This window comes from Shewanella sp. 10N.286.52.A9 (assembly GCF_041468985.1).
Classification (GTDB): domain Bacteria; phylum Pseudomonadota; class Gammaproteobacteria; order Enterobacterales; family Shewanellaceae; genus Shewanella; species Shewanella japonica.
The window spans coordinates 1-197,549 of record NZ_JBFRJQ010000015.1 but is presented as its reverse complement, the minus strand read 5'-3'; the positions used below and the strand labels follow the sequence as shown (position 1 = coordinate 197,549).

Sequence of the window (197,549 nt, the reverse complement as noted above, 5' to 3'; positions counted from 1 at the left end):
ATTAAAACCTATGTTTTAATTGGAGAGAAAGCCAACTGCCTAATTAAACTAAACAACTGAGCTAACGACTCATCTGGTTTTACGTAACGATTCATTACGTCTAAATTTATGCCTAACTGGCAACTCACTTTCAGAAAAGTGGTGGGTCGTGAAGGATTCGAACCTTCGACCAATTGGTTAAAAGCCAACTGCTCTACCAACTGAGCTAACGACCCATTTCTGTTTCTTAGATTAAGTGAAGACTATAAATAGAGTTCAATCAATCTGTCATCTAACTAAGTTAATCTAACCTGTTTAATGACCTCAGAACGTCGCTCCGTTCTGAGGGCGCCTATAATACCTTTTTCATCTTCGCATGCAAGTGCAATTTATGGTTTTTTTGCCGTTTGCACTAAAAATAAACTAAGAGGCTGTTTTTTAGTTAAATTAGGCTTACAAAGCCGACAATTGTTGTTGAGCAAGTCTTGCAGAGGCACTATTAGCGTATTCTTTCAACACTCGGTTATAGAATGTCTTCGCTGTCGCATTGTCACCTTCTTTTTCAGCGATCATGCCTAACTTAACTAAACTATCACCACGTTTATTAGAGTTAGGATATTTATTGACCACGGTATTAAATGCAACTTTAGCTTCAGCAAAAGTACCTTTATTGAATAACAACTGGCCTAACCAATAGTTGGCATTGGCAGCATATGTGGAATCTGGGTATTGTTTAATGAAGTCACTAAAGGCCGGAATGGCTTCATCGTACTTACGCTCTTTCAATACAAGGTTCACGGCTTGCTCATAGCTTGCAGTTTCCCCTAGAGTAGACTGAGTACCAGCAGATGTAGCAGTATCAGCGACAGAGACAGTGGTCGACGCTGCACTCGCTGATAAATTAGCAATTTCTTCATAAAGCTGGCGTTGGCGCTGCAACATTTGACTAATTTGATAATCTTGCTGTTCAGTAATACCACGTAACTCAAGAACTTCACGTTGTAATGCATCTAAACGTTGTTGCGCTTCAAATTCAGATTGTTGTTTTGCTTTAATAATACGTTCTAAACGAGATAGTCGATCATCATTTGACCCGCCTGCAATATCTTGAACAGGTGCAGGGGCAGCGTTAGCACCTGCAGCTACAAACATCGCAGCAACTAAAACAGCATGTTTCATCAATAAACTCCTAAACTGGCCGGCATAGCCGGCCTTCCGTTATCGCTTTTACTCTTCGCGATTAATAAACTAAAACACCGCGGCGGTTTTTTGCAAAACCACTTTCACTGCGAGAAAAATCTAATGGCTTTTCTTCACCATAACTAACAACACTCATTTGGCTAGCTTGAACACCCATACCTTGTAAGTATTTAGCAATAGCTTTAGCACGACGTTCACCTAACGCAATATTGTATTCAGGAGTGCCACGCTCATCAGCATGACCTTCAATTAATACACGTACATTTGGGTGCTCAACTAAATAGTTTCCGTGAGCTTGAATAATTGCAGCATTTTCACTTTGTACTTCACTACGGTCAAAATCAAAATAAATAATATTTTGAGCACGTAATTCTTCTTGCTCAATACGTTGCTGCTCTTCTGGAGTTAAGATTGGCGCTGCGCCACCTGTTTCAACACCACCAGAACCATATTCACCGCCAGTGGTTGTAGTAGTAGAACCACTAGTTGAACCACTTGCGTCAGTTTCAGATTCTGAAGTTGTGCTACATGCACCTAATGCCATTACAGGTACAACAACTAACATAGCTTTAAACAACTTATTCAGATTCATGGGTAATCCTTAATTAAAATTTATAGAAATGGAGACCAGGCTGGCGATTTCACTTCACCTTGGCCTGCTGGTAGTCTTGCTTTAAAACGTCCATCCATAGATACCGCTGCTAATACTTGCTTACCGCGATAGGTTGTACCATAGATAACCATGGTTCCATTAGGTGCAATACTTGGTGACTCATCAAGTTGAGTTGAAGTAAGCACTTGCATAAAGCGAGTTTGAAGATCCATTCTCGCAATATTAAATTTACCATTAGTACGATTTACAAAAATCATACTACGTCCATCAGGAGTGATAGTACCGCCTAGGTTCCACTCACCTTCAAACGTCACACGTGAGATTTTTCCAGTACTCAATTTAACTTGATAAATTTGAGGTCTGCCGCCACGTTCTGAAGTAAAAATCAATGACTCTCCATCAGGCATCCAAGATGCTTCTGTATCAATAGCGTAGTGATTTGTCACACGTTTAAGTGCCTTTGTCGCTATATCAATCACGTAAATTTCAGGTTGTCCATCTTTTGATAATGTAACAGCTAACTTTTTACCATCAGGCGAAAAGCTTGGTGCACCATTAATACCTTTATGGGAGCTCACCTTAATACGTTCTTGAGTATAGATATCTTGAACAAATATTTCTGCTTTACGATTCTCAAAACTCACATAAGCGAGACGACGTCCGTCAGGAGACCAAGTCGGTGACATTAACGGTTCAGGCGAACGCAATAACATTTGCTCGTTATATCCGTCATAATCAGCGATCATCAAGTGATACGGTGATTTCTCCCCCTGTTTCACAACCACATAAGCAATACGACTTAAGAAGGCACCACGTATTCCAGTTAGCTTTTCATACACGATGTCACTGATGCGATGACCATACTGTCTAAATTGCGACTCACTTATTACCGTTTCACGGCTTTCCAATAATAAGTCACTTGCAGGTACTGGACCTTTGTCAGACTGCAACTGCGCTTTGACTAAGTCGATTAAGTCAAAACTCACTAAGTACTGATTAGTACCATAAGGTTTAATCGAACCGACTAAGAGTGCATCTGAAGCCGTTTGCTCCCAACCTGTTGCAATGAATTCGTTAACAGTACTGATATTCGCTTGCGGTAGACTGCGAGCATCCAATGGACTAAATGTACCACTACGAGCTAAATCACTTGTAACAACATCACTAATTTGTGTTGGCGCTGGCCCTGTTCCTTTCCATACAAAAGGCATAACCGCAATGGGCCTTGCGGCATCAACACCTTCAGTAATAACAATATCTAGCGCTGCATTTGCCGTGGTACTGGTTAAAAATACAAAAACTGTTAACCATTTTGCCAAAATCTTCATGTGACTCCTTTAATTAAATTCCGGTGATACGGTTAAATTAATTTCTTTCATTTTATTGTAAACATCTTCTTCAGAAGAAACGGGTAAACGCCCCGCTTTATTAATTGCAGCTTTCGCAGCACGGCAAACGACTTGATCGCCGCTTAACGTTTGACTTGCCGTCACAAACCCATCTTTTGCGAGTCGAATAAGTACTTGGCAACTTTTACCACGCATTGACTCATCAACCACCAAATTGCGTTGAATCGTTGATTTAATCATTGCTGTATATTTATTGACTTCTGACGTAATTTGCTTTGAACGTGTTGCCGATAAAGCGACTTGCTCAGCTGCCATTGCTTCAGCCATTTCACGTTCTTGACGAGCACGTTCAGCTTCTTCAGCTTTGCGTTTCCGTTCAGCTTCTTCTTTACGTTTACGTTCTTCTTCACGCTTTTTCGCTGCCGCAGCTTCTTCAGCTTTACGTTTTTCAGCGGCTTTTTTCTCCGCAGCTTTACGCTCAGCTTCTTTTTGCTTTCTTAATTCCGCAGCTTTTTCAGCTTTCGCTTTTTCTTCAGCTTCTTTAAGTTTTGCGGCCTTAGCTGCATTATTCGCTTTTAATGTCTCTTGTTCTTTTATTCTGCGTTGGTTCTCAAGCTGCTTTATTCGCTCCTGCTCTTTTCTAACTTCTTCCTTCGCTTTGCGGGCTTGCCTATCTAACTCTTCTTGACGCTCACGCTCTTTACGTTGCGTTTCAATTCGCTGTTTTTTGAGTTTTTCAGCATGCTCATTAATACGTTGTTGATCAACGACAACAGCTTGCACAACTGGCTCAGATGATTGCGCTTGAGGCAGGTGCTTTGGCTTGTCTTCAAAGCTGATACCAAGAGCTAACGCAACAATAACACCAATATGAATGCCAGCTGAAATAGTAATAGGTAAGGTTAATTCTGATTTTACAGCCACTGAATTACTCCTTAGGTGAATCAGTCATTAGGCCAACAGCAGGCACACCTGCGCCCTGTAGACTGACCATTAACTGAATCACATTTTCATAAGGAATTCTTCTATCAGCCTTAACAACGACTGGCCTTTCTGGCTCTAGCTGGATCATCGCACCAACTTGGATAGAGATCTCATCCAAAGACAGCGGATCATCACTTGAACCACTCCCCACATTTAAGAAATACTCACCAAATTCATCGATAGAAGCAACGATTGGTGGTTTACTTTCTGCAGGTAAAGGTTCAGCTTCGCCTTGTGGCAATTCTACTTTTACGCCTTGCGACACGATAGGCGCTGTGACCATAAAGATGATCAGCAACACCAGCATGACGTCAATATAAGGAACAACATTGATTTCGGCGACCGGACGACGGCGCTTACGTTGATACATTACACCGCTTCCTTCTCACTGTAGGCTTGGCGTTGCAATATGTTAGAGAACTCTTCCATAAAGTTTACATGCGCCATTTCTAGTTTTTCAACTTGTGTCGAAAAGCGGTTATAACCAATTACGGCAGGGATCGCTGCAAATAAACCCATTGCAGTTGCAATTAATGCTTCAGCAATACCTGGTGCGACCATAGCTAAGGTAGCGTTTTCAACTGCACCTAAAGCAATAAACGAATTCATAATGCCCCATACCGTTCCAAATAAACCAATATATGGGCTAGTTGAGCCAATGGTAGCTAATAAAGGTAGATGGGTTTCTAGTCTTTCAACTTCACGAGATAAACTCACACGCATCGCTCTAGATGTGCCATCCATGACGGCTTCCGGTGACTTACTATTTGCCTGACTCAAACGAGAATACTCTTTAAATCCTGCAACGAATAACGCTTCCAGTCCCGAAACCCCTTCACTTCGCGCAGATAATTCTTTGTAGAGTTTATTTAAATCCACACCTGACCAAAATGTGTCTTCAAACTTAATTGATTTAGCACGAGCTGAGTTTAATAACTTCCTGCGCTGAATAATAACAGCCCATGATGCTATTGATAGACAAAGTAAGGTCAGCATTACCAGTTTGACGAGGACACTTGCCTCTAAAAAAAGACCTATAAAAGAAATTTCAGCTTGCACGATTAAACTCCTGCACAATATTTAATGGGATAGCTCTTGGGCGCATACGAGATAGCGCGATACAAGCAACAATAATGGTTCCTTCACAATAACAGTCACCGTTATCGTCAAGCAAACGCTGCTTAAATACCAAAGAGGCTTTTTTTAATTCTATGACCTTTGATTCAACAAATAAGTTCTGTTCAAACCTAGCTGCAATTCGAAAATCTAACTCAGCATGCTTAACCACAAAAGCAATATCATCAGCTAAAAGTGTGCTTTGTACTACTCCCATCGATTTAAGCCATTCAGTTCTTGCTCGTTCAAAGAAATTTAAATAATTTGAATGATACACAACGCCACCGGCATCCGTGTCTTCATAATAAATTGAAATTGGCCATGTAAACATAATTAGCGATTGTGAATTTTGCGTAATAAAAGATGGCTTACTATACCGAGTACCACCACGCTTGTGAATAAAAGGACACGGCTATAAAAGGTTTATTTTAAAGAGCGATGATTAATTTGCCATTAAACTTAGGGCTTTTGCAGCGATATGCCTAATAAATGAAGAATGTTTAATGTTAGCTATTGATTCATTTACAAACATTTAACTTTTAAGCGTCCCTCATTCGAGTTAACCATTGAAGGAGGTTCATTACATAAAGGGGATGTTTAACAAAGTAAACTAGAGAACAAACATAAACGTTTTCCAGTGTGTTTATTAGTCTAATTTATAAGTCACTCATATAAAATCGTTAAGTCACAGTAGACAGCAAGAATGATTAATTTTCATTTTTAGAAAAAGTCTTGAGTAATGAGTAATGAGAGTTTATCAATAGTGATGCGTAAATAATTTGATGGGTAATTAGTTAAAGGAGTACTAAAAATTCTATACACACATCGGTCATTCAATCGGTTATTTCTGCGATGACTTTCCCAAAAGAGCATTTGGATAAGAATATATAGTGCTAAAAGTTACTTATGTTGTTGTTTGTGGATATAGCGATAAAGGATACAAAGTCATACAGGTGACCAATATTCGTACAAAAAGCGGGTTAATCATACAGAGCAACCTCAACTTTGTTTCCTGTATAGCAAAAAATTATAAAAAGATTAACGAAAACATCAATTCTAGCTAGTCACTAAAGATACGATTTCCCTATCCCTTACCAAAGCACTAAAAACCCTATTAACAAGGGAATTAAGCAGTATTTCTTATTATTAAATTATTTTGTATTGTTAGTAGAATTGTAAATTTAACATTTATACATCAATTGAAATAAGCACAAAAACAATTAAATATGCATAACGAATGAATATAAACGGCCATTTTAGGTATTCTGGTTTAATTATTGTGATTAGTAAAAATTTAACGACATTGTAATGGATTAGAAATACTAATCTGAAGCTGTAATTTTTCTAGTTTGTCACCTTAGAGTAAACTCTCTAAAATTCATCTTGTTTTCAGGACATAGCTTATTTAGTTATTGAAAACCAAGAACTCCTAGTTGATGTACCCCAATACCTCAACTTATCCCTGGTTCTTATGCTTGACTTCCTTCCTTGAATTTGTGAATACAAATTGTTTGGCCCACTTTTTTTAAGTGGGCTTTTTTTTACCTTAAATTTATCATCGACTTTATTCTAATGAGTCTCAGTTCATTAAAATGCAACTTACTTTGTGGTGCTGCCATCATGTTGTTCAATCAATGGCTTAGAAAACTAAAAAGGCTTAACGCTGAGTTAAGCCTTGAAAGAGATTGGGGCTGCTAGAGTCGTGATAGGCAGAAATTGAAATTTAAATGCTTTTGGAGATTTTGATCACTACTCGGCGGTTACGTGCTCTTTCTTCAACAAGATCGTTAGATGCAACATGACGACGTTCACCATGACCCGTCTTATGAATACGACTTTCTTCAATGCCACTTGCAACAAGAAGATCAGCAACTGTGTCTGCACGACGCTGTGACACCCTTTGATTCACAGAACGACCACCATAACTGTCAGTATAAGCATCAACAAACACTAACTCTACATCAGAATCATAGGATAAATACTCTTGAACACGTTTCAGTTGCTGTTTTGAAAAACGGGTTAAATTAGTTCCACCCTCTTCATAATTGAGCACGGTAAACGCTATATCATCAAAACCGTAAGGTAACAGCGTCGCTAAACAAGAACGAAACTGACGGTACTCACCACCAAAATTTGCCGAAGATAAGCCTACAGCAACTTTGTCAGATTGATTATACCAATCTGCGTAGTAAAAAGTCGGTTGCATGCCTTTACTTAATTCTGACAACATTGACCAAGCCGCTTTCTTTGGGACTTCACCATTAAATTGTTTTTGATATTTAAGTTTAGTGATCGCTTTTTCATTTACGCCAGGACGCCACTGAGGTGCTTTACTAATTAACTCAGCATTAGTCACTTGATCGGGCTTGTTCCACATATCTAAGGTAAAATTAAGGTTTAAATCTTTACCTGCTTTGCTAGTAAAAATAGCTTTGCCATAATCAGGGATATCATGTTCTAAACGGCATTCAATTGGGCTGTTTTCACTAATGCGCCACATAGAGTTATCTAATGATGCAACATAATGCTGTAAGTCTGCTTGTGCAGAACTTACTAAACAAAAGCTTGATACTAGAATTGCCTTACGCCACATAAAAAACACCCTGTTTGCTAGTCACAATACTCTATCGGCATCGTTTTATGTTTCTTTAGCGTAGAATTTACTCATTCACACATGACACTGGCTCTCTCTTTTAGCATAATAGCCACCATAATAAAGAAAGAGGTTTTTAATGAGCGATATCTGCGACGCAAATAAATTCAAACACCGTTTTAGAGGCTACTTCCCTGTTGTTATTGATGTTGAAACAGCTGGATTTAATGCCGCCACTGATGCGTTGCTAGAAATAGCGGTTACCACCCTTAAAATGAATGATGATGGTTTTATCGAACTAGATAAAACACTTCACTTTCATATTGAACCATTTGAAGGCGCTAACCTAGAACCCGAAGCACTTGCTTTTAATGGCATTGATCCAACAAATCCACTGCGTGGAGCCGTTGAAGAGAAGCAAGCTTTTCTAGAAATATTTAAGCATGTCAAAAAAGCGCAGAAAGCCGCTGATTGTCATCGCTGTATTATTGTGGCCCATAATGCTGCATTTGATATTGGCTTTGTTAATAAAGCCATAGAACGAAACGATTTAAAACGCTCACCTTTCCACCCGTTTGCGACTTTCGATACCGCCACGCTTGCTGGACTTGCAATTGGTCATACAGTGTTGGCAAAGGCCTGTAAAATGGCAGGAATTGAATTTGACAATAAAGAGGCTCATTCAGCCTTGTACGATACAGAGCGTACTGCTGAATTATTTTGCTACATCGTCAATAAATGGAAGACTTTAGGCGGCTGGCCAATGGTAAGCGAAGAGCACGAAGAAGAATCAATTAAAGAAACATCAGAAAGCTGATTGATATAAATAAAAAAGCTGCCGAGGCAGCTTTTTTTATGTCTAACAAACGAATATTAAAGCTTGTCAGAGTTATCTTTTAGGTAAGAAGCAACACCTTCAGTTGTTGCAGTCATGCCTTTGTCGCCTTTTTCCCAACCAGCAGGACATACTTCACCGTGCTCTTCGTGGAATTGTAATGCGTCAATCATACGTAGCATTTCATCAACATTACGACCTAGTGGTAAGTCGTTAACCACTTGGTGACGAACTTGACCTTCTTTGTCAATTAGGAATGATGCACGGAAAGCAACACCAGCTTCTGGATGCTCAACGTCATATGCTTTACAGATTTCATGTTTTACGTCAGCTACTAATGTGTAGTTAACTTCACCGATACCGCCTTTTTCAACGGCAGTTTTTCTCCAAGCGTGATGAGAGAATTGAGAATCGATTGAAACACCGATAACTTCAACACCACGTTTAGTGAACTCTTCAATGCGGTGATCAAAAGCAATCAGCTCTGAAGGACAAACAAAAGTGAAGTCTAGCGGGTAAAAGAAAACAACTGCTGGCTTACCTTTAATCGCGGTAGATAGATTGAAACTATCAACGATTTCACCAGTACCAAGAACCGCTGCGGCAGTAAAATCTGGGGCCGGACGGCCTACTAATACGCTCATTTTAAATCTCCATCTATGGATTGAAAAAAATTAACACAATACCTGTTTAAAACTGATAAGCATTATACCCAAACAAATACAATATGCGAGATAGCTCACATACGTGTTAACGATTAACACGACGAATGTAGGATAATTGCGCTATACCTTACCGCTAATTGAATAAAGACATAAGCCTTTTAAGATGAAATATGGTTTACTTGATGAAAAATACTCCATATCAATCCTTTTTTATTCCTAAAAAAATTTTCAACATCCTTACACGCCTTGTTACATCAATGATAAACCCTACTTACAAGCATTCAGTTTTCGTAAACTCAACCGAGATAAACTGGACATGAGGTTTTATACAGACAAGAATGATTGCACTATGTCTATCTAAATAAAAATTAAATAAGAAAACTTAAATATGAATGCAGTCGTAATTGCTGTCACCTTAATGCTTGCATTAAGTCTCATGCGTGTGAATGTTGTTATTGCACTAACGGTTAGCGCCTTGGTAGCGGGTTTAGTTGGTGGACTTGATATTCACCAAACAATAGGAGCCTTTAATGACGGCTTAGGAGGCGGAGCGCAAATAGCCTTGAGTTATGCTTTGCTAGGGGCTTTTGCTGCCGCGTTATCGCATTCTGGTTTAACGACCCTTATTTCGCATAATATTATTAAAAAAGTAGGTAAAGAGCCTAACAGCACCAATACTTTGGTCGTTCGTTGGTTATTACTTGCCTCAATTTTATTAATGGCGATTAGCTCGCAAAATATTTTGCCGATTCATATTGCCTTTATCCCGATCCTTATCCCGCCGCTACTTCATGTGCTTAGTAAACTGCAAATTGATAGACGCCTTGTCGCTTGTATTATCACATTTGGTTTAGTGACGACCTATATGATTCTACCAATTGGTTTTGGTGGCATATTTTTAAATGACATACTATTAGCCAATTTAAACAATAATGGCCTAGAAGCCGTAAAAGAACAGATCCCTGCAGCTATGCTACTGCCGGCACTCGGAATGATTGCTGGTTTATTGACTGCGGTATTCATCACTTATCGAAAACCAAGAATATACGAAGCAAAAGATATTACTGTTGAGCAAGAAGAAATCAGTATTAATAAGAAAACCATTTTAATATCGTTAGTAGCGATAGTTGCAACACTGGTTGTGCAACTCCAAACTGACTCAATGATTTTCGGTGCCTTAACAGGTTTTATCATTTTTCGTTTCTCTGGAATTATCAAACCTGACGTTAGACAAGACATGTTTAATCAAGGTGTGCTAATGATGGCCAACATTGGTTTTATTATGATTGCAGCTGCAGGCTTTGCTGCAGTCGTAAAATCAACGGGTGAAGTGAGCACTCTTGTTGCTTCGCTTGGTGACATTATTGGAGATAATAAAGCATTAGCTGCATTATTGATGTTAGTAGTAGGCTTGTTAATTACTATGGGTATTGGTTCTTCATTCTCAACCATCCCTATCATCGCCACGATTTATGTGCCACTAGCATTAACATTTGGATTTTCTGTTGCTGCCACGATTGCATTAGTTGGCACTGCTGCCGCATTGGGAGATGCGGGTTCACCAGCTTCAGACTCTACATTAGGCCCTACCGCTGGCTTAAATGCGGATGGTCAACACGATCATATTCGTGACAGTGTTATTCCGACGTTTATTCACTACAACATTCCCTTGATCGCCTTTGGCTGGATTGCTGCAATGGTATTGTAGTAGATAAAATATAAATACAAAAAAGGGAGCCAATGGCTCCCTTTTTACAACACATCAAATGACTCTTTGATTATTTAGTACCGAAAATCTTATCTCCAGCATCACCTAAACCAGGTAAAATGTAACCTTGTTCATTCAAACAATCATCAATAGATGCAGTAAATAACTCAATATCTGGATGCGCAGCTTCTAATGCTTTAATCCCTTCTGGCGCAGCAACCAATACAAGTGCTTTAATCGAAACACAACCACGTTTCTTAAGTAAATCGATAGTCGCAATCATCGAGCCGCCTGTTGCAAGCATCGGGTCAACAACAATCGCAACACGCTCATCTACATTACTAACAAGTTTATCAAAGTAAGGAACCGGCTCTAACGTCTCTTCATCGCGGTAAATCCCTACCACAGAGATTTTGGCACTGGGCATATGCTCTAGCACGCCGTCCATCATGCCAAGTCCAGCTCTTAGAATTGGTACAACCGTGACCTTTTTACCTTTAATTTGTTCTATCTCAACAGGGCCATTCCAACCATTAATCGTAACTGTTTCAGTTTCAAAATCCGCAGTAGCTTCGTAAGTTAATAAACTACCCACTTCCGTTGCCAGCTCACGAAAACGTTTAGTACTAATGTCAGCTTCGCGCATTAAACCCACTTTGTGACGAATTAACGGATGTTTTACTTCAACGACTTTCATTTTGCACTCCTAGTGATGAGATATTTTTTGCAAATTGTTCAAATCTTAGTTTATTTATCCTCGATATAAAACATAAAGTTTCATAATTGCAAACAATCTCACGATAACCAGCTAAAACCATTACAGAAAACTGTTTTCATAAACGTATAAATCCAAATGATGACTTTCGACGGCATTCACAAGCTGATAGAATACCGCCGCATAAAATCCCATAAAACGATGTACCCTAGAGGATCCTCCGTGAGCACTCCTACACCACTTAGTTACAAAGACGCTGGCGTTGATATCGATGCTGGTAATGCATTAGTAGACAACATTAAAACTGCGGTTAAACGCACTCATCGTCCTGAAGTCATGGGCAATTTAGGCGGTTTTGGCGCATTATGCGAACTACCGACTAAATACAAGCACCCTGTACTGGTTTCCGGCACTGATGGTGTTGGTACTAAATTACGTTTAGCGATTGATTATAAAAAGCATGACACTGTTGGTATTGATTTAGTTGCTATGTGTGTCAATGATTTAATCGTATCTGGTGCAGAGCCTTTATTCTTCCTCGATTACTACGCTACAGGTAAGCTCGACGTTGAAACAGCGACTTCTGTTGTCAATGGTATTGCTGAAGGTTGTCATCAATCTGGTTGTGCGTTAATTGGTGGTGAAACGGCTGAAATGCCAGGCATGTACGAAGGAGAAGACTACGACTTAGCAGGTTTCTGTGTTGGTGTTGCTGAAAAAGAAGCAATCATCGATGGTACAAAAGTACAATCTGGCGATGCACTTATTGCACTAGGTTCAACAGGGCCTCATTCAAATGGCTACTCGTTAATACGTAAAGTATTAGAAGTGAGCAAAGCCGATCCGCAGCAAGATCTAGCCGGTAAGCCACTTATCGAGCACTTATTAGAACCAACTAAAATCTATGTTAAGCCATTACTGAAATTGCTTGAGCAAACTGAAGTTCATGCAATGGCACACATTACTGGTGGTGGTTTCTGGGAAAATATCCCACGCGTATTGCCAGATAACTGCAAAGCCGTTGTTAAAGGTGACTCATGGCAATGGCCTGTCGTTTTTGACTGGTTAATGGAAAACGGCAACATTGAACAATTTGAAATGTACCGTACCTTTAACTGTGGTGTGGGTATGATTATCGCTCTTCCTGCAGAAAAAGTTGAATCAGCTTTAGCGTTACTTAAAGCAGAAGGCGAAAATGCATGGTTAATCGGTGAAATTGCTAATCGTCAAGGTGACGAAGAGCAAGTGGAGATTAATTAAATGTCTGAATGCTGTCGCGTTCTTGTTCTTATTTCAGGCAATGGAAGTAACTTACAAGCCATCATTGATGGTTGTGATGATAACGTCAATGCTGAAGTCGTCGGTGTTATTAGTAATAAAGCCGATGCTTACGGTTTAGTTCGAGCTCACCATAGTGAAATTGATACTAGTTGCGTTATAGCCCGTAAAGATGAATCGCGTCAGCAATATGACTTACGCTTGCAAACTGTTATTGAGCGTTATCAGCCTGACTTAATTGTACTTGCTGGTTTCATGCGGATCTTATCAGATGAGTTTGTTAGCCAGTATTTAGGTAAAATGATTAATATCCATCCTTCATTATTGCCTAAATATGCTGGTTTACATACGCATCAAAGAGCGATTGATGCGAAAGATACTGAGCACGGCGCGAGTGTTCACTTTGTGATACCAGAACTTGATGCTGGCCCTGTGATATTACAAGCTAAGGTACCTGTATATGATGAAGATACTGTTGAAACATTATCTAGTCGAGTACATGAACAAGAACATGCCATTTATCCGTTAGTCGTTAAATGGTTTAGCTTAAAGCGGTTAACAATGCATGAAAACTGCGCTTTCCTTGATGGTGAGAAAATTGGCCTTCATGGATACGCGCCTGATTAACCCTGTACTTGCATCAAGATGCCATAAAAAAATCTCGCTATTGCGAGATTTTTTTTATGGCAAATATCATTACCTCACTGGCAACTCCATTCCTGCGAACATCTCATCAATTAATTGCTGATCTCTCAATGCTACAGCTTTTTCAACAACATCTCGGGTTAAATGAGGCGCGAAGTTATACATAAAGTCATACATGTAGCTTCGTAAAAAACTCCCACGTCTAAAACCTATTTTAGTCGTACTATGGGCAAATAGGTGTCTCGCATCAATAGCAACTAAATCTTTATCTATCACGGGATCAATCGCCATAGAAGCAATCACCCCTACGCCTAAGCCAAGCCTCACATAGGTTTTTAATACATCAGCACTGGTGGCACTGAATACGACTCTTGGCTCTAGTTCAGCTCGTTTAAACGACTTTTCAATCTCAGAGGCTTTATCGAAACCAAACACATAAGTGACTAAAGGAAACTCTGCTAAATCTTCTATTGAAAGTGTTTTACGATTAGCCAAAGGATGATCACGCGTTACTACAATCGAACGATTCCAATGATAGCAAGGCAACATAATTAAATCTGAGTATAAATGCATTGCTTCGGTCGCAATGGCGAAATCCGCATCACCTCTTGCTGCCTGCTCACTGATCTGAGATGGCGTGCCTTGATGCATGTGGAGATTAACTTTTGGGTAGCGCTTAATGAAAGGTTTAATCACTTGCGGCAACGCGTAACGGGCTTGAGTATCAGTTGTCGCAATGTTGAGCTCACCTTGATTCGGTTGTGTGTACTCTTCAGAAACCTTTTTGATACTCTCGACTTTTCCTAGGATATCATTTGAGATATCAATCACTAGCTGCCCAGCAGGTGTGACGTGGGTTAAATGTTTACCACTACGTCCGAATATCTGAATACCAAGTTCATCTTCTAACATACGAACTTGTTTGCTTATCCCAGGTTGCGAGGTATAAAGGTCTTCAGCTGTCGCTGATACATTTAAATTATGCTTCACCACTTCTGCGATATATCTTAATTGCTGTAACTTCATAATACGACCTTCACTCTGATCTGAGACTAAACAACATTGATACAAACCAACACACTGTTATAGCTAAATGTTATAGTCCATCTAGTTTATTAATGCAAATAGTAATAACGAGATTGAGAATTTTGCATGTTCTCAGCCTGTAATGTTACCCTTGCTCACAGAGTCGACACATCTCGCAATTATCAACAGATTGAATGACTTTTTGTACGACACAAGCGATGACATGCGCTAAGATATAATCAATTAATTAAATAAAAGTGGTAACCAGCCACTCTGCTTTCACACAATTGAACGGAAACCATATGACCTTTACTTTGGTATTGATCCTTCTAGGCGCACTATTTATCCTCATTATCGGGATTAGCGTCATTCAGCAACAAAAAGAACGCGCTGAAGCTGAACGAAGAATGGAGCTTAAACGCCAACGTGCCATTATTGATGAAACAGAAACCGTATTATCAAATACTGGGCTCGCTTCTTTTCCTAGCAGTGTAATCCTTGTGCTCTATAAACGTATTAATGAAGCCTTAGAAGTCTCGCTAACACATCTGGAAAATCAGCCGCAGCAACTTGACTATCAGCGTCGTCTATCTGATATTCAAGCTCAAATAACCACATTAAGTGCTAGCCCTTCTCAAGCGCTGGCAATTGAAAATTTCCGTCTGCCTGATAATGACAAACAAATTTTAGAATTGGTGCAGATGCTGAAAAAATTAAAAGCGATTGTGAGAGCTGAAAATAACAAAGGTAAACTTGAACCCCAGGTATTTACTGATGCAGAGAACCGAATAGACAGCTATCAGCTTCGCATTAATGTCGAATCAATGCTATCAAGAGCAAGAGCTTCTAATTCGCTAAAGCAATTTGGCTCTTCAAAACAAATGGTTTCTAAAGCGCTGGCAACCCTACAAGCGATTAAAGCCAAAACACCAAACGACCCATTCATTAGTCGTAAAGTGGATGAAGCAAAAGAGCTATTAGAAGAAATAAATTCGCAGCAAAAACAAGTCACTCCAGAAACGGTCAATACACCTAAGAATGACGAAGATGATATTGACATGTTATTCCAGCCAAAGAAAAAATGGTAAGTAGTTGGTGAGATAACAAAGTAGTTGATGAGATAATAAATCCACCGCCCCTATTTAAAGCCTCGCCAGGGGCTTTTTTTATATCTGCATGTTATTAATACTAACCACTACGTTAATATAGAGTGACTCACAACATACCCTATTACCAAGCCTACCTCCCCCTCATTTAAAACTAACCCTAGTTGACTTAAAAACGATGAAATAACTGACTTTCAAGGCTTTAATATGTTCCTAAGCGGGAACAAATCTCCTTGTTCTAAGGTATTCATTTAATATTTAACCATAAGCTGTGGTTGCTGCTCACAAAAAAATGGAACCCGAAGGTTCCATTTATATAAAAGCGATTGAAACAAGCTGAGCGATTAACGCCTTAGCTATGAAGCTTTTTTCTTGACTGCTTTTTTAGCTGGCTTTTTCTTGGTAGATTCACTCACCCACTTGCCACCAATAAACTTAGATGTCCACCCAGTCGCTTTGCCATCCACTTCAGTAGCAACGTATTGCTCTTTCGTTTTGCGGCTAAACTTAACGGCAGCTTTATTACCGTCATCATCAGTGACTGGCGCATCAGCCAAAAACTGATATTTAGGCCAAAGTTGTTCACGATAGCGAACCAACTCTTCAACTAATGGCGCACGTGTTTCCCGAGATTTAGGGAAAGTACTTGCCGCAAGGAAAATACCAGCAGCACCATCACGTAAAACAAAGTGCGCATCTGATTTAGTACATTTTAAATCAGGTAAGAATATAGGGTCTTCTTTTGGTGGCGCCGCTTCACCACTTTTCAGCAGTTTACGGGTATTCTTACACTCGGTATTTGTACAACCAAAATACTTACCAAATCGGCCATTTTTAAGTTCCATATCATTGCCGCATTTATCGCACTCTATGATCGGCCCTTCATAGCCTTTAATTTTGAATTGTCCCGCTTCGATTTCATAACCGTCACACGTTGGGTTATTACCACAAACATGCAATTTACGGCCTTCGTCAATTAAATAGCTGTCCATCGCTGTGCCACATTTACCACAGCGATGTTTAGCGCGTAATGCATCCGTTTCAGCATCTTCATTATCGCTAACGGCTTCTTCACCAGGTGTTAAATTCATGGTGGTTTTACAGCGCTCTTTTGGCGGTAAAGCATAGCCTGAACAACCTAGGAATACACCTGTTGTACCAGTGCGAATTCCCATAGGGCGACCACAAGTTGGACACTTAATATCTTCAGCAAGTACCATCTCATTAAGGCGCATACCGCCTTCTTCAGGATCGAGTTCAGCTTGTTTAAGCTGTTTAGTTAATTCAGCATAAAACCCATCAAGCACTTTTTTCCACTCTAACTTACCTTGGGCAACATCATCGAGCGTTTGCTCCATGCTGGCGGTAAAATCAAAGTTCATGATGTCACTGAAGCTTTCGACTAAACGGTCGCTAACTATTTCACCCATTTTTTCAGCAAAGAAGCGACGGTTTTCAACTTTAACGTAACCACGATCTTGAATGGTAGAAATAATCGTCGCATAAGTCGATGGGCGACCAATGCCACGTTTTTCAAGTTCTTTTACTAATGATGCTTCACTAAAGCGTGCAGGCGGCTTTGTGAAGTGTTGTTTAGGTAATAAGTCCTTAAGATCTAATACATCCCCTTTAGCAACTACTGGTAACGTATTATCTTCTTCGTTCTTTTTACCCATTGGCGGTTGCACTTTTGTCCAACCATCAAATCTCAATGTACGACCACTGGCTTTTAACTCGTAATCACCCGCAGTGACCGTTAAACGAGTTGCATCATATTTAGCTGGAGTCATCTGACATGCTACAAATTGGCGCCAAATAAGCTCATAAAGACGCTGAGCGTCTCTTTCCATATCTGTTAAGGATGCAGACTGAACTATCACATTAGACGGTCTGATAGCCTCATGCGCCTCTTGAGCGCCTTCTTTACTACCATAACGAATAGGTTGTTCAGGTAAATACTTGTTGCCGTAATCATTGGCAATCATATCTCGTACACCATCAACCGCTTCTTTACTCAAGTTCGTTGAGTCGGTACGCATATAGGTAATATGACCAGCTTCATATAATCGCTGTGCCATCATCATGGTCTTTTTAACACCAAAACCAAGACGAGTACTCGCGGCTTGCTGTAATGTCGACGTTATATACGGCGCAGATGGTTTGCTTGACGTGGCTTTGTCATCACGACCTGTAACAACAAACTTAGCACCTTTTAGCGCATCCAAAGCAACTTGCGCTTGCGCTTCATTGATTGGACTAAAAGCGGCCGACTGGAATTTAGCCACTTGCATTTTAAGCTTCTGAGCTTGAGATGTTGCTAAATCCGCATGGACATCCCAAAACTCTTCAGGAACAAATGCTTTAATCTCGCCTTCACGTTCAACGACTAATCGAACAGCTACCGATTGAACTCGACCAGCTGACAAACCACGAGCCACTTTTTTCCAAAGTAGCGGGGAGACCATAAAGCCTACAACACGATCGAGGAAACGACGTGCTTGTTGGGCATTAACCATATTGGTGTCAAGAGCAGAAGGTTCACTGAATGCATCTTGAATCGCTGATTTAGTAATCTCGTTAAAAACAACACGTTGGTAACGAGATTCATCGCCACCAATGATTTCTTGTAAGTGCCATGCAATCGCCTCTCCCTCTCTATCCAAATCGGTTGCGAGATAGATATGGTCAGCTTTTTCTGCAAGGGCTTTTAATTCTTTAACGACTTTTTCTTTGCCAGGCAAAATTTGATATTTGGCGTCCCAGCCTTTTTCAGGGTTAATCCCCATACGAGCCACTAGCGCACGTTTATCACGTTGCTGCTTATATTTGGCTTTTTCTTCAGGCGACATTTTCCTGACTTCAGCTGGCGTTTTGGTTGCCACTTTGCTGTCAGGCGATGATGATGTAGGCAAATCACGGATGTGACCTACACTCGATTTAACGATAAATTCTTTACCAAGGTATTTATTAATAGTCTTGGCTTTGGCCGGCGATTCGACAATAACTAGCGATTTACCCATAGTTTTATTTGCGCCAAAAAGTCTCTGATAGATATAAATTGGTTCCATATATAGAGTGTTGAGACGAATGTTTCAAGTAAATAACTCTAATATGTGTCCAGCGAGCCATTTTTTAATCAATTATAAAAAAGGAGAAAAAATAATATTGCGTTAATAAAAAGTAATATTTCATTATTTAGGGTCTAGCAAGTAAAACTTGTGCATGTTTAGTCACTTTTTCATTTTTTGAGACAATTGTCACTGCTTGTTAACCCCTATTTCATCAGTATACTGGCAATATTCTTGCTGTAGCTATCAGCAAATCACGCGATAATTACAATAATAAATATTTTAAGGATAATAAATGAAGCACTACGAAGCGAACTTTGACGGACTAGTCGGACCAACGCACAACTATGCAGGTTTATCTTTTGGTAATGTAGCCTCTTATAGTAACGCAGCGCAAGCATCAGATCCTAAGGCAGCGGCAAAACAAGGCTTATTAAAAGCTAAATCATTAGCTGATTTAGGTATGGTGCAAGGTGTTTTAGCACCTCAAGAACGTCCTGATATCTATTCGCTTCGACGCATGGGATTCTCTGGCTCTGATGCAGAAGTGCTAAATCAAGCAGCTAAGCAAGCACCTGCATTACTCAACGCATGTTGCAGTGCATCTTCTATGTGGACAGCAAACGCCGCAACTGTTTCACCTAGTGCCGATACCCGAGACGGTAAAGTGCATTTCACTCCAGCAAATCTCGTTGATAAGCTTCATCGCAGCATTGAACCTGTTACAACAAGTAATATTCTAAAAGCAACTTTTAAAGATGAACGTTTTTTTAAGCATCATCAACATTTACCTGAGCACGCAAGCTTCGGTGACGAAGGAGCTGCAAATCATACTCGTCTGTGTAATGATTACGGTCATTCAGGGGTTGAGTTATTTGTATATGGCCAAGAGTCCACAAATCCTAATGCGGTAAAACCGGTTAAATTCCCTGCAAGACAAACACTTGAAGCATCACAAGCTGTAGCTCGCCTGCATCAACTAGATGAAGAAAGTTGTGTATTCATGCAGCAAAACCCTCACGTTATTGACCAAGGTGTTTTTCATAATGATGTGATTTCAGTAGGCAACCAAAATGTTCTTTTTTACCATGAACAAGCATTTTTAAATACTGATGTTAAGTTTGATGAAATACGTAAAAAAATGAATACTGATGTTCATTTCGTAAAAGTTTCAACTGAACAAGTATCTATAAATGATGCCGTAAAAAGTTATTTATTTAACACGCAAATTATTACCTTGCCAAATGGCGAAATGGCAATTATTGCCCCAACCAATTGCCAAGAAAACCCTGCTGTGCACGCGTATTTGAATGAGTTAGTCACCTTAGGAACCCCAATTAAGCAGGTCCAATATTATGACGTGAAGCAAAGCATGCAAAATGGTGGTGGACCAGCATGTTTAAGATTACGCGTAGCAATGAGTGAATTAGAAATATCTGCCGTCAATCAAAACACATTAATGAACGATGCATTATTTAATAAATTAAATAACTGGGTTGAGAAACATTATCGCGACCGTCTAGAAGTTAAAGACTTAGCTGACCCACAACTTATTATAGAATCTCGTACCGCATTAGATGAATTAACACAGATATTAAAACTTGGCAGTGTTTATCAGTTCCAAAAATAATACATAGTTTGAATAATGACATAAAAAATGCCGCTCAATGAGCGGCATTTTTGTCTGTATCAACTCTAAACTAAAGAATGATAATTTGAATATCTAAAACAGGTGTTACAACGCCATTAGGTGTTTCAGTAATAACCGAAAAGGTACCAGAATCTGGTTCATCAGCGCCTTTTAGTGATATGGCAAAATTTCTACCACCATTATGGTTTGAGCTAGGCCAAGTAAAAATACTAGGACTCGTAACTGAACCAGCAGAAGCAGCAAAAGTGACAGTTGTTCCAGCGGGTAATTGCTGGTTATGAAGATCTGATAAGGCAAAGTAAACTGTCGCAGGTCCCTTACCTGTAATCACTATTGGACTATTGCCATCATGAACACTGTCATCAACAATTAAAATCTCTGATGGTAAAGTCGCAAATGCAGTACTACCAGACATCACAAGTTCAAGGCTGCGTCTCACAAATAAAGACTTAGAGTCTGTTACGCCATCAGCACAGCCTGCATGGACCGGATCTGAACACAAAACACCATTATATAAGCCATCAGCTGTATCAAAAACACCATTAACATTAAAGTCAATTAACTCTTCAAGCGCACCACCATCTAGGCCTTTCATTGCATCATCAGCCTGTGGATTAAATACGGTATCTTCATTGTAATCATTAAATGCATCATCTAAATCAAATTTTTCACCAGTTACATCTTTACCAGTTAAAAACTCATTCATTTCGTCAGCATCAAAGCGACCATTACCATTTAAATCAGGAAAAGACTCTTCGCCAATAGCGGTCGCAGTAATTGTTGCGCGGCCGCCATAAGGTTGACCATAATTGTTACCGTAAACAATATTATCTTCTTCACAGGTCGGGTCTTCTGACTTATCAGTTAACTTATAACATTTTTGACTTTGAACTGGACTTAGAATTTGATTACCCAAAGCATCATAGAAACTTTGGCCTTCAGGGCGAGGTAACTGAGATGTCCAAGTCACCGTACAAGTACCACCAATGGTTTGACAAGCGTCTTCAATCGAACCACCTTCAGTAGTAAATGAAACAGTCGTGCCATCAGGTACAGGGTTGTTAAAGGCATCAGCCATGCGAGCTGTCACCTCTACTGTAGTGCCATCTTCATCCCATCCTTCAGCATTCAAAACAGTTGCAGATAGAGAAAAACTGTCCTGATCAGGTATACCTGTAGATACAACTAGTTGGCTAGATTGGCTAGATATAACTGGAGAAGAACCTTGAATTGTTCCTGTTACACGTACAGAAGTTGCAACTGTACCCGTTGTCACTACGGTTTGAACAATACCTTCATTGTTTGTTGTTGCCGTAATAGGATCGATCGAAATTCCACCTACAACAGTATTTAAAGAAAAATCTACAGCTTGGTTCGCAACGACATTACTATTTTTATCTAGTACTTGGAATTTAACAACTGACGACTCTATGCCACCTGTTCCTAGTATTCCAATATTTTCAGGCTCAGCAGAAACAAATACAATACTGCCAATATCAGCTTGAAGAACATTAATCGTCGCAACAGCTGATAAGCTAATGCCACCAGCATTAGCGGTTACATTGATTTGATCCTCACCAACACAACCTTGTGCTAAATATGTTGAAGTAGCGATACCATTAGATGATGAAACAGGCGAGCTTAATTGAGCTTGTGCAGGGTTTTTAGTTGCACAAGTTGACGAAAAGTTAACATCAATAGGTTGAGTAAAAGGGTTACCATCTTCATCTTGAATCAGAACACTGACCGTTGCAGTACCACCTGCTGATAATTCATCTGTACTGACTTCAGCAACGCCTTGCTCAAATGGCGAACCGCTACCCATTTCTACATTAGTAGCACCAACAACGACAATAACTTCACCTTTCTCTCCTGTTGAAAGGGAAGCCGTTACTGTACCTGCACCCAATGAGCTTCCTGCATAAATATCAACAGATGCAGTATTGTCATCATTTGTTACAGCTGTAGTGATAGGCAAGTCACCGATTTCAGATGCAAAAGAAACGATTGTAGGTTTATTTATACCTGTTACAGTCGCGACCAATACACCTGGTACTAATGTACTAATAGTATCAACTTCTTCACCCGCAGAATTATATAGTTTGAGGCTAACTTGAGCACCACCACCTGCTTCACCACCATCACCTGCCATTGTAAATGCAACAGTGTCAGATTCACCTGATTCAATACTCGCAGTAACAGAACCAGAACCAGCAATCTCTGCAGAAAATAAATTTATAGTCGCTATGCCTTCAGAATTTGTAACAGCTGTTGCGGTCGAGACATCAAATGAACCTAAACTAGCATCACTTAACTCGAATGAAACTAGTTCTCCAGATACAAGTCCGTTTATTGAACTCGTTACTTTGGCAGTTAACAACGTTCCTGTTGTTGCATCAACACTTTCACCAGAAGCCACAGATGATGTTAATTCTACACTGATGACTTCAACAGGATCTGTTCCCCCGCCTCCATCATCTGAAATACTTCCCCCACCACTACAAGCAAAAAGAAAAATCGAACTTAAAAGCGCTAAAAATAGTCTTTGTGCTGACCTCATTGTCAGTCTCCCTGTTACATTAAAATCGTACTTATGATTTATAATAGTTACTTACTGGTCGATATTACATAAAAATATCGTAACTTTCTTGTTACTCTAATGTTTTCTTCGGCATTTTTCCTTAAAAACTTTAACTTTTATGCCGTTTCATATGATTTATTTTCCTGCTACGCTTTAAAAGATAAAAAATAATAATCATCAAAAAATTGATGATAAAGATTGAAGGAAGTGGTTTTGAATAAAAATAGTAAGCTTGGTTTAACAAGCAAAATACTTATCGGTATGGGTACGGGTATTCTTCTCGGATTAATTTTGAGAAATTTATTTCCTGAAAGCTTATTCGTTAAGGATTATATTACCGAAGGCATTTTACATGTCGTTGGTACGATATTTATCTCCAGTTTAAAAATGTTAGTTGTCCCATTAGTGTTTGTATCACTAGTATGCGGAACCAGTTCATTGAGCGACCCTTCCAAACTGGGTCGTTTAGGTGGTAAAACTATCGCTTTTTATATGTTCACTACCGCTATTGCGCTGACAGTCGCTATAACATTAGCTATTATTATCCATCCAGGTAATGCGTCCCTTGCATCCTCAGCAATGGAATTTAGCGCAAAAGATGCACCTAGCCTGTCTGAAGTTGTCATTAACATTGTGCCAACTAACCCAATTGAAGCAATGAGCCAAGGTAACATGCTGCAAATCATTATTTTTGCCGTTATCTTTGGTTTCGCAATTTCACATATTGGCGAACGTGGCGCTCGAGTATCAGCGTTATTTAATGACTTAAACGAAGTGATTATGCGCGTGGTAACTTTAATCATGCAGCTTGCACCTTATGGTGTGTTTGCCCTCATGGCGAAATTAAGTCTGACCTTAGGATTAGAAACCTTAGGCAGTGTTGTTCAATATTTCTTCTTAGTAATATTTGTACTGCTGGTTCAAGCATTAGTCGTTTACCCGACCTTATTAAAAACATTTACTGGTCTTAATCCGTTTATGTTTTTACGCAAGATGCGTGACGTGCAATTATTTGCATTCAGTACTGCAAGTTCCAATGCAACGCTACCTGTTACCATTGAAACCTGTGAACACCGTTTAGGCGCTGATAATAAAGTCGCTTCATTTACCTTGCCTTTGGGTGCTACCATCAACATGGATGGCACCGCGATTATGCAAGGTGTCGCGACGGTGTTTATTGCACAGGTATTTGGTATCGAATTAAGCTTAATGGATTATGTCACTGTGGTTGTAACGGCAACCTTAGCGTCTATTGGTACTGCTGGTGTTCCTGGTGTTGGTTTAATTATGCTTGCGATGGTACTGAACCAAGTTGGCTTACCAGTTGAAGGCATCGCGTTAATTATTGGTGTTGACCGTTTACTCGACATGATAAGAACTGCGGTAAACGTAACAGGTGATTCCGTAGCGACTGTAGTCATAGCGAAATCTGAAGGCGAGTTCAGCGAAGAAACTTTCAATGATTCTCAAGCAGGTAAAGTTGGCTCTAGTTTTGAAGATCAAGTTAAAAACGCTTAATGAGTAATTTACTTTTGCTTTGACTTCATACAAAGTAAGCTTGATTTTGCATACGAAAAGGGTGCCTTAAAGGTGCCCTTTTTATTATTTAAAATAGAAACAAAACAATCAATACCAAATAACTCATATTTGGCTCGTATATGACTCGTTTAAGGCTCATATAATAGACACCTTGCCTTTTTTATCGTTAATCTATGACCATATAAACTGTTTTCAGATAAAAATGCGTTCATGTAAAACCTGGTTTAACAAATACTCAAATGGAATTTAAATGGATTTTGCTCTTCTATCGACTCTCGCTGTTATACACAGCCTAGCTCTTATCAGCCCTGGACCAGACTTTGCTATCATAGTCAAAACAGCGACACAGCAACCGCGGCGGATTGCATTAATGTGTGCCTTTGGTATTAGCCTCGCCATACTAATACATAGTCTACTTTCACTATTAGGTATCAGCTTAATGATCCGTCAATCTGAGTTTGCCTATTTTGCAGTGCAGATTATTGGGGCCTGTTATCTTGCATGGATGGGATTTGGTGCTTTATCTTCTGCATTATCATCATTCAAAAAAAACACTAAAAACGAAGAAAAAAATTTCAGTGAACCATCATCTTTTGAGCATGAAACCCAAGACAAAGCCCCCAATCAACCTAATAATAACGAATTAGAACATTTAACATTTTCATCAGCTAAAGGATTCAAAATTGGGCTTTATACAAATTTACTTAACCCTAAGGCTTTGATCTTTTTCATCACAATCTTTACTGTTTTAGTTACACCACAGGTTACACTAGCTACAAAAGTAGCTTCAGCAAGTCTATTATTCACGCTTTCCCTTTGTTGGTTTAGTTTTCTTGCTATCATTCTTACAAAACCGCAGATACAACATAAAATGGCTAAAGGCAGCCTGCTCATTGATGCTATAACAGGCATTATATTTATGGGTGTCTCAATCACTATTTTAACGAATTTAATCAATCAACTTATTGTCTGATAAACAATTACAGATTACAGTCAGTTAAGGTTAAGTATCGTCGGGCTAAGATGCCACTATACCTATCGCGTTGTACTTTTCTTAAGCGATCATTTAATGCAAAGAAATATTACGATTTCACCAAAGAGTATTTGTTATGAGAATTTTGGTAATAGAAGATGACCCAATTTTATCCCACCACTTAAATGTGCAATTATCTGAATTAGGTAATCAAGTACAAGTGGCACTGACTGCGAAAGAAGGGTTTTATCAAGCAACCAATTACCCTATTGATATCGCTATTGTTGATTTAGGCCTACCTGATAAAGACGGTATGACACTCATATCAGATATCCGTAATGCCGATGTAAAAGCGCCTATCCTTATACTAACTGCCCGAGTTAATTGGCAAGATAAGGTTGAAGGATTAAATGCAGGTGCAGATGATTACTTAGTCAAACCATTCCAAAAAGAAGAGTTAGTTGCTCGACTTGACGCCTTGGTAAGACGGAGCGCTGGGTTTGTAAAACCGACCATAAGTAGTGGGCCACTACAATTAGATTTAGCGGCAAAACAAGTCACGCTAAATGCTGAGGTTATGGAAGTTACTGCATTTGAATATTTAATTCTTGAATACCTCATGCGTCACTGCCATGAAGTTGTAGCCAAGCAACGTTTACTTGATGTCGTTTACGGTGACAAAGAAGGCGATCCGAATACCATTGAAGTCATGGTCAGCCGTATTCGAAAAAAACTTAATAAAGGCGGTATGGATAACCCAATCGCTACCATCCGCGGTCAAGGATATAAATTTAACCTACCATGCAGCTAAGGTTTAAGCCCAAAAAACGCCTTCTCACGAGGATGTTTATTACCTCGTTAACTATCATCGCACTGGTAGGCTTTGGCCTTGCATGGTCAGTAACCATTCTTCATGCGCAAAACAGTTACAATAAAGAAACGGCTCAGCTTATCGCTGAAATGCCGCAAATTGCAGCTGAGCTGCGTGAACACGACCTTATTCCAGCCAATAATAATTGGTTAATGGAAAACAATAAGCAAAAACGCTATATGATGGCCAGCTGTAGTCAAGACTTTGCAGACGTATGGACGTCATCGCTCGCTACCGATGCTGGGTTAACCAATATATGTGAACGATTTGAATCTATTGTCGACTCCAATCCCCCTTACTTTCTAAACATGTCAGATAATCGTTCCTACTTTGCTTATTTACTGCCCGTTGAACTCAATCAAACCCAATACAATATGGTGGTATTAAAAGAAGCTGACACCGTAGAGAACGACTTTAAACGTTTTAAAAAGTTGACTTATTTGCGTCTTGGCGTCGTCATGTTACTTGCATTTATATTACTGATTAGTGCAGCCTATTGGGGAATGCGCCCACTGACGAGGCTCAAAAGTGAATTACAAGCAATTGGTGACGGCAACAAAAAGTCACTATCAGATGGTTACCCACAAGAATTAGAAGGGGTAACTCAAGCATTAAACCAACTATTATCGCAATCGAGTGCGCAACAAGAGCGTTACCAGAATGCCATGAATGACTTAGCCCATAGTTTAAAAACGCGCCTTGCCGCTGTTCATGCAATAACTGATGACGCGACGTTGTCAAAATCAGATGCCAGTGAAAAAATCATGCAGCAAGTGGGACAGATGGATCAGTTGGTAAAATATCAATTAAAACGCGCTTTAGTCGGTCGTCAAGGGCTTGTTCAAGAACAAACACCGGTTCAACCTATGGTTGAGCAATTGTCGCAAATGTTGTTCAAGATTTATCAAGAAAAAAACGTCAAATTTAGCAGTCACATCGATTCTGATATTAACTTTCCTATTAATAAAGGGGATTTAATGGAGCTGTGTGGCAACCTAATGGAAAATGCATTCAGGCTTTGTATTAGTGAAGTTATTGTTACTGCGACAATTGATAGTGAGGGGCATTCAATCCTTTGTGTTGAAGATGATGGACCTGGCGTTGATGAATCATTAAAAGCACGCATCATTCAACGAGGAGTGCGCGCCGATACCCAATCACCAGGTCAAGGCATCGGTTTAGCTGTGTGTAACGAAATTGTCAGTAGTTACCATGGTCTATTATCAATCACCGAAAGTGAGCTTGAAGGGGCTAAATTTACTATCAAAATCCCCCTCAATAACAATAAACACTATTTACTGTTTAATGGTGCATAGAGCTGCTCTGCTCGATTAAACATAATCCAAGAGGTGGCGATATATTTATCACCACTGATTGGCTTATTACCTTTATGGGTGTGAGTGAAACCCGCTGGGGCAATAACCATGGTCCCTTTTTTAGGTTTAATGCTTTTCTGTTGGTAAAAAAACTCCGTCTCTCCACCCTCTTCCACATCGTTTAAATAAAACATATAAAGTAGTACTCGATGTAAAGCTTCATGTGAACCAGATTGCGGAAAATGCTCAGAATGCCAATGAGGGTAGCCCCCTAGCCCCATAGGATATTTTTGCAAATTTACATTGCCACTTCGATACAAATACTTGGTTAGCGCTTCTGCTCGAGGCGCACCTAAAGCATCGAAATTGTTGGGTTGTAAAGTCACTGCTTGACCATGCTCATCAGCGACAGCTACTGACACCGCTCCCATTAACGCCATCGAATATTGAGTAAAGTATGAAGCCGCATGCTTAAGCGTTAATTGTAAAATTTCATTTCTTAGCGGCGCTAAATCAGCATGAATGTCTAAGGTTAAATCAAAACTATGTTTTTTAGCCTTATCAACACCTTGACCAGTTTTACCTTCAATGACTCCTGGGTGCTGTTCAAAAGCGGCAATCAATCGATCGCATAAATCTTCATCTAACGCATTTGGTATGACTTCAATAAAATCCATATTAAATAAGCACTTTTTATATCTGTTTGGTAATATGCTGCCATGGAAACTGTCGATTAGCAAAAGGGATGAGTACAGATGGTTAGCTACATAATAACAAAAATAAATTTAGGTACCTGTTTTAACCTATGAAAAACACAGTAAAAGTTTCAATCGATGAAATCCAAGTCGGCAATTTTATTTGCTTGCCTGTATCTTGGAAGGATCACCCATTTCTATTTAGTCGTTTCAAGGTTAAAAGTCAGTCTCAAATCGATTTAATTAAAAGTTTAGGTATCGAAACCGTTTTATTCGTGCCCACTAAAAGCGATACTGAGTTACGTGATAAACCCGCTAAAGATGCAAAAGAAGTACTTACAGATACTGCTTCTCTCGATAAGCTCAAGCTTGAAATGGATCAGTACAAACATGATCAAATTGAAACGCAAAAGAAGCTTAGAAGAGGACTTAAAAAGACTGAGCAACAGTTTGACCGTTCATTATCAATTATGCGTTCTAGTATCTCAAAACTCGGTAGTCGACCATTAAATGCTGTCAACGATGCTAAAGACATGGTGAGCTCGATGACCACTATGCTGCTTAATTCTGATGATTTAGTGTTACATCTTATGGGTGATGTCAAACCTGGCGATTTAATATATCACCATTCACTGAATGTCTCAGTGCTTTGCATGATGTTAGCAAAAAGCTTGAATTGGTCACGAGAAGAGATTGAGCAGATTGGCTTAGGTGCCCTATTTCATGATATTGGCAAACTTAAAATTCCTAGCAATGTACTGAATAAACAAGCTCCTTTAAATAAACCGGAACAAAACCTTATAAAGCAGCACCCTTTAATGAGTCTCAACTTCCTTAAAATTGCCGATACTTTTCCTGAAGAAGCTAAACCCATGATAGCCAATCATCATGAGTTTCTAGACGGTTCTGGCTACCCCAAAGGACTTAAAGGAGATGAGTTAGATAAATACTCCCAACTTATCACGGTAGTCAATGAGTATGATGATTTGTGTAACGGCACTAAGACTACAAAAGCGAAAACGCCTTATGCTTCTTTAGGTTATATTTATAAAAACTATAAAGATAAGCTCAATCAAGAATATGTCGGCACCTTAATCAAAACCATTGGTATTTACCCACCTGGTAGTGTTGTAGAGCTTTCAAGCGGTCAATTTGGCATGGTGATGTCTGTAAATATAAATAAGATTTTATACCCTCAAATCATGCTATACGACGCACTCGTTCCAAAAGAACAAGCACCAATCATTGACTTAGAACGCGAAGAAATCAGTATTGCACGATGTTTGCCGATATCAGCATTACCCGAAAATATTCTAAAATATTTAAGCCCAAGAGAGCGCATAAGCTATGGTATTGGCCAAGGGTAATCCTTATTAAAACAAGCATAAAAATCTATTTAACAGATACAAAAAAGCCATTAATAACTTAACGTTACTAATGGCTTTTAATATTAACAAAGGACTTAAATAGGTTTTATAACCAGCCTTTTCGCTTGAAGAATAAATATGTACCACCGGCACTAGCTAACATCAATCCTATCGCCATTGGGTAACCAAAACGCCAATCTAACTCTGGCATATTAACAAAGTTCATTCCGTAACTACTTGCAATTACCGTTGGTGGTAAAAACACCACGGCGGCAACCGAGAATATTTTAATAATCTTGGTTTGCTGAATTCCACTGAAGCCCATGGCTGCGTCGAGCAAAAAATTCAACTTATCAAAGATGAATTGGCTATGAGGCATTAACGACTCAATATCCGACAACATCTCACGAATATCCTTGATATTTTCTTCAGATAAATGATCGCGGTAGTAACGTTGGATATATCGTAATGAACGCTGAGTATCGAGCAAACTTAGACGGATTTTACCGTTTGAGTCTTCTTGCAGCGTGATCATTTTGAATACTTCATCTAACTCTTCATCATCAAACACTTTTTCGCTTACATCATCAAGAACAGAGTAAACGTCTTCAATTAAATCAGACAGGTAATCCACTTTTAGATGGAACAGCTCTAGCATTAATCCTTGAGGCGTGGTGGCATCCAAACGGCCAAGACGTAGATAGTTGCGTAATAAACGGATCAAACCGACATCATCTTCACGGATAGTCAGTAAGAAATCCTTTCTCAAGTTAAACGATACGTTAATCGCTCGCACATCCGAGCCAACACGTTGCGGGAATAACGAATTAATATGCAATCCATCTTTACTTTGGAAAAAACGAGCCGAGGCTTCAATTTCGTTGATGTCTTCTTCGTCGGGAACTTCCTCGACCGAAAACCGACTCAACCATTCCCTTTCATCATCATTGGGTTTGAACATGTCTAACCATAATGTTTGTTCGGGTATACTGTCTTGAACATTCAGTTCGTGAACAGTTAACTTGCGATTTTTATAAACATAGGCAGTAATCATGTATCCCCCACATAGTTATATTTTCATAACTATCAATATTAGGTTTAAATTTGTCGGCTAGTGTACTTAAATAAATTCAAATTTAAATCTTTAAATGTATTTATGCCTAAATTAGCTCTTATATGTACCGAAATCGTTAAATGCATATAATAAATGCAAAAAAAAACGCCCATATGGGCGCTTTAATTGAATATTGTTTCTTTATTCACCTTTAAGGCGGCGATCTAACTGATCTTTCAAGTTAGCTGGAACACCCTTAATAAGAATGGTGTCAGAAATAGGATCGTAGATAACTCTCTCACCTAAATGGCCGCCATCAAAGCTCAATGTAACGCCACCACCAGTACCCGAAAACTTCTTCAAGGTGCGTAAACTGGCTTTATCAGCAGGAAACTCCTCATCTAACTCGTAAGCGCCGCCACAAGCAAAGTCGTAAAACGAATCCATGCCAGAATCGGCCAATTCATCAGCCAAATCTTTTACTTCGATATCAGCGCCTTCATCGGCACGCTCACTGCAGTAATCAAACACTTTATCACGACATTGTTGACGCTCATCTTTAGTCAATTCACTACTGGCGACAAAGTCTTCAACTGCGTGCATTAATGTTTTATTCTGCGCCTTAGTATTCACGCCTTCAACACAGCCCATGAAATCCAAGAAAAAGTCTGCCACTTTACGGCCCGCACGACCACGTACAAACGAAATATATTTACGTGAATCTTTATCTGCTTGCCATTCTGTTAAATCAATTCGAGCTGCCAACTGAACATTCGTTAAATCAAGATGGTTGTTTTGCGATAGTTCCATATCATCTAACACCGTCATTGACGATTTTGCGTTTAACAATGCCACGAATAAATAATCACTTGTCATGCTGGTATAGCAAGACATCAACAAAAAGCCGCCTTGACTAAAGTCATATTTCGCAAGTTCTTCCTGAAGTAACTTACTTGCAGCACTACTAAACTCAACAAATCCTAGTTCGCCGCTTCGATATTCATTTAATGCGTCAGAAAAAGCAGGGTTGGCTTCACCATCTTCACCGTGTGTGCCAAAAAAGCCAAAGCCTTTACCAGCTTTACCCGTATAGGTTTGATGCAACTCTTCTAGCATCGCTTCTACAGCACTGCTATTTAGTAGAGGTTGTGGTCTTAAACGACAACTGAGTTGACCCTGACTGTCTTGGGAAATTTCGTGGATAATTGCTTGTTCGATATTGATGCTCATAAGCCCTAACTGAATCTGTAATATATGGAAGCGAAATAGCGCTGAATATCATAACAGACACGTTAAAAAAGTCTCAAAAAATATTACGAAAAATGCCAATAGCTTCAAGTGCCAATTTTAGTTAACTCAACCGTTATATTTATTTCAATTTGTACTTAACAAGGCCATTAAATTGCTAAATTTCGACGCTATTTTCACCACAATAAACTACAGCAAGATAATATGAAATCCGATATAATAGGCGGCTAATTCATTACTTTTTGAACTTTTCTGATTATGGCTATCCAATCTAAATATACCAACACCCAAGTTGAAGCGTTAATTACTGAGTTATTAGCAGTACTCAACAAGCATCAAGCACCGACTGATTTAAGTCTGATGGTATTAGGTAATTGTGTTTCACATTTACTAGAGAACAAAGTACCTAGCGAATCTCGTCAACAGGTTGCTGAACAATTTGCAAAAGCATTGGCACAATCAGTAAAGGCTGACTAAGCCATATTAAAAGGTATTTTAATTTATCAAGGATATGTTAGCTTTGAAGCATATCTTTGATAAAGATAGGATTAGGAAAACAACTCCGCATGGTTGAGCGCAAAAAACAAATGACTCGCGATAAAGTATCGCGCCTCGTTAATTGGGGTCACTGGTTTGCCTTCTTTAATGGCTTTTTAGCTATGATAGTCGGTGCCCGTTACCTCAGTAGTGTGGGTTACCCTGAAACCTTTATTGGTTGGGGCTATCTTGCCGTTAGCACCATTGGTCACTTCAGTTTTTTAGCTTTCATTGTTTATGTAGTCTTTCTTTTTCCTGTCACGTTACTATTACCTTATTCTAAAATTTTACGAGGCTACGCCGCCCTCGTCGCGAGCCTAGGCTTATGTATCTTATTGTATGACACAATTGTCTATGACGATTATGGTATTCATCTAAGCCCCTTCGCATTTGATTTAGCTTGGACAGATCTGAATGCATTATTAAAAAGTACCTCCTATATAGTGACTCCCATCTCGATTATATTAATCGAGCTAACAGCAGCTAACTTCATATGGAAACGCATCGAAAAGCTGGAGAAGAAACAGCTTGGTAATAAAGCGATTGCTTTTGTCGGTATTTGCTTTATCAGTAGCCATTTAGTTCATATTTGGGCTGATGCATCTGACGTAACACAAATTACCCGTTTTGATGATACTTACCCTTTATCATACCCAGCTACTGCACGGTCATTCATGGAAAGCCATGGTATTGAAGGTACCAATATAGAAGATAATCGCTACCAAACTAAGTCACGTAAACTGAGTTACCCTGTTAAGCCATTACAATGTAAAACGCCATTAATCCAAGAGCAGCAATCTAATGTATTGATAGTCTCTGTCGATGGTTTACGTGCAGATATGGTGAATGAACAAACCATGCCGTTTCTGACGCAATATCAGACTGATAACAAACAATTCATTGACCATTTTAGTGGTGGGAATCAGTTTAAGACGGGAATTTTTTCAATACTGTATGGCCTTCAGGGCAACTATGGTGACAGAAAAGAGTTTTATCATACTGCACCTGTTATGACACAAACCCTTGCCAAAGCAGGTTATCAGCAAGCTATTTTCTTACCGCAAGATAATGCTAATCCGTTTATCGGGCGCGCTATTTTTGATGAGCTAACACCGTTTATCAACCATAGCGATGAAGGCAGTGCTAAAACAGATAGTAAAAATGTGGCCCAGTTCATCAATTGGCAAGCATCGCAGCAGTCACATTGGTTTTCAATTGTGAACCTCACGGCTCCAAAACATTATGACACGCCTATTGGTTTTTTAGGTATCGAAACCGTTAAGCCTCACATAATGTTGAAACCTGCAGAAAAAGTACTTTATAACCAATACCGACAGTCATTGTATTTTATCGACCAGCAACTCAATCAACTACTTGATAGCGTTGATAAAGATACAGTCGTGATGATTACAGGTACCCATGGCCAAGTGTTTAGTAGTAATCCATCTGAGGTTAACCAGAATTTATCCCCTGGCAACGTAAAAGTGCCTTTTGTTATGCATTGGCCAAAAGCAGCTGCAGACACAGTCACATACCGCACCAGTCATTACGGCATAGTGCCGACTATTATGAGCCAAATCTTACATTGTAATAATCCATCTACGGATTACAGTTCTGGCTACAGCTTATTGCAGCCAAGTGAGCAAAGCTGGGTCTATATTGGAGATAGTCGTACATTTGCCATCTATCAAGATGCTGAAATCACCGTTTTAGATCGACACGGTAAATATCAAATATATGATATTAATTATGACAAACGACTCAAGCGCAAGTTGAGCGCACCTGAGTTAATTCAAGTCATGCGTGAAGGCCGACGGCTATATAATCAATAACTCGTGATAAAAATACGCTATAAATTGAGTGATTAAGAGCTGACTTAACAAAAGGTTAATTGACTATATATCAGTCAATTAACCTTTTTTATTTAAAAATAAGTTGCGCCTAAAATGACGAGTTGTTAGTTTATTTACGCATCAGAAGTAAAGTCATCGGGATATGGCCTAGTCCGGTAAGGCGCTTGTCTGGGGGACAAGAGATCACAGGTTCAAATCCTGTTATCCCGACCAATTCTTACACTTAATACCATTCATAGTAAGTCTTCATATTAATAAAATATTGACGACCTACACACTGTTTTTCTCGTTAGCTCTCACTAAGAAGATTGCTGTTTTTTGAACTGTATCACCTAAGCTGCGATATTATGTGACCACTTCGACAGAACAACCTAAATTGATTGCGATATATTGCGTCAGCAAAAATCAAAATAATTAGGAGAGCAGAACCATGTGGTGGCGAATTATATTCATTTCATTAGCGTATGTATTACTTGCAGCGCATTTTCTTCGATTTGGACAAATGCCACTTGCAATCACTTGCGTCATGCTACCTTGGTTATTATTGCTTAAGAACAATATTATTACCCGAGTCATTCAATTAGGCTTAATCGTAGCGACTGTGATGGTTTGGGGCGTATCAACTTACCAGTATATTGATATGCGGATAACAATGCATGAACCTTGGCATACACTCGCCATTATCATGGGTTCAGTTATCGCCTTTAGCCTTTTTGCAAGTTACTGTTTCAATGGGCTGGTTAACCCACCCAGAGCCAAGAACTGTTTATTTCGCTAAAGTCCGCACAAGTCAAATTCAAGCTTAATCTGACTATGATAATTTAAACAATCAGGTTGACACAAAAGGGTTAAACTAAACCGCGCCTATAGCGCCAATAGCAAATAGGGTTTGCTATATAAAACAACACCGGCAATGCCGGTGTTGTATCATTAAAAATCAATTGGCCACATTAGTTAATAAATCAACTCTTAAACCGGTGACATAACTAACGTTTTAACAGCCATTTTTTAATCTGACTTCTTCTTAGCCACAATAAAGCCGCAAAGAGAACGAAATAAATACTCGGCTCGATGATTTCTGATTTTACAGACCAATAGAAGTGTATTGGCGCTAAAATCGCGACAACATAAACCCAATTGTGTAATTGCTGCCAACCTTTTCCCATTTTACGTTTTATTGCTTGAAACGAGGTCAAAGCTAGAAGCGCTACAATAATCAACGCCACTGCGCCAACTAAAATATACGGCCTTTTAACCACTTCTTGTAACAAATAACCCCATGCAAAAAGTAAATCAAGGCTAATAAAAGCAGCAATATGTAAGCTCGCATATACAAAAACATACAAGCCAATTAATCGCCGAGTTTGCAGTAACATCCCTTGCTTTAAAAATTTAGCTAATGGTGAAACCACTAAGGTAATGATTAACGAATTAATTGCACCCATCCCAGTAAAATGGATGATGTATTGCACTGGATCGCCACCAGCATTGTCAGTCATAACTAATAAAACTAAATACACTATTGGAGATAAAAAGCTCACATGCAGTAAGCCTTTTATCCAAATTAGACCTTTAGGTGTTAACCGCTTCAATAGAACTTCCTTAAATCTAAATCTTTATATAAGTCAGCCACCTGTTCTGCGTAGCCATTAAACATTTGCGTCGGAATACGTTTTGCAGAGAATAAACCGCCTTCACCAATGCTGCGCTCTGTCGCTTGTGACCATCTAGGGTGATCAACCTGTGGATTCACGTTGGCATAAAAGCCATATTCATGGGGTGCTAGTTGGTTCCAACTGGTAGGAGGCTGCTTATCTGTTACTCGAATTTTCACCACAGACTTAATGCTTTTAAACCCGTATTTCCAAGGTAGAACTAAACGAACTGGAGCACCATTTTGTGGCGGTAAAGTTTTTCCATATAAACCAACAGCAAGGAATGGTAACTCGTTCATTGCTTCTGCAATGGTTAAACCTTCTACATATGGGTAGTGGATCCCACCTCCCATTAGGCGATTTTTCTGACCGGGCATTTGATCTGGGTCGAATAAAGTTTCAAATGCAACATGCGTTGCCTTATTTGAGACTCCAGCCATGGTTAATAGTTCAGCTAACGAAAAACCAACCCAAGGCACCACCATTGACCAAGCTTCTACACAACGAAGACGGTAAATGCGCTCTTCTAAATCAAACTTGGTCGTCAGGTCATTTAAGTCAAGTGTTAATGGTGTATCCACTAAACCTTCAATTCGCAGCTCCCAAGGATTGACCTGAAAACCTTGTGCATTTTCAAATGGGTCCTGTTTACTGGTACCGAATTCGTAAAAGTTATTATGGCGAGTAATTTTATCTTCTGGCGTCAGTATATCGCTGATTTGAAATTGGTTTGGCTTGCTGTAATCAAGCCCTTGAACAGCAAAAGCAGGTTTATCTTCGCTGCCGAATAAGTCAAATAACCCAGCTTGAACCTGCCCAGGTAGACTTGCTCCTAACGCGCCTAAACCAAGTGCTTTTACAATCTTGCGTCTATCAGCAAATACCCGCTCTGGTGTTACTTGGTTTTCTTTTAATGCCCAACTTGGCGTGTTGGCAATGCCTTTTGTAAACCCTTTTTTTGCGACCATAACGCCTCCTAAAGCAAACCTATTCTACAAAGTCATTCTACTGTTAAACTAATAGACACGTTTATACGGCAATTAATTTCAAATAGTTTACAGTTTTTAAGCTATTGAGTTTATTAATTAAGCGCTTAAGTATGAAATCACTCGATGTTGGCTTGCGCCATGTGCACTGCCATGAGAATCTTAAGCATTCATTTTTAAGCTGGCCGTATTCATGACGCTTCCTACCTCTTTATCCATTGCTGAAATCATCGCCCTCTGTGCTGTCGCCTTTTTAGGGTTATTAATTGGTGCGCTACTTAACCAACGTTTGACCCGCCAACGATGGGAGCAACATCGAGACAAACTCCAAGCTGAAATGGCGCAGTTTGAATCAGATATGGCGATAAAACAGCAATTACTTCAACAACAAATCGACGACAAAGAACTAGCGCTGCATAGTGCTAGAGAAAAAGCAGAACTTTTAATTGCTCAGCTTTCAAAACTTGAAGCGCAAGCTGAAAGGTTACCACTTCTAGAGCAGCAGCTTAGCGACGGCCAACGTAAGTTTATGGAGACTCAACTGGCTCTGTCTAAATCAAATGCGATGCAACAAAGCATCCAATCACAAGCTAACACTGAAAAAGCGGCGCTCAATGACAAAATAGCTTTACTAGAAAGTGCAGAAGAACGATTAAAGTTACAATTTGAAAACCTTGCTAACCGCATATTTGAAGAAAGAAGTGAAAACTTCAAACAACAGAATGTGACACAAATTGATGGGGTTCTAGGGCCGCTAAAACAACAGTTAGAAGGATTTAGGCAGCAAATCCGAGAGTCATATACTCAAGAGCAAACTGAGCGAAGTGCGTTAAAGCACCAACTCGATCACCTCAAAGATCTTAATCTTAAAATGAGCCAAGACGCGATTAATTTAACTAAGGCTTTAAAAGGCGATAATAAGCAGCAAGGCAATTGGGGTGAAGTCATACTAGAGCGTGTTCTGCAAGAAAGTGGCTTACGTGAAGGACACGAATACGACACTCAGCAAGACTTAAAAGATGATGGCGGAAAGCGATTTAAACCAGATGTTATCGTCCACCTGCCTGAACAAAAAGATGTCGTTATTGATGCAAAAATGTCATTAATAGCCTATGAACGTTTCTTTAATAGCGAGGATGAATTAGTACAGCAACAGGCAATTAAAGAGCTTGCGCTATCAGTTCGCCAACATATTAAAGGTTTAAGTCAAAAGGATTACCACAAGCTGCATGGCTTAAAAAGTCTCGACTATGTGTTGATGTTTATTCCAATTGAGCCTGCGTTTTTACTGGCGTTAGAGTCAGATCCGAGTTTAGTCAGCTTTGCACTCGATCATAATATTATGCTGGTCAGTCCAACTAATTTACTCGTCGCACTTCGAACGATTAACAATATTTGGCGTTATGAATATCAGAATCAAAATGCCCAAGCTATCGCTTCGCAAGCCGCAAAAATATATGACAAATTATGTGGCTATGTAGAAGACATGGATAAACTTGGCCGCGCATTAGACACTGCAGATAAAACTTATCAGCAAGCCATGAGTAAGTTGTCACAAGGTAAAGGTAACCTAATTAGACAAGCTCACGTAATGCAAAAATTAGGTGTTGAAACCAGTAAAAATCTTGACCCGCAATTAATTAATAAAGCGTTAGATGAGTCAAAAGAGTAGCGAGTAATTGAGTAAATGAGCAGCACTTTATAACAGCAGTTCAAAAGTGAATATTATCATGCAGGTTTATAATGATGAGCTAGTATTTAAAGGCTCATCATCGTTACTATTATAACCTTTAAGCATGATATAAATGCCATGTACAAACATGCTCTAATATCCGATGAGTAGATGAAGTCGTTGAGTAAGAAAAGTTTAATTAAAATAGGTTCGTAACAATTGGTTTCGCAACAATGTCGTACTGGGACGGAGGTTCTCATTATTATGCGTAACAGTGTGTTTTTTTTAGTTAGTGTATTTATTTGTCTGTTAATGGCAGGGCTTAGCTTGCCGGTTTCGGCTGCAAAAACAACTTATACCACTGAGCAACAACTTTATCTTGATGCCCGTAAAGCACTCGATAAAAAACAAATGAAAACCTACCAGGCGCTGCGAAAAAAACTTGGTGAATATCCATTAAATGTCTACCTTGACTACCATGAAACTGGAAGTGACATCCTGTCGCTAAACGGTGAAGATGCCCATATCGCTATTGAGAAATATAAGAAAACGCCCCTCTATAACACCCTACGCTACCGTTATCTAAAAAATGCAGGGAAACGAAAACAATGGCAGAATTTTTTAGCCATTTCTCCAAACACGCCTAACGATATTGCATTGCAATGCTATTACTATCGAGCGCAACTTTCTCAAGGCAATAAAAAATCCGCCTTCGATGGTGCTGAGCACATGTGGCTTTATGGCCGTTCACGACCAAAAGAATGTGATGTCCTCTTTAGTGAATGGACTAAAGCAGGAAAACGGACTCAGGCATTAATTTGGTCAAGAATGCTATTGAGCTTTAACGAAAATCAATATGGTTTAACTCAATACCTTGCCAGAAAAATAACCAAAAACAAGAAAGAAGCTGACTTACTGATTTCGGTTTATCGAGATCCCAATAGCTTACGCTATACAAAAAAGTTTTCATCAAGCTCAGCTATCGTTGGTGATATTGTCAATGTAGGCATTAGAAAACTTGCTCGAAAAGATCTCAAGCAAGCCGTAAAACTGTATAACAAATATGATAAAGCTAATCGCTTTACTGCCATCAAAGGTCAGCAACTTAACCGATACATCGTCAGAAGAGCACTAATCCGTAAAGAGGCTGATTTACTTGAACACATTGATGCCAGTTTGCCCATATTAGATTCAGATGACCTATTCCAAATACGTTTACGTTGGGCTATCAGTGAACAAGATAATGACAGCATAAAACGTTACCTTGCCTTACTCAGTGATGATGTGATTGATGACAGCCGTTGGCAATATTGGTCTGCCAGAATGGCATCTACTGAAACAAACAACGCCCCCCAAAAAAACACCACAATAGAACAACTCAGCAAAGCTCGTAATTTTTATGGTTTCCATGCGGCGCAATCAATCAACTCACCGCTTGCGATGAACGATGATAAGTTACAGTCCAATCCTAAGCTTGCCGCTAAAATCAATGATGACCCAGCAATGGCCAGAATAGTTGAACTCATTGCAATTGATAAAACCCGAGATGCTCGAGGTGAATGGGTAAGCATGTTACGACGACATGACAATGCCATGCGAGCTGAATATGGTTTATATGCCTTACAGCAAGGTTGGTTTGATTACAGTGTCGAGGCCAGTATTCAAGCGAAACAATGGAACAGCTTGCAACTTAGGTTCCCTAATGCAGCACAAGACTCATTTGAAAAAGCCAGTAAACAGTACCAAGTCGATATTGATGAGATACGCGCCATAGCCAGGCGTGAAAGTGCATTTTACCCTTATGCGACATCCGGTGTAGGTGCAAGAGGATTAATGCAACTCATGCCTGCAACTGCAAAAGAAACCGCTCGTAAAAACAAGCTCAGTTTTAAGAACAAAATTCAGCTTTATCAAGTTGATTATAATGTGCAGTTAGGGAGTGCCTATTACAGCCAATTACTAAAACAGTTTGACCAAAATCGAGTACTAGCCACTGCCGCATACAATGCTGGACCACATCGAGTGACTCGGTGGCTTAAAGAATCCAACGGGACGCTGGATGTTATGAGCTTTATTGAGACGATTCCATTTAAAGAAACTCGAGAGTATGTTCAGGCTGTTTTAAGTTACCGAATGATTTATCAGCATAATAAAAACATTAACGCCAGTATGTTTAGTGAACAAGAAATGGCATTTGCATACTAAATTACACTTTTTCAGTCTTAAAACTTGTTAAATCCTTTCCTTATATTTAACGACAAGGTAACGTAATCAATTCGATGTATTTGTTACTGGCAGTATCATGTTACTGCCAATTAACTAATGGAGTAATGCGTGCCTGCGTCAAAACTACAACAATTATTATCGCAATTAGAAACGGTATTATTAGGAAAACCTCAGCAAATAAAATTGGCCGTCGCCTGTATACTTGCAAAAGGTCACTTACTGATTGAAGATTTACCAGGCATGGGAAAAACCAGTTTGTCTCAAGCGCTTGCGACCTCACTTGGTATGAGCTATCAACGGATTCAATTTACCAGTGATATGTTACCTGCTGATATCCTTGGTGTTTCTATCTATCAGCAACAAACACAAGAATTTCAGTTTCATCCTGGGCCGATCTTTAATCAAATGCTATTAGCTGATGAAATCAACCGAGCAAGCCCTAAAACACAAAGTGCTTTACTTGAGGCAATGGCTGAAAGGCAAATTACTTTAGATGGCGCAACCCATGCCCTTCCCCAACCCTTTTTTGTTATCGCAACGCAAAACCCCATTGAGCAATCAGGGACATTCCCGTTACCAGAGTCGCAATTAGATCGCTTCATGATGCGCATTTCAATTGGCTACCCCAATGAACAAGCTGAACTTGAAATGTTAAAAAGTGATACGGCCAAAAACACCGCTACCACTATGCCGCAATGTTTTACGCCGGATGAACTCATTACTCTTCAATCACTCGTGCAAAAAGTCAGTGCATCGGATGCTGTACTTAAATATTTAATTCATTTGGCACAATATTCTCGAGAACAAGCTGACGGAAATGGCCTATCACCCCGTGCCAGCATCGCTTTACTTGATGCAGCCAAAGCGTGGGCATTTATGCATCAAAGAAACTACGTGGTACCGGAAGACATTCAAGCGGTATTTCATTGTGTAGCCGAGCATCGAATTCGTAATAATAACCCTATACAAGGCCAAGCTATCTCAGATCAAATATTGGCTAACGTTAATCCAATTAGTTAGTGACAATGAACAAGAACATCGGTAATTCTGCTCATTATCAAACTCCGCCCAAGTGGTATTCTCGCTTTATTCCTAAAGTGATAAAGCAGCGCTGGGCGCGTTGGTTAACACGTCGAATCCCACCCAACCAACAAGTGACGTTAAGCCATAAAAGCATTTTTATCCTACCGAGTGCCTTTGGTATCGCATGGTTTATGTTAATCGTCGTGCTTTATTTATTCGGCACCAATTATCAAAACAACCTAGTCATTGGCTTAAGCTTATTACTCGCAAGTGTGCTGCATACGTGTATCATTTACAGTTATAAAAACCTGGCAGGTTTAACATTAACAGCCTCTATGCCGCCAGAGAGTATCGCTAATACCAGCTTGGCATTTCCGGTTGTTCTTTCGAGTAAACAAAAAAAGGATTTAAGCCACACAAACCACCAGCAGATTTGTTTAAACTTTGCTCAGCAACGCCATATTCGTATTGGTGATGTCGGTGAATCCTTCAACGCAACGGTCGGATATTCGCCTCAAAATAGAGGACCATTCAATCCAGGTCGTATTCAAGTTTCTTCTAACTTCCCATTGGGTTTATTTCGCGCTTGGTCCTATGTTGATTTAAACATCGAGCAGCTCATTTTCGCTGAGCCATTGCAAACAACCGTTTCACTTACCAGTTTAGATGATGACAATAATACCGAGTTTGAACACGGTAAATTACAACCAGGAGTTGATGATTACAAAGGGTTGAAAACTTATGTTGAAGGTGAATCGTTAAAGCAAGTGGCATGGAAACAATGGGCGCAAGGGCGTGGCATGCTCAGTAAAGAGTTCGCTCAGCCAGAAGGTAAACCCGTATGGTTAAGCCTAGCGGACACACAAGGTGATGATCTTGAACATAAACTCAGTAAATTAGCATGGCAGGTCAACGCGTTATCACAAGCCCATCAAATATTTGGTTTAGCATTAGATAATCAAATCATCGAACAAGACAGCGGCGAGTCACACCGAAAACAATGCCAACAATTGATAGCAAGTTATGGTTATCGAGATATTACCCGTTCAACACAAGGTGAACTCGATGAAAATTAGCGATGATTTTAATGAGAATATTAGCCGTAACACCTTATTTTGGCTGTTGCTAACTAATGCCTTGGTATTATCACCACTATACCAAGACGCCACACTGTGGAGCATTGGTATTTGCTGTATATGCTTTGTTTGGCGCATCGGCATTTATTTTGGCAAAGTCGCGGCCCCGCCTAAATTGCTGGTCACCAGTCTGGCTATTGGCGCAGCGATAACATTAGGTTTAGTGTCAAAAGAAATCGGTATGCTCAATGCACTCGTTAATTTATTGATACTTGGTTACGCCTTAAAATACATCGAGATGCGCCAAATACGTGATGTAAAAGTGGTTGTTTTAGTCGGGTATTTTCTCATTGCCTTCGCCTTATTAGAGCGTCAAAGCATGCTTGATACGGTGCACTTACTCTTTGTTTCGCTAATCAATACCTGTGTACTTATCAGTGTTTATCAACATGCGACTCGTAAGATAAACTTCAGCTTTGGCGCTAAAGTGTTACTCCAAAGCCTTCCTTTGGCTATCTTGCTTTTTATTGTATTTCCTCGCCTTGGCCCTCTTTGGTTAGCGCCCAGCATGAAAAATGCGACAACAGGCTTATCTGATGAAGTGTCATTGGGCGATATCAGTAAACTGACGCGCTCACCTGATTTGGCATTTAGAGTGGGGTTTGACAACGAATCATCCAACGCCAGCAAGATCCAACTTATCCCTAATGAGGCGTTATATTGGCGTGCCCTTGTAATGGAGAATTACGATGGTAAAACGTGGAAACAAGCAAACTTGCGTAAAAATGCGCAGCAGCGAGCTTATCGCGAGCGCAACCAAAGAGCGATGCCAGCTCAAGTTGAGCAATCCAATTCGCTTAATTATCAAGTGATCACTGAGCCGACTTATCAGAAATGGTTATTTGGCTTAGATCAGGCATTTTCAGAAACGGATCACGTTGTTGAAATGGATGACTTTCGCTTATATTCCGTCAGGAATATTGACCAACGTTTCAGTTACCGCGTGACTTCTTACCCTATGAGTATGCTTGAGCCTGTGCTAACACCACTGACTAAACGGATAAATCTATCACTGCCGAAAGAAACCAACCCTCAGACTCAAGCTTTAGCTCAGCAGTTCGTAAAAGATTACCCGGAGCCACTGCCTCGCATTAACGCTATGATGCAGTATTTTAATCAACAGTCTTATTTTTATACCTTGAGTCCACCGCCGTTGGGCAACAATCAAGTGGATGACTTTTTATTTAAAAACAAAGCAGGATTTTGTTCTCACTACGCATCAGCGTTAGTGTTTATGGCACGCTCCAGCGGAATACCAGCACGTATGGTGGCTGGTTATCAAGGTGGTGAATACAACCCTAAAGCCGGTTATTACAGTATTTATCAGTATATGGCACATGCTTGGACTGAAGTATGGATTGAAGGCCGAGGTTGGATAAGGTTAGACCCGACTGCGATGATTGCACCTGAGCGGATCTTGGATGGGTTCGATGCCATGTTTACAGGTCAAGACAGTTACCTTCAAGATAGTCTTTTTACCAGCTTACGAGTAAAAGAAATTCCTTGGTTAAATGACATTCGTCTACAGTTAGCCAGCTTAGACTTTTACTGGAGTGTTTGGGTTTTAGGTTTCGATGAGGAACGTCAGCAGCAAGTGCTAAGTGAACTATTAGGTGAGGTCAATACCAGTAAAATCATTATCTTAATGATTGTGAGCTTTAGCATCATCGCACTGGTTATTGCGTATTATGCAGGCGTATTTGCATTAAAGCCTAAACAAGATCCATTAATTAAACGCTATAGCCATATTTGCTCAAAATTTGCTGACAAGGGTTACCCAAGAGAAACAATGCCTCCACAAGCCTTTGCAAACTTTATTCATCAAGCTATTCATCAAGAGCAGCCACAACTAGCTGCTGATTTTAATAAAATGACCGAACACTTTATCGCACTGCAATATCAAGTATTAAATGATAAGCAAGCCCAGCAACATCAAACATTATTTAAACGTTATTTTAGAAAAGTTAAGCAAGGTTTATAGCGATTAAAGCGCCTTTCGAATTTAATTAGCATTAACCAATATTTAGGTTAGCTAATATAGATTGGTTCAAGACAAGCGAATCTAGGGTTAATTCAAGCGTGAGCAAGATTATCCATCTCAATATTTCCTCGAACTTTTGTCATCACAATCAGACATCCGAAAACAAAACCTCATAAAGCGACGCTAAAGATTTCAGGAGGCAAAGCGATGTTCATTGCACTAACTTGTCAGACTCTCGTCAGTAAGCATAAAGACAACCGTGGCTTTATCGCGATTAGGCGTATTTATGACCCAGTAAAATGACTCCTACATAAAAGTCTTTAAAACGACATTACAACCACTTAGAATGGTTTTTATCATCAGCTTTCGAGTCAGTTATGCTTAGATTAATTCAATCAAATCAGATGGAAGTGTTATCGGAACAACTTTCTAAAATGTTGGCAATTCCACTTGATTCAACGCATTTACTGGCCAGTGAACATATCTTGGTACAAAGCCCTGGTATGTCGACTTGGTTAAGGCTTGAAGTCGCTAAATACAATGGCATTGCTGCAGCGCTTTCATTCCCATTGCCTTCAAGTTTTACTTGGCAATTATGCCACGAACTCTTACCTGATGTTCCAAAAGACAATGCGTTTACTAAAGCTGCAATGACGTGGAAGTTAATGGACTTGTTACCCAAGTTATTAACGGATGAAGATTTTGCGCCATTAAAAGCTTACCTTGAGCAGCAAGCGAGTACATTAGTCGAACCCACTACGACTAGCAACGAACTCTCACCTTTATATGCTCAACATCAACAACATTTTGATGCGATGAAGCTATACCAATTATGTGGTCGAATAGCCGATATATTCGATCAATATTTAGTATACCGTCCACACTGGATACTTGGCTGGGAGCAAAATGAGCATCCTTTGTCTCTTGAAGATAATCAGTTATGGCAACCTAAACTATGGCGAGCATTAATTGAATACAACCAACATCAAGTTAATGCCAGTTTGTATCACAGAGCTAACTTGCATCAGGATTTAATTACAGCACTGCAAAACCCAAATACGGTAATCGAATCTCTACCTGAACGTTTATTTGTATTTGGTATTTCATCTATGCCTCCGCAAACGTTAGAAGTGCTATATCACCTTGCAGAACGTATTGAAGTTATTATGTTCTCACTCAGTCCTTGCCAGCATTACTGGGGGGATATTGTTGACCCGAAAGCCCGTGCTCGCATGGCGCTTCAGTATGCCAATAAAAAGCAGCTAGGCGAGCAATGGGAAGAAAAACTTGAAGTCGGTAACCCTATCTTAGCGAACAACGGAAAAATGGGCCGTGAGCTATTGGATTTAATGCTCGCGCTACCTGCAGAGCATACTGATTTTAGTTATGATTGTTATGTTGAACCCAGCCAATCCACCGATGAGTTAAGCCTACTACATGGTTTGCAATATGATATTTTGCAAATGGAAACCTTAGGTGAGCCATTAGGGCCAGATGCGCATTTTTATCAAAACACCGAAGCTCGAAGAACATTACATTCAAGCGACGATTCCATCACATTGCGCAGCTGTCATAGTCCATTGCGAGAAGTCGAAACGCTGCACGACCACCTTTTACATTTATTATCAAATGATGCCGACTTATTACCAAAAGACATTGTGATCATGATGCCAGATGTGGCCGCTTACGCCCCCTACATCGACGCTGTTTTTGGCACAGGAAACAGTCAGCAACAACATGGAAATCGCTATATTCCTTATGCCATTGCTGACCGAGGTGCTGCGCAAGAATCTCCATTAATCAATAGTTTTTTAAACTTACTCAATATTAATCAAAGCCGCTTTGGCTTAACTGAGATTGTTAGCATTCTTGAAGTTCCAGCCATTTTACGTAAATTTCAACTAGATGATGACGGATTACAGCTTATTAGGCGCTGGTTAGATGATGCTAACGTTCGCTGGGGGCGTGATGAACACACCCGCGTTCAACAGGGTGTACCAGGTTTTAATCAAAACTCTTGGGCTTTTGGTATTACACGGTTAATTCAAGGCTACGCGTTTAATGATGAGTCCTCTATTTATCATGACACTTTGCTGGTTAAAGGGGTTGAAGGACAGTCAGCACAAACGTTAGGGTTTTTACTCAACTTTTTAGAAGCCATTGACGAATACCAACTTCAACTTGCAACCCCTTGCCCTACGCTTGAGCGTATTGAGCAACTCTATCAACTGCTGGAAGTATTCTTTGAAGCTGATGATGACGAACGTGAACAAGTACAAACCATTCGCGAAGCGCTCACCGCCTTAAAGGATGAGTTAGAAGCTGCAGGCCATCATGGTTCGCTCGATATTGAAGTATTAAAACAATGGTTTAATCATCGTCTTAACGAATCCCGTGTGGGTCAGCGTTATCTAGCGGGCAGCGTTAACTTCTGCACCCTTATGCCAATGCGCTCCATTCCATTTAAAGTCGTTTGTTTACTTGGTATGAATGATGGGGTTTACCCACGAGTTCAACACCCTGTTGGCTTTGACTTAATGGCGCATAACGGCGCAATGAAAGGTGACCGCTCTCGTCGTTTAGATGACAGATACCTATTTTTAGAAGCCTTATTATCAGCTCGACAACAACTTTATATTAGTTACATTGGCCACTCTGAGCGTGATAATGCTGAGCGTATTCCGTCAATGTTAGTATCTGAGTTAATTGAATATTATCAGCTTTGTTATTTTGCGGATTATCGTTTACTCACGAATAATAAACAGCGCAGAGATATCAATAACGATGACGCAAACCTCGCCATTATTGAGCATCTAATTATTCAGCAACCATTACAGCCTTTCGACGCAAAGTTATTTTCCCCAAGCGAACAGCTCACGACAAACAGCTCGCCATCATTAATGCAAAGTTATAATCATCAATGGTGTCCGCCACAACATGATCCCAGCGCAGAAAGTCAACGCCCTTTTATTACAGCTAAACAAACCATCGATATTGATTGGCAGCTTGAAGAAGCAATGCCCGCCCAAGCAACAGCGGACGTACCTAATGTAGATATTGGCCGACACACACTTGAGCTTTCAGCCTTGCTTCGGTTTTATCGCAGCCCAGCACAATTTTTTTTAAATCGCAGCTTAAAAGTAGATTTCAATCTTCGTATTCAAGCTGATGATAATGATGAGCCGTTTAACTTAGATTCACTCGAGCGATATAAACTGCAATCGTCCCTGCTAGACAGTGCGATTAGCAACCAGTTAGAGCACGCAGATATGGAATTTATCGCCCAATTAAAAGCCAGCGGCGAGCTTCCGATGCGTCCTTTTGATGACTTGTTGCTTAACCAATATCAGCGAGATATCGCTCCATTAATTGGTCGAATTCAATTTTTAACCGCGGACCAAGAAAACACGCGAGAAGTTGATGTTGATTTGTGCTTTAACCACATGCCGTTGAATCAACAGCAAAACATTCAAGTCAATGTCGTCGGTCGTATCGATAATATTTATCCTAAAGGTCAAATTAATTATCGACCTGGCACAGCCCATGGTCGTGACTTTTTACGAGTGTACTTACGTCATCTTTGTATCAATGCTTCTGGCATTGAAAAAAACAGTTACCTATTAGATATCGGTCATTTTCATGCCTTTACTGCCATAAAGCAGGCTCAAGCCTACACACTGCTACAGCAATTTGTGCAAGGTTACCTTAATGGTCAAAACAAACCATTATGCTTTATGCCTCGCACAGCCCTTGCCTACGTTGAAGCCGAAGGCGAGCATGCTGACAAGTTATTAGCAGCTCAAAGCCAATGGATAGATGAGCAAACAGAATTTGGCGAAGGTAACGATCCCCATAACAAACGATTATTTCAATTCCCAGATGACTTTACCGAAGTTGAGTTTGGCAGCACAGCGATGCAATTATTGAGTCCTATGCTGAGTGTGTATCACAAAGGGACATTAGCAGAGTTAGATGAATACATTAGCGAGATCACCAGTGTTAACACAGAGGGCAGCCACTAATGACCAACGTCACTAAGCTTGACCCGCTCACTTTACCTTTTGCAGGCAGTAGTTTAATCGAAGCCAGTGCTGGTACAGGTAAGACCTACACAATATCGGGTTTGTACTTACGCTTGTTATTAGGTGATAGAGACAAAGCACCATTAACTTGTGAACAAATTTTGGTGGTGACTTTTACCAATGCGGCAACAGAAGAACTTCGTGACCGTATTCGTAAACGTATTCAAGTGGCGTTTAAATGCTTTCTTGGGCTTGAAACCGGCGATGCCTTCGTCAATGCCCTTTATCAACAAATGCCTGTCGAAGAACATTCAATGGCATTAAGGCGATTAGATTTAGCCTTAAAATCATTAGATGAAGCAGCCATTTTTACCATTCATGGTTTCTGTCAGCGCATTCTATCGGATATGGCATTCGAGTCATCTTTACTGTTTGAGTCTGAATTTACTCTGGATGACAGTGAATTTTTACATCATGCCGTTCGAGATTGCTGGCGTGAGGCCTGTTACCCACTACCGCCTGTATTAGCCCAAGTCATTGCAAATGAGTTTGGTAGCCCTGATGAACTAGCGAAGCAATTACGGCAATTATTAGGTGCAACCCAAGCCAGTACTTCTCTTGTTACTAAAGACTTTAACAAGCTCACCACAGAGCTAAGTCAAAGCTTATCTCGTTTTAAAATGCGCTGGAAAGCAGATAGTGAAGCAGAACTTGAATTACTACACAGCTTGCCTTTAAACGGCGCAAGGTTTGGTAAAAAAGCCGATGATTACCCCAAGCTTGCAGCCATGTTTGATAAACTAACTCATTGGGCTAGTGCTGAGCACGCGAGTTTGCCGCCAATTAAAGAACTTGAAATGCTGGCATTATCAGGACTTAAACTCAATAAAGGCGGTGAAATACCCACACCTTCTGAAGCACAATTATTGGATCATATCGAGTGCTTATTCGACTTAATTAACCAAATTAAACCGGCTTTTTTAGTTAAAGCCAAAGAGGGTATTAAGTTACGTTTTGCTATGCAAAAAGCGCAGCGCAACTTAATGACACCAGATGACTTACTGATGACTTTAGCTGGGGCGCTTCATTCTGTAGTCACTAACGAAACTAACGCAGAATCTGACGACATGGCGTTGGCATCAAATACACAAACTGCACAGCAATTAGCAAAAGCGATTTCAACACGCTTTCCTGTGGCATTAATTGATGAATTCCAAGATACTGACCCGCTTCAATTTGCGATATTTTCAGCAATTTATCAGCAACAGACTCAACTAGAAAAACTGAGTTTACTCATGATTGGCGATCCTAAGCAGGCCATTTATGCTTTTCGTGGTGCCGATATTCATACCTATATTAGTGCAAGAAAACAAACTCAATCGCATTACAACCTTGAAACGAATTATCGCTCATCAACCGCTTTGGTTAATGGGGTGAATCAATTATTTAGCCAGCACGATGATCCTTTTATCAGCGATGCGATTCCTTATGATGTCGTTAACACGCCAAAAAGCGCCGATACAAAAGTACTTACTGAAGCGAATAATGACCGCTCAGCCCTTCGAATAAAATTGTTATCTGAAAATGAAAGCGGATTAAACAAAACCACCGCTAGAAAACAACTCGCAGGTGATGCAGCCAGTGAAATCAAACGACTGCTCACTGAATCTCAAGCAGGACAATGCCACCATAATGGTAAAGCACTCGTGGCTAAAGATATTGCTGTATTAGTGAGAGACAGAAATGAAGCGGCCGTAATGAAGCAGGCATTAAGTCAGCGTAATATCGGCGCAGTTTTTTTAAGTCGTGATAGTGTTTTTAAAACCCAAGAAGCTTTTGAACTCGCCATCATTCTGCGAGCCCTTGCCACGCCAAAAGATGAACGCTGTTTGCGAGCCGCAATGGCGACTGAACTCATGGGTTATAACGCCTTGCAAATTCATCAGTTCAATCAAGATGAAGAGCAGCGACAAACCTTATTAGACACCTTCGCACAATGGCACCAATTATGGTCTAGGCATGGGATCATGCCTGCACTGTTATCATTGGCTAATGAAACTCAGCTTATTCGACGCTTTTTGTCTCAAAGTCATAGTCATTCAAAAATTGACAACAAAATTGAGTCAGAGAATGATACCAGTCAACTTCATGAGAGTGGTGAGCGACGCTTAACCGATTTTCGTCATCTCTCTGAGTTATTGCAGCAAAAAGCCACTGAACTTGATGGCAGTAGCGCATTGATTAATTGGTTTGAGCAACAATTAATTGAAGCTCAAGGCAGTGATGAGCAACAGTTAAGATTAGAAAGTGAGCAGAATCTTGTTCAAATTGTCACGATTCATAAGAGTAAAGGCCTTGAGTACCCTGTTTGTTTTGTACCTTTTATCAGTTTAGCCCGTGACAATCGCAGAAAGCCGACACCAATGCTGTATCACCAAGATGATCAACTCATTTGGGATGTAGAAGGCACCAAAGAAGGTTGGGAGCAATACAAACAAGAAAACCTCGCTGAAGATTTACGCTTGTTATACGTCGCCCTAACCCGCCCTGTGTATGTATGCTATCTCTATATAGCCAATCACAGCCGTATGTTAAAAGCAGGCATTAGTAGCCAATTATTTGAGACTGCAATCGGTTATTTACTTGGCATCACCAGCAAAGATTGCGATTTTGAACAGCTAGAACAGCAAGCACAAAAATTACTGCATCTGGAATCGGATGATGAACTATACCGCTGTGCAATCAGTATCACTGAAATTAATCAAATCGATGAGTCCGTATTTGTTGACAGCCAAACGTCTTTAGAAGCCTTAGCTGCCAATACACTCAATCGAGGTTACGATACGCCTTGGCGTGTCGGAAGCTATTCAGGTTTAGTAAAACACTTAGCTCATGAGAAAGTGTCACCTGGCGCTGACGATGAAGATTTCAGCCAAGAGCTACAAGTTGCATTTGAACCCAGTAATGACATCAACCCATTTGATAGTGAAGCAGAAGTTAATGCCATTAATCGCTTCACCTTTGAGCGTGGTGCCAATGCGGGTAGCTTTATGCATTTAGTAATGGAATTATTTGACTTCACCCAAGCCGATATTGAACTTGCTCCTGCACTAGAAAAAGCCATGGAGCAATACGGTTTTGATAAAGAGACATGGACGAATACCTTAACCGAATGGTACCAGCAAATACTGCATACTCCATTACTCACCGGCTTTATCGACAATGATCAACAACTGCTGAACTCAGATGGAAATATCATTAGCTTAAGTGAGCTAACCCCAAAACAAACATTGGTTGAAATGGAGTTTTATCTACCAATTACTCGTCTTAAAGCCCAAGGGTTAAATACAATATTATCTCAATTTGGCTACGATGCTGGCTTTGAGTTTGATGAATTACAAGGCATGCTCAAAGGCTTTATTGATTTAACCTTCGAGTACCAAGGACGTTTTTATATAGCCGATTACAAATCGAATCATTTAGGTGAAAATTTTAGTGATTACGATACTCATGCAATGGCAAAAGCCATCAGCAGTCATCGTTATAATCTGCAATATATTTTGTACACCTTAGCGCTGCACCGTTACTTAGCATTAAGGCTTCCGCAGTATGATTACAATACACATATTGGCGGCTGCTTCTATCTATTTTTACGTGGAATGACACCACATGAGCCTCAAACTGGCGTCTTTTTTGATAAGCCTCCTCAAGCGCTTATAGACGCATTAGACAGGTTATTTCAACAAGGTGATGACACCTATTTGGAGTCGCTAAAATGAAATCAATACTCCAATTACAAGCCCCGATTCAACAATTACTGAAACACTGGCAACAACAGGGTCTTATAACGCCTCTTGACCGCCATTTTGCGTTAGAAATGCTAAAAATGCAGCGTAGCCATGTTGATGCCAGTCATAGACAGCAAGATGACGCGTTTTTACTGTTTATATGCGCCTTATTAAGCCAGCAACTGTCTAGCCAACACAGTTGTTTAGTGATCAGTAATATCAACCTCGAAAACCCGTTATGTGAACAACTGGCTTTATGCCAAATAAAAATTAATCATGGGCAGTTAGAGGATGAAATCAAACAATTAAGTTGTGTTGGTGAGCCCGAAGATAATTTGCCATTAATCATTGAATATGGACGCCTGTATCTAAACAAATACTATCATTTCGAGGCTCAAGTTGCTCAACGGCTTAATCAAATGGCAGCTATCAACTTAGTGTCCAATACTGAGTTACTGCCAGCCTACCTTAATGATTTGTTTGATGAGCAAGTAAATAGTAAACAGAACAACACGAATGAACCTCTCATCAATTGGCAAAAAGTGGCTACAGCAACCGCATTAACTAAATCTTTAGCGGTAATTACTGGCGGGCCTGGAACCGGTAAAACCACCACAGTCACCAAATTATTATTATTGCTATTAACTCAGTCATCATTGACCATCAAGTTAGTGGCGCCAACAGGGAAAGCTGCCGCAAGATTAAGTGAATCAATTAAAGCGTCAAAAGCAAGGCTAGCAAGTCAGGTAGAACAGACTGGTAAACAGGAACTTAAAGATGCGCTAACACGTATCCCTGAAGAAGCAGCGACTTTGCACCGGTTATTAGGCGTGATTCCGAATTCTCACACCTTTCGCCATAATAAAGCCAATCCATTGCGATTAGATTTATTAGTCGTAGATGAAGCGTCCATGGTGGACTTACCCATGATGCATAAATTGCTCAGTGCATTACCACTCAATGCACGGCTAATTTTATTGGGCGATCAAGATCAATTAGCCTCTGTTGAAGCTGGCGCAGTCCTTGCTGATATCTGTTCTGGCCTTCAACAGCATCAAGTAAATGCAAACACTACAACTCAGCCTTGGCAAATGCGTTACTCTGCCGAGCAAGCTCAGTTGCTTGAAAAACTGACCCATCAACCCACCAGCCAATTCGTTCACCCCCAACCTATGATTGGTGACAACCTTTGTATGTTAATGCACAGCCACAGGTTTAAAGGCGATGCTGGTATTGGTTTATTAGCGAGTGCTGTTAATTATGTCGATATTGCGGGTATTCGCCGAGAATGGCAGCATGGTCACCAAGAGCTCACTTGGATTGAACATCAGGCTCAAGCTACAACTCAAGGACATTCACCTGTAGCAGGCACGAGTAAAACCCAAGCAAATACTCAAAGTCTGCAACTTCTACAGGTATCTGTTGCAGCTTATGGTCAGTACTTGCAAATGATCCTTGATAACCAATATGCCTATACGCAACTTGAATCTAGCTCAGCGGCGCTGGAAAACTTACATAGCCCAACAGCCATTATCGACAGTTTTAACCAATACCGCATTTTATGCGCGATGCGTTCAGGCGAGTTTGGCGTAGATGGGATGAACCTTGCGATGACCAATGTGCTTAAAGAAAATCAATGGATCAAGCCAAGCCAAGAGTTTTACTTAGGTCGCCCAATCATCATTCAAAGTAATGATTACAACTTAGGCTTATTTAACGGTGATATCGGGCTTATTTTACAAGACGAGCAAAAACCAGAACGCTTAATGGCTTATTTTGTTAAAGCCGACGGTAGCTTATTAAAAGTACAGCCTGCTCGTTTACCTAACCACGACACCTGCTTTGCGATGACCGTACATAAAAGCCAAGGCAGTGAGTTTGAACAAGTGGCTTTTGTATTACCGCAAAAGCCCAGCAACGCTCAATGGCAATTGCTCACAAAAGAACTTGTTTACACCGCAATCACTCGTGCTAAAGAACACTTTATTTGTTTAGGCTCGCCTTATGTTTTTGAAAAAGCATGTCAACAGGTCACTTCAAGGGCATCAGGTCTAGCAATAAGATTATGGGGAACTCATTAATACTGAGTCGTTAATATAGAAATAGTTAATATCTAAGAGCTGCTTCATTTAAACCCATTTAGCAGCCTATATCGCATCACAGGCTGCTTGTTAATTAGATTGTGGTTACCTTGTCTCGTTTGTGGTTTTAGTTGCTGCATTTATTGAATAGTATCGACCTATTACCACTGTCAAAATGCCACCTAACACCACTAAAGATGAAATCATTAGACGATAAGTTATCGGCTCTGCCACAAATATCACCCCGCCTATTGCAGCAATTATCGGCACTGATAATTGGATCACTGCAGCTTGGGTAGCACTTAACCCCTTTAGCGCAATATACCAAATACTGTAACCTATCGCTGAAGTTAACCCACCAGCTATGGCAGCCAATACTACCCCCTGATAAGTTAAATGTAAGCTATCAAAGGCCACGATGATTAGCACTAAAACCAAAGGTAATGTGCGAGCAAAGTTATAAGCTGTATCCATAATTGGCGCTTGAGAATGTCGCCCTTTAAGGGTGTAAACTCCCCATGCAACACCTGACAGAGTCATCAAAATAAAGCCATTAAATGACGGTGAACTGACGTCAGGTAACACAAGATAAATTAACCCTGAAAACGCCATCAAAATACCAACCCACTCAGCAAGATATAAACGTGTACCAAATAAAAGCGATATGGCTATCATCGTTAATTGCACTGAACCAAAAAGTATTAGGGCGCCTGTGCCAGTATCCACAGTGATGTACGCATACGAAAAGGTTACTGCATAAATGAATAACATAATACTGGCAAACCAACTGCCCGAAACTGGTTTAACGACCTTTAACAGATTAATTGATTGCCCATGACTGAGTGATTTAACACTAACAATGATTAACAGCACTAAAGCCCCAGTAATCAGTCTTACTGCGGTAAAGCTTGCTGCATCTATCGCCTCTTCTGCTAGGGCCAGTCGACTTAAAACAGAGTTAGCCGCAAAGGCAATGATTGCTAGCACAGTTAACAAACAAGTCTTTAAAAGAGAATCGGCAGCTTTAGACGTCGATGAGCGTAAAGTTGACTGAGAAATAGCAAACACCTTCAATCGTAAGTTATTTTGTATAGATACTTATCATATAAATTAGAATATATAGATAAGATTATCCGCATTAGTTTTAGCTATATTTCACCTATAGTAAAAGCACTAATAAATATTATTTAGATGACTTTAATAGATTAAAGCGCTTTCTCCATCACGATGTAATGTGCCATGCTTAAAATAGGTATTAAAAAGGCTTACAACAGATACCGTTATAAGCCTTTTATTGAGTATGAAGTCCACCATAGAGCCAAAAAGCGTGGCGCTAAAAACTATCACCTGGTATGCGTACCCAACCTTCCATTAACACCCGTGCACTTCGGCTCATACTGGCTTTATCAACTTGCCAGTTCCCATTATCTACACTGGCCTGCGCACCAACTTTTAACGTACCTGAAGGATGACCAAAGACCACTGACGTTCGCGGTTTCCCGCCAGCAGCTAAATTAACCAATGTACCTTCCACTGCCGCCGCGGTACCGATTGCAACAGCAGCGGTGCCCATCATCGCATGGTGCAATTTCCCCATAGATAATGCCCTTACCTGCAGATCAATATCCGCTGCACTGATCGCTTTTCCGCTAGACGACGTGTAATCGCTAGGTGGAGATACAAAGGCTATTTTAGGCGTATGTTGTCTTGCTTGAGCCTCATCTATATGGTCAATCAAGCCCATTTTTACTGCGCCATGAGCACGAAGCATCTCGAAAAAAGCGAGCGCCCCTTCATCACCGTTTATCGCATCTTGTAGCTCATTGCCGACATATCCGATATCAACAGCATTAACAAAAATGGTAGGAATACCAGCATTGATCATCGTTGCCTTAATGGATGAATTAGCAGATGAGATTCCTTTAGCGCTAAACTCAGCAATTGATTGTGGCAAAACTAATTCATCAACGACATTCCCAGTTGGAAACATTGCTGCATCTGCATCAGCTGGGGCAAGAAAGTCCACCAAGACTTCAGCAGCCGGAAACGTCACACCGTCAAGCTCAAAGTCGCCAGTCTCTTGTACTTCACCGTTAACCATAGGTACATGGGCGATGATGGTTTTACTGATATTAGCCTGCCATATTCTCACCACGGCAATACCGTTTTGAGGTATACGACTCTTATCAACCAAACCATTAGAAATGGCGAATGATCCAACGGCTGCGGTTAAGTTTCCGCAGTTACCGCTCCAATCAACAAAGGGTTTATCAATGGCAACTTGGCCAAATAAGTAATCAACATCATGATCAGCTTGCTCACTCTTAGACAAGATAACCGTTTTACTGGTACTGGATGTTGCGCCGCCCATACCATCAGTTTGCTTGCCGTAAGGATCTGGACTGCCGATGACTCGCAGTAATAAGTTATCGCGGGCTTGACCTGCAACTTGAGCCACTTGGGGTAAATCAGTGAGGTTAAAGAAAACACCTTTACTGGTCCCCCCGCGCATATAAGTTGCCGGAATTTTAATTTGTGCAATAGTAGACATCTTTTATCCTAAGATGAATTAGCTGAAATAAAGCAAACGTTAATCAGTTAATGCTTTAATCAGCTAATGTTAAAGCTATATGTCAATACTAAGAAGTAGCGACATGTTAGCTCAAAACGTTAATGAGTCGCCTCTAAGAAGTCCTTAGCAAAGCGTTGTAATATCCCGCCCGCCTCGTAAATAGACACTTCTTCAGCCGTATCTAAACGACACTTCACAGCAACAGTCACTTGCTCACCATTGGCACGTGTGATGATGAGTTCAAGCGCAGCGCCAGGAGTTCGCTCACCAACAACATCATAGGTTTCAGTGCCATCAATGTGATAAGTATGACGATTGTCACCTTGGGTGAATTCAAGTGGTAATACACCCATGCCCACTAAGTTAGTGCGATGAATACGCTCAAACCCTTCAGCAACAATAACTTCAACTCCAGCAAGGCGTACACCTTTTGCCGCCCAGTCACGACTAGACCCTTGGCCGTAATCAGCGCCAGCAATAATAATCAACGGCTGTTTACGATCCATATAGGTTTCAATTGCTTCCCACATGCGAGTCTCTTGTCCTTCAGGTTCAATACGAGCCAGTGAGCCCTGCTTAACCACAGGCTTGCCATCTTTGCCTATTGTCGTCACCATTTCGTTAAATAATTTAGGGTTAGCAAAGGTGGCACGCTGTGCAGTAAGGTGATCCCCTCGATGCGTTGCATAAGAGTTAAAGTCAACTTCAGGTAGGCCCATTTTAGCAAGGTATGCACCTGCAGCACTGTCGAGCATAATGGCATTTGAAGGTGATAAATGGTCAGTTGTGATGTTATCCCCAAGTACTGCTAATGGCCGCATTCCTTTCATGGTGCGCTCACCTGCTAATGCCCCTTCCCAATAGGGAGGACGACGAATATAAGTACTTTGTGGGCGCCAATCATATTGCGGATCAATTTTTGCTGAGCCTGTGCCATATTCAACTTTGACATCAAACATTGGCTCATAGACTTGACGGAACTGTTCAGGTTTAACACTTTTAGCAATAACCTCATCAATTTCAGCATCTGAAGGCCATAAATCTTTCAGGCGAATATCATTACCTGCGCTGTCTTTTCCTAACACATCTTTCTCAATATCAAACCGGATTGTCCCAGCAATAGCATAAGCAACAACGAGCGGCGGCGATGCCAAAAACGCTTGTTTTGCATAGGGATGAATACGGCCATCAAAGTTGCGGTTACCAGATAATACGGCTGTTGCGTATAGGTCTCGGTCAATCACTTCTTGCTGGATAACAGGGTCAAGTGCGCCACTCATGCCGTTACAAGTTGTACAAGCAAAACCCACAATACCAAAACCAAGCGCTTCAAGTTCTGGCAACAAATTGGCATCTTCAAGGTAGAGTTGCACCGCTTTCGAGCCTGGAGCTAATGATGTTTTCACCCAAGGTTTACGCGTTAGCCCTTTCGCATTGGCGTTGCGAGCAAGTAAGCCTGCTGCAATCACATTACGAGGGTTAGACGTATTAGTACAGCTGGTAATAGCTGCAATAATACAAGCGCCATCAGGCATTAAACCCGCTTCATTTTCGACTTCGCCACTGATACCTTTTGCAGCAAGATCTGTCGTTGAGACTCGGCGGTGAGGGTTTGAAGGCCCAGCGATATTACGCCCGACTGTCGAAATATCAAATTTCAGAACCCGTTCATATTCAGCATGTTTAAGTGAATCAGCCCATAAGCCATTGGCTTTTGCATATGTTTCAACCAGTTCAACTTGCTCTGCGTCACGACCAGTTAATCTAAGATAGTCGAGCGTTTTATCGTCGATATAGAACATCGCGGCTGTCGCGCCAAACTCAGGCGTCATGTTTGAAATAGTCGCGCGATCACCTAGTGTGAGATTTTCAGCGCCTTCACCATAAAACTCAAGGTAAGTAGAGACCACTTTTTGTTCACGTAAAAACTCAGTAATTGCCAGCACAATATCAGTTGCTGTAATACCGGGTTGGCGCTCGCCAATAAGCTCGACACCCACAATATCAGGTAGACGCATATAAGATGGACGACCCAGCATCACGCTTTCAGCTTCTAAGCCACCGACACCAATAGCAATAACACCTAATGCATCAACATGCGGTGTATGACTATCAGTCCCAACAAGTGTATCCGGAAAAGCAACGCCTTCACGGGATTGCACAACTGGTGACATTTTTTCAAGGTTAATTTGATGCATAATGCCGTTACCTGGCTGAATAACATCAATATTTTCAAAGGCCGTTTTGGTCCAGTTAATAAAGTGGAATCGATCGTCATTACGTCGATCTTCAATAGCACGATTTTTCTCAAAAGCATCTTTTTCAAAACCTGCATGCTCGACAGCCAAAGAGTGATCCACAATAAGCTGCGTTGGCACAACAGGGTTTACTTTGGATGGGTCTCCACCCTTTTCAGCAATTGCATCGCGTAGTCCTGCTAAATCTACTAATGCAGTTTGACCTAAAATATCATGACAAACTACACGCGCAGGATACCAAGGAAAATCTAAATCGCGCTTGCGTTCAATAATTTGTTTAAGTGAATCTGTTAAGGTTTCAGGAGAGCATCGTCTAACTAGATTTTCAGCATAAACGCGTGATGAGTAAGGTAGTTTTGCAAAAGCACCAGGGGAAATAGCATCTACCGCAGCTTGAGTATCAAAATAATCTAGTTGGGTGCCTGCAAGGTTTTTTCTGTATAAGGTATTCATGTTAGCTTCCATGATCCACGCACTATGGCGTTAGCTGGAACAAAGTAAAAAGGTTAACGTGTCGCATAAATCAAAAGTGCTGACAAAGGACAACACGTTAACCTTCCACCATTATCTTTGTGCAATCGGTGTTACAGTGCGAGGTTCTGAACCAGTATAATCAGCACTTGGGCGAATAATACGGTTATTTGAACGTTGCTCCATCACATGTGCAGCCCAGCCTGTTAGGCGTGAACAAACAAAGATTGGCGTGAATAACTTCGTTGGGATCCCCATGAAGTGATAAGCTGAAGCGTGGAAGAAATCTGCATTACAAAAAAGCTTTTTGGTGTCCCACATGAACTCTTCACAGGCAACAGAAATATCATATAAGCTAGTATCACCAAATTCATGGGCTAACTTTTCTGACCACGCTTTAATGATGACATTACGTGGATCCGACGTGCGGTAAATCGCATGGCCAAAGCCCATTATTTTTTCTTTACGTTCAAGCATGCCAGCCATTTGTGTTTTAGCATCTTCTGGCGAAGTGAACTTTTGGATCATATCCATTGCAGCTTCATTTGCTCCACCATGCAGTGGACCACGTAAAGTACCAATTGCACCTGTGATACACGAGAACATATCTGATAATGTTGACGCACAAACACGTGCTGTGAAAGTTGATGCATTAAACTCATGCTCTGCATAAAGAATTAACGACACGTCCATCACTTTACGGTGCTGCTCCGAAGGTGTCTCGCCACGTAATAACTTTAAGAAGTGACCGCCAATTGAATCTTCATCAGTGACACAGTCAATCTCAACGCCTTCATGGCTGAATTTGTACCAATAGCACATGATTGCAGGAAAGGCTGCTAACAAACGATTTGCAGCAGTGTTTTGTTGGCTAAAGTCAGCTTCCGGTTCAAGATTACCAAGGAATGAACAGCCTGTACGCATAACATCCATTGGGTGTGCATCGGCAGGAATACGCTGCAATACTTCTTTTAACGCCTGTGGTAAATCACGCTGTTCCATTAACGATGCTTTGTAACTTGCTAATTGATCTACCGTAGGTAATTCACCGTTAAAAAGTAAATATGCGACTTCCTCAAAAGTGGCATTTTCAGATAAATCAGCAACATCGTAACCGCAATAAGTTAACCCTGAACCCGATTTACCTACGGTGCATAATGCTGTTTCACCTGCGCTTTGGCCACGAAGTCCTGCGCCACTTAATTTCTTGTCTACCATAATGATGTCCTATTCTTTTATGTTTTTAATTGTTATCTGTAGGGGTTAAGCCGCTTTATCTAATTTATCTATTTACCAGAAACTTACTTTGTTCCAAAACAAGATTTGTATATTTTTTAAGCAAACCTTGTGTTCTGACAGGTCAAGATAAACGCGAAAAATTACTTGTTTTTACCTTCAGCAAATAAGCTATCTAACTTTTGCTCGTAATCGTGATAACCCAAGTAATCGTATAAATCCATACGAGTCTGCATCGTGTCGACAACCGCTTTCTGATCGCCATCAGTCAAAATAGCGCTATAAACTGTTTCAGCTGCTTTATTCATCGCTCTGAATGCACTTAATGGATAAAGCACCATGTCTGCGCCCCATTCGCCTAATTGCTCTTTATTCCACAGTTCTGTTTGGCCAAATTCAGTAATATTGGCCAAAATAGGCACATCTAGTGCTTCAGAAAAAGCACGATAATGCGCTTCGGTCTTAACCGCTTCAGCAAAAATACCGTCCGCGCCTGCTGCTACATAAGCCTTTGCGCGTTCAATCGCCGCCTCTAATCCCTCTTGGGCAAACGAGTCTGTGCGTGCCATGATGAAAAAATCTGGGTCGGTTCTAGCATCGACTGCGGCCTTGATTCGGTCGACCATTTCTTCAGTTGATACAATCTCTTTATTTGGACGATGACCACAGCGCTTTTGAGCCACTTGGTCTTCCATATGCACGGCTGCAGCGCCAGCTTTCTCCATATCACGGATAGTTTTCGCAATATTAAATGCGCCACCCCATCCCGTATCGATGTCGACCATTAAAGGTAAATCACACGCAGAGGTGATTCGTTGTACGTCAACTATCACATCATTTAATGATGTCATACCTAAATCCGGTAAACCGTATGATGCATTCGCAACCCCGCCACCAGATAGGTAAATAGCCTGATGACCAATTTGTTTTGCCATCATGGCAGCATAAGCATTGATGGTACCGACGATTTGTAATGGTTTATTGTCAACTAAAGCTTGACGGAACTTTTTACCAGCACTCATGATTTCCCTCTCTATTGTTATTGTTTGTACTTGGGCTGTCTTAGCCCACAAATATTAATATTTTCTAGTGATTGTTTTGCTTGTCGTTATCGAGCTTATTTTCGATATTGGCTTTTGAATACATAATGTGTCGGCGCATCAGCATTTCAGCTAATTCTTCATCACGGTTCGCAATGGCTTTAACGATATGTTTATGCTCATCAAATGCTGTTGTCACCCGTGGCCCAGCCATGCCTAATTGCACTCGATACATACGAATAAGGTGGTACATACCATCAATCAGTACTGAAATAAGATGCTTGTTTTTGCTACCTAGAATGATGCGATAGTGGAAATCCACGTCTCCCGCTTCTTGGTAATAAGACTCGCCTGATTGAACTTCGTCGAAATGATGATTTAGTAAACCATTCAAGTCGGCAATTTCTGCGTCAGTCATGTTTTTTGCGGCAAGTCTTGCAGCCATTCCTTCAAGCGATTCACGTACTTGATACAGTTCAAGTAATCCTTCTGGCGACAACGCAACAACTCGAGCCCCTACATTGGCTTTTCGTTCAACCAAATGACATGACTCTAAGCGATTAATCGCTTCACGAATGACAGCTCTGCTTACTTGATAGTTTGTCGACAATTCCGTTTCACTCAGCTTTGAGCCTGCAGCAATTTCACCTTCAACAATATCCTTTCTTAATTCAAAAAAAGTTTTGTCCGCTGCGGTAATGGGGTGTTCGTTGAAAAATGTCATCGTTACTCTACTGTCAAATTACGACCAATTGTCGACAATATAGTCTTATTTTATTGCAAACTCAATATAAAACTCACACATTGTCGACAAAGGTCTAACGTTAACGTCAATTAATCAGTACATTTTGTTGTTAGAAAAAGTCACTTCAAACAGAATGGGAAAGCATGTTGTCATTTATTAACAATATAAGCACAATAGGAATACAATCGAGGGCGATAGTTAATTACAATAATATCAAGGCTTAATATGGAAACTAATGCTGCAACACCTAAGGTTAACCCTGCGGAGAAAAAAGGCTTTTTAAACAGCATTAATCATTTTCGCGGGATTGCGATTATTTTTATTGTGATGGCACATTGTTACCGCCCCGCGGGATGGCAATTAGAGACTTTAGCGGATAAAGCATGGTTCAACTTAATGATGAATGGCACAGTCTTTTTTGTCTTTATCTCAGGCTTTTTGTTTCATCACGTGTTTTACCATCGCTGGGACTATAAAAAGTACATGAAGAGCAAGACCAAGTTTGTATTTGTTCCTTATCTACTTTTATCTTTACCTTGGATTATTTGGCACATAACTGCTGGAACAGATCCTGCTTTGCATGTTTTATATGCCGATATAGACAAACCTGCCGTAGCAGCAAGTTGGTACGTTATAACAGGCAGAACGTTAACTGCTTATTGGTATATCCCTATGGGAATGATGCTATTTGCGCTTTCACCTTGGGTAATGCATTTGATTAAACGTCAGCATTTGTTAATCGTCGCGATTCCCCTCTTTATTATTGCGATGATTATTCATCGACCCGAATCCAACCTTAATGCAATTCAGTCGTTGTTTTACTTTTTACCTGTATATCTGTTTGGTGTTTGGGGATCGGCACACCGAGATAAGCTATTTCCGTTTATCGATAAATACTGGTTAGTGATGTTGGTATTAGCCATCTTGCTGGCTGTCGGCCAAGCTTACTGGTTTGGCGCTGGGGTATTAAATAAAGCCGCGTTTGAGTTCACTGTGCCGGACTTAATGTTGCCACAAAAAATACTACTTACCTTGGTCATTTTGGCGATTTTAAATAAATTTGAACATATCAGTATTAAGCCACTACAAAAACTCGCCGAAGTCAGTTTTGCGATTTACTTTATTCACCCTTGGCTCACAACACCTTGGTGGATGATTTACGAAAGTCCCGACTTATTTGGTTTTAATGGACAAGGAAACATTCTCACAACATTGATTGTGACCATGGGCGTTATCTTCATTTCTTATTTTATTGCTGTTGCCCTTAAAAAGGTGCTCAGCAAAAAAAGTCGTTATTTAATTGGATGGTAATGCTATATAAACCAACACTAATCACTTAAAAACATAAAGCCTTATTCACAGTAATAAGGCTTTTTTTATGTAAATTTGCTTAACGTATTAGTTTGATTAAAAATTAATAATGCTTATTGATGAATAGATAAGCAGTTACCGCAAACCTTTCTTGCGTTGAACCTTGCCAGTTCATTATCATGAACCTATTAAACTGGTAACGACTTTTTCTTCACGAGGCATTATGACGACTTTTAACGTTCTCCTTATTTGCGGTGGTGGCAGCGCTGAACATGATGTATCTGTGCTATCGGCTAACTTTTTTGAATCGTCATTATTGCAATCTAATAAAATCAATCTGCTAAGAGTTGAGTTAGATAGCAACGGTCATTATTTTGATAGTGAAGGTAATAGTTGTGAATTAACTAATCGGCGTGAAGTACGATTTGATAATGATGTCAAAACGACATGGGCAGTGGATTACGTCATTCCTTGTATTCATGGTTTCCCTGGTGAAACTGGCGATATTCAATCTTATTTTAACTTAATTCAATTACCTTACTTTGGTTGTGAGTCAGAAGCATCGAGTAATTGTTTTAATAAAATCACCGCCAAAATGTGGTTTAGTGCACTGGGCATCCCGAACACGCCTTACATTTTTTTGAATGACTATAATCAATCAGCTATTGAGCAAACCCAAGCAGCACTATCTAAATGGGGCTCAGTGTTTGTAAAAGCAGCTTCCCAAGGCTCATCTGTTGGGTGCTACAAAGTCGATAGCCAAGAGCAAATAGCACAAGTGTTAAAAGATGCATTTAGTTTTGCACCTTCAGTTGTGGTTGAAAAAACCATCATAGCGCGCGAGTTAGAAGTCGCAGTATATGAATATCTAGGTAAAGTCATCGCCACGTTACCAGGCGAAATTATTTGCGCCGACAATACTTTTTATACTTTCGATGAAAAATACAATGCTTCAAGCAAAGCTCGAACTGATGTAGTTGCAGGAAATTTATCACAACAAAATATCGATAAGATCAGAGAATACGCCTTAAAAGCATTTACAGGTATGAAGTTACGTCATTTGTCGAGAATTGACTTCTTCTTAACGGATGACGGTGAAATTTTATTAAATGAAATTAATACCTTCCCTGGTTCTACACCCATCTCAATGTTTCCAAAAATGATGCAAAATCATGGTGAAAATTTTACCGACTATCTCGTTGATAATATTGAAACGCAGTTAACATCTCTTAATACCATTCGTTAATTTGATTAACTGTTACCGGGACATATTAATCGAAATAATATTGGAGAATGTTTGCTGTTGGCCAGCATTTTCCAATTCATCGCGCCATGAGTTCTCTTGAACTTTCACCATGTAAAAATGTTCTCTATAGGTATCAGTCACAAAGGCGATGCCATGCTGCATTAACTCATAATGTATATCGTGAACAAACACCAAAGAAAAATTTTGTCTCCCAGTTAATTGATTAATATCTTCACGGGTTAAACTCACCCCTGTTTCCAACTGCTCAAATTGTAATTTAAGCCAATTAGCAAAGTCTTTAGAACTTACCATCGACATAGTCACCTCCAAACAAAGCCCAAATATATTTCAGCGGATATCTCATCCGTTGAGAGCTAGCTGAATAGTCAAAGTATAGTTTGTTATGGAAATGTTGTTTTGAAAGCAGACATTTTATAGACTAAAAGGACATGAGAGTAATACTTTAGTGCTCAATTATTACAAGTTCAGTGACACTACGCTTAATGGGTTAATGACGAAATGTTCAACCAATTCATCCAATATCCCATAGTTAGTTATTAATAATAGACCTTTAGCAATTTCAAATTTTGTAATTGTTGGCCTTACTCCTGCGTCAATTATCACATTATTGTCAAATTAATGACTAAATAACTTGATTTAAACGTACTGTAATAAGATTATTGAGGTTGCTACTTTAGTAGTAAAATTTTCACATTCAAAGCATATTATTAAACATAAGATTACATTAATAGGAATAAACAAATGCTCAAACAACTCTGTGTGATTATGTTGTTGGCTCTAGCAGGATGCAGCTCTAATAACCATTTCAGTGATATCGCAACTTCTAATGTCGCTGGACAATACTTCAACGATGATGGTTTCGGCAACCAAACTAACCTGATTTTACATGAGAATGGTCGCTACGAATCTACTATAGAAGGAGTGGCTGGAGTTACAAGTTATTCACAAGGAACTTGGTCAAACATAGGTAATAAGTTTTTTTTTCACCAGAAAGTAATTCAGATAAATTAAAGTTATCCATACAACCTATGGAAGTTGTTGAACAAAACCATGAGCTATTACTAGTACCTGTTAGAAAAGTTAACCTTCATCAGCAATTAATGGCAAACTTTGGAAAATCTACATATACATATAATCGCTAAAACTTTAAAATATTGTATTAGCCTACCTACAAGGAAGCACCGTAGGCTTCATTAATCCTCACCATAAAACCATCTTGATACATTGAATTCAGTGCCTCAACTAATGCATCATGCTTTGACTCTTCTAACTCTCTATTACACGCCATAGCTCTCAGTGCAGTATAAAAAATCAATTCAGGCTCACCCAATTGCACTTTAGATTGATCCATAATGGTTTTGGCACTAATGATTTCAGATGCCCAAAGTTGAATCCTATCTCTTTGTAGCTTTTTAATATTGAGATTATCATCGTTGGTCAGCTGTACTTGATATTCAAAAGACGTTAAGTATTCTCCAATCCCACTTCCTAAAAAGGTGCCAATTGAATAGGATTTTGCATCTTGTAAGGTAATTAATGGTAAGGATTTATCCTTGGCACTAAACAAACCGTAACGTGAAATTAATATTGGTCCTACCCAGCGAAACTCACTCTCTCTTTGCTGGGTTCTATCAATGGGTAACACACAAACACCTTGGCTGCGTGACGTCATGGTCAATCCTCTTTTCAAAGGATTAAAAATAATCTTATAGTCAATATCTGCCCGAGAGAATAATTCATCAATGATTTCTATAATCATACCTTTATGAGTAGTATCGGTTTGCTCTGCATAAGGTAAGTGTTGATAGGTATAAATGGTAATCTCTTCTGCCTCGACCCATTTAGGAAAACAGAACAATAATGAAAGTAAAACCCATGTTTTTCTACCAAACATTGATTGCCTCCTCAAACGGTAAGGTTTTACCTTTTACTGACGTTTCCTTGACTGGTTTCAGGGAGCCTGGTTGATTTAGCCAGAAAGAAGGTGAAACTTTAGGGTTCACTTTAGGACCACATGTCATCTTGCTTGATTGGAGCTTAATAAGATGCTCATCAATTTTTTCAGCTAAGTTATTCATGCCTTGGGCAACGCTGACTTCGCCCGTCAAAATGTGGCTTACGGCTTGCCACCAGTAACCTGCCATCCCAGGATAATCAGGTACATTGGTTCCCGTTGGAGTCCACACATTGCGTGCTTGACTACGATAAAACTCAACGAGCCCGCCTAAATACTTTGCCTTATCAGTCATATAATCAGAATCAATATCTGATTGACGGATTGGTGTTGACCCAACAATTGTTTTTCTTAATGATACCGTTTTAGATACAACAAATTGCGCATATAACCACGCCGCGAGTTGTTGCTCTTTTGGTGTATGATTTAAAAATGTCCAAGCTCCAGTATCTTGATAGCCAGACTTCATACCTTGTTGCCAATACTTCCCTACCGGTGATGGTGCAACTCGCCATTTGGGCGTGCCATCTTGATTCATCACAGGTAAACCTGCTTGGGTGAAATCAGACACAAATGCGGTGTACCAAAATATTTGTTGAGCAATATTGCCTTTTGCCGCCCAATCTCCAGATTCTGAAAACGTCAATTGCTGCGCTTCAGGCGGTGCATACTCTATTAACCAATCTTTGTATTTTTCGACCGCATAAATAGCTGCTGGGCTATTTAGGGCGCCACCTCGTTCAATACTTGCACCAACTGGATGGCAATCTTCAACTCTGATCCCCCACTCATCCACAGGTAATCCATTAGGCAGGCCTTTATCACCCACCCCTGCCATAGAAAGCCACGCATCCGACATACGCCAACCTAGAGATGGATCTGATTTACCGTAATCCATGTGGCCATAAACCTTCACTCCATCAATAGAATGAATATCATAGGTAAAAAAATTAGCAATATCTTCATAGGCCTGCCAATTTTGTGGAACACCCAATTTATAACCGTATTTGGATTCGAATAATGCTTGATAAGTTGGATCTGCAAACCAGTCACTGCGGTACCAATATAAGTTGGCAAACTGCTGATCTGGTAATTGATAAATTTTACCATCAGGGCCTGTGGTAAATGCCAGCCCAATGAAATCATTCAGTGCAAGAGTCGGCAGAGTATACTTCGCAGCGTGATCGTTCATTAATTCAGTAACAGACTTAATATTTTGCTGTCGGAAATGACTACCAATTAAATCACTGTCACTAATATAGGCATCATACAGACGCTGACCAGTCATTAGCTGAGCAGATAGCTTCTTAATCACATCATCTTCATTAGTTAACTCATGGATGACATGAATACCCGTAATGTCATAAAACGCTTTTGCTAATACGTTAGATTCATATTGATGAGTTTTAATACGTTCTGAGATGACACGTATTGTCTTGCCCTTAAACGGCGCAGCAGTATCTCTAAACCACAATAATTCTCGTTTTTGCTGTTCGATTGATAATGTTGATGGTTGAAACTCAGATTCGAGCCAAGTGAGAGATTTAAAGTTCAGCGTATCATTTGCAACATGACTACTGGCAGTATTGCTTGTTAGCTCAGATAAGTCAGTCTGAAGTTCAACAGGGGTAACAGGTTTTTCTTCTGTCCCCTCAATTAACGCTAATAGGTTTACTTGAGGCTCAGCATACAAAGGGGTAATTGACATCAGAGCTAATAAACCAAACAGGCTAATTAACCATTTAAAGGAGGATAGAGAAATGTTTCTTTGCATGCTTCCTCTTCAGTTATTGATGTCAAAAATAGAAGGTGTGATTAACGACAACTACGACTGCAATTACAACTGAATCATTAATATATTTAATATACGTTAACCAAATAAAAAGGCCAGCATATGCTGACCTTTATTAGTGAATTTAATGATTTATTCAAATCAAATAATCATTAAAACCCTTCAACTCCAGCCATGTCAGGCAATTGGTGAGCAATCCCTTTATGACAATCAATACAGGTTTTTTCACCACTGGCTAATGACGTTGAATGCATTGCTGACGCACGCTTAGACTGACGAGTAAAGTCCATATAATCAAAGTTATGACAGTTACGACACTCTAGTGAATCGTTAGCTTTTAAACGGTCCCATTCATGCTCAGCTAGCTCTCTGCGCTTAGCTTCAAATTTTTCCCGAGTGTTTATCGTACCAAAAACTTTACCCCAAACTTCCTTAGAAGCCTGCATTTTACGGGCAATTTTATCCGTCCAGTTATGAGGGACGTGACAGTCAGGGCACGTAGCACGTACACCACTACGGTTAGTGAAATGAATGGTTGTTTTCAACTCTTCATAGACGTTATTTTCCATTTCATGGCAGCTAATACAGAAAGCTTCAGTATTTGATACCGATAACGCCGTATTAAAACCACCCCAGAAAATAACACCAGCAACGAAGCCACCAAGAGTCAGAAAACCAAGACTATAGTGAACACTTGGACGGCGAATAACCTTCCAAATCACTTTAAGATTTTCTAGTAGTTTTGCAATCATACTTGCTCCTAGTGCTCGTTATTAGCAGCGTTTTTCATTAAATGTTTTACATCAATGAAATCATTTTCTACCAATAACTTGGCATCTAATTGCGATACATGACACTGGGTACAGTAGTAACGACGAGGCGATAAAGATGCCAAGAAGTTATTTTCTCTATCCATGTAATGCGTCACACTCACCATAGGTGCTTGGGAATGTCCTGTGCTATTTCTAGCATGACATTGCATACATTTATTGACCTTCAAATCAATCTGGTAACCGTCAATACGATGTGGAATGATCGGAGGTTGCATTGGGTAATTACGCACTTGCTTAACATCAGAGTTAATCACCTTCTGCATAGCAGGAGGTGTTGGCTCAACATCAATTGGGGCAAGGCGCAAAGTAGCAACTTTATCTTCTGGTATTGGTGCAGTTTCAGCTAATGAGCTAAAAGAAAGACCCAACAAGACAATTACTGATAAAACGTTACGTGTTTTCATGGTCATTCTCCTTAAGCTTTGACAATCTTAACCGCACATTTCTTAAAGTCTGTTTGCTTTGACAATGGATCTGTCGCATCAAGCGTTACTTTATTAATGAGCTGGCTAGCATCAAACCAAGGAACAAACACTAAGCCCATTGGTGGCTTATTACGACCTCTGGTTTCAACACGAGTCTTAATCTCACCGCGGCGAGAAATCACTTTAACTTCATCACCTCGACGTAACCCACGCTTCTTAGCATCATCAGGGTGCATAAAACACACTGCATCAGGGAATGCTTTGTAAAGTTCAGGGACACGCTGAGTCATAGAGCCTGAATGCCAATGCTCTAGAACACGACCGGTCGATAGCCAAATATCAAACTCTTCATCTGGCATCTCTGGTGCGGGCTCATAAGGTAATGCAAAGATAATGGCTTTGCCATCAGGCTTACCATAAAACTCGAACCCTTTACCTGCCTTAACATAGGGATCCGCACCTTCACGATAACGCCATTTGGTTTCTTTGCCGTCAACAACAGGCCAACGTAAACCATGCTCTTCGTGATAACGATCAAAGTCAGCTAAATCATGTCCATGACCACGACCAAATTCAGCGTATTCTTCAAACAAGCCTTTTTGAACATAAAAACCAAAATGTTTTGCTTCATTGTTCATGTATTTAGGATCGGTATCGCTTAATGGGAACTTCTCAACATTGCCATTTTGGAACAAGACTTCGAACAATGTTTTACCCTTATATTGAGGGTTAGCAGCAAGCACGTCTTTTGACCATACTTCATCAGTCGTAAAGCGTTTTGAGAACTCCATTAACTGCCATAAGTCAGACATGGACTCACCTGGTGCTTGTACCATTTGATGCCAAAACTGAGTACGTCGTTCAGCGTTACCGTAAGCACCTTCTTTTTCAACCCACATCGCTGAAGGCAATATCAAATCAGCAGCTTGGGTTGTCACAGTTGGATAAGCATCCGATACAACGATGAAGTTTTCAGGATTACGATAACCTGGTAGCCCTTCCTCGTTCATGTTGGCTGCGGCCTGCATGTTGTTGTTCACTTGCACCCAGTAGCAATTTAAATCACCATCTTTAAGACGACGATTTTGCTCAACTGCGTGATAACCAGGTTTAGGCGGAATAATCCCGCTCGGAATATTCCAAATGTCTTCAGCAAGTTTACGATGCTTAGGATTTGTGACCACCATGTCAGCAGGTAAACGATGTGAGAAAGTACCTACTTCACGTGCTGTACCACACGCAGAAGGTTGACCAGTCAACGAGAAAGGACTGTTACCTGGGGTTGAAATTTTTCCGACCAGTAAGTGAATATTGTAGATTAAGTTATTACACCACACACCACGAGTATGTTGGTTAAAGCCCATGGTCCAGAATGATGTAACCTTCTTTTTAGGATCGGCATACAGCTCGGCAAGCTCAATCAACTTGTGCTCGGGCACACCGGATAGCTTACTGACACTTTCAACATCATAATCTGCAACAAACTTAGCAAACTCTGCAAAATCAATTGGAGTTGAATCACCTGCAGTATCGACGTTTTTAGCTTTCTTTTGCAGTGGATGAGATGCACGTAGACCATAACCAATATCCGTTTCACCTTTACGGAAATTAACGTGTTTATTGATAAAGTCTTGGTTCACTTTGCCGTTTTGAATAATGTAATTAGCAACAAAGTTAAGAATGGCCAAATCGGTTTGCGGAGTAAACACAATAGGCAAATCAGCTAAATCAAATGATCTATGCTCAAAGGTAGATAGAACAGCAACTTTCACATGGGGAGCGCTTAGACGTCTATCTGTCACACGAGTCCAGAGAATAGGATGCATCTCAGCCATGTTTGAGCCCCATAATACGAATGCATCAGCCGCTTCCATATCATCGTAACACCCCATTGGTTCATCAATACCAAAGGTACGCATGAAACCACCTACAGCTGATGCCATACAGTGACGCGCATTCGGGTCAATATTGTTTGAGCCAAAGCCAGCTTTCATAAGCTTAACTGCTGCGTAACCTTCCCAAACTGTCCACTGACCGGAACCGAACATGCCCACAGCGGTTGGCCCTTTAGCTTTAATGGTCTTTTTCCATTTTTCAGCCATGGTATCGAAAGCGGTATCCCAGCTTACTGGTGTGAACTCGCCATTCTTATCATATTGACCATTTGTCATACGCAGCATTGGAGTCTGCAGACGATCGCGGCCATACATAATTTTCGATAAGAAATAACCTTTAATACAGTTTAAGCCACGGTTAACTTCACTTTGAGCATCACCATGAGTAGCAACCACCTTACCGTCTCTAGTAGCAACAATGACTGAACAGCCCGTACCACAAAAACGACATGGCGCTTTATTCCACTCTAACTTTGTTTGCTCAGAACTCGTTATTAAATTACTTGCTGTCGCAGGTAAAGCCATTCCAGCAACGCCAGCAGCGGCAATCGCGGCATTGGCTTTCATAAACTCACGTCTGTTCATACTCATTCTTCACCCTCTTCTAGCTCTTCGCTTTGGTGATAAACCATAGTGGCACTTAACACACCAGGGATTGCGTTAATGGTCGAGATATCATCCATTAAAGAACGCTGAGTCGGCCCTTCAATTACCACGACAATTTTCATCTCATTGTTTACTGACAATTCAGCATTTTCCATCGCCATAATTTTTTGGCGAACTTCAGCCATTTGCTCTGGTTGAACTTGCACAATCAAACTGGTTACATGGATTTCTTTTTTGCTCATTAGCACTCATTCTCTATTATTTTTTGTTATTAATTAAAGACTAACCGGCACCTGGCGGGCCTGAAAGGATTTGACTAAACCAAATGGTAAAGCCAAGTGCACTGACTAAAAGTGCCGATAAAATAGGCGCTAAAAAAACCGTTAGGAAAATAAAGATTTTCAACTCTAAGCTTTTTTCGCTTTGTGGATCTGTACTCATGGAGCCTCCAGCAGAGGTTTCAAATGAAAGATATGTAACCTAGTTGTTACTGATCATGATTCGGAAGAATTTTATCTTTAATCAATGACTAAACTATATACTCACAAATTGGTAAAACGAATTTAAGTTGATCTAGATCATAAAATTCACCAAACATTGACCTGCATAGGTTTATATTGACCAAAATAATTAAACGGAAAGATGATGTTAGCGTTGTTAAATGCCAGTTTACGTTTTACACATTGTTTAGCACTTTAGTATATATAGCTGCTACACATAAAGTTATCAACTTGTTAATAGCATTTCGATGTAATTAAAATGACAGGTGAAAGGCATTCAGATAATGATATTTACATCACGTAAAAAAGATTTGAAGGTGCTTTAATCAGCATAAATGAATACAAAAGAGTCAATGACAACTGAATGAATATTCAATTGTCATTAATCAAAGTCCGTTTACACTAATTTATAGCGTAAAACTTTAAGGGATTTTTGCTCATCAATATCAGCAAAAATAGTCGGGTTATCTAGACGCTCGATAAATTGTAATGAAGGCGCCGTTTCAGATACTTGCTCCATTAAAAAATCGCATCCTAATTCAGGCGCATTCAAACAAAGCAATACTTCGCCGTTTTTGGCTAGCAGTTCAGGTAAACGGCGTAAAAGCCTTACATAATCTTTAGTTGCTACAAAACTGCCTTTTTGATTACTTGGCGGATCTGCAATAATTAAATCATAAGGGCCTAATTTAGTCAGTTTTCCCCACGATCTAAAAATGTCATGACCTAAGTAACGTGCCCCCGAATCAAAACCATTCAATAAATGATTCTGTTTACCAATACTTAAAGCACCTTTACTCATGTCCATATTAACAACGTCAGTCGCTCCCCCCTGTAAAGCCACAACAGAAAAAGCACAAGTATATGCAAATAAATTCAATACTTTTTTATCTTTACTTTGTGTCTTTACCCAGCGTCGTCCGTTAGCCATATCAAGGAAGATTCCGTGATTTTGGCCTCTTAATAAATGTACTAAAAATTGAGCACCATTTTCAGTGACAACATGTTTTTCTGGCACTTTACCTGCGACAACTTCCGTTATCGTTTGGCCAGCGTTGCGATATTGAAATACTAAATTAAACGCAAGATCACTCTGGTATTTCTGCCATACCAGAGTAATGTATTCAATTAGCTCATTACGGTTAGTTTCATTTAACTCTTTAAAGCTAGTTAACAATAAAACAGGATTAAACCAATCTAAGCATAAGTGCTCTAGACCTTCAAAACGGCCACCTCTACCGTGAAAAATACGGCATAACTCATCGCTAAGTTGCGCTTGTGCTAACGCTTGAGTAAGCGGAAAGTCTTCTACTGAATTTATCTTCATTATCACTATTAATTTCTTTTACTGTATTTAGATGCAACACGTATAATTCGCATACGCATTGCCTTTAAAGTCCGGTCTCTACCTAAAAAGTAAGCCTTTATACTTTATCAATTGGCTCGGATGTAAGCTTATCTGATGAGTCAATATCAATTTGCGGCTGATTATCTTCGTCTGAATCAACATCGGATAATAAAATAGCAAACCATTTGCCACTTTCACTCGACTCAAGTGCGATTTTTACAATCATGGTCAGTGGAACGGACAGCAACATACCGACTGAGCCTAATAGCCACCCCCAGAATATCAATGACAAGAAAACCACTAAAGTTGATAAGCCTAAACCACGCCCCATAAAGCGAGGTTCAACCACATTACCCATAACGGTATTCGTGCCCAAATATAATAAAGCTGTCATCCCAGCAGCACCTGGGCCGATTTGGATAAAGGCGAGTAACACTGCAGGAATAGCAGCAATGATTGAGCCGATATTTGGAATGTAATTTAATAGAAAAGCCAGCACTGCCCACAATAACGCGTAATCAACGCCGATAATGCTTAAACCAATACCAACAATAATACCGGTGCCAATACTGACTAAGGTTTTGATGACCATATACTGATTAACTGAATGCAGGAACTTATCAATCTGTTTTAAGCGCATATCAGGATCATCAACCGCTAAATGAAACTTCTTCGGTAATGACTGAGCTTCAAACAACATAAAGATAACGGTCAAAATAATTAAGAATAAGTTAGCCATAACATTACCAAGCCCTGACAGCATATTCGTTGTCATGCTTAATGCCATACCTGGATCAAAATACTCCAGCACTTTATCTTTTGAAATATTGATATTTAACGCATTAAGTTTTTCAAGTACCCATGAAAACTGCTCAATAAGTTGTTGACGGTACATTGGCATTTGATTTGAGAATTCATTTATCGAACTACCGACTAAGCTGGCTAACCACAACCCCATTAATACAATAAATATCATTAATAAGATGACCGAAAGCCATTTAGGCACTTTATATTGCGTCATAAAGTTGATTGCTGGATTACAAATTACCGCTAAAAATGCCGACAGTACAAAAGGAACCACAATAGGACTAGCTGTTTTTATGCCTGCTAAAATAACCACGAGGCAAGCCATAACAGCAAAGCCGCGCAATGCCATTGATGAAGAGTTACCGCCACTCATAATGTAAATCCTTTCTATTGTCAGTATTGATGGTGAAGTTGGATCATCAGTTTGCTGCGCTACAAAAACGACTAAACATGAAAATAATGCTTAGTTCCATCTCGTTCAAAATCAATAACACAGCTTAATTGAATAAGGTTTAACCAGTAAACTGGCTTAATTATAATTACTTAGCATTATACTCATTATGCTTTATCAGGATATGAATAAATGAAAGCTAATTAATCCAATGGATAAAAATAGATTATCAAACTCAAGCTGTACCAAAGCTAAATATTCAATGAAAATATGTTTGATCTAGGAGCTTGATAAAGTCGTAAATATCTATGAGGTCTGCTTTTTTTTGCGCTAAATTAACTATAGCCTGAATATCAGATTAGTTAACTATCAATGTAAATCTACACGACAAGTAATGGTGAGTATATGAACATATTAATGACTGGAGCAACAGGGTTTGTTGGGCAACAATTAGTGAAACTATTGAGCCAAAGTTCTGAATCCCATCAGCTCACCATTATTACCCGAAACAGTCAAAATGCTAAAAACATATTAGGCAACAACCACCAATACCTCAATAACCTAGACAGCCTTCAACATCTAAATGAATTTGATTGTGTTATTAATCTTGCCGGTGAGCCCATTGTCGGTAAGCGTTGGAGCCACCAGCAAAAACAAAAAATTTGTAATAGTCGCTGGAATATTACCGCTAAACTAAGTCATCTCATTAAACAAAGTGATACGCCACCAGAATGTTTCATTAGTGCATCAGCAATTGGCTATTATGGCAGGCAAGGCTCAACGGCTGTTGATGAGCATAGCAAAGCTCACGACGAGTTTAGTCACCAAGTGTGCAATGAATGGGAACATTTAGCCTTACAAGCACAATCTGAATCAACTCGAGTTTGTGTCCTTAGAATAGGTATCGTCTTGGGCAAAAACGGGGGGGCATTAGCCAAAATGCTACCGCCATTTAAACTTGGGCTGGGGGGGCCAATTGGTAAAGGAGTACATGGTGTAAGCTGGATCCATATCGATGACTTAACTGCACTGATATGGCATTTAATGTCGACGAAATCAGCCAAAGGGGTGTTTAATGCCACTGCACCAAACCCTATAAGCCATAAACAATTTGCACGCTCTATCGGTCAGAGCTTAGGCAGACCTGCAATAATCCCAACACCGGTTTTGGCTTTAAGAATAGCCATGGGTGAAATGGCAGACTTAATTGTTGAAGGCCAATTTGTGATACCCAAAAGGACATTAGAAAGTGGTTTTCATTATCAATACCCTGATATTAACCCTGCTTTAGATTCCATCCTTAAAACATAATCCTTGTAAAACAGTTATGCTTTAGCTTTTTACCAAGGTTTTAATTCTATTAATAAACCAGTCATACCTTTTGGGTTGTGGGCGATGTTTTTTGCGGATCATAAATAAAGGCTCTTTTACGACCTTTGGCAAATTAGCCACGGTAATATTACCTTGCTCATAAACACTGTTTACTGCAAATTCAGGTAATACAGTAAATCCTAGCCCTTTTGTTATAGGCATCAATATTTGATTTAACTGATTAACGTAACTGGTTAACGGTATATCATCTGCTGAATAATCATCAAAATTACAGCTCATCACTTGCTGTAAGTAATGCTTGGCATCTGGATGTGAAACCAAGCCTAATGTTAATAACGTCTCAAAAGATAAGTCATCGGCATCAACAGACTTAGGTAACACCATGAGCAACTTCTCAAACCCAACTGGCGTGACTTCAAGCTCTGGATTTGACACAAATTGAGTAACGATGCCAATTTCTATGTCGTTGTTTAGCACTTGTTCAACAATGCGTTTATTCGGCGCAGCTTCAATGGAAACATGTAGTTGAGGATGTAATAACTGGTAATCAATAAAGTCTGGATAAAGCCACATGGCTAGTGAGCCTGAACAAGCAAACCTGCACTCCCCGATAAATGCTGAATCAAGCTGTATATCACTTAATAATTGCTCTTGTTGCTTTAATAGCTGTTCACCATATTTCTGCAACTGCATTCCGGCATCGGTGAGTTCGAAACGTTTACCAAAACGCTGGATCAACTGCGTATTAAGTTGATTTTCTAACTTCTGAATATGCTGACTAACACCAGGTTGAGTCATAAACAATTTGTCAGCAGTTTGTGTAAAGTGACCTGTTTCGGCTAACTTTAAAAACGTTGTTAACCATTTTTGATTTATCATGATGATTCCATTAAACATTACCGGCATTATCTATTGCCTTAAGCTATTAAGATACCATAATCAATAAAAAAGGAGAGCATCAGCTCTCCTTAAAATTAACGTGCATACAATAAAAGGGACATCAGCCCGCTTTTAGTAAATCACTGCACGAGCGATTCAATAGCTGCCTACAACGCCACATACCTAAAGTGGCAACCACAGCCGCACCGGATAAAGGTGCAATTGCCCACCAAGGCCAGTGCATGTATACAACTAATTCAAAGACTTGTGTTTTAAGCATATAAAGGGTGAATTCAGCAACTATCACCGCCAATATACCCGCTATTGCGCCCAATAAGGCAAACTCCAAACCGGTTGCAGAGCGCAGTAACCATCCAGATGCACCAAATGTTCTTAACACCGCCAATTCACGCTGTCTAGTGGCCATTCCCGCTTCAGTTTGCGCGATTAACACCAAGGCACTTGCCAATAATACTAACGCAAGCACTAAAGATAAGGATAGCGACACTTGCTCAATGATTTGACGTAACTGCCCCACCATAGCCCCGACATCAATCACTGATATCGTAGGGAATTGCTGGATTAATTGCAGCACAACCCCATTCGCCGTTAAATCACTGCCATTCGCTTGCAAATCTTCATCATTAAGATGGAAACTTGCCATAGAAGTATAAGAAAACGGCTCTAATGCTTTAGGCCTGAAAATCATAAAGAAATTTGGCTGTAAGGTTTCCCATTGCACTTGCCTAAAACTGGCAACCTTAACACTAAACTCTTGATTATCAATCGTATAAGTCATAGTGTCACCAAGGGATAAACCTAAGCGTTCAGCAACTTCGGCCTCAACTGACACCTCATCATCAGCTTGGTTAAACGTCCCTTCAATGATTTCATTATTAGGCGGAAGTGTTTCACGATACGTCAGGTTCAGTTCACGTGAAATCCCAACACGTCCTTCAACTCCGTCTTTCTCTTCTTGACGAGAAATCAGTTCCTCATCGTTGATATGGGTTAAACGGCCACGGATCACAGGATAGATATCAGTTGCATTAATATTGTGCGTTGTTAAAAAATCATCCAATGGTTTAGTGTCTTCAGGAGCAATATTGACCAAAAAGTAATTAGGTGCATTTTCAGGCAACTGCTTTTGCCATTCATTTAACAAATCTTGTCTGAGAGCCAAAATTGTTAATAACAAAACAAGCGCACTACTAAAACCGACTAACTGAACCGCATTTTGTCTTGCTCGACGTCTAAGACCTGCAAGTGCTAACTGAAATGGGTTGGTGGTTTTCATACCAACACTATGGCCTAAACGGATCATCACAAATCCAAGCACACTGAGTAACACACCTAAAAGTAATACCGCCAGCACTACGGTCATAGTTAACGCAATGCTTTTTGAATATAAGTATCCCAGTAAGGCCATCGCACCAAGGCTCAATAGCAGGTGGAGCCACATGCCAAACTGTAACCCTTCTAATTGACGCTGAAGCACCCGTAAAGGTGGAATGGCTAATAGTCGCATTAATGGGTAGGCAGAGAACATGAATGCGCTGATCAATCCGGTACTCACGCCAAGTAACAAGGGTCTTGAATAGGGGGGAGAGTATGCAGCAATTTCAGCAGGCAAGAATTGATTGATGGCTAAATCTAACATTACGCCGCCAATTAACCCTAATACGATCCCCACTACAGTCACTAGCAATAGATGGGCACCAAACAGCATTCGAATTTGCTTTGCAGATGCGCCAAACGTTTTTAGCATCGCAACAACGTCATAATGACGTTGGCAATAACGCTGTGCAGCAATACCAATAGCTGCACAGGCAAGCGCAATACCTAATAAACTCGCTAATAATAAAAATCGCTCAGCACGTTTAACGGCTGATGCAATAGGTGAATCCCCAGATTGCACATCAGTCCAGCGCTGACTGTTATTTAGTAGTGGTTTAGCTTGGGTTTCAAATTGGGTTAACGCCGCGGCCTCACCAGCAAATTGGTATACATAACTGACACGGCTACCAGGTTGAATAATACCAGTAGCTTCAACATCATCTAAACGCATTAACAGCACGGGTGAAGAGGCAAAGGGGTTAAAGCCAGCATCGGGTAATCGGCTGATTTCGGCAGATAAATTAAGTTCGGTATTACCAAGCTCCAGTGTGGTCGGATAGCCCAATAAGCCACCTAATCTATTTTCATACCATGCTTCACCAGTCTTTGGCAGTCCTTGGGTAACGCCTGATGATAATTCTATTTCGCCACGCAATGGATACCCGTCACCCACCGCTTTAATTGTCACCAGTTGAAAATTATCACCCGAATACACCATCGAGTTGAATTTCATGTTTGTCACATGTTGAATATTCAGAGATTCAGCCATGTTGAGCACTTGCTCAGACAGAGGCACAGGAGAATCAATAATACGATCTGCAGCAATAAAATTAGCCGCTTCACCATTAATAGCGACTTGTAAACGCTCACTGACTCTTGCTAAACCGCTCACCGATAACACGGCCAAGGTTATCGCCAATACAATGAGTACTAGTTGCCCTTGCATCAATTCTCGTTTAAATAAGCGCCAAGCTAATTGTAATTCCATTAGCTAACCTCCTCAGAAATCTCGTCAGCATGATTAACATGGCTCCCAGAGGTATCTGACTCAGCATTTGGTTCTGATAAATGACCACTTTCCATCACTAATTGTCGCTTACAACGCTTGGCTAACTCCAAATCATGAGTCACTAGTACCAGCGTAGTATCACTTTCTTGGTTTAAGGCAAATAACATGTCTGCGATTTTGTCGCCATTAGCACTATCCAGGTTTCCTGTCGGCTCATCTGCAAATAATACTTTGGGCTCACAAATAAACGCACGAGCGATCGCTACACGTTGTTGCTCACCGCCAGATAATTGTTTTGGTAAATGTGTTAAACGATGAGAAAGCCCGACCCGCTCGAGCATCTGCTCGGCTTTTTCACGAGCTTGAGCCACGCCAGCAAGTTCTGCTGGTAGCATGACATTTTCTAACGCTGTGAGTGTGTCGACTAACATGAAAGACTGGAAAATAAAGCTGACTTTTTGTTTTCTAAGTGCCGCTTTTTGTTCTTCGTTTAATCCCGACAACGCCTGTCCATCAAGGAGTATTTCTCCAGATGTAGGTGTATCAAGCGCTGCAAGCAAACCTAATAAGGTTGATTTCCCTGAACCTGATGGGCCGAGAATCGCAATACTGTCACCTTGCTTGACATCCATATTAATGCCATTGAGGATAGTAAGCTCTCCCTCTTGGGTCACCACTGTTTTTTTGAGGTTAGTAACGTTAATGGCACTGGAATTATTTGCAAAAGTAGTCGACATACGATCCTTCTTATTTTTATCGGCTAAACGCCTGCGTTCTGCGGCGTTAATGGTTGTTGTTTCAACAATGTTTATTTCAACTTCTAGCTATGCTGCCACGATTTTAATCTTAGGTGATAGTCTAAGCGCAGGTTATGGCATGTCGGAAGAGCAAGGTTGGGTACAATTGTTACGTAATCAATACCCTGAACATGACATTATTAACGGCTCAGTTAGCGGAGAAACCACCGCAGGCGGTTTGCGTAGACTCCCAAGCTTACTGGACTCAAGCGCATTTGACCTTGTTGTCGTAGAGCTTGGAGGCAATGATGGCCTTCGAGGTTTTCCTCCGAATAAGCTGAAATCAAATCTTACAAAAATCATTGAGTTGTCTCAAGATAACGGGGCAAAGGTTTTATTAACAGAGATTATGGTGCCACCTAATTACGGTCCAAGATATACCAGCATGTTCAATGATGTCTATCACCAATTAGCTGATGAATTCGATATCGAATTAGTGCCTTTTTTCATGTTAGAAATAGCACCAAACCCTGACTTAATGCAACGTGATGGCATTCATCCAAATGTTGAAGCTCAACCTCGAATTACGCAATGGATGCAACCCTGGATCATTAATGCACTTAAAAAGTAACAAAGGTTAAAATATTTCATTCAAAATCACTTAAAAAGTCTAAAAAAGTAATTTTATTTTAAGCTTTAATGATTAAACTGGATGTTAAATGGATTTGTTTAAAACGTTATAAATACCAATGATGCAAAGCACTTACTTTGCTTGTCATCTAAATTGGTAACACCCTATGGCTAAAAGGAAACATTATGTCCGTCAGTCGTCAAAAGAAAGTGTATTTACCGACCGCCACCCGTAAAAATCAATATATTACTGTTGGCTTTACCCTAACTGATGAATTATTAGCGTCATATAGTGATTTAACTAATTGCTATCAAGAGTTTAGTAAATTAGTTTTTCAAGTCGCTGATAAATATGAACTGTTTAATGTTCATGTGGTTGCAAGCGATAAACTCCCTATGGTGCGTTTTCACAGTGAGGCTTATTGCTTAACAACAGAAGAGCAATTACGCTTTTTCTACAACCCTGCACATCATGAAGCAAATCGTCTTCATACTTTGCCTGGTTACCGAGCTAAAAAGCTAAAAGTGGTTTTTCTTGCAACAGGTACCGAATTACGAAGTCATTCAGCTGAGTTTCACGCTAAAGTTCAGCAGTTTTTAGCTGAGATCAAGCCACTATTACCAGTTCAAGGTGTACCAACAAAAATACGAGACCACCAGCACATCTCTTATGACTTTTTTGCCAAAGCAAAAGGCTTAAAAGAATCCTATGCTTACAAACTACGTGCTGTAGATAGTCGCTATAAACGCCGTGAGTGTAACCTACCTGAGTCGGTTAGCGCGCTTAACTACGTCACGGTCAGCTTACCAATGGGACGTCGAATCAAAAAGCAATTAGCAGCAGAAAATGCGACTAGCTTTGGTGAAAAATATCAACGTGTTGCTGACCACTTCATCAAAGCAACCAGCGATAATAAATTAAACCGTGTTGCCATGGTCGCTAATGGTAAAGTGCCTCTCGTCAGAAACAGTAAATACGAGCAACTAAACAGCACTGCAGAATTCCAAATGGTTGGCTTTGACCCAAGTAATGCAGCACCAGACCCTATTTGCCATTGGGATGACACTAAGCTTGCTGAAGCTATCCGCTTTGTTATTGTTGCAGCTAAAGAAGACCAAAAAGATGAAGGCTATGGCCGCTTTATGAATCAAGTTCAAGATGCGATTCGTCAGTTCACCAATCAATTTGATATGGATAAAGAACACATTGATGTGATTGTTCGCTTCCATCAGCATTTAAGTTATAAAGCGTAATATCGGCAACCTTAATTGCTGATTGCTTCTATCTAACTTAAAAGTAAGCTAATTAGTAGATTATTTAAAACGACAGCATTGGCTGTCGTTTTTGTTGAATAATCCATTTTCACAACAAGTCATTCATAGAACCAAAAAACATATGTTATAAAAATGTGGCCAGATCTCACATTGATTAACAAATAACAAACAAGGCATGTTGGAGTCATACGAATCTAATCGTATCCACTCCATCGGCGGAACAGATAGGAGTAGGAAGACATAATAAAAAGCAGGAGATGCTATGTTCAACAAGAAAATGCCTTGGCTGGTACCTACCCTTGTAGCAACAGCCGTTACGCTAAACCTAAGTGGTTGCGGTTCAGATGATGAACCAACCGTTACCGAAACCCCACCCGTAGTTCAGCCACCCGCAGAAACTGGCCCCACTTTCCCAGAAGGGGCAATAATGGTTGAAGCAGGTGATAATCTCACCATCAGTATTCAAGAAGCCTTAATTAATGCCCAGAGTAACGATGTCATTGTCCTTCCAAAAGGTAATTTTAAAATAGAATCAACATTATTGTTTGATGGTGATGTCGACGGCGATGGCAGTTTTGCTAAAAACATTACCATCATGGGCTATGGGCAAGACGAAACCGTTTTAGATTTTTCAGAAGCCAATTCGGGTGATGGCATATTCGTTCAAAATGCCATCAACATCATTATTCAAGACTTATCAGTAAATGAAGCAAAAAATAACGGTATTAAACTCAAAAATACCAACGGCATTATTTTACGTCGCCTTGCAACCGTATGGGAAGGTGAGTTAGATGAGGGAAATGGTGCTTATGGCCTTTACCCTGTTGAGTGTGAAAACATTTTAATCGAAGACACTTATGTACGAGGTAGTGCCGATGCCGGTATTTATGTCGGGCAATCACAGTACATCGTTGTCCGTCGAAACATAGCAAAAGAAAACGTTGCCGGTATTGAAATTGAAAACTCAAAATATGCTGATGTTTATGACAATGAAGCTATGGGCAACACAGGCGGTATTTTAGTATTTGACCTACCAATTAATAACCACCGCTATGGGTCAAGTGTTCGTATTTTTAACAACAAAGTATACGATAACAATACCTTAAACTTTGCTAATGCATCCTCTAATCCAGCTGGTGTTCATATCGTACCACCCGGCACAGGGGTGATTGTGTTGTCCACCGATGATGTCGAAATTTTCAATAACGAAATCACTAACCACGACACTGTTGGTCTCACCATTTCAAGCTTTTTCATTGCCGAGCCCGATATCAGTACCTTTGTCGGAAATTACGGTCAACCGGGCCAAGCCATCGATGATGGTTGGCGCCCTACTCCTCGAAATATTTCAATCCATGACAATGTCATCACAGATTATGGCCAAAAACCAAAAGGTTATTTAATTGAAGACATTATCAAAGCTTATGTACTAACCCATGGCGCATTACCGGGTATTTTATATGATGGTTTGGGTGAAATGTTGTCAAATAATGGCACCGCTGCATACCTAGGGCTACAAGAAACGCCATTCAACCCTGATGGAAGCGATAATGTCTGTGCCCAAAATAATGGTGATGTAAGTTTAGGACGGTTATTTGCCAATAGTAATACAGACATGAACATCGCTGACGTCTTATATGAAAAAACACAAACTGACTTAATGAATTGTGCCCAAGTCAGTCTACCGGTTCACACTGTGACTTTCGGCGATGAAATATTTGGTTGTGGTGTGGATGATGATACTGAAGGCTGTGATGGCGGAAACTTAATCGGTGGAGGCGGCTCTATTGGCGAAGGTGAAGGTGGCCTTGAAGGCGATGGAGATCTGAGCCTATGTGCAGCATCTGGTGATAACGTCAGCTGGGATGCTTTACTAAAAGCTAACTGCCCTAAGCTATCGGACTACAACTTATTTGCAGATATGACCAACCCAACAGCGTCGCCAAACTCGAACGGTTTACCGTACGATCTTAACACGCCTTTATTTACTGACCATGCCACTAAATATCGCTTTATATATTTACCTGATGGCACCAAAGCCGATTACACAGAGAATGAGTCTTTTGACTTCCCTGTAGGGACTGTCATCAGTAAAACGTTTGCCTTACCGCAAAATACTAATAACCGCGGCTTTGCGAATGAAGATGTGATTGAAACCCGATTGCTTATCCATCGCGAAACAGGTTGGAGCGCCCTACCTTATGTATGGAAAGCCGATAAATCTGATGCCATGTTGGCAAAAGCTGGTGCTATCCAAGGTAAGCAAGTCACGCATAATGGAGAAATGCTAAACTTTGATTATGTAGTACCAAGCATGAATCAATGTAAGCAATGCCACCAATTCAAACCTGATGCCGACAGTAATGCGGTGTTCATGCCTATTGGTCCAAAAGCTCGTCACTTAAATCGTGATTATACCTACAGTGATGGCGTCATGAACCAACTATCTAAATGGCAAGCAGCAGGAATGTTACAAGGGGTACCTAACTTAGCCGATGTAGATAAAGTTCCAGAATATCAAGATGGCGATGAATTAAATATTGAATCAATGTCAGATACTGAACTCATGGCAGTAGCCAAAGGTTACTTAGATATTAACTGTGCGCATTGTCATCGCCCCGAAGGTAATGCATCTAATACAGGTCTTAAATTAGAGTATTGGAGAAGTTATGACGATGACGCAGGTTTCTCGCACGGCACGTGTAAGTCTCCTGTTGCCTATGGCGGTGGCAGTTTAGGCTATGATGTTGTGCCAGGTAAGCCTGAAGAGAGTATCTTGCACTTCCGTATGGAGACCAATGACCCAGGTGATAGAATGCCAGAAATTGGTCGTAGCTTGTCCCATGATGAAGGTGTGGCACTTATTAGCGAATGGATCAAGCGACTACCTGCTGCGTCTTGTTCTTAGACTAGCAGTAATCTATAGAGGATGAGCGAGTTTCATCCTCTTCTTTTCATCCGCATTTTATTAACCCACTGCACTAAACCAGCAACATTGAACCAGCAACATCCAATTCAAGCCACCGCTAACACTAGGATACTCTCGATGCCGCATTGTCCTTTATTCATTCAGAAAAAATTATTAATAAAGCTGTTAATCATAATGACCGCTTTCACATTAATTGCTTGTGGCGGCTCAAACTCAAGTGACACAGATATCAGCTCAACAACCCCATCACTCCCAGATTCAACACCAACGACTCCCGCTCAACCAGATGATTCTGATGATGTGTGTTTGCAAACCAGTACTGAGGTCAATTGGGCGGCGTTAATGGCTAAAGACTGCCCTCTATTAAGTGATTACGGCTTGTTTACCGACCCCAGTATCCCCACTCAATCACCGACAGAACCTGGAATAGCATATCAATTATCAACGGAATTATTCTCCAATTATGCCAGTAAATACCGTTTCCTATTCGTACCTGACAACCAGCAATTAACTTACATGCCAGAGCAGGTTTTTGATTTGCCAATAGGCAGCGTGTTAGTTAAAACATTCGCTTTGCCTTTTGATACACAAGCAACAGGCGAAGATAACGAAAAGTTAATCGAAACAAGACTATTAATCCACCGAGAAACAGGCTGGACTGCCCTTGCTTACCAATGGCAGGCCGATGATAAAGCCGAATTAATTATTGCAGGCGCTAAAGTGGCACATACCCTCAATAATCAAGGTGAGTCCGTTAGCTTTGACTACGCTATCCCCAGTAAAGTTGAGTGTAAAATTTGTCATCAAACAACACATTTGGACACCAGTATTATTCGTCCTATCGGTCTTAAAGCTCACTTACTCAACCGAGAAATAGCAACACAAACGGGTATACAAAATCAATTAATCTTATGGGTTGAAAAAGAGTTACTCAGCAGTATGCCGGCACTCGACACAGTCGATAAGTCATACCCTTTGCATGATAGTTCCGCCTCTTTAACAAATCGTGCCAAAGGTTATTTAGATATCAATTGTGCTCATTGTCATCACGAGGGCGGCTTTGCCAGTATTTCTGGTTTAAGACTGAATTATAACGTCGACCATACCTCATTCGAATACGGTGTATGTAAGCAACCTCCAGGCTGGGATGGTGGGCCAAATGGTTTGGCTTACGATATTGTTCCCGGAAATGGAGAGCGCTCAATTGTTCATTATCGCCAGCGCTTAAATGCGCCAAAAGATAGGATGCCACCAATAGGGCGAGAAATCATTCATACCGAGGGAACAGAGTTAATCAAACATTGGATAGACAGTATGTCACCGACCATTGGTCTTTGTGAGTAAAACGGGATTACTCCATGTGTAACTGGTTAAGCCTTAAAAAATGTCCAGGAGGATAACCTAACCAATGCTTAAAACTCTGCCTAAAATGACTAACATCGCCATAACCAAGGGTTTCAGCAATATCTTCAATAGGCAGTTCATCAGCTAAAATAAGGTTAATTGCTGCTTGGCATCTCACTTGATCGACTAACTTTTGATAAGTCGTGCCTGCAGCGGATAGCTTTCGCCTTAGGCTTCGAGCACTCATATGCATGGTTGACGCAAAAGGTTCTAATTTGGGAGGGGTCGGCATACAAGTTCGTATATGAGTTAACACCTCGTCAATGAAAGAAATACCATCAGGTACCGCTATTTGAGAAAGTTGATCAAATTGATAATCAAGCGGCGTTTTCAACACATCAAGATTGATCCCCCATTCAAAAAAATCACAATCAAACGTCATTTGGGCCCCAGTAATTTGGCTTAAAAAAACTGTGGCATGCGGCGAAGAGGCAAAATGAATTTCGTCAATATTTACTGACGCTTTAACGAGTTGCCTTGCAGCACCCAGTAACGCACATACGCTATGTTGAAACTGAAAAGAAAATTTATCTGCAGAGACTTTCCCCGTATTAAGCCAGCGAACCCAAAGTGTTGAGTCTTCTACTCGTATAAGTGTATCGGAGAAACTGCCTGCGAGATCAGGATTTTTAATGACAAACGTTAAGCATTCACCCAAGGTAGTGAACTGGTCAAAGAAAGGAAGTAATACATCGAGCGTTGAAACTTGGTAACTTGCCCCTAGTCTAGCGCCGATTTCATGATCTGGGCTTAAAGTGCGTAATTGCTCCATCGCAAACTCAACTTGCCATACATAAACAAACTGCATAGCGCTGAGTTCCGATGGTCCTAAGCCCAGTTGCTGGTATATTTCATTAGCAACACTCTCACCGAGGTGAGTTTCAATAAAGTTCAGTAAATTTCTCAATTCAAAAGCGGGATAACATTGGTCACCCACCATCATATTGGCTTTATATCCTGACTCTTGTTGCATTTATACCCTTGTTATTTAATTGTGCTTTCGCGTTCTATCAAACGATTAATAACACCATCAACCGATAATGACGCTCCATGTGCGATTTTATCAGCAAGCTTTTTCTTCATTTGATATTTAATTTTAATAACTTGATGCTCTTTAACTAAACTCAAAATGACGTCATCACTGGTAGAAATAGCATCAATTAACCCTAGCTCAATAGCTTGCTGACCATACCAATGCTCACCAGTTGCGACCTTAGCAATATCCATTTCTGGGCGATATTTGCTCACAAACTCTTTGAATAAAACATGGGTTTCTTCAAGCTCTTCTTGAAACTTCTCACGACCCTCATCTGTATTCTCACCAAACACAGTTAATGTGCGTTTAAAGTCACCTGCTGTATGCTGCTCATAGTCGATATCATGTTTTTTAAGTAAACGACTAAAGTTGGGTAATTGCGCAACAACGCCAATAGAACCAACGATAGCAAAAGGAGCGGCATAAACTTTATCTGCGACACATGCCATCATGTAACCACCACTGGCAGCCACTTTATCAATACAAATTGTCAGTGGAATATTGGCTTGTTTTAATCTATCTAGCTGACTTGATGCCAACCCATAGCCATGGACCATGCCACCGCCACTTTCGACATTTACTAATACTTGATCATCTTTTTCTGCTATGGTTAAAATCGCAGTGATTTCCTCACGTAAAGAAGCAACTTCCCCAGCATCAATGCTGCCTTTAAAGTCGATAACAAACACCTTTGACGGCGTTGTTTCATCTTTTTCAGCCGCTTTTTCGTCAGCTTTTAATTGCTTTTCGTAAGCCTTGTATTGTTTTTTAGAGAGCAGTTCTTCCTTTAACTCTTTTTCTAGCTGTTTAAGCTCATCAGTCATGTTCGTTAACTTAAGCTCACCTTTGTCTGCTTTTTGTTTCATGCTGCTAGCTAAAACAACAATGACAACTGCAAGGATGGCGACAACGATAGTGACGGCTTTAGCGAGAAACATGCCGTACTCAGATAAAAACTCCAAAATACACTCCATAAAGAAAAACGTTATTAGCACTATCTTAGCAGGAACTTAAACCATGTAGACAATAAAAAACCCAGCTAGTGCTGGGTTTTTAATCAATTAACGATGAAATATCATTAATTAGCTACAAGGTACAAGCACATCAGGATTATCAACAAGAATCGTCGCAGCCCCTAAGCCTGCAGTCTTGGCAAAAGCAGCAACTTGAGATTGCATTTCAACTGTTGCTAGTGCAGCCATGCCATCAGTAACGCCATCAATTTCATCAGGGCTCACTAGCGAGCTGTGATGACCTTTAGCGAAACGAACAACACCAGAACCTGCATTAGTTGAACTGACACAACCTAGACCTAAACCAGAGATTAACGGCTCAGTACCTGATAATGGGAAACCTTCAACCATATTAGGTAATACTTGATCAGGTAAGTTACCCGCACCATCTCCTGCGACTTCAATAAGGTGCACAGGTAATTGTGTATCAGCAAGTGCTGCTGCATGGTTTAATGGGTCTGCTGAGTCAACCGCCGTTTGTACTGCGAAAGCGAATGTTGGAATGAAGGCAGAGTAAACGGCTTGAACTAATGCTTCATACTCAGGTGTACCAGGCTCATAGCCCGCTTCATTAGCTTCTTCAACTAACTCCATGAATGCTTCAGTACCTGTCACAGTATCAAATAATACTGGTCCAAAAGTAGCTGAACCAGCAAATGAACCTGCTAGACCACCTGCTGGTGCCACTAATGATGCCGCATTAATACCATAAGCATTAGGTAATTCAGTACCCGTTGTAGGGTCAACTAAACCAGTTGAAGCGTACGTTGATAACGTCGTACCTACAATGCCACCTAAGCTTAAGCCTTGAGCACTGATTTTACTGATATCAAATACTTGCTGACCACCCGCTTGAGCAATTTCTGTATACATACCTGTTAACAGTAGACGTAAACTTAAATGATCAAGGGTTGCTTGACGGAAGTTATCACGCACAGTAAGCGTACTCGCCACATTGACAAAAACTAATGGGTTACCGTTAGCATACTGAGGACCAAACAACTCGCTCGTTGCCGAGATGTCATAAACGCCATTACCTGTTGCATCGTATGAGCGATCGCCATGAAGTGGCATATCAATCGCAATCGTCGCAACACCAGCTGCAGCATAAGTACCAGCGTACGCTAATGCCATTTGCTTAGTTCCACCAAGACCATGTAAAGCCATAACCGTTGGCCAACCATTCGTCGGTGCAGCAAAAGGTAATCCAGCTTGTGCACTAAATGCCGCCAATTTAGCCGCATTTGGTAAGGTGATCTGAACTGTAACGTCTTCATAGCCCATTATCGCTGGGATAGGGTTAAACTTGGTTAAATGTTTAGTTGGATCGGCATCAGTACCGTCGTCTAACTTCCAAATTTTACCTGCCATAAGCGCAGGATTTTGCAGCGCAGCAGCTGGGTCAACGCCTTGAGCGACAGCTTGAGAACTAAAGTTAGCAACACTCATTGAGCCAGAATCAAGTGCTAATAATACTGAAACAGGACTATCACCATAAGCATGCCAACGACCATTTGGCGCTGTAGGTGCACCATCAACAATCGGAATTGTACAACTTGCAGAAGAACAATCACCGTAAATAGGCATACGAACTACTGCAGTATAAATTTCTGCTATGTCAGAAACGACATAAGCAAGGCCATCTTCAACCGTTAAACCTGCCGCTTGCGCCACAGTAACCACACCACCGAATCCGTTATCCATTGGCATTGGAGGCTGAACAAATGCAGGCTTGTATGGATCGCTTGAAGCCATTAACAATTTAGTTGTCTCGTAAACATCTGCAACAGACTGCGTAGTGAATAAACCTGAATAAGAAACAGTTTCAGCATCTACACCGTGTTCAGCAGCTAACCCTTTCTCGTAGCTATTCACTAAACCTTGAAGTAAAAGTTGCTCATCAGTTTCTAACGGCTTAGTGTCAATATCGAGTTTCAGTAATGTATAAGTACTTGATGGTTCAATAGAACGACCTGCAGAATCTTGAATAAGATCCGTCGTTGCATAAATATATGATTGATTAGGTTTTAAGGCTTTAAGCGGCACAATGGCAATTGTGTTACCTGAAGCTTGCGCGATGAAGTCAACGCCAAACTGAAGTTCTGCGCCAATCTTACATGCTGAAAGTGTTAACGCATCTGAACATTCTGGATCAGTTGATAATGCGCCACCAACAGTTGCTTCAAATAGGCGTACAGCGCCAGCTTGGAAAACTGAAGCTGCATCGATTGATAACATCTCACCTGAATTATCAGTCGCAAGATCAACTGTGATTGAAATTGGAGATGTTGTAGACCAACCATCTAATGCACCTAAGGCAAGAGTTGGGTCAACATAGTCAATACCGTCTTCACCAGGAATCGCTAACGTACCATCTGTTGTACCGTTAAATAAAAGGTCATTTGGTAATGGCACTTCACCTGCTGCAGGATCAAATACCATTTGAGAGAATGGAATGAGTGGCTCGACAGAATCTTTTGCTTCATTTGTACTATCTTCACTACAGCCGCTGAGCCCAAGAGCAGATGCAATAGCAACACCCAATATGAGTCTTTTCATCTTTTTTCCCCAAATCTTGTTGTAATAATTTTAATTTCCCCAAAAATTGGTCACAATAGCGTAAACACATGACCATAAGGACATATTTTTGTCCTTAACTCATCTCAAGTTAACGTAAAATTATTGAGTTAGCTACATATTTGTTACATGCAAAAGTGCTACACGTTAACATTTATCAGTCATTTGTTTAAAACGAACGTTTATCTTTTGTTCGAATCTAGATTTGACGTGCTTTTGCGGCCGAAGGAAAAATTGAACCATGTTGGAATATCAAGCTAAAAAAGATTTACTAAAAAATAAAACAATTCTTGTTACTGGCGCTGGTGCTGGGATAGGTCGTGTTGCAGCAATTAATTTTGCAAAACATGGTGCTACTGTCATATTACTAGGTAAAACAGTCAAAAAATTAGAAGCCGTTTATGATGAAATAGAACAAGCTGGTTATCCAAAACCTGCCATCGTCCCTTTAGACTTAAAAGGAGCCACAGAGCAAAACTATAAAGATATGGCTGATACCATCGCTGAACAATTTGGTCACCTTGATGGCGTACTACATAATGCCAGCTTACTGGGCGCTTTAGGTCCATTTGAGCACATTGACTTAGCGTCTCTTGAAGATGTGATGAAAATTAACGTTATATCTCAAGTGATTATGACTAAAGCATTACTGCCAATTATGCGCTCTGCCCCTTCTGCTTCATTGGTGTTTACTTCTAGTAGTGTTGGCCGTAAAGGGCGAGCTTATTGGGGGCCATATGCTTTTTCAAAATTTGCTACTGAAGGCATGATGGAAGTTTTAGCACATGAGTGTGAAGGCACCAATGTTCGTGTTAATAGTATTAACCCTGGTGCAACTCGCACAGAAATGAGAGCAAAAGCTTATCCTGGGGAAGATCCATTAACCTTAAAAACAGCTCAAGACATCATGCCAGTATATTTATATTTAATGGGCGATGATGCAAAGGATGTTAATGGTCAGCAGCTTAATGCTCAATAAGTCAGCCCTTTCAGCGACAACAAACAAATTAAATTGGTCATAAATTAGCGATAAAAAAGGGAGCAAACGCTCCCTTTTACTTTTGTGCTTTTTTAAAGCGAGTTAAAAACTGATTTGTTTCGCATTTTGTTCCACCAGCTTGTCACCAATACCCGCTACTTGAGTCAATTGATTAAGATTACTGAACTTACCATTTTTAGCACGGTAATCGACAATGGCCTTTGCCTTAGATTCGCCAATCCCTTTCAACTGCTGTAATTCAGCCGCGCTGGCTTTATTGATATTAACCTTAGCCATTTTTGAACTAGTCTGCTTAACAGTGTCATGTTGAGCAGCAACCTGTTTAGCAGTGCTATCCACTTGCTTTGCATGTAAGGGGGATTGGTACATCACAGAAAGTGCGCAGGCGCATACAACGCCCACTAAAAATGAGTGTTTCATGTTGAACTCCTTTAGTCCTATATTAAGTCGATCTGCTTCCTTAATTCCTTGATCGACACTGCAGCTACTTAAGTAATAACTAAATAACTGTCATAAAACTGTAGTCAAAAATCACAACAGGTCAAATTTCACCCAACTTAATCCTATTTTTGTACCGTTAACGTGGCTCTGATTCGACTTTGTCTTTCGAAGAGCTGAGAACCGAAGTCGAAAAACGCTTCAATTCACCCAGAAGCTGCTGATGTATCTGCCCGAGCTTAGGTCGGTTAGCCTCTTTAAATTTAAGAGGACGACATAGGTGCATCGCCTGATAGCCTAATCTAGCGGTTAACAAGCCTCCCCCTAAACCTTGTGCAAGTCTTGCTGAGAGTTTTCCGGTCATTTCAACGGATAGTAGCTGTGTACCTAAATCCGTTACGACTTCTGTTGTACCCGCGTACACAATATTGACGATGATACTTCTGATAAGTTTTATTCTGCTCCAGTAGCCAAGTTCGATACCGTAAATATCTGCGATTGCATTAATCATTCGCTGATTACGCCACAATATTATTGCCATATCCAAAACAGCAAGTGGGCTTGCAGCTAGCAAAAGTGCAGATTCAGCAGCAAAGCGGCTCACAACTTGTTTTGCTTGCTCATCACGCTCAATCACCACTAAGTCATCAAACAGCATGACCATTTCAGCGTCATTATGTTCCTGAGAATTTATCGCAAGGTATTGTTGCTTACCTTTAGAGTCAGGGTATTGCTGAATCAAGGGGTCGATGAACCCCTTAGCTTCACCTCTTTGCATACTTTGACCTAGGCGCGCACCGACTTCTTGAGCATCTGCAACCCCTCGCAGTGCTGTCAGTTTTCGCCATTCCGACAGCGTAATGCTCAGAGCCCACGCGCAAATAACGCCCGTAACAGACATATAAAACCCAAATAGCCATGGGCTTTGTGTAAGCGCATTATTCAAGCCTAAAATTGTTTGAACAATCACCATAGCTAACATGCCGACTAAAGAAAGCTTTGCAAGTAACGACCAGCGCTTGGGTGATGACTTAGCCTCAAGGATATCAATATCTTCTGCCAATTCCGTCAGTGCACTTTCACAAATAAACTCAACTTCTTCAAAGGATTGACTTGGCTTTACATCAGTTTGCCCTTCAACAGAATCAGTACTAAAAACCTGCTGTTTTTTTAATGGTGTGTTCGATTGCGTCTCGTTTGACTGGTTCATTATTGTAATTTGTCCCCAAGTAAAAACTGCAGCAAGTGATCTAAACGAATATGCTCAAAACGCGGGTCTGAGATTGATGACTGAGTAATTTTAGGTGGATTAAATGACACAAAGTTAAACCCTTGCTGGTGCCAAAAATTATCATCTGGTAGGGTTTGCGGCACTTCACCTGGGAATATTGTTAGCAGCTTATTGCCTTGATCCAATCCCCTAACCACTTCTTGCTCGCCACTTGCTGTTGTGACCATGCCATGTTGTGTGGCTTTAATTGCACTAATCGCCATAGTTTCGACTTCGCAGCCCTCATAATTGGCAAAATGTTGGCTGTGTTTTAATAAGTCACCCAATAAGTTAAGCACATGACCTTGTTGATCACGTGTCACTCTATCCACTTTACTTGCAGCAAATAATAACTTATCAATTTTAGGGGAAAACAACCGCTTCAGCAGGCTTGATTGACCAAAATGAAAGCTTTCAACAATACTATTTAGCGCATTGCCCATATCTTTAAATTGAGCTTTACCACTGTTTAAGCCATTAAAACAATCCACCAACACTAATTGACGATCGAAGCTGGCAAAATAATCACGATAAAATGGCTTTACAACAACGGATACATATTCTTGATATCGGTTTTTTAACACTTGGAAATAGCTGTTTTCTGGAGCAGATTCAAGTGTCGCTAATTGATCCGAGCTTAAATTAATCAATGGAAAAAATGCCAGCAGCGGAGTGTCAGCAAACTCACCTGGCAGTAACATACGACCAGGCTGCGCAAGATAAAAACCATGTTGATGAACCAAATCAAGTAATAGTTTTTGATATAAATCAGAAATTTGCTTTAATTTATGCTCGTCAGCTGTCTCGGTGAGCGCTAGAGAATTGAGCGCAACCTCAAAATCTTCAAAATGTTCAGAATATTGCAAACGGCTCTTTACTTGAATTTGTGATTCTACCCATTGCGAATACGATTGCTTAAGCATAGGTAAATCAAGCAGCCACTCTCCAGGATAATCAACAATATCCACATATAAAGTGGCGGTTTCGGTTAACTTAGCAAGTAACCCTTTTCTTGGACGATATTTAATCGCTAACCTAAGCTCAGAGATATTTCTGGTTGATGCAGGCCACTGTGCTGGTGATTGTGTGAGCGCATTTATCGCTCCTTGATAATCAAAACTAGCAATCGCAAGATCAGGCTGCATTGCTCGCTTAATACCAATCAACCTATTTTCTCGAGACACTTGCCATAAAGGTAATGGGTTATTTTTAACATTACTGCCCGCGTGCAACATCTGATTGACTAAGCCAGTAATAAACGCTGTTTTACCTGCACCAGATAATCCCGTAACAGCGAGACGAACATGCCTATCTGTGCTTCGGTGAACAATTTGCTGGGTCTTTTTAGAAATTTTACTGATAGAACGATCAATAAAGCTCATATTGTCTCTCAAAATTCAATGAAATAGCATTCATCAGCTGCAAGAAGTGGTTAAGAATTAATATAACATTAAGGTGAAAGCAGAAAAACTCAAGGGCGGTAAACCGCCCATTGGAATGATTAGTCGAGGCCAATAATGATGAACTTAATTACCAATATTTTTAAACGCGCCTCACGACTAGATTAAACTAAAACAACCTTGATACAGCAAACTACAAGTTATTGATTTCTCTTTTTAAATCAAAATTATCAGAAGTCACATGGCGTTCTAATCGTTGCAGTCTTATTTCTAAAGCATAAAACTGACTATTCACTTCATGTAAAGCTCGTTTAGCGGGTTCTCCAGCCTGCCAAACCTTCTTTTTCACTCCAATATCCTTGTGGTTTTTCGCATGTGTTGTATCTTCTGGTTTAATGTCCAAAATCATCCATAGTGCTATGTATATGACGATTACCGGACCTCCGCCACCCAATAAGAATATTGAGATGGCCAACACACGCACCAACCAGGTTTCAAAGTTAAAGTAATCGGCAATCCCTGCACATACACCTGAAACCTTACCAGTTTTGGGAATACGGTATAAAGTACGACCGTTAGCTTTGCTCATCTTTTCCCCTCCATTCTGGTGCTTCTGTATCTAAAATAGCTTCCAATGTTTCGATTCGCTGGCCCATTTTATCTGCTTGGGCAATTAAATCATTTAGTTGAGTAAACTCCGCCTCAGTGAGCCCCTGGCTCACTTGTCGCTTGCTGCGATAATGAAGAACCAACCAGATAGGTGCCACAATTACTAAAAAAATGATAATTGGGGCAATAAGAAGATCCATATCCATAACTCACCTCTGAAAAAAGTTTACTTGTCTGATTTAGTTTTTGATTTAGGCGCTGACTTTGCTTTAACTTTCGCTTTTAACGCTTCAAGCTCTTCATTAACAGAGTCTTCAGCTTCTAATGCTGCGAACTCATCAGCCAGATTACCTTTTTTACCTAGGTCATAAGCTTCTACTTGTGACTCTAAGCCTTCTACACGACGCTCGTAGTTTTCAAACTTCGCCATCGCATCGTCAATTTTGCTCGAATCAAGCTGCTTTTTCACTTCTAGGCGTGAAGAGGCAGTTTGCTTGCGCATAATAATCGTTTTTTGACGTGCTCTTGCATCATTAAGCTTCTCTTGAAGTTGTTCAACTTCTTGCTTAAGACGGGCAATATGCTCTTCAACTACTTGAAGCTCCATTTCAAGTGTTTCTAGCATGGTCACTGTTTTTTGTTTCTCAACCAGTGCCGCTTTCGCAAGGTCTTCTCTATCTTTAGATAAAGCAAGTTCTGCTTTTGCTTGCCAGTCGATAACTTGTTCTTGTACTCGGCTAATACGGCGGAGTAATTCTTTCTTTTCTGCTAATACTTTTGCAGACGTTGAACGAACCTCTACCAGCGTGTCTTCCATTTCCTGAATAATCAGGCGTACCATTTTTTCTGGATCTTCTGCTTTATCTAATAAAGCGCTGATGTTTGAATTAATGATATCTGCAAAGCGTGAGAAGATTCCCATAATGTTTCCCTCAAATATTTTGTTAGTGTCGAAGTTTATTATTCACAACCTGTGCCAACTTTACAAAAACATTATATTTCAATGATATAACCAAAAAATTAACTTTTTCTTTATTTTAGTGCGTTAGCCAACTATTATGATTTTCACCACTTGTTAGCGTATTAGACTAAAAATTACAGTGACTAGACAATTTGAGCAAGACAATCTTATCGGACAATCTAATGCTTTGTTAGAAGTTTTAGAACACGTGTCTAAAGTTGCCCCACTTTCTAAACCCGTATTAATCATCGGTGAACGTGGTACAGGTAAAGAGTTAATTGCCGAGCGATTACATTACCTATCTGCGCGCTGGGATCAAGAGTTCATTAAACTAAACTGTTCTTCTTTAAGTGAATCTTTATTAGAGAGTGAGTTGTTTGGCCATGAATCTGGTGCTTTTACTGGGGCTAAGGGTAAACATGAAGGCCGATTTGAACGTGCGGATGATGGTACGTTATTTTTAGATGAGCTTGCTAATACCTCTGGTCTTATTCAAGAAAAACTATTACGTGTAATTGAGTATGGTGAATTTGAACGTGTTGGTGGCAGTAAAACGGTACAAACCAATGTCCGTTTAATTTGTGCTGCAAATGAAGATTTACCAACCTTGGCGGAAAATGGTGAGTTTCGCGCAGATTTACTCGATAGACTGGCGTTTGACGTCATTACCTTACCTCCGCTTCGCTGTCGTACAGAAGATATTATGCCGTTAGCGGAATATTTTGCTGTCAGTATGGCAAGACAACTAGATTTAGACTTTTTTGGTGGTTTTAGTCCTGTGGCTATTGAACAACTAATGAGTCACCGATGGCCAGGTAATATTCGCGAGCTTAAAAACGTGGTCGAGCGAAGCGTTTATCGTCGTGGCTCAGAAGGGGATGAAATTGACCATATTATTTTAGATCCATTTGCTTCCCCTTACCGCCCGACAAAACGTGTTAGAACACGAGAACGTCAACAAGAACCTGTCGCTAAGCCAAATATGATTGATGATGCAGCAACATCATCTGAACAAGATAGTAATGTGGAGCCTAGTACTTCAAACAATAATGCTGCAGACAATAAAGTAACCTTCCCGATTAATTTTAAGGAACACACAGAAAACTACGAAGTTGAATTATTAAAAAGTGCTCTTTCTGAAAGCCAATTTAATCAAAAGAAAACAGCTGAGTTACTAGGCTTAAGCTATCATCAACTACGTGGGATATTAAAAAAATATAATCTGTTGGAGAAGGCTTAATATGATATTTGCTCCCAAGTTATTAACACTGCTAAAATAGACACTTATAGTCTAAATAAAATGATGAAAAAATGCGTGTAAATACAGAACGCTGGAATCCATTAGCATTTCTCTGTGTACTATCTTTTTTAGTCACAGCTTGTGGTGAGCTTAATGTTCCGTCAGGGATAGTTTATTGCTCAGAAGGAAATCCAGAAACATTTAACCCGCAACTAATTACATCAGGCACGACGATTGATGCAAGTTCACATCAGCTATATAACCGCCTAATTGAATACAACAATGACTCTTCTGATTACATCCCATCTCTTGCCACTGACTGGCGCGTATCAGAAGATGGTTTACGTTATCACTTCACTTTACGTGAAAACGTACAGTTTCAATATAATGAACTGTTTAACCCGTCTCGCAACATGAATGCGGATGATGTCATTTTCTCTTTTGAGCGAATCATCAATATTGAACATCCCTACCATCTCGTCAGTCGTACCGGTTACCCTTTTTTCCAAAGTATCGACTTTTCCACCTTAGTGACTGACATTGAAAAAGTGAATGACCATGAAGTCATCTTTCACCTTGCCTATAAAGATGCCTCTTTTTTATCTAATCTTGCCACGGACTTTGCCGTAATTTTATCTGCTGAATATGCTGAGCAACAACTCGAGGCTGGCACCCCTGAAAATCTAGATTATTTTGCCATTGGCACTGGGCCGTTTTATTTAGCTGAATACGTCAAAAACGATTACATTCGCTTTAAACGCAATCAGTATTACTGGGGAAAAAATGCAGAAATAGATTTACTTGTATTTGATATTACTCCTAAAAGCGAAGCAAGATTAGCCAAAATTATTACTCAAGACTGCCAAGTCTCAGCCCTGCCTAAAGCCAATGAACTTAAAGTCATAAGCAAACATAAGCACCTAGAGGTCAGTACAAAACCGGGGCTTAATGTTGCCTTTTGGGCATTTAACACCCAAAAGCCTCCTTTAGATGATGTCAGAGTTCGCCAGGCTTTAGCCCATGCTGTAGATAAACAGAATATCCTTAATGTGGTGTACCATGACACAGCTGTTGCCGCGACAGGTATTTTACCACCAGCATCCTGGGCTTATTCAGAAATTGAAGATGCTAATGATTTTGACCCAGAAAAAGCCAAACATTTACTGGATGAAGCAGGAGTAACGGACTTAACATTTGATATTTGGGCGATGCCAGTGGTGCGGATTTACAATCCTAATGCACTAAAAACAGCCGAGTTGATTCAAGCAGACCTTGCCAATATAGGTGTTAAAGTCAATATTGTCAGCTATGACTGGAGTGTATTTACCCAGAAGTTAATTTCCAGTGATTATGATTCCGTACTGATTGGCTGGAATGCCGATAATACTGATCCAGATAACTTTTTTACCCCTCTATTAAGTTGCAGCGCATTAGAATCGAACAATAACCGTTCTCGCTGGTGTTCTGCAGAACTAGATAATATATTAGCCAAAGCAAAAGAAACACGTGTGATGTCAGAGCGTAAGCAACTTTATAGACAAGCTGAGACGTTAATCACCAAGAATGTTCCTATGGTAAATCTTGCTCATGCACAGAAGTTACTGCTTAAGAATACCGACGTTGCTGTTAAAAATGTCAACCCATACGGCGGAATGTCTTTCTCCAATGTGCAATTAGTTAATGAGGAGAAAACTCGCTAATGTGGCGCTACCTACTCCGACGAATTAATCTATTTTTTGCCACTTCATTAGTCATGATGGCAGTGCTATTTTTTGCCACAGGTATGTTCCCTGTAGACAAAAGTTATGCATTAACAGGTATTCAAACCCCGACAGCCGAGCAACAAATTCAGGCCACTGAAGATTATAATCTCGATGGTAACCAACTGAGTCAATTTATTGCTTACCTAAGTCAGCGCTTAAGCGGTAATTTCGGTATATCCATCAACTCTCAACAAAGTGTCGCAGACGAATTGAGTGCCGTTTTACCCGCCTCGTTTGAGCTGTCTATGTTTGCTGGAGTCATTGCGATCTGCTTTGGCGTCCCGTTAGGGGTATTGGCATCTTTAAGTAAAAGTAAGTCGATTCAACGTAGTATTTTAGCCGTAACACTTACAGGCTATTCAATTCCTGTATTCTGGTTAGGATTGACATTATCTCTATGGTTTGGGGTGCAGCTTGAGTGGTTACCCATTTCCGGGCAGATAAATTTATTATATGAAATAGAACCCGTTACTCGGATCATGTTGATTGATATTTTATTGTCAGAAGAAAGCTATCGTATGTCAGCTTTTAAAGATGCACTTTTACATATCATATTACCTGCAGTAACGTTAGCAGTCTTACCCTTTACTGTCGTCATTCGCATTACTCGCCAAGCAATGATGACTGTTATGACTCAAACGTATATCCGCGCAGCTGAGGCTCGAGGGTTAAATACTTACCGTATTTTAATCAAGCACGCCCTTCCCAATGCGCTTATTCCAGTTCTGAAAGCCTTTGGCTTAATGCTCGGTTCATTTGCCAGCTATGGTATCGTTGTTGAAGTTATATTCTCATGGCCTGGTGTAGGTTCTTGGCTTATCAATGGTATTTACCAGCGCGATTACACAGTGATACAAGCTGGGATTTTATCGGTTTCGTTATTGATTATCTTTTTAAGTATTATGATCGAACTTGTGCATACCTCTATTAACCCAATTAATAGGAAAGAAATGTATGCCAATTAATCACCTCTATAAAGAGGAACAGATCACTTCCCCCTTAAGGGAGTTATGGCGTTCATTCGCTAGTAACCCCTTTGCTGTTGCAGGTTTGTGGGCTGTTATTTTCTTATTGATACTCGTCGTCCTTGGCCCTTTGCTGGCTCCTTTTCAGCCAGAGATGCAAAATCCAAATGCGATATTACTACCACCGTCTTGGGATCCAACAGGCCATGTTTCCCATTTTCTCGGCACTGACGACTTAGGCAGAGACTTATTCAGCCGAATTTTACATGGCGTACGACTGACTTTTGGTATGTCGCTTATCGTTGTTGTCTGCGCATTAGTCGTGGGTTTTATTATTGGCTCTTTGTCAGGCATGATGCGTGGATTAAAATCCAGTATCCTTGGCCATCTATTTGATGCACTACTGTCCATCCCATCACTCCTACTTGCTATCTTGGTGGTGGCAGTTACAGGCCCAGGTTTAAGCAATGTTTTTTGGGCTGTTGGCATCGCATTAACACCACAGTTTGTAAGAGCTATTCACCAAGCGGTTCATGAAGAACTGCAAAAAGAGTACGTCACTGCTGCAAGATTGGATGGTGCAAGTTCACTGCAAATTTTCTGGTATGTCATTATGCCCAATGTATGGGAAGTGGTGATCATACAAACCACCATTGCGATCTCGGTGGCGATTCTTGATATTGCTGCCTTAGGCTTTTTAAACCTTGGTGCACAAGCCCCAAGCTCTGAATGGGGCTCAATGATATTTCAAGGGTTAAGCAGTTTGCTCATTGCACCTTGGACAATCACCATTCCAGGCCTTGCCATTTTGTTTACCGTTTTATCCATCAACTTAGTGGGTGACGGACTACGCTCGGCACTAGCGCCGATAAGAAACTAAGCTTATGCCATTACTCGATATCAGAAATCTCACCATTGAGCTTGATACGCCACAGGGCAAAGTCAAAGTCCTTGAAAAGGTCAGTTTAACCATTAACCCTGGTGAAATTCATGGTTTAGTTGGAGAGTCTGGCTCTGGCCGAAGCTTGTTAGCAAAAGCCGTACTCGGAGTACTTGGTCCGAACTGGAACATCATTGCAGATCGTATGATGTGGGATGGACAAAACCTCATGGAAATGTCGACAAAACAGCGCCGCAACCTAATGGGCTCTGATATGACGATGATATTTCAAGACCCATCAGGTAGTTTAGATCCGGTGAAAACCATTGGCAGTCAATTAATCGAGTCGTTAACCCCCAATAAAGCGGTGCCCTTTTGGCGACGTGCTAAAGACACGCGATTAACGGCGCAAAAGTGGTTGCATAAAGTGGGTATAAAACACCCTAAACGCATTATGAAAAGCTACCCTTGGGAGCTATCGGAAGGTGAATGCCAAAAAGTCATGATTGCAATGGCTGTCGCAAATCATCCACGTTTGTTAATTGCCGACGAACCAACAAACTCGATGGAGCTTAGTACTCAAGCGCAAATCTTCCGTTTATTGTCCCAGCTTAACCAATTGCAAAACGTTTCAATTCTACTGGTTAGCCATGAATTAGAAACGCTAGTTAAATGGTGCGATCGCATCAGTATTTTGTATAGTGGTCAAATTATGGAAACGGGGCCGGTAGCTGAGTTAGTTACCTCCCCTTATCATCCATATACCAAGGCTTTATTCAAAAACTTGCCTGAACATACTGGCAAGTTAAAACACAAATCATATTTACCTTCTATGCCAGGTTCATCCCCTTCATTGCAGCACTTACCTGCCGGTTGTCGGCTCGGACCTAGATGTCCAGATGCTGAGCGCCAATGTGTAATACAGCCGAGTCTTACTCACGAAAAAGACCGCTATTATGCCTGCCACTTTCCATACAAGAATGAGATAGAAGATGACAACGCCATTACTTAAAGTGACCGAACTAAGTAAGCGCTATTTTACGGGCTACAAGCGCTTTAAAGCGCAGTACAACCATGCGCTGTCCCCTGTCTCATTTGAATTAGAACGAGGCCAAACACTCGCCATTGTTGGTGAGGTCAGCTCAGGTAAGAGCACCTTGGCTCGGATGTTAGTTGGAGCAGAATCACGTTCTGGCGGAACTATAGAGTTTGAAGGCGAAGCGCTAGAAGCTAAAAACTTAAAACAGCGTTGTAGATTGATTCGAATGATTTTTCAAGACCCTAATACATCACTCAACCCGAGGTTGACCATTGGTGAGCTACTTGAAGAACCACTTAGATTTAATACGGCAATGCCAAGAGCTGAACGAATCGCTCAGGTCGTCGATACGTTACGAAAAGTCGGTTTATTGCCAGAGCACGCTAGTTTTTACCCTCATATGGTATCGGAAGGACAAAAACAGCGGGTCGCAGTTGCTAGGGCATTAATGCTTAATCCTAAAATTATTATTGCTGATGAAGCATTAACCTCACTCGATTTATCGGTGCGTTCGCAAATTTTAAACCTGCTGTTAAAGCTACAAAAAGAGATGGGGTTATCTTATATTTTCGTGACCCACAACCTCAATGTCGTCCGACACTTTAGCGACAAGGTGATGGTGCTCAATAAAGGGATATTGATTGAAAAAAATACCACTGCAGAATTATTTGAAAACCCGCAAGAAGAATACACTCGAAGACTCATTGCTGAGCAAGCTCAGTTAACCGCAAAGCGATAAACTGCTCCAACCACTGAGTTATTTTGGCTTTTTTACTAAAAATAAGTGCCATTTCGATGGCTAACTATTTATCCTAAGGCCAATGTTAAAGGAAAAAGAAAAATTATGATTATTAAACCAAAAACACGCGGCTTTATTTGCACCACAACTCACCCACTAGGATGTGAAGCAAACGTCAAAGAACAAATTGAACTAACCAAAGCCAAAGGTAAAATTGCCAACGGCCCTAAAAAAGTATTAGTTGTCGGTTCTTCAAGTGGTTATGGCTTATCATCACGTATTGCCTCAGCTTTTGGTAGTGACGCAGCCACCATCGGTGTATTCTTTGAAAAACCAAGCACCGAAACGAAACCAGGTACAGCTGGTTGGTATAATTCAGCTTATTTCGATAAATTTGCTAAAGCTGAAGGCCTGTATTCAAAAAGCATTAATTGTGATGCGTTCAGTCACGAAGCTAAGCAAAAAGTCATTGAGCTTATCAAACAAGACTTAGGTCAAATTGATATGGTCGTTTATTCACTGGCATCACCAGTTCGTAAACTACCTGATACTGGCGAAGTCATCCGTTCAAGCCTTAAACCAATTGGTGAAACTTATACAGCAACAGCTGTAGACACCAATAAAAACACCATTATTGAAACATCTGTAGAGCCAGCTACTGAGCAAGAAATTGCTGACACCGTTACGGTAATGGGTGGAGAAGACTGGGAATTATGGATGAATGCACTTAGCGAAGCTGGTGTATTAACCGATAACTGTAAAACAGTTGCTTACAGCTATATCGGCACTGAAATCACATGGCCTATATACTGGCACGGTGCATTGGGTAAAGCTAAAATGGATTTAGATAGAGCTGCACACGCACTGAATACAAAGTTATCTGCGACTGGCGGTTCTGCTAATGTTGCTGTACTCAAAAGTGTAGTGACTCAAGCAAGTTCTGCAATTCCTGTCATGCCGCTTTATATTGCCATGGTCTTTAAAAAGATGCGTGAAGAAGGTGTGCATGAAGGCTGTATGGATCAAATTTATCGCATGTTTAGCGAACGCTTATTCCGTGAAGACGGGCAAGCTGCAGCAACAGATGACAGTAATCGCTTACGTCTTGATGATTGGGAATTACGCGAAGAGATTCAAAAACATTGCCGCGACTTGTGGGCTGATGTAACCACTGAAAATTTAGCTGAATTAACAGATTATAACGAATACAAAGAAGAGTTTTTAAAACTGTTCGGCTTCGGTATAGACGGTATTGATTATGATGCAGACGTAAACCCTAACGTAACGTTTGATGTCATCAGCTTATAATTTAGCGTCGAGAGAATGTTAAATACCAGCAGGGTTTAACCTAATGCTGACACTTAAAAAATCAGCCTCAAATGAGGCTGATTTTTTTTAATATAACTGGCTAATAAACATCCCTAGTTTAACGAGCACACACCCACCCGCTCCCATCATAAATAAATACATATAGAAAAAACCAACGCCCCCCATTGAAGGATCGTTATGAGCTTCTATCGACACTTTAGACACAGCAAATATAAAACAAAAGTTGAGTAGTAAACTGATAATAAAATAGTCACCGAATACAGGACTAAACCCACCTAATGCCGCAAAAGGCATGATCAACAAATCTGAAAATTCTGTTTCATTGGTTTTATACACTTCTAACGCTCGACTCAAGGTCCAAATGATGACCCCGATAAACATGCATAGCGAAACACCTAGTGCGCTAAATACGCTATCTAGAGACAATAAAGGCGTTGCGACTTCCGAAGAGTTTGAAGTATCTGAAGCACCAGAAAAAAAACTTATTATTGTGTATCCGATACCAAAGTTACAAAACCAAGCTGTACCAAAAACAAGCAGACTTTTTACTTCTACAGCGTTACCTGCCGTTTTACGTATGATTTGACTTAGTGCGATACCTAACAGCGCCACAACAGTTAATATGGCAAACGCATAACCAAATTGCTCAAAATAAAAGAATGAAAAACTGGGAGGAATGGTAATAAAGGATTGATGAAACTCATTATCAGACTTTGATTTTTCGCTTGGTTTGTAGACAGTGTAATAAATAATGAAAGGTTGCAAAGCCATCAATAGCATTGCTAAATAGTTAATATCCATATCGTACTTCATTCCATTTTATCGATTGTAATCTTATCAAGGTAGTCAATTACCTTAAAATTATTATACTCATTTACACCTACTTGTATAACGCAGTTAACTTAAAAACAAACAAATTACAAAACACTTTCTGAAACAATAATAGAAATCATTAGCCGCTGACACTCAAGTTTACGCTCTTAAATAAAAAGGCCAAGCTGATGAGACTTGGCCTTGTGGGGATTTAGGGATGATGAATCTAGTTAATTGCTATTTCTTTTCAAGTGCGTGTTTAGCTGCATTTTCGCCAGCTTTACGTCCAAATACCACAGTTTCAGCAATAGCGTTTCCGCCTAAACGGTTATGGCCGTGTAAACCACCTGTCACCTCACCAGCAGCAAATAAACCATCCATTTTCCAGCTTTGCAAGTTAAGCACATTTGCATCGGTATCGACCGCAACGCCACCCATAGTGTGATGGATACCAGGTGCAACTTTAACAGCATAAAATGGTGCTTTAGTTAAGTTAATTGGCATATCTTCACGACCAAAAGCCTCGTCTTTACCACTTGCTTGATACTTGTTGTAATCAGCTGCTGTTTTAGGTAAATCCTTCATACCTGTTATTTTCGCAAGTTCTTCAATGGTATTTGCTTTACTTAGCATTCCTAAATGCTCGTAACCACGCACCATTTTCTTTTTCTCAACTAACTGCTCGTCAAATACCAACCAAGCATACTGATCTTTTTGCTTCAAAATCGCATCAGATGCACGGTCGCGAGTTGTTAATTCACTGATAAAGCGTTGTCCATCTGTATTCACCATAATAGCGCCAACACCACGCACGGTTTCTGAGATAAGAATACGGCTATCTTTACCAATGGTAGGATGCGCCTGAACCCAGTCAATATCAGTCATCGATGCGCCAATTTCTTTAGCCAGTAATACACCGTCACCCGTTGCGGTCACGTTGTTTGAGCTAGTCATATCTTTCATGGTTGGACGATAATAAGCCACCATTTGTTTGTTCATACCGTAACCACCCGTTGCTAACACAACAGAATCCGCAGCGACCATGTTATAACCAGAATGACGGCCATGCACCACAACACCAGCGACTGATTTATCGTCATTTAACACAATTTTTTCTATACGAGAGTTTACACGTACAGGAATATCACGCTCTTTTGCTGCAACGCGTAAAGTATCAATAATATGTGGGCCAACAGATGCACCACCTGAAGGACGATGAGTACGTTCAACACGTGCGCCTCCAGAACGTTTTAAGTCATCCATATTTGCACCTAAAGACTCAAGCCAAGCAACGGCACCAGCAGACTCTTCAGCTAAGATTTGTACCAGTTTAGGGTCGTTTTTATAGCGACCACCTTTCATTGCATCTTCTGCATACCAATCAACAGAATCTTCGATGCCTTTCGCTTTTTGTTGAGGAGTACCGACAGCATTGATACCACCAGCGGCTAACATTGAGTTCCCCCCTGTATAAGGTGCTTTTTCAAACAATACGACATTCGCGCCTGCCATTTTGGCTGAAATTGCAGCGTTAAATCCAGCAGAACCGCCGCCAACAACAATCACATCAACCGTTTCTACTGGGCCTTTATCAATGGCTTTTTGGATTTTGTCTTGGTTCCAATCGCCATCCCACTTTTTCTTCTCTTTAGCATCGGCAAATGGCATTTCCATTTCAAAGTTATGGCAGTTATTACAAGTTAGTTCAGGTTTAGCGTGCCCTGTGTGACAAGACGTACAGTTAATGTCGCCAAGATGAGATGCATGAGGATCAAACTCTAACTTGTCATTGACTAAATCAGCATAGCTACCATGGCAGTCCTGACATTGTGCATTTTCATGAGTCTGGCTATCCGTCATTGATTTCTTAATGTCTTTCATTTTTCCAGTGACGTGACAAGTTTGACAATCACCCATTTCAGTATGAAAAGAGGCTAAATCATTTTTTGCAATTGCACTACCAGACGTAAGCATCATCACTGCTACTGCCGAAGCTAAGTATTTAAGTTTCATGTGTCGTTCCTTTATGAGTTTTTTATATCTCGCTTTTTGTTGCAGCAAGATTACTCACTAAGAGGTAGCAAAACTTCGATCTTCATCAAATTTAATATTTGGTTAAGTTTTTATGAAAACCTGTTCAGTTCTCCTTAAACCGCAACAAAAAACAAACAGCTGTGACCCACATTCAAATAAATAAAATTTGAAATCTCTACGATATTAATCAGCAAATTTAGCAAGCCAAAGTCCGAAAATCTTTTTGATTATTTATACAAAGAGAAAAACAGATTAGGCACTTAACAAGAATCACATAATAAAAATTTAATTCACTAATTAACTAATTCATAACGTTTAAAAAATAAGACTTATATAAAATTTATTTATAGAACATGGGATTGAACATGAAAAAATCGACATTATCACTCGCACTATTAACAATGTTATCTGCAAGCTCATCAGCAGCACTGGCTGATTCTCCACAATTTTATGGCCGTTTAGAAATGGCGCTGACAGAATCGGATAACGGTGCAACAACGCAGAATGGAAAATCTGGCACTGTGCTTGAAAATAATTTTTCTAGATTAGGCGTTCATGGAAGTGAAACAATTGCTAACGATATTGAGGTACTTTATCGCGTCGAGTTACAAGTAAACGCAGCAACAAATGAAGGTAACGATGACTTATTCAAACCAAGAAATACCTATTTAGGTTTAAAAACAAATCTAGGTACAGTGTTAGTTGGTCGAAACGATACTGTCATGAAAACCTCCAAAGGTACTGCAGAAGCGTTTGCACTAACCAACGCAGCTTATAACCGTATGATTGCAGGCCAAGTTCGTAAAGCTGACGGAATAACTTATTACTCACCAAAAGTCGCCGATTTAATTACTTTTAATGCAACTTATTTAATGGATGACAATTATGCTGAATATGATGAAAACGGTGCTCGGACTGATTATAACCAGCAACAGTATGCAGTAAGTCTTATCGCAGGTGACAAGAAACTCAAAAAGCAGGCTTATTACCTCGCAGCAGCATATAACACTATTGGCGGCGTAGACGCTTATCGAGGCGTGGCGCAGGTTAAACTTGGCAACGTGAAATTAGGTGGATTATTCCAAAATACTCAAAGCCAAGCTTACAGTTATAAAGAAGGTAACTCTTACTTCCTTAGTGCCATTTATAATCTCAATGGCGTTAATCTAAAAGCTGAAATTGGCAAAGATGAAGCTGGCTTCGGCAAGTATTTTAAAAATAGTGCTGCCTCTTCAAATGAATATAACCGTGCTACTGATGTCGATATTAGTTCGTTTGTAATTGGTGCTGACTACCGCTTCGCGAAGTCGACAATGGTATTTGCTCATTACGCTAAATATGAAGGTGAATATCGGGTTGAAAATACAGGTCCCGTTATTGATTTAGAAGACGACAATATTTTCACAGTCGGTATTAGATACGACTTTTAATGACGTTTAGCAGCGCTGGAACCTCTCCCTTTTCTAGCGCTGCATTTTAAGTTAAAAGTTTTTACGAAAACTTGAGCGAGGTTACAAAAAAGAAATGCTAATGTCTGATTTTAGAATGGTTTTTAAATACTCAGTTATAATCACTTATATCATTTAAAGACGGTGCATAATTGATGAAAATCACCCTCAAACAATTAACCATTTTTAAAGCTATTCATAGTAATGGACAGATCTCGAAAGCAGCACAAATGCTACATATGTCTGTCCCTGCGGTGAGCATGGCGTTAAAAGAGCTTGAAAGCTCTCTGGGGACTCGATTATTTGAGCGTAGCAGTAACGGACTGACTATTAATGATAATGGTGAGGTCATTTTGCCCTATGCCAATGAGATGCTGTCTAAAGGGACGCAGTTAGAGCAAATGTTTGCAGAACGTAATGCAGTCGGTGGCACAATTAAAGTCGGCAGTAGTAAAACCGCCGGTAACTATATTTTATCTCGTAAAATTCCGCAGTTTAAAAAGCTACATCCTTTGGTTGATATAAAACTGGTTATTAATAACAGTTTAACGATTGAAAAAATGGTCTCAGAAAAAGAGCTAGATTTAGGATTTGTTGATGCCAAACCTGGCCTTAATAACCTTCAGTATGAGCAATGGATTAAAGATAAAATTTGCCTAGTAACAAGTTGTGATAATCCTATTATTAATGAAAATATCACGGCAGAGTTGCTATCAGAACAATTATGGATTCTGGATGAAACCATGTCAGTATCGAGATTACGTAATACACAACTACTGAAAAGCGCTAGAATCAACATTCAGCACGAATTATCAATGAATACTATGGGAGCGATAAAACGCGCGATAGGTACAGGTATTGGCGTCAGCGTCTTGCCATATCTGGCTGTTAAAGAAGAAATAAAGCGTGGTGAAATTGTTGAATTACAATTAGCGAATTGGGATTTTCAACGTAAATATTGGTCAACATACCGCAACGAAGAACCCCTAACTGCTTTATTGGAAGAGTTTATTAGATTCTGTAACCAATAAGCCTCACTTTTAAAGGTTGCCAGCACGATAATGATCACTCAAGACCCCGTTATTTTTGGCTTATTGGCAACCATTATTGGCTTGGTTTTTTTTACCAGTACTTCATCACATCCTATATGGCGTCAAGTATATCGATTTATCCCTGTGATGGTGATGTGCTATGTCCTCCCTTCACTACTTAATACCCTCAATATTGTTGATGCTAGCCACAGTCAACTCAACTCCATTTCATCTAATTATCTTATGCCAGCTTGTTTGGCCTTGTTGATAATCAGTGTCGACATTAAAGCAATTTTATTACTTGGGCCTAAGATTGTTATCTTGTTTTTGTTAGGCAGCTTTGGCGTCATTATTGGCGGTCCATTAACCTTATTGTTGTTTTCTTATATCGCCCCTGAGAGTATTAATTGGGTTGGTGCAGATGCGGCTTGGCGTGGTATGGCAACACTTGCTGGAAACTGGGTAGGCGGAACGGCTAATCAACTGGCGATGAAAGAAGTGTACGAAGTCGATGATAATCTATTCGCCATTATGATTTCTGTCAATGTGGTTTACTCAGCAATATGGATGTCATTTTTATTAATTTGTGCCAATCACGCTAAAGCCATTGATAAAACAATAGGCGCTGATGCCAGTCAATTTAATCAACTAGTCAATGTCACTGAAAACGCTTCAAAGACTAAACTGCAACTCCCAAGTTTACATAGCTATATGCAAATTTTTTGTGTTGCTTTTGGTGTAACTGGACTCGCACATTTTGGGGCAGATATACTCGCCCCATTTTTCGCTGAACATTATCCTGCAACTGAAAAATACAGTTTTACCTCTAGCTTTTTTTGGGTTGTTATTTTAGTCACCACAGTGAGCATCATATTATCTAATACTCGAATCCGTCATCTTGAAGATCTGGGCGCCTCTAAAGTATCCACTGTGATGCTTTACTTTCTGATAGCCAATATGGGACTACAAATGGATTTAACCATGATTGATGACTTCCCAATCTATTTTGCTATCGGGTTCATATGGTTAACCATCCATGCACTGGTGGTCATTATTGCGGGGTTATTGATGAAAGCACCGGTTGCTTATATGGCGATGGCAAGCCAATGCTGTATCGGTGGAGCAGCCTCTTCACCTGTGGTTGCAATGGCATTTCATCGTTCGTTAGCACCCGTTGCCATCATGTTTTCAGTATTTGGCTATGCTTGGGCAACATACATGGCGTGGATTTGTGCCGAAATGATGAGAATCACGGCACATTAAATTCATCTAGCAGTTAATCAAGGCCTAAATAAACTCGTGTGGCCTGTTTTGAAGGCTCTGTGATATTAAGCTGTTCAAATATCAATGGCACATTTTTTAATCGTTGATTTGTTGAACTCAACCATGCTCCATAAAGATACTTTAATTTACGCTCTAGCTCTTTATCAGACCCTAGATGTATAAAAGAAGCATACTTTCCTTCAGGTATACAAGAGTAATAAAAATACTCAGAGTCATTGATAGCAGGCTCTATGCGTTGCTTCTCTAGTGTGTTGATACTCACTGCAATATCAATATGCAATTGCTCTGTTGATTTCGGTTTGCTTTGATATACAAAATTGAATGTTCTACTGCTTGTAGGAGACAGTTGATTGGCTTGACGAAATGCTCTCATCGCCTGAATAGTTTGCGGTAAATACTGTGCTTCAGCCTGATGGCTAATCATTGCGAGATCAATCTTATCAAGTTTACAGTTGTCGATATTCACATCATCAGCAGTTAAATCATTATGCCCTTCTGATAAAGTTTTTAGCGGTTGTTGCTTTTGAAAAAATTGCCCCCAATTAGGTTGACGTTGAAAAGCTTGCGGTGATTGACCAATGGCTTGTGTAAAGTCTGTAATAAAGGCCGTTTCACTTTGATAGCCCACAGACACAGCGACCTCTTTAATTGAAATTGATTTATCAAAGCCTAATTGTTGCCCAGCTTCAAGGTTTCTCAGTAAAGCAATATATTCAGATGATGACGTGTGAAATAAACTCAAAAAAATAAAATCAAAATGATATTCAGGCACCTTAGCAATATCAGACAGTACAGATAAAGCTAGCGGCTTTGACAGGTTTTCATCAATGTGTGCTAACACCTTTTCAAATCTTTGATTAATTGTTTCCATTGACTAAAACTGATTCCTTCTGATTATTTCGCATCTTAATGATTTAACTCGAGTGACGTATTTTACTGTTGAATCTGTTGCCAATTTAAAAAACCGAAATCTGCTAGCGCTAGCATCTGCTTGTCTTCAATCGTATCTCCATAGGCATAAACTGTATCAAAAACATCCAGATTAAATTTAGATTTAACACGCCGAGCCTTTTCAGAGCCTGAGCAGTCACCACCTTTATACATGCCAGTTAAACGTTTACCTTTGGTATTTAGTGTCGCACAAATAAGATGATATTGATGTTTTTCGCACCAGGGGCGTAAATAAGCATCAAGAGAAGCTGAAACAATAACGATGGTATCACCCTGCGCTTTATGCCACTGCAGACGCTCATAAGCTTGCGACATGACGTGTTTATCGAGTGTGTGTGCGTAGTCTGCACCTTGTTGATAAATTTCTTTCTTATTACGCCCACAGAAAGCAAAAAAACTGACGATAGCACGTGTTCTCGAGCCACCTAATAGTTTACTTTTATACATTAAGATTACTGGGAACAACAATACTGTGCATACTATACGACGCCATTTGGGTGCACTTAAATGGATAAAAGGAGTATAGGTATCGTTTTCGGTGATCGTGCCATCAAAATCGAATAGCGCAATGTTCATGAGCATCCTTCTCATCTAGCTGTAAAATAAAATACATACCAAAAATAATTAAATAAAAACCAAAAAAAAGCCAAGGATAACCTTGGCTTTTTAATGTTAATACCCGGTTTTATTCAGCAACTGGGTACTCAATTTTTGCTTTTGATTTAAGCGCAGCAATGACAGAGCGGTAATCCGCTTCACTGTATTGCGGAGCTAAACGTTGCTTAATTGAATCAATAACGTTGCTATCAATCCCTTGTGCAGCATTCACTTTATCAAGTGCAATTACCGCAAAGCCATTCGCTAAAGCTGCTGTATCAAATGATACACTGCTTGCTTCAGGAGCAGGCATTTGGAAAGCCTTCGTCGTAATAGCTTGATCGATATCTTGATTGAATCTGGCTAATTGCGCTTTAGTCGCAATAGTCACATCAGTGATTTCTTCGCCAGCTTTAAGTTTAGCAAGATACTCATTGGCTTTTTCACTCGCCTGAAGGTTCGCTTTATCTTGAACCAAGCGCGCTTCAATACCAGACTTAACATCCGCTAATGGTAAAGTACCCGCATCTTGATGCTTCAATAAACGGATAACAACCACATGATTAGGAGCAAGTTCAATCACTTCACTGTTCATGCCACTGGTAATCACTTCGTCAGAAAATGCAGTGCGAACTAAATCAGGGCTACTTAGGTTAGCCGGAGCATTGTCACGAGAAAACAACCCAGTCGACTGAACAGTCGTACCTAATGCTTTAGCTGTTTCATCTAACGTATCTGGCACTTCGTAGCTAGTATCAGCAAGAATGCTTTGTAAGCTATAGAACTCATCAACTGCTTTCTTGTTTTGTAAATCAGCAACAATTTTATCTTGAACTTCTTCAAACGGTGCTGCTGCACCTGATTGAATATCAAGTAGCTTAACGATGTGGTAACCGAATTCACTTTTAACAATCTGTGAGTATTCACCTTGAGTTAGTGCAAACAGTGCTTCATCGAATGCTGGGTCCATCACACCTTGCTCGAACCAATCAAGTTGACCCCCTTGCTCCGCACTAAACTGATCATCTGAATCAGTTTTTGCAACTTCTGCAAAGTCTTCACCAGCTTGTAATTTAGCTAAGCTTGCTTCAGCCTTTGCTTCATCAGCACTATCATCGCCAGAAGCAAATAGAATATGCGCCGCTAAACGTTTTTCAGCTGTTTGATATTGTTGTTTGTTTTCTTCGTAGTATGTACGTGCTTCATCGACAGACGTATCCATCCCTTTAGCAAGTTCAGCTGCGTTTAACTCAACATATTCTAAGCTCACTTTTTCTTGATCCATAAACTGCATCAAGTTGCTATCATAGTAAGTTTTGATCTCTTCATCCGTCACACTTGCTGTAACTAAGTAAGGAGAAGAATCAACGACTAAATAACGAATATCACGAGTTTGACCTTGAATTTCAGCAAGTTGCTTAGCTTCACCATCCAACACGAATTCACTGCCCACTAACGAAGTCAATAACTGACGACGAGTCATATCGGTACGCATCATGTCACGGAAGCTATTAGTTTGATAACCAAGCTGACGTAATACTGCTAAGTAGCGCTCGTTATCAAACACACCATCGGTTTGGAATGCTGGTTCGTTAACAATCGCTTGTTTAATTTGTTCATCAGAAACACGAAGACCTAAATCTTCAGCTGCTTGAGTCATTAACTTATCAGCGATCAGGCGGTCTAATACGTTCTGCTTGATACCGTTCATGTACGTATCATCAGCAGATAATGCATCAAACATTTCGCCAAGCTGTTGCTCTAAACGGCCACGTTCATTTTGATAAGCTTGTTCTAGTTCATTTGCGGTAATGTCGTCGCCATTAACAACGGCAGCAGCTACATCAGTTGATGTGCCTAGGTAACTACTTACACCAGCAAATGCGAACGAAAGGATCACTAACACTAAAATACTTTTAGCGACAACGCCTTGTGAGCCTTCACGAATTTTTTCTAACATCTGAATTCTCGCTTGTTGCGATTAAAAAAATAAAAAGGCGCACCACTTGGGGATGCGCCTTCTTGTAATTTATATGGAGTTATCAGACGCTACCTCGGGTATGACCCAATTCCTCCGATTATTAAAATTAACACTGTTATTCTTAATAATCTTTTCGTAAAAAGCACTGCCAAAACAGTGCTTTTTAACTATGCCTTACAAAAGGCAACGATATTAACTATTCTTAGTTAACAGCGTCTTTTAGAGCTTTACCCGCTTTGAAAGCTGGGATGTTAGCCGCAGCAATCTTAATTTCTGCACCAGTTTGTGGGTTACGGCCAGTACGCTCAGCACGCTGACGTACTTCAAAAGTACCAAAACCAACTAGAGAAATTTTATCGCCTTCTTTAAGTGCTTCAGTAACAGCACCAATGAAAGAATCTAATGCACGGCCTGCGCCAGCTTTAGAAATGTCAGCACCAGAAGCGATTTTCTCGATTAGTTCAGATTTGTTCATGTCATCCCCTTGAATGTTTATTTTCGCGCCGCAACCAAATCCGTCTTTAGAGCGGTCTGCGGAGGCTTTTTTGTTATAAGTTTGATACCACACCAAACTTAGTTGGAAAACCAAAAAAAATGTACTTGGATACAGCTCAAAGTCAGTTGCGCCAAGGGTTTGGTGCTAACTGACTCTCCACTTATCTAGGCTACCACAGCTTTACAGATTGTTAAGCCCCTTTTTTCATTTTTTTTAGGTTCAAAGCAACTTTTTTTGCTAATTAGCTACTTTTTAACCACTTCAAAGCCTTTTACTGGCTTTTCTAAGGCCAATTCAAGTACTTCATCGACCCATCTGACTGGGTGAATCTTAAGATCGGCAATGACATTGGCTGGAATTTCTTCCAAATCACGCTCATTTTCTTTAGGAATAAGTACAACTTTTATGCCGCCACGATGTGCCGCAAGTAACTTTTCCTTCAAACCGCCGATAGGTAGAACTTCCCCTCTCAGGGTAATTTCACCTGTCATGGCCACATCACTCTTAACCGGATTACCCGTTAAGCTTGATACCAACGCAGTACACATTGCAGCACCCGCAGATGGTCCATCTTTAGGCGTTGCCCCTTCAGGAACATGCACGTGAATATCACGTTTTTCGTAAAAGTCACTGTTAATGCCTAATTGTTCAGCGCGAGCACGAACAACTGTCATCGCAGCTTGAATAGACTCCTGCATGACATCACCAAGTGAGCCAGTATAAGCAAGTTTGCCTTTACCTGACACAGACGTCGCTTCAATAGTCAGTAAATCGCCACCAACTTGCGTCCAAGCTAAACCAGTCACTTGACCAATTTGATTATTGGACTCAGCTTTACCGTAATCAAAGCGCTGCACACCGAGGAATGATTTCAAGTTCTCTTGATTCACTTCGACGGTTTTAACTGATTTATCTAAAAGAATCATCTTAACGACTTTACGGCACACTTTTGATAGCTCGCGCTCTAGTGAACGGACACCAGCTTCTCTAGTGTAGTAACGGATCATGCCAATAATGGCGCTATCATCGATATTAATTTCTTTTGGTTTTAACCCGTTTCGCTCGATTTGCTTAGTCAATAAATGCTTTTTAGCGATATTCAATTTTTCATCTTCGGTATAACCCGATAAACGAATTACTTCCATACGGTCCAATAACGGTCCAGGAATATCCATTGAGTTCGATGTCGCCACAAACATCACGTCAGATAAGTCGTAATCAACTTCTAAGTAATGATCATTAAACGCTGCGTTTTGCTCAGGGTCTAGTACTTCAAGTAGCGCTGATGATGGGTCACCACGCATATCTGAGCTCATCTTATCGATTTCATCTAATAAGAATAATGGGTTTTTAACACCCACTTTGGCCATTTTTTGGATCACTTTACCTGGCATAGAACCAATGTAAGTTCGACGATGACCACGAATTTCAGCTTCGTCGCGTACGCCACCTAAGGCAACGCGAACATATTTACGTCCTGTTGCTTTAGCAATTGATTGGCCTAATGACGTTTTACCAACACCTGGAGGCCCTACTAAGCAAAGGATTGGTCCTTTTAATTGTTTAACTCGACTTTGCACGGCAAGGTATTCAAGAATGCGTTCTTTTACTTTCTCTAACCCGTGATGATCGGTATCTAAAATGGCTTCAGCTTTTGACAAGTCACGTTTGATTTTTGAACGCTGACTCCAAGGTACAGACGTCATCCAGTCTACGTAACTTCTTACCACTGTCGCTTCTGCTGACATTGGCGACATCATTTTTAACTTATTAAGCTCAGCTTCCGCTTTTTCTTTTGCTTCAGCCGGCATTTTGGCTTCTTCAATCTTGCGGCCTAAAACTTCAAACTCATCTTGACCTTCATCAAGATCGCCAAGTTCTTTTTGAATGGCTTTCATTTGCTCATTCAAGTAATACTCACGTTGGCTTTTTTCCATCTGCTTTTTAACACGGCCACGAATGCGTTTCTCAACTTGAAGTAAGTCGATCTCGCCTTCCATCATTGCCATTAAATATTCAAGACGTTCGCCAACATTGATCATTTCAAGCACTGACTGTTTGTCTTCAAGCTTTAGCGGCATGTGAGCTGCCATAGTATCAGCAAGACGGGCAGCTTCTTCAATACCAGTTAAAGATGTCAGTACTTCTGGTGGAATTTTTTTATTTAGCTTGATGTAGCCTTCAAATTGGCTAATAGCACTTCGAACCAGCACTTCTTCTTCTTTATCAGCTAACTCTTCAGACGCTAACATTGTCACGTTTGCGACAAAGAATTCATCTTCTTGTGTGTACTCAGTGACTTTAGCACGCTGACCACCTTCAACTAGCACTTTAACCGTGCCGTCAGGTAATTTTAATAACTGTAAAATAGATGCAACGGTACCAATTTCAAAAATATCGTCTTTTGCTGGCTCGTCTAAATCAGCTTCCCGCTGGGCGACCAGTAATATTTGCTTATCTTGTTCCATCGCTGATTCAAGGCATCGAATAGATTTCTCTCGTCCGACGAATAGCGGAATTACCATATGGGGATAAACCACTACATCTCGAAGTGGCAGCACGGGGAGTTCGATATGCGCTTCACGCTCTTGGGTCATAGTTCGATTCCGTTTGATGAATGGATTATATAATCAGTATATTGGGATGTTTCTAAGAGTTTCAATGGGCAATACGAAAAAAGGAGCCCAATGGACTCCTTATTTTTCAACTATTAGCAAAAGCGACGAATTATTGCTCGCCACCAGCAACTTGGTTGTCAGCATTTTCGTAAATCAAGATGGGGGCAGACTCGCCTTTGACGACAGATTCATCGACAACAGCTTTAATTACGCCCTCAACTGAAGGAATATCATACATAGTATCAAGTAAGATATCTTCAATGATTGAACGAAGACCACGAGCACCGGTTTTACGCGTCATCGCTTTATGAGCAATGGCTTTTAAAGCATCTTCACGGAACTCAAGTTCAACCTCTTCCATCTCAAACAATGCACCATATTGTTTTGTTAGTGCATTTTTAGGTTGAGAAAGAATCTGTACTAGCGCTGCTTCATCTAATTCAGTTAGCGTAGCAACAACAGGTAAACGGCCAATAAACTCAGGGATTAAGCCAAACTTAATCAAGTCCTCAGGCTCAACTTTGCCTAACGTCTGAGAAATAGTGACTTTATCAGCTTCACCCTTAACTTCAGCGCCAAAGCCAATACCTGTTCCAGTTAGCCCACGTTGTTCAATAACTTTTTCAAGCCCAGCAAATGCACCACCACAAATAAATAGGATTTTAGACGTATCTACTTGCAAGAACTCTTGCTGTGGATGTTTACGTCCACCTTGTGGAGGTACAGAAGCAACAGTACCTTCAATTAGCTTAAGCAAAGCTTGCTGAACACCTTCACCAGATACATCACGGGTGATTGATGGGTTGTCAGATTTGCGGCTTATTTTATCGATTTCATCGATATAGACGATACCGCGCTCCGCTTTCTCAACGTCATAATCACACTTTTGCAGTAGCTTCTGAATGATGTTTTCAACATCTTCACCTACGTAACCCGCTTCAGTTAGTGTCGTTGCATCAGCCATAGTAAATGGCACATCTAATGAACGAGCTAACGTCTCAGCTAGCAGTGTTTTACCACTACCCGTTGGTCCGATAAGCAAGATATTACTTTTACCTAGTTCAACACCTTCAATCGGCGTGCCATTGCGTAAACGTTTATAATGGTTATAAACGGCAACTGACAGTACCTTTTTAGCTTGGTTCTGACCAATAACGTAATCATCTAAGTGCTCACGCAATTCGTGTGGTGTTGGCAACTTGTCTTGATCACGCTTTGGCGAGATCTCTTTAATTTCTTCACGAATGATGTCATTACATAGCTCAACACATTCATCACAAACATATACCGAAGGTCCAGCGATTAGCTTTCTTACTTCATGTTGGCTTTTTCCGCAAAAAGAGCAGTACAGTAGTTTGCCACTGTCACCGGTACTTTTGTTATCGCCCATTACCCTACCTCTGTTGCAGCCTGTTCACTGTCTTTAGATACACACTCTGTGCATTATTTGTACTACACAGAAACAGTTAAATATTTTTTATACGCTATTCATCACAGAATAGCGTACTCAGGCCTAAAAATCAGCTACGCTTTTCAAAAACTGAATCAACTAAACCATAATCAGCAGCTTCTTGTGCACTCATGAAGTTATCACGGTCTGTATCACGCTCGATAACATCTAATGGTTGCCCAGTGTGTTCAGCTAACATTTCATTTAATTTATTCTTAATGCCTAAGATTTCTTGAGCATGAATTGCAATGTCAGACGCTTGGCCTTGGAAACCACCCAAAGGCTGGTGAATCATGACTCGAGAATTCGGCAAACAATGACGCTTACCTTTTGCACCACCCGCTAATAAGAATGCGCCCATGCTGCAAGCTTGACCAATACATACAGTGCTTACGTTCGGTTTAATGAACTGCATTGTGTCGTAAATTGCCATACCAGCAGTAACAGAACCACCTGGCGAGTTAATGTAGATTGAAATATCTTTATCTGGGCTTTCTGATTCTAGGAACAGTAACTGCGCCACGATCAGGTTAGCCATGTGTTCTTCAACCTGACCAACCAAGAAAATTACTCGCTCTTTTAATAAACGAGAGTAAATATCATATGAACGCTCACCTTTAGCAGTTTGTTCAACAACCATAGGTACAAGAGCATTGAGTACAGATTCTGGCGCTTTATGCATTTTATATTTCCCTAAAATAAAAATGGCTCGTATGAGGAACCTCATACGAGCCATTATAAATGGCGAACCGCCAATCAAGTCAAGCGATGGTTACGCTTTACCTGTTGCCTTGTTCATAAATTCTTCAAATTCGACGTCTTTAGTCGTCACTTTTGCAGATTTTAGTAAAACTTCAACAGCTTGCTCTTCAAGCGCTACATTGCGCATGTTTTGCATAAGCTCTTTGTTGCCATTGTAGTATTCAACCACTTCACTTGGATCTTCATAAGCTGAAGCCATTGAAGCAATAAGACCTTGAACACGTTCGTCTTCAGCTTGAAGCTCGTTAGTTTTGATAACTTCGCCAAGAAGTAAACCAATTTTAACGCGACGCTCAGCTTGCTCTGTGAATAAATCAGCAGGAAGCTCAGGCATGTTCTCAGTTTGGCCACCAAAGCGTTGCATAGCTTGTTGACGAAGAACGTTAACTTCACCGTCTACTAGTGCTTTAGGGATAGTGATTTCGTTAGCTGATAATAAGCCTTCGATAACTTGCTCTTTCACATTTGCTTTTAGCGCTTGCTCAAGTTCACGAGTCATGTTTTTACGGATTTCAGCTTTAAGTGCGTCTAAACCACCTTCAACGATACCGAATAAAGAAGCGAATTCATCGTTAACTTCTGGTAATTCTGCAGACTGAACTTCAGTAAGTGTAATAACGAACTTAGCCGCTTTACCTTTTAAGTTTTCAGCATGGTAGTCTTCAGGGAAAGTCACTTCGATTTCGAATTCATCACCTGCTTTATGACCGATAACACCAGTTTCGAAACCAGGGATCATACGGTTGCTACCAAGTTCTAATTCGAAGTCGTCAGCTTTTCCGCCTTCAAACTCTTCACCATCAACAGAACCAACAAAGTTCATTTTAACTTTATTGCCTTCTTCTGCAGCAGTTTCAACGGCTGCGAAAGTAGCGTGTTGCTTGCGAAGTGTTTCAATCATAGTGTCAACGTCAGCGTCATTAACTTCAGCTTGTGGTTGTTCAACTTCAATTGCGTCTAGACCCGTTAATGCTACTTCTGGGTAGATTTCAAACGTTGCAACGAACTCAAAGTTTTCGCCTTCAGTTTTACCTGGAGCAAAAACTGGCGCGCCTGCTGGGTTTAACTTTTCAGCCATGATAGCTTCGATAAAGTTGCGTTGCATAACTTCACCAGTGACATCTTGACGAATAGCAGCGCCGTAGCGTTGCTTGATGACAGAAACTGGTACTTTACCTGGACGGAAACCAGAAATCTTTGCACGCTTCGCTTCACGTATTAAATTGTCTTTAACTAATTTCTCAATTTGTTCAGCAGGAACAGAAATTGTTAGGCGACGTTCTAGGCCTTGAGTTGTTTCAACAGAAACTTGCATTGTTTTACCTCGAAATATGTCTGACGTCCTTTGTAATAGTCGAAAGCTCAACTATTAAATATTCGTTTCTTGATTATTAATGTTTACTAATAAAAGCATGATACAGCAGCTTTTCAGCGCTATTACCTGTAGTAATTCGTATTAGATATTTATCAAGACGCGACATTATAGCGACCGATTACAATAGAGTCGAGCCTGAAAATGCGGTTATATGGGGATTTTAGACATAAAAAAAGCGACCTAAGGTCGCTTTCTCTACAATCGTGCAATTTTAATGCAGAATTTGGGGTGACTGATGGGGCTCGAACCCACGACAACCGGAATCACAATCCGGGGCTCTACCAACTGAGCTACAATCACCATAATTTGGTACGCCACTCAGGATTCGAACCTGAGACCCACGCCTTAGAAGGGCGTTGCTCTATCCAGCTGAGCTAGTGGCGCTTGGCTTACATACTTATTCTGTATACCTGCTAGATAATTAGTAAACTGATTTGGTTTTCAGTTTAACTTTCCCAGCTTATTCATAAAGCGTTAACTTTACAAATAGAAATTTGGTCGGTGATAGAGGATTCGAACCTCTGACCCTCTGCTCCCAAAGCAGATGCGCTACCGGGCTGCGCTAATCACCGAGAAGTCTTGCCAATCAAGGGTTATGCATTAACTTAATGCCTTAACTGCGAGAACGGAGCGCATATTAACGAGTCACTTTACTATCGTCAACGATTTTTTTTACAAACTTGTTCAGCTGCTGTTTTTACACACAAAAAATTCTGTTTTCAATAAATCACTAAGTCAATAATCATGACAGAACTATGGCTGACTGATAGAATACGCCTCGTTAAAATTCATATATCATCGCGCCATATAAAGGAAACTATACCCCCATGACTGCCCAAAATATTGATGGCAAAGCGATCGCACAATCTATTCGTAGCACGTTAAAAGAAAAAGTGCTGGAACGCAAAACTGCTGGCAAGCGTATTCCGGGCCTCGCGGTTATCCTAGTCGGCGCTGATGCAGCGTCTCAAGTTTATGTAGGTAGTAAACGCCGCGCTTGTGAAGAAGTTGGCTTCGAATCTTACTCATATGACCTTGAAACCAGTACAACTGAAGCTGAGCTATTAGCCTTAATCGATCAATGTAATGAAGATCCTAAGATTGATGGAATTTTGGTACAACTTCCCTTACCCGCTCATATTGAAGATTCAAAAGTGATTGAGCGTATCAGACCTGATAAAGATGTTGATGGATTTCACCCTTATAATGTTGGCCGCTTAGCACAACGTATTCCTGTATTACGTTCATGTACGCCAAAAGGCATCATTACCTTAATAAAATCTACGGGCGTAGATACCTATGGCTTGGATGCAACCATTGTTGGCGCTTCAAACATTGTTGGCCGTCCTATGACACTTGAATTACTCCTAGCGGGTTGCACTACAACAACTTGTCATCGTTTTACAAAAAATCTAGAACAAAAAGTACGTCAAGCTGATTTACTGGTTGTCGCTGTAGGAAAGCCAGGCTTTATTCCAGGAGAGTGGATTAAGCCTGGTGCAATAGTTATTGATGTAGGGATTAACCGACTTGAAGATGGTCGTTTAGTTGGTGACGTTGAGTTTGATATTGCAGCAGAAAAAGCCGCGTTCATTACACCGGTACCTGGCGGTGTTGGCCCAATGACAATCGCAAGTCTACTTGAAAATACGCTTTATGCTGCCGAGCAGTATCACGATTAACTGTAAATGCTTAATAATTAAGCTTGTTTTGTTTTGACTCAAAGCTTACTGATAATAAGCCTATAAACAAAAAAGCCTGCTAAAAATAGCAGGCTTTTTTATCACAAGAACTTAACTACGACTTCTTTCGCCAAGTTGTGCCTTCTTCACCGTCTTCAAGTACGACGTTTAATGCATTTAGTCTATCGCGAGCAGCGTCAGCAGCTGGCCAGTCTTTCTCTGCACGGGCACGATTACGCTCAACAATCAGCGCTTCTATCTCTGCCACTTCATCATCGCTACCATCACCTTGGAAGAATGCATCAACATCACGGTTGATAATACCCAATACATCTGTCAGTGACTTAAGACTCACACCCAATGCACTTGCCTGAACCATATCCACCAATTTCAAGCGATTAATTTCACGCACCATATCAAAGATTACAGAGTAAGCTTCTGGTGTATTGAAATCATCGTCCATTGCTACAGTAAATTTATTAATAAATTCTGTAGCTGGTGCTGCCTCAACCGTAAGGTCAAGCCCTTTAAGTGAAGTATAAATACGTTCAAGAGCCGATTTGGCTTGTTTTAAATTGTCTTCTGAATAGTTCAATTGACTACGGTAATGACCTGACAATAAGAAATAACGTACTGTTTCAGGATCATAATGGGCTAATACATCACGAATAGTGAAAAAATTACCTAATGACTTGGACATTTTTTCTTTATCAACCATGACCATGCCAGTATGCATCCAGTAATTCACGTATTGTGAACCGTGAGCACAGCAAGACTGAGCAATCTCATTTTCATGGTGTGGGAACTGCAAGTCACTGCCACCGCCATGGATGTCAAAATGCTCGCCTAAATGCTTACTGTTCATCGCAGAACATTCGATATGCCATCCAGGACGACCTGGTCCCCATGGCGACTCCCAAGTTGGCTCACCAGGCTTTGACATTTTCCACAATACGAAATCCATAGGATCACGCTTTGTATCTTCAACTTCTACTCGTGCGCCAGCTTGTAATTGCTCAAGATTTTGACCAGATAAACGTCCATACTCAGGAAATGAAGAAACGCTAAATAGCACATCGCCACTTTCAGATACGTAAGCATGATCTTTAGCAATCAGCTTTTGAACCATCTCGATGATTTCTTCGATATGTAACGTTGCTCTTGGCTCAAAATCAGGTCGCATCATGTTCAATGCATCAAAATCATTATGCATTTCACCAATTAATCGCTCAGTTAACGAATCACAACTTTCATTGTTTTCAGCTGCACGCTTAATAATCTTGTCATCAACATCGGTGATATTACGCAGGTAATTCACTTCGTAGCCGCGGTAACGTAAATAACGAACGATCATATCGAAAGAAACAAAAGTACGACCATGGCCAATATGACATAAATCGTAGATGGTGATACCACATACATACATGTCAATTTTTCCAGGGTTAATCGGCTTAAATTCTTGCTTATCACGACTCATACTATTGTAAATTTTCAACATCGATGGTTCTCTTTTACTCGTTTTGATACCAATATAATTGGGATAAAGTCTATCATGAGCAATACTGTTTTGAATACTGCACTTTAAGCCTCACGTTAGATAAGTTAGAATCCCGCAACAATTTTTATCAAGGTATTTTAATATGATCACTTTACACACCAATATGGGCGACATTAAAGTTGCACTAAATACAGAAAAAGCGCCTTTAACTTCTGAAAACTTCATGCAGTACGTTAAAGATGGTTTTTATGATGGGACGATTTTTCACCGTGTAATTGATGGTTTCATGGTTCAAGGTGGTGGATTTACCGAAGACATGGTTCAGAAAACTCCTAAAGCAGCGATTAAGAACGAAGCGAATAATGGTTTATCAAACAAGATTGGTACTCTTGCTATGGCTCGTACTTCAGATCCTCATTCTGCTACAGCGCAATTCTTTATCAACGTCAGTGACAACACTTTCTTAGATTTCAAAGCAGAAACAGGCCAAGGCTGGGGTTACTGTGTGTTTGCTGAAGTTGTTGAAGGTTTAGACATCGTTGAAAAAATTAAAGGTGTCAGCACTGGTAACCGTGGCATGCATCAAGACGTGCCATTAGAAGCTGTGGTAATCAACAGTGTAAGCGTGGCTGAATAAACGCGAGTGCATACTGTATTTATGGGCGATTTGCATTTAAGTGCAGATCGTCCTGATATTTCCAAAGCCTTCATTGAATATCTCAACTCAGACCTTTCTGAGGTTGAAGCTTTATATATTATCGGTGATTTATTTGAAGTATGGACCAGTGATGATATTGCTGAGCCGTATACCGATGAAATAGCAACACATATTAAATCAGTCTCAACCAAACTGCCTGTTTACTTCATCCATGGCAATCGTGACTTTATGATAGGTAATGAATTTGCCAGTCGCTCTGGGATGATTTTATTGCCAGAAATTAACATACTTAATTTATATGGCATTCAAACCGTGGTTCTTCACGGCGATAGTCTATGTACATTAGATAAAGCCTATCAACGTTTTCGACGCTTTCGTAATTCTACTATTGTAAAGTGGATTTATCGTCACCTTCCTAAATCGACTAGACAAAAAATTGCTGCAAACATAAGACAAAAAAGTCAAAACAGTAACCAACAAAAAACCTATGAGATTATGGATGTTGAACCATCAGCGGTTAGTGAATTATTGACTAAAACCAATACAACTCGGATGATCCACGGCCATACTCACAGACCTGCAATTCATGAACTCGACAATCATAAACAGCGTATCGTCGTCGGCGACTGGTACGAACAAGGCAGTATTCTTATCATAAAAAAAGACAGTGCGATGTTACAACAACTGCCTTTTACTACTCAGCGATAGTCAATACAGACCTTAATTCGGCTCAATTCAAGAGATTTAAGATTAATACGTTAATTCGAGACTAGATTATGTGGTACACCACTATGAAACTTGAAGTCTTCATCATTCGATTGAATAAGCTCTGCTTCAACATTTGCAAAATATGCAACTCGTTCATTGATATCAATTTTACTTATAGTTTGCGCTAAAGATAAATAGTCCTGATAATGACGGGCTTCTGAACGTAACAAAGAAATATAAAACCTTTCCAAATCTGCATCTAAATAGGGGGCGATTTTAGCGAAACGTTCGCAAGAACGCGCTTCAATAAATGCCCCTATGATTAATTTATCAACGAGCGCGTCAGGTTCAAAAGTTTTCACATGCTTCATCATTCCTTTCGCATATCGCCCCGCTTCTAATAATTCATAAGGAATATTTTTCGCATCCATGAGTTCTAACACTTGATAGAAGTGATGTAATTCCTCCTTAATCAGCAGCACCATTTTATCCACTAAATCTTGGCCATAATCACAATCAGATCTGACCGTAACTTGCTTTGAAATATTACTTTTACCTTTAAGTGTCTCTAAGGACCCTTGCTTTTTATAAGCAAATTCTTCATAAGGCTTGACCCACGCACTAAGCTGGGTTGCGCTGTCTTTATCTACGGCGTATTTGCGAATTAAAAACATAGCACTTTGAGCGGCTTTTAATTCACATAGTAAGTGGTCTCTTAAAAGCAAAGACAAGTTTTCAGGCTTTTTGGCTTCATCTACCCATGACTGTGGTGTCTCACATTTTAAAAACGCCGTAATTGGCTCAAGTAATTGCTGCATGAATGATTTAAGTAGTCGACTGGATTTGCAGCTATTTTACCTGTAATAACAAGATTTCTACAGATAAAAGCGTATTAGAGCTTGACGAATGGATGCTTATGTTCAATAAATAGTCTATACATCTTCGTAACAATAGTTGCTAAAGTTGTATTTCGATTGCCTTTAATGGATAAACTTCTATAGGGATGAAGTTATTATTGGCTTAAATCACTCAAAAAGCAGAGTCATTTAAGCTGGTATGTGTGGGACTGATTAAGGCGATTGATATATGGGGCTATGATCAGTTCGTCTGAAGTTTGGCGAGCTATGTATGAATGCTAAACAAGGATAATAACAATGATATTAAATCACTTAATGGGGCTATACACTCATCCAAAGGAAGAGTGGAAGACAATTGAACGCAATCACGAAGCTGTAAAAAGCAGTCTAAGTCATATTTTACTTATCGCTTTAATTCCTTCTGTATGTAGCTATATTGCTACTGCCTACATTGGCTGGCATCCAGCTAATGGTGAACCTTTATTTTTAACACCGCAAAGCGCAATGTTCATGTCTGTCGGTATGTATTTTGGCTTAATCGGTGGCGTGCTTGCACTTGCCTACCTATCTTATTGGATGGCAAAAACATTCGATGCCACGCCAACCTTTACTCAAGCGTTGGAGCTGGCCGCCTACACTGCGACACCTTTATTTATGGTAGGTATTTCAGTACTTTATCCAGTGCTATGGTTTATTATGCTCGTTGGCTTAGCAGGCTTAGCTTACTCTGTTTATCTGCTATATGCCGGAGTCCCGATCATAATGAATATCCCGGAAGAAAAAGGCTTTATTTACGCAAGCTCAGTAGTGACTGCGGGCTTGGTATTATTAGTTGGTCTAATGGGTAGTAGTGTTATTCTTTGGAGCATGGGTTTCGGCCCAATGATGCAATAGTCACAAATCGACTATAATTAAAGGCGCATTGGCGCCTTTTTTATTGTGTGGATAAAACATTAGTTTATTCGCTTGAAAATGCGTCGCTCTTAATTGCCATGTAATAGACGATCAATTTTTATCTATAGCGGCACAATAAGCCGTATCGTTAAGGGAACACATGACTAAAAATACTTACCAAAAAATTCTGTTTGTCGCACTGTTGTTGTTTGGACTTTTCGCCATTAATTATTGGGTAAAATCCTCAACCGATGAAGGAAAGGTTCAGTCTGAAATTAAGCCAACGGCTTCAAATTCAAAACCTGTTGCTGAAACGACATCGGTTCAATCAAAATCGGTGCAATCAAAATCACATCAATCAGCCAAAGACATTAGCTTAAATTCATTAGATGAACTGATTAGCCTCTTTGACTCACTTAATTACAATACCGAAAGCTGGAAAGCGGGTGTACGAGAAGTCCCTCGCCTAACCTTTGAGCGAGTCAGTGAGAAGTGGCAGCAAACGTCCAATGAAATTCCAGTGCAGATGAAAAAGATGGTATTTTTCAGATTAATGGCGCCACTGATTTTAATCAGTAATGAGAACATTCTTAACGAACGACAAACTGTCGAACAAGCTTCACTTGATGATAAATCACTCATCGATATCGCAGTTAAATATAAAGTAATCACTGACCAAGACAGTGCACTAACAGAAGAACAAAGACAGCAATTATTAAAGCGCGTCGATATCATGCCGCCATCGCTTGTATTAGCTCAAGCTGCAGAAGAAAGTGGTTGGGCAACATCCCGGTTTACCGTTGAAGGTAATGCCTTTTTCGGACAGTGGGATTTTAGTGGTAACGGAATGATCCCTAAGCAGCAACGAAAAGAGTTAGGAAACTATGGTCTAGCAAGGTTTGATACACCGCAAGCTTCTGTAGAAGGATATATGCTAAATATTAACACTAACGCAGCCTATATTAAGCTTAGAGAGCTTAGACGAGATTTAAGAGCCGATGACCAACCTATTACGGGAATACAATTGGCTTCTACGCTAGATAAATATTCAGAACGCGGGCAAGCTTACATTGACGGCATACAGCAGATGATTCGTTATAATAAATTAGATCAAGTTGATGAAGCCTACTTGAGCAATGACAGACCATTACACTTGATTTCATCCAATCAATAATACCCTTTGGATTTAATTAACGAGTAAAAACAAAAAAGCCAAGGTCAACACCTTGGCTTTTAAATATGACAACATGTCATTTTATAATTTATGCAAAAGAGTCACGTAAAGGCACTGTTAAATTGAAAACTAGATGCTCAGCTGTTGAATCTTTGTTATCTGCACAGAAGTAACCTTCTCGCTCAAATTGATAAGCCTTCTCAACTTCAGCATTGACAAGACCTGCTTCAACAACACCATTTACGACAACTAAAGATTCAGGGTTAATCACCTCATCTACAGTATCAAATGCTGCAGGCGTTGCTTCAGTAAATAATCTATTGTAAAGACGGAACTCTGCTTGCTTAGCCGTTGAAGCTTCAACCCAATGAATCACGCCTTTTACTTTACGACCATCGCTAGGATTTTTACCTAATGTCTCATTGTCGTAAGTACAGTAAACAGTAGTCACATTACCGTCTTCATCTTGATCGAAACGTTCAGCTTTAATCACATAAGCGTTACGTAAACGAACTTCCTTACCTAACACTAAACGCTTGAAATGCTTATTTGCAGACTCACGGAAATCTTCAGCATCAATAAACAATTCTTTACCAAATGCCAATTTACGAGTACCCATCTCAGGCTTATTCGGGTGCATAGGGGCATTGATTGTTTCTGGTGAATCCGAAGGATAATTTTCAATTATCACTTTAATTGGCTTTAATACAGCCATTGCTCGTGGTGCATGCTCATTTAACTCTTCACGAATACAGGCATCAAGCACCCCACCTTCAATCAAGTTTTCTTGTTTTGTTACGCCAATACGCTGACAAAACTCACGAATAGATGCAGGAGTATAGCCACGACGACGAAGTCCAGCAATCGTTGGCATTCTAGGGTCATCCCAACCATTCACTAAGTTTCTTTCAACCAAGTCATTTAATTTACGCTTCGACATCAAGGTATATTCAAGGTTTAGTCTTGAAAATTCATATTGACGCGTGCGGTTTGGTTGATTGAAATCATCTAAATGATCTAATACCCAATCATATAGACGTCGGTTATCTTGAAACTCTAATGTACATAAAGAGTGAGTGATATTTTCGATAGCATCTGAGATACAATGCGTAAAATCGTACATTGGATAAATGCACCATTTGTCAGCAGTTTGATGATGATGTGCAAAACGGATCCGATAGATAACGGGATCACGCATACACATAAATGGTGAAGCCATATCGATTTTAGCACGTAAAGCGCACTCACCTTCTTTGAATTCACCTAAGCGCATTTTTTCAAACAGCGCTAAGTTTTCTTCAACACTGGTATCACGGTAAGGACTATTTTTACCTGGCTCTTTCAACGTACCACGGTACTCACGTGTTTCTTCTGCATTCAAAAAACACACATAGGCAAGCCCTTTATTAATTAACTCCAACGCATATTGATGAAGTTGATCAAAATAGTTAGATGAATAACGAATTTCACCCGCCCAATCGAACCCTAACCAGCGTACGTCATCCTGAATTGAGTGAACGTAGTCGATATCTTCTTTTTCTGGGTTCGTATCATCAAAGCGCAAATTACATTGACCCTGATAATCTTTTGCAATACCAAAATTTAAACAAATAGACTTTGCGTGACCAATATGTAAAAAACCATTTGGCTCCGGCGGGAAACGTGTATGCACGCTATCGTGCTTTCCGCTTTTTAAGTCTTCATCAATGATATTACGAATGAAGTTACTTGGACGTACTTCGTTGTCCACTTGACTCATAGAGTTCCTCTTAGTGCACGGTTTAAATTTTCAGACCTTCGATGATCCTACAGTTTTACGTGAGTTACAATGCCTGTTTGATAAAAATAATCATCAGAAAACAAAAAACCAGCATTTACTAAAATGCTGGTTTTGATTTGAACATTATTTATGCTTATTCGGTAATGACTCGCACATCAGGAATAATCTGTTGATTTTTCTTACCCTGCTTTTTAAGCCAGAAATAAAACCCAACCAATGCAATACTGAAGAATGAAATCCAGCCAATTGATTGAACAGGGTGCTTGGCTATATTTGCACCTTGATATACAACAGTGGCACTGCCATATGCTAAACCAAAGGTCCATAGCGCTGCAAAACGCGCCCATTTAGAACCGAACTCATTGACTAATGCTCCCATTGCTGCAACACATGGTGTGTAAAGCAAAACAAATAACAAGTAAGCAAAAGCAGCAACCTTAGTGCTAAAACCCGCTTGTAGTGCACTGAAGGTTGAACGATCAACCCCCTGCTCTTCTGCAGCTTCATCGATATTTTCTACATTACCTACATCAATCGACAATGGATCTTCTGGTGCAATGCCGAATAAGTTTTCAGGAATGGTATCCCATGCTTCTGAGAAGCTTTCAGATAGACTTGCAAGCTCTTCATCACCTTCTGTTGGATCTGAATATAAACTGTTAAGCGTTCCAACAACGGCTTCTTTAGCAAAGATACCTGTAATAATACCTACTGTTGCCGGCCAGTTATCTTGCTCTACTCCCATAGGAGAGAAAAACGGCGTGACTTTTTGGCTCAGTACACTCAATACCGATTCTTTACTGTCTTCATGACCGAAACTACCATCGGTACCAATGGCATTCACAAAGTTCAGTAGTGTGACAACAATAACAATCGTCTTACCTGCACCTAGGATAAAGCTTTTTGTACGTTTGGTCGTACGTGAAAAAACCGCTTTCGCCTTTGGCATTTCATAACTTGGTAATTCCATCACCACAGCACTACTGGTACCTGGCAACACTGTACTACGCAGTAATAAGCCGGTACCAACTGCGGCTAAAATACCAATGATGTAAAGTAAAAATACAAGATTTTGACCCGACTCTGGGAAAAATGCTGCAGCAAATAAGGCGTATACAGGCAAACGAGCACCACAAGACATAAATGGTGCCATCATGCCTGTGACAATTCTTTCTCGCTCGCTGCCTAGTGTACGTGTTGCCATAATGGCAGGAACGGAGCAACCAAACCCTACAATCATTGGAACAAACGCTTTTCCAGGCAGTCCAATACGACGCATTAAACCATCAACGACAAAAGCAGCTCTAGACATATAACCAGATGCTTCAAGTACTGACAATGCGAGGAACAATGCGGCAATAACTGGAATAAAGGTTGCCACAGTTTGTATACCTTGACCAATACCGCCAGCCAAAATAGTTACTAACCACAAAGGTGAGCCAATAGATTCTAATAAGGCGCCAAATTGGTCGACAAATACTGCACCAGCAGTAATATCAAAGAAATCAATAAAGGCGCTACCAACGTTGATACTAAACATGAACATTAAGTACATCACCAGCAAAAAGACTGGCACACCAAGCACTGGGTGAAGAATGATTTTATCTAGTTTGTCGCTTGCACTTTCATGCTCACCGACGCTCACTGATGCATCAAATACTTTTTGAACAAAATCAAACCTTGTCGTGGCAACAAGTACCTCAATGTCGGTACCTGACTGCTCAGCGATTTGAGTACAGTTGTTTACTACATCTTTAAGGCTGGTACTATCACATTGTCCACAGCCATTGCCATTACCTAGCATGGCTAGTGCACGACCACGGCTCAAGTTTTCAGCATGTTGTTGTAACGTTTTAACACCGGACTCAATGGACTCATCGTAATCTAGTACCAGCGGAGATTCAGTGACCTCACCTTTCAATAAACTCAGCACTTGATCTTGAACTTGCTTTATATCTGATTCGTCTCTAGAGCAAACGGCAACAACAGGGCAACCTAACTCTTGGCTCATTCGTTCGATATCCGCTTCAATACCAAGCTTTTTAGCTGCATCGATTTTGTTTAACACCACAACCATAGGAACACCAAGTTCTCTTAGTTGCACAGTTAAATACAAATGGCGTTCAATGTTAGTTGCATCAACAAGGTTAATAATCCCATCAACTCTTTGATCTGCTAAATATTGTTGAGCAATTTGCTCATCAAGGGAGCAATCACAACTATTGCCAGCTGGCAGCAAGTCATAAATACCTGGTAAGTCAGTAAGATAAACATTGGTATTATCTAACGTGAAATAGCCTGTTTTCTTTTCAACTGTAACACCTGACCAGTTACCAACTTGCTGATTCGCGCCTGTTAATGCATTAAATAAAGTTGATTTACCTGCATTTGGATTACCTACAGTGACGCAATGAAATTCTTTAGTCATGTGCTACTACCACCTCAATGATATCTGCTAAATCGCGACGCATACATAAACGGCTACCGCGTAACTCTAACTCTACACCACTCCCCATTGGTGCTCGGCGTAACATTGTGAACGCTGTATGAGGTGTAATCCCCATAGATAACAACTTACGCTTTACTGTTTGAGGTAAAGAAAGTTGACCGATTTCAGCGATCTTAGCCGTATCCCCAGGATTGAGTTCACTGAGCTTCATTAGACATCCACCTTGCGTGCAAAATTTTATAATTGATTAATTTTATATTAGACATTTACGCAATACCTTTACCTAGATCATGTTTTATAAGTGGAAACGAGAATAGTTTTCAATTGTATTGGTAATTATGTGATAAAAGCCCGAGTTTAAGAAGTGATTTTATGGCTTATTTATGTATGGCTTAAAATTCGCAATTTATTTCATTTAAACTTGATTGTTTAAATCCTAATATCAGATTGAAGCAATCCAAACAGGTATTCATCTATTTGCCTGTCACCAATCTTATGGTTCTGTCTTAATAACCCTTCTTGGATAAATCCACACTTGCGCATTACCTGAGCCGATCCAATGTTATCGACAGCACAATAACCGATAAACTTTTGAATATTGAATTCGTGTATTCCCCAATCGATAACCGCTTTTAAACTTTCAGTACCGTAACCTAAACCTTGTTGGTTTGGACTTATTAAGTAGCCTACTTCAGCACGATTCATCGCGTCGGACTCTTTATAAAAACCGGTTAAGCCTACAAACGTCTTATCTTGTATTGTTTCAATGATTAAGGTTAACCACTCACCTGAATCGTATGACCATGGTTCCAACCGTTGCTTAAAAGTCGACTCAATATCCGCAGTAGAGGTAACAGGCCGAATATGTGTTAACACAGTTTGATCAGAATTAATTGCTAGCACATTTGACCAGTCGTTTTGCTGAATTGTTCTAATGACTAACCTATCTGTATATAATGCAATCATTTATCAATTCCATTGATTAAATTTATTGAGTAACAAAAAATAAAAAAGGCAGCCAAAGCTGCCTTCGACGATTAAGAATTAATTTAACCGCGGCTTGTTACTTCAAGAAGGTGATACCCAAATTGTGTTTTCACTGGTCCTTGAACTTCGTTTAATGGCGCACTAAAAACAACCTCGTCAAATTCACGAACCATCATTCCTGGCCCAAAAGAACCTAACTCTCCACCTTGTGCTCCAGATGGGCATGAAGAATTTGCTTTTGCAATTTCAGCGAAATCGGCACCCGCTAGAATTTCTTGTTTCAATTGCTCACATTGCTCTTCTGAGCTAACTAAAAGGTGTCGTGCAGTTGCCTGTACCATGATGTACTCCTACTAATTGTAGATAAAATTGCTAAAAATATAGGGAGTAAAACTCCCTATATATATTCAACTAACAAGCTAACAGTTATTCGTTATTTTGCCAATTCAGATTCGACCCAACGTGCAATCTTTTTCTCCATCACAGCCATAGGCAATGAACCAGTGGTTAAGATTTGATCATGAAAACCTTTAAGATCAAACTTGTCACCTAATTCTGACTCTGCATCGGCTCGTAATTTTAATATAGTAAGCTGACCAATCTTATACGAAAGTGCTTGTCCGGGAATCGCCATATAGCGCTCAACTTCAGCAACAATATCTGATTCTGCCATTGGAGAGTTATCTTTCATATACTGGATAGCTTGCTCACGACTCCAACCTTTTGAATGTAAGCCTGTATCAACAACAAGACGCATCGCTCTTAGCATTTCATCAGATAATTTACCAAAATATTGATACGGGTCTTTGAATAACCCCATTTCTATACCTAAGTACTCAGCGTATAACGCCCAACCTTCTTCAAATGCCGTATAGCCTTGAAAACGTTGAAATTCAGGGATTCCAGTTAACTCTTGCTTAATCGCAATTTGGAAATGATGTCCGGGAGCTGCTTCATGCAGTGATAAAGTCGTCATACCCCATTTAGGTTGAGCCTTCAAATTATAAGTATTGATATAAAACACACCCGGACGAGAACCATCAACTGCAGGCGACTGATATGAAGCACCTGCTGCTGACTTTTCTCTAAAGCTTTCAACAGGTTTAACAATGTAGTCAGCTTTTGGCATGACATTAAAGTACTTAGGCAGCTCTTTATTAATACTGTCTTTTAATGCCATGTACCCATCAATTAAACCTTGTCTATCTTCAAAGAAATATTCAGGTTCGCTTGATAGCGATGCAAAAAATGCTGTTAAATCGCCTTCAAAACCAACTTGCTCTCGCACTTTATCCATTTCAGATAAAATTCGACTTACCTCAGAAAGACCAATTTGATGGATTTCGTCAACAGGCATGGTCGTTGTTGTGTGACGATTAGCTAATGTCTGATACCATTCCTTACCATTCGGTAATCCCCACCAACCGTCAGATGCGCGAGCATGCGGTAAATAGGTGTCTTTAAAATAATCTCTTAATTGGGTCAGTGACGGTAGAAGCTCATCTTGGATAAGGGCAGTATATTCCTTGGTTAACGCAGCTTTATCTTGGTCACTGAAATCTTCAGGTAAAAACGAAATTGGCGTGTAAAATAAACTATCGCTGGCAGTTTCAACTAACTGAGCATCAAGTTGTGGAATTATTCTTTCTACAAGCACTTTAGGCAGTACAACTTTGCTCTTAATACCTTCATCCATTCTTACTTGAGCTAACTTAACCCAATTGATGAAGCCAGATAAGCGACCTAACCAGTTTTGATAATCTTCTACCGTTTTAAAAGGTTGCGCACTTTCACCACTACCCAATTGCACCATGCTAATCACAGTGCTATAGAACTGATTCATCGGCATGAAATGTTCCGGATAACTTTCAGCAACAAGATCCATATGCCTATCATAAATAAACATATCGAAGCTGAGTTGCAGATTTTTAGGTAACTTATCAGCATCTATTGCTTTGGCTTGTTTTAAGTATTTTGAATTCAGCTCATGACGCTGTTTTAAATATTCTTCTGTTAACGCGCCACCAAATTGGTCATTGTAATCATTAACACCAACATAGGTTGCGTAGATAGGCTCTAAAGCAAGTACATCATTAAAATAATTGTCAGCCATTGCTTTGTAAATATCTTCAGCTGATTGCTCTGTAACCGCTTTGGCTGCAGTTTCTGTTGTCACAGTATTAGCAGGAGCTGAGGTTGCTTCGGGTTCACTGCAAGCTTGCAACAACATAAGTGATGAAACTGATACGGCGAGTAGCGTTTTTTGCATAATAATTTCCCTATGGATGGTAATAAACGTATTACCAAAAAATGATCCGATACTTTGTAGTTATTATGTGTAATTTATCTAAATTTAGTGAATATCTCTAACGATAAATTGTAACTTAGAATAACAAGTTACCTAAGACATAAACCATAAATGAAAAGTAAAAAAAAAGCCCCATAAGGGGCTTTTCGATATCAACAAACTTACAAAGTAATGTTGTTGATACGTGCTTTTTCTTTGATATAAGAAATATAGCTATTTGCGCTACGTTTTGTCTTACTGTGTTTAGCAGCTCGATTTGCACGTTTATAAGCAGATTTATATTGCTTTAGGCTTAAGTGAGCTAACGTTAGCTCAAGTTCAGCATCACCTGGCTCGTCTAAACCAGCTGCAAGTGCTTTTTCAAACACTGGAATTGCAGCTTTAGGCTGTTCAGCGATAGCTAAGATTTTACCTTGTTTAAGGTATAACTCAGCATCTCCTGTTAACTCAGCAGCTTGACCATATAGTTTAGCTGCTTGCTTGAACTCTTTAGCGTTATGATAGAAACCAGCTAAGATTTTAATAGACTTTTCAGACTCTTTAATCAAACCAGACTTCATATGCTTTTCATAAATTTTAGCAGCATTATAAGGCGCACCATTTTGCGACATAAGTTGAGCTAAACGAGTGATGTTACCATCTGTCTCAAGAAAACCATTTTTATAAGCTAAATCATAAGTTGCTAAAGATTTAGTATAATCTTCAGTCATCAAATAGAACTGAGCAAGCTGAACCCATAGACGTTTATCGTCTTGGAATAAAGGCACCATAATCTCTAGTACTTTTACAGCCTCTTTATACTTCTTTTGGTTGAAGTATGAAGTCAATTTCATTTGATAAAGGCCTTTATCAGGTTTTTCCATCAAGGAAAGACCTTTGTCAGCCACTTCAAGTACTTTATCCCACTGCTTAAGTTCACTGTAAGCAATACCAACACGGCGGTATACTATTGGGTCAACTTTACAAGTAAAATCCATCCACTTGTAGTAGTAAGGAATCGCTTCCTTAAACTGTTTTTCTTGAAGTAATAAATCAGCATACAAACGTAATGTTGCAGCGTGATCTGTACCACCAAGAATATCAGCATCTACAGCAGTCTTTAAGTACTTAATAGCGGTACTCATTTGACCTTTTTCAGCATAGAAAGAGCCAATCATGCGACCAATATAAGCTTTGTCGAAATCATTTTTTGTATTGACTTCGAGTAAGATCTCAATGGCTTCGTCAAGTTGACCTTCTGTATATCTTTCAAATGCTCTTTGAACTTTTTTACCAGCACTTGCACCAACAGCTCTTGATTGACGCTCTTCGATTGGACATTTTTCAGCAGCTTGCGCGGTTGAAACAGCCAATAAAGAAGTACTACATAAAGTCAGCATTAATGCACTAGCTATTGTATTTACTTTACGCATTATCTACCTCCTTTATCTAGAGTGAAGTCAAGTTGAACTGTCATGCCAGGAACCTTCATCGCCTTACCATCAATGATTTTAGGCTTGTATTTCCATTTCTTCAGAGCTCTAACTGCTTCTCTGTCGAAAATACGCTTAGGTTCTGCTTTTATAACTTTAACGTCTTCGATTCCGCCTAGTTCGTTAATAGTAAACGAAAGTTGTACATAACCTTCTTTACCATCACGAGCAGCAGCAATTGGGTACTGAGGATCAATACGTACAATTGGTGTTGCGTCGCCGTCACGCGTCATCATATTACCGAGTTTAAAGCCTGTGCTCGCACCACCAGCCACTACACCACTCATGTTAAATGCCATATTCGTATCAATATCTGATGACGTATCTGGCGGAGTAGTTTCCGGCTTAGGCGGTTGCTCAGGTGGCGCTGGCGGCTTAGGTTTGACCCTTGGCTTATCCTGAACTTTCGTATCCTGCTTCTCCATACTGATCTCAATAATAGGAGAATCAGTTTTGGTGTCGGCGCGCTTAGCGCCGCCACCGACCAAGAAGGCCATGAAGATAAACAAGGCGAAAGTAACAGCAGCACCTAAAATGAGTGATACTATTGCTCTCAGCATATTAGTCTTTCCCCGCTGAAATCGAAATTTTATCGATACCCGCTTTCTTAACGTTGTCCATTACTTTAACAACAAGGCCATGTTCGGCTTCTTGGTCTGCTTCGATTAATACCGCCGCTTCAGGTGCTTCAGCTAACATACGCTCAACGTTTGCTGTTACACGCTCAATGTCAACCTGACGGTTTTCCATTTTGATAACGCCAGTCTTACTAACACCAATAAAGATGTTCGCAGATTTTTGTTGTGTCGCCGTAGAAGCTTCAGGTTTCTTGTAATCAAGGCCTGATGGCTTAATGAACGAAGTCGTCACAATAAAGAAGATAAGCATAATGAATACGATGTCGAGCATCGGAGTCATATCTACTTGTGCTTCTTCTTCTACATTTAAATGCTTTTTACGTGCCATTTTAAATACTCTCTCTAGTGGTGCGGCAAGCTATCTTTAAGCTTTTCAAGACTGATTTTCATTTTTGCATCTAATCGAGTGCTAAAAAATACACCAGATAATGCTGCAACCATTCCTGCCATCGTTGGCATGGTTGCCATTGAAATACCAGCCGCCATCATACGAGCATTACTCGTACCATGAACTGCCATCACATCGAACACTGCTATCATACCGGTTACGGTTCCTAGTAGACCTATCATAGGACAGATTGCTACTAAGGTTTTGATCATCAGCATACGAGCATTCATATCTTGTTTTGCTTGGGACATCCAAGCTTCACGGATACGGTGCGCATACCAAGAGGTAGAATCCTCTCGATTATTCCATAAGTCGATAATGCCTTTATGCTCTTTTGGTGCTACCCAATTGACGTACCAAAAGCGCTCGAGCATCAATACCCACATTAAGAATAAAACACCTGCAACCAACCAGAGGATATCTCCTCCGGTGGCCATGAAGCCCCTGACAGAGTCCCAAACATCCATCAGGATTAGCATCATTAGTCAGCCCTCTTCTCAGCATGTACTGCGATAATACCAGCACTTTGCTCTTCAAGAACTTGAACAACTGTTTTACTACGAGCTACAACGATTGCATGCATAAGCATCAATGGAAGTGCAGCAACTAGACCTTGAACGGTTGTCATCAATGCCATAGAAATACCACCAGCCATTAAGCGAGGGTCACCTGTACCGAACAATTGAATTGTTTGGAAGGTTGCGATCATACCAGTTACTGTACCTAGTAGACCCATCATTGGAGCGATAGCTGCCAGTACTTTAATGATTGAAATACGAGCTTCTAAAGCTGGTGTTTCTTTCAGAATAGCTTCGTCAAGCTTAAGTTCAAGTGTTTCAACATCAACATCTTTGTTTTCTTGGTAAACTTTAAGTACACGACCTAACGCGTTGTTACCAGGATTATCGATGTTCTTACGTTGTGCTTTAACTTGTGAACCTACGATGTAAAGCGTTACTAGACGTTCGATAGAAATCAACGCACCAAGAACAAGAATACCGATAATGATGTAACCAATTGGTCCACCAGCTTCAATACGCTCTTCAATAGTCGCTTTTTGTGTGAACACGCTTAGTAGAACACCACGAGCCGGGTCAACGAATAATTTTTCGTAACCAGAAGTTGCGCTAGTGAATGATTTAACACTAGAAACTTGTGCACTACCAGGTTGTTGAGATAGTTCTTGAATCAAGCCTAAATCAGCGTTGTAAACAACATATTGGCCATCAGCAAGTAAGTTATATGCACCAACACGAGTAACTGTAGTTGTATGAACGTTACCGTCCAAACCTGTTACTTCAGCGTCGAAATTAACAACTTTGCCAGATTCAACCATTTCAAAAAGTTGTGCTTCCCAGAATTGCTCTAACTCGTCAATTTTTGGAAGTTCTTTACGAGCACCTAGTTCAGCAATAAATGCGTCACGGCCTGGGAACTGAGCAGTAATGTTAGAAGCAACTAACTTACCTGCGAAATCACCAGCTTCACCTTTAACTACACCGAACATTTCACCTAAGTCACCAGAAGCAATTTTACGATCTTCTTCTAACTGAGCGATTTTACGTTCGTTGTCAGTGAAAGCTTGAGCTAAATCTTTACCACGTTGAACTTCAGCAGCTAAAGCCGCTTTTTCACGTTTTAAAAGAGCGGCTTTATCGCCACGCTCATTTAAAAATTCAGCTTCACGCTTTTTGTTAGTCTTATTCGCGTTAGCACGATCTGTTTGTACTTGTTTTAATAATTGGTCAATCGTCTTTGGTGCATCAGCAGCACTAACCATTCCTGAAGTTAGAGACAAAGTTGCAGCAACGATTGCTGTAGTAATAAACTTTTTCATTATTGCGCAGCCTCCGCAGCAGGGATTGGTAAGGCGAATAGATCAGGAGCACCTTGTCCACGAGCCTGTTTAATTGCTTTGCTTAAGTTACGAAGATAGCTATCTTCTAACTTATCCCAGCTTTTAGATTCTTCGTTATACATCCAAGCCGACTTTTGGTCTTGGCTTTGCGCATATAAGCTAACACGGCCAAAGTTTAAGAAATCTACTAAGACTTCTTTGCCATCTAGCTCTAATTGACCTGTTTCAGCAATTAACTTTGAACCGTATTCACGTTCAATGTTATATGCGTCAAGAATTAGACGATATTTTTCAGCTAGTGTTACTTCAGCGCTGTTAAGAGTATCTTTTAAGCGTTGAACACGAGCTTCACGTGCGTCTTGATTGAATGGCAAGTCTAAAGCAATAAATTGCTCTAATGCTTCAACCATTTTAAACATTAAAGGAACAACACCTTGTCTAAGAGCATCAACACCGTCGATATCGTCTTGGATCAGTTTCATTGTTGCTTCTTGGTCTGCAACTAAGCCTGCAACGTAATCGTTGTAAGATTTTAGTGATTCACGTTCGTCAGCTACTGAGCCATACTCGAAAAGCATGTCTTGTGCTTGATCAAAATATTTATCTACTTTGTTTTGAGATGCAGCTGCATCAGCATGAATTTTGCTATCAGCTTTTTGTACATCGCTTAGAGGATCTGCAATCACGAAGTTGCTGCTAGCTAATGCAAGCGCGCCAACAAGTGCAGTAGCGATTTTTGTTCTATTGCTTACCTTGGACATAGTTCCCAACCAATTTATAGTGATTTAGAAAGCTTAACTAATGAGTAACAACTAGGATTATATTGTTAATCCTGACTGATACTGCTAAGTCTATCTTTCTCTTGTGATTGTTAGTTTTTTCTTCCCTATTCTATACCTGCTAAGGCATAGACCCGCTCGCATCATTTCACAAAATGTTGACCTGTGTCAACATTTGAGAACATCAAAAACTACTGGAAAGACGTGTTAAATGCTCTTGATTAGTCGAACGTTGTATTTTTAAGCAAAGTGAGACTGAAATAGAGTTGGAATCTTGGTGACTAGCTTGAATTTTATCAATTATTAAGTCATTTAATTTATAAGGTAAATAACTAAGTTCATCTAAAATAGAATAAAACTAATATAAATATAAAAACAAAAAATCCCAATACGAGATCGTATTAGGATTTTTGTCAAAAAAATGATTGATCATATATTAGTATGAGCTTGTGTTTGCCCTTTTCTCCATGCTTCTCGTAAATCTTGTTCACTCTCTTTTCTAAGTTCGTCTGATAACTCGCGCGTCATACAAGTTTTTCTTTTCAAATTACTCCCTGTTTTCGCTACATATTCACATATTAAGTCTTCATCATTGTAACTGACGGTATCATCAGTATTCTGTGCTGCGCAGCCAGATAATAAAATCAACAAGATTAAAGCTGTAAATTTATCCATGATTTACTCCATTAAATTGAAAAAAGACATGGTTTTTTCAAACCATGTCTATCAGATTTACTTACTAAATTTATTTAAAAACTAATTTTAGAACTTAACGCCAACACCTAAGTACAAGTGTCTACCAGTTGTAGCATATGTACGTGGGTCAGTATTGTCATTGAAACCAGTCGCCGCATATGGTGGGTCTTGGTCAAATACGTTGCTGACTCCAATAGTAGTACTTACGTTATCAAAGTAATAAGTAAAGCGTGCATCATGTACCGTTTGACTATCAACTGTACGAGAATCACTTAAATCATCAAGATCTGTAGAACCATCATTGTTAGCATCAAATGGCTCTAATGCTTCACCAATGTAACGGATCTTCCAGTTAGCTGACCAGTTATCTTGTGCTAAGTTAATGTTGAAGTTAGTTTTCCACTCAGGGAAGTTACCATCACCACTTGTACGACGGAACCAACCAGCGTTTTCAATCGTTGAACCATCAGCTTGAGTGATTTCGTATGTGTCATAGTATGTAGTATCTAGAACAAAGCTTAAATCACCGATACCAGTTTCAATACTGTATTGAGCATTGAAATCATAACCTGATGAATGTACTCCACCCACGTTAATGTTACGATTATCAATATCACTTGAGTTACCATATAAACCTGGGAATTCAGGTCCATAACGAGTAATTAAGTCACAATAAGTACCTTCTTCAGCACATTTATCTAGAATTAACTGTTCACCAATTGTAGAAATTGCGTTATCTAAATCGATATCCCAGTAATCAAGTGTAAATGATAAATTATCAACAAAACTTGGGCTCCAAACAGCACCGATAGTTACAGTATCTGCCTCTTCAGGTGTTAAATCTTCATTACCACCTAGAGTTGAAGATAGTTGGTCACCAATAGGCTCAAAACCGCCAGCTGGAACGCCATCAGCGATACAGAAAGGAGTCGGGTTTGTAGCACACTTATCTGAAACTAAAGGACTGTTATCAGAGTTACCAGCGAACAACTCACTCGTAGAAGGTGCACGGAATGCTGTAGAAACAGTACCACGGAACATTAATCCATCAATTGGAAGCCAACGAAGACCAAGTTTATAGTTAGTTGTGTCACCAAATGTACTGTAATCAGAATAACGGATAGCACCATCAATTTCTAAGCTTTCAGCACCAACTACACCAGATAGTAATGGGAAGTTCATTTCTGCATAAAGCTCATCAACTTCGTAGCTACCTTGAGTTTTTTGGCGGCTTGAACCACTAGTAATACCAAGTGCAATTAATGCATCTGGTAAATCTGCGCCTTCTTCTTCACGGTGCTCAGCACCAAATACCATACCTACTGGACCAGCAGGAAGCTCGAATGCATCACCAAATACACTAGCACTTAACACTGTTTGTTCATTAGAACCTAAGTCATGTGCTTCGAACGTAATATAATCAAGCATTTCTTGAGATACTTGAGTATCTGTACCTGGAATACCAAATGTATTTAAAGAAACACAATCAGCGATAGGAGCATCAGCAGTACCACAAACAATATCGCCATTTGCATCCATAAACGATGGACCTACAGCTAAGCTAACTTTTTCAAAGTTAACACCACCTGCACCGGCTGTGCTAGATGAGTTTTGACCGTAAACGTAAGACACTTCATAACCCCAAGTGTCAGCAAACTCACCAGCGATACCAAATACACCACGTACAGTATCAACTTCGAATGTTGAATCACGTCCACCAGTTTCAACCATACGACGACGCCAATCAGCAATATCAACTGTCTCGCCATTGTCATTCTTAGGACCTAACTGTTGGTTCCAATAGTTGTCAGCAGAATAAGTTGCATCTGTCCAACCGAAGAATGCAAGAGGTGCTAATGGTAATGGAGCAAGTTTAGTTTTAGATGTACGACGGTTAAATGAGACTTCTGAGAAGAAACGCACAGAATCATTAAAGCGATATTCAGCAGATGCATACATACCGTAACGCTCTTGAGGCGTTAAGTGATAGTTTGCAGGTGCATAGTTATAAGTATCTTTATCCCAATCCCAGCAATCATATCCTGTAGGGTTTGTGAAATCAGAAGGATCAGATTGACCAGGGCCATTAGCTGCGCCATGAGTAAATGAATTACAAGTTGCGTCATCAATGCCATTATTTACGCCGTTATAACGACCCCATGGTGGCGCAGAAGAACCGCCTTTATCTAACTCGCCAGTGGCTGGGTTTAAGTCATATTCAAAAGCTGACCAATCACGGTCACCAGACATTTGCTCTGTTTGCTCTGTGTAATATGCACTTACTACCGCATTTGCTTTGTCACTACTTACACCAACTGTGAAATCTATAGTTTTAGTTTCGCCATCCCAGTTCTCAGTAGAACCGTCATAAGAAACGTTAGCTTCGAAACCTTCAAAATCATTACGAGTGATGATGTTTACAACACCAGCAATTGCATCAGAACCATAAACAGCTGAAGCACCATCTTTTAACACTTCAACACGTTTAATGATTGCAACTGGAATAGTACTTAAGTCAGCAGATGCGTTAGCACCAGTACCTGAGTTAACCATACGACGGCCGTTAACAAGTACCAATGTTCTTGCGCTACCTAAACCACGTAAAGAAACACGTACTGCACCAGAACCACCGTTGTTAATAGCAGTGTTAGTTGCTGCACCAGCAACTGCAGGAATTTCTTGTAAGATATCACCGATGTTAGAAATACCTGATTCAACAAGATCTTCACGCGTAATAACTTGGACAGGGTTAGCACCTTCCATGTCAACACGTTTGATTCGTGAACCGGTAACTTCGATGCGTTCAACTTTTTCACCTTCTTCAGCAGCAAATGCTACTGGAGTGGTGAATGCCGCCGCAGCCGCACCGCTAATCATTGCTAGACGCACTGATTTAGCTAATAAATTCTTATGCATTGTCAATCTCCCTGGACTTATATCTTTCTTATTTTCCAAACTCGGTAAAACCAAGCTGGTGAATGTGTGCGAATTACACCGCTACTACATTTCAAGAGCAATAAAATCACAAATGAAACATTAATTCAACATATGTTTCATTAACATAACGAGAGTTTACTTGATAATGGTAGTTAATCTGTCCATTTTAGTGGACAGTATCAGATGATATAACTACCACTAAACAATAAGATATTGATAGGTAATAGTTTTATTTATTACCAATCAGAACTAAACTTATTAACATTTTGTTTTCAAATGAACGATATTTAAACAGCCTCATTTCATTGTAAATGGTGAAATACATACTTATTGGTACAAAGTTTTAACATTTAACTTCATCTTTTTTATTCTAAACAAAAAAAAAGCACCCTTTCGGGTGCTTTTTATCAGTGATTAAACTACTAAAGCGTATATCTGATACCGAAACCGATACCATCATCATCTGATAATTTCATAGCAGCTTCTTCACTACCACTGAAGTCACTACTATCAATACGACCTTCAATATAAATTACAGTGTTGGCATCCCAGATGTAATGCAAACCAGCAACCGTGAATTGACGTTTGAAAGTATCACCGTTGTATTCTGCTTTATATTCGTCACCAGCATCTAAGATGTTGTATGAAAGAAATGCACGGATGTTGTTATCAAAGCGGTATGATACTAACGTCTCAACACCATATGCTTCAGAAATTAAGCGACCTAAATTGTCAGTATCGTGGAATTCTTGTTTACTGTAGTTTGCAGCAGCATATAAGCCTTCAGCATCCCAGCCACCGCCATATGTCAAACCAAAGCCATAAATGATGTCAGTTTCTTCGATTTTTTCGTTTTCGACAGTTTCACCTTTGAACTCACCAACGTTCACACCGGCAGTCACAACAAAATTATCGGTAGCTTGGTAAGTAAGGGCTAAGCCATAAGTGTTGTTATATTCAATTGTCGCAACAGTTTGCTGAGCACTGATCAACGGAGCCACTGGCTCGTCACCAATACTTCCATCTTCTAATACATCAAACTCATCTTGTTTTAACTGAGCTTGAACTGCAAAGCTGAAGTCACCAAATGCATTACGGTATTGAACCGTTTTATCACCACGACCTGTACCGTTTACAGAACCATCACCTTTGTTATATGTGTAAGTACCAGAAGCATCACCATCCCAAACAAAACCGTAGTTAGTGTTATAAACGACGTCGTACCAAGCACCCCATTGCTTACCAATCGTCAGCGTACCGTATGTATCATGGTTTACACCTACATAGCCTAAACGGTTCGATAAGAAGTCACCATTCTCATAAGAAAGTTGGTCATTGTTATAAATAATTTCACTGTCACCAAATGGATTTACGCCCCACTCTAGTTTAGCAAACGCATTCCAACCATCGCCCATTTGGCGATCAAAACCAAAGTTAATGCGTGATGCACCATTGACTACTTCTGTAGTGTCTTGACCGTGATAAACACGTGCATCAATGAAGCCACCAATTTCTACTGAGTTCTTGTCATCTTTATAGATTTCAATTGCTGAAGCTGTTGGTACGAACATCACTGCTGCTAGTGTCGAAGCGATTAAAGTCTTTTTCATCGAGCTAAACCTTCCCATTTTAAATTCATCATTGTTGCTGGTAACAGTCCATTTTGTTTGTATTATCCTTTCAACAAAGGCTAGCATGCTGAAATATCACGAAACAAAGAAATGAGCGCAATTTCCGTATGAATATACTAAATACACACATCAAACAGTACAATCAACTACCAAACTATTCAAAAATAGTAACGAATAACCACAAACGCAATATCAAATAACACTAAATTAACATTATCTGATGACTACTAAGACTATCAAACCCTTCCCCTAATAAGGCTAAAACGGGCTCCGCTATCGGCTTTATCTGCTTTTCGATGTAATAGTCGTAATCTATTGACTCATTTACAGCAGTAATAGGCTGAGCACCATTCAATGTCATTCGGTACTCAATTAATGCTCCTCTTCTACCTTTATTCTTATCACCTGTGATCTGGCAAAGCCTAATGGCAGCTTTAACGTGTGGTGAGGATTTAGCTGTATATTCTTCTACATGACGTTTCAATCGTTTTCTAAATATCAACTCATTATCGAATTGCCCCAAAGCCAATTGCTCAAGTTGCTCGTATAGATAAGATTTAACGTCACCATTAGAAAACAATAAAAAATACAAATGGTATTGGATCCTTCTTGCTAACGGGCTCCAATCGCTTCTTACTTGCTCCATTCCTTTGAATGTAAGAGAGAGTTGCCCTTCGGCATCCTTTGATGCGCCGACGTAACGCTTTTTACTGCCAGCTTCTGACCCTCTTAAGGTCGGCATAACAAACTGACTAAAATGACTTTCGAATTCTAGCTCCAAATGACTAGTTAAAACGTATTCATCCAGACAACGCTGTTGCCACTTAACTGTCATATCATGTGCTAGTTGCTCTCCCAGTTTGTTGATATCTTTTACTTGATGCTTTTCACCCAACCATACAAATGTTGAGTCAGTATCACCATAAATAACCTTATAACCCAATTCTTCAATCCAAACTTTCGTTTGTTTCATAATTTGATGGCCACGCATTGTGATAGAACTTGCCAGTTTAGCGTCATGAAAAACGCACCCTTTTGAGCCTAAAACGCCATATAAAGAGTTCATGATAATTTTAATTGCTTGAGAAAGAGGTTTATCATTATCTTGTTTTGCTTTTTCTCTTTGCAAAGAAAGACTAGCAATAAGACCAGGTAAAATTGCATTATGACGATTAAACTTAGCTTCCAAAAAGCCGTCAACATCATCTTCTAAAGGGTTGAATTTTGCTTCAACAAGACTTTTAGGGTCAATTAAGAAGGTACGTATTATTGAAGGGTACAAACTTTTAAAATCGAGGACTAATACATCTTTATAAAAACCTGGAATGGAGTCCATGACATAGCCACCTGGAGATTCTAAACCATTGCTGGCCGCTCTCGCTGGTGCAACAAAACCACTTCTATGAAGATGCGGTAAGTACAAGTTATTAAATGCAGCGACCGAGGCACCTACTCGCCCAAACTCAAGACCCGTTAATTTTGCTCTTTCTAATGCAAAAGCCAGTAATTGGGTCTTTTTAAAGATATCCCACACTAACCTACAATCAGTTAAGTTATAAAAAGCTAATGCTTGTTTGTTGTGCTCAAAAAGGTGACATATTTCTTGCTCACGATTTTCAACATGATCAATGGCTTTGCCTTCGTTTAATAAGTGCTGAGAAACATGCTCTAGTGAATAACGCTCGAATTGATAAAAAGCCGCTTTTATCCAATCAATACCATCAAGTACAACCCGTCCAGGCAGCGATAGTGTCTCAGGACGATACTTATCTTCCACCTTCCAAGTCAGCGCTTGTTCATCGCGACCGATTAATAATGCTATTTGATGTATTTGACAACGCTTATACAGTAGCGCCAAATCAAAGGTCACCACCGCCCAGCCAATAATGACATCAGGGTCATACTCTTTGAACCAAGTTATCAGAGCTTTAATTAATGAGACTTCATCGCTCACCCAGTGAATGTCATCATCGCTTAATTTGTCGCTATCAAACTTTTTGTTATCTATTGATTCAGACTCTCCTACCATGATGACTTTCTGATAAAGGTCGGTTTGCTCATCTAGCGCTGAATGTGAACCATATAAACCAACAGAATACAATTCACCAGTTGGGCTGCATTCAAAATCTAAAGACACCATTGAGACAGGCACATTAACTTCTGTTCTTCTGGCTTTGCTTGCTAAGTAAGTGTGAGTCCTTGGATGGTTATCAGTGTTATACGGCAGCTGTGATAAAGAAGCACTAATGGCAAATTCAGCTTGTAATGCTATAAATCTTTCTATTAAAAAACGTTGTTCAGGTCTAATATCTGCTTCATAAATTTCAATACCAGCGTCATTAGCAATGCGCAGCACCTGTTTTAACATCGTTGTTGATTTTACATAAACACAAGAAACATCTTCGTAATTAAAATTTTTTAGGCTTACCGGCTCAATTCTTATACCAGTACTAAAATGACTTAAAATGAACTCAGAATCTATCTGCTTACAAAAGCAAATAACATCAAACTGCTCCACCTCAATGATTGCAGGACCGTCAGCTGTTTTTATAAAATACTGCAATAGTAATCGGCCATGTCGATAAATGGCGTGTCGGGTGAGTACGAGCCCTTTTAGGGTGTTTTTTTGCAATTGAGTGTCCATGGATTAACAAGATTACTTTACATATTGAGTGTGATTAACTGAATAAGGTCATAGCCATAGATATTCATAACATCTAAGATCGAGCCCTTCATTATCCGATTTGAATCCTGTCGCTAAAAGTCTTCGCTTAGCTTTTAGCTAGATTATATATTTCGAACAACTAAAATCACTGTTATTATGTACAGCATATAACAGCTAATACAGAATTAGTAAGTAAAGATTGCTAATGGACCCTACATGCTAACGGATCATATCAAAACCCAGATCCGCACTATCTATAAAGATATTGCGACTGCGATGCCAAATTTTCGTTCTCGCAGAGAGCAAAACTTTATGGTGGCAGAAATATCAAAAACCCTAGCTGGTGACTATGATAAACAACGACGCATTATGGTTTGTGAAGCAGGAACCGGTATTGGTAAATCCCTTTCTTATATTCTCGGAACGATTCCATTAGCTTTGGCAAGTAAGAAAAAGGTCTGTATCGCGACAGCAACAGTAGCCTTGCAGGAGCAGTTATTGCACAAGGATTTACCTTTCTTTTTGCAACAATCTGGCGTTGATTTTAAATTCGGTTTAGTTAAAGGCCGCCAGCGTTACGTATGTTTAGCTAAACTCGCTGCCATGATAGGTCCTGAAGACACATCTCAGATGGCAATGTGGCAAACTAAACCAGATCAAAGTCAAATAGATCTCCTCAAAGCCCTACATCAAGATTTTAACGACAATAAGTGGAACGGCGAGATTGATACATTAAAAAAGCCTATTCCTGACTTTTTATGGCAGCAAATTTGCTGTGATAAGCACAGTTGTCATCGGCAAATGTCGAGCCATCATCACTGCCCTTTTCATAAAGCTCGTGAAGATGTCGAGACCTGGGATGTACTTATTGTTAATCACAGTTTGCTGTTTGCCGATCTAGAGTTAGGCGGTGGCGTGATTTTGCCAGAACCTGAAGACATGTTTTATGTCATAGATGAGGCTCATCACTTGCCGACGGTAGCAAGAGATTTTTCAAGTGCTCAAGCAACATTGAGGGGGGCGAGTGATTGGCTTGAAAAGGCGTCAAAGACCTGCTCCAAACTTCAAAATCAACTTAAAACCACACATATTATTGCCCCTGTGCAAGCAATGCTCGATCACATTGGCGATTTAGTGACTCAGCTTAATCAAGTTGCCCATTTTTGCGACACACAGCCTAAACTTTTTGCCAACCCAGAAACGCGTTTACGATTCGAAAATGGCAAGCTTCCAGAATCTTTACTAATACAAGCAGAAAACTTAGCAACTACATCAAATCTTGCAGTAAAACAATTTACCAAGATCCAAAGTGTACTGAATGAAGCAATCAAAGATGGTGAACTACCAAAGCATCAATCAGAAGCTGCTTTATCAGAGGCCGGCTTTATACTGCAAAGGTTAGAAAATCTCGCAAAACTCTGGAAAATGCTCGCAAAAGAGGATTCCAAAAAAGGGGCGCCAATGGCTCGCTGGGCAGAGCTCATTACCGGTAAACAACAAGATTACCTATTTTGTGCATCTCCAATTGAGGTCGGTTTTATGCTTGAGCATATGCTCTGGCAAAAAGCTGCAGGCGTTATATTGTGTAGCGCAACATTAAGAGCCTTAAATAATTTCAATCATTTCGCTCACCAAGTCGGGTTGTCCCTAAATGATGGTAGTCGTTTTTTAGCCTTGTTATCGCCCTTTGATTATCAAAATAACGCGACATTGTTTATTCCACAAATGGAAAATGAGCCCACTGAAGATGCTTTTACAGATGAACTAGCAGAACAAGTTATCGCACTCGTAGAAGATGAAATGGCGACATTAGTACTGTTTGCCTCATATTGGCAAATGGAAAAAGTAACAGATAAGGTCAATGGCAAAATTGCCAAAGACCAGCTGTTTGTGCAAGGAACCATGCCAAGGCAACAAATTTTAGAGCAGCACAAGCTCCGCTGTGACCAAGGTAAGCCCAGTATTATTTTCGGTACAGGAAGTTTTTCAGAAGGGTTAGATTTACCCGGTGATTATCTTACCAATCTGATTATTACCAAATTACCCTTTGCAGTGCCAACTTCACCAGTTGAACAAGCGCATGCAGAATACATTAAGAGTAAAGGTGGTAATCCATTTTTACAGCTCACCATTCCAGATGCATCACGCAAATTGATCCAAAGTTGTGGTAGATTACTCCGTAAAGAAGATGATTATGGTCGCGTCACCATTTTAGATAGGCGTCTTATTACTAAGCGTTATGGTAAATCATTACTTGATGCCCTTCCGCCATTTCGTAAAGTTATAGAATAGGTATTTATTTGGAATTTCTGTTAGATCCTAGCCATTGGGCGTTTTTGGCTGTTATTGGATTAGTCGCTGGTTTTATTGATGCCGTAGTAGGAGGTGGTGGATTGCTATCAATTCCCGCACTACTGACTATGGGCATTCCGCCTCATTTAGCCTTAGGCACAAATAAGCTGGCAGCATGTTTCGGCTCATTGACCGCTGGATATACTTATTATAAGCAGCAACTCATCAAACTTAGATTTTGGCGAACCGCCTTTATAACCACTTTTATAGGTGCTGTATTAGGCAGCATTTTAGTTTATTTAATCGACGCCGCTTGGCTCGAAAAAATTCTTCCATTGGTTATCATCAGCATCGCGTTTTATACCTTACTCAGTCCAAAAGCAATGGGAGATAATATTTCTGTAGCGCCCACCCAATCGCCGTGTAAAACGAAACAAGCAGCTCAAGGGACTTTACTAGGTTGCTACGATGGTTTTGCTGGTCCTGGCATTGGTGCCTTTTGGACAGTAAGTAGTATCAGGCTGCACAAGCTACCTTTATTAAACAGTTGTGCCCTTGCTAGGGTCATGACGTTTGTCAGTAATGTCACTGCACTCATTATTTTTGCCCTTTTAGGTGAAGTTGACTGGATACTGGGTCTATGGATGGGGGTGTGTATGATGGCGGGCTCATTCATTGGCGCGAAATCAGCAATACGATTCGGAATTCCCTTTGTCAAACCACTCTTTATTATCGTCGTACTAGCAATTGCAGCTAATCTTGCTTGGACCGCATGGTTATGAGAAATACAAATCAACTAATTCATCAATTAAAGCAGCAGCTCAATACACTTGAACGAGATGCGTTAAATCATGACCAGCAATTGCCTTCACAACAGAAGAAAATGCTGCAAGACATTGAAAGATTTAATTCGCAATTATTTATTCAGCAAGGTGCTCAGCTCACACCCTGTATCCAACAACTTAAAAAAGATATTGTTCAATTAGAAAAGCAACTTTCTCTAAAATTAGACATCAAAATTATCGAGTTAAGTTGCCAAAGAATACAAGACCGCTTTACTGCATTACGTCGAGCTTTAGTGACAACCAATATTAATGTAAAAACAGCTGAACAAAAACGTGCCAACAACCGTGCTAGATATGCGAAGAAACAACAGCAGCAACATGCCGACAGTGGGTTTGCATGGATAGCTAACAATGTGATGAAAAATAGCCACCAGATTTACCAAGAGCTTAATAAACATTTGAATTGGGCTACAACTTTTGAACAAAAAATTGCAGAAATGGAAACTAAGCTTGCAAACTGTCACAGTGCTGACAAAATCACGATACAAAATGAAATCCTTTCTCTGCACCGCAGATTAGGAAAGTGCCGTCAAGCAATTAGCTATATTGAAGATAGGATTCAAATGTTTGAACGACCGAATCGAAATACAAATCGTTAAGGAGCAACAATGAAATTTACACTGCCGCTGAGTGCGACATTACTGGCTTTTGTCACTTCAACTTCTGTTATTGCAGCAAATCTCTCCATTCCTATGTCTTTTGAATATCTTGCTTTAGACGGCAAAGAAATTGATACCAATATGTTCTCGCATAAAACTAACCTTGAGTTAGATAACGGCCAGCACAAAATTGCAATTCGTTATCATGATATGGTTGATGATGATTTCAGTGATAGCCAGAGTTTTATTAAATCTTCACCATTTATTATCGATATCAAGGTTGATGGCGATTACGAGTATCAGTTAAAGCCTATCGACGGCGACTATGTCAAAAAGCCTAAAGCCTTTGCCAAAGACCCTCAAGTCGTAATTTCTCGAAAAGATAACGGCGCAGTATCATATACAGTAACTCAAACAGAATATAAAGAGAGTAGTTTTATTTCCAATTTGTTCAACGGTAATCAAGGCGAAGATATTGATACCTTGTCTGCTTCAGCAACAGATAGTAATACAAAATCTTTACCTGTCGCTAAAGTTGCACCCAGTGCGACTGTTGCAGCAACGGCACCTGCTGTAGCCGCTAGTGCAAATGAAGTTAACACGACTAAAACAGGCAGTGCAAAAGTTAACGCCAATAGCCAAACAGGGACACATCCTGAGCAAATGCTTCAATATTGGTGGCTTCAAGCTGATGAAGAAACTCGTAAAGAATTTATGAGCTGGGCGATTAAACAGCTATAACTTTTCTTCATCCCCTCTGCGCTTTCGGTTTTACATTTGGGCATACCACTTGTTTATCACACCAGCTACTCTAAGCTGGTGTTACCGAGTGCGCACCGCTTTCCAACCACGAAATATCAATTATTACAGCAATATTTAATTTCAAGCGGCATAGCCAATACAAAAGACTTTCACTCTCCTACTAAAATTTGCATAGACCAACTAAAACAAGTTCATGATCCCGATTATGTAGATGGCTTTTTAGCTAACACACTCGATAAAAAACAAATGAGGCGGATTGGTTTCCCTTGGAGTGAATCATTAGTAGACAGAACCTTACATGCAGTTAATGGCACTGTACTTTGCGCTAAATTGGCAATCGAAAATGGCGTCGCTTTACACTTAAGTGGTGGTTACCATCATGCCCACCAAGATTTCGGTAGTGGCTTCTGTATTTTCAACGATTTGATATTAGCCGCATCGACTATGATCAATTCAGGTAAAGCCAGTAAAGTGTTAATCATTGACTGTGATGTACACCAAGGAGACGGCACTGCCACATTAGCCAGTAATAATACTAATATTGTTACTTGCTCATTTCATTGCCTTAAAAACTTCCCAGCGCGAAAAGCAAAATCAGATCACGATGTTGAATTTCACAAATATACCAATGATGATCAATTTATCGAGACAATAACAGAAGTTGTTCCCTACCTTATTAATATCCATCAACCAGATTTAATCCTTTATGATGCAGGCGTAGATATCCACATTGACGATGATCTAGGCTATCTCAACATTTCAACCGCTGGAATTTTAGCCAGAGATACAATAATTTTATCTACAGCAAAAAAGGCTCAAATCCCAATCGCGGCAGTTATCGGTGGTGGTTATAGCCGCGATGAAACTGAATTAACCCAACGCCATAGCCAACTTTTTATTGCAGCCAACTCAATCTAGTTGCAAACTGATATAAAAGTAGCGCCATCGGAGTAAATTATGCAGGTTGATATTCGCAATTATTATGAAGTCTTATTAATGGAAATATTAAGAGATGAAGGGTTAATGGAGGAACTGCCAGAAGAATACCTTGCCGACTTATGCTGCGTGACGTTAAATCAGCTGCCTGTTCGCTATATCAGACATCTAGTCGATACGTATTTTTTTGAAGATTATAATGAACTTCAAAATATGAAAAAAGAAATACAGGCCGCATTAGAGAAGTCTAGAGAATTTTTAAAATCGAACTTAAAAAGACGTTTAGCCGAAGAAGAGGCTGAAGCAAAAGCTAAAGTTGCAGCATTACCAAGCCTAGAAAACACATAATTGATGTTAATAAATACAAATATTAAAAACCGATTACAAACTGACTAGTAAAAGATAAAACGTAATAAAGAAGATAATAAAAAGATGATTTGGAGGTTCCCCTAGAGCCACACCTCGGCACATGAGTCACCTGCTGCGGTTGCTCCCTTCCGGGCCTGGCCGAGTTCACAAGTTATCATTGCGAGGGGACCCTAAGGTCACCATAGATTTCACATTAAACGCTTCTTTTAATGTGAACGGCAGGATTATCCCCTAAGCCCCTGCCATGATCAAGCGAAATTATGGCTCATTCGATATGAACATGACTGTTTGCACAATCATTGCCCAATTTGCACATAATTTATCACAACTAAGGTAAATGCATGTTTATGCAATAACTTTAAATTTCAATACTAAATTCATTTCAAAAGTCTATTGATTTGGCCACTCATTATTAATCGCGCAATAAATATGAGATCTACATCACAATTTCCTTAAAAAGCTTGTAGTTGACCATTAAAATCAGCCAAAAATCACCTGATTATGCATACATTTTTTAACTAAAAGACCTATTATTAGTAATGGCAATTTTAGACGTAAGTAATGTATGTGATGGTACATTGAATAATGGATTTATTCGTTATGCTTACTGAAATTGAATATTCCTAACAGCTTAATAAAACACTGAAAAACTACAATATTGCAACGGATGAGCAATAACACTCCCGCCGGCATAACATTTTCAATATGCCAACTTGCAAATTGCAGATTTCAAAATACCTCTTTAGGCATACTAAGATCTTAATCACAGTGATTATAGAACTAAGTGAATAAAATAAAGAGGCTTATTAAAAGCTTGGATAATATCCATACACTTGATTTTATGATGAAGAATCAAGTACGAATAAAAATCTCTTGCAGGGAACAATGATGAAAAAATTCAATTTCAATACTACTGCTAAAGCGGTATTTAGTGCTGGCTTAATAGCCTTCGCTTTATCCGGTTGTGGCAGTGACGGTACCGACGGTAGTGATGGTGAAGACGGTGTTGTAGGCAAACCAGTTGGTTCTGTTTCAGCGTTAACGAGTACAATTACCACAGCAAGCGTTGATGAAAATCAATTTCTAACTGTTGATTTTAAATTAGCTGATGCAAACGGTGTTGCTCTTACAGGCCTAACACTTGCTGATATCGCCACGATATCTTTCGGACGAGTTGGTTCTGCAAATGAACCAGGTGAAGACGAAATTGTTAATCCAAGTGTCGATAGACAAATTTGGTTAAGTTACTTCAATAAAGACAAAGGCGATGGTTACTTCACAGGCTCTAGCTACTTTGACGGTAGTAAAAGTGAATGTGAAGATTGCTTCGTTGACAATAAAGATGGTAGCTATTCAATTACAATTGATAAAGCAATCGACACTCTAGATAAATACGACTACATGGCAGACGCAACCAACGGCGTTTACATGTCTATCAAAACAACCAACAACGAATCACAAACGTTAGTTAACAATAGTTTCTTCTATTGGGTACCTGCAACTGATGTAGAAGTTGAAAAACCACTACAAATTCTTGCAAATTCAGATTGTCAAACCTGTCACCGTGCTGATCAAGCTGGTGAATTATCAATGCATGGCAGTAAACATAATACAGAAGAAGCATGTTCTTTCTGTCACACTGATTACAACAGCTATAGCAAACAGGATACCGATAGCGAAGGTAATGCAATTGGTGAAGCGTATGAATACGATGGTTCAATCAAAGGTATGGTTCACAGTATCCATACTGAAGCTAACTTCTCTGACGCGGGTGTTTACCCACAAATGACATCAAACTGTTTAACTTGTCATAATCCAAATGAAGAGTTTAACTTAACTGATAGCTGGAAAGCTGATGTTGATACCACTGCATGTTGGAGCTGTCATAGCCCGAGCCCTGCAGCTGAAGCTGCCGGTGTTCCTGCTTCACATCAACAAGGCAATAACTGTTTAACTTGTCATAAAGACGGCGAACGCGCTCGTGGAGCAAATGAAGCCCATTACGCGTTAAACAGTAATTTCTTAGCAACAACACTCAAAGTTGAATTCAACTCTATGACTGTTGCCGATGATGAATCAGAAATTAAAGTAAACTTCACAGTGAAAAATGGTGAAGAATTAGTTGCGATTAACCAAATTGATCCTCGCCCATACCAATATGGTGGATTCAACAGTGCTATCGTCATTAATGGTGTATTAACTGATGACTTCTTAGTGAACTACCAAAAAGTAGGTTACGACACCTTTGTTGAAGAAGCGGATGGTTCTATTACCTCTACGGTCAGTGCTGATAGCTTTGATATCGCAACATTGATTGATGCAGGTTCAACTATCGTACTAAGCAGTCAACTTCATGTTTGTTCTCACAGAGGCGTCATCGAGTACTGTAACGAAGAAGATTTAGATGCTGGTGATCAGAGTGCTCCTTACGTAACCTCTGACACTTACTACTTCAACTTAGATGGTACAGTTGTTGAAGAATCACCACGTATGCAACATGCAGAAATGGCAGATTGTCAGCAATGTCACACAACTGAAATCACTCACCGTTATACCAATGACATTGATGGCTGTGCTTCTTGTCATAATGGTACCCGTGCAACATCAGGTGGTGAATCTTCTAACCTAGCATTTAAAGTTCACTCGAAGCATTACGTTTATGACTCAAGCGGTTCGTTATTCTTCAAGAAAACTGAATGTCAGGCATGTCATGGTGAAGATGGATTCTCTATCCAAAACATCACTGCTGAATCTACACCAGTTGCATTTGGTAAAGATGACAATGGATTGTTAGTTGTATCTCCACAAACGGCAGCTTGTGTTAGTTGTCACGTACCTCCATATGGTTTAAGCGAATCAACTATCCAACACATTGAAACTAATGGCGGTGTTGTCGGTACGATTGATTCATTAGGTGTTCCAGAAGCTGACTATGATGCATTGAATGTGGTTGAAACATGTTCAACTTGTCATAACGATGGACAAATCCTTGAAGCACACTCTAATTGGGGTGGACAGTAAAGGTTAATTAGCAAAATAAAGAGTCGCCAATGTGCGGCTCTTTTTGCTTTTTACTGATTTAAAGCGAGTTAGAACGACAAATATTATACCTCTTTATAAATAGACCGATCTGCTTCACAGTATCAGTCTAGATTTAAAGATTTTTATCTTGTTGTGGATTAACCTTGTAAGTGATGAATTTAAAACCCAAAAAGCTGAATTGACTCAAAAGACTATGTATCTAGGCACTAAATAAGCCAAGTCAAATTTAAGCAATGTCTTAATACGCAGGGACAAATGATGAACAAAAAAAATTCAAAAATAGCACTAATGCTTGTAGCAAGTGCCGTCAGCGTAGCCTTAACAGGCTGTGGCAGTGACGGTGATGATGGTAAAGATGGCAACCCTGGTCTTCCTGGTGGAACACCAGCAGAAGCAATTGAGCAGCTTAATTTAGAAGTGCTGTCAGTGACTTATGCCGACAATATCCCTACAGTTAAAGTTTATGCGACTAATGAAGATGATGAAGCAGTAGTCGGATTAAAAGACTTTTCAATTGAAAATGCAGCTCAGCTTATCCCTGCAGGCGCTAGCGGCGCAGGAAACAGCGCGAACTGGCAGAAGCTTGGCTCAACCTCTACTTTTGTTGATAACAAAAATGGTAGCTACGACTTCACTTTCGAAAGCTTCGATACAGATACATTCAATTCAGAATTAACTCAACGTTTTAATGTTGTTGCTGAAGCTTCAACGTTATTAGACGGTGTTACAGAAGTACCGGTCAGTGAAATTGTTGCTGATTTCGACGGTGAAGGTTACGAAGCGCTATACACTAAAAATATCGTATCTCACGAAGCGTGTGCAGCATGTCACGCTGAAGGCGAGAAGATTTACCACAAAGCCACTACGGTTGAAACGTGTATTACTTGTCATACCCAAGAATGGGCAGATGGCCGCGGTAAACCTGAAGTGGCATTCGCTCACTTAGTTCATAATGTTCATAACTCAAACAAAGTGTGGGGCCGTAATGATTATACTGCCGAAACTGCACACGCTATCGTTCAAGACAACTGTCAAAGCTGTCACATTGAATCAGAAGAGTTAACTGAATGGGGTAACTGGACACGTATTCCAACAATGGAAACTTGTACAAGTTGTCACACGAACATTGACTTCAAAGCGGGTGAAGGTCATTCACAACAGTCTGATAACTCAAACTGTATCGCATGTCATAACGCTAGCTGGACAGAAGAGATTCACACTGGCGATTTCGTACAGAAAAAAGCCTTCATTGATATGTACGGCATGACATCTTCATTAATCGTTAATTCAGACAAAACAGCCACACTGTCTGTCACGATTACTGACGCTGCGGGTACTGCAATTGATGCATCAACTCTCGTAAGCAAAATCCAACGTATTGAGACTATCACTAACGTGGGTCCAAACTTCCCAATCATGGGTTACAACGCAAGCCCAGGAAACGGACAAGCAAAAGTCGCTTACGACTTGGTTAGAAATGGTGAATTAGGTGAAAATGTTTCTGTAGAAGCAGGTGCATTACAATACACCCTACCAGCCCTTCCGTTTGATGAGTACTCACCTGCTGGCATCCAAGATACTGACACTGCCTTTACTTTCGTTGGTTTGGAAATGTGTAACGACGGTACTGAGGCGGTTGATTGTGGCGAAGATATTACTACAACGAGTATGAAAGCAGACTTAGTATTTGGCACTTTCTCAGGCGAAGCTCCAAGCATGCGTCATACTGATTCAGTCGCCTTTAATACTTGTGAAAACTGTCACGGTGAAACATTTGAAATTCACAAAGGCTACCATGCAGGTTTTGTCATGACTGAACAATTAGGTCGCGAAAATGACGAAGGTGAAGTAGTTGTAGGTGTTGATGCTTGTGTGACTTGTCATACTCCAGACGGTACTTACGCTTCAGGTGGTAATCAAGGTGCACTTGAAATGAAACTTCATAGTGTTCATGGCGAGGAAGGTATCATCAGTGACTGTACTCAATGTCATAATGACTTCAACCTTGACGCATTCAAACTGAAAGGTGCATTAGCGACTTCAAGTTATCTGGGCGATGCTGGGTATGTTAACGATGGTTACACCACACCAATCACAGCCACTTGTGCTTCTTGTCATGGTTTCGATGAAATTAAAGCTCACGCAGAAGGCCAAGGCGCTGTTGTAAATGGTTCTTACGATGATGCCAATGCTTCAGCTCAACTTGAGTTCTGTATGGGATGTCATAAGCCAACTATCTTCGATCACACTGCGGTGAACATGTAATTGTAATATCAGGGAGAAGCTCGCTTCTCCCTTTTACAACTATAAATACATCTACATCATGGATAGATTGGGAAGCCTTACTATGAAAATTAAAATGAAATTAAACTCTATAATCCCAACCTTTATGGCAATTGCACTGCTATCTCTTGGGATGTCTCATTCGGCCTATGCGTCGAAATGGGATGCCAAAATGACACCTGAAGAAGTCGAAGCTGTATTAGACAAAAAGTTCGAAGAAGGGAGTTACTCACCAAAAGGGGCTGACTCTTGCTTAATGTGTCATAGACGCTCTGAAAAAGTGATGGACCTATTTAAAGGCGTTCACGGTGCAATTGACTCTTCAAAGAGTCCAATGGCAGGCCTTCAATGTGAAGCATGTCACGGCCCAATGGGTAAACATAACCGTGGTGGTAACGAACCAGTTATCGCTTTTGGCCCTGATTCTACCCTAGCGCCAGAGAAACAAAACAGTGTTTGTATGGGCTGTCACTTAGATGACGACCGTATGTCTTGGAATACCAGCCATCACGACAATGCTGATGTTGCTTGTGCTTCATGTCACAGCGTACATACAGCTAACGATCCTATTCTGTCTAAAAAGACTGAAATGGAAGTGTGTACAAGTTGTCATACCAAGCAAAAAACTGACATGAACAAACGATCTAGTCATCCAATGAAATGGAATCAAATGACATGTAGTGATTGTCATAATCCACATGGCAGCATGGCTGATTCAGACTTGGTTAAACCAAGTGTGAACGAAACCTGTTACTCATGTCACGCTGAAAAACGCGGCCCTAAACTATGGGAACATGCTCCAGTGACAGAAAATTGTGTCACTTGTCATAATCCACATGGCAGCGTAAACGAAGGAATGCTAAATACTCGTGCTCCACAACTATGTCAGCAATGTCATGCCAGCGATGGCCATGCTAGCAATGCATATTTAGGGAACACAGGTATGGGTTCTAATGTTGGTGATAATGCCTTTACTGGTGGCCGCAGTTGCTTAAATTGTCATAGCCAAGTACATGGTTCAAACCACCCTTCTGGCAAATTACTTCAGCGTTAAGGATGTACGACTATGAAATTTAAACTGAATATTATCACCTTAGCGTTAGTTGCCAATGCTGGATTTGCAATGGCAGCAGATGGTTACGGTGTCGGCAATGCCAATACAGATAAAGTTAAATTTGATAAATGGGTCTGTAAAGGTTGTGCTGTAGAAACGGGTGTTACTGGAAGTGTTGGCGTTGGCGTTGGTTATAACAGTGAAGATGATATTCACTCAGCTAATGCTTTTGGTAGTGACAATGAAATCGCGCCTAAATTAGATGCTGATGTTAATTACATCGGAGAATCGGGTTATAGAGCGAAAGTTGAAGCTACAGATCTTGGCTTAGATAATGGCCGTTTGGATGTAAATGTTGGTAAATTAGGCCAGTACAACTTCAACCTAAATTACCGCTCATTAGCCACTTACAGCTCAAACACTGTTATGTCTCCGTATCAAGGTATTGGTGGTTCAGACCTCACATTACCAGATAACTGGGTCACTGCAGGTTCAACTGACGGTATGTCAGAGCTATATAGTAGCCTTAACCCATTCGAGCTTTCACTGAAACGCGAACGTGCAGGCCTTGGTTTTGAATATCAAACTGAATCAATGTTAACCACTTACGTTAATTATCAACGTGAAGAAAAAACCGGCACTAAGACAGCTTCAGGTAGCTTCTTCAATCAGTCAATGATGATTGCAGAGCCTGTTGACTACACAACTGATACCATCAATGCTGGTATCAAATTTAGCGGTAAAAACTGGTTCACAAGCTTAAACTACGATGGCTCTATCTTTAAAAATGATAATGCTGAATTAAGCTACGATAATGCGTTTAATCCGACTTTTGGTGCTCAGACTCGTGGCTATATGGCACTTGATCCTGATAACGAATCACATATCGTGTCGCTGCTGGGTCAATACACTGAAAATGGTACTGCTGTTAGCGGTCGCTTGATGTTCGGTCAAATGAGCCAAGATCAAGACGTGGTAACGTCTGGTTATGGCTATAGTGTGCCAACTGAATCTGTTGATGCTAAAGTTGATTTAACCGGAATGACATTAAAAGCAGTCAGCCGCGTTAACCGCTCTGTTCGAGTATCGGGTAGTTACGACTACTCTGACCGTGAAAACAACACGAATATTGAAGAGTGGACTCAAATCAGCATTAATGATGTTAACGGCCAAGTCGCTTATAACACCCCTTATGATCAAACAACTCACCGTGCAAAAATTGGTGCTGACTATCGCATTAACCGTGGTATGAAGTTAGACGGTGGTGTTGATTATAAACGTGATGAGCGCAGTTACTCAGAGCGTGAAGTCACTGAAGAAAGCACTATTTGGGCTCGTTACCGCTTAAACAGTTTTGAAAACTGGGACATGTGGGTAAAAGGTAGTTTCGGAAGTCGAGATGGCTCTGATTACCAAGCTTCTGAATGGACCTCTTCAGAAAATAACGACTTACTACGTAAATATTATTTAGCAGATCGTGATCGTAGCATGGTTGAAGCTCGTGTTAGCCATACACCAATCGATGCATTAACAATTGATTTAGGTGTTCGTTACGCATTAGATGACTACACTGATACCGAGATTGGGTTAACTGAGTCAAAAGACACCAGTTACGACGTTAATGTAAACTACATGTTTAACAAAGACGTTATGCTAAATGCATTCTATAACCATCAGGTTATTGAGTCACAACAATCTGGCAGTAGCACGTTCTCTGGCCCTACTTGGCAAGCTGACATCGAAGACACCGTTGACGTTGTTGGTGCTAACCTAAGTTACAACAACTTAATGGATAGCCGTCTACGTTTAGGTCTAGATTACACTTACTCAGAATCAGACAGTAATACTCAAGTACGCCAAGGTGTGACTGGAGACTACGGTGATTACTTTGCAAAAGTGCATAACGTTAATTTATATGGTCAATACCAAGCTACTGAGAAAATGGCTTTACGTCTTGATTATAAAATTGAAAAGTACCTAGATAATGATGCAGCAAATGATATCGCTCCTGATAACATTTGGAATGTCATGACCTTTGGAAGCAACAGTCACGATTACACTGCTCACATGATTATGTTAAGCGTCAACTACAAGTTGTAAGCGATAACACGATTAAAAAAAGCCTGCTATTTAGCAGGCTTTTTTGTTTTATCTATTTACTTTTGTGCTCACATTCTCATTTAACGATAAATAACTCACGATTGCTAAATTAACAAAAGCTATTCTACTCATTGTTGATTAAAATCTAAGGAATGAGAACATATAGACACATTACCATGCTTAAAAAGTCCCTAATCATTTCGAGTTTGCCATTATTGTTATTGTCTGCACCAGCGTTTGCATCCACAACAACCATGGCCAACAACAGCTTATTGGTATTTATCGCACTTATGGCTTTTGTGACCATTAATGCCGTTGTGCAAACCTGCTGCTACTTTTCTGGCCAATATGTCCAGTCCAGCTTTAGCCATAAACATGTAACCGTTTCGGTTATTATTCCTCTCATTGCATTGATAGGTTTTATTAATCAATATCAGAGTTTTGCGCAGTTTATTCTCTACTTTGGCGTTGTATTACTATCGACTGGTGCTGCTTTAATACCTTTACCATTAACCAACAAACGCCCTCCTTCACGCTTTTCTGCATTGATTCTGCTTAGCGGTGCCATCATCATTTTGCCTTTAAGTATTATTGTGGCGCCGATTAGTCTATTTTCAATCGCGCTTTGCCACATTGCTTTGAAACAATCGCAAACACCACCTATTGCCAAATTTGCGACATTATTGACATTAATTACCAGTTACGGTTTATTGATTTACTGGTTATTTCAATTCGTTAATCAAATCGCAGCCTAATCCAATTTGTGAGTAACCCATGTATGTAATTGACAGTGCTATCGCCAATAAAATTGTAAACAGAACCATGAAAATCATTGGCCATAATATCAATGTGATGAATGCTCAAGGGGTTATTCTAGGATCGGGGACAAATGAGCGAATTGGCGCTGTCCATGAAGGTGCGTTATTGGCAATAAGCCAAAATCGTAATGTAGAAATTAATCAAGAGATTGCCCCAAGTTTACATGGGGTTAAATCAGGGCTAAATCTTCCCCTACATTATCAAGGGCAAATTGTCGGCGTGATAGGCATTACCGGCAACCCATCAGAGTTAGCTCAGTATGGCGAACTACTGAAAATGACAGCAGAAATGATTGTCGAACAAGCCAATCTACAAGATCAACTACAGTGGCAAAATAGACAAAAAGAAGAATTCATTTTGCAACTCATTCGCGCCGAAGAAAAGGACGTTGATCAGTTAACTCACTGGGGACATCAGCTTAGTATTGACGTAAAAGAAGAGCGTGTTGTCGCCATTATCGAAATTGAATCTGTAAACCAGCAGCAGGTTCATAATAACCAAGCACTAAAGCAAATGGTACATTTACTGCAGTATCCCGACAGAAATAACTTGATTGCAATGACTTCACTCAATCAATTAGTCATTTTGAAGCCTGCCTTTTTAGATGGGCGCCAATGGGATCCAGCGCTCGAAAGCCATCGTATCGATAAGTTATTGCAACGTATCCCCGCCAACATGGAGCTAAAGCTCAACATTGCTTTAGGGCATTTCTTCGGTGGTGTAGAAGGAATAGCAAAATCCTATCGAACCGCGAAAGAAACCCTTGCCATTGGCAAAAGTCTTAACCCAGAGAAAAATAAATACTTATATGAAGATTACGCACTGCAAGTCATCTTTACCGGGCTGAAACAACATTGGCGTGGTGACGCCCTAGCAGCACCTTATTTAAAACTCGTCCATGCAGACAAAAATGGCGTATTACAAAAAACCTTAGCGGTTTACATTCAACATATTGGCGATCATAAACGTTGTGCTGAAGTGCTGTTTATTCATCGCAACACATTGAGATATAGACTGGATAAAATTCAGCAAATAACTGGAACAAACTTACAAGAATTTCAGCATTTGCTTAATCTATATCTTGGGCAAATCATGTTTCAGGCCTAAACCATGATAGTTTTCTTCAGCTGAAACAATCAAAAGTCATCAAAATAACCGATCACAGCTCACAACCTGTGCACCTGCACAAACAAATACCCTGTATGCATATTAATTCTGTGAAATAGCACAAAGCAAATAGATATCATTTTTTCAATAATACGCCTACAAAAACAACATATCTTAATACCCTAAATAGAGTAGTTATCAATGAGCATGATCTTGATATTAATTGGCGTAATTGCATTTATTGTTATTGCGACATCTAAATTTAAATTACACCCTTTTTTAACACTAATTTTAGCTTCTTTTTTAGCAGCCTTTGCTTATGGTTTGCCAAGTGCAGACATTGCTAAAACTATCACCACAGGCTTTGGTGGCATATTAGGCTATATTGGCCTCGTTATCGTGCTAGGTACTATTATCGGTACTATTCTTGAAAAAAGCGGCGCTGCCATCACCATGGCTGACGTAGTCATTAAAGTGCTTGGAAAACGCTTTCCAACATTAACCATGTCCATTATTGGTTATATTGTCTCGATCCCAGTATTTTGTGATTCAGGTTTTGTCATTTTAAATTCATTAAAACAATCTATGGCAAACCGCATGAAGGTATCGAGTGTATCAATGAGCGTAGCTTTAGCTACAGGTTTATACGCAACTCATACTTTTGTGCCACCTACACCAGGTCCTATCGCTGCAGCCGGTAACCTCGGGCTAGAAAACCAGCTCGGGCTTGTAATTGCTGTCGGGGTGTTTATTGCCGCTATTGCCGCACTTGCCGGAACATTATGGGCAAACCGCTTCGCAAACGAGCAACCCGATGGCGAAGGTGCAGAAGAGCTTAATGACAAATTAGAAGATTATGAAGCGCTAAAAAGCAGTTATGGCGAACTGCCAAGCCCAGCTAAAGCCTTTGCACCAATCTTTGTGCCGATACTGCTGATTTGCTTAGGTTCAATAGCCAACTTCCCGTCGGCACCATTAGGTAAAGAGAGCTTATTTGATATTTTAATGTTCTTGGGCCAACCCGTTAATGCACTTATGATTGGTTTGTTGTTAGCCATTCCGCTACTAAAAAGCACTGATAAAGTGAAAGAGTTCAGCGAACGTATTAGCCAAGGCTTAGTCGTAGCCGCTCCTATTTTGTTAATTACTGGTGCAGGCGGTGCTTTCGGCGCCGTTCTTAAAGCCACTGAAATTGGTACATACCTTGGCAGTAGCTTATCGGCACTTGGTGTCGGTATTTTCATGCCATTCATTGTCGCTGCAGCACTTAAATCAGCACAAGGCTCATCGACTGTTGCCTTGGTTGCTACTTCAGCGCTTGTCGCTCCGTTATTAGGCGATATTGGCTTAGCGAGTGATATGGGACGAGTACTCACAGTGATGGCGATTGGTGCAGGTGCAATGACAGTGTCACATGCTAACGACAGCTTTTTCTGGGTTGTTACGCAATTTAGCCGCATGAGTGTTAAACAAGCTTATCGAGCACAAACAATGGCAACTCTAGTACAAGGTCTTACCGCAATGACCCTAGTGTACCTACTCAGCCTCGTTCTTCTATAAATACCCTTTCGTCCCGCTCAGCTCTTTGCTGAGTGGGGCTTTCTAAAACCTAAGAGAATTGTTATGAAAATAGTCATTGCCCCTGACTCATTCAAAGAGAGCCTTAGTGCATTAGGTGTTGCTAATGCAATAGAGGAAGGATTTAAACGAATTTTCCCTGATGCAGAATATTGTAAAGTACCAATGGCCGATGGCGGCGAAGGCACTGTACAAGCAATGGTTGACGCAACTAACGGGCAATTAGTGACTCTTCAGGTTACAGGGCCAGATGGTCAACCGGTATCAGCGCATTACGGTATCTTAGGGGCTGAGAATTCAGTAGAGGGGAGCGATAATCTCGCTCCCCAAAAACTGACAGCAGTCATCGAAATGGCAGAGGCTTCAGGGTTGCATCATATTAAACGCGATCACAGAAATCCGATGCTTACCACCAGCTACGGTACAGGTGAGTTGATCCGAGACGCGCTTGATCGTGGCATACGCCACATAATATTGGGACTAGGTGGCAGTGCGACCAATGACGGTGGTGCAGGTATGGCGCAAGCGCTTGGTTTTACCTTACTCACCAGCCAAGGTAATGCTATAACTTACGGCGCAGCAGGTTTAACCCAATTGGCAAGTATTAATACTGATGAGGTTCACCCGCTTTTGAGCAATTGCCAAATCGATGTGGCGTGTGATGTTGACAACCCGTTATGTGGCCCTAACGGCGCCTCGGCAATATTTGGCCCGCAAAAAGGGGCGACGCCTCAAATGGTAACAGAACTCGACAATGCCCTGAGACATTTTGCATCCATCGTTAACAACACCAGCCAGTTATCCTTAATTAACGATATAGACTTATTTCCTGGTGCTGGGGCAGCTGGCGGAATGGGATTTGGGGTAATGGCATTACTTGACGCTAAATTACAACCTGGGGTTGATATTGTCGTACAAGCCGTCAAATTAGCTGAAAAAATGGATAAGGCAAATCTTGTTATCACAGGTGAAGGCAGAATGGATAGTCAAACCCTCAGTGGTAAAACACCTATGGGCGTGATGCAACAGGCGATAAAACAAGATATCCCCGTGATTGGTATTGCTGGGTGTTTAGGTCAAGGTGCTGAGGATATTCTGGCTCAGGGCATGACAGCAATATTTCCAATCATTCCTTCGTTATCCCCACTGGATGATATTTTAGCCAATGCCCATAATAACTTGGTAAACACTGCTCAAAATATCGCCGCAAGCTTGAAACTATCAATATAAAAACGACCGTTTGAAGCAAAAACTTGCTGCCAAATAATCCTTGCAGTAAAGTTAGCCCTCATAATCGCCATGAAATCACCTTCAAAAAGAGTGATTCATGGCTGAAAAATAAAAATGATGGCACGATTAAATGACCACTAAGAACGACCGCAAAGCCCAAGCATCTGAAGATAGTCTATTACGTATTTTTACCGTACCAGAAGATGCAGAATCAACGTTAAGTATCATTGAACAAAAGCTCTCTGAAGATTTAGCGGGATTCTTGGGTAAAAGCATTGCTGCTTTAGAGAAACCTTTATCACTGATTGAACATGACTTCAGGACATTTCAGATCCCTGATGCCCCACGCTTTGTTTCTGATTATACTGATGAAATCATGCAAAACTTAGTCGCTCACTCAGTACATACCTCTGCCCCGAGCTTTATCGGTCATATGACATCGGCATTACCATATTTTGTACTGCCACTGTCTAAAATGATGGTTGGCCTGAATCAAAACTTGGTCAAAATTGAAACTTCAAAAGCTTTCACCCCGCTTGAACGCCAAGTCTTGGGCATGATGCACCACCTTATATTTGGCCAAAATGATTCGTTTTATGAACAGTGGATGCATAGTGCAAACTACTCTTTAGGCGCCTTTTGTTCTGGTGGAACCGTTGCCAATATCACCGCTCTGTGGATTGCACGCAACCAATTATTGAAAGCAGATGGAAATTTTAAAGGAATAAACCGTGAAGGTTTACCCAAGGCCTTAAAACATTTTGGTTTTGAGGACATCGCCATACTGGTATCTGAACGCGGCCATTACTCCATTGGAAAAACCGCTGATTTGTTAGGGATCGGTCGTGATAATATCATCAGTATTCCAACCACAGCTGACAATAAAGTTGATGTTACAAAAATGCGTCAAACAGCCAAACAGCTGGCCAGTGACAATATAAAAGTCATGGCAATTGTTGGCGTAGCGGGTACTACTGAAACAGGTAATATTGATCCCTTAGCTGAGCTTGCTGTGTTAGCACGAGAACTTGATTGTCACTTTCATGTGGACGCGGCGTGGGGCGGCGCAAGTTTATTATCAAACAAATATCGCTATTTGCTTGATGGTATAGAACAAGCTGACTCTGTCACAATCGATGCCCATAAACAAATGTACGTCCCTATGGGCGCGGGTATGGTGTTATTTAAAGATCCGGAACTTGCCAATGCCATAGCCCATCACGCTGAATATATTTTACGTGTCGGCTCTAAGGACTTAGGGAGTCAAACCCTTGAAGGCTCAAGACCAGGTATGGCTATGTTAGTCCATGCCTGTTTGCAAATTATTGGCGGTGACGGCTACGAAATTTTAATCAATAACAGCCTTGAAAAAGCCCGCTACTTTGCTGACTGTATTGTCGAACACAGAGACTTTGAACTTATTACTCACCCTGAATTGTGCATTTTAACCTATCGATTTGTACCGCACTCAGTACAACAAGCTATTGATGATGCCGTTGAACGGGGTGACGTTAAGTTTGTCACAACATGTAATGAACTTCTCGATGGCTTAACCCAATTCATTCAAAAGCATCAACGTGAACAAGGTAAATCATTCGTGTCACGTACACGGATAAAACCAGCCAAATATCTGCGTAAAGACACCACAGTATTTAGAGTTGTTTTAGCTAATCCGCTTACCACTGAAACCATATTAAAAGACGTGTTGGCGGAACAAAGCAATATTGCACAGCTTGATAAGCAGTATCTGCCACGCTTGCTAGAATTGTGTAAAGTTACCTAAATAAGATAGGTTACACTCCATTCGTCTTCATAAAAAACCAGCCAAACGGCTGGTTTTTTAAACGCTAAACATTAACGCCGTAATACCTTAAGTGTAGCCTTCTTCAACCTCTATTGGCCGCACAATATAATCACTCGCTTTTAAACCAAACCATTGTGGTAACGTTACTCCTAATGCCACAGATGAACAGGTTCCACAAACGATCCCGACGAATAATGCAACAGAGAAGCCTTGCAAGCTGTCGCCAGCCAAAAGCCAAAGGCTTGATACAGTGACTAATGTTGTCCCCGATGTGACTAAAGTTCTTGAAATCGTTGCTTTAACAGCGTCATCAATAATAGGAGCCGTCTTAGATTCAGGGCGCATTCTCATCAACTCCCTCACTCTATCAGCAATAATGATTGAGTCATTCAATGAGTAACCAAGCACCGCCAATAAGGCCGCCAATACCGTTAAGTTAAACTCCAATTGAAATAGAGAGAACACGCCCAATACGATAACAATATCCGTGATCAACGCCATTAAAGCACCTGATGCCAATCGCCAATCAAACCGCATACTCAAATACACCATAATTAATAATAAGCATGCAATGACCGCTAAGCCCCCCTGTTCAACCATTTCTTGTCCAACTTGTGGGCCAACAACACTGTTGCTGTATACTTGCACGGAATCACTGACTGGTAACAGCTGTTGCGTAATACTGAGATCGGGTAATTCATCATGGTTATAACGGATTGTCCACTGACCTGCTTGCGCGCCTTGAGTCACTTGCACATCTTGTTTAAGCACTTTATCTAAATGCGCTTTTAACTCACTACTTGCCACGGTTTGGTCAATCGCGACTTCAGCCACTACTCCACCAGTAAAATCGAGCCCCCAGTTAAACCCTTTAACGCCTATAATCGTCATTGAAACGACTAATAATATTAAAGATACCCCTGTCATAAAGCATCGTAATTGGGTCAATATTGATGTTGGCGCCGTTAAAGACAATCTCTCAATTAATTTTTTCATTATATTTTAACCATACGACGCTGATCGCGTCCCCAAATAAGATTAATGATGACTCTAGATAAAAAGATCCCAGTGAACATACTGGTTAGAAGACCTAATCCCAATGTAAGTGCAAAACCTTGAATAGGACCATTACCAATCGAATAGAGTGCGATAGCAACAATCATAGTGGTTAAATTAGCATCCCAAATGGAAGAGAAAGCGCTATCAAAGCCTGTGTTTATAGATTGAGCAAAACTGTAACCTTGTTTCATTTTGTCTCTAACACGCTCAAAAATAAGCACATTGGTATCAACGGCCATACCTACAGTAAGTACTAACCCTGCGATACCTGGCATAGTGAGTACTGCGCCAGGAATTAAAGCAATTAACCCCACTAACATGACTAAGTTAATGCACAATGCTGAATTAGCAACCCAACCTAAACGGCGATACCATAATGCGATAAACGTCAGTGTTAACCCCAAACCTAATGCTAAAGCAGCAAAGCCGTTCTTAACATTTTCAGCTCCAAGAGTTGGTCCTATGGTACGTTCTTCAACAATGGTGACAGGTGCAGTTAGCGAGCCTGCACTTAACAACAAGGCAAGTTGCTGTGCCTCAGCAAGATTTCCACTACCTGTGATCTGAAAACGACTACCTAACTGCGCTTGAATCGTTGCAACACTAATGACCTCACTGTTTTTAATGCTAGTACCATCTCGACCTTGTGTGTACTCGTTATAAACTGTTGCCATAGGCTGGCCAATGTTTGCCCGAGAATGATGGGACATTTTTCTCCCCCCTGCAGAATCGAGCACTAAATTCACTTCTGCCAGTCCCATCTCACCAATGCTAGCCCTTGCATCAATAATATGCTCACCACCGAAGATAGCGTTTCTATTGAGGTAAACAGGCTTACCATTTTCATCATCAATAACTAATGCACCGGGTGAGCGTTCACTGACTAAGCTATGAAATGATAATGATGCGGTTGCGCCAATAACGTCCTTAGCTGCAGCTGGGTCTTGTACGCCAGGTAATTCAATCCTTATTCTTGATTGACCTTGTCTTTGTACCGATGCTTCAGTAATCCCTAAATGTTCAATTCGACTGCGCATAATTTGTAAATTTTGTAGCACTGTAGATGCACGTAACGCGTCTCTTTCTTCTTCGGTTTGACTCAATATTAATTGATTATTACTGACTGCTCTTTGCCATTGCGGAAACTCTTCACGAGCAACTGAAATCGCCTTTTGTAAGCTTTCTGGCGACCTAAAACTTAAATAAACGCTATCATCGACATGGCGACCTGTTGAGCCTCTGACTTTAGCGCGAAACTCATCCATAACCACCTGCCGGTGGGCGTGATAAACAGGCTCCATATCCACATCAAGTAAGAATTGCACTCCACCACGTAAATCCAAACCTAACTTGATTGGCGCAAAGCCTAAGTTGGTTAGCCAATCAGGCGCTGAAGGTTCTATCGCTAGTGCAATAACTTCACCCTCAATGAGGTGCTGCTCCATAACATCTTTTGTTTTAGCTTGTTGATTATCATCTTGTAATACAATAATCGTTTGTCCATTCGTTTGATGGATAGCAGTTGTTGCTATATCGGCCTGAGTGAGATATTTCGACACAGCGAGAACATCAATAGTTTGGTTAGGGTGCTTAATATGTACTGAAGCCTGTTCGCCGTACCATGAAGGTAAAGCGCTTAAAAATAAAATCACGATGCTGACGCTCAGCACGATATATTTCCAAATCGCATTACGATTTAGAGGTTGGTGTTGTTTTTTGTTCACAATAAATTCTCTGACAATACAAAACACAAAGCACTGTTCGAGCTTATTGATAACGCATGGCATTCCTAAAAGGAGCTTCGCGGTTCAATAATCAAAAGCGCACGGTAAAGTTCCGATAAATATCGGATTTCAAGCCAAAGAAATTAAGCTAGACGTTGATGATTATGGCTATACAGACTATTGCCATCTTTCCAACCGGAAACACGGGATATTGCGGAGCTCAGCTGGCTGGTCCAGTGATTAACAAACTTGGGAGTTGAGATTGGAGCAATATAGCGATTAAAAATCATCGGTTCAAAAAAAGCGATGAGAAGGGAGTAATTGGGTTTTTCGCCGATACCTGCGCGGTTATCATGACTCACGACTCGGCGAAAATCATTGAGAAAATCAAAGCGCTCAATGTCACTGATAAGTGGCAAATCTTTTACAGGCTCAATGTGAGTTTGATTAAAGCTGGTTTCAAGCTCTGTGGGTAAAGCGACATCATTCACAATGGGATTAATATGGCTAACTTGATAACTTATTGAAGGCCCAGAAACGTGTAAAGCTGGGTTTCCCTCGGCAGCAATCATCGTGGAGAATAAACTCAACGATAAAAATAACACTATAAATGCTAAGCCACGGGTTATCACAATGCTATTCCTTAATGATGTAAAGCGATTATAGGCAATCACTTACAAGTTAACACTCAATTTTTAGAGTAATAAGACTCCCCCTCAGGACAAAGAATAAATAAACTATAAAAATCAGACAACTACATAAAGTTAATAATAATTAATAACAAGCGACTCATTCTACAAATAGTTTTATAAAGTTAACCTTGTTCTATCTTATCCCCATGACTTGGTGGCGTAGAGGTCACCGTGAATACCAACTCACTATTATGTTGATTACTTAATTGGTGGGCTTTACCAGCACCGACATGAATCCCTTGCAACGGATTAACAGTCAATACTTCACCTTCCACTTCTATCGTTGCTATACCCGATAAAACGAAAAAAAACTGCTCTGATTTCTGGTGAAAGTGTCGAGATTCAAAGCTACCTGGCGGCACACGCTCTTGGATAACGCTTAATTGCTTTGATTTCACCAGATGCCAACCATCACAATTATTTCCCCATATATAATGCTCTGCTAATTGCTGACTTATAACTGACAAACTTGCTCCTAGATAAGTTAGATAGTTCCTTAACGGTTTGAATAGTTACCCTAATCAATCAAGATACAAAATCCAACACATATGTGGCCATTTATAAAAAACGCAAAGCCCGTTAATTCCAATTTTTGAAAGCAAAAAGCCCGCTACAAAATAGCGGGCTATTCTAAATATGGCAGAGAAATAGGGATTTGAACCCTACATTGATGCGCTACAAACCTTTTAACTCTCTAATCAAACTCACTCAAATTCTAGAAAGCAAAAAGCCCGCTATTGCTAGCGGGCTCTTTCGATAAATATGGCAGAGAGATAGGGATTTGAACCCAAGGCTTCCGTATTAAATTCAAAATTAGTCGTTTAGTTTCAATTGTTTGCAACTAAACAATGTAAATAGAAGCTGCAATTGCTAACTATGATTGACTATATTTCTGAATGGCAAAAAAGTCAACATTCTTAATGATTAAACATGGTAATTCCATGCATAGAATTCTTAAAATTAGTTAAGTACTAACTCATTTATGGACAAAAATCATTTAGATTATTTACTTAAATCGAGAGTCATCGGATTAGTTCAGGTATCTAAAACTCCAAGGTCTCACCATCAGCAGGAATAAGGACTTTATCTGACAAACCGTTTTTATCAATTGCTTCTTTAAGAATTGGTCGAGTCACTGCACAGTGGTTTAGTGCCTCCATATGGTTCGCAATCACCTTGTTAGGGGAAAGACGGATAAACTCCATCACTTCATCAATAGACATCAATAACGGTTGACCAACGTCCATACGAGCACGACCTGCCGCGACTACTGTGATATCAGGTTTCAACTCAGTCAACGCTCGTTTTACATCATCGGTTAGAACTGTATCACCGCTAATGTAAATAGAAGGCTCATTGGGGAGCTCCAAGAAAAATCCAACACCATTAGCCATTACCTTGTGAATCCATCCATGGCCGTGCAAAGCCGGAACCGCGGTGAGCTTTCCGTCTAGAAAGTCGATAGTTTGCCAGTCTTCAATTCCCCAATTTACCGTTAAGTCGTATTTTTCTAGGTAAGCCTTATCTTTGGCTGGTGTCGCAACTGGGATATTACGACTTGTTAAAAACGTCTCACCTGCCGGATCTAGGTGATCTCCATGTTGTAATGCCTTGATACCAAGTGTTTGACTGTGAGTAATTAAGGTATGAGTAACCTTGTTTAGTAGCTCATCGGCATTACTTGGCATCTCAACGGTTGGATTTTTCGCGGCCTTAGCCTTAATGACTGAAAACGGAGGCATAGAGCCTTTTTTCCCCAACATAGGATCAATAAGGATAAATGTTTCGCCAGATTCAATGATAAAAGTTGCGCTACGTAGGTGGTGGATCTTCATAATGCCTCTCTAAACTCACTAACAAGTCATGTTCTCTATACGATTTAGTATGCTACTTTACGACTTCTTATGATACTGTCTTGAAAGTCAACGTTCGCGCAAATCGAGACACTCATGAACAAATCAAGCGAGTTAATTAAAATTACTATGATAGCCTTTGAAGGCATCAGTGCTTTTCATCTCTCTGTGCCCTGTCTGGTGTTTCAAGATATCTTTTTCGGTCAGCCGGTTCGGTTTAACTTGAGGATCTGTAGCGAAAACAGCTTACGGTTTGAAACAAGCTCTGGATTTGGTGTGGTGGTCGATAGCGATCTAAGTGCTACCCAAGAAGCCGATATTATAATTATTCCAAGCTGGCCAAATGACCTGCCAGAGCCAAGTGAGCGACTTCTAGAGGCGTTAATAGATCATCATGATAAAGGGAAGTTGCTGGTAGGGCTCTGCCTTGGTTCTTATGTTCTCGCGTGTGCTGGCGTTCTCGATGGCAAACGAGCCACAAGCCACTGGGCATTTACCGAACAATTTCAGCAGCAATTTCCTAAGGTGAATTTTGACCCAAACCCTCTATTTGTTGAACATGAGACTATCATCACCTCTGCTGGAGTAGCAGCTTCACTCGATTGCTGTCTGCACATAGTGCGCCGTTTGTGTGGTAGTGAGCTTGCGAATGATCTCGCTCGTAAGATGGTGACTGCACCATCTCGTAATGGTGGGCAGCAACAATACATACCAGCACCAGTCAACATAAAACCCCTCACAGAGACAAGTATTAACCTTGTGATTGAGCAGGTTGAGCAGAGTCTCAATCAGTCTCATTCACTAGATGAACTCGCTGAGCGCTGTGCGATGAGTAAACGTACCTTTACACGCCAGTTTAAATCCACCTATGGTTGTACATTTGGTGAATGGCTGCAAAATCGACGTTTGGTGTTTAGCCAACGTCTATTAGAAACCACGAAACTATCGATACCTCAAATTGCAGAGCAAGCGGGTTTTGGCTCTGACAGTGTATTTAGAAAGCACTTTAAATCTGCTTTTCATGTATCGCCGGTTCAGTGGCGCACGACTTTCAAGCAATAGAACTCATTTCATTGAGGGCATTTTTGCGTTACATGCTACCGCCAGCATACCTTTGGACAAAAATGAGTTACGAAAAGTTAAATATTAGCAACTCATGAATAACTACAAGTATGGCAAGTCTAGTCGCATGATAGCAGACTACTCATTTCTTTCAGCTTGCTGTTTTAGTATTACTTTCAATTCCCGAACCTCTGCTCTGAGAGTATTCACCTCTTCTAAGATCTGAACCTCCATCTTGCGCTCGTTAGAAGTGTCCATGATCCAAGAGGCGAGAACGGCGGTAAAGCTACCAAACATACCAACGCCGGTGGTGATTAAAATAATGGCTACAATGCGCCCTTCTAGTGTCACAGGGAAAAAATCCCCGTAGCCAACCGTTGTGATGGTGACGAATGTCCACCAAAACGCATCGCCAGCGGTGTGAATATTGGCACCCGGCATGTCCTTCTCAAGATAGAGGATGTAAATCGAGCCAAACACCATCATCATCAATGAAGTCACCACCATAAAATGTAGTGACGTGGACGCTTTGTTCGCATTGATTGCATGAGAAATCATAGAGACAGATTTAATTGCACGGATTAGGCGAAACACACGAATCAAACGAGCAAATTGGTTCATCTCCATTAATGGAATACAAGAGATAAGGTCAAGCCAGCCCCATTTCATGTATTCAAGCTTTGATGGCGCAGCACGATATTGCTGCACAAAGTCGATAAAAAAGATCACACAAATAAAGGTATCTACGTAAATCAGTATCTGGATAATTTCTGGCGGTAACTTAAAGATCAGCTCAACGGTTAAAGAGATCACAACAAACAAAGACAGCATTAAGACTGCCAATTGAAAGCTTGTGATTTGTTCCGGTACTTTTGGTCGATACATAATGGCTATCCATTGAACCGCAAAGTAGAACTGCCCTGCGGTTCAAACAAAGGGGCTTAATCGTGCTCTTGCCCAGCTTCTTGATTAGCTTCTTGAGTCAGGGTTTTAAATGCGCTTCTCACTGGAATGAGGATCTGAGAGAACAGCGCGGCTCCCCATACGACATTAGCTACAATTGAAGGAACAAACGGTACGATAGCCAGCGTCACGAAGCACAGCGCAATACCGATATAACGAACTTTCGCAGTAGCAAAACGATGGGCAGTGCGAAGTTCAATCACGTTTTGAATCTGAAGCAAGCAGTACAGGTATGTTGCCAAGCCTAAACAACCAATCAACGCATATTGGGATGGGTATTGATCCATGAAGCCAATCTTCACTTCCGCTGACAGTGCAACACCTATCATGACAGCAGAAAGCATCAAGAACAGGTGAGAAATCGTCCATTTAACCAGTGTTTTTGGCTCATGATCACGCGGCTTACCGTTGCCAACAAAGTCAAAATAGATCCAACATAAAACGAAAATAGAGAGACCACCAAATGCGTAATTAACAAACACATCACCCACCACATTATCGATGCCCTTTTCTGCAAGAGTGATGACAAGCTTAAAAAAGCCCTCACCAGCAACGATTAGTAGTAGCAGTGCAAAACGTTCCGCCATATGGCCAAAGCGCGGTAAGAATCGTTTGCTGTAAAGTACGCCAACTTTTGGAGCAACATACAACACCGCTAAAACCCCCATCCCGGCAGCAAATACCATGTAGCTATATGGCGCAGGAAGAAACGCACTAATAAGGAAGATGACTGAGCCAATGGCAAAGTTTCGTGACATGCGACTTGGTAGACAAGTCTCACTATCTTCGACCGTTTTAGCCCTGAAATAGAGCAGCGACATTATCGCTCGGTTTATCGCGTAACCTATCGCAAAGTAAGCCCAACCAGCGCCGTCAATATGCACAATAGCCGATGACATGATCATAATGGTGACAATCTGAGCCGCCATAATGTAACGGTGCTGGACATCGGTGCTGACATAAATGGAGTTAAAAAGGCTTAAGTCAAACCACGCAAACCAGATCACGGTAAACAGTGCAGCGAAAATTGCAAAACCGCCAAAGCCAAGGTGATGGCTTAAGAAGTTCCCAAGAACAAAAATCGATACCACATGGGCTAAATCGTAAAAAAGCTCAATCCAATGCACATGATCACTGCTGCTATCGGCATCAAGATGATGTTTTGGTTTGCGCCACAATGGGTGTTTTGGGGATAAATCCATACAGTTACGTCCTATAGATTGGCACTCTATTCTGTTTATGCGGTTTATTATGGTAACCTCCTGAGATATTTCAAGTAGTATCCTTTTAGTAACCTATTTCTGCTTACCTACGCCCCCCCTTAACCTTAAAAAAACAAAAAAACTATTAAACAATAACTTACTGTTAATTTCACTGAGAATTACAGTGGTTACTAAAAGTTAACTAGTTGCAGTCTAATTCTAGGTAACCATAATAAACCGCAAGACAGCGAAATCATCTTCGCTTTGTAAAACAGTCAATTCATTGAAGGGTTAATTATCATGAGTAACGTTCTAATCATTAACGCACACGAGCCATCTCCATTTTCTGAAGGCAAGCTAAATTCTGCTTTAGTCGAGAAAGCTCGCACCACGTTAGAGTCAAAAGGTCATCAAGTTCGCGTTGTTACCATGCAAGAAGAAATTGTCGTTGATGAGCAACTGGCACACTTTGAATGGGCAGACCGCGTAATCCTTCAGTCTCCTGTTAACTGGATGACGATTCCATGGTCATTTAAAAAATACATGGATGAGGTATTCACCGCTGGTATGGGGGGGGCGCTATGTGCATTTGATGGTCGCAGCGCAGAAGAACCGAAGAAGAACTACGGTACGGGCGGCACTCGCACTAACACAAAATACATGCTGTCTTTCACATTCAATGCACCTGAAGAGTCATTTAATGATGAAAACGAATACCTATTCCAAGGTCGCAGCGTTGATGATTTGATGTTCCACATGCACGCAAACTTCCGTTTCTTTGGAATGTCTGCACTGCCAACGTTTGCTTGTTATGACGTAATGAAAAACGGTGACATCGAAAGTGACTTCACTCGCTTTGAAGCACACCTCGACACTAACTTTTAAGGAGATAACCATGAGCACTGAATTTACTTATTACAACGCAAAAACTGCGCCTGAAGAGTCTAAAGCTCTGGTAGAACAGTCTCTTAAAGGCTTTGGCATGCTACCAAATCTGCACGCTGTTCTTGCTGAAGCACCAGCGACGTACGAAGCATACAATACGGTTTTCGAACTGTTTATGAAGAACACAACATTTAGCCCGCTAGAGCAGCAGGTGGTCTTCATGACAGCAAACTTTGAGAACAACTGTCACTACTGCGTTCCGGGTCATACATGGATGATGAAAGCAGGCAAAATGCCAGATGAAGTGATTGAAGCGCTGCGCGAAGGTACTACGATTCCTGATGTGAAGCTACAAGCGTTGCATGATTTTACCAAAGAGCTGCTTGATAACCGTGGTCATATTGGTGATGAAAGACTGCAAGTATTCATCGACGCTGGATTTACTAAACGTCAAGCGCTGGAAGTGCTGACTGGCTTGTCTGCTAAGCTTATTTCAAACTTCACTAATGCACTCGCACATACTGAACCCGATGCGCCATTCCAGAAGTTTGCGTGGACGCACCCTAGCGAACGTTAAACGCAGTCAAAGATAAGCAAACGCAAATCAAAGCACTGCTTGCCGCGTGTGCGCAGTGCTTTGAGTAGGAAACTCATATGAATAATACAATTAAGCTCGACATTATTAGTGATGTTGTCTGCCCGTGGTGCATCATCGGATACAATCATTTAAAAGCAGCGATCGAACAGCTTGGCATTGAAGATCGGGTCGAGATTGAGTGGCAACCTTTTGAATTGAACCCTGATATGCCTGCTGAGGGAGAAAACCTTCGTCAGCACGTTGCACGCAAATATGGCAGTACAGTTGAAGAGAGTAAGAATGCTCGTATTCGCATTACTGGCATTGGCGCAGAGCATGGCTTTGAATTCAACTACTTTGATAACATGAAGATGGTGAATACGTTTGATGCCCACATTCTGCTTGATTACGCCAAAGAGTTTGGCAAACAGACTGAGCTAAAATTACGTCTGTTCTCGGCATTTTTCAGTGAACAGAAAGATGTCTCTGATCGTGACACCTTAAAGCAAGAGCTTATCTCTGTAGGTCTTGATGCTGAAGAAGGAATGCGTCGGCTCGACGACACACAGCGACGCAGTGCGATACGTAACGCAGAGAAACAATGGCAGCAAATGGGTGTTTCAAGTGTGCCAACAGTCGTCTTCAACCGTGAGTCTGGCGTTTCTGGGGCGCACCCAGTTGAAGGTTATAAACAAATCCTATCTGAACTGATGGCTAAGGCGGATGCAGAATAATGCTTTGCCGTTTTCATCCAGACGAGGTAGACATTCTCACGCCCATAACTAGGTTACTAAAAGTATACTGGTTGCAACTTATTACTTAGTGTCTTATCTTTTTCTAATTAGTTGTGACTTCAATCACAGGAGCCGAGATGACATACTCACAAAAACTCAAAGCGGGCGACGCTTTTCCTACATTAGAGGCAACAAAGCTGGATGGAACCAAAGTCAAGCTAGGCCAACCTCAAGGTGATGCAACATGGCAAGCGGTGTTTATCTATCGTGGTAAGCATTGTCCACTTTGCACCAAATACCTTAATGAAATTGAGATCTACAAACAGGCCTTCAGCGATGCAGGCGTTGATATGTTGGCTGTCTCTGGTGATTCAAAGCAACAATTAGAGCAACATCTAGAAAAGCTCGATATCAGCTTCCCAATTGCTTATGGCCTAACTGAGCAACAAATGAAGACGTTAGGACTTTATATTTCTCTACCGCGTTCTGAAGCAGAAACGGACCATAACTTTGCAGAACCAGGGCTATTTGTCGTCAATGAGCACGGCGATGTCCATGTCGTTGACCTATCAAACAACCCATTTGTAAGACCAGAGCTTGGCGCATTAACTCGTGGTTTGGCCTGGATTCGCGATCCAAACAACCATTACCCAATCCGAGGCACGCTAGACTACTAAGCCTCAAGCCTTCAAAGGTAAGAATTAAAAAAGGCAACCTCGTAACAGGCTGCCTTTTTTAATTCGGTTGTCAGTGATTGTTATAGCCAACACTGTTGAGCGGCACATCATTTAATCTGAACATTGTTACTTTCAGACCACTTCCTCAATTCATCAAGAATCGTCAGAGCGCTTGTACCTAACTCTGTCAGCTCGTAGCTCACCGCTAATGGCTTGTCATTGATCACGCGACGTACCACCATATTTTCACTTTCTAGCTCTTTTAGGCGTTGGTCAACCATCTTCTTACTGGCTCCGCCCAACATTCTTGTAAGATCATTAAACCTCACTGGGCCGTCTTTCAGGTGGTAGATGATGGAACCCTTCCACTTAGAACCCAAGATCCGCATACCTTTTTCTATCGCACAAGGCTCAGAGCAGGCATTGATAACATTCTTACGCCCTTTTGGGTCTATTTCTACTCTTGCTTTCATACAACCTCATCAATCAAGAAACCAGATAGCTGGGGTTCATTCATTGAAAGAAGCCACAAATATCTGGTTTAAGTCTTACGCCATAGTAGCACTACGCGCCAATTGAATTAAGTTCTCAGTAGAGGTAATTAACGAACCCTACTGGTCTTGTTAATTAAAATAGCTCATTAAGTTGCGATTCAAAGCGTGCAAAGTCATTTTCAATATCGCCATTCTTCATCACATCATAACAAGCGAAAGTCGGCAATGCTGACATACCAAAGAAACGAAAGTTAGCGTGCATGTGGAACATTAAATCATCCACACCTTTACCTTGGAATAAGAATTCATCTTGATCATCAAAAGATTCTTTTGGTGCGTTGAATGTCAGTGAAAGCATATATTTGGTGTTAGTACGCGAGCCACCTGTACCATAGTTCTTAGTTGGCTCTTCTGCGCTGCGACCATCAAAAGCACACAATACGCCGCCCATACCAGCAGTGAATACTTCATCCATATATTTTTTGAAAGACCAAGGGATCGTCATCCAGTTTACTGGGGATTGCAGAATAACACGATCAGCCCACTCAAAATGCGCTAACTGTTCATCAACGACCCATTCCTCTTGCATGGTTACGATGCGAACTGAATGACCTTTCTGCTCTAATAATGTCGCCGCTTTATCTACCAAAGAAGCGTTAAGTTTACCTTCTGAGAATGGTGATGGTTCGTGGGCATTGATGATAAGAACGTTACTCATAGCTAATTACTCCGCAAAAAAATAGATTGGATACACAAGTGAAACCCTCGTCTCTTGTGTCTTGCGGTATATATTAGTTACCTGATATTGGATTACAATTAGTATACTTTTAGTAACCTACTCTTAAGAGTATATGGAATGACTCATATAGGGTCACAGACTGTCAGAGACTAGCTAATTGGAACCCTAAGAAATAGGGCTCCTTTCAACTAACAATCAGTGCCTTCTGAAAGTAATAATGCATCTTCTAGTTCAACACCAAGATAGCGAATCGTGTTATCTACCTTTGTATGTCCCAGTAAAAGCTGCACCACTCGAATGTTTTTCGTTTTTTCATAGACTAATGTAGCTTTGGTTCGCCTCATTGAGTGAGTACCATAAAGATGAGAATCCAACCCAAGATCTGATGCCCACTTTCTGACTAGGGACCTATAGTACGAATAACTAATTGGTTGTTGCTCTCGTCTTAGGCTTGGAAAAAGAAAATCGCTGGCGTCTAAAGCAGAAATCAAAATCCATTTCATTAGACTTTGTTGAGTTTTTGTCGTTATTTCAAATTGAACTTCAATGTCTGTTTTTCGTTGAGTATGCTTAACACGACTGAATATCCTACCTTGAGAAGATACATCGCAAACCCTGAGCGAGAGCAAGTCACTTGCTCTAAGTTTGCCATCAATAGCTAAGTTAAGTAGCGCAAGCTGCATCAAACTATTTTTAATCTCTAGTCTGGTTCTGATCAGCCAAATTTCCTCAAGCTGAAAAGGCTTTTTGACGCCACTTCGTTTTGTTTTGTTGAAAACCACCATAATGACCTCCTTCTTATTTGGTCATCACGATTGTAGTTGGAAGGAAATGGACAAAACTGAGTGTATAATTAATCATTAGTAAAAGTAGGTCACTAGTGATGCAAGAAACAAGTCAATATTGTTGCGCTAAGTAACTTTGGGGCAGAAATGAGCTACACACTCCTCTATCACTTTCGAATAAACACACCCGATCATCAAATATTATATTCAAGTCGCTCAATGTATTTGAGTAACGCCCTAGCCTGCATATCCTTCCCATAGCGGCCGTAGGTGATGTTTGGGTTTGCGTGGCCAACTATCTGCGCCACAATATGTTCGCTGATATCCAAACGCTTAAACTCATCGATAAAAGTGTGTCTTAGACTATAAGCCGTTGGTCGTTGACTCGCTTTCATGCCAATGCAGGTTTGTAATATCGATAGGTGCTTACAATAGGTCTTTGACCAATCTTCCACTAACCCCACTGGTTTATAATTAAACAACTGGGGATGTTTTTTACGTGTTTTTACAAATTCAATAAAGCCCTGCTCTATCAAGGTTTGGTGGATTGGAATACTGCGTCTTGCATTGGCATTCTTAATACGTTGCCCTTTGCCGCTGTCATCAACGTTAATGCAATGAATACCTTCGATTACGACGATGTCACTGGGCTTTAACTGACACGCCTCTGATGGCCTTAGGCCGCCATAAAGCATCAATCGGGTGACCCACTTAAAATCCGCTGTTGAAGCTTTAAATTCGGCTGAATGTATCAGCCTTTTTAGTTCACTCGTATCCCAACGGTCTCTTTCTTGGTTGGCTTTAACTTTGGGCTTTTGCCCTACTGTCACGTTTTCAAAAGGGTTATGGCTGCAGTAGTTCATTAACCTGCACCACTTAAAAAACTGAAATACGGCCGCTAAGTATTCTTTATTACTTTTATAGCTTCTGCCCTGTGTGAGTAGCTCATCACGGTACTTCATCGCATCAGCCGAGGTGATATCGTTAACGCAAATAGCTTGGGTGCTTTTTGGTGACCAGTTGCCGATTGTTGGCAGTAACTTAATGAAGTGACAGGTTCGCTGTTCAAGTTGTTTAATAGAGAGTGGTCTAATGCCTGACTTCTCTTTTGAAGTAACAAAACCTGCTAGAGCATCATGTAACGTCACCACGGACATTGCTTGAGCTACAGCCGTGGTTTCACGGTGTTGTGACAGCTTAGTGTCTCTAATGGGGATGCTATAACTTGCTGGCTTTGTACTGATGGTTGACTTGTTTTTCTCAAATTCACTGCGAAGACTGTTAATCACTTCATCAACATAACGAATAAAGTCATTGATACAGGTTTGATGGTCTATGGTATTGATGATTTTTTTCAGCGTGCCTGCGACATCGATATTGCGAATAACCGCTTGTGCTCTGTCACGAGTCAACAAAGAAACTTTAATATCAAAAGGAAAGCCTTTATCGCGTAACGATTTGGCTAAACAGATACGTGTGAAGTACACGTTATTAGGAGCTCTATAAAGGTACATTGTCTGAGTCAATCCTCTCAGAAAGCCCCTCAAACGCCAGAAACAAAAAAAGCCATTGATAATCAACGGCTTTTCTCGTATTTAATATGGCGGAGAGATAGGGATTTGAACCCTACATTGATTACGCTACAAACCCATTGCCAATATTTCAAAATACAGAAAGCAAAAAGCCCGTTACTTTGCAGTAACGGGCTTCTCTAAATATGGCGGAGAGATAGGGATTTGAACCCTAGATGGGCTACAAACCCATGCCGGTTTTCAAGACCGGTGCATTCGACCACTCTGCCATCTCTCCGAACGCCGTGAATAATATAAGTATCAGCGGTCATTGTAAACCGTAAATTTTGAAAAATTATTCAAATGGTCATCAAATCGTCTTTTTAGATAATAATTAACCAAAACAACCCCACATTTCGCAGTTAACAACGCCAATGAATAGGCTTATTTAAAATCGGTAGCGATTGTTATACGAATCATTTCAGCCATATGACGATGATATGACGACATAGTGTGCTAAAATCGCAATTAATTATTTCTAATACTTGTAGCTATGACCACAACTTTGATCCCGACGTCGCAACTTGCACCTCAATTCACTTTACCTCAGTCTTTACCGAGTACCGTTTACTTAAGCCATTTGCTATTAGGTCAAGAGCGAGCTGTCGAAGCTTTTCAGCTAATGACTAAGCTTGAGAATCAACATCTATTCTTGGCTGATTATGCGGGTATCGATCGTCAATTATTAATAAAAGCGATTGTCGAGCAAGCTGATACGCCATCTGACTCCTATTTAGTGGCCAGCAAAACGCCCACTGAGGATTTGGATTTTAGTTTTCGATGGCAAACAGCATTGCCTGCAGCATCAGTTGGTATTATTGCAAACCAAAATAAGTCATATCATTACCTCAGTGGCTCTATTCGCCGCGCTGAACTAATCGGAAGAATGGTTAAAACTGACAAGTCTAGCCAATATAAGGCAGGAATATTAGCCAGTCACCATTATGTATTCATCGACGTAGAGTCATTATGGAAGCGCGAAGGGCTTTGGGAATTTGTGATGCAAATTCTCCAAGATAATTGCTACAAAATTAACAGTGAACTTGCCCCTATTCCACTTAATTGTAAAATCATTTTAGTGGGTAATGCTAACTTATTCAGTCATTTGCGTTCTGAAGATCCGGTATTTTTAAAGTACTTCCCTTTACTGGCTGAACTCAATTCAGAATTAGATCTAACCCAATACTCTGAAGCCCAATATTTACAGTGGTTACATAGCCTCGCAAAGCAAGTCGACGTTACATTAGAAACTTCAGCCCTAATGACGTTATTTTGGCATAGTGCAAAGCTCACTGAACACCAACAACGCTTAAGCCTATCAAGCATTTTATTATCACAATTAATGCTTCAGGCAGCGAGTTATACAACATCAAAAACGGTCAGCGGCACGTCAGTTACCAAAGCCTTAAAACAAGCTAAACGTCGCCACGAAACCTCTGAGCTTTATGCCGCTCAAAACTTTGCAGATAATTTCATTAATTTGCAAACATCAGGTGAGATGATAGGCCAAATAAACGGATTAACTGTGGTCGATACCGACGATGCAAGCTACGGTGAGCCAGCCAGAATTACCACAACAGTTCATTATGGTGACGGCGAAGTTATCGATATTGAAAGAAAATCTGAATTAGGCGGTAACATTCATACTAAAGGCATGATGATCCTTTCAGCCTCTTTGTATCGTATATTCGGCCGCGATGCGCCATTACATTTGAATGCCAATATTGTATTTGAACAATCCTATCAAGAAATTGATGGTGATAGCGCCTCACTAGCAGAATATTGCTGTCTAATGTCAGCAATTGCGGAGCAACCTATTAATCAATCGATTGCAGTCACTGGCGCACTTGATCAATTTGGTAATGTCCAAGCAATTGGTGGGGTGAATGAAAAGATTGAAGGTTTCTATCGCTTATGTTTACAACGTGGATTAACCGGCGAACAAAGCGTCATTATTCCAAAAGCAAACGTGTTACAACTGAACCTGTCTCCTGAAATTATTGAAGCGGTTGCAAATGGTAAATTCCACATTCATGCCATTGAGCATATGGATCAGGCCATCAGTTTGTTAATGGACATTGAAGCAGGCCAGAGAAATGAAGACAATGATTTTCCTGAAAAATCTCTTTATGGTTTAGTTCAGCAGCGCTTAGAAAAAATGGCTGGGCAAGATGAAGAAGAGATTGAACCGTCATTTTTACAACGAATTTTAATTAAATTACGGATAATCTAGTGATCGGAGTTGTTTAGCTTACACGTGTTCGCTATCTTGTCTGCCTATTCTCGAATAAGTGGTAATTTTTAAATGGTAAAAGCTAATAGTTTCACAAAAGAAGAGCTAATCGCTTGCGGTAACGGTACCCTTTTTGCGCCTAACTCACCTCGCTTACCTGTTGATAATATGCTGATGATCGACAGAATTACCAAAATTAATGAAGATGGCGGTGAATTTGGCAAAGGCGAAATCGTCGCTGAACTCGATATAACACCTGAGTTATGGTTTTTTGATTGCCACTTCAATGGTGATCCCGTTATGCCTGGTTGCTTAGGTTTAGATGCCATGTGGCAATTAGTTGGTTTTTATCTCGGCTGGGAAGGCGCTGAAGGTAAAGGCCGTGCACTGGGTGTTGGTGAAGTTAAGTTTACTGGTCAAGTATTACCAGATGCCAAAAAAGTCACTTACAAGTTAACTTTAAAGCGTAAAATACATCGTAAATTGGTTATGGGAATTGCTGATGCAACAATGGAAGTTGATGGCCGCGAGATTTATTCCGCTACAGATCTAAAAGTCGGTATTTTCAAAGATACATCGACTTTTTAAGCAAACTTTTAATTGTCCGTGAATAAAAGTATCTAATCAGTTTAAAGACACTTTAGCTGCCAATACTGCTTACTCAGAGCAAATATGATAAAGATATAGGTTGATACTACTTTAAAGCCCTCAACATCGTTTGAGGGCTTTTTTAATATGTGTTTCCTTACTATTTGTTAAACAATCCACTTAACCTGCCGTCAACACCTTCACGCCACCCGCCTAGCCATTGTGATTTAGAATCTAAAGTGCCATAAGGACAAATTTCTTTCGAACGTCCAGCAATGCCTGCTTGGAATCCTTTAGAAAAAGCTCTATCTAGTCGATCTCTTTTTTGTCTTTTCATTAACACATCCTCGTTTTGTTAATTAAGCTTTTGGGTCGATAAATACCAAAGCTTCATCATTAGGAATAGGCGCTTTTTTAGACAAGATCAATGTCGATTTATGACAAATTTATGGGATTTTAATTAACGTATTGAGAAAAAACAGAAAAAAAAATCGAGGAAAAAACCTCGACTTTTTGTTCAAAAAATGCTCAAGCTAGTTTGCTTTTCGACGACGCAACCAAAGCAAAGGTAAACTGAACAACCAAGCCCAAGATGCCGCACCTTTACGTACATATGGTTCATCTTCTACTAAGTCAGACTCTTTACAAGCTTCTTGATTTCCTGCTGCTGGCTTAAGTACGACCATACGCGTTAAGAATGAAGTAACAGGATCGCCATTACCATCAATCTCAAATAATGGTGTACCGTTCTCACCCAAAATCAAATTACCATCAGTATCATATTGGTAAACTGGTTTACGAACAAAAGCAGTACCAACAATCGTACCTTCTTCATTGATACTGTTTGCTTCTACCACATAAAACTCAGAACCATAGGTAAGAATAGAGCCGTCACCATCAATCACTTCAATTGGGTGACGTGACCAGTTACCGTCTTCATCTTGTTCATAACCTTTTGACTCACAGGTCAAATTGTCATTGATATTGATAAATTCATTATCATTCATGTTAAACAAGAAGGCAGCTTTCGGACGTGGCTTATCTTTATCATAAGTCACTTCAATATTACCGACGACTTGTCCGGCATTGTTAATCGACTTAGGCTTGCTGGTTAGATCTGAGATGCCGTCTTGAAAGTCATCAGGAATAACAATTTCTGCGCCTGGATCATTAATATCGTAATAGAAAAACTTTTCACGTAAGTAGCCACTGATGTATTTTTGTAAGCTACCAATCACGATACCGTTATCGTTAATATCGTATGCAATAGAGCTATAAACTGTATCACTGAAAATATCTGGATCAATCCAGTTATATTGGTAGTCACCATTGCTATCTTTTTGCCAGTAGGCAGCATCCTGGTACAAGTCATCTTCTTTACCATTACGGTATGTATGAGAGCGACCGACGACCACACCATCATTATTGATACCTAAACCTTGAGCAATGTAGTTCAGTGTTGAGTCTTCATCTGGTGTTAGTCCCAATGGAAGTTCTACGATGTTATCTTCAGGTATCGTATTATCAGCTTCAATTTGCCATACATGTGCACGTGTTTGGTAAGAAATATTACGTGTACCGTTTGATGGGTATTGATCTGCCTGAACACAGATTTCTACTGGAACTGGAAACTCAGCATCTTCGTTTTGGCTTGCGTCGATACAATCATCGATACGACCTGCACTGTACTCAATGATATCAGTACTTGCATAACCTGCGACTAGGTTATTATTGTTAACGGCAGCTGCTGCTGACCAACCACCTAGCTCAACAACAAAGTCATCTTCTTCACGAACATAAGTTTCGTATGAAGGGACAAGTTCAATCTCAGTACCGTCTGCGGTCACAGCCACGCCACGCAGTTCAAAATCTCGGTAATACCAAAACTCTTGATCTTCGTCAGTGCCTTCGTAATCAATGGTTTTTTCTGGCGCTGTGTATGAACCCACTTTCACTTCTGAATCGTTCATACCATAAAAATAAGTATCAACAGAGTTAACCACTAACTCGCCTTCATCATCAACTTCTGTTGGTGGTGTTGTACCATTAATGCTGTAAAAGTTTGGATTCCATGGAGACTCAGGGTCATTTTCTTCCGCAGTGAAAGTGAAGTTATTCGCCACAATCGGTAAAAATACCGAATAGACAATCGCTTCTTCAGGCGCAATACCATCTTCAACGTCAATAACATCATCTTCGTCTTCGTCATCAACAGATAATTTCTTTTTACCTTTTGATACGCCAACTAATTCATTATTTGCATTAACAGCTAATGCATAACCACGGCTGGTTCCGTCAACATTTCCTTTGAGATCAAAATCTTCAATATTAACGATTTCGTATACGGGTGCTGCTTGAACACTTCCTATAGCGCCTAGCACACTCAAGGCAACGACTGATAATGCCTTATCAAACTTCGACTTCATTTTAATTCCTATTGTTATTATGCGCTTACTTCAATGACTCGAGTTCTTCCCAACGTTCAAAGCAAGTGTCCAATTCCTGTTCTTTTGTTGCCAACGCTTGTAACACTGTGTTGACTTTATCTTGTGGTTGGCTATAAAAATCAGCCGAAGCCACAGTATTTTGTAACTCTTCTACTTCTTGCTCAAGCTTCTCCATTTTGGCGGGTAATTGATCTAACTCCCGTTGAAGCTTGAACGATAATTTTTTCGGTGCTGCAGCAGCCACTTTCTTCTGTTTTTCTTGCTTAGTTTCTGCAGGTGCTGATGGTATGACAACAGATGTTGCTTCAGGTTCCTCAGAATAAAATTTAGCGCCTTGAGAAACTGCATCATTATAGCCGCCAACATATTCGTGCCATGCACCATTACCGGCAAACCACCAACTACTGGTGACCGTATTATCAATAAATTCACGGTCATGACTTACAATCAGTAAGGTACCTTCAAAATCCGTTAGCAAAGACTCTAACAATTCTAGTGTCTCAACATCAAGGTCATTGGTTGGTTCATCAAGAATAATTAAGTTTGCAGGTCGTAACAGTAAGCGCGCTAACAATAACCGGTTTTTCTCACCACCAGATAAGGCTTTTACTGGCGTCCTTGCTCTGGCAGGTGAAAACAAGAAGTCTTGTAAATAGCTCAAAATATGGCGGTCTTGGCCATTAATGGTGACAGTACTTTTACCGTCGCCAACATTTTCTTCCACTGTTTTTTCAGGATCTAGCGCTTCACGATACTGGTCAAAGTAAGCAACCTCAAGTTTAGTGCCGACTTTAACTTCACCAGATTGTGGCGTTAACTGCTCAATCAATAACTTAATCAAGGTTGATTTACCACAGCCATTAGGACCAATCAGTGCAATTCTATCGCCGCGCATCACGGTTGAACTGAAGTTTTTAACTAAGTCTTTTTCAGGTAGGTTGTAATTTACATTTTTAATGTCGAAGACTAACTTACCTGAACGCTCTGAGTCACTGACATTCATCTTAGCGTTTCCTTGACGATTTAAGCGTTCACTTCGCTCAACTCGTAAGGCTTTCAACGCTCTTACTCGGCCTTCATTACGGGTACGACGAGCCTTAACGCCCTGTCTAATCCACGCTTCTTCTTCTGCTAGTTTCTTATCAAAATGAGCATTTTGTTCAGCTTCAACACGTAACCACTCTTGCTTACCTTCAAGGTACATTTTGTAGTTACCAGGCCAAGATGTGACAACCCCTCGGTCAAGGTCGACAATCCGTGTTGCCATGCGGTGAATAAATCCACGGTCATGGCTCACAAATACAATGGCGCCTTTAAAACTTAATAAAAACTGCTCAAGCCATTCAATGGTGTCAATATCAAGGTGGTTAGTTGGTTCATCAAGGAGCAATAAATCTGGCTCGCTTACTAAAGCACGAGCTAATGCGACCTTACGTTGCCAGCCACCAGATAACTCATTAAGTGGCTTATCAGGGTCAAGCCCTAGCAGTTCACAATTCTGTTTAATACGAGAATCTAAGTGCCAGCCATTGTTATGATCAAGTGACTCTTGTAAACGAGTCATTTGATTAAGCATTTTTTCCATCGCATCAGGATCGGCGGTTGCCACATCATGTGACAATTGGTGGTATCTATCTAATTGTTCACCAATCTCTTTAAGCCCAGCTGAAATATACTTATATACTGTACCCGTTTCTGCTTTAGGCGGGTCTTGCTGTAAGCGGCTGACATTGACATCAGAGGCAATATTGAATTCACCATCATCGAGTAATACGTCACCAGACAATACTTTCATTAAACTCGACTTACCTGCACCATTTCGGCCTACAATACAAACACGCTCACCCGGTAAAATGGTAAAGTCTGCGTTTTTCAATAATGGTGTGTAACCATACGCTAAAGAACCATTATTAATACGAACTAAACTCAAACGACGCTCCTAATAAAATCAGTTAGCTGTGACTCATCAAATGGCCAAAACAGCTCTTTATCACCCACAGATACCACTGGAATTGACACGCCATAGCGTGCAGCGAGATTTTCATCATCGCAGATATCAATATGTTGATAATGAATACCTAATTGCTCAACCAGGGCCTGAGCAATTTCACACAGATGACAACCATCTGTGTGATATAAAATCAAATGACTTTCTGTTGTTTTGCTTTGCAAACGATACCTCTTTGCGTCTATTTATTTAGCGTAAGGAGATTTTGCATGCGTAATTAACCACGTGTTATGGATATGCGGGTTGCGCTTATAATCCATTGGCAAGGTTTGGCTATCGATATTTTTAATATCCATTTTGTACTGGCTTAATAAATCGATGTCCATCTTAAACTTACGCTTGTTATTAGAGAAGATGATCTCACCATCTGGGCTAAGTAACTTAATTAAATCAACCAATAAAGCGGCGTGGTCACGCTGAACATCCCAACTGTCTTCCATTCTTTTAGAGTTGGAAAAAGTCGGTGGGTCGATGAAAATCAAATCAAATTGCTGGTCGCAATCTTTAATCCATTGAATGCAGTTAGCTTGTTCAAATTGGTATTGTCTAACATTGAGATTATTAAGCTCAAAATTCTCTTTTGCCCAAGCAAGATAGGTATTAGACATATCGACGGTCGTTACCGACTTAGCACCGCCAAGTGCAGCATGGACTGACGCCGATCCCGTATAAGAAAACAAATTCAATACACGCTTGCCAGCAGATTTCTCGCCGACCAATTTACGCGTTAAACGATGGTCTAAAAATAGGCCTGTGTCTAAATAGCCAGTCAGGTTTAACTTAAAGCGCGCATTATATTCTTGGGTAATAATCTCAAGCTTTTGCTCATCAAGTTTTTGGTATTGATTAGTGCCTTTTTGACGTTCACGGGTTTTAAGGGTAACTAAATCAGGGTCAATACCTAACGCAGCAGGAAGCGAAAGCAATACATCAGTAAGACGACGTTTGGTAACAGCCTCTGGAATACTGGCTGGCGCTGAATACTCCTGAATCACAACGTGATCGACATATTTATCAATAGCAACGTTATATTCAGGTAAATCGGCATCATAAATACGGTAACTATCGATACCCTCTTTTTTCGCCCATTTAGTTAGTTGCTTCATATTCTTTTTAATACGATTAGCAAATGCTGGCGAAATATCAGCAATATCGACACCTTCTGGCAATACAGGCGCTTCACGACGGGTGCTTTTAGCATGTAAAGTGTACAAGTTAAAGCCACACTCTAATGCACCATTAAACATCTTCATTTGTTTATCAGCTTTAAGCTTCAAGGCTGACAATAATTCGATGTCACTACATAGCATGGCGATTTTCCATCCGCCAAAGTCTTTTTTGAACTTATCACCAAGTTGGTAATAAAGTTGTAATAATTCAGTGATGCTACCTAATCGTTCCCCGTAAGGCGGATTAGAAATTAAAAAACCTTCAGTAACTGGTGGGGTGACATTCAGCGCATCTGAAACGGAAAATTCGATCAAATCAGCGACACCGGCATTTTCAGCATTTTTCTTAGCTAATGCCACTAAGCGAGAATCGATATCAGATGCAAAAAACTTCACTTGGCAACGGGTCTTGCCCAAAGAAGCACGTGCTTTAGCTTCCTGTAGTACGGCTTGCCAAACTGCGTCATCATGACGTTGCCAATGCTCAAACCCAAAACGTGCACGTTGCAAACCAGGGGCGATATCTGACGCCATTAATGCCGCTTCAATGACGACTGTTCCACTACCACAAAATGGGTCGAGCAAATCCGTTGGCTTGGCTTGCCAGCCACTACGGGCCAACATATTCGCTGCTAGATTTTCTTTTAGTGGTGCTTCACCTGTTGTGGCACGATACCCACGTTGATGCAATGAAGGCCCAGAAAAGTTAATCGATACTGTTAATTGATTATTTCTAAAGTGAGCGTCAATTCTAAATTCAGCATTTAACCGTTCAACGTCAGGACGGCGCTCGCCATCATCACGAAAACGGTCAACGACTGCATCTTTAATTTTTAATGCACCGAATTGCGTATTATTGATAAAGCCACCCGTACCATGGAAATCGATACTGAATGTACTCTTATTAGAAAAATGCGACGGCCAATCAATACAGTAAGCTGCGTTATAAAGTTGCTCGGCTGACTCACAAGCCCCTTTATAGATAACCACGACAATGCGACTCGCTAGTCTTGTCCACAATGTAATTCTATAGGCAAGCTCAAGTGGAGCAGAAAAATATACGCCCGCAACGCTTTCCTTAACATCAGTAGCACCAAACTCTTTAAGCTCATTGGCTAAGCTATATTCAAAACCCTTAGGGGCTGCAGCAAAAAAATTTAACATGGAATTGGCAGTCATCATCTCACAGATATAATTAAGTCGGCATTATATACCTAATCAAGAGTTCAAGTGAGAAAATGTGGTTGAATTGGATAAATACTCCTCTTTTTAAGACAATTTAATTCAAATTGCCTCACCAAATGGGTCATTCTCACTAATAAGTCGTTCCCTTAGCCCAAGTATCGCTCGGTCAATAGGCAAGCGACTCAGAATAGAGATAGCGGATTTGGCGATTAAAACGACTGAATGTGACTAAAATATCGATTTATGCTCATTAACCCAGCAAACGATCATAAAATTGTCATTATGACTTGCCAAGTACAGCTTAGGTCGTTATAGTTCGCCCCGCTTAAACGGACGCGGGATGGAGCAGTTTGGTAGCTCGTCGGGCTCATAACCCGAAGGTCGTTGGTTCAAATCCAGCTCCCGCAACCAATTTTGTAATGGTATCAATTGATTACCAATATAATGATGGCAACAAGGTATTATAGCTAAGCTATATCGCACTGTTTAAGCAAGATAGTTTATATTCGGACGCGGGATGGAGCAG

The 197,549-nt window shown here is 40.3% G+C and carries 158 protein-coding genes, 7 tRNA genes and 1 other RNA gene; 70 read left to right on the top strand and 96 right to left on the bottom strand.

Annotation, left to right across the window (positions count from 1 at the left end; translation table 11 throughout):
• Nucleotides 1-139: 139 nt before the first annotated feature.
• The 9 genes from AB4128_RS13320 to AB4128_RS13280 all read right to left on the bottom strand — a co-directional run bounded on the left by AB4128_RS13320 (nucleotide 140) and on the right by AB4128_RS13280 (nucleotide 7,834).
• Nucleotides 140-215: transfer RNA gene (locus tag AB4128_RS13320), tRNA-Lys, on the bottom strand.
• A gap of 217 nt (nucleotides 216-432) precedes the next feature.
• Nucleotides 433-1,158, bottom strand: a complete 726-nt coding sequence (gene ybgF, locus AB4128_RS13315; RefSeq protein WP_282167243.1) for a tol-pal system protein YbgF — start codon at nucleotides 1,156-1,158, stop codon at nucleotides 433-435.
• Between the two features lie 61 nt (nucleotides 1,159-1,219).
• The gene (pal, locus tag AB4128_RS13310) at nucleotides 1,220-1,771 is read right to left on the bottom strand and encodes a peptidoglycan-associated lipoprotein Pal (protein ID WP_055023791.1); all 552 of its coding nucleotides are present in this window, start codon (nucleotides 1,769-1,771) and stop codon (nucleotides 1,220-1,222) included.
• Nucleotides 1,772-1,791: 20 nt separating this feature from the next.
• Nucleotides 1,792-3,120 carry a Tol-Pal system beta propeller repeat protein TolB gene (tolB, locus tag AB4128_RS13305; RefSeq protein WP_372037962.1) on the bottom strand — a complete coding sequence of 443 codons (1,329 nt, stop codon included), beginning with the start codon at nucleotides 3,118-3,120 and terminating at the stop codon, nucleotides 1,792-1,794.
• A gap of 9 nt (nucleotides 3,121-3,129) precedes the next feature.
• The gene (gene tolA / locus AB4128_RS13300) at nucleotides 3,130-4,065 is read right to left on the bottom strand and encodes a cell envelope integrity protein TolA (RefSeq protein ID WP_055023793.1); all 936 of its coding nucleotides are present in this window, start codon (nucleotides 4,063-4,065) and stop codon (nucleotides 3,130-3,132) included.
• Between the two features lie 4 nt (nucleotides 4,066-4,069).
• On the bottom strand, nucleotides 4,070-4,495 hold the full coding sequence (gene tolR, locus AB4128_RS13295) for a protein TolR (RefSeq protein ID WP_055023794.1): 426 nt from the start codon (nucleotides 4,493-4,495) through the stop codon (nucleotides 4,070-4,072).
• Complete coding sequence (tolQ, locus tag AB4128_RS13290; RefSeq protein ID WP_055023795.1) at nucleotides 4,495-5,184, bottom strand: protein TolQ; 690 nt, start codon at nucleotides 5,182-5,184, stop codon at nucleotides 4,495-4,497. The genes tolR and tolQ overlap by 1 nt, the downstream gene beginning before the upstream one ends.
• A complete protein-coding gene (gene ybgC, locus AB4128_RS13285) occupies nucleotides 5,174-5,575 on the bottom strand; it encodes a tol-pal system-associated acyl-CoA thioesterase (protein ID WP_119968336.1) in 402 nt (133 codons plus the stop codon). The genes tolQ and ybgC overlap by 11 nt, the downstream gene beginning before the upstream one ends.
• A gap of 1,389 nt (nucleotides 5,576-6,964) precedes the next feature.
• On the bottom strand, nucleotides 6,965-7,834 hold the full coding sequence (locus AB4128_RS13280; RefSeq protein WP_055023797.1) for an OmpA family protein: 870 nt from the start codon (nucleotides 7,832-7,834) through the stop codon (nucleotides 6,965-6,967).
• A 139-nt stretch (nucleotides 7,835-7,973) separates the two neighbouring features.
• On the opposite strand from AB4128_RS13280, the gene rnt reads away from it, so the two are divergent.
• Complete coding sequence (rnt, locus tag AB4128_RS13275; RefSeq protein ID WP_055023798.1) at nucleotides 7,974-8,651, top strand: ribonuclease T; 678 nt, start codon at nucleotides 7,974-7,976, stop codon at nucleotides 8,649-8,651.
• Between the two features lie 56 nt (nucleotides 8,652-8,707).
• Here the strand turns inward: rnt and AB4128_RS13270 are convergent, their stop codons facing one another.
• A complete protein-coding gene (locus AB4128_RS13270; RefSeq protein WP_055023799.1) occupies nucleotides 8,708-9,313 on the bottom strand; it encodes a peroxiredoxin in 606 nt (201 codons plus the stop codon).
• Between the two features lie 409 nt (nucleotides 9,314-9,722).
• On the opposite strand from AB4128_RS13270, the gene AB4128_RS13265 reads away from it, so the two are divergent.
• Nucleotides 9,723-11,042, top strand: coding sequence for a Na+/H+ antiporter family protein (locus tag AB4128_RS13265; RefSeq protein ID WP_065108324.1), 1,320 nt, complete (start codon nucleotides 9,723-9,725; stop codon nucleotides 11,040-11,042).
• 70 nt (nucleotides 11,043-11,112) lie between these two features.
• Here the strand turns inward: AB4128_RS13265 and upp are convergent, their stop codons facing one another.
• Nucleotides 11,113-11,739 (bottom strand): uracil phosphoribosyltransferase, encoded by a 627-nt coding sequence (upp, locus tag AB4128_RS13260; protein ID WP_055023801.1) that lies wholly within the window; start codon nucleotides 11,737-11,739, stop codon nucleotides 11,113-11,115.
• A 240-nt stretch (nucleotides 11,740-11,979) separates the two neighbouring features.
• Between upp and purM the strand changes: the two genes are divergently transcribed.
• Complete coding sequence (purM, locus tag AB4128_RS13255) at nucleotides 11,980-13,017, top strand: phosphoribosylformylglycinamidine cyclo-ligase (RefSeq protein WP_372037960.1); 1,038 nt, start codon at nucleotides 11,980-11,982, stop codon at nucleotides 13,015-13,017.
• Nucleotides 13,018-13,662: a phosphoribosylglycinamide formyltransferase gene (gene purN, locus AB4128_RS13250; protein ID WP_372037958.1), complete on the top strand. Its 645-nt coding sequence runs from the start codon at nucleotides 13,018-13,020 to the stop codon at nucleotides 13,660-13,662.
• Between the two features lie 69 nt (nucleotides 13,663-13,731).
• Here the strand turns inward: purN and cysB are convergent, their stop codons facing one another.
• Nucleotides 13,732-14,706, bottom strand: coding sequence for an HTH-type transcriptional regulator CysB (gene cysB / locus AB4128_RS13245; RefSeq protein WP_055023804.1), 975 nt, complete (start codon nucleotides 14,704-14,706; stop codon nucleotides 13,732-13,734).
• 302 nt (nucleotides 14,707-15,008) lie between these two features.
• Here cysB and AB4128_RS13240 point away from each other — a divergent pair, with 302 nt between their 5' ends.
• Nucleotides 15,009-15,794: a hypothetical protein gene (locus AB4128_RS13240; RefSeq protein ID WP_055023805.1), complete on the top strand. Its 786-nt coding sequence runs from the start codon at nucleotides 15,009-15,011 to the stop codon at nucleotides 15,792-15,794.
• A gap of 374 nt (nucleotides 15,795-16,168) precedes the next feature.
• Here AB4128_RS13240 and topA read toward each other — a convergent pair whose 3' ends face one another.
• Nucleotides 16,169-18,832: a type I DNA topoisomerase gene (gene topA / locus AB4128_RS13235; RefSeq protein WP_055023806.1), complete on the bottom strand. Its 2,664-nt coding sequence runs from the start codon at nucleotides 18,830-18,832 to the stop codon at nucleotides 16,169-16,171.
• Nucleotides 18,833-19,175: 343 nt separating this feature from the next.
• Here topA and astB point away from each other — a divergent pair, with 343 nt between their 5' ends.
• Nucleotides 19,176-20,510 carry an N-succinylarginine dihydrolase gene (astB, locus tag AB4128_RS13230; protein WP_372037957.1) on the top strand — a complete coding sequence of 445 codons (1,335 nt, stop codon included), beginning with the start codon at nucleotides 19,176-19,178 and terminating at the stop codon, nucleotides 20,508-20,510.
• Between the two features lie 70 nt (nucleotides 20,511-20,580).
• Here astB and AB4128_RS13225 read toward each other — a convergent pair whose 3' ends face one another.
• Nucleotides 20,581-23,091: a hypothetical protein gene (locus tag AB4128_RS13225; RefSeq protein WP_372037956.1), complete on the bottom strand. Its 2,511-nt coding sequence runs from the start codon at nucleotides 23,089-23,091 to the stop codon at nucleotides 20,581-20,583.
• Nucleotides 23,092-23,325: 234 nt separating this feature from the next.
• Here AB4128_RS13225 and AB4128_RS13220 point away from each other — a divergent pair, with 234 nt between their 5' ends.
• The 4 genes from AB4128_RS13220 (at nucleotide 23,326) to AB4128_RS13205 (ending at nucleotide 27,811) form a co-directional block, all read left to right on the top strand.
• Complete coding sequence (locus tag AB4128_RS13220) at nucleotides 23,326-24,630, top strand: dicarboxylate/amino acid:cation symporter (RefSeq protein ID WP_372037955.1); 1,305 nt, start codon at nucleotides 23,326-23,328, stop codon at nucleotides 24,628-24,630.
• 271 nt (nucleotides 24,631-24,901) lie between these two features.
• Nucleotides 24,902-25,624 carry a LysE family translocator gene (locus tag AB4128_RS13215; RefSeq protein ID WP_372037954.1) on the top strand — a complete coding sequence of 241 codons (723 nt, stop codon included), beginning with the start codon at nucleotides 24,902-24,904 and terminating at the stop codon, nucleotides 25,622-25,624.
• Between the two features lie 136 nt (nucleotides 25,625-25,760).
• Entirely contained in the window at nucleotides 25,761-26,435 is a 675-nt protein-coding gene (locus AB4128_RS13210) for a response regulator (RefSeq protein WP_055023810.1), read from the top strand.
• Nucleotides 26,426-27,811, top strand: a complete 1,386-nt coding sequence (locus AB4128_RS13205) for an ATP-binding protein (protein WP_372037953.1) — start codon at nucleotides 26,426-26,428, stop codon at nucleotides 27,809-27,811. The genes AB4128_RS13210 and AB4128_RS13205 overlap by 10 nt, the downstream gene beginning before the upstream one ends.
• Here AB4128_RS13205 and AB4128_RS13200 read toward each other — a convergent pair.
• Complete coding sequence (locus tag AB4128_RS13200) at nucleotides 27,787-28,488, bottom strand: 2OG-Fe(II) oxygenase (protein ID WP_080915472.1); 702 nt, start codon at nucleotides 28,486-28,488, stop codon at nucleotides 27,787-27,789. The genes AB4128_RS13205 and AB4128_RS13200 overlap by 25 nt on opposite strands.
• A 128-nt stretch (nucleotides 28,489-28,616) precedes the next feature.
• Here AB4128_RS13200 and AB4128_RS13195 point away from each other — a divergent pair, with 128 nt between their 5' ends.
• Nucleotides 28,617-29,873, top strand: coding sequence for a DUF3391 domain-containing protein (locus AB4128_RS13195; RefSeq protein ID WP_055023813.1), 1,257 nt, complete (start codon nucleotides 28,617-28,619; stop codon nucleotides 29,871-29,873).
• A 106-nt stretch (nucleotides 29,874-29,979) separates the two neighbouring features.
• Here the strand turns inward: AB4128_RS13195 and corA are convergent, their stop codons facing one another.
• Both corA and yejK read right to left on the bottom strand, forming a co-directional pair.
• Nucleotides 29,980-30,927 carry a magnesium/cobalt transporter CorA gene (gene corA, locus AB4128_RS13190; protein ID WP_055023814.1) on the bottom strand — a complete coding sequence of 316 codons (948 nt, stop codon included), beginning with the start codon at nucleotides 30,925-30,927 and terminating at the stop codon, nucleotides 29,980-29,982.
• Nucleotides 30,928-31,128: 201 nt separating this feature from the next.
• Nucleotides 31,129-32,157, bottom strand: a complete 1,029-nt coding sequence (gene yejK / locus AB4128_RS13185; RefSeq protein ID WP_055023815.1) for a nucleoid-associated protein YejK — start codon at nucleotides 32,155-32,157, stop codon at nucleotides 31,129-31,131.
• A 276-nt stretch (nucleotides 32,158-32,433) separates the two neighbouring features.
• Between yejK and AB4128_RS13180 the strand changes: the two genes are divergently transcribed.
• From AB4128_RS13180 to AB4128_RS13165, 4 genes are all read left to right on the top strand, one after another.
• Entirely contained in the window at nucleotides 32,434-32,652 is a 219-nt protein-coding gene (locus tag AB4128_RS13180) for a YejL family protein (protein WP_055023816.1), read from the top strand.
• A gap of 89 nt (nucleotides 32,653-32,741) precedes the next feature.
• Complete coding sequence (locus AB4128_RS13175) at nucleotides 32,742-34,544, top strand: DUF3413 domain-containing protein (protein ID WP_372037951.1); 1,803 nt, start codon at nucleotides 32,742-32,744, stop codon at nucleotides 34,542-34,544.
• A gap of 157 nt (nucleotides 34,545-34,701) precedes the next feature.
• A tRNA-Pro gene (locus AB4128_RS13170) sits at nucleotides 34,702-34,778 on the top strand.
• A 217-nt stretch (nucleotides 34,779-34,995) separates the two neighbouring features.
• Nucleotides 34,996-35,343, top strand: a complete 348-nt coding sequence (locus AB4128_RS13165; RefSeq protein WP_055023818.1) for a hypothetical protein — start codon at nucleotides 34,996-34,998, stop codon at nucleotides 35,341-35,343.
• Nucleotides 35,344-35,551: 208 nt separating this feature from the next.
• Here AB4128_RS13165 and msrQ read toward each other — a convergent pair whose 3' ends face one another.
• Both msrQ and msrP read right to left on the bottom strand, forming a co-directional pair.
• Nucleotides 35,552-36,157: a protein-methionine-sulfoxide reductase heme-binding subunit MsrQ gene (msrQ, locus tag AB4128_RS13160; RefSeq protein ID WP_372037949.1), complete on the bottom strand. Its 606-nt coding sequence runs from the start codon at nucleotides 36,155-36,157 to the stop codon at nucleotides 35,552-35,554.
• Nucleotides 36,154-37,188, bottom strand: a complete 1,035-nt coding sequence (gene msrP / locus AB4128_RS13155; protein WP_192022526.1) for a protein-methionine-sulfoxide reductase catalytic subunit MsrP — start codon at nucleotides 37,186-37,188, stop codon at nucleotides 36,154-36,156. Before msrP ends, msrQ begins: the two co-directional genes overlap by 4 nt.
• Nucleotides 37,189-37,399: 211 nt before the next feature.
• On the opposite strand from msrP, the gene rmuC reads away from it, so the two are divergent.
• The 8 genes from rmuC (at nucleotide 37,400) to recD (ending at nucleotide 55,135) form a co-directional block, all read left to right on the top strand.
• A complete protein-coding gene (gene rmuC / locus AB4128_RS13150; protein ID WP_080915467.1) occupies nucleotides 37,400-38,878 on the top strand; it encodes a DNA recombination protein RmuC in 1,479 nt (492 codons plus the stop codon).
• Nucleotides 38,879-39,142: 264 nt separating this feature from the next.
• Nucleotides 39,143-41,083, top strand: a complete 1,941-nt coding sequence (locus AB4128_RS13145; protein WP_372037948.1) for a transglycosylase SLT domain-containing protein — start codon at nucleotides 39,143-39,145, stop codon at nucleotides 41,081-41,083.
• Between the two features lie 129 nt (nucleotides 41,084-41,212).
• Nucleotides 41,213-42,124, top strand: coding sequence for a MoxR family ATPase (locus AB4128_RS13140; RefSeq protein WP_055023823.1), 912 nt, complete (start codon nucleotides 41,213-41,215; stop codon nucleotides 42,122-42,124).
• A 5-nt stretch (nucleotides 42,125-42,129) separates the two neighbouring features.
• Nucleotides 42,130-43,203, top strand: a complete 1,074-nt coding sequence (locus tag AB4128_RS13135) for a DUF58 domain-containing protein (RefSeq protein WP_192022523.1) — start codon at nucleotides 42,130-42,132, stop codon at nucleotides 43,201-43,203.
• Nucleotides 43,193-45,244, top strand: a complete 2,052-nt coding sequence (locus tag AB4128_RS13130) for a DUF3488 and transglutaminase-like domain-containing protein (RefSeq protein ID WP_192022522.1) — start codon at nucleotides 43,193-43,195, stop codon at nucleotides 45,242-45,244. Before AB4128_RS13135 ends, AB4128_RS13130 begins: the two co-directional genes overlap by 11 nt.
• 377 nt (nucleotides 45,245-45,621) lie before the next feature.
• Nucleotides 45,622-49,266, top strand: a complete 3,645-nt coding sequence (recC, locus tag AB4128_RS13125) for an exodeoxyribonuclease V subunit gamma (RefSeq protein ID WP_372037947.1) — start codon at nucleotides 45,622-45,624, stop codon at nucleotides 49,264-49,266.
• Complete coding sequence (gene recB, locus AB4128_RS13120; RefSeq protein WP_372037946.1) at nucleotides 49,266-53,045, top strand: exodeoxyribonuclease V subunit beta; 3,780 nt, start codon at nucleotides 49,266-49,268, stop codon at nucleotides 53,043-53,045. Before recC ends, recB begins: the two co-directional genes overlap by 1 nt.
• Nucleotides 53,042-55,135 carry an exodeoxyribonuclease V subunit alpha gene (gene recD / locus AB4128_RS13115; RefSeq protein WP_372037944.1) on the top strand — a complete coding sequence of 698 codons (2,094 nt, stop codon included), beginning with the start codon at nucleotides 53,042-53,044 and terminating at the stop codon, nucleotides 55,133-55,135. Before recB ends, recD begins: the two co-directional genes overlap by 4 nt.
• Nucleotides 55,136-55,240: 105 nt before the next feature.
• On the opposite strand, the gene AB4128_RS13110 is transcribed toward recD, so the two are convergent.
• From AB4128_RS13110 to AB4128_RS13085, 6 genes are all read right to left on the bottom strand, one after another.
• On the bottom strand, nucleotides 55,241-56,131 hold the full coding sequence (locus tag AB4128_RS13110; RefSeq protein WP_372037943.1) for a DMT family transporter: 891 nt from the start codon (nucleotides 56,129-56,131) through the stop codon (nucleotides 55,241-55,243).
• 337 nt (nucleotides 56,132-56,468) lie between these two features.
• Nucleotides 56,469-57,686, bottom strand: coding sequence for a 2-methylaconitate cis-trans isomerase PrpF (gene prpF / locus AB4128_RS13105; RefSeq protein WP_372037942.1), 1,218 nt, complete (start codon nucleotides 57,684-57,686; stop codon nucleotides 56,469-56,471).
• Between the two features lie 119 nt (nucleotides 57,687-57,805).
• Nucleotides 57,806-60,418 carry a Fe/S-dependent 2-methylisocitrate dehydratase AcnD gene (gene acnD / locus AB4128_RS13100; RefSeq protein WP_372037941.1) on the bottom strand — a complete coding sequence of 871 codons (2,613 nt, stop codon included), beginning with the start codon at nucleotides 60,416-60,418 and terminating at the stop codon, nucleotides 57,806-57,808.
• Between the two features lie 111 nt (nucleotides 60,419-60,529).
• Nucleotides 60,530-61,654: a 2-methylcitrate synthase gene (gene prpC / locus AB4128_RS13095; RefSeq protein WP_055023831.1), complete on the bottom strand. Its 1,125-nt coding sequence runs from the start codon at nucleotides 61,652-61,654 to the stop codon at nucleotides 60,530-60,532.
• A 161-nt stretch (nucleotides 61,655-61,815) separates the two neighbouring features.
• Nucleotides 61,816-62,694, bottom strand: a complete 879-nt coding sequence (prpB, locus tag AB4128_RS13090; protein WP_055023832.1) for a methylisocitrate lyase — start codon at nucleotides 62,692-62,694, stop codon at nucleotides 61,816-61,818.
• A gap of 64 nt (nucleotides 62,695-62,758) precedes the next feature.
• On the bottom strand, nucleotides 62,759-63,436 hold the full coding sequence (locus AB4128_RS13085; RefSeq protein WP_119968357.1) for a GntR family transcriptional regulator: 678 nt from the start codon (nucleotides 63,434-63,436) through the stop codon (nucleotides 62,759-62,761).
• A 246-nt stretch (nucleotides 63,437-63,682) separates the two neighbouring features.
• Between AB4128_RS13085 and AB4128_RS13080 the strand changes: the two genes are divergently transcribed.
• Both AB4128_RS13080 and AB4128_RS13075 read left to right on the top strand, forming a co-directional pair.
• Nucleotides 63,683-64,768, top strand: a complete 1,086-nt coding sequence (locus AB4128_RS13080; RefSeq protein ID WP_119968358.1) for an acyltransferase — start codon at nucleotides 63,683-63,685, stop codon at nucleotides 64,766-64,768.
• Between the two features lie 223 nt (nucleotides 64,769-64,991).
• Entirely contained in the window at nucleotides 64,992-66,014 is a 1,023-nt protein-coding gene (locus AB4128_RS13075) for a D-alanine--D-alanine ligase (RefSeq protein WP_372037939.1), read from the top strand.
• A 12-nt stretch (nucleotides 66,015-66,026) separates the two neighbouring features.
• On the opposite strand, the gene AB4128_RS13070 is transcribed toward AB4128_RS13075, so the two are convergent.
• Entirely contained in the window at nucleotides 66,027-66,332 is a 306-nt protein-coding gene (locus tag AB4128_RS13070; RefSeq protein WP_372037938.1) for a hypothetical protein, read from the bottom strand.
• A 444-nt stretch (nucleotides 66,333-66,776) separates the two neighbouring features.
• Here AB4128_RS13070 and AB4128_RS13065 point away from each other — a divergent pair, with 444 nt between their 5' ends.
• Entirely contained in the window at nucleotides 66,777-67,046 is a 270-nt protein-coding gene (locus tag AB4128_RS13065; protein WP_372037937.1) for a hypothetical protein, read from the top strand.
• A 157-nt stretch (nucleotides 67,047-67,203) separates the two neighbouring features.
• On the opposite strand, the gene AB4128_RS13060 is transcribed toward AB4128_RS13065, so the two are convergent.
• The 9 genes from AB4128_RS13060 to AB4128_RS13020 form a co-directional block, all read right to left on the bottom strand.
• Entirely contained in the window at nucleotides 67,204-67,929 is a 726-nt protein-coding gene (locus tag AB4128_RS13060; RefSeq protein WP_065108349.1) for an ABC transporter substrate-binding protein, read from the bottom strand.
• Nucleotides 67,919-69,763: an ABC transporter substrate-binding protein gene (locus AB4128_RS13055; protein ID WP_372037935.1), complete on the bottom strand. Its 1,845-nt coding sequence runs from the start codon at nucleotides 69,761-69,763 to the stop codon at nucleotides 67,919-67,921. The genes AB4128_RS13060 and AB4128_RS13055 overlap by 11 nt, the downstream gene beginning before the upstream one ends.
• 170 nt (nucleotides 69,764-69,933) lie before the next feature.
• A complete protein-coding gene (locus tag AB4128_RS13050) occupies nucleotides 69,934-70,533 on the bottom strand; it encodes a cytochrome c3 family protein (protein ID WP_055023840.1) in 600 nt (199 codons plus the stop codon).
• A gap of 8 nt (nucleotides 70,534-70,541) precedes the next feature.
• Complete coding sequence (locus AB4128_RS13045; RefSeq protein ID WP_192022513.1) at nucleotides 70,542-71,018, bottom strand: nitrate reductase cytochrome c-type subunit; 477 nt, start codon at nucleotides 71,016-71,018, stop codon at nucleotides 70,542-70,544.
• Nucleotides 71,019-71,029: 11 nt separating this feature from the next.
• Nucleotides 71,030-73,519, bottom strand: a complete 2,490-nt coding sequence (gene napA / locus AB4128_RS13040; RefSeq protein WP_372037966.1) for a nitrate reductase catalytic subunit NapA — start codon at nucleotides 73,517-73,519, stop codon at nucleotides 71,030-71,032.
• A gap of 2 nt (nucleotides 73,520-73,521) precedes the next feature.
• Nucleotides 73,522-73,782, bottom strand: a complete 261-nt coding sequence (locus AB4128_RS13035; protein ID WP_055023842.1) for a chaperone NapD — start codon at nucleotides 73,780-73,782, stop codon at nucleotides 73,522-73,524.
• Nucleotides 73,783-73,822: 40 nt separating this feature from the next.
• Nucleotides 73,823-73,981 (bottom strand): periplasmic nitrate reductase, NapE protein, encoded by a 159-nt coding sequence (locus AB4128_RS13030; RefSeq protein WP_055023843.1) that lies wholly within the window; start codon nucleotides 73,979-73,981, stop codon nucleotides 73,823-73,825.
• 456 nt (nucleotides 73,982-74,437) lie between these two features.
• A complete protein-coding gene (locus tag AB4128_RS13025) occupies nucleotides 74,438-75,367 on the bottom strand; it encodes a class I SAM-dependent methyltransferase (RefSeq protein WP_372037932.1) in 930 nt (309 codons plus the stop codon).
• A 97-nt stretch (nucleotides 75,368-75,464) separates the two neighbouring features.
• Nucleotides 75,465-76,568, bottom strand: coding sequence for an AI-2E family transporter (locus tag AB4128_RS13020; RefSeq protein ID WP_372037930.1), 1,104 nt, complete (start codon nucleotides 76,566-76,568; stop codon nucleotides 75,465-75,467).
• Nucleotides 76,569-76,991: 423 nt separating this feature from the next.
• Between AB4128_RS13020 and AB4128_RS13015 the strand changes: the two genes are divergently transcribed.
• Nucleotides 76,992-77,897 (top strand): TIGR01777 family oxidoreductase, encoded by a 906-nt coding sequence (locus AB4128_RS13015; RefSeq protein WP_282167215.1) that lies wholly within the window; start codon nucleotides 76,992-76,994, stop codon nucleotides 77,895-77,897.
• Between the two features lie 21 nt (nucleotides 77,898-77,918).
• Here the strand turns inward: AB4128_RS13015 and AB4128_RS13010 are convergent, their stop codons facing one another.
• The 3 genes from AB4128_RS13010 to AB4128_RS13000 all read right to left on the bottom strand — a co-directional run bounded on the left by AB4128_RS13010 (nucleotide 77,919) and on the right by AB4128_RS13000 (nucleotide 82,160).
• On the bottom strand, nucleotides 77,919-78,797 hold the full coding sequence (locus AB4128_RS13010; RefSeq protein ID WP_211028180.1) for a LysR family transcriptional regulator: 879 nt from the start codon (nucleotides 78,795-78,797) through the stop codon (nucleotides 77,919-77,921).
• A gap of 121 nt (nucleotides 78,798-78,918) precedes the next feature.
• On the bottom strand, nucleotides 78,919-81,402 hold the full coding sequence (locus tag AB4128_RS13005; protein ID WP_372037927.1) for an ABC transporter permease: 2,484 nt from the start codon (nucleotides 81,400-81,402) through the stop codon (nucleotides 78,919-78,921).
• Entirely contained in the window at nucleotides 81,402-82,160 is a 759-nt protein-coding gene (locus AB4128_RS13000) for an ABC transporter ATP-binding protein (protein ID WP_119968364.1), read from the bottom strand. The genes AB4128_RS13005 and AB4128_RS13000 overlap by 1 nt, the downstream gene beginning before the upstream one ends.
• Nucleotides 82,161-82,227: 67 nt before the next feature.
• Between AB4128_RS13000 and AB4128_RS12995 the strand changes: the two genes are divergently transcribed.
• The 4 genes from AB4128_RS12995 to AB4128_RS12980 all read left to right on the top strand — a co-directional run bounded on the left by AB4128_RS12995 (nucleotide 82,228) and on the right by AB4128_RS12980 (nucleotide 88,338).
• Nucleotides 82,228-82,791, top strand: a complete 564-nt coding sequence (locus AB4128_RS12995) for an arylesterase (RefSeq protein ID WP_240433772.1) — start codon at nucleotides 82,228-82,230, stop codon at nucleotides 82,789-82,791.
• A 185-nt stretch (nucleotides 82,792-82,976) separates the two neighbouring features.
• A complete protein-coding gene (locus AB4128_RS12990; protein WP_055023850.1) occupies nucleotides 82,977-84,044 on the top strand; it encodes a DUF3083 family protein in 1,068 nt (355 codons plus the stop codon).
• Nucleotides 84,045-84,327: 283 nt separating this feature from the next.
• Complete coding sequence (locus AB4128_RS12985; RefSeq protein WP_372037924.1) at nucleotides 84,328-86,973, top strand: parallel beta-helix domain-containing protein; 2,646 nt, start codon at nucleotides 84,328-84,330, stop codon at nucleotides 86,971-86,973.
• 195 nt (nucleotides 86,974-87,168) lie between these two features.
• On the top strand, nucleotides 87,169-88,338 hold the full coding sequence (locus tag AB4128_RS12980) for an SO2930 family diheme c-type cytochrome (RefSeq protein ID WP_372037922.1): 1,170 nt from the start codon (nucleotides 87,169-87,171) through the stop codon (nucleotides 88,336-88,338).
• Nucleotides 88,339-88,345: 7 nt separating this feature from the next.
• Here AB4128_RS12980 and AB4128_RS12975 read toward each other — a convergent pair whose 3' ends face one another.
• From AB4128_RS12975 to AB4128_RS12965, 3 genes are all read right to left on the bottom strand, one after another.
• Nucleotides 88,346-89,371: a helix-turn-helix domain-containing protein gene (locus tag AB4128_RS12975; protein WP_372037920.1), complete on the bottom strand. Its 1,026-nt coding sequence runs from the start codon at nucleotides 89,369-89,371 to the stop codon at nucleotides 88,346-88,348.
• Between the two features lie 11 nt (nucleotides 89,372-89,382).
• Nucleotides 89,383-90,396 (bottom strand): protease SohB, encoded by a 1,014-nt coding sequence (sohB, locus tag AB4128_RS12970; RefSeq protein ID WP_372037918.1) that lies wholly within the window; start codon nucleotides 90,394-90,396, stop codon nucleotides 89,383-89,385.
• 120 nt (nucleotides 90,397-90,516) lie between these two features.
• Nucleotides 90,517-93,006 (bottom strand): VolA/Pla-1 family phospholipase, encoded by a 2,490-nt coding sequence (locus AB4128_RS12965; RefSeq protein ID WP_372037916.1) that lies wholly within the window; start codon nucleotides 93,004-93,006, stop codon nucleotides 90,517-90,519.
• A gap of 259 nt (nucleotides 93,007-93,265) precedes the next feature.
• Here AB4128_RS12965 and AB4128_RS12960 point away from each other — a divergent pair, with 259 nt between their 5' ends.
• On the top strand, nucleotides 93,266-94,003 hold the full coding sequence (locus AB4128_RS12960; RefSeq protein ID WP_065108362.1) for a YciK family oxidoreductase: 738 nt from the start codon (nucleotides 93,266-93,268) through the stop codon (nucleotides 94,001-94,003).
• A 102-nt stretch (nucleotides 94,004-94,105) separates the two neighbouring features.
• Here the strand turns inward: AB4128_RS12960 and AB4128_RS12955 are convergent, their stop codons facing one another.
• From AB4128_RS12955 to pspA, 6 genes are all read right to left on the bottom strand, one after another.
• A complete protein-coding gene (locus AB4128_RS12955; RefSeq protein WP_055023857.1) occupies nucleotides 94,106-94,444 on the bottom strand; it encodes a ComEA family DNA-binding protein in 339 nt (112 codons plus the stop codon).
• A gap of 157 nt (nucleotides 94,445-94,601) precedes the next feature.
• Complete coding sequence (locus tag AB4128_RS12950; protein WP_372037914.1) at nucleotides 94,602-95,672, bottom strand: TIGR01620 family protein; 1,071 nt, start codon at nucleotides 95,670-95,672, stop codon at nucleotides 94,602-94,604.
• Nucleotides 95,672-97,114, bottom strand: a complete 1,443-nt coding sequence (locus AB4128_RS12945) for a YcjX family protein (RefSeq protein ID WP_372037912.1) — start codon at nucleotides 97,112-97,114, stop codon at nucleotides 95,672-95,674. Before AB4128_RS12945 ends, AB4128_RS12950 begins: the two co-directional genes overlap by 1 nt.
• A 211-nt stretch (nucleotides 97,115-97,325) precedes the next feature.
• Nucleotides 97,326-97,721 carry an envelope stress response membrane protein PspC gene (pspC, locus tag AB4128_RS12940; RefSeq protein WP_055023860.1) on the bottom strand — a complete coding sequence of 132 codons (396 nt, stop codon included), beginning with the start codon at nucleotides 97,719-97,721 and terminating at the stop codon, nucleotides 97,326-97,328.
• Entirely contained in the window at nucleotides 97,708-97,947 is a 240-nt protein-coding gene (pspB, locus tag AB4128_RS12935; protein ID WP_119968372.1) for an envelope stress response membrane protein PspB, read from the bottom strand. Before pspB ends, pspC begins: the two co-directional genes overlap by 14 nt.
• A gap of 20 nt (nucleotides 97,948-97,967) precedes the next feature.
• Complete coding sequence (pspA, locus tag AB4128_RS12930) at nucleotides 97,968-98,663, bottom strand: phage shock protein PspA (protein WP_055023861.1); 696 nt, start codon at nucleotides 98,661-98,663, stop codon at nucleotides 97,968-97,970.
• Nucleotides 98,664-98,841: 178 nt separating this feature from the next.
• Between pspA and pspF the strand changes: the two genes are divergently transcribed.
• The 7 genes from pspF to fabV all read left to right on the top strand — a co-directional run bounded on the left by pspF (nucleotide 98,842) and on the right by fabV (nucleotide 106,636).
• A complete protein-coding gene (gene pspF, locus AB4128_RS12925) occupies nucleotides 98,842-99,942 on the top strand; it encodes a phage shock protein operon transcriptional activator (RefSeq protein WP_372037910.1) in 1,101 nt (366 codons plus the stop codon).
• Nucleotides 99,943-100,013: 71 nt separating this feature from the next.
• Nucleotides 100,014-101,642 carry an ABC transporter substrate-binding protein gene (locus AB4128_RS12920; protein ID WP_372037909.1) on the top strand — a complete coding sequence of 543 codons (1,629 nt, stop codon included), beginning with the start codon at nucleotides 100,014-100,016 and terminating at the stop codon, nucleotides 101,640-101,642.
• Nucleotides 101,642-102,670, top strand: a complete 1,029-nt coding sequence (locus tag AB4128_RS12915) for an ABC transporter permease (protein ID WP_080915440.1) — start codon at nucleotides 101,642-101,644, stop codon at nucleotides 102,668-102,670. The genes AB4128_RS12920 and AB4128_RS12915 overlap by 1 nt, the downstream gene beginning before the upstream one ends.
• Nucleotides 102,660-103,550: an ABC transporter permease subunit gene (locus AB4128_RS12910; protein ID WP_055023865.1), complete on the top strand. Its 891-nt coding sequence runs from the start codon at nucleotides 102,660-102,662 to the stop codon at nucleotides 103,548-103,550. Before AB4128_RS12915 ends, AB4128_RS12910 begins: the two co-directional genes overlap by 11 nt.
• Before the next feature lie 4 nt (nucleotides 103,551-103,554).
• Complete coding sequence (locus AB4128_RS12905; RefSeq protein WP_055023866.1) at nucleotides 103,555-104,562, top strand: oligopeptide/dipeptide ABC transporter ATP-binding protein; 1,008 nt, start codon at nucleotides 103,555-103,557, stop codon at nucleotides 104,560-104,562.
• Nucleotides 104,543-105,328 (top strand): ATP-binding cassette domain-containing protein, encoded by a 786-nt coding sequence (locus tag AB4128_RS12900; protein WP_192022498.1) that lies wholly within the window; start codon nucleotides 104,543-104,545, stop codon nucleotides 105,326-105,328. Before AB4128_RS12905 ends, AB4128_RS12900 begins: the two co-directional genes overlap by 20 nt.
• Nucleotides 105,329-105,433: 105 nt before the next feature.
• Nucleotides 105,434-106,636 (top strand): enoyl-ACP reductase FabV, encoded by a 1,203-nt coding sequence (gene fabV, locus AB4128_RS12895; protein WP_065108371.1) that lies wholly within the window; start codon nucleotides 105,434-105,436, stop codon nucleotides 106,634-106,636.
• A gap of 87 nt (nucleotides 106,637-106,723) precedes the next feature.
• On the opposite strand, the gene AB4128_RS12890 is transcribed toward fabV, so the two are convergent.
• Both AB4128_RS12890 and AB4128_RS12885 read right to left on the bottom strand, forming a co-directional pair.
• Nucleotides 106,724-107,458 carry a hypothetical protein gene (locus AB4128_RS12890; protein WP_372037908.1) on the bottom strand — a complete coding sequence of 245 codons (735 nt, stop codon included), beginning with the start codon at nucleotides 107,456-107,458 and terminating at the stop codon, nucleotides 106,724-106,726.
• 249 nt (nucleotides 107,459-107,707) lie between these two features.
• Complete coding sequence (locus tag AB4128_RS12885) at nucleotides 107,708-109,483, bottom strand: flavocytochrome c (protein ID WP_065108373.1); 1,776 nt, start codon at nucleotides 109,481-109,483, stop codon at nucleotides 107,708-107,710.
• 386 nt (nucleotides 109,484-109,869) lie between these two features.
• On the opposite strand from AB4128_RS12885, the gene AB4128_RS12880 reads away from it, so the two are divergent.
• From AB4128_RS12880 to AB4128_RS12870, 3 genes are all read left to right on the top strand, one after another.
• Complete coding sequence (locus AB4128_RS12880; RefSeq protein WP_372037907.1) at nucleotides 109,870-110,934, top strand: porin; 1,065 nt, start codon at nucleotides 109,870-109,872, stop codon at nucleotides 110,932-110,934.
• 173 nt (nucleotides 110,935-111,107) lie between these two features.
• Nucleotides 111,108-111,983, top strand: coding sequence for a LysR family transcriptional regulator (locus AB4128_RS12875; protein WP_055023872.1), 876 nt, complete (start codon nucleotides 111,108-111,110; stop codon nucleotides 111,981-111,983).
• A 30-nt stretch (nucleotides 111,984-112,013) separates the two neighbouring features.
• The gene (locus tag AB4128_RS12870; protein WP_372037906.1) at nucleotides 112,014-113,246 is read left to right on the top strand and encodes a DUF819 domain-containing protein; all 1,233 of its coding nucleotides are present in this window, start codon (nucleotides 112,014-112,016) and stop codon (nucleotides 113,244-113,246) included.
• Nucleotides 113,247-113,259: 13 nt separating this feature from the next.
• Here AB4128_RS12870 and AB4128_RS12865 read toward each other — a convergent pair whose 3' ends face one another.
• From AB4128_RS12865 to AB4128_RS12815, 11 genes are all read right to left on the bottom strand, one after another.
• A complete protein-coding gene (locus AB4128_RS12865; RefSeq protein WP_372037905.1) occupies nucleotides 113,260-114,138 on the bottom strand; it encodes a GyrI-like domain-containing protein in 879 nt (292 codons plus the stop codon).
• A gap of 62 nt (nucleotides 114,139-114,200) precedes the next feature.
• The gene (locus tag AB4128_RS12860) at nucleotides 114,201-114,794 is read right to left on the bottom strand and encodes an HAD-IB family hydrolase (protein WP_372037904.1); all 594 of its coding nucleotides are present in this window, start codon (nucleotides 114,792-114,794) and stop codon (nucleotides 114,201-114,203) included.
• A gap of 109 nt (nucleotides 114,795-114,903) precedes the next feature.
• The gene (locus AB4128_RS12855; RefSeq protein ID WP_372037903.1) at nucleotides 114,904-116,775 is read right to left on the bottom strand and encodes a SurA N-terminal domain-containing protein; all 1,872 of its coding nucleotides are present in this window, start codon (nucleotides 116,773-116,775) and stop codon (nucleotides 114,904-114,906) included.
• A 223-nt stretch (nucleotides 116,776-116,998) separates the two neighbouring features.
• Nucleotides 116,999-117,271 (bottom strand): HU family DNA-binding protein, encoded by a 273-nt coding sequence (locus AB4128_RS12850; RefSeq protein WP_055023877.1) that lies wholly within the window; start codon nucleotides 117,269-117,271, stop codon nucleotides 116,999-117,001.
• Between the two features lie 266 nt (nucleotides 117,272-117,537).
• Nucleotides 117,538-119,889, bottom strand: a complete 2,352-nt coding sequence (gene lon / locus AB4128_RS12845; RefSeq protein WP_055023878.1) for an endopeptidase La — start codon at nucleotides 119,887-119,889, stop codon at nucleotides 117,538-117,540.
• 130 nt (nucleotides 119,890-120,019) lie between these two features.
• On the bottom strand, nucleotides 120,020-121,300 hold the full coding sequence (gene clpX / locus AB4128_RS12840; RefSeq protein ID WP_055023879.1) for an ATP-dependent protease ATP-binding subunit ClpX: 1,281 nt from the start codon (nucleotides 121,298-121,300) through the stop codon (nucleotides 120,020-120,022).
• Between the two features lie 130 nt (nucleotides 121,301-121,430).
• Nucleotides 121,431-122,042, bottom strand: coding sequence for an ATP-dependent Clp endopeptidase proteolytic subunit ClpP (gene clpP, locus AB4128_RS12835; protein WP_055023880.1), 612 nt, complete (start codon nucleotides 122,040-122,042; stop codon nucleotides 121,431-121,433).
• Nucleotides 122,043-122,132: 90 nt separating this feature from the next.
• A complete protein-coding gene (tig, locus tag AB4128_RS12830; protein ID WP_372037902.1) occupies nucleotides 122,133-123,437 on the bottom strand; it encodes a trigger factor in 1,305 nt (434 codons plus the stop codon).
• Between the two features lie 284 nt (nucleotides 123,438-123,721).
• A tRNA-His gene (locus AB4128_RS12825) sits at nucleotides 123,722-123,797 on the bottom strand.
• A 7-nt stretch (nucleotides 123,798-123,804) separates the two neighbouring features.
• Nucleotides 123,805-123,881 (bottom strand) — tRNA-Arg (locus tag AB4128_RS12820).
• Nucleotides 123,882-123,992: 111 nt separating this feature from the next.
• A tRNA-Pro gene (locus AB4128_RS12815) sits at nucleotides 123,993-124,069 on the bottom strand.
• A gap of 255 nt (nucleotides 124,070-124,324) precedes the next feature.
• Between AB4128_RS12815 and folD the strand changes: the two genes are divergently transcribed.
• A complete protein-coding gene (gene folD, locus AB4128_RS12810; RefSeq protein ID WP_080915429.1) occupies nucleotides 124,325-125,179 on the top strand; it encodes a bifunctional methylenetetrahydrofolate dehydrogenase/methenyltetrahydrofolate cyclohydrolase FolD in 855 nt (284 codons plus the stop codon).
• Between the two features lie 115 nt (nucleotides 125,180-125,294).
• On the opposite strand, the gene cysS is transcribed toward folD, so the two are convergent.
• Complete coding sequence (gene cysS, locus AB4128_RS12805) at nucleotides 125,295-126,677, bottom strand: cysteine--tRNA ligase (RefSeq protein ID WP_282168114.1); 1,383 nt, start codon at nucleotides 126,675-126,677, stop codon at nucleotides 125,295-125,297.
• A gap of 142 nt (nucleotides 126,678-126,819) precedes the next feature.
• Between cysS and AB4128_RS12800 the strand changes: the two genes are divergently transcribed.
• A complete protein-coding gene (locus tag AB4128_RS12800; protein ID WP_055023884.1) occupies nucleotides 126,820-127,314 on the top strand; it encodes a peptidylprolyl isomerase in 495 nt (164 codons plus the stop codon).
• A gap of 6 nt (nucleotides 127,315-127,320) precedes the next feature.
• Entirely contained in the window at nucleotides 127,321-128,043 is a 723-nt protein-coding gene (locus AB4128_RS12795) for a UDP-2,3-diacylglucosamine diphosphatase (RefSeq protein ID WP_211028225.1), read from the top strand.
• A gap of 50 nt (nucleotides 128,044-128,093) precedes the next feature.
• On the opposite strand, the gene miaE is transcribed toward AB4128_RS12795, so the two are convergent.
• Nucleotides 128,094-128,861, bottom strand: a complete 768-nt coding sequence (gene miaE / locus AB4128_RS12790) for a tRNA isopentenyl-2-thiomethyl-A-37 hydroxylase MiaE (RefSeq protein WP_119969730.1) — start codon at nucleotides 128,859-128,861, stop codon at nucleotides 128,094-128,096.
• A 336-nt stretch (nucleotides 128,862-129,197) separates the two neighbouring features.
• Here miaE and AB4128_RS12785 point away from each other — a divergent pair, with 336 nt between their 5' ends.
• Both AB4128_RS12785 and AB4128_RS12780 read left to right on the top strand, forming a co-directional pair.
• On the top strand, nucleotides 129,198-129,794 hold the full coding sequence (locus AB4128_RS12785) for a Yip1 family protein (RefSeq protein WP_055023887.1): 597 nt from the start codon (nucleotides 129,198-129,200) through the stop codon (nucleotides 129,792-129,794).
• A gap of 160 nt (nucleotides 129,795-129,954) precedes the next feature.
• Nucleotides 129,955-130,968: a glucosaminidase domain-containing protein gene (locus tag AB4128_RS12780; protein WP_080915425.1), complete on the top strand. Its 1,014-nt coding sequence runs from the start codon at nucleotides 129,955-129,957 to the stop codon at nucleotides 130,966-130,968.
• Nucleotides 130,969-131,056: 88 nt separating this feature from the next.
• Here AB4128_RS12780 and glnS read toward each other — a convergent pair whose 3' ends face one another.
• The 16 genes from glnS to AB4128_RS12700 all read right to left on the bottom strand — a co-directional run bounded on the left by glnS (nucleotide 131,057) and on the right by AB4128_RS12700 (nucleotide 151,535).
• Nucleotides 131,057-132,727: a glutamine--tRNA ligase gene (glnS, locus tag AB4128_RS12775; RefSeq protein ID WP_372037900.1), complete on the bottom strand. Its 1,671-nt coding sequence runs from the start codon at nucleotides 132,725-132,727 to the stop codon at nucleotides 131,057-131,059.
• 154 nt (nucleotides 132,728-132,881) lie between these two features.
• Nucleotides 132,882-135,176 carry a Fe(2+) transporter permease subunit FeoB gene (feoB, locus tag AB4128_RS12770; protein WP_372037898.1) on the bottom strand — a complete coding sequence of 765 codons (2,295 nt, stop codon included), beginning with the start codon at nucleotides 135,174-135,176 and terminating at the stop codon, nucleotides 132,882-132,884.
• A complete protein-coding gene (locus AB4128_RS12765) occupies nucleotides 135,169-135,408 on the bottom strand; it encodes a FeoA family protein (RefSeq protein WP_055023891.1) in 240 nt (79 codons plus the stop codon). The genes feoB and AB4128_RS12765 overlap by 8 nt, the downstream gene beginning before the upstream one ends.
• Before the next feature lie 218 nt (nucleotides 135,409-135,626).
• Nucleotides 135,627-136,163, bottom strand: coding sequence for a GNAT family N-acetyltransferase (locus tag AB4128_RS12760; RefSeq protein ID WP_211028231.1), 537 nt, complete (start codon nucleotides 136,161-136,163; stop codon nucleotides 135,627-135,629).
• 83 nt (nucleotides 136,164-136,246) lie between these two features.
• The gene (locus tag AB4128_RS12755) at nucleotides 136,247-136,525 is read right to left on the bottom strand and encodes a peptidylprolyl isomerase (RefSeq protein WP_055023893.1); all 279 of its coding nucleotides are present in this window, start codon (nucleotides 136,523-136,525) and stop codon (nucleotides 136,247-136,249) included.
• A 92-nt stretch (nucleotides 136,526-136,617) separates the two neighbouring features.
• Nucleotides 136,618-138,453 (bottom strand): DUF885 family protein, encoded by a 1,836-nt coding sequence (locus AB4128_RS12750; protein WP_372037895.1) that lies wholly within the window; start codon nucleotides 138,451-138,453, stop codon nucleotides 136,618-136,620.
• A 200-nt stretch (nucleotides 138,454-138,653) separates the two neighbouring features.
• The gene (locus AB4128_RS12745) at nucleotides 138,654-139,904 is read right to left on the bottom strand and encodes a tetratricopeptide repeat protein (protein ID WP_055023895.1); all 1,251 of its coding nucleotides are present in this window, start codon (nucleotides 139,902-139,904) and stop codon (nucleotides 138,654-138,656) included.
• Complete coding sequence (locus AB4128_RS12740; RefSeq protein ID WP_055023896.1) at nucleotides 139,904-140,524, bottom strand: energy transducer TonB; 621 nt, start codon at nucleotides 140,522-140,524, stop codon at nucleotides 139,904-139,906. Before AB4128_RS12740 ends, AB4128_RS12745 begins: the two co-directional genes overlap by 1 nt.
• Before the next feature lies 1 nt (nucleotide 140,525).
• The gene (locus AB4128_RS12735; protein ID WP_055023897.1) at nucleotides 140,526-140,930 is read right to left on the bottom strand and encodes a biopolymer transporter ExbD; all 405 of its coding nucleotides are present in this window, start codon (nucleotides 140,928-140,930) and stop codon (nucleotides 140,526-140,528) included.
• Between the two features lie 14 nt (nucleotides 140,931-140,944).
• A complete protein-coding gene (locus tag AB4128_RS12730) occupies nucleotides 140,945-141,472 on the bottom strand; it encodes a MotA/TolQ/ExbB proton channel family protein (RefSeq protein ID WP_080915420.1) in 528 nt (175 codons plus the stop codon).
• Nucleotides 141,472-142,827 carry a MotA/TolQ/ExbB proton channel family protein gene (locus AB4128_RS12725; protein WP_055023898.1) on the bottom strand — a complete coding sequence of 452 codons (1,356 nt, stop codon included), beginning with the start codon at nucleotides 142,825-142,827 and terminating at the stop codon, nucleotides 141,472-141,474. Before AB4128_RS12725 ends, AB4128_RS12730 begins: the two co-directional genes overlap by 1 nt.
• Nucleotides 142,827-143,609: a DUF3450 domain-containing protein gene (locus tag AB4128_RS12720; protein ID WP_055023899.1), complete on the bottom strand. Its 783-nt coding sequence runs from the start codon at nucleotides 143,607-143,609 to the stop codon at nucleotides 142,827-142,829. Before AB4128_RS12720 ends, AB4128_RS12725 begins: the two co-directional genes overlap by 1 nt.
• A 447-nt stretch (nucleotides 143,610-144,056) precedes the next feature.
• Nucleotides 144,057-144,302, bottom strand: a complete 246-nt coding sequence (locus tag AB4128_RS12715; protein WP_055023900.1) for a hypothetical protein — start codon at nucleotides 144,300-144,302, stop codon at nucleotides 144,057-144,059.
• A gap of 87 nt (nucleotides 144,303-144,389) precedes the next feature.
• Nucleotides 144,390-147,239 carry a TonB-dependent receptor gene (locus AB4128_RS12710; RefSeq protein WP_372037891.1) on the bottom strand — a complete coding sequence of 950 codons (2,850 nt, stop codon included), beginning with the start codon at nucleotides 147,237-147,239 and terminating at the stop codon, nucleotides 144,390-144,392.
• Between the two features lie 443 nt (nucleotides 147,240-147,682).
• A complete protein-coding gene (locus tag AB4128_RS12705; RefSeq protein WP_080915417.1) occupies nucleotides 147,683-148,870 on the bottom strand; it encodes a porin in 1,188 nt (395 codons plus the stop codon).
• Between the two features lie 223 nt (nucleotides 148,871-149,093).
• Nucleotides 149,094-151,535 carry a DNA polymerase II gene (locus AB4128_RS12700; protein ID WP_372037889.1) on the bottom strand — a complete coding sequence of 814 codons (2,442 nt, stop codon included), beginning with the start codon at nucleotides 151,533-151,535 and terminating at the stop codon, nucleotides 149,094-149,096.
• Between the two features lie 237 nt (nucleotides 151,536-151,772).
• On the opposite strand from AB4128_RS12700, the gene dinG reads away from it, so the two are divergent.
• Genes dinG through AB4128_RS12670 form a run of 6 tightly spaced genes read left to right on the top strand, consistent with a single transcriptional unit; the run spans nucleotide 151,773 to nucleotide 157,338 of the window.
• Complete coding sequence (gene dinG / locus AB4128_RS12695; RefSeq protein WP_055023904.1) at nucleotides 151,773-153,848, top strand: ATP-dependent DNA helicase DinG; 2,076 nt, start codon at nucleotides 151,773-151,775, stop codon at nucleotides 153,846-153,848.
• Nucleotides 153,849-153,856: 8 nt separating this feature from the next.
• A complete protein-coding gene (locus tag AB4128_RS12690) occupies nucleotides 153,857-154,630 on the top strand; it encodes a TSUP family transporter (RefSeq protein WP_065108394.1) in 774 nt (257 codons plus the stop codon).
• Nucleotides 154,627-155,292 (top strand): primosomal replication protein, encoded by a 666-nt coding sequence (locus AB4128_RS12685; protein ID WP_372037887.1) that lies wholly within the window; start codon nucleotides 154,627-154,629, stop codon nucleotides 155,290-155,292. The genes AB4128_RS12690 and AB4128_RS12685 overlap by 4 nt, the downstream gene beginning before the upstream one ends.
• A gap of 9 nt (nucleotides 155,293-155,301) precedes the next feature.
• Nucleotides 155,302-156,033 (top strand): DUF2057 domain-containing protein, encoded by a 732-nt coding sequence (locus tag AB4128_RS12680; RefSeq protein WP_372037885.1) that lies wholly within the window; start codon nucleotides 155,302-155,304, stop codon nucleotides 156,031-156,033.
• A gap of 36 nt (nucleotides 156,034-156,069) precedes the next feature.
• Complete coding sequence (locus AB4128_RS12675; protein ID WP_119969662.1) at nucleotides 156,070-156,972, top strand: histone deacetylase; 903 nt, start codon at nucleotides 156,070-156,072, stop codon at nucleotides 156,970-156,972.
• A 39-nt stretch (nucleotides 156,973-157,011) separates the two neighbouring features.
• Nucleotides 157,012-157,338 (top strand): late competence development ComFB family protein, encoded by a 327-nt coding sequence (locus AB4128_RS12670; protein WP_065108397.1) that lies wholly within the window; start codon nucleotides 157,012-157,014, stop codon nucleotides 157,336-157,338.
• A gap of 98 nt (nucleotides 157,339-157,436) precedes the next feature.
• On the opposite strand, the gene ffs is transcribed toward AB4128_RS12670, so the two are convergent.
• Nucleotides 157,437-157,533, bottom strand: an RNA gene (gene ffs / locus AB4128_RS12665) — signal recognition particle sRNA small type.
• Nucleotides 157,534-158,247: 714 nt separating this feature from the next.
• Between ffs and AB4128_RS12660 the strand changes: the two genes are divergently transcribed.
• The 9 genes from AB4128_RS12660 to panP all read left to right on the top strand — a co-directional run bounded on the left by AB4128_RS12660 (nucleotide 158,248) and on the right by panP (nucleotide 172,355).
• A complete protein-coding gene (locus tag AB4128_RS12660; RefSeq protein ID WP_055023910.1) occupies nucleotides 158,248-160,380 on the top strand; it encodes an OmcA/MtrC family decaheme c-type cytochrome in 2,133 nt (710 codons plus the stop codon).
• Nucleotides 160,381-160,659: 279 nt separating this feature from the next.
• Nucleotides 160,660-162,666 carry an OmcA/MtrC family decaheme c-type cytochrome gene (locus AB4128_RS12655; RefSeq protein ID WP_372037882.1) on the top strand — a complete coding sequence of 669 codons (2,007 nt, stop codon included), beginning with the start codon at nucleotides 160,660-160,662 and terminating at the stop codon, nucleotides 162,664-162,666.
• A gap of 124 nt (nucleotides 162,667-162,790) precedes the next feature.
• On the top strand, nucleotides 162,791-163,738 hold the full coding sequence (locus AB4128_RS12650; RefSeq protein WP_372037964.1) for a DmsE family decaheme c-type cytochrome: 948 nt from the start codon (nucleotides 162,791-162,793) through the stop codon (nucleotides 163,736-163,738).
• Between the two features lie 12 nt (nucleotides 163,739-163,750).
• Nucleotides 163,751-165,838 carry an MtrB/PioB family decaheme-associated outer membrane protein gene (locus AB4128_RS12645; protein WP_055023913.1) on the top strand — a complete coding sequence of 696 codons (2,088 nt, stop codon included), beginning with the start codon at nucleotides 163,751-163,753 and terminating at the stop codon, nucleotides 165,836-165,838.
• Between the two features lie 176 nt (nucleotides 165,839-166,014).
• Complete coding sequence (locus AB4128_RS12640; protein WP_055023914.1) at nucleotides 166,015-166,593, top strand: hypothetical protein; 579 nt, start codon at nucleotides 166,015-166,017, stop codon at nucleotides 166,591-166,593.
• A 19-nt stretch (nucleotides 166,594-166,612) separates the two neighbouring features.
• Nucleotides 166,613-167,764 carry a sugar diacid recognition domain-containing protein gene (locus tag AB4128_RS12635; RefSeq protein WP_055023915.1) on the top strand — a complete coding sequence of 384 codons (1,152 nt, stop codon included), beginning with the start codon at nucleotides 166,613-166,615 and terminating at the stop codon, nucleotides 167,762-167,764.
• A 201-nt stretch (nucleotides 167,765-167,965) separates the two neighbouring features.
• Nucleotides 167,966-169,324: a GntP family permease gene (locus tag AB4128_RS12630; RefSeq protein WP_055023916.1), complete on the top strand. Its 1,359-nt coding sequence runs from the start codon at nucleotides 167,966-167,968 to the stop codon at nucleotides 169,322-169,324.
• A 63-nt stretch (nucleotides 169,325-169,387) separates the two neighbouring features.
• A complete protein-coding gene (locus AB4128_RS12625; protein WP_372037878.1) occupies nucleotides 169,388-170,572 on the top strand; it encodes a glycerate kinase in 1,185 nt (394 codons plus the stop codon).
• A 130-nt stretch (nucleotides 170,573-170,702) separates the two neighbouring features.
• Nucleotides 170,703-172,355 carry a pyridoxal-dependent aspartate 1-decarboxylase PanP gene (panP, locus tag AB4128_RS12620; RefSeq protein ID WP_372037876.1) on the top strand — a complete coding sequence of 551 codons (1,653 nt, stop codon included), beginning with the start codon at nucleotides 170,703-170,705 and terminating at the stop codon, nucleotides 172,353-172,355.
• Between the two features lie 87 nt (nucleotides 172,356-172,442).
• Here the strand turns inward: panP and secF are convergent, their stop codons facing one another.
• The 5 genes from secF to AB4128_RS12595 all read right to left on the bottom strand — a co-directional run bounded on the left by secF (nucleotide 172,443) and on the right by AB4128_RS12595 (nucleotide 177,686).
• Nucleotides 172,443-173,372 carry a protein translocase subunit SecF gene (gene secF / locus AB4128_RS12615; RefSeq protein ID WP_372037874.1) on the bottom strand — a complete coding sequence of 310 codons (930 nt, stop codon included), beginning with the start codon at nucleotides 173,370-173,372 and terminating at the stop codon, nucleotides 172,443-172,445.
• Entirely contained in the window at nucleotides 173,372-175,162 is a 1,791-nt protein-coding gene (gene secD, locus AB4128_RS12610; RefSeq protein ID WP_372037963.1) for a protein translocase subunit SecD, read from the bottom strand. Before secD ends, secF begins: the two co-directional genes overlap by 1 nt.
• Before the next feature lie 140 nt (nucleotides 175,163-175,302).
• Nucleotides 175,303-175,791 carry a hypothetical protein gene (locus AB4128_RS12605; protein WP_055023920.1) on the bottom strand — a complete coding sequence of 163 codons (489 nt, stop codon included), beginning with the start codon at nucleotides 175,789-175,791 and terminating at the stop codon, nucleotides 175,303-175,305.
• Nucleotides 175,792-175,973: 182 nt separating this feature from the next.
• The gene (locus AB4128_RS12600) at nucleotides 175,974-176,318 is read right to left on the bottom strand and encodes a cupin domain-containing protein (protein ID WP_055023921.1); all 345 of its coding nucleotides are present in this window, start codon (nucleotides 176,316-176,318) and stop codon (nucleotides 175,974-175,976) included.
• Between the two features lie 576 nt (nucleotides 176,319-176,894).
• The gene (locus AB4128_RS12595) at nucleotides 176,895-177,686 is read right to left on the bottom strand and encodes an MBL fold metallo-hydrolase (protein ID WP_055023922.1); all 792 of its coding nucleotides are present in this window, start codon (nucleotides 177,684-177,686) and stop codon (nucleotides 176,895-176,897) included.
• A 114-nt stretch (nucleotides 177,687-177,800) separates the two neighbouring features.
• Between AB4128_RS12595 and AB4128_RS12590 the strand changes: the two genes are divergently transcribed.
• Nucleotides 177,801-178,766, top strand: coding sequence for a GlxA family transcriptional regulator (locus tag AB4128_RS12590; protein ID WP_372037871.1), 966 nt, complete (start codon nucleotides 177,801-177,803; stop codon nucleotides 178,764-178,766).
• A 138-nt stretch (nucleotides 178,767-178,904) separates the two neighbouring features.
• Here the strand turns inward: AB4128_RS12590 and AB4128_RS12585 are convergent, their stop codons facing one another.
• Together AB4128_RS12585 and AB4128_RS12580 are read right to left on the bottom strand one after the other, a co-directional pair.
• The gene (locus tag AB4128_RS12585) at nucleotides 178,905-179,651 is read right to left on the bottom strand and encodes an ion transporter (RefSeq protein ID WP_372037869.1); all 747 of its coding nucleotides are present in this window, start codon (nucleotides 179,649-179,651) and stop codon (nucleotides 178,905-178,907) included.
• A 56-nt stretch (nucleotides 179,652-179,707) separates the two neighbouring features.
• Nucleotides 179,708-180,931, bottom strand: coding sequence for a low temperature requirement protein A (locus AB4128_RS12580; RefSeq protein ID WP_372037867.1), 1,224 nt, complete (start codon nucleotides 180,929-180,931; stop codon nucleotides 179,708-179,710).
• A 300-nt stretch (nucleotides 180,932-181,231) separates the two neighbouring features.
• Between AB4128_RS12580 and AB4128_RS12575 the strand changes: the two genes are divergently transcribed.
• The 4 genes from AB4128_RS12575 to AB4128_RS12560 all read left to right on the top strand — a co-directional run bounded on the left by AB4128_RS12575 (nucleotide 181,232) and on the right by AB4128_RS12560 (nucleotide 183,804).
• Nucleotides 181,232-181,816, top strand: coding sequence for an NAD(P)H-dependent oxidoreductase (locus AB4128_RS12575; RefSeq protein ID WP_372037865.1), 585 nt, complete (start codon nucleotides 181,232-181,234; stop codon nucleotides 181,814-181,816).
• Nucleotides 181,817-181,826: 10 nt separating this feature from the next.
• Nucleotides 181,827-182,393, top strand: a complete 567-nt coding sequence (locus AB4128_RS12570; protein ID WP_372037863.1) for a carboxymuconolactone decarboxylase family protein — start codon at nucleotides 181,827-181,829, stop codon at nucleotides 182,391-182,393.
• A 77-nt stretch (nucleotides 182,394-182,470) separates the two neighbouring features.
• Nucleotides 182,471-183,127 (top strand): DsbA family oxidoreductase, encoded by a 657-nt coding sequence (locus tag AB4128_RS12565; protein WP_372037862.1) that lies wholly within the window; start codon nucleotides 182,471-182,473, stop codon nucleotides 183,125-183,127.
• Between the two features lie 137 nt (nucleotides 183,128-183,264).
• A complete protein-coding gene (locus AB4128_RS12560) occupies nucleotides 183,265-183,804 on the top strand; it encodes a redoxin domain-containing protein (RefSeq protein ID WP_372037860.1) in 540 nt (179 codons plus the stop codon).
• A gap of 107 nt (nucleotides 183,805-183,911) precedes the next feature.
• Here the strand turns inward: AB4128_RS12560 and AB4128_RS12555 are convergent, their stop codons facing one another.
• From AB4128_RS12555 to AB4128_RS12535, 5 genes are all read right to left on the bottom strand, one after another.
• Nucleotides 183,912-184,277 carry a helix-turn-helix domain-containing protein gene (locus tag AB4128_RS12555; RefSeq protein ID WP_138241251.1) on the bottom strand — a complete coding sequence of 122 codons (366 nt, stop codon included), beginning with the start codon at nucleotides 184,275-184,277 and terminating at the stop codon, nucleotides 183,912-183,914.
• A 154-nt stretch (nucleotides 184,278-184,431) separates the two neighbouring features.
• A complete protein-coding gene (locus tag AB4128_RS12550; RefSeq protein ID WP_372037858.1) occupies nucleotides 184,432-185,016 on the bottom strand; it encodes an NAD(P)H-dependent oxidoreductase in 585 nt (194 codons plus the stop codon).
• 209 nt (nucleotides 185,017-185,225) lie between these two features.
• Nucleotides 185,226-185,822 (bottom strand): tyrosine-type recombinase/integrase, encoded by a 597-nt coding sequence (locus tag AB4128_RS12545; protein ID WP_372037856.1) that lies wholly within the window; start codon nucleotides 185,820-185,822, stop codon nucleotides 185,226-185,228.
• 194 nt (nucleotides 185,823-186,016) lie between these two features.
• Nucleotides 186,017-187,336: a tyrosine-type recombinase/integrase gene (locus AB4128_RS12540; RefSeq protein ID WP_372037854.1), complete on the bottom strand. Its 1,320-nt coding sequence runs from the start codon at nucleotides 187,334-187,336 to the stop codon at nucleotides 186,017-186,019.
• Between the two features lie 204 nt (nucleotides 187,337-187,540).
• Nucleotides 187,541-187,631, bottom strand: a tRNA-Ser gene (locus tag AB4128_RS12535).
• A gap of 255 nt (nucleotides 187,632-187,886) precedes the next feature.
• On the opposite strand from AB4128_RS12535, the gene AB4128_RS12530 reads away from it, so the two are divergent.
• On the top strand, nucleotides 187,887-189,626 hold the full coding sequence (locus tag AB4128_RS12530; RefSeq protein ID WP_372037852.1) for an AAA family ATPase: 1,740 nt from the start codon (nucleotides 187,887-187,889) through the stop codon (nucleotides 189,624-189,626).
• A gap of 72 nt (nucleotides 189,627-189,698) precedes the next feature.
• Nucleotides 189,699-190,214 carry a bifunctional 3-hydroxydecanoyl-ACP dehydratase/trans-2-decenoyl-ACP isomerase gene (fabA, locus tag AB4128_RS12525; protein ID WP_055022980.1) on the top strand — a complete coding sequence of 172 codons (516 nt, stop codon included), beginning with the start codon at nucleotides 189,699-189,701 and terminating at the stop codon, nucleotides 190,212-190,214.
• Between the two features lie 160 nt (nucleotides 190,215-190,374).
• On the opposite strand, the gene rmf is transcribed toward fabA, so the two are convergent.
• From rmf to rlmKL, 5 genes are all read right to left on the bottom strand, one after another.
• A complete protein-coding gene (gene rmf / locus AB4128_RS12520; RefSeq protein WP_055022981.1) occupies nucleotides 190,375-190,551 on the bottom strand; it encodes a ribosome modulation factor in 177 nt (58 codons plus the stop codon).
• Nucleotides 190,552-190,747: 196 nt separating this feature from the next.
• Nucleotides 190,748-192,640 carry a DUF3466 family protein gene (locus AB4128_RS12515; protein ID WP_372037849.1) on the bottom strand — a complete coding sequence of 631 codons (1,893 nt, stop codon included), beginning with the start codon at nucleotides 192,638-192,640 and terminating at the stop codon, nucleotides 190,748-190,750.
• Nucleotides 192,641-192,665: 25 nt separating this feature from the next.
• Complete coding sequence (locus AB4128_RS12510; protein ID WP_055022983.1) at nucleotides 192,666-194,591, bottom strand: ABC transporter ATP-binding protein; 1,926 nt, start codon at nucleotides 194,589-194,591, stop codon at nucleotides 192,666-192,668.
• Nucleotides 194,588-194,833: a glutaredoxin family protein gene (locus AB4128_RS12505; protein WP_055022984.1), complete on the bottom strand. Its 246-nt coding sequence runs from the start codon at nucleotides 194,831-194,833 to the stop codon at nucleotides 194,588-194,590. Before AB4128_RS12505 ends, AB4128_RS12510 begins: the two co-directional genes overlap by 4 nt.
• A 21-nt stretch (nucleotides 194,834-194,854) precedes the next feature.
• Nucleotides 194,855-197,002, bottom strand: coding sequence for a bifunctional 23S rRNA (guanine(2069)-N(7))-methyltransferase RlmK/23S rRNA (guanine(2445)-N(2))-methyltransferase RlmL (gene rlmKL / locus AB4128_RS12500; RefSeq protein WP_055023169.1), 2,148 nt, complete (start codon nucleotides 197,000-197,002; stop codon nucleotides 194,855-194,857).
• Nucleotides 197,003-197,357: 355 nt separating this feature from the next.
• Here rlmKL and AB4128_RS12495 point away from each other — a divergent pair.
• Nucleotides 197,358-197,434 (top strand) — tRNA-Met (locus tag AB4128_RS12495).
• Nucleotides 197,435-197,549 lie beyond the last annotated feature (115 nt).

Bases quoted from the DNA above. Each gene is read 5' to 3' on its own strand.
- ybgF (WP_282167243.1), bottom strand. From the start codon at position 1,158: ATGAAACATGCTGTTTTAGTTGCTGCGATGTTTGTAGCTGCAGGTGCT.
- pal (WP_055023791.1), bottom strand. From the start codon at position 1,771: ATGAATCTGAATAAGTTGTTTAAAGCTATGTTAGTTGTTGTACCTGTA.
- tolB (WP_372037962.1), bottom strand. From the start codon at position 3,120: ATGAAGATTTTGGCAAAATGGTTAACAGTTTTTGTATTTTTAACCAGT.
- tolR (WP_055023794.1), bottom strand. From the start codon at position 4,495: ATGTATCAACGTAAGCGCCGTCGTCCGGTCGCCGAAATCAATGTTGTT.
- AB4128_RS13280 (WP_055023797.1), bottom strand. From the start codon at position 7,834: ATGTGGCGTAAGGCAATTCTAGTATCAAGCTTTTGTTTAGTAAGTTCT.
- rnt (WP_055023798.1), top strand. From the start codon at position 7,974: ATGAGCGATATCTGCGACGCAAATAAATTCAAACACCGTTTTAGAGGC.
- AB4128_RS13270 (WP_055023799.1), bottom strand. From the start codon at position 9,313: ATGAGCGTATTAGTAGGCCGTCCGGCCCCAGATTTTACTGCCGCAGCG.
- AB4128_RS13265 (WP_065108324.1), top strand. From the start codon at position 9,723: ATGAATGCAGTCGTAATTGCTGTCACCTTAATGCTTGCATTAAGTCTC.
- upp (WP_055023801.1), bottom strand. From the start codon at position 11,739: ATGAAAGTCGTTGAAGTAAAACATCCGTTAATTCGTCACAAAGTGGGT.
- purN (WP_372037958.1), top strand. From the start codon at position 13,018: ATGTCTGAATGCTGTCGCGTTCTTGTTCTTATTTCAGGCAATGGAAGT.
- cysB (WP_055023804.1), bottom strand. From the start codon at position 14,706: ATGAAGTTACAGCAATTAAGATATATCGCAGAAGTGGTGAAGCATAAT.
- AB4128_RS13240 (WP_055023805.1), top strand. From the start codon at position 15,009: ATGACCTTTACTTTGGTATTGATCCTTCTAGGCGCACTATTTATCCTC.
- topA (WP_055023806.1), bottom strand. From the start codon at position 18,832: ATGGGTAAATCGCTAGTTATTGTCGAATCGCCGGCCAAAGCCAAGACT.
- astB (WP_372037957.1), top strand. From the start codon at position 19,176: ATGAAGCACTACGAAGCGAACTTTGACGGACTAGTCGGACCAACGCAC.
- AB4128_RS13225 (WP_372037956.1), bottom strand. From the start codon at position 23,091: ATGAGGTCAGCACAAAGACTATTTTTAGCGCTTTTAAGTTCGATTTTT.
- AB4128_RS13215 (WP_372037954.1), top strand. From the start codon at position 24,902: ATGGATTTTGCTCTTCTATCGACTCTCGCTGTTATACACAGCCTAGCT.
- AB4128_RS13210 (WP_055023810.1), top strand. From the start codon at position 25,761: ATGAGAATTTTGGTAATAGAAGATGACCCAATTTTATCCCACCACTTA.
- AB4128_RS13205 (WP_372037953.1), top strand. From the start codon at position 26,426: ATGCAGCTAAGGTTTAAGCCCAAAAAACGCCTTCTCACGAGGATGTTT.
- AB4128_RS13200 (WP_080915472.1), bottom strand. From the start codon at position 28,488: ATGGATTTTATTGAAGTCATACCAAATGCGTTAGATGAAGATTTATGC.
- AB4128_RS13195 (WP_055023813.1), top strand. From the start codon at position 28,617: ATGAAAAACACAGTAAAAGTTTCAATCGATGAAATCCAAGTCGGCAAT.
- corA (WP_055023814.1), bottom strand. From the start codon at position 30,927: ATGATTACTGCCTATGTTTATAAAAATCGCAAGTTAACTGTTCACGAA.
- yejK (WP_055023815.1), bottom strand. From the start codon at position 32,157: ATGAGCATCAATATCGAACAAGCAATTATCCACGAAATTTCCCAAGAC.
- AB4128_RS13180 (WP_055023816.1), top strand. From the start codon at position 32,434: ATGGCTATCCAATCTAAATATACCAACACCCAAGTTGAAGCGTTAATT.
- AB4128_RS13175 (WP_372037951.1), top strand. From the start codon at position 32,742: ATGGTTGAGCGCAAAAAACAAATGACTCGCGATAAAGTATCGCGCCTC.
- AB4128_RS13165 (WP_055023818.1), top strand. From the start codon at position 34,996: ATGTGGTGGCGAATTATATTCATTTCATTAGCGTATGTATTACTTGCA.
- msrP (WP_192022526.1), bottom strand. From the start codon at position 37,188: ATGGTCGCAAAAAAAGGGTTTACAAAAGGCATTGCCAACACGCCAAGT.
- rmuC (WP_080915467.1), top strand. From the start codon at position 37,400: ATGACGCTTCCTACCTCTTTATCCATTGCTGAAATCATCGCCCTCTGT.
- AB4128_RS13145 (WP_372037948.1), top strand. From the start codon at position 39,143: ATGCGTAACAGTGTGTTTTTTTTAGTTAGTGTATTTATTTGTCTGTTA.
- AB4128_RS13135 (WP_192022523.1), top strand. From the start codon at position 42,130: ATGAACAAGAACATCGGTAATTCTGCTCATTATCAAACTCCGCCCAAG.
- AB4128_RS13130 (WP_192022522.1), top strand. From the start codon at position 43,193: ATGAAAATTAGCGATGATTTTAATGAGAATATTAGCCGTAACACCTTA.
- recC (WP_372037947.1), top strand. From the start codon at position 45,622: ATGCTTAGATTAATTCAATCAAATCAGATGGAAGTGTTATCGGAACAA.
- recB (WP_372037946.1), top strand. From the start codon at position 49,266: ATGACCAACGTCACTAAGCTTGACCCGCTCACTTTACCTTTTGCAGGC.
- recD (WP_372037944.1), top strand. From the start codon at position 53,042: ATGAAATCAATACTCCAATTACAAGCCCCGATTCAACAATTACTGAAA.
- prpF (WP_372037942.1), bottom strand. From the start codon at position 57,686: ATGTCTACTATTGCACAAATTAAAATTCCGGCAACTTATATGCGCGGG.
- acnD (WP_372037941.1), bottom strand. From the start codon at position 60,418: ATGAATACCTTATACAGAAAAAACCTTGCAGGCACCCAACTAGATTAT.
- prpC (WP_055023831.1), bottom strand. From the start codon at position 61,654: ATGGTAGACAAGAAATTAAGTGGCGCAGGACTTCGTGGCCAAAGCGCA.
- prpB (WP_055023832.1), bottom strand. From the start codon at position 62,694: ATGAGTGCTGGTAAAAAGTTCCGTCAAGCTTTAGTTGACAATAAACCA.
- AB4128_RS13085 (WP_119968357.1), bottom strand. From the start codon at position 63,436: ATGACATTTTTCAACGAACACCCCATTACCGCAGCGGACAAAACTTTT.
- AB4128_RS13080 (WP_119968358.1), top strand. From the start codon at position 63,683: ATGGAAACTAATGCTGCAACACCTAAGGTTAACCCTGCGGAGAAAAAA.
- AB4128_RS13075 (WP_372037939.1), top strand. From the start codon at position 64,992: ATGACGACTTTTAACGTTCTCCTTATTTGCGGTGGTGGCAGCGCTGAA.
- AB4128_RS13070 (WP_372037938.1), bottom strand. From the start codon at position 66,332: ATGTCGATGGTAAGTTCTAAAGACTTTGCTAATTGGCTTAAATTACAA.
- AB4128_RS13065 (WP_372037937.1), top strand. From the start codon at position 66,777: ATGCTCAAACAACTCTGTGTGATTATGTTGTTGGCTCTAGCAGGATGC.
- AB4128_RS13060 (WP_065108349.1), bottom strand. From the start codon at position 67,929: ATGTTTGGTAGAAAAACATGGGTTTTACTTTCATTATTGTTCTGTTTT.
- AB4128_RS13055 (WP_372037935.1), bottom strand. From the start codon at position 69,763: ATGCAAAGAAACATTTCTCTATCCTCCTTTAAATGGTTAATTAGCCTG.
- AB4128_RS13050 (WP_055023840.1), bottom strand. From the start codon at position 70,533: ATGATTGCAAAACTACTAGAAAATCTTAAAGTGATTTGGAAGGTTATT.
- AB4128_RS13045 (WP_192022513.1), bottom strand. From the start codon at position 71,018: ATGAAAACACGTAACGTTTTATCAGTAATTGTCTTGTTGGGTCTTTCT.
- napA (WP_372037966.1), bottom strand. From the start codon at position 73,519: ATGAACAGACGTGAGTTTATGAAAGCCAATGCCGCGATTGCCGCTGCT.
- AB4128_RS13035 (WP_055023842.1), bottom strand. From the start codon at position 73,782: ATGAGCAAAAAAGAAATCCATGTAACCAGTTTGATTGTGCAAGTTCAA.
- AB4128_RS13030 (WP_055023843.1), bottom strand. From the start codon at position 73,981: ATGAGTACAGATCCACAAAGCGAAAAAAGCTTAGAGTTGAAAATCTTT.
- AB4128_RS13025 (WP_372037932.1), bottom strand. From the start codon at position 75,367: ATGAAGATAAATTCAGTAGAAGACTTTCCGCTTACTCAAGCGTTAGCA.
- AB4128_RS13020 (WP_372037930.1), bottom strand. From the start codon at position 76,568: ATGAGTGGCGGTAACTCTTCATCAATGGCATTGCGCGGCTTTGCTGTT.
- AB4128_RS13015 (WP_282167215.1), top strand. From the start codon at position 76,992: ATGAACATATTAATGACTGGAGCAACAGGGTTTGTTGGGCAACAATTA.
- AB4128_RS13010 (WP_211028180.1), bottom strand. From the start codon at position 78,797: ATGATAAATCAAAAATGGTTAACAACGTTTTTAAAGTTAGCCGAAACA.
- AB4128_RS13005 (WP_372037927.1), bottom strand. From the start codon at position 81,402: ATGGAATTACAATTAGCTTGGCGCTTATTTAAACGAGAATTGATGCAA.
- AB4128_RS13000 (WP_119968364.1), bottom strand. From the start codon at position 82,160: ATGTCGACTACTTTTGCAAATAATTCCAGTGCCATTAACGTTACTAAC.
- AB4128_RS12995 (WP_240433772.1), top strand. From the start codon at position 82,228: ATGTTTATTTCAACTTCTAGCTATGCTGCCACGATTTTAATCTTAGGT.
- AB4128_RS12990 (WP_055023850.1), top strand. From the start codon at position 82,977: ATGTCCGTCAGTCGTCAAAAGAAAGTGTATTTACCGACCGCCACCCGT.
- AB4128_RS12985 (WP_372037924.1), top strand. From the start codon at position 84,328: ATGTTCAACAAGAAAATGCCTTGGCTGGTACCTACCCTTGTAGCAACA.
- AB4128_RS12980 (WP_372037922.1), top strand. From the start codon at position 87,169: ATGACCGCTTTCACATTAATTGCTTGTGGCGGCTCAAACTCAAGTGAC.
- AB4128_RS12975 (WP_372037920.1), bottom strand. From the start codon at position 89,371: ATGCAACAAGAGTCAGGATATAAAGCCAATATGATGGTGGGTGACCAA.
- AB4128_RS12965 (WP_372037916.1), bottom strand. From the start codon at position 93,006: ATGAAAAGACTCATATTGGGTGTTGCTATTGCATCTGCTCTTGGGCTC.
- AB4128_RS12960 (WP_065108362.1), top strand. From the start codon at position 93,266: ATGTTGGAATATCAAGCTAAAAAAGATTTACTAAAAAATAAAACAATT.
- AB4128_RS12955 (WP_055023857.1), bottom strand. From the start codon at position 94,444: ATGAAACACTCATTTTTAGTGGGCGTTGTATGCGCCTGCGCACTTTCT.
- AB4128_RS12950 (WP_372037914.1), bottom strand. From the start codon at position 95,672: ATGAACCAGTCAAACGAGACGCAATCGAACACACCATTAAAAAAACAG.
- AB4128_RS12945 (WP_372037912.1), bottom strand. From the start codon at position 97,114: ATGAGCTTTATTGATCGTTCTATCAGTAAAATTTCTAAAAAGACCCAG.
- pspC (WP_055023860.1), bottom strand. From the start codon at position 97,721: ATGAGCAAAGCTAACGGTCGTACTTTATACCGTATTCCCAAAACTGGT.
- pspB (WP_119968372.1), bottom strand. From the start codon at position 97,947: ATGGATATGGATCTTCTTATTGCCCCAATTATCATTTTTTTAGTAATT.
- pspA (WP_055023861.1), bottom strand. From the start codon at position 98,663: ATGGGAATCTTCTCACGCTTTGCAGATATCATTAATTCAAACATCAGC.
- AB4128_RS12920 (WP_372037909.1), top strand. From the start codon at position 100,014: ATGCGTGTAAATACAGAACGCTGGAATCCATTAGCATTTCTCTGTGTA.
- AB4128_RS12915 (WP_080915440.1), top strand. From the start codon at position 101,642: ATGTGGCGCTACCTACTCCGACGAATTAATCTATTTTTTGCCACTTCA.
- AB4128_RS12910 (WP_055023865.1), top strand. From the start codon at position 102,660: ATGCCAATTAATCACCTCTATAAAGAGGAACAGATCACTTCCCCCTTA.
- AB4128_RS12905 (WP_055023866.1), top strand. From the start codon at position 103,555: ATGCCATTACTCGATATCAGAAATCTCACCATTGAGCTTGATACGCCA.
- AB4128_RS12900 (WP_192022498.1), top strand. From the start codon at position 104,543: ATGACAACGCCATTACTTAAAGTGACCGAACTAAGTAAGCGCTATTTT.
- fabV (WP_065108371.1), top strand. From the start codon at position 105,434: ATGATTATTAAACCAAAAACACGCGGCTTTATTTGCACCACAACTCAC.
- AB4128_RS12890 (WP_372037908.1), bottom strand. From the start codon at position 107,458: ATGGATATTAACTATTTAGCAATGCTATTGATGGCTTTGCAACCTTTC.
- AB4128_RS12885 (WP_065108373.1), bottom strand. From the start codon at position 109,483: ATGAAACTTAAATACTTAGCTTCGGCAGTAGCAGTGATGATGCTTACG.
- AB4128_RS12880 (WP_372037907.1), top strand. From the start codon at position 109,870: ATGAAAAAATCGACATTATCACTCGCACTATTAACAATGTTATCTGCA.
- AB4128_RS12875 (WP_055023872.1), top strand. From the start codon at position 111,108: ATGAAAATCACCCTCAAACAATTAACCATTTTTAAAGCTATTCATAGT.
- AB4128_RS12870 (WP_372037906.1), top strand. From the start codon at position 112,014: ATGATCACTCAAGACCCCGTTATTTTTGGCTTATTGGCAACCATTATT.
- AB4128_RS12865 (WP_372037905.1), bottom strand. From the start codon at position 114,138: ATGGAAACAATTAATCAAAGATTTGAAAAGGTGTTAGCACACATTGAT.
- AB4128_RS12860 (WP_372037904.1), bottom strand. From the start codon at position 114,794: ATGAACATTGCGCTATTCGATTTTGATGGCACGATCACCGAAAACGAT.
- AB4128_RS12855 (WP_372037903.1), bottom strand. From the start codon at position 116,775: ATGTTAGAAAAAATTCGTGAAGGCTCACAAGGCGTTGTCGCTAAAAGT.
- AB4128_RS12850 (WP_055023877.1), bottom strand. From the start codon at position 117,271: ATGAACAAATCTGAACTAATCGAGAAAATCGCTTCTGGTGCTGACATT.
- lon (WP_055023878.1), bottom strand. From the start codon at position 119,889: ATGACCCAAGAGCGTGAAGCGCATATCGAACTCCCCGTGCTGCCACTT.
- clpX (WP_055023879.1), bottom strand. From the start codon at position 121,300: ATGGGCGATAACAAAAGTACCGGTGACAGTGGCAAACTACTGTACTGC.
- clpP (WP_055023880.1), bottom strand. From the start codon at position 122,042: ATGCATAAAGCGCCAGAATCTGTACTCAATGCTCTTGTACCTATGGTT.
- tig (WP_372037902.1), bottom strand. From the start codon at position 123,437: ATGCAAGTTTCTGTTGAAACAACTCAAGGCCTAGAACGTCGCCTAACA.
- folD (WP_080915429.1), top strand. From the start codon at position 124,325: ATGACTGCCCAAAATATTGATGGCAAAGCGATCGCACAATCTATTCGT.
- cysS (WP_282168114.1), bottom strand. From the start codon at position 126,677: ATGTTGAAAATTTACAATAGTATGAGTCGTGATAAGCAAGAATTTAAG.
- AB4128_RS12800 (WP_055023884.1), top strand. From the start codon at position 126,820: ATGATCACTTTACACACCAATATGGGCGACATTAAAGTTGCACTAAAT.
- miaE (WP_119969730.1), bottom strand. From the start codon at position 128,861: ATGCAGCAATTACTTGAGCCAATTACGGCGTTTTTAAAATGTGAGACA.
- AB4128_RS12785 (WP_055023887.1), top strand. From the start codon at position 129,198: ATGATATTAAATCACTTAATGGGGCTATACACTCATCCAAAGGAAGAG.
- AB4128_RS12780 (WP_080915425.1), top strand. From the start codon at position 129,955: ATGACTAAAAATACTTACCAAAAAATTCTGTTTGTCGCACTGTTGTTG.
- glnS (WP_372037900.1), bottom strand. From the start codon at position 132,727: ATGAGTCAAGTGGACAACGAAGTACGTCCAAGTAACTTCATTCGTAAT.
- feoB (WP_372037898.1), bottom strand. From the start codon at position 135,176: ATGACTAAAGAATTTCATTGCGTCACTGTAGGTAATCCAAATGCAGGT.
- AB4128_RS12765 (WP_055023891.1), bottom strand. From the start codon at position 135,408: ATGAAGCTCAGTGAACTCAATCCTGGGGATACGGCTAAGATCGCTGAA.
- AB4128_RS12760 (WP_211028231.1), bottom strand. From the start codon at position 136,163: ATGATTGCATTATATACAGATAGGTTAGTCATTAGAACAATTCAGCAA.
- AB4128_RS12755 (WP_055023893.1), bottom strand. From the start codon at position 136,525: ATGGTACAGGCAACTGCACGACACCTTTTAGTTAGCTCAGAAGAGCAA.
- AB4128_RS12750 (WP_372037895.1), bottom strand. From the start codon at position 138,453: ATGCAAAAAACGCTACTCGCCGTATCAGTTTCATCACTTATGTTGTTG.
- AB4128_RS12745 (WP_055023895.1), bottom strand. From the start codon at position 139,904: ATGCGTAAAGTAAATACAATAGCTAGTGCATTAATGCTGACTTTATGT.
- AB4128_RS12740 (WP_055023896.1), bottom strand. From the start codon at position 140,524: ATGCTGAGAGCAATAGTATCACTCATTTTAGGTGCTGCTGTTACTTTC.
- AB4128_RS12735 (WP_055023897.1), bottom strand. From the start codon at position 140,930: ATGGCACGTAAAAAGCATTTAAATGTAGAAGAAGAAGCACAAGTAGAT.
- AB4128_RS12730 (WP_080915420.1), bottom strand. From the start codon at position 141,472: ATGATGCTAATCCTGATGGATGTTTGGGACTCTGTCAGGGGCTTCATG.
- AB4128_RS12725 (WP_055023898.1), bottom strand. From the start codon at position 142,827: ATGAAAAAGTTTATTACTACAGCAATCGTTGCTGCAACTTTGTCTCTA.
- AB4128_RS12720 (WP_055023899.1), bottom strand. From the start codon at position 143,609: ATGTCCAAGGTAAGCAATAGAACAAAAATCGCTACTGCACTTGTTGGC.
- AB4128_RS12715 (WP_055023900.1), bottom strand. From the start codon at position 144,302: ATGGATAAATTTACAGCTTTAATCTTGTTGATTTTATTATCTGGCTGC.
- AB4128_RS12710 (WP_372037891.1), bottom strand. From the start codon at position 147,239: ATGCATAAGAATTTATTAGCTAAATCAGTGCGTCTAGCAATGATTAGC.
- AB4128_RS12705 (WP_080915417.1), bottom strand. From the start codon at position 148,870: ATGAAAAAGACTTTAATCGCTTCGACACTAGCAGCAGTGATGTTCGTA.
- AB4128_RS12700 (WP_372037889.1), bottom strand. From the start codon at position 151,535: ATGGACACTCAATTGCAAAAAAACACCCTAAAAGGGCTCGTACTCACC.
- dinG (WP_055023904.1), top strand. From the start codon at position 151,773: ATGCTAACGGATCATATCAAAACCCAGATCCGCACTATCTATAAAGAT.
- AB4128_RS12685 (WP_372037887.1), top strand. From the start codon at position 154,627: ATGAGAAATACAAATCAACTAATTCATCAATTAAAGCAGCAGCTCAAT.
- AB4128_RS12680 (WP_372037885.1), top strand. From the start codon at position 155,302: ATGAAATTTACACTGCCGCTGAGTGCGACATTACTGGCTTTTGTCACT.
- AB4128_RS12670 (WP_065108397.1), top strand. From the start codon at position 157,012: ATGCAGGTTGATATTCGCAATTATTATGAAGTCTTATTAATGGAAATA.
- AB4128_RS12660 (WP_055023910.1), top strand. From the start codon at position 158,248: ATGAAAAAATTCAATTTCAATACTACTGCTAAAGCGGTATTTAGTGCT.
- AB4128_RS12655 (WP_372037882.1), top strand. From the start codon at position 160,660: ATGAACAAAAAAAATTCAAAAATAGCACTAATGCTTGTAGCAAGTGCC.
- AB4128_RS12650 (WP_372037964.1), top strand. From the start codon at position 162,791: ATGGCAATTGCACTGCTATCTCTTGGGATGTCTCATTCGGCCTATGCG.
- AB4128_RS12645 (WP_055023913.1), top strand. From the start codon at position 163,751: ATGAAATTTAAACTGAATATTATCACCTTAGCGTTAGTTGCCAATGCT.
- AB4128_RS12640 (WP_055023914.1), top strand. From the start codon at position 166,015: ATGCTTAAAAAGTCCCTAATCATTTCGAGTTTGCCATTATTGTTATTG.
- AB4128_RS12635 (WP_055023915.1), top strand. From the start codon at position 166,613: ATGTATGTAATTGACAGTGCTATCGCCAATAAAATTGTAAACAGAACC.
- AB4128_RS12630 (WP_055023916.1), top strand. From the start codon at position 167,966: ATGAGCATGATCTTGATATTAATTGGCGTAATTGCATTTATTGTTATT.
- AB4128_RS12625 (WP_372037878.1), top strand. From the start codon at position 169,388: ATGAAAATAGTCATTGCCCCTGACTCATTCAAAGAGAGCCTTAGTGCA.
- panP (WP_372037876.1), top strand. From the start codon at position 170,703: ATGACCACTAAGAACGACCGCAAAGCCCAAGCATCTGAAGATAGTCTA.
- secF (WP_372037874.1), bottom strand. From the start codon at position 173,372: ATGAAAAAATTAATTGAGAGATTGTCTTTAACGGCGCCAACATCAATA.
- AB4128_RS12595 (WP_055023922.1), bottom strand. From the start codon at position 177,686: ATGAAGATCCACCACCTACGTAGCGCAACTTTTATCATTGAATCTGGC.
- AB4128_RS12590 (WP_372037871.1), top strand. From the start codon at position 177,801: ATGAACAAATCAAGCGAGTTAATTAAAATTACTATGATAGCCTTTGAA.
- AB4128_RS12585 (WP_372037869.1), bottom strand. From the start codon at position 179,651: ATGTATCGACCAAAAGTACCGGAACAAATCACAAGCTTTCAATTGGCA.
- AB4128_RS12580 (WP_372037867.1), bottom strand. From the start codon at position 180,931: ATGGATTTATCCCCAAAACACCCATTGTGGCGCAAACCAAAACATCAT.
- AB4128_RS12575 (WP_372037865.1), top strand. From the start codon at position 181,232: ATGAGTAACGTTCTAATCATTAACGCACACGAGCCATCTCCATTTTCT.
- AB4128_RS12570 (WP_372037863.1), top strand. From the start codon at position 181,827: ATGAGCACTGAATTTACTTATTACAACGCAAAAACTGCGCCTGAAGAG.
- AB4128_RS12565 (WP_372037862.1), top strand. From the start codon at position 182,471: ATGAATAATACAATTAAGCTCGACATTATTAGTGATGTTGTCTGCCCG.
- AB4128_RS12560 (WP_372037860.1), top strand. From the start codon at position 183,265: ATGACATACTCACAAAAACTCAAAGCGGGCGACGCTTTTCCTACATTA.
- AB4128_RS12555 (WP_138241251.1), bottom strand. From the start codon at position 184,277: ATGAAAGCAAGAGTAGAAATAGACCCAAAAGGGCGTAAGAATGTTATC.
- AB4128_RS12550 (WP_372037858.1), bottom strand. From the start codon at position 185,016: ATGAGTAACGTTCTTATCATCAATGCCCACGAACCATCACCATTCTCA.
- AB4128_RS12545 (WP_372037856.1), bottom strand. From the start codon at position 185,822: ATGGTGGTTTTCAACAAAACAAAACGAAGTGGCGTCAAAAAGCCTTTT.
- AB4128_RS12540 (WP_372037854.1), bottom strand. From the start codon at position 187,336: ATGTACCTTTATAGAGCTCCTAATAACGTGTACTTCACACGTATCTGT.
- AB4128_RS12530 (WP_372037852.1), top strand. From the start codon at position 187,887: ATGACCACAACTTTGATCCCGACGTCGCAACTTGCACCTCAATTCACT.
- fabA (WP_055022980.1), top strand. From the start codon at position 189,699: ATGGTAAAAGCTAATAGTTTCACAAAAGAAGAGCTAATCGCTTGCGGT.
- rmf (WP_055022981.1), bottom strand. From the start codon at position 190,551: ATGAAAAGACAAAAAAGAGATCGACTAGATAGAGCTTTTTCTAAAGGA.
- AB4128_RS12515 (WP_372037849.1), bottom strand. From the start codon at position 192,640: ATGAAGTCGAAGTTTGATAAGGCATTATCAGTCGTTGCCTTGAGTGTG.
- rlmKL (WP_055023169.1), bottom strand. From the start codon at position 197,002: ATGTTAAATTTTTTTGCTGCAGCCCCTAAGGGTTTTGAATATAGCTTA.